Raw genomic sequence first — 224,248 nt, forward strand, 5'->3', positions numbered from 1 at the left:
ATCGCCGCCGTCAGCGACGTCTTGCCATGGTCAACGTGACCAATCGTGCCGATGTTCACATGAGGCTTGTTACGCTCGAATTTACCTTTTGCCATAGTCTCTTTCCTTGGACGGCCTGGACCTTCAGTTCAGTCGAATGCGGGGCGATTAGCGACAAAGGCCAAAAAACACAAGCGTCTTTTGGCCGGGTGCCGTCTCACTCAGTCCGAACCATTGATCCGATTGCGGGGATATGGCGCTGATATAGGAAGGGACGAGACGAAATGAAATGGGTAGCAGGCGGATCGATCGAAGCCGCCACGGCGCTCGCTTGCCTGCCCATCCGTGTCTGATTCACCGACGGTTCATGGCCCATTGCGGTCGCCATCTAGGTCTGATTTCTTCGCCGGATGCATTTCATTCCGACCGCCATCCGCGGCCCCCTGTTCATGATCGTCTCGACCGGGTCGTATCTCGTCAACGATACGATGATGAAACTCGCAACGTCGGGCCTGCCGTCCTACGAAGTGCTGTTCCTGCGCGGTGCGGCGGCAACGCTCTGGGATTTCCCGCTGTTGTTCGCGTTGGGCTACGGCAGGCAGATTCCGCTGATCTTCGACAGGCACGTGCTGCGCAGGAACCTGCTCGAGCTGGCGGCGATCCTCTGCTACGTGGTGGCGCTCGCCAACATGCAGATTGCGGATTCGACAGCACTCGGTCAGATCACGCCACTGTTGATGCTGGTCGGCTCCTCGATCCTGTTCGGCGAGCGGATCGGCGGCCAACGGATGGCGCTGATCGGGCTCGGCTTCATCGGCGCGCTGATGGTGGCGCAACCGACCATGCAAGGCATTTCGGTCTACGCCTTGCTGGCGCTCGGCAACGCGACGCTGTCGGCGGCACGCGACCTTGCCGGCCGGCGGGTTACGGCAGAGGTGCCAGGGATGATCGTGGCGATCTCCGCCGTCGTGGTGGTGCTGATCGGCTCCGGTGCCGCGCATCTGGTTTCCGAACGCTGGGTCATGCCCGAGGCACGCCATCTGCTGCTGATGGCAGGCGCCGGATTTTTCCTGATCTTCGGCCACTTTTTCATCTTCATGGCCTACCGCGTCGGGCCGACCAGTGCGGTGGCGCCGTTCTACTATTGCTTCACCGTCTGGGCGGTCATTTCGGGCTTGCTGGTATTCGGGCAATTCCCCAATGCGCTGGCGGTTTGTGGCATCCTGCTGGTTGTGGGCAGCGGACTCGCCATCGTCTCGCTGGACCAGCGCAAGCGCCGACTGACCGTCGTCGCCTAGGCCCGCCCAAGCAGGCCACGCGGGCGATCACCCGCGTCTCTCCGCGCGCTGTTGCCGAGCGGAAAAAGATCGTCTAATCGGCGAAGACCGTGCAATCCAGGACGCCATGATCAATCAGCCAAGGGAGTTTCCCCCATGACGGATTTTGACCAGAACAAGAACTCCGACGCCGAGCACAAGGCCGCCATCCGCAAGTCAATCATCGGCTGGACGGTGTTCATCGCGGGAACGCTGATCTTTTTCGCCGCAGCCGACGCAGTGCTGATGCCATAGGCAAGCTGTTGCGTGCGGCCCGAAGCCGGTACTCAGCGAATTTCGAAATTTCAGATGATCGGGCAGCGCCTACAGTGGTTCTGAAACGCAGAACCGCTCTACCTCTTTGTTTTTACGCCCGTCTTCCGCTGAACTGGTGGTAGGCCCACAGCACGACCACCGCGCCGATCACGGCGACGATCAGGCTGTAGATGTTGAGGCCGGTGACGCCGGACGCGCCGAAGGCGCTGAAGATCAGGCCGCCGACAACGGCGCCGACGATGCCGAGCACGATGTCCATCAAAATGCCCTGGCCGCTCTTGTTGACGATCTTGCTGCCCAGGAAGCCGGCGATGACGCCGAGTATGATCCAGCTGATGATTGACATTTTTTCCTCTCCATCCACCCGCCGGCCGAACATTTTCATAGGATTGTCAAAAGCTCAAGCCAACTTGAAATTCCGCCCGCATGCCCCATTGTTGAGGAAGGGTTGGGCTGGTCGCTATGGAGGATCCACTATGGGACTTTTTGACAACGCCGTTCCCGGCGGCAACATCACCAAACCGTTGATGATCGCGCTTGGCGCGCTGCTGGTCGGAAAAATGCTGAGCGGCAGAAATGCTGAACAACCGGACCAGACCGAGACCCCGGCCCCGACCGGACCCGCTTCCACCGGAACGACCTCCGCCGACGGCGGCCTGCTCGGTGGACTAGGCGGCCTGCTCGACAAGCTTAGGGATGCCGGCCACGGCAATGTCGCCGACTCGTGGGTCGGCACCGGGCAGAACCAGTCGATCAATGCCAATGATCTCGGCGCCGCACTCGGGCCGCAGGTCATTCACGAGATCGCGCAACGGACGGGGATGGACGAACAGGAACTGCTCAAGCAGCTGTCCACGGCCTTGCCCGGCGTCATCGACAAGCTGACGCCGAACGGCCAGGTACCGCAGCAGCACCAGGTTGCGTCCGCGTTCAACAGCTAGCGCGGCTCAGACATCTGCACAGCTGGAGCGCTACGCGGCTTTTCGCGCGGTGTTTCGGCTGGCAGATCGCAGGGATGTGAGTCTGGAGCGGGTAGAGGGAATCCGTACATGAGGATCGCGTTCGTTTTCATCGGCATAACTCTGATTTCGGCCTCCGGAAACGCCCCCGCCTAGCTCACCCTCTCGATCGCAGGAGGGCATGCACCACTCGTCACATGGGTGCGGCACCGATTTGTTGCAGAAGCCCCAACAAGTCCGGCTGCCCACGTTCGCCTACGATCTGTCCATTGGACCAGTGATAGAAATTCATCGCCTGGAAGGCGATTTTCTTTCCCGTGGGTGGAACGCCGAAGAAGCTCCCTTGATGTGTGCCTCTCATAGTGAAGCGCGCGGCAACGTTGCCCCCCTCGGTGATCGTCTCCTCAAGAGTCCACTGGATGTCAGGAAAACCGCCGCGCATCATCCCGATGACCTCGAGATAGCCGGCCGGTCCGGTCACCGGCTCGGGACGACCGGGAACGTGGAATATTGCTTGTGGCGAGATGAGTTCCTCAGCGAGCTTTTCGCTCGCCGTGTTGATGAACTCGACGAACCGCTGCATGAGGCGCTTGCTGTCTTCCATGTCTGTTCTCTCTGGGTAAGCGAGTGGCGAGAAATTAGGAAATGTTGAACAATTGAGCGGCGGCCACGCTGGCCGGAGGGTTGAACCCTCCAGACGTAATATCGGGCAAGTCGCATATTGACGGAATGGGGGCCGTCGAGCGAATAATACGGACGAAATGTCCGCAATTAGCAATCTCGAATCAATGAGCGGCCTGGTGGCGTTCGTCGCCTCGGTCGAGACCGGCGGCTTCGCCGCAGCGGGCCGGCGTCTTGGTGTGTCTGCTTCGGCGGTCGGCAAGGCCGTTGCTCGCCTGGAGGCTCGGCTTGGTGTCAGGCTTCTCCACCGTACGACCCGCTCCATCGCGGTGACCGGTGAAGGCAATCTTCTTTTTGAACGCGCGACGCGCATCATCGAAGATGTTCAGGAAGCCGAGAATGCGATCGCCGAGACACGCACCTTCCCGCGCGGACTACTGAAGGTGAGCATACCGGCGGCCATGGGACGCCGCATTATCGTTCCAGCGCTCGATCAATTCATCTCGGCCTATCCCAAGGTTATTCTCGACGTCAGTCTGGACGATCGGATGGTGGATATCGTGGAAGGGGGTTTTGACCTTGTCCTGCGCACAGGTGACCTTCAAGACTCTCGGTTGATTGCGCGAAAGCTCGCGCCACATCGGTTCGTCACCTGCGGGTCCCCCGCCTATCTCGAAAGACGGGGAGCACCACAGACGCCCGATGACGTACCCGCCCACACCTGTCTGCGTCTCCGGTTTCCTACGACGGGCCGGCTGGAATATTGGGCCTTCAAAGGATGGAAGGCTCCTGGGCGCCCGCCGAATGGGCCTGTGTTCAACGATATCGAGGCCGTAGCCCTGGCTGCTATCGCCGGCCTCGGTCTTGCCCAATTGCCCCACTATCTGGCGGCGCGTGCCATCGCGGATGGACGTCTTCGTACCGTGCTCGCCGATTATGCGGTCAGTCGGGGCGACATTTGGCTCATACGACCTCCTGCGAGTTCAGAAAGTCCGCGCGTCCGCGTGTTCGCGACATTTTTGACCAAGTTGATTGAATCGATCTGAAACCGTTGGATCGAGATCGCAGTTCGACGGATACATTCCATCCGCAAGATTCCGGCGAAACCTCGGCTGAAGCAATAAGTGGCTGTCCGGATTGCTAGAAATTCCGAGGCTTGGAGCGGGTAGCGGGAATCGAACCCGCATATTCAGCTTGGAAGGCTGCTGCTCTACCACTGAGCTATACCCGCGCCTTGCACTGAAGTACCGGATTCCCCGGAAAAGCGCCATGCACTTTTCGGTCCGATGCTTTCGCGTTTCAGGGCTTCCGGGCCGGCAGTGGTGGAGAGGGTTGGATTCGAACCAACGTAGGCTAAGCCAACGGATTTACAGTCCGTCCCCTTTAACCACTCGGGCACCTCTCCAGTCTGCCGCCGGAGCCATGCAACGAGGCATTCACGCCAATCCGGACCCGAGTTAAGTCTTCTCCGAAACCAGCGAAGCGCCTTATGGCGGCAAGGCCATTGGGTGTCAACCGCGCAACCGGCGTTTTTCGATGTTGTTCGCCGGCTGCGGCGACGAGCCATATCCTTGGCCTGAGGAGACCGCTATAGAAGCCGGCCATGAGCGACAAAACCAACACCCCCAAAGACACCCATTACGCCAAGCTGCGCCGCGCCTATCGCGACGAGAAAAGCGGCGGCGCACCGGCGTTCAGGCCCCGGCAGCCGGTTCCACCGGGCGAACATGCCGCGGACGGACTGGTGCGGCTCTATGGCCTGCACACGGTGCGGGCGGCGCTCGACAATCCGCGCCGCAAGATCAGAAAGATGCTGGTCACGCGCAATGCGGCCGAACGCCTGGAAATCGCCGATATCGCCGCCCTGCCCTTCAAGGTGGACCTGGTCGAACCCAGGGATATCGACAAGATCACCGGCTCGGACGCCGTGCATCAGGGCGTGTTGATCGAGGCCGAGCCGCTGAAGCCGAAGCGGCTTGACGCACTTGGCGATGCAAGGCTGGTGCTGGTGCTCGACCGGGTCACCGATCCGCACAATGTCGGCGCCATCCTGCGCTCGGCGGTTGCCTTCGGCGCCGGCGCGCTGATCACCACGGCCCGCCACAGCCCGCAGGAATCGGGCGTGCTGGCGAAATCGGCCTCAGGCGCGCTGGAGCATATCGACCAGATCGAGGTGAAGAACCTGGCCGACGCGCTTGGCCAGTTGCACGAGGCCGGGTTCCAGACCATCGGCCTCGATTCGGACGGGCCGGCGGAGCTCGAAACGAGTTTTGCAGGTGACAGAATAGCGCTGGTGCTCGGCGCCGAGGGCAAGGGCCTGCGCCAGAAGACGCGCGATACCGTGACGACGCTGGCGCGGCTCGACATGCCCGGCGCGATCCGTTCGCTCAATGTGTCAAACGCCGCGGCGATCAGCCTCTATGCGGCGCGGGCATTTTTGAAGCGCGGTTGAGCCTCACGCGACAGTACGCGTTCGGCGAAACATCCCGAATACGAAACGGGCTCCGGCGATGGACGCAGGAGCCCGCTCTTCGACAGGCACGAGTTGGCGACTTGGGAACGTTGCGCCGCCCTCTCCTGACCTATGCCGCTTTGCCTTTGACGTCGGCTGCGTTGTCGCCGACCTCGAAATTGGCCATCCGCTCCAGCGCCCTGACCAGCGCCGAGTGATCCTCCTTGGCGCCGCCATTGGCGGCGCAGGAATTGAACAGCTGCTGCGTGGTCGAGGTGTTGGGCAGCGAAACGCCGAGTGCTTTTGCCCCTTCCAGCGCCAGGTTGAGGTCCTTCTGGTGCAGTTCGATGCGGAAGCCCGGCGCGAAGGTGCGCTTGACCATGCGCTCGCCATGCACTTCGAGAATGCGCGAGGCCGCCAGCCCGCCCATCAGCGCTTGCCTGACCTTGGCCGGATCGGCACCGGCTTTCGATGCAAAAACAAGCGCTTCGGCGACAGCTTCAATGGTCAGCGCGACGACGATCTGGTTGGCCACCTTGGTGGTCTGGCCAACGCCGTTCGGCCCGACCAGGGTGATGTTCTTGCCCATCTTCTCGAACACCGGCCTGGCGCGCTCGAACGCCTTGTCCTCGCCGCCGACCATGATGGTCAGCGATGCCGCCTTGGCGCCGACTTCGCCGCCCGAAACCGGCGCATCGAGATAGTCGCAGCCGAGTTCGTTGATCTTCCTGGCGAACACCTTGGTCTCGATCGGCGAGATCGAGCTCATGTCGATCACCAGCTTGCCCTTGGTCAGGCCGGACGCGACGCCGTTGTCGCCGAACAGCACATCGGCGACCTGTGGTGTGTCAGGCACCATGGTGACGATGATGTCGGCCGCCTTGGCCACGGCGGCATGGCCCGAGACTGACTTCAGCCCCTTGGCGACGAGGTCAGCCGGCGGCTTCGAGCGATGGTCACTGGCGATGACCGTATAACCGGCATCCAGCAGATGCCCCGCCATCGGCGCGCCCATGATGCCGAGACCGATGAAGCCGATGGTTTCCATTGTTTTTCTCCGAAAGTGTTGTCCGAACTCATCGAAGGCTGGCGCTGCCCCTCATCCGCCTGCCGGCACCTTCTCCCCGTATAGTGACGGGGAGAAGGGAAGTGCTCCAGCGCTGGCGACCCCCTCTCCCCGTCTCTATACGGGGAGAGGGTAAGGGTGAGGGGCGGCGCAAGCGTTGCACAGTTTCTGGCGCTCAAGCCGCAGCACTTCCCTGTCCGGCCAGTTCCCTGAACCAATCCAGCCCAGCCTCCGTGCCGGCCTTCGGCTTGTATTCCGCGCCGATCCAGCCGGCATAGCCGATGCGGTCGATATGCTCGTAGAGGAAGGGATAGTTGATCTCGCCCGTCCCCGGCTCGTGACGGCCGGGATTGTCCGCAAGCTGGATATGCGCGATGCGGCCGAGGTTTGCCTCGATGGTACGGGCGAGATCCCCCTCCATGATCTGCATGTGATAGATGTCGTATTGCAGGAACAGGTTCTTCGAGCCGATACGGTCGATCAGCGCCAGCGCCTGGTCGGAATAGTTTAGGAAGAAGCCGGGGATATCGAGCGTATTGATCGGCTCGATCAGCAGTCGGATGCCGGCCTGCTCCAGTTTCTCCGCCGCAAAGGCCAGGTTTTCGGCAAAGACGTCCTCCAGCACCTTGCGGTCGGCGCCCGCGGGCGCGATGCCGGCAAGGCAATTGACCTGCTGGCAGCCGAGTGCCTGCGCGTAGGTGATCGCCTTGGCGATGCCCTGGCGGAATTCCGGCACGCGATCCGGCAGCACGGCAATGCCGCGTTCGCCCTTGCCCCAATCGCCCAGCGGCAGATTGAACAGAACCTGCGTCAGGCCGTTTTTCTTCAGCCGGGCGGCGACCACCTCAGGCGCGTGATCGTAGGGGCCGATATATTCGACGCCCTTGAAGCCCGCGCGGGCAGCAGCATCGAAGCGGTCGAGGAACTCATGCTCGCCAAAGAGCATCGAAAGATTGGCTGAGAAACGCGGCATTCTTTTTGTCCTTCTTCCTTGGGTGCGTTGAGATTCAGGTCAGGCCGAGTCGAAAACGGTGGGTTCCGAGAACCGGAGCGGAGCGTACTTTTGGGTACGTGAGCACCGGAAGCGCAGGGAACCGCCGTTTGCAGGCCGGCATCACCTGAATATCAACATACCCTAATCCAGCATCACGATCGCTGTCGGCGCGTCTTCCTGATGTTCGGCAAGGTCCTCGAATTCGGTGATCTTGTCGATCTCGGTGCCCATGGAGATGTTGGTGACGCGCTCGAGGATGAATTCGAGCACGACCGGAACCTGGTGCTCCTTCATCAGCCGCTGTGCTTCCTTGAAGGCGGCGGCGAATTCCTCGGGCTTGCGCACCCTGATCGCCTTGCAGCCCATCGCCTCGGCGACGGCAACGTGGTCGACGCCGTAGCCGGCCTCGGGATCGCCCGAGCGGTTGATGTTCTCGAAGGCGAGATTGACCTCGAAATCCATCGAGAAGCCGCGTTGCGCCTGGCGGATCAACCCGAGATAGGCGTTGTTCACGACGACATGGAGATAGGGCAGCTTGTGCTGTGCACCGACCGCCAGTTCCTCGATCATGAACTGGAAATCATAGTCGCCCGACAGCGCCACGATGGTTCGGTCGGGATCGGCGGCGCGAACGCCAAGGGCTGCCGGCAAGGTCCAGCCGAGCGGGCCGGCCTGGCCGCAATTGATCCAGTTGCGCGGCTTGTAGACATGCAGGAATTGCGCCCCGGCGATCTGCGACAGGCCAATCGTGGTGACGTAGGTGACGTCGCGGCCGAACGCCTTGTTCATCTCCTCATAGACACGCTGCGGCTTCAGCGGCACCTGGTCGAAATGCGTCTTGCGCTTCATCGTCTTCTTGCGACCCTGGCATTCCTTGGCCCAGCCGGACCAGTCGCGCAGTTTGCCTGCCGTCTTCCACTCCGTGGCGACGTCGAGCAGCACCTTCAGTGCCGCGCCCGCATCCGAGACGACGCCAAGATCCGGCGCGAAGACACGGCCGATTTGCGTGGGCTCGATGTCGACATGGATGAACTTCTTGCCCTTTGTGTAGACGTCGACCGAGCCGGTGTGGCGGTTGGCCCAGCGATTGCCGATGCCGAAGACGAAGTCTGCCTCCAGCATCGTCGCATTGCCGTAGCGATGCGAGGTCTGCAGCCCGCACATGCCGGCCATCAGCCGGTGGTCGTCGGGGATCGCGCCCCAGCCCATCAGGGTCGGGATGACCGGCACGCCTGAAATCTCGGCGAATTCGATGAGCAGATCCGATGCATCGGCATTGATAATGCCGCCGCCGGCGACGATCAGCGGCTTTTCGGCCGCGTTGAGCATCGCCAGCGCCATTTCGGCCTGCGCGCGCGTCATTGCCGGCTTGAACGGCGTCAACGGCTCATAGGCATCGATGTCGAATTCGATCTCTGCCAGTTGCACATCGACCGGCAGGTCGATCAGCACCGGGCCTGGCCGCGACGAGCGCATCAGGTGGAATGCCTTCTGCAGCGTCATTGGCACCAGATAGGGTTCCATGACGGTGACCGCCCATTTGGCGACCGGCGCGGCGATGGCAGCGATGTCGACGGCCTGGAAATCCTCCTTGTTCAGCCGTGCACGCGGCGCCTGGCCGGTGATGCACAGGATCGGGATGGAATCCGCCGCGGCCGAATAGAGCCCGGTGATCATATCGGTGCCGGCCGGGCCCGATGTGCCGATGCACAGGCCGATATTGCCAGCCTTGGCGCGGGTAAAACCTTCCGCCATGTGCGAGGCGCCCTCGACGTGGCGGGCCAGGACATGACGGATCGTCCCCCTCGCCTTCAGGGCCGAATAGAGCGGGTTGATCGCCGCGCCCGGCACGCCGAAAGCGCAGGAAATGCCTTCCTTTTCGAGAACGAGAACCGCAGCATCGACAGCGCGCATCCTGGCCATTTTCGGCCCTCCACAGGGTTTGTCATTGTTGGATGGTTGAGAATGTCACCAAGCCGGCTATTTTTCAATTTTTTCAGAATATTTTTTCATTTCTAAGAAACGGCAGTTAGACAATGAATTTGAATGGCTTTTCGTTTTCCACCGATTTCACGATCTCGCACAATGAAAAACTTTTTCATTGCCTATTGCGCCGAATTGCAGACAATGCGGTCATGGAAACCACCGAAAAACGCCAGCGCGGCCGGCCGCGCGCCTTCAATGGGCCATCAGAGCCGACTTCAGTCCAGTCGCTCGACCGGGCACTGCGCATCCTGGCCATTGTCGCTGAGGGCAGCGGCCTGTCGCTAAGCGAGATATCAGCGCAAAGCGGCCTTGCGGCCTCGACCGCCTACCGCATGCTGACGACGCTCGAAAACCACGGCATGGTCGAATTCGACACCAGCGACCAGCTGTGGTCGATCGGCGTCGAGACCTATCGAATGGGCGCGGCGTTCCTGCGCCGCCGCAAGCTGGTCGACCGCGCCCGAATCGTCATGCAGCAGCTGATGGAAAGGACCGGCGAGACCGCCAATCTCGGGGTCGCCGAGGATGATTGCGTGGTCTTTGTCAGCCAGGTCGAGACACACCAGGCGATCCGCGCCTTTTTCCGGCCGGGCACGCGAAGCCCGTTCCATGCGTCCGGCATCGGCAAGGCGGTGCTGGCGCATCTCGAGCCGGAGCGTGTCGGCACCATCCTGCGCAAGGCCGGGCTGCAGCGCTTCACCGACAGGACGCTTTCCGACATTTCCGCCCTTGCCCACGACCTGGCAACGATCAAACGGCGTGGCTGGTCGGTGGACGACGAGGAGCGGCACCCCGGCATGCGCTGCGTGGCGGCCGCCATCTTCAACGAATTCGGCGAGCCGATCGGTGGTGTCTCGGTGTCGGGGCCGACGGTGCGGGTGACGCAGGAGCGGCTGGCCGAGATCGGGCCGCTGGTGCGCGATGCCGCAGCCGAGGTGACCAGGATGATCGGCGGCGTTATCTCAGCCTGATGCGGCGCGGGAGGTTCAACGCCGCGAGAAGGCCAATCGGGCAAAGAACAGGCAAACAAGCAGACAGCCGATGGTGAACATGCCCCACACCAGCCCGGCCTGTTCAAGAAAAACTTCGCCGCTTTCGGAATCGTAGCAGCGGCCAAGTTCATTGAAGCAATCCCGCCACAACCAGTAGCGGTCATGCCAAGCCAGCGCGAACAGCAGCGCGCCGGCTCCCGTGGCGATAGCGAGAACGGCACAAATTGCTTTCTTCATAGGATCGTTGTCCCGCCGCAATATCTCGAAATCATGGCCTCGGTACCCGGCCGGGATCCGATCCCATCCCCCTCCCCCCGAACATCTTGCGCACAGCAAAAAGAGGAGCGGCGGGGGCGCCCCTCTTTGCAGTTAATTGAGACGCCACCTCCTCTCAGAGCCGGCAGTAGTGACGGTAGCCGTCGTAGCCGACATAAGTGTCGGAATCCGGATCGTAGCTTGCGTAGCGGTCGTAGCAGCGGCGGACGTGCCACGAACCGCCGTCTTCGTCGACATAGACGGTGTGGGGCTGCTGGGCGAGCAGGGTGCCCAGGACAAAGCCGCCAACGCCGGCGGCGATGCCGATACCGAGGTCGTGGTGATGCGAATGCGCGGCCGAGGGCTGGACGGTGCCGACCAGCATGGTGGCGGCGACGGTGGTGGCGATGAGGCCGGAAACGAGTGTGCGCGTGAACATGATGATCTCCTTGCTTCGTTGAACGAGGCGATCCATCCGCCTCTTGATCATCTGTCGTGACGGCAAGGAAAAAGGTTCGAAACTTTTTTCGATTTTCCTGGAACCGCAGAAATTAACCAGTGTGGAGGCCTGCCGGAGCGACGCCTGTGCGTATCGCGGAAGTCTGGACCTTAGTGTCCGGGCCGGGTCTCGGCGATCTCAGGCGCATAACGCAAAAAGGGCGGCCGAAGCCGCCCTTTGGGGAATTGGGTCCTCCATCAAAGGAAAATGATCACCTGGCCATGGTGGTGGTGATGATGATGGTTGTGGTGCCACCACCAATGCTCGAAATGCCTGAAATGATGATGATGATGCATGCCGTGGGCTGACGACGTGCCGACGGTGCCGGCGAGTGCGCCGGTGGCGACGAAAATGGCAACGAGGCCTGACATAAGACTGCGCTTGAACATGATGATCTCCTGGATCCTTGATCGAGGCGACCCATTCGCCTCCGACCATCAGTCGGCGCGGTGCAGCAAAAGGTTCGAAAGGTTTCGGAGTTTTGTTCGGCGGGGCTGGAAGCGAGCGAATAGCGAGTAGCGAGTAGCGAAAGGTAAATACAACAGCTGCACACGCCAGCTGGATCATTCGCTATTCGCTACTCCCTATTCGCTACTCACCCGGTTCACCCCATGCTGGTGATATGGCGAAGCCAGATGGCGAGCGCGATGAAGCCGATGATGGTGGTGACGCCGGTCCAGTCGATATTGGCCTTCTTAACATCGCTGATGATTTTCACCAGCAGCATCCAGACCACGAAGATGATGGGGAGAATGATGACAAACCTGATCATGCGACACCCCTGCTCGAAGCGATTGCACCGTCCAGATATGTAGGAAGAGATTTGGCGGTTTTCAGGGTGCCCCTCGGGGCAGCCCAGACGACATGCCGGGTAACCGAAAATGGAGTTTTGTCTTTACTGGCGCAACAAATATGCTAACCGGAGCGCCGTGCCCTTGTAGCTCAGCTGGTAGAGCAGCGGTTTTGTAAACCGAAGGTCGGCGGTTCGATTCCGTCCGGGGGCACCAGTTTCCCGACAATCTGTCAATTCATTCAACAACTTTAGGGCCTTAGGCAACTTTCAGCGCTTTGCTCCGCTCTTGCAGCAGCACCTCGATCAAGGCCTGCGCCCCATTGGTGGCCCGACTTGTGGCGTGTAGTCCACGTGCCAATGTGGCCCGCCGGTTGCATCGCCTTCCAGGATGACATGCGCACCCCAATTTTGCAGCGCGCGCTGCACTTCGGCTTGCTCGTGGGGATTTCCACGTGGAATGGAAATATCGCGGGCGCGGTCATCCAGATGGTTGCTAACCGTAGCCCCGCGTCCGCGGGCTTGGCGTATTATCTGTTCGAACGCGTCGGTGGTTTGAGATCGGGAAGCGCGAGGATGTTGAACGACCCACGCGTCCATCTCGGTAATATGCTGGGCTTGACGATATACCCTCAGGAACTGCGCCCGGTTCGAAAGCCGCCGATCCGCCATCAATTCGGCTTGTCGGCGGACTGTCCGCACTCCGCCGGTTGCATGTATGGCCATGTGGGGAAATTGGCGCTGGAGTTCTCGAATTAGCCCCGCAAGGGTCGTCGGTGGCGAGACACGTTCCCACGTTTCGAGGCTCGGCCGTTGAACACCATGTCGAATATGGCCGCTGCCAAAATCGGGACGAACGTCAACCCGCGCACGGGTCGACCCGCCATGGAGTAGAGTTCCCGAAATTCTAAGCATTGATGAAATGGCAGCGCGGTTTGACTGCTGCTTATGCTAGCATTTTGCGACGGGATCAGCGAGCGGTTTAACACCGGATTCTCCTCGACCGCGCCGTCCAGGGGACCAGTTCCAATCAGGAACAATCGAGAGCGCTCACGCTCCTATGCGAATTGCGCTGCTTCTATGCCGCGTTCGCGACCTGGGCGGATGCTTTCACTCTCGTGAACGTGTTGCGCACCCTGACCGACCTGTAGACGTAGGCGACCCAGAGTCCGGCGAGGACAAACCAGCCTATGGACGCAGCAAGCGCCTCCTCGCTGACCACCTGCCCAACCGGGACGCCGAGAATCGTGGAAATCCAGATCGCGTCCAGAATGAATACCACCGGGATTGCAATCCATTGGGCTAGGAAGAGCTGCTTGAACCGTAGGCTCCGCCTCAGCATGGCAACAAGCACCACGATTTGAAGCACCATAAATGCCAGCAGCAGCACAACCTCGCCGTAGACCACCATGGGTCCGTTCGACACCAGCATGAGCTGGCTGTAGCCATCGCTCGAGGATCCCAAGCTAGCGAGCGTGCGCAACGGCGACAAGGCCTGGCCGATCGCAAGAAGCATCAGCCACCCTCCGAATCCGACGAGCTCCTCCGGATTTTTTACGGGCTTGTATGCAGATCGAACCGCAAAGAAGGCGGGAACACCGATGAACAACAGAACTATTGCCCAATGCCAGATGGAAAATTGCATTCACCCCTCCCCCTAGAAATGCACTCTTGGGTTGTAGCAGGTTTTAGATTCGACTCAAGGGGGTTGAGCCGCGGCTTGGTCCAAAAATCGATTCTGCTGCCTGTTCCTGACAATCAGACTGCAATCGCCGCCACCAGAATTCGGTTCTGCCGGCGTATCGCGGCGCGCAATTCCGATATCCTCGCCTCGTCGCGTTTCACGAACTCGATGAACATCATGTTCATGTTGTTGAAGATCAGTTCGCCGAGTGCGGCCCCGTCGATGTCCTGCCGTACCAGGCCGAGAGCCTGCAGTCGGGCGATCAGCGCGCGGATCTGCTCGGTCAGTGAACGGTCGAGCGCGGTGTAGGCCTGGCCGAACGGGCTGTCGGGCAGTTGCGTCGAGATCGCCATTGCCTGCCGCCACATCTCCTTGCTGAGATAGTGCAGCGAATGCTCGATGTAGATGCCGATCAACGTGTCCAGCGCGTCGCCGACATTGGCCGGCGGCTTGGCGACGACGCCTTGCCCGGCATTCAATACCTCGTTGACTTCCAGCGAGACGATGGCGCCGAGGATGTCGCCCTTGTTCTGGTAGTAGTTGTAGATGGTGCCGACCGAGACCTCGGCCTGTGCGGCGATCGCCTCGATCTTGGCGCCTTCATAACCGGCCTCACGGAAAAGCTCTGCCGCCGCCTCGATGATGCGTCTGTGCCGGTCCGCCTTTTGCCTTGCCCGCAATCCGCTCATATCAGCCTCTTGCCACGGAAACAGAATTGACTCAATTTTAGAATTGGTTCAATTTTTTGCAAGAAGCCACGAAGGCAAGGGAGAACACTCGATGTCCGCAAAATCCGCATCCAGGAATCCGCTTTCCATCCTGAAGAGCCATTTGCACGCCGCATGCGCCGCCACGGCACTGCTGCTCGGCGGCGGCAGCGTCGCGCAAGGCGCCGATCTCAACGCGCTGATCTGGTGCGATCATTCCGATCCAGCACTTCTGCAGCCCTTCGAGGAGGCCAACAACGTCAAGGTCAACGTCAAGGAATTCGAGGGCACCGGCGCCGGGCTCGCCATCGTCGAGCAGTCGCAACCGGGCGACTGGGACGTGATGGTGATCGACAGCATCGACGTGCCGCGCGGCGTCGAAAAGGGCCTGTTCGAACCGCTGCCCGACGACAAACTGCCCCTGGCCGACATGTTTCCGCAGGTGAAGATGGATGGCTCCACGGTGGTCGGCGGCAAGCGCTACGGCATCACGGAAAAGTTCGGCTACAACACGATCGGCTATAACAAGAACAAGGTCGATCCGGCCGACATGCAGTCGATGGCGGCGCTGACCAGCGACAAATACAAGGGCAAGGTCGCCATCTACGATTATTATCTGCCGGTCATCGGCATGGCCGCACTCGCCATCGGCAAGAAGACGGCTGAGCTGACCGAAGCCGACCTGCCCGCCCTCAAAGACGAGCTTCTCAAGATGAAGGCCAATGCCAAGCTGGTCGGCGAGGTGACCGCCAGCCAGACGGCGCTGGCGACCGGCGAGGTCGATATCCTGGTTGGCGGCGGCGAATGGGTGACGGCGGGGCTGGCCAAGGAGAACCCGGCGCTGGACTTCTCCATTCCCAAGGAAGGTGCGGTACTGTGGTCGCAGTCGCTGGCCATGTTCAAGGATTCCAAGAACAAGGACATGGCGCTGAAATTCATCCAGTACATCATGAGCCCGGAGGGCCAGGCGCGGCTCGCCACCTCATCCTGCTACTGGGGCATGCCGGCAAACACCAAGGCGGCGCTGACCGACGACCAGAAGAAGATCCTGCGCTTCGACGAACAGCCGGGCTTCCTAGCCCGCGCCCAGGCCTACCCAGCGCCGAACGCCGACCTCGACAAGAAGATGCAGGACATGTGGACCGAAATGCTGCAGGCGAAGTGAGCGGCCGCGGCTGATGAACTCAGTTGGTAACATCGGGCGTGCCCTGCCCCGGGCGGGCCGTGCCCTGCCCTGGGCGCTGGTGACGCCGGCGCTCGGCTGGACGCTGTTGTTCTTCGTGCTGCCTTTCACCGCCATGGGGCTGTCCAGCCTGACGGCGCATGACGGCGGCGGTTTCACGGCGTCGAACTACAGCGAGTTCTTCACCAACCCTTCCTACTGGCAGGCGATGGTGAATTCGCTCGAGGTGACCGCGATCGTCACCGTCGTCTCGGTGCTGCTCGCCTACCCCTTCGCCTGGATCCTGGCCGAACAGGTGCCGGAACGCTGGCAACGGCTGGCGTTGATGCTGGCCGTGCTGCCGTTCTGGACCTCCTATGTCGTGCGCTCCTATTCCTGGCTGCTGGTGCTGGCGCAGAACGGCGTCATCAACCGCGCGCTGACCGGCATCGGTGTGGTTGCCGAGCCACTACAACTCGCCAACACGCGCTTCGCCACCGTCACCGGCTTCGTGCATTTCTTCGTCATGCTTTTAACGCTGACGATCTTCGCCAATCTGAAGCAGTTGAGCCCGAGCTATCGCAAGGCCGCGGCCGATCTCGGCGCCGGGCCAGTGCGCACCTTCCTTCATGTCGTCCTGCCGCTGACCTTGCCCGGCATCATGGTCGGCGCCTTCCTCACCTTCGTGCTGTGCATCGGCGACTACATCACGCCGCAGATCCTGGGCGGCAACAACGAGCTTCTGATGCCGCAGCTGGTGATGATGCAGATCGGCCGCCGGGGCGACTTTCCGCTGGCGTCGGCGCTGTCGATCATCCTGATGGCGGTCGTCACCATTGCTTACCTCGCCTGCGCCCGCTGGCTGAAGATCGAGCGTGCCTGAGATGCGCCGGATTGTCCGCATCGCTTCCTGGCTCTACGCCCTTGCCGTCTATGGCTTCATCTTCCTGCCGGTGGTCGTGCTGGTGCTGTTCTCGCTGCAGGCAACCTCCTTTCCGATCCCGCCCTTCACCGGCCCGTCGCTGCGCTGGTACGACGCGGTGCTCAGCGACACACGGCTGACCTCGGCGCTGCTCAATTCGCTGCTGGTGGCTTCCATCTCGTCGCTGGCTGCCGTCGCGCTCGGCTTCCTCTCCGCCTGGGGCTTTGCCCGCTTTGTCCTGCCGGGCTCCGGCCTGCTGCGCGGGCTGATCACGCTACCCCTGACGGTCAGCTATCTCATCATCGGCATGGGACTGCTGGTGCTGTTCAACTGGGCCGGCGTGCCGAAATCGCTGCTTGCCGCCGGCATCGGCCATGTCGTGATCAACCTGCCGCTGTGCTTTGCCATCATCTACAGCCAGATGGGCGACCACCAGATCAACATCGAACGCGCCGCGCGCGACCTCGGCGCGCCGGAATGGAAGGTGCTGCTGCTGATCACCGTGCCGGTGATGGCACCGGCCATCTTCGCCGGATTCTTCCTGTCGATGACCTTCTCCTGGGACGAGTTCGTCATCTCCTTCCTTTTGACCCGCTTCGACACGACCTTGCCGGTCGAGATATGGAACCTGCTGCGTTCCGGCCTCAATCCCAAGACCAACGCCGTCGGCTCGCTGGTCTTTGCCGTCTCGATCGTGCTGGTCGTGCTGTTCGAACTGACATTGCTGCGCAGGAGAAAAGCATGACCGCGCCTTTGGTCGACATAGACTCGGTCTCGCATCGCTTCGGCCAGCAGACGGTACTCAAGAACGTTTCGCTCAAGATCGAACCCGGCAGCTACACAATCCTGCTCGGCCCGTCAGGCTCGGGCAAGACGACGCTGCTGTCCATTCTCGGCGGCTTCGTCACCCCGAGCGAAGGCAAAGTGTTCATACGCGGTGTGGACTGCACCTCGGTGCCGCCGGCCAAGCGCCCGACGACGACGGTGTTCCAGGATTACGCGCTCTTTCCGCATATGAGCGTCGGCAGCAATGTCGGCTTCGGCCTGCGCATGCAGGGCGTCGATGGCGCGACGCGGGCCGCACGGGCGCGCGAGGCGCTGGCGCTGGTTGGACTGGCCTCTTCCTTCGACAAGAAACCGCACCAGCTCTCCGGCGGCCAGCGGCAGCGCGTGGCGCTGGCGCGTGCGCTGGTGATCGAACCGGCGGTGCTTTTGCTCGACGAGCCGCTCGGCGCGCTCGATCTGAAATTGCGCCGCCAGATGCAGGACGAGTTGAAGGCGATCCAGAAGCGCGTCGGCACCGCCTTCATCCACGTCACGCACGACCAGGAAGAGGCGATGGCGCTGGCGGACCACTGCGTGGTGATGAATGACGGGCGCATCGAGGACGAAGGGCCGCCTGAACGCGTGTATGCCAGGCCGGCGACGCGCTTTTCCGCCACCTTCATGGGCGAAAGCACGATCCTGGCCGGCACCGTCACGGAGGCCAGCGACAGGACAAGCACTGTCGCGACGCCGGTCGGGCCGGTTTCACTGCCGAGCGCCCTGCCTCAGGGCTCGGCTGTCGGCCTCGCCATACGGCCGGAGCATCTCGTCTTGGGCGCGGCCGGCGGCGGTGTCAGGCTTGGCAGCGCCGAGGTCAGCGACGTCGTCTTCCAGGGCAGCTTCAAGCGCGTGCTCGCGGTTTCCGTCGAAGACCCTTCGCTGCAGTTCATCGCCAGGCTTCCGGCCTCAGCGGCAGTCCAGCCGGGCGACACGGTTGCGGTTTCCTGCGATACCGACCAGATCATCCTCTTGACGGATTAAAACATGGGCACGCTTCCGGTCATCGGCGCTCCAGACTGGTATGAGACCATCCGCATGAGCGATGGCGTGACGCTGATCCATGAGCCGTGGATCAAGCCGTTCTTCCGCTGCAACATGTGGCATGTGCGCGGCCGCGACCGTGATCTCCTGTTCGACACCGGTCTCGGCCATTTCAGCCTCAGGCGCCATGTTCCGCTGGTGACGGAGCGAATGCTGACCTGCGTCGCCAGCCATACGCATTTCGATCATATCGGCTGCCACCACGAATTTCCCGACCGCTGCGTGCACGCGGCCGAGGCGGAAATCCTCGCCGATCCGCGCAACGAATGGACGGCTGCCGGCACCTATGCGACCGACGAGATGTTCGACGGTATGCCGCAAGGTTGGAACACGGCGAACTACCGCGTCCTACCTGCACCGGCCGACCGTCTGCTCGCGCATGGCGATGTCGTCGATCTCGGCGACCGTGCCTTCGAGGTGATCCACACGCCCGGCCATTCGCCCGGCGGCATCGCGCTCTACGAGAAGAAGACCGGCATCCTGCTTTCCGGCGACATCATCTATGACGGCCCGCTGATCGACGACGTCTACCACTCCAATGTTTCCGACTACATGGAGACACTGCTCGGCATGCGCGAGCTCGATGTCGCGGTCGTGCATGGCGGCCATTTTCCGAGCTTCGGCAAGGTGCGCTACCGCCAGCTTGTCGACGAATATCTGGCGCAGAAGCGGCAGGCCGGCTGCCATCTGCGGCAGCCCTAGGAAACGAGTTAGCGCATCAATTCGAAGTGGCGCGGAAACGACTGGTGCAGCAGCATCAGCATCGTCTTTCTCAGCACATCGGAATTGCCCGCCGGTGGGTTGAGGTGATCCCATATCCATGCGCCATGGACGAGATAGTTGAGGCTTTCAGCCAGCGTGTCTGGGTCGACATCGGTGTAGCCGCCGCTGCGCTTGATTTCGATGAGCAGGTCGCGCGCCTCGGCATTGTAGCTGAGATCGCTGGGCAGGCCGATCTCGTTGTAGATCTGCATGCTCTTGCGGTCGCTGGAGAACACGACAAAGACCGAGACCCATTTCGGGTGCTGCCGCGCGAATCTTTGCGCGCATTCGACCGCGCCCATCAGCCGCTCGACCGGCGACAGACCGGGCACGCGCACCAGCGTTGCCCACAATTCATCGTACTGATCGCTGAGATACTGCAGCACGGCGCGAAACAGGTTCTCCTTGCTGCGAAAGTGGAAAACCACCAGTGCGTTGGAGGACCCGACATGCTCGGCGATGCGCTGCATGGTGACGCTCGCCAGGCCTTCGTCGGCGATGAGATCGATGGTGGCGTCGATGATGCGCTGGATGCTGGCTTCGCCGCGCTCGCGCCGGCGATCCCTGGGAGCCGGCTCGAGCCGCTCGTCGCCACCCTCTGCGACCATTGCCCTGGGTGTCCTCTGTGCGGCGGCTGCCTTGCGTTGCGCCATTCCTGTCCAGCCTTTCAAACCTTGCGGCGGAGCTTTCCAGCCCCGCACGCCGGCTCACCATAACCGAAGCGAAATATCAAGCACCAGCGCGGCAACGGCCACATGGCTGGTCACAGCGACGGTCGCGTTTCGGTGTTTGTGTACCACTGGCCCTGAGCCGTCTCATAGGCCAGCGCCGCCCGGAAGACATCGGCGTCGCAATAGGTGCGGCCGACAATCTGGATGCCGGTCGGCACGCCATTCGTCGCGCGGCCCGACGGCATGGACAGAGCCGGGCAACGGCTCAGCATGTTGAATGGCGTCGTCATCACCCAGCCAAGCGACGGGTTCACCGGCTTTCCGTTGATCTCGACGGTGTCACTGGTGTGGTCGAACTCCGCCGGCACCGCGGGAAGCGCGTTGGTCGGGCAGATCAGCACATCATATGTCTCCAGCAGCGGCCCGAGCGTCTGGTACATCCTGGCCGCCACGTCGAGGGTAGCGACAAAGTCCGTGGCCTTCGACTTTTGCCCATCTTCGGCAAATTGCCGGGCATAGCTGGTCATATCCTTGCCGTGCTGCTTGAGCAGTTGCGCCAGCGAGGCACCGAAGAGGTGCTCCAGATAGGCAATGCCGGCCTTAAGCACCTCGTCGCCCCAGCCCAGATCGACCTCCTCGACGGTGGCGCCAAGTGAGCGGAACACGTCGCAGGCGGCGAGTGTGTTTTTGCGCACCTCGGCATCCACTTCGAAGGAGCCGAGGTCCATCGAGAAAGCAATTTTCCAGCCCTTGATCGGCTTGTAGTCGAGCGGCAGGCGCAATTTCGGGCGCAGCGTGGCGATGTCGAGCGGGCTCGGTCCCGCCATGACATTCTGCAGCAGGATCGCATCCCCGACGTTTCGCGCCAGCGGGCCAGTGTGGCAGTAGAAGTCGAGATTGAACGGCGGCTCGTCCGGGTTGCGGCCATAAGGCGGCTTGAAGCCGACGAGACCGCAAGCCGACGCCGGAATGCGGATCGACCCGGCAATGTCCGAACCGGTGGCGATCGCCGATGTGCCCGAGGCCAGCGTTGCCGCCGCACCGCCGGACGAACCACCCGGCGTGAAGTCGGGGTTCCACGGATTGCGCGTGACGCCCCAGCGCCTCGACCAGGTGTAGCCGGCGCAGCTGAATTCCGGCGTTGCCGTGCGCGCATGGACGATGCCTCCGGCCTTGATGATGCGCTCGTTCATCGTCGAGGTGTGGACGCCAATGGCATCCTTCGACAGCAGCGAGCCGTGCGATGTCGGCTTGCCCTTGATGTAGCTCTCGTCCTTGATGCCGATCGGCAGGCCCTCGAGCGCGCCGGTCCTCGCGCCCCTGGCGTATTTCGCTTCGGCTTTCTTGGCCAGTTCCATCGCCTCGTCGAAATGCGTGAAGGTGAAGCAGTTGATTGCCGACCTGGTGGTTTCGGCGCGGTCAATGGTCGCCTGCATCAATTCGACGGGCGAAAGTTTCTTCGCCTTGAACAGCCGCAGCGCCTCGCTGGCCGGCATGTAGCAAAGGTCGAGATCAGTCATGGGAAGTCTCCTGCGATCGCCGGATCGCGCTTGGCATGGACGGGAGGAGGCCGCGCCGCGATATCGCGGCGCGAGAAGCCCAGGTCGGGCTATCTCTGGAGGTCGGTCCAGATTTTCGTGTAGAGCGCCTGCACTTCAGGCGGACAGGCCGGCATGAACTGTCCCTTGGCAGCGAATTCCGCCGGAACGTTCACTTCCGGCGCGTTCTTCATGTCGTCGGGCATGAAGGCTTCCGAGCCCTTGATGCCGTTGGAATAGCGCGCGAAGGCCGAGATCAGTGCGGCGTTCTGCGGGTCCATGATGAAGTTCTGGAAGAGCTTGGCGTTCTCGACGTTCCTGGCGTCCTTGAGGACGGCGACGTTGTCCATCCAGATCGGGTAGCCCTCCTTGGGATAGCCATAGACGATCTTGTCGTTCTGCAGCCGCTGGCGAAGCGATATGCCGTTCCAGTTGACGCCGGCGGCGATGTCGCCCTTGCCGAGGCCGTCGACGGCGCCATAGTCGAAGGACAGCCATTTCGCCTTGGCCTCGACCAGCTTGTCGCGCACCTTCTTCAGCAGAACTTTGTCGTCGGTGCAGTATTGGCCGCCTTCGTAGGCGATGGCGAGGAACATGACGTCGCCCATTTCGGGAACGACATTGATCTTGCCGACGAGCTCGGGCGGCGGATCGAGGAAGATCGCGGACGTGTTCACGTCGCCGGAATAGACCGACTTGTTCACCGACACGCCTGTCGTGCCCCACTGCCACGGCACCGTGTATTTACGACCCGGATCGAAGGGGACATCGACCCATTTGGGATCGACGTTTTTGAAATTCTCCATCTGGTCCGGGCGGGATTCAAGCAGCAACCCTTCGCTGATCCAGATCGGGACGACGCTTGCCGACGGCACGACGATGTCGAAACCGGCACCGCCCTGGCGGATCTTGGCGAGTGCTGTGTCGTTGGAATCGAAGTCGGTGACGGTGACCTTGACCTGGTAGGTCTCCTCGAATTTCTTGATGAGATCGGGGTTGGTGTAGTTACCCCAATTGTAGATGTTGAGTTCACCCTCGGCGCGGGCGGCACCCGTCACGGCCAGCAGCGACAGCCCGATCGCCGTCGCGGTCAGTTTCCAGTTCATGCTCCATGCTCCCATTGTTGGGACCGTCGGCGTTGCCGCCTCAGGTCCGTTTCCTGCTGATGAAGAAGAAAGCCGTGACGATGCCGATCGACAGCAAGAGGAAGGCCGTCGAGATCGCATTGACTTCCGGCGTGACGGTACGCCGGAGCTGGCCGAGCATGTAGGTTGGCAGCGTGTCCTGGCCGCCCGATTTGACGAATTCGGTGATGACGACGTCGTCCAGCGAGACGACGAAGGCGAGCATCAATCCGGCGAGAATGCCCGGCCAGAGCAATGGCAAGGTCACGTGCAGGAAGGTCTTCCACTTCGTTGCGTAGAGATCGGTCGCCGCCGTCTCGAGCGACAGGTCCATGCTCTCAAGCCGCGCCCGGATCGGCAGATAGGCGAACGGGATGCAGAAGGCGGTGTGCGCGGAGACGAGGTAGCCGAGCCCGGAATAACCGGTCCAGATCTTGATGCGCGAGAAGACGATCAGCAGCGCCACCGCGGTGACGATCTCCGGCACCATCAGCGGCTGGTTGATGAAGGCGTATTTGAGGGTCAATCCCGGATACGGCTTGGTCCTGGTCGTCGCCAACGCCGCCATCGTGGCGGTGATTGTCGCCAGCACGGCGGCGACAGCCGCAATCTGGAACGAGCGGATAGACGCCTCGATGACCAGCGCATTGTTCCAGGCGACGTGGAACCAGCGCAGCGAAAAGCCTTTCCAGATCACAATGGAATCATTGTCGTTGAAGGCATAGACCACCAGGGTCGCGATCGGCAGGTAAAGCAGGAAGAAACACAGCATCGCCACGCTGACGAAGCCGTTCTGCCGCCGGACGTCGAAGCGATTAGCCATGGGCGCCATCCGACCTGGTCGTGTTGCGCACATAAAACAGCAGCGCCACCATGACGATCGCCATCAAGGTGATCGACAGCGCGGCACCAAGCGGCCAGTTTCTGCCCTGGCCAAACTGCAGCTCGATCAGGTTGCCGATCATCAGATTGGTGCCGCCGCCGAGCACCCTCGGCGTCACATAGGCGCCGAGCGAGGGGATGAATACGAGGATTGAGCCGGCGACGATGCCCGGTGTGACCAGCGGGATGATGATGCGCCTCAAAACCTCGAACCGCGTTGCGTAGAGGTCGTAGCCCGCCTCGACAAGGCGGAAGTCGATCTTCTCCATGCTGGCGTACAGCGGCAGCACCATCAGCGGCAGGAACACGTAGACCATGCCGGCCAGGACAGCGAAATTGGTGTACATGAGCTGCACAGGATGGTCGGTGATCCCAAGCAGTTGCAGCACCGAATTGATGATGCCGTCATTGCGCAGCACCTGTTGCATGGCAAAGGTGCGGATCAGAAGGTTCGTCCAGAACGGGATGGTGATCAGGAACAGGCAGATGTCGCGCCGGTGATCCGGCCGTGTGGCAATGAAATAGGCGGTGGGGAAGCCGAGGATCAGGGTCAGCACAGTGGTTGCCAGCGACAGCGACACCGAGCGCCAGAAGATCGACAGATAGGCGGTGGCCAACGACAGCGTGTCGTCGAAGACGTCACGCTCGAACAGTACGCTCACCCAGGCATCGGGCGAGAACTGCCATTTCACATCGCCGTAATTGCCTGGCGTCAGGAAGGAATAGACGACCACGATCAGCAGCGGCCCAAGGGCCGCGACGAAGACGATCAGCAGCGCCGGGGTGGAAAGCAGCCAGCGTGACCTGATATCTTCACGTTCGGCCTTTTCGGCTACCTCTATCGCGGTCGCCATGGCCCTAGTCCTTCAGCACTTGGGCAGCATCGTCGCCGATCGATATGCCGACCTTGTCGCCGTTTTCGAAGCCGCAACTGGCGCTGCGCGAGTTCTGCTGGCGCACCATGAAGACGTCGCCTTCGTCCAGCCGGACATGGATGTGCGTGTCGGTGCCGAAATAGACGATGGTCTCGATCGTGCCGGTCAGGTCGCCGCGGCCTTTGACGAGCTTGGCATGCTCAGGTCGCACCATCAGCGTTGCGTTGCCGCCGGCGCGGAAATCCTCGGCGGCGGTCGCGCAGATCTTCGCACCCGAGCGCAAGGCAATCCGCGCCCGGCCATTGCCCGCACTTTCGACCATGCCGGTCAGGAAGTTCGTCTCGCCGATGAAGTCGGCGACGAACCGTTCCGCCGGGTGGTCATAGACGTCCCAGGGCGAGCCGACCTGCAGGATCTTGCCCGACGACATCACCGCGATGCGGTCCGACATCGTCAGCGCTTCCTCCTGGTCATGGGTGACGAAGATGAAGGTGATGCCGGTCTCGTGCTGCAGCCGCTTCAATTCGATCTGCATTTCCTTGCGCAGCTTGTAGTCGAGCGCCGACAAGGGTTCGTCGAGCAGCAGCACTTTCGGCTGCGGTGCAAGTGCACGGGCCAGCGCCACACGCTGCTGCTGGCCGCCGGAGATTTGGCTGGTGCGCCGATTTTTGAGCTCCTGCATGTGCACGAGCTTCAGCATCGCGTCGACACGAGCCTCGATCTCGGACTTCGGCTTGCCCAGCATCTTCAGGCCAAAGCCGATGTTGTCGGCGACCGTCATGTGCGGGAACAGCGCATAGGACTGGAAGACGGTGTTGACCGGCCGCTTGAACGGCGGCAACGGCGCGATGTCCTGGCCATAGAGCAGGATTTCGCCGTCAGTCGGATAGTCGAAGCCGGCGATCAGCCGCAGCAGCGTCGTCTTTCCGCAGCCGGACGGGCCGAGCAGCGTGAAGAACTCGTTTTCGCGGATCGCGACGGAGACGTTGTCGAGCGCCTTGACCGAATCCCGACCGGTTCCCCGAAAGATCCTGGTGACGCCCTTCGCCTCAACGGCGGGCCGTGTGGCTGTCAAGATATTCCCCTCTCCTCCGTGGTCATTCACCGGCGGTAACCGGCTGACCAACTTGATCCTCACCGACAGGGATAACTATGACTAAACATACAGTCAATATCTTTTTGCGACCATGAGCAAGGCATCGACCGTTGACGAGCTGCCGATGCGTCGGTGAACCCATCATGGTATGCTCAGGACGAGGCCATTGATGAATTTGGGGCAAGTCGAGGCGTGACCGCTGCGGCCTGTAGGGTTTGGATCAAGGTCATGCGCCTGTTTGTGGCGGCCGTGCTTCTGATGACCATGGCGCTCTTCTCCGCTGTGCGCGGCGAGGAGCGTATTGCGCTGGCTGTCGCCAATCCGGCCTAAAAAGGCGTCACATCCTGGTCGCGGCGATCCGTTGGCGAAACCACTCGAACGTCCGCGCGATGCCTTCCTGGTAGCCGGTCTTTGCTTCCCAACCAGGAAGGAGATGCCTCGCCAAAGTCAGGTCCGGACATCGGTTGGTTGGATCCTGGGGAACCGGAGGCTGGTGCTCGATGCTGCTGCCGGGGACAAGCGAGCTGACGAATTCTGCGATGTGCAGAACCGAAACCTCGTGATTGTTGCCGATGTTCAGCGGACCGCGGTGCGAGATGCTGTCGCGCCAGAAGAAACGTTCCAGTCCCTCGACGATATCGTCGACATAACCCCAGCTGCGCGATTGGGAGCCGTCGCCGTAAACCGTCAGGACCCCTGTCGTCAGAGCCTGGATGACAAAGTTCGAAATGGCGCGCCCGTCGTCCATGCGGGTTCGCGGACCATAGGTGTTGAAAATCCTGACGACACGAACATCAAGCCCGCTGACGCGCTGCTGCTCGAACAGCAATGCCTCGGTGCAGCGCTTGCTTTCATCATAGGCGGCCCTGGGACCGGTGCAGTCGACCGATCCCCTGTAACTCTCGGGTTGCGGCGAAACCTGGGGATCGCCGTAAATTTCCGAAGTCGAGGCAAAGCAGAAACGACCGCCGGGCTTGAGCAGCATCAGAAGATTGAGCGCACCACCTATGTTGGCCTTGATCGTGCGTATCGGCTCGCGCATGTACCATATTGGCGAAGCGGGCGACGCCAGATGGATGATCTCGTCAAAGCGCTCACCGGATGAAAAGCTGTCGGCGTCAGCAATCTGAAGGCTGAAACGCGGGTCGGTGACATGCGCAATGTTGTCTCGCGTGCCGGTCCATAGATTGTCGACGACGACCAGTCTTTCCAGGTCGTTTCGCCGCAGCAGACGGTCGATCAGATGCGAGCCCAAGAAACCGCAGCCACCTGAAACCAACACGCTGCGCGACATGGAAAATTCTCCCTCCAGACACCCGGCCAGTCAACGAGCCGCAGGGCTTGTTTCCCAAGAACGACGGATAGCTGGCTTGCGCCACCGATCCAAAGCCTATCCGCCAATCAGGGTCTCATCTACGTCGCGAAGGGCCGCAAGCGCAACGAGCAAGCTTGGCGCACGCCATTGTCCCGCGGCGACCCACCGGCCTCGGTTCAGGGAGAAACAATATGTCCTCGGAGTTAGAGCGCCCTTTGCGGGCATGGCGTTCCGGCTGCGTCGCCGCAGCGCGACGCCGTGGGCTGAGGCCGGAAGCTCGTCTCTTCGGACTGGCGCACCAGTGCGGCGAAGACAAGAGCGAAACTTCCCAGCATCAGGAAGACGATGATAAGGCGTGCTACCGGCAATATGTCGGCCTCGACTGGCTAGGCCCCCGCCACCATCCACTGTCGGCTAACATGACCGATGCGGCTTTACGATAGTTTAACCCTCGCCTTAACCATCACATTCGCGTTGCCTTTGACATGATGCGCGAACGGCAGGTCCGCATCTCGCCGCTTTCCGATCGCCTAGCCGGCCGGAACAACGGCTCTCTTTGCAGACGTACCCTGCCCATGCTACCCCGACGCTGGCGCGGCCACGGTAACGGCTCCCGCCAATCGGTCGTCATCGGGGAGCCATGAGCCAAACCGCCAGCCGCATCGCCTTCGTGTCGTCCGACACCGCTGACGCCAAGACGGCGCTGGAAAGCCTGTCGGCGCGCTATGGACAGTCCTCCATCGAGGATGCCGGGATCGTCGTCGCCCTTGGCGGCGACGGCTTCCTGCTGCAGACCCTGCGTGACACGATGGGGACGGGCAAGAAGGTCTACGGCATGAACCGTGGCACCATCGGTTTCCTGATGAACGAATATCGCTCCGGTGGCCTTACCGAGCGTCTCGCGGCCGCCGTCGCCGAAACGATCCGCCCGCTGGAGATGCTGGCGGAGACGTCGGAAGGTGAAACGGTTTCGGCGCTGGCGATCAACGAGGTGGCGCTTTGGCGCCAATCCTATCAGACGGCCAAGATCCGCATCACCGTCGACGAGCAGGTACGGCTCGAGGAACTGAGCTGCGACGGCGTGATGATCGCGACGCCTGCCGGGTCCACCGCCTACAATCTCTCAGCGCATGGGCCGATCCTGCCGCTCGACGCGCCGCTGCTGGCGCTGACCCCGGTCAGCCCGTTTCGCCCGCGCCGCTGGCGCGGCGCGCTGCTCTCCAACAAGGCGACCGTGCGCTTCGACATCCTCGAGCCGGAAAAGCGGCCTGTGAACGCCGCCGCCGACCATACCGAGGTCAAGGCGGTGACCTCGGTCACAGTGCGGGAATCACCAACCGCGACGGCAACGTTGCTGTTCGATCCCAATCATTCCTGGAACGAACGCATTCTCGCCGAGCAGTTCCGCTACTGACCGGCGCAGCGATCAATGCCTCGATTAAGCATTGCGATTAAGGTTACAACTTCACAATCGTGCCCATTCCTGCCCGTTTCTGTTGACAAATCGTGGGCTTGCGCCTAATCGCAATACCAATCTTGCAGGCGCGTGGCGCTTGCCGCGACACACATGCTGTTGCGCTTCCCCGAACCAGCCAAAGACAACAACACTTGTCCTCAGACACCACGACCGCTCCAGAAGCGTTGACCTTTTCAGACCTAGGCCTGTCGCCGAAGGTCCTTTCCGCAGTCACCGATGCCGGCTACACCCAGCCGACGCCGATCCAGGCCGGTGCCATCCCGCACGCGCTTCTCGGCAAGGACGTACTGGGCATCGCCCAGACCGGCACCGGCAAGACGGCATCCTTCGTGCTGCCCATGCTCACAAGGCTGGAAAAGGGCCGCGCCCGCGCCCGCATGCCGCGCACCCTCATTCTTGAGCCGACGCGTGAACTCGCCGCGCAGGTCGAGGAAAACTTCGTCAAATACGGCAAGAACCACAAGCTCAACATCGCGCTCTTGATCGGCGGCGTCTCGTTCGACGAACAGGACAAGAAGCTGGAGCGCGGCGCCGACGTGCTGATCGCGACGCCCGGCCGCCTGCTCGACCACCGCGAGCGCGGCAAGCTGCTGCTCAACGGCGTCGAGATCCTCGTCATCGACGAAGCGGACCGGATGCTCGACATGGGCTTCATCCCCGACATCGAGCGCATCTGCGAGATGATCCCGTTCACCAGGCAGACGCTGTTCTTCTCGGCGACGATGCCGCCGGAAATCACCAAGCTCACCGAGAAATTCCTGCACGCGCCGGTGCGCGTCGAGGTCTCTAAGGCCGCGTCGGCCGCCACCAACATCATCCAACGCCTGGTCAAATCCGGCTCCAAGCCGTGGGACAAGCGCGAGACGCTGCGCAACCTGATCAAGGCCGAGGACGCGGAGCTGAAGAACGCCATCATCTTCTGCAACCGCAAGGTCGAGGTGTCGGAGCTATTCCGCTCGCTGCTGAAGTATGATTTCGACGCCGGCGCGCTGCATGGCGACATGGACCAGCGTGCGCGCATGCAGATGCTGGCCAATTTCCGCGACGGCAAGCTGCGCTATCTCGTTGCTTCCGACGTCGCCGCACGAGGCCTCGACATCCCCGACGTCAGCCACGTCTTCAACTACGACGTGCCGATCCATGCCGAAGACTATGTCCATCGTATTGGCCGCACCGGCCGCGCCGGGCGCTCGGGCAAATCCTTCACCATCGCGACCAAGTCGGACACCAAATATATCGACGCCATCGAGCGGCTGATCGGCAACAAGATCGAGTGGCATGACGGCGATCTGTCGACGGTGGTCGCCAGCGAAGGCGGTGAGGACGACGCTCCACGCCGTGGCAAGGGCGCGCCACGCCGCGCCGGCCGCAAGGATGACGATCGCAAGGACAGGGGCGAGCGCAAAAGGGGTGGTGAACGCCGCTCCAAACACAGCGAGGAAGACGCCCCGGTCGTCATTGCGCAGCAGCAGGAACAGCCTGATGTGGCGGAGACCGCGGTCGCCGACATCGGCGAACGGCGTGCGCGAAAGGAAGCGATCCGCTCGGAAAACACCGAGCGCAAATCATCCGATCGCAACGAACCGCGCGCTCCGGAACGTGGCGACACCAGGCCGCAGCGCGACAGCAACCGCCCTGCCCGCCACCGCCAGGAAGACAACGACACCACTGTCGGCTTCGGCGACGACATGCCGGCCTTCATGCGGATCGTCGCCAAGGTCTGATCCCCAACCGCTTTCAAGGGCAAGCCAGCCATCGGCTTGCCCTCACGGTAAGCTCCTGCCGGTTCGTCGTTTTCACGGAAACGCCGAACCGCTCCAACTCTTGCTTTGACGCAATTCCCTGAGGGAAAGCGCCATGCGCTTTCCCGGGAAACCGTCTCACACCTTTCCGGGAATTGCTCCGAGCCTGGCTCGCCCGTTACATCGGGCCAGGCATCATCTTGGTCGGTTTCTCCAGCATCGGAAACTCGGCCTTGTTGCATTTCACCTTCGGGTTCGTCGGACTGAACAGGCCGTTCGGGTTGTCCACGAACCAGGCGTGAAGATCATAGTGGACGAACTCCCTCGGGATGAGCGGATAGTGTCCCTCCATCGGGCCCATGAAGGTTTGGCCAAACAGCTTCGGCGGCGCTTTGATGTCCGGCGTCAGCGGCACCAGCCATTCCGCCCCGACAAGGCGCAGGCCTTTTTTCGTCGGTTCGTAGATCAGCACATTGGGGTGCATCGGATCGAGTTTTTGGCCGACACTGGGGACGTTGACGAAATGGATACCCATGGCGCCTTTCGGGTAGTCCATCGTGCCCGGTATCTTTTCTCCGCTGAAGTAGACGCAGCCGACTGTCGACAGATAGAGGTCGCGGACGGCGGCGGTGTAGTCCTCATATTTGGCAAGCGACTTCTTCAAGGCCTCTATGTCGGCCTTGCCGGCATCCTCGGCCCGAGCCGTGGCGACGCCCAACCCCACAACACTGGCTAAAGCGAGGACGCCGCAGCGCCCAAGGCTGGCTGTTCTTGTCATGCATTCCTCCCAGACTTTCTGATCTGGCCGTGCAAGACCGAGGCGGGAAAAAATACTGATTGCGCGGCCAGTTGTACCGCCTCATCCCCTCTGGAACAGGGACGATGCTATTCCTTTCCATGGCTGCGGGAAACTAGTTATTTAGAACTAACTAATTCTCCGGCGCGCCAATCTGAATGAGCGCCGGCGTCCGCTCAAACAAAAACGGCCCCACCTGGGGCCGTTTTGCATTCGCTTGCTGAACAGATCAGGTGAGCGGCGACAGTTGGATCTCGACGCGACGGTTCTGGGCACGGCCTTCGGCCGTAGCGTTGGATGCGATCGGCCGTGTCTTGCCGAAACCGGTGACGGCGAAGCGGCGCTGATCGACGCCCTGGCCTGACAGGTAGTTGGCGACCGCCAGCGCACGCCGCTGCGACAGATCGAAATTGTGCTGGTCGCCACCGGTCGAATCGGTGTGGCCGAAAACGTCGACCGTGGTCTGCTTGAACTTCTTCAGCACCAGCGCGACCGAATTCAGCACCTGGTAGAAGCCGGGCTTCACAGCATCCTGATCCGTATTGAAGGTGATATCGGACGGCATGTTGAGGATGATCTGGTCGCCGCTACGGGTGACGCTGACACCGGTGCCCTGAAGCTGTCGACGCAGTTCGGCCTCGTTCTGGTCCATCGTGGCGCCGATTGCGCCGCCGGCAAGCGCGCCGATACCCGCGCCGATCAGTGCGTTGCGGCGGTCATTGCCGCCGGCCAGCAGGCCGAGGCTGGCACCTGCCAGGGCGCCAAGACCGGCACCCGCGGCGGTGTTGGAAATCTTCTGGTCGCCCGTATACGGATCGGTGGTGGTGCAGGCGCTCACAAGCAAAGCCGTCGCCACAACGACGAGCACAGTCTTTTTCATAGGATCGTCCCTCTCCAGATCACGCCACTGCGATGGCGCCAAATCAGCCCTTCCCGCGACTTGTAACATGAAATGCGGCGAAAAGCGGAACGGCAAAAGCTGCCGCAACGGCTTTTCCCCGACGCCGATTGGCCGGTCGCCCTCATGGCGAGGCTACCAGAGATTCTTGCCGTCGATGACGACCACCTCGACCTTGTCAAGATCGAAATCGTCGAACAGCCGCGAATTGACACTGATCTTGGGATTGTCGAAATCCGGCTCGCCGGTCGACCAATCCGGCGTTTCCGTGAAGGTGCCGCAGCCGCATGTGGCGCAAAAACCGTGCTTTACGGTTTTTGATCCCCATTGGTAGACGGAAACTTTTTCCGGCGGGCTGGTGAGCTTGAATTGCGACGGGACGTAATAGGCCCAGAGCGAGCCGCGTTTCGAGCAGAACGAGCAGGTGCATTGCGTCACCGTCTGCGGCGCCTGCGAAACCTCGAATGTCGTCCCCTTACAATGACAGCTTGCCTTGATGGTCATCAATGAACTCCTCCTGTCGCCCACCGCTTCGTGCGGCAAAGGCAGCATAAAGAGGCGCTCCTGACAACTCTCTGTCAGCAGAGGCGCCAGACGGCGCGCCGTCTGAGCGTTCCATTCTGGATCCAGACCAGAAAGGCCTAGAAGGACGACGGCGGCACGAACAGGCAGATGGTCTTGCCGGCATCGAGCCCGGCTTCATGCGCGCACCAATGGAATTCGCCGTCGGGCGAATCCTTGATCCGTCTGTCGCTGTAGGCCAACACCTCCCCGGTGTCCTTGATGACATAACCTTCCGGGCGCTCGCTGATCGAGGTTTGCGACACCTCGTGGCAGTCGTAATTGGCGCAGCAGGCGAACGGATAGCTCCAGCCTTGCGGCTTCGCCGCGGTCGGCTTGGCATCATGCGCCAACGCCGGCGAGGACAGCATTGCTATCATTGGAATTGCAAGCAGGGAAAACAGGAGTCGGCCGGCCGGTCGAACGGCTTTGGCCGATCTGGGTGTGGCAGACATGGAAACGTTCCTTTCAAACGAGCCATCAAGCGTTTCGCTTGCCCGTTCCCCGAACGTCTCGTCCCAGCGGCCGGATCGTCAGCTAGCAGATATGCCGCGCCCAGCCATAAATGCTTTTGTCTCCCCTCGATGCAGTGATGGTGAGCGCAAATGTGAGTCGGCGCAAGAAATTGCTACGTGGCCGACCGACGCCTATTCGTCGACAGATCCGGCAATCACGTGCTCTTGATATTGCGGCAGGTCGTCTGTGATGGTGAACCAGCCCGCCTTTGAGCCCACGAAGATATGGGCGGACGGGCGGATGGAAGGATCGTCGGCGAGGGTTCCCATCGCCACGTGGACAAAAGCCCCCTCGCGAACGAGCGAATAGAGCAATGAGCCGCACAGCCCGCAATGCGCATCATGGCCGCTTGAATCGCCGAAGATCAGAAGTTTCTCCTCGCCTTCGCTCACGGCAAATTTTTCGCGCTCGATACCCGCGAACGGCTTGAAGGCCGAACCCGTGGTTCGTCGGCAATTGGAACAGTGGCAGTTGGCAGCGTAAACAAACTCGTCCCGAACGGCGTATTGCACAGCGCCGCACAGGCATTTTCCGACAAGCTTGCGAGCCATCGTCCTTATCCAGGTCTAAGTCGGGCTGCGGGTTCTGGAGCCCTGCTCCATCCCGATGGTATCGGGACCGAACCCTATCTCAGTGTTTGAGCTTTCCCGAAAATCGGTACCCGATTTTCGGAATCATGCTCCCAGGACTAATCCAGATCCGCCACCGCTTCACCCGCACCGCCTTCGATGCGCTGCGACAAGGAGGCTTCCATGAAATCGTCGAGGTCGCCATCGAGCACGCTCGAAGGGCTGGTGCTCTCGACGCCGGTGCGAAGATCCTTCACCAGCTGGTAGGGCTGCAGCACATAGGAGCGGATCTGGTGACCCCAGCCGATATCGCTCTTCGACGCTTCGGTGGCGTTGGCAACCGCCTCGCGCTTCTTCAGCTCTTCCTCGTAGAGGCGCGAGCGCAACATTTCCCAGGCCTTGGCCTTGTTCTTGTGCTGCGACCGTTCGGCCTGGCAGGCGACCGCGATGCCGGTGGCAAGGTGGGTGATGCGCACCGCCGAATCGGTGGTGTTGACGTGCTGGCCGCCCGAGCCGGACGAGCGGTAGGTGTCGATGCGGACATCGGATTCGGAAACGTCGATCTCGATCGTGTCGTCGATGACCGGATAGACCCAGATACTGGCGAACGACGTATGCCGGCGCGCATTGCTGTCATAGGGGGAGATGCGCACCAGGCGATGAACGCCCGATTCCGTCTTCAGCCAGCCATAGGCGTTGTGGCCCTTGATCAGCAGCGTGGCGGACTTGATGCCGGCCTCTTCGCCGTCATGCACTTCCAGCACCTCGACCTTGAAGCGGCGCCGCTCGGCCCAGCGCGTGTACATGCGCAAAAGCATCGATGCCCAGTCCTGGCTTTCGGTTCCGCCGGCGCCGGCATGGACTTCGAGGTAGGTGTCGTTGGCGTCGGCCTCGCCCGACAGCAGCGTCTCGACCTGGCGGGCTTTCGCTTCGCCCTGCATCGAACGGAGCGCGGCTTCCGCCTCGGCGATGACGCTCTCGTCGCCCTCTTCCTCACCGAGTTCGATCAGCCCGATATTGTCTTCCAGCGCCTGCGTCAGGCCTTTCACCGAGGCGATGCCTTCCTCGAGGCCCTGCCGTTCGCGCATCAGCTTCTGCGCTTCCAGCGGTTCGTTCCAGAGGCTGGCGTCCTCGGCGCGCACATTGAGGTATTCAAGCCGCTTTATGGCCTGATCCCAGTCAAAGATGCCTCCTCAGCAGGGTAATCGCCTGCCTGATCTCGTCGACAATATTCTGCGTTTCCGCGCGCATGGCTGGCTGTTCTGTCCTGTTTGATGAAATCGGTCGGCGCGATACATAGGGAGGCCGCCGCCGGCTGTAAAGCAAAATGGGCTGGCGCAAGGCCAGCCCATCCGCTGATGAAAATCGTCAGTAGAGGCCGCCGCCGCCGGACTGGATGGCCTGGTTGGCCTGCGGCGACAGTGCACCGCCGGTGGCATTGGAGCCGTCGGCGCCCATGCCGATCACCCAATAGCTGTCGGCGGGCCCGGTACCCGGCTTGAAGGCTTCGATGATGGTGCCGGGATCACCCGAGGCCGCACGCATGCCGGTCTTGCGATTGATGGCGATCAGATTCATGCCTTCCGGCACCTTGAAGTCGACATTGGGCGTGCCATCCAGCGCCACCCGCATGAAGTCCTTGAAGATAGGTGCCGCGAGACCACCGCCGGTAGCGCCATGGCCAAGGCCGCGCGGCGTGTCGTAGCCCATGTAGAGGCCGACGACGAGGTTGGGCGTAAAACCGATGAACCAGGCGTCCTTTTCGTCGTTCGTCGTCCCGGTCTTGCCGGCGATGTGGCGGCCGAGTTCGCCGATGGTGGCGCCGGTGCCGCGCTGCACGACACCTTCCATCATCGAGGTGATCTGATAGGCGGTCATCGGATCGAGCACCTGCTCGGAATTGTCGACCAGTTCCGGTTCAGGCTGGTTCTGCCATTCGGGCGCATTGCAGCCCTGGCAGCCGCGTTCGTCCTGTTTGAACACCGTCTTGCCGTAGCGGTCCTGGATGCGGTCGATCAGCGACGGCTTGATCGACTTGCCGCCATTGGCCATGATCGAGTAGGCCGACACCATGCGCATCACGGTCGTTTCGCCGGAGCCCAGCGCCATCGGCAGATACGGCGCCAGATGGTCGTAGACACCAAATCGCTCGGCATATTCGACGACCAGCTTCATGCCCATGTCGTTGGCAAGCCGCACCGTCATCAGGTTGCGCGACTTCTCGATACCGGAGCGCAGGGTTGCTGGACCAGCAACGGTGCCGTCATAGTTCTTCGGCGTCCAGGTCGTGTTGCCGCTCTGGATGGTGATCGGCCCGTCCATGATCACCGAGGCCGGCGTATAGCCGTTGTCGAGCGCGGCCGAATAGACGATCGGCTTGAAGGAGGAGCCTGGCTGGCGCATGGCTTGGGTCGCGCGGTTGAATTCGGACTGCGCGTAGGAGAAGCCGCCGACCATGGCGAGCACGCGGCCCGTATGCGGATCCATGGCGATCAGGCCACCCTCCACCTCGGGAACCTGGCGCAGGCTGTAGGCGCCATCGGCGCCATCGTTCTTCTGCACGAAGATGACGTCGCCCGGCTTCAACACGTCCGCCGGCGACTTGGCCTTGACGGTCTTGCCGTCGACCAGATGGCGCATCGCGAACCCCATGTCGTCCTTGCTGACGGTGCCTTCAACGCGTTCCTTGACGATCTCCCCCGACGCCTGGCGCGCCGGCTGCAGGCCAATCGACAGGCCGGTCTCCGAACTGTCGAGCACGACGGCCAGCGACCATTCAGGGACATCCTCCAGCCCCTTGACGTTGCCCAGCGGCACGCCCCAGTCGCCGGACACGTCGATGGTCGTCACCGGTCCGCGATAACCGCGCAGCGTGTCGTATTTCATCAACCCGTTCTGCATCGCCTTGCGAGCGATGAGTTGAACCTTCGGATCAAGCGTCGTGCGGACGGAAAGGCCGCCTTCGTAAAGCGCATTCTCGCCGTAACGGGCGATGATCTGGCGGCGCACCTCTTCGGTGAAGTACTCGCCGGCGAAAAGATAGGTGCCGTTGCGGCGCGGCGTAACGCCCAGCGGCTCGGCCTTGGCCTTTGCGCCTTCCTCACGCGTCACGTAGCCATTCTCGACCATCTGGTCGATGACCCAGTTGCGGCGCTCCAGCGCGCGATCGGCATGCTTGAAGGGATGGTAGTTGTTCGGCCCCTTCGGGAGCGAAGCCAGATAGGCGGCCTCGGCCACGGTCAGTTCGTTGACCGACTTGTCGAAATAGGTCAGCGCCGCACCGGCGACGCCATAGGCGCCGAAGCCGAAGAAGATTTCGTTGAGGTAGAGCTCGAGAATACGATCCTTGGGATAGGCCTGCTCGATGCGGAAGGCGAGGATCATCTCCTTGATCTTGCGCTCATAGGTCTGGTCCGAGGACAACAGGAAGTTCTTCGCAACCTGCTGGGTGATCGTCGAGGCGCCGACCTGGCGCTTGCCCGAGCCAACATTCTGCAGGTTGACGATGATGGCGCGGCCAAGGCCGGTCACGTCGATGCCGGGATGATTGTAGAAATTCTTGTCCTCTGCGGACAGGAAGGCCGCCTTGACACGATCCGGTATGGCCTGGATCGGCAGGTACAGGCGCCGCTCACGGGCATATTCGGCCATCAGCGCGCCGTCCGACGCGTGAATGCGGGTGGTCACCGGCGGCTCGTATTTGGCCAGCACCTCGTAGTCGGGCAGATCCTTCGACAAATGGCCGATGTAGATCGCAACGCCCGCCGCGACCAGAAGGGCCAGCGTCGTGCCGATGCCGAAAAAATAGCCAATGAGACGAATCATACCCGCTCCAGTCCTTGGTCCGGGAATTTCCTAAACGAAGCCGCCTTCCGCGCAAGCTTTCGAGCCGGTCCCAATCCGCAATCGAAAACTCATGTCGCCACCATGTGGACAAAATACGGCAATGCCTGAATTCGTGACCGCAGGCCGCAAATAAAGGCAACAGCTGTTGTCGCCGCGCAACGCTGCCTCTGGTTGTGGGCGACGCCGCGCATGTCAGCCTCCGGTTCCGGCTCCGGCCTTGGCTGACGCGAAAAGCGCGACGGCATTGGTTATACTCTGAGCCGCCTTGCCGCGCCAGTCGGCGTTGAGCAGCTGCGCCTCGTCCTTGGCATTCGAGAGATAACCGAGTTCGACCAGCACGGATGGCACGTCGGGTGCTTTCAGCACCTTGAATCCCGCCGAACGCTGCGGATTGTTGATGAGGCCGACGCTGGTCGAAAGCTGGCCGACCAGCGTGTGGGCGAAACTCATCGAGAAATTGTGCGTTTCGCGGCGGATCAGGTCGATCAGGATGTCGGTGACTTCCTTGCTGTCGTTCTTGATTTCCATGCCGGCGAATTGGTCGGAAAGGTTCTCGCGGTCGGCAAGCGCCTGCGCCTCGGGATCGGAAGCCTTGTCGGAAACGGTGTAGACGGTGGCGCCGCGAATGCCCTTGACGCTAATTGTGTCGGCATGGATGGAAATCAGCAGATCGGCCTCGTGCTGCCGGGCAATGCGCACGCGGTCGTCCAAGCGCAGGAACTCGTCGGTATCGCGCGTCATGAACACATCATAGTTACCGACAGCCGCCAGCTTGTCGCGCAGCTCGGTGGCGAAGGCGAGCGTGACGTTCTTTTCGATGGTGCCGTTCAGGCCCTCGGCGCCGCCGTCGATGCCGCCATGGCCAGGATCGATGACGACGGTGAAGCGATGGCCCGGATTGGACACCGGTCCGGTGCCGACCCGCCCTCCCTTGTCGGTCGAAACCGTCGACCCGGTGGTCAGCGCCTGATTGGCAAGTGCGGCGTCGAACTCGCGTGCGGAGGCTGCCGAGATGTCGATGGCGATGCGGTAGCCGGTCCCGTCCTCGTTCTTGAGCACATCGAGCTTGTCGACGGCGAACGGTCCCTTGCCGGTGAGGATCAGCCGGGAAACGCCCTCTCCGAGCTCGCCCAGGCGCACGCCCCTGACCAGGCCGCGCGCCTTCAAGTCCTTGGCGTTGATGGCGAATCGCGTATTCGCAAGATCGATGACGAGACGATTGGGACCGCGCAGCAGGAACCATTTGACATCGGGTTCGCGATCGAAATCCATGACGATGCGCATCTTGGTGGCATCGCCCGCCATCTTGTAACCTTTTGCCACCAGCGGCGCGTCGGCGGCATTGGCAACGGAGGACGAGACGGAAGAGATCGCCAGCAACAGCAGGAGGCAGAAGGCAACGATGATCCGGCCGCCAACACGACATCCCTTGTCTGTGAAGTCCGCCAGTCCCATCTCTCTTCCAGTCGCTCCCGGTTTGGCGCCAGGCGCCCGTCGTTTCGTCGAAGTGCCGGTAAGGCCGCGAACTCGATTAACGATTGGTATCCAGAGAAGGTTAACCAAGCCTTTTCATGCAAGGGTCGGAGCCTGTACTTACGTTACGGAACTGCTTTTTGCCGGCATCGGAAATCGGGGTTGCCTTCCACCCCGCCAAATCATAAAAGCGATACTGGATCACTGCAATCCTGGAACCGCCCTCCTCCGCAGCTTCCTGCTACAGGGTCAGATGAAAGGCGGCTCCTTTCGCTTCATGCGAAAAGGGTTCAGGTGATCGCGACGAAATTTCGCAGGTGTGCGCCCGTGGCGGGGGAATCGCCTGCGTGAGGAAAACGGCCGGGTTTGTTCCCGCGCCGGCTCTGTAAGAGCAAACAAGCTGGTCCGGTTTGTCCGGGCTTTGGTTCAAAAGGTTCTGCTGGTGACGATGGCTTCAAGCGCAATCATGGAAAGGTCCGCATCAAACCGCGCCATTATGGCTGCGGGCGGCACCGCCATGGCGCTCAAGCGGCGGCCGGCGGACGTTCAATTATCCGGCACCCACACTCCAGACACGCAGCAGCGGGCTTTGCCACGCAAGCTGCGGCTGACGGCTGCCGGGGGGAAACGAAATAATGCCCAACAAAATGCTGATAGACGCCTCCCACCCGGAGGAAACACGCGTTGTCGTCGTTCGCGGTAACCGTATTGAAGAATTCGACTTTGAATCCCAGGACAAGAAGCAGCTCAAAGGAAACATCTACCTAGCCCGCGTAACGCGCGTAGAGCCCTCCCTTCAGGCAGCCTTTGTCGAATATGGCGGCAACCGTCACGGTTTTCTCGCCTTCAGTGAAATACACCCCGACTATTACCAGATTCCGGTCGCCGACCGTCAGGCACTGCTGCGCGCCGAAGCGCAGGAGGCCGAAGACGAGGAGGACGAGGATGGCGACGGCGATGATCGCCAGAGCCGCGATCGCGGGCGGCGCGGACGCCGGCGTGGTGGCAAGAGCCGCGACCGTGGTGAACACAGGCGCGACGCAGGCGCGGCCGGCGAGGGCGAAGGCTCCGGCGAGGCAAGCGAAAGCGGCGACAATGGCGGCGATGTCGTTGTCGAGGAGATCTCCCACACTTCCGAGATCATCGAACACGCGGCCGATACGTCCGAACATGTCGATACGACTGAACATGCCGACACTTCCGAACATGCCGATGCGTCCGGGCATGACGAAGGTTCTGCCGAGCAGGACGAAACCGAAACCCGCGACGGCGGCCCGACGTCGATCGCCGCCTCGGTCGAAGCCGATGTGATTTCCGAAGCCGTCCCGCAAGCGGACGGCAGCGAAGCGCCGTCAGGTGACAATGATCGCGGCATGCTCGAGGAAGTGCAATCCTCGCACCCGGACGACCACGAGGTCGAATCGGTTGGCGCCGAGGATGCGCTGGAAGAAGTGCGCAACCGCCGTAAGCCGGTGCGCCGCCAGTACAAAATCCAGGAAGTGATCAAGCGCCGGCAGATCCTGCTGGTGCAGGTCGTCAAGGAAGAGCGCGGCAACAAGGGTGCTGCACTCACCACCTACCTGTCGCTCGCCGGCCGCTATTCGGTGTTGATGCCGAACACGGCGCGCGGCGGCGGCATTTCGCGCAAGATCACCAGCGCGGTCGACCGCAAGCGTCTCAAGGAGGTCGTTGCCGATCTCGAAGTGCCGCAGGGCATGGGCGTCATCCTGCGCACCGCCGGCGAGAGCCGCACCAAGGCCGAGATCAAGCGCGACTACGAATATCTGATGCGGCTTTGGGAAAATGTCCGCAGTCTCACCTTGCAATCGACGGCCCCTGCCCTCGTCTATGAGGAAGGCAGCCTGATCAAGCGCTCGGTGCGCGACCTCTACAACAAGGATATCGACGAGATCCTTGTCTCCGGCGAGGAGGGCTACCGCGAAGCCAAGGACTTCATGCGCATGCTGATGCCGAGCCACGCCAAGGTGGTTCAGCCGTTCCGCGACACGACCCCGATCTTCGTGCGCAACGGCATCGAGGCTCAACTCGACCGCATGCTCCAGCCGCAAGTGACGCTGAAGAGCGGCGGCTACATCATCATCAACCAGACCGAGGCGCTGGTCGCCATCGACGTCAATTCGGGCCGTTCCACCAAGGAGCACTCGATCGAGGACACCGCGCTCCACACCAATCTGGAAGCGGCCGAGGAGGTCGCCCGCCAGCTCAGGCTCCGCGATCTCGCCGGCCTGATCGTCATCGACTTCATCGACATGGAGGAGAACCGCAACAACCGCTCCGTCGAGAAGCGGTTGAAGGATCACCTCAAGAACGACCGTGCGCGCATCCAGGTCGGCCGCATCTCGCATTTCGGCCTGATGGAGATGTCACGCCAGCGCATCCGCGCCAGCGTGCTGGAATCGACCATGAAGCCCTGCCCGCATTGCGGCGGCACCGGCCATGTGCGGTCCGACTCGTCGGTCGCGCTGATGGTGGTGCGGGCGATCGAGGAATTCCTGCTCAAGGATTCGCGCAGCCACATCACGGTGCGGACGCCGGCCGCGACCGCACTCTACGTGCTCAACCATAAGCGCGGCACGCTGGTGGAACTGGAAAGCCGCTTCGGCCTAACCATCACCGTGGAGGCCGACGATTCGGTTGGTGCGCAGCATTATGCGATCTTCCGCGGCGCACTGGCGGAAAAGCCGGAAGGCTTTGTCGAGGCACGCAGCTTCCCGGCCTATGTCGAGCCGGAAGAGCCCGAGGACGAGATCGTGGTCGTCGAGGAAGACGACGAGGCACCGGTGCAGGCCGAGCAGCCACGTCAGCAGCCGCAGCAACAACAGCCACGGCCTGCTGCCGGCGGCGAAGAAGGCGAAGGCCGCGACCGCAAGCGCCGCAAGCGCCGGCGGCGTCGTGGCGGTAAGGATCGCGACCGCGAACACGGCGCACCTGCGGACGGGTCTTCCGTCTCCGCACCGGCCGCTGAGTTTTCCGGCTCGGCAGCCACTGCCAGCGACGGCGACGCGGAAGCGGACAACGACGCTCCTCTCGGTGTTTCCGAAACGTCTGAAACGGTTGAGGCTTCGGATGAAGGCCAAGGCAAGAAGCGCAGGCGTGGCAAGCGCGGCGGCAAGCGCAATCGCCGCGAAGACGGTGAAGGCGAGGCCGAGGCAAGCGCTGGCGAGACGCTTGATGTGTCAGATAGTGACGTGACGGAAAGCGCGACGGTCTCCAGTGAGTCGGTAGTTGCCGCACCGGCCGAAGAGCCGGCGGCGCTTGCTCCGGCCAATGACGACGCGCCGGGCACGGAAAAGCCGAAGAAGCCACGTCGTGCCGCCAAGCCGAAGAAGGCCGCGGTCGAGGTCGTCGCCGAGGAGCCGGCTGCTGCCGAAGCGGTCGCGGAGGCACCGGCCGAGACGCCGGCCACTGCGTCCGACGAGGCCGCGGCAGCGACTGTCGAGGAGGCACCGAAGGTCCGCCCGTCACGGCGCAAGCCGGCGGCCGTGGATGCGCCGGTCGTGCCGGTGGTGTCTTCGACCGTTGCCGACGAACCGGCGGCCAAGACCGAGGACAAGCCGAAGCGCGCCGGATGGTGGCAGCGGAAAGGCTTTTTCTAAGCCTTTCAGCATTTTGACTTGATTTCTTGACAAAAAGAATCCCGCGCCAATCGAAAGACGGCGCGGGATTTTTCATCTCTGGCGGGTGCAAAATAGCCAGCCGCCAGCATGGCATTGGCTGCACCTAGAGGTTGCATCAGAGTATCCCGTCTTGGTCAAGGACTGGTGGTACCCATTTGCGGTCGTCCCGAAAAAAAAGGCTCTACGGCGCGAAGATCGACCAGTTCATCATCCTGGCCAGCTTTTCCAGCGCGATCGAGCCCAGCTTGGAATTGCCGTTGGCGTTGAGGCCGGGCGACCAGACGGCGAGCGAGGCTACGCCCGGCACGATGCCCAGTATGCCGCCGCCGACGCCGCTCTTGCCGGGAATCCCGACGCGGAAGGCAAAGTCGCCCGATCCGTCGTAATGGCCGCAGGTCAGCATCATGGCACCGATGCGGCGAGCCCGCTCGGCCGACACCACGCTATGTCCGGTCGCCGGGTTCTTGCCGCCATTGGCGAGAAAGCGGCCGGCGAGCGCCAATTGCCGGCAGCTCATGGCGATGGCGCAGTGGTGGAAATAGACACCCAGCGCCAACTCCGGCGCATGGTTGAGATTGCCGAAGGATTTCATGTAGTTGGCAAGCGCGAAGTTGCGATAGCCGGTGGCCCGTTCGGAGGCCGCGACCTCGCGGTCGATAACGATCGTCTCGTCATCGGCCAGGAACTGGATGAAACGCAGGATTTCGCCGATCGCCTCGCGCGGTTGGTGGCCGGCAAGCAGGATGTCGGAAACGACGATGGCACCGGCATTGATGAACGGATTGCGCGGAATGCCGTTCTCATGCTCGAGCTGGACGATCGAGTTGAACGGATTGCCCGACGGCTCGCGTCCGACCCGTTGCCACAGCGCATCGCCGACATTGCCGAGCGCCAGCGTCAAGGTGAACACTTTCGAGATGCTCTGGATCGAAAAGGCCTGATCGGCGTCACCCGCCATCAGCACGCGGCCGTCATTGGTGACGGCGGCAATGCCGAACTTCTGGGGATCGACCTTGCCCAGCTGCGGAATGTAGGTGGCAACATCGCCGCGGTCGGTGCGTTCGGCCATTTCGGCGGCGACTTCGGCGAGCGCCTGTTCGAGTTCCGGCATGGTGCTACCTCAACCAGCGTTCAATGCGCGCCATCGCCTCGACCATGTCGTCGTGGCTGCCGGCATAGGAGAAACGCATCGTGCGGTGCCCCGCCTGGGTGTCGAAGTCGCGGCCAGGCGTCGCCGCGACATGCGCCTGCGCCAACATCTTTCGCGCGAAGGCCATGCTGTCGTTGGTGTGCCTGGTGACATCGCAAAAGGCATAGAAGGCGCCGTCCATCGGTGCCGCCAGCGGAAAGCCGAGTTCCGGGAGGCGTTTCATCAACAGCTCGCGATTCCAGGCATAGCGGCCTTTCACCGCTTCCAGCTCCTCAGTCGCCTTGAACGCCTCGATCGCGGCGATCTGCGACAGTTCCGGCGGCGAGATGTAGAGGCTTTGGGCGACGCGCTCGACCGGCCGCACCAGCTCTTCGGGCAACACCATCCAGCCGATGCGCCAGCCGGTCATGCAGTAATATTTCGAGAACGAGTTGATGACCGTCACGTCGCCGCCATAGGCAAGTGCGGTGGTGTCGGGGGCGGCATAGGCCAACCGATGGTAGATTTCGTCGGAAATCACGGCGATGCCGAGTTCCTGCGCCGTCCTCACCAGGGCCGCCAGTTCATCGGCCGGTATCACCGCGCCGGTCGGATTGGCCGGACTTGCAAACAGCACGCCTTTCAGCGGCTTTTCGCGATGCGCGGTTTCCAGATGGCCGGCATGCAGGTAGGCGGCGTCGCCGAGCTCGATCTCGACCACGTCGATGCCGAGTGCGGCCATGATGTTGCGATAGGCGGGATAGCCGGGCGCGGCGATGGCGACGCGGTCGCCCGGATCGAACATCGCCAGGAAGGCAAGGTTGAAGGCGGCCGACGATCCGGTGGTCACCGCGATGCGGCTCGGTGGAATATCGAGGCCATAGTGATCGGCGTAGTGTTCGGCGATCGCCTTGCGTAGCGCGGCGAGGCCGAGCGTGTCGGTGTAGCCGATGCGTCCGTCCTGCAAGGCCTTGGCCGCCGCCGCGCGAACGCCCACCGGCGCCGGGTCGGAGGGCTGGCCGACGGCCATGGAAACAACCGGCACGCCCTGGGCCTTCAGGCGGTTTGCCACGGCCAGAATGTCCATGGCATGGAAGGGCTCGACATTGCCACGACGTGAGAGCGAAACGACCATTTAACCAGTATTCCCGATGGTTGAAGGCGCCAAACTCGGGCGCATGCGCCGCACAAATGCCCGATTGATGTGAGGATCACAAGTTGAGGAAGTTTCCGGCGCCGACTTTTCATCTTTCGCCCGCTCGTCTACCAGTGGAACCGTCATGTTGAGCCGACCCAGATCGACGATTGCCCGGACAGCGCGCGTCTTCGCGACGCTTTCGCTTGGCGTTGCCGTCGCGTTGGCGGATTCGGTCAGCGCCTTCGCCCAGAACGTGCCTGTGGTACGCGACGCCGAGATCGAGGCGCTGGTGCGCGACTATGCGCGGCCGATCTTCAAGGCGGCAGGACTGGCGAACGACGGCATCGACATCGTGCTGGTTAACGACCAGAGTTTCAACGCCTTCGTCACCGGGCGCCGGCTGTTCATCAACACCGGCGCGCTGATGACGGCCGAGACACCCAACGAGATCATCGGCGTCATTGCCCACGAAGCCGGCCATATCGCCGGCGGCCACCAGCAGAAGCTGCGCGAACAGCTCGAACGTGCCAAGACGATGGCCATCATCGCCACATTGCTAGGGGCCGGCGCAATGGTCGCCGGTGCCACCACCAACAGCCGCGGCCTTGCCGGCGCCGGCATGGGCATGGCGGCTGGCGGCGGCGAGATGGCGCAGCGAAGCATCCTCGCCTATCAGCGCACCGAGGAGATAACCGCCGACCGCTCGGCGATCACCTATCTCAACGCCACCGGGCAGTCCGGCATGGGCATGCTGAAGACGTTCCACCGTTTCCAGACGGCGCTGTCGCTGTCGGGCGCCCAGGTCGATCCCTACCGGATCAGCCATCCGATGCCGCAGGACCGTATCGCCAATCTCGAAGTGCTGGTGAAACAGAGCCCCAATGTCGACAAGGTCGACCCGCCGGCGCTGCAGCAGCGGCACGACATGATGCGCATGAAGATCGCCGTCTATATGGAAGGCCAGGCGGGGTTGGCGCGGCTGATGCGCAAGATGCCCGGCAGCCTTGCCGCACAATATGGCGAAGCCGAGTCGACGTACCTGTTCGGCAACATCGCCACCGCGCTCGCCAAGACCAATGCACTGATCAAGGCGCAGCCGAAGAATGCATATTTCCAGGAACTGCGCGGCGACATCCTGATGAAGGCGAACAAGCCCAAGGAGGCCGCGGATGCCTACGCCAAGGCGGTCAGTCTCGACCCGGCGCGGTCGGGATTGCTACCTGTTTCCCTTGGCCAGGCGCTGATGGCCGTCGGTACGCCTGAATCCCTCAAGAAAGCCGTCGTGCAGATCAACAATGGTCTGCAGCGAGACAAGGAAAATGCAGCCGGTTACCGTTATCTTGCACAGGCCTATGGCGAACTGAGTGACATACCGGGCGCAGAACTTGCCACCGCTGAAGGTCATTTCTATTCCGGCAACTACAAGGATGCTAAGATCTTCGCCATGCGGGCACAGCAGCAGATGAAGCGCGGCGAACCGCGCTGGCTTCGCGCCCAGGACATCATAAACTACGCACCATCGACCAAGATCAAGTGAACCTTCCGGCAGCGCGCTGCGACACAGTCAGACGAACCGGGCCGTAAAAAACAGGTAGAAGGAACAGGAACGATGAAAAAGGCACTGCTGCTGGGCACCACGGGGGCCGTGGCCGCCCTGGCCATGCTGGCTTTCGGATTCGTGGCCGGAAACCCACAGATTGCCAAGGCCGGTACGGCGCAGCCGGCCCAGACGGCAGCGGCCGACACCAAGATCGACCGCACCGAGGTCGAAGGCATCATCCGCGACTATCTGTTGAAGAACCCGGAAGTGCTTCTGGAGGTTCAGGACGCGCTCGAAGCCAAGCAGAAGGAAGAGCAGCGCATCGCCCATATGGGCGTCATCAAGGATGCCAAGGACCAGATCTTCAACTCGGCCTTCGACGGCGTCGTCGGCAACCCGAAAGGCAAGGTCACCATCGTCGAGTTCTACGATTACAATTGCGGCTTCTGCAAACGCGCCATCGACGACATGCGGGCGCTGACCAAGTCCGATCCGGACCTGCGCTTCGTGCTCAAGGAATTCCCGATCCTCGGACCGGATTCGCAGAAGGCGAGCGTGGTTTCGATGGCGTTCCACCTGATGAAGCCGGAAAAGTATGGTGAGTTCCACAACGCGCTGCTCGGCGGCCAGGGACGCGCCACCGAGGCGGCGGCGATCAAGATCGCGCTTTCGCTCGGCGCCGACGAAGCGACGCTGCGCGAGAAGATGAAGGACCCGTCGATCAACGAGGCCTTCTCCAAGACCTACGATCTTGCCAACAAGCTGGCGATCACCGGAACGCCGTCCTATGTGGTCGGCAACGAGGTGGTGTTCGGGGCGCTTGGACAGGAAGTGCTGGCTGAAAAGATCGAGGCGGCGAAAGCCGCGCTCTGATCTTGCTCACGAGCGCATTCTCACGGGCACATTCCGCGCGTTGTGGACAGTGAAAGAACGCACTTGCGCTCTTTTCGCAGGCGTCTATGCCCATTATAGAGGGCCCAGCGCGCCGGCTTGATGTCGGCGCCGGGAAAGGTCGGCTTTTTTGAAAACGGTTTTCGTCCTGAACGGTCCCAATCTCAACGCGCTCGGCAAGCGCGAGCCGGGCATCTATGGCGGCAAGACGCTTGCCGCGATCGCCGAGGACTGCAAACAGGCCGGCACAGCACTTGGGCTCGAGATCGATTTCCGCCAGTCGAATCACGAGGGCGACCTTGTCGACTGGATCCAGGAAGCCGGGGACAAGGCCGCCGGCATCGTCATCAATCCAGGCGCCTACAGCCACACCTCGATCGCTATCCACGACGCCATCCGCGCCATCGCGCCGCTGCCCGTCGCTGAAGTCCATCTTTCCAACATCCATGCGCGGGAACCATTCCGCCACGTGTCCATGGTCGCGCCGGTTGCCGTCGGCATGATCTGTGGCTTTGGGCCGCTCGGCTACACGCTGGCCCTGCAGGCGCTGGCCGCACGCCTATGACCGGCCAACAAACAGAAGGCTCGAAAATGTCGATAAAGAAGACCGGTGTTGACCAGCAGCTGATCCGCGATCTGGCGGGCATACTGAACGACACCAACCTCACCGAGATAGAGGTTGAACTAGGCGACCTGAAGGTGCGTGTCTCGCGGCAGGCACCGGCCGTGCACGCGATCGCGGCACCGCAGCCGGCCTATGCACCGTCGGGCGCCCAGCCCATTGCCGCGGCAGCCCCCGCGGTGGTCGACGTGTCGAAGAACGCGGTCACCTCGCCGATGGTCGGCACCGCCTATCTGGCGCCATCGCCTGACGCCAAGGCGTTCATCGAAGTCGGCCAGAAAGTCAAGGAAGGCCAGACGCTGCTGATCATCGAGGCGATGAAGACGATGAACCAGATTCCTTCGCCGCGCGCCGGCACGGTGACGGCGATCCTGTTCGAGGATGCGACGCCGGTCGAATACGGCATGCCGCTCGTCGTGATCGAGTAGAGCGGGCCGGATGTTCCAGAAGATCCTCATCGCCAATCGCGGCGAAATCGCGCTTCGGGTGCTACGCGCCTGCAAGGAACTCGGCATCCAGACGGTGGTGGTGCATTCGACCGCCGACGCCGATGCCATGCATGTGCGGCTCGCCGACGAAAGCGTCTGCATCGGGCCGCCGCCATCGCGCGACAGCTACCTCAACATCCATCAGATCGTCGCGGCCTGCGAGATCACCGGCGCCGATGCCGTGCATCCGGGCTATGGCTTCCTGTCGGAAAACGCCAAATTCGCCGACATCCTGGCTGCCCACAACATCACTTTCATCGGTCCGTCCGGCGATCATATCCGCATCATGGGCGACAAGATCGAGGCCAAGCGCACCGCAAAACGGCTCGGCATTCCGGTGGTGCCCGGTTCGGACGGTGCGGTCACCGATGAAAAGGAGGCCAAGCGCATTGCCGGCGAGATTGGCTATCCCGTGATCATCAAGGCGTCGGCCGGCGGCGGCGGACGCGGCATGAAGGTGGCGCATACTGAGGCCGACCTCGAGGTCGCCCTGCAGACGGCGCGCTCGGAGGCCGGCGCTGCCTTCGGCGACGATGCCGTTTACATCGAGAAGTACCTGGAAAAGCCGCGCCACATCGAGGTGCAGGTGTTCGGCGACGGTTTTGGCCGCGGCGTGCATTTCGGCGAGCGCGATTGTTCGCTGCAGCGCCGCCATCAGAAGGTCTGGGAAGAGGCGCCCTCGCCGGCCCTCAATGCCGAGGAGCGCGCGCGCATCGGCGGCGTCTGCGCCAAGGCCATCGCCGACCTCGGCTATTCCGGCGCCGGTACGATCGAGTTCCTGTACGAGAATGGCGAGTTCTATTTCATCGAGATGAACACGCGCCTGCAAGTCGAGCATCCGGTGACCGAAGCGATCACCGGCATCGACCTTGTGCATGAGCAGATCCGCGTGGCGTCTGGCGGCGGACTTTCGGTCAAGCAGGAAGACATCAAGTTCAACGGCCACGCCATCGAATGCCGTATCAACGCCGAGGATCCGCGCACCTTCACGCCCTCGCCCGGCACGATCACCCACTTCCATACGCCGGGCGGTCTCGGCATCCGCGTCGATTCCGGCGTCTATTCCGGCTACAAGATCCCGCCTTACTACGACAGCCTGATCGGCAAGCTGATCGTGCATGGGCGCAACCGCGTCGAGTGCATGATGCGGCTGCGTCGCGCGCTGGATGAATTCGTCGTCGACGGCATCAAGACGACGTTGCCGCTGTTTCGCGATCTCGTCGGCAATGCCGACATCGCCAATGGCGACTATGACATCCACTGGCTGGAAAAATATCTGGCCAAGGAAGAATAGTCCGGGGACGCGATGACCCGCCCCTTCGCGCCCGGCTATCGCATCCCGACAGACCTTTTGCTCAAGGCCTACGCCTCGGGCGTGTTCCCGATGGCCGAAAGTGCCAGCGATCCGGAGGTGTTCTGGGTGCGGCCGGAAACGCGCGGCATCATCCCGCTCGACGGTTTCCACACTCCGAAAAGCCTTAGGAAAACGATCAAGAAGCACCCTTTCGACATCCGTTTCGATTTCGATTTCGAAGCGACGATCGACGGCTGCGCCGAAAAGCGCGAGGAGCGCCGCTCGACCTGGATCAATGCGCCGATCCGCGAAGCCTATGTGCAGTTGCACCGGATAGGGCATTGTCATTCGGTCGAGGCTTGGCGCGAGGACCGGCTGGTCGGTGGCCTCTACGGTGTATCGCTTGGCCGGGTGTTCTTTGGCGAAAGCATGTTCGCCAGGGAGACGGACGCGTCCAAGACCTGCCTTTATTATCTCGTCGAGCGGTTGAAGACGCGCGGCTTCGCTCTGCTTGACACGCAGTTCACCACCGAGCACCTAAAGCGCTTTGGCGCGGTCGACGTGCCGCGCGGCAAATACGAGAAAATGCTGGCCGACGCGCTGAAGGGCGAGGCCGTATTCTACCCCTGACGATCGAGCCGCTTACTTCCCGGCGGCGGCTTCCAGCGGCGTCTGCGAATGGAACATCATCTTCCAGCCGTTGACGCGATGGACGTAGCCGGTGCTGACCAGCGCCGCGTAGGGTTCGCCGTTCTCACGCGTCGCATGCGCCTCGTAGGTCAGCATGACAATGTCGCTGCCCGGCTCGATAATTCCCTTGAGCTCGATGTCGAGGTCGCGCCAACGGTTGGGCTTGGTCGCGGTCTTGGCGAGATCGGCATTGTCCATCGCCTTGGCCATCTGCGGAAACGCCACCAGGCATTCGGTGTCGGCATTGGCCGCGTAGTAGGCCGCGTCGCCGGTCCAGAACCCCTTCTCGAGTCCAAGCAATTCCGCCTTGTCGGCCATAATCCGCTTGCTGTCTGACATTGGAATATCCTCCATGCGCATGAATGCGCCATCGTCCGTGGTCCAACGCATGGTGGCCACGACGGTTCCAGAGGATCAGTTGGCTTCGGTGGTATCCGGTTCGGTGGTATCCGGTTCCGTGATGGCCGGTTCCGTGGCATCGGGCTGTGCCACATCCGGAGTGGCGGCAGGCTTCGGCTTGGCCGCGGCAGGCTTCGACGCGTCGGCTTTGGTAGCGTCCGCCTTGGCGCCGTCGGGCGCCGGCACGTCCGACTTCTGCTTGCATTCCTTTAGCCAGACGTCATAGACGGCATGCTCGACGGCGTTGAGGCCAGGGCTTTCGGCAAACATCCAGCCGGTGAAGATGCGGCGGATCTTCCGGTCGAGCGTGATCTCGTCGACCTCGACGAAGGAATCGGTCTTTGGCTCCTCGGTCTGCGGCCGCGAATAGCAGACGCGCGGCGTCACCTGCAAAGCACCGAACTGCACCGTCTCGTCGATATAGACATCGAAGGTGATGATGCGGCCGGTGATCTTGTCGATGCCGGCAAACTCGGCGATGGGATTGGTCACCCGGTCCGATCCTGCGGGCGCCGCTGGCGCCGGTGCAGCGGGTGCCGGTTCTGGCGAAGCGGCAAAGGCCGCGGTGCTGAGGGCAAGACTGGCGGCTAGCGCCAGGCCGCCCGTCGATATTCGGTTGGAAAAACTCATCTAGGGGTACCGGTGGTTCGCGCCCGGGTGATTCTGTCGATCGCCAAGGCTAGTCGCCGTTTTCTGATCAGCAAGCAGCTAAACACCAATTGTGGCGATAAAGGATCGGCCTGCACCTTGCGCGGTTACAAGTCGGGGGCCGTTACGATCCGGGTGTCCAGGCGTCGTAGTCGCCGGTGACCTGAGGCCGATGCTGATTGGTCAGCACCGAGCCTTTCGGGCGGTAGGCCGCCGGGGTGCCCGTCAGATTGGGCTGATGCGGCTTCTGCCAGTCGCGCGGCTGGTAGGTCTCGCTGGCCGGCGCGACATCGACACGGTGATGCATCCAGCCATGCCAGCCGGGCGGTATCGCGGAGGCTTCCGAATAATTGCGGTAGATGACCCAGCGGCGCGTGCGGCCTTCCGAATCGATGCCGCCTTCGTAATAGACGTTGCCCGTCTCGTCCTGGCCGACCTTCTTGCCGTGCCGCCAGGTGTGCAGGCGCGTTCCCAGCGTCTGGCTGTTCCACCAGGTGAAAAACTGCGTAAGGAAAGTCTTCATCTCAGAACCCTCGCGCCAGCAGCGCCCGTTTCCTGCTTATGGCGTCAGGCCTTCGGGAAGGCAAGGGTTTTGCCGCAGCGAGCACGCAAATCGCCTGCCGGGAACCCGACACAAGCCCGTGATCCTCTCGACCGCAAGATGCACGCTTGCCAAGCCTTTGCGGTCTTTCTAAAGCTTTGCGCGCCCAAGCCGGTATCCAACCAGCGGCAGGCCGACGGAGGTGACGATTGGGCGCGGAAATACCGACCACCGACATTCGTATCAGCGCCGACACGATTCGCCGCCACAAGGGCGGCACACCGATTGTCTGCCTTACCGCCTATACCTATCCCATCGCCCGCTTGCTCGACGACCATGTCGACCTGCTCCTGGTCGGCGACAGCGTTGCCATGGTGCTGCACGGCCACGAGACGACGCTGGGCGCCTCGCTCGAGATGATGATCGCGCACGGGCAAGCGGTGATGCGCGGCTCGGCCAAGGCTTGTGTCGTCGTCGACATGCCGGCCGGCACCTATGAGGATTCGGCGGCGCAAGCCGTCGCCTCGGCGCGGCGCATGGTCGACGAAACAGGCTGCCAGGCGGTCAAACTCGAGGGCGGCGTCGGCATGGCCCGGCAGATCGCCGCAATCGTCGCTGCCGGTATTCCCGTCATGGGACATATCGGCCTCCAGCCACAATCTGTGGAGAAAGACGGCGGCTACAAGATCAAGGGACGCACCGAGGCGGCCGTTGCGGCTTTGGTTCGCGATGCACTCGCGGTCGAAAGCGCCGGAGCGTTCTCGGTGGTCATCGAAGGCACGGTCGAGACCGTCGCCGCCGACATCACCCGCCGCATCGCCATTCCAACCATCGGCATCGGCGCCAGCGGCGACTGCGACGGGCAGATCCTGGTCATCGATGACATGGTCGGGCTGACCGTCGACCGGGTGCCGAAATTCGTCAAGGAGTATGCCGATCTGCGCAGCGTCATCTCGCACGCCGCCGGACGCTACGCAGCCGAGGTGCGAAGCCGGACATTTCCCGGCCCCGGCCATGTCTTTTCAGCGACAAGGCACGGGGATGACGCATGAGCCGGCCCGTCGTCGTCGACAGCGTTGCCGCACTGCGCGCGCAAATCCGCGACTGGCGGCGCGACGGCCTTCGTGTCGCCATGGTGCCGACCATGGGCGCGCTGCATGACGGGCACATCTCGCTGGTCAGGATCGCACTCGAAAAAGCCGATCGCTGCGTCGTGTCGATCTTTGTCAATCCGACGCAGTTCGCGCCGACGGAAGACCTCGACAAATACCCGCGCCAGCTCGCCCACGACCTCGACCGGTTGAAGGTGGCCAAAGCCGACCTTGCCTTCACACCGACAGTTGGCGAGATGTATCCCGCCGGTTTTGCCACGAAAATCTCGGTCGGCGGCCCCTCCGCCGGGCTCGAATCGGACTTTCGGCCGACGTTTTTCGACGGTGTCGCCACCGTCGTGGCAAAGCTCTTCCTGCAGGCAACGCCCGACTGCGCGATCTTTGGCGAGAAGGACTACCAGCAGCTTTGCGTCGTCAGGCAGCTCTGCCGCGACCTCGACCTGCCGGTCGAGATCATCGGCGCACCGACGATACGCGACGCACATGGTCTCGCCATGTCGTCACGCAACGCCTATCTCGGTGAAGCCGAACTCAAGATCGCCCGCCAACTCAATGTGATATTACGCGACACGGCGGTGGCTTTGACGGCAGGTGCTGACCAAGGCGACGCAACCGCCGAGGCCAGCCGTGCCCTGGTCGCAGCCGGCTTCCGCAAGGTCGACTACGTCGAGGCCCGTGAAAGCCTGACGCTCGCGCCATGGCGTCGCGATCGTGAAGGGCGCGTGCTTGCGGCCGCCTGGCTCGGCAAGACGAGGCTGATCGACAATTTGGACGTTCGCTCCAACTAGCGCGGCGGTTTGCTGCCTCGCCTACCTCTCTCGCATTCGTCCGCTGGTCCTGACGAACAGTTGCCCCACAAAAATCCCAATAATTCCGGCTGATGCCTTCACAACTGCATCGGCAAACTGCGCGTGGCGACCGGGATCAATGATCTGAAGCAGTTCCAGGACGCCGGCGGTCACAACCACGAAGATCGCTGCTTGATACAGACGGTTGGGGAAGCCGAGCGCCAGGACGAAGCCCAAGAGCACATAAGCCAAGGCGCGCTCAACGTTCGCCTCGGCTATGTGTGGCCGCATCTGGATCGGCGACAAGGTTGAGAAAATGATGATGGCGAGCAGCACCAGCGCTGCAATGCGGGACAGTTTGATCATGTTCCTGCATATCCGTCGTGAGCCGGCGCAGCAAACGTCGAGATGACGCATGGCCGTATGCGGAACCGATGACGGCCAGCAATGCCGGTGGAGCGTGATGTCAGCGCAGGTCGGCCCGGCTCCTGGGCCGGAACCATGCCGGCGAACCTGCGAAGATCGCGAGCCATCTGATCGCCGCCTATTCCTCGGTCGGCATGTGCAGATACATCGACTGGATGCCGACCCGGCCCGGCCCGGTGAAGCGGTTGACGATGAAATTCATGTTGGCGCCGAAGAAGCCGCTCGACAGGCGATCGATCTTGGTTTCCATCCTGACCGAGACATCCTTGAACAGCCAGCCGCCGGGCTCGATGTCGATGGTTTCGCCGGCGGCGAGCGTTTTCTCGAAGACATTGCCGTAGCCATGCAGCCAGACGATGCCATCGCCGGCATCGCCGCGAAAACGGTCAATGAAGAAGCCGCTCTGGCCAAACAGCATCGTCGCCAGGCCGCGCACGCGCTCGAATGTGTACTCGACGTTGCCGGTGGCGGCGAGAAACTGGTGCTCGCGCACCTGGATCTCCTCGCCACGCCTGAGATGGATCGGCACGATATGGCCAGGCCCATCGCGGCTGAAGGCGATGATCCCTGCCCCGGACGCTTCGGTGACGAAGATCTGCATGCCTGCCATCATGCGCTTCAGCGCGCCCTTCAGCGATTTCAGGCCGATGCTGATGGTCGAATTCTTCCACAGCAGGATGTGATGCTCGAAATAGACCGGCATGCGCGTCACATCGACCGAAAGCACCGGCACCAGTTCGCCCGCGATATGATAGGTGACGCCGCCAAAGGTTTCGTCCGACACCTGTGTCGGCATCAGTTCCGGTAAGCTCGGCATGAAAATCCCCCAACGCTGCCCAACACACGCGTCCGTCTGTTCCGGCTTCCGGCAGGGTCAGCTGAAGGAGCTTTGCTGCGGGACTTTCAAGCCGTCAAACGAAAACAGAGCTTTGTCGCGGTGCTCGCGCGAAGGTGATCGAGATACGCCGGCAGGTGGCGGTCAGCCGGCAAGAGCCCTGATGTAGACTCGCGTCGGATGTCCGAAGGCCCCGGTATGTTCGCCGACATCGGCGGATCGCACGAAGCCGTTTGCCTGGTAGAAGGCGATGGCTCGGATGTTCTGTTCCTCCACCTCCAGGCGGATGGCGCGGGCCTCCGGGAAACTTTCGATGACCTCATCAAGCAGCATGCCGCCGATGCCTCGCCCCTGCAGGCTGGGCAGCACGTAGAGCTGCTTGAGCATGATCAGTTCGGCGCCTTCGGCAAATGCCATGCCGCCGATCCGCTTGCCATCATCGGCCACCAGGAATTCCGAGTTCGGCCGCGTCAACCGCGACCGCAGCGAGGAAATCGAGTGCCAGTCGTCGGCGATCTCGGTCACCTTGGCAGCGCCGTAGATTGCGTCATAGGTCGCATGCCAGGTCTCGACCAGCAGCGCACGCACTGCGGCAAGGTCGCGTTCCCCGGCGGTGCGAACGAACATGGTTCTCTCCCGCCTATGTTGCGACCGGCTTGCGCCGGAAGTCGGCCACGGCAAGCAGCACCACCCAGACGAGAAGCACCATGCTGCCCGGCATGTTGGCCGCCATGGCGGTGCCGGAGAAACCGGTTGCCGCGGTCGCGAAACCGCCGACCAGGACACCCACGGCGCCGACGCCTCCGAGCAACGACAGCCACAACGGACAGCGCCTAGCCTGACCCAGGGAGACATTGGCGAGCAGAACCGTCAAGCCGAGCAGCATGGCGCTGATCGCGGCAAAACCGACTTCGATCTGACGCACGGCGAAGGCGGCGCTGAACAACGATGGTTTTGTCGCCGTATCGGCGGCGGCCCATGCATTGACCACCGCCTTCAGCGCAATGCCGTCGACGGCCTGCAAGGCAGCTGCCGCCGCCAGCGACGCCGCGCCGAACAGGATCGTCAGAAGAGCCCAGCCGCGAAGCGGGCCGTCCGACAGACGGCCAAGGATCAGCACAAGGCCGGCGACCATCGACAGGACGCCGGCCAGCTGTGCCATGTGGCTGAACAACCAGATGTGGTCGGCGGCATATTCACCGAAGGCGGCAAGCGCGTCATTCGGATCCTCATGCATCAGATGCAGCGACGTGCCGACAAAAAGCAGCGCGGCGCCGCCAGTCAAAAGGGCCGACGAGACGCTTGCCTGGTTGCCGGGCTTCGCGTCTCGGCTCATTGATCCGCGATGCCGAGCTTGGCCTTGACGAGCTCGTTGACGGCTTGCGGGTTGGCCTTGCCGCCGGTCGCCTTCATCACCTGGCCGACGAACCAGCCGGCCATGCTCGGCTTGGCGCGGGCCTGTTCGACCTTGTCCGGGTTGGCGGCGATCACCTCGTCGACTGCCTTCTCGATGGCGCCGGTATCGGTGACCTGCTTCATGCCACGGCTTTCGACTAGCTGGCGCGGATCGCCACCCTCGTTCCAGACGATCTCGAACAGGTCCTTGGCGATCTTCCCGGAAATGGTGCCATCCTTGATCAGATCGATGACCGCTCCAAGCTGATCGGGCGAAACCGGAGCGTTTTCAATGTCCTTGCCGGCCTTGTTCAATTGCCCGAGCAGGTCGTTGATGACCCAGTTGGCGGCAAGCTTGCCGTCGCGGCCGGCGGCCACCTTCTCGAAATAGTCGGCGATCGGCTTTTCCGAGACCAGGATCGAAGCGTCATAGGTCGACAGGCCGAGCGAAGCGATCAGCCGCGCCTTCTTGTCGTCCGGCAATTCCGGCAATTTCCCAGCCAGCGCGTCGACATAGGCCTGATCGAATTCCAGCGGCAAAAGGTCGGGATCGGGGAAATAGCGGTAGTCGTGCGCCTCTTCCTTGGTGCGCATCGAGCGCGTCTCGCCCTTGACGGCGTCGAACAGCCGCGTCTCCTGATCGATCTTGCCGCCATCCTCGAGAATGGCGATCTGCCGGCGCGCCTCATAATCGATGGCCTGGCCGATGAAGCGGATCGAGTTGACGTTCTTGATCTCGCAGCGCGTGCCGAATTCGCCGCCCGGCTTCCGCACCGAGACGTTGACGTCGGCGCGCATCGAGCCTTCATCCATGTTGCCGTCGCAGGTGCCGAGATAGCGCACGATGGTGCGCAGCTTGGTGACATAGGCCTTGGCTTCATCGGCCGAGCGCATATCCGGCTTGGAGACGATTTCCATCAGCGCCACGCCAGAGCGGTTGAGGTCGACATAGGACATGGTCGGATGCTGGTCGTGCATCGACTTGCCGGCATCCTGCTCCAGATGCAGCCGCTCTATGCCGACCTCGATGTCCTCGAACTCGCCCTGACGATCCGGACCGACCGAGACGATTACGGTGCCCTCGCCGACAATCGGCTGCTTGAACTGCGAGATCTGATAGCCCTGTGGCAGATCCGGATAGAAATAATTCTTCCGGTCGAAGACGGACTTGTGGTTGATCTGCGCCTTCAGGCCAAGGCCGGTGCGGATCGCCTGCTTGACGCATTCCTCGTTGATGACAGGCAGCATGCCCGGCATGGCCGCATCGACGAGGCTGACATTGGCATTGGGCGCTGCACCGAAAGCGGTCGAGGCGCCGGAAAACAGCTTTGCCTCCGAGGTGATCTGAGCGTGGACCTCGAGCCCGATGATGATCTCCCAATCGCCGGTGGCGCCGGGGATCAGGCGTTTTGCATCAGGGGTACGGGTGTCGATGAGGGTCATGATGGCCTGCGACTTGCGATGACTGAACTCACATTTGAACGTGAGTTTCACGTCGAACGTGGAAGTCATTCGCTAGTGCAAACCGCCAAAAGAGACAAGCGTAAAGCCACAGCCTGGCCTTTTCAGCCGCTTCGAACCCACGCGGGCTAGACCACGGCTAGACTGCGGCTCTGCCGGTCGGTTCACCGGCCGGCGGTTTCCGTTCACCGCTCAAGCGGTGGCGATGTAGGCCCTGATCTCGTCGGCCTCGCGCTCGACGTCCTCGATGCGGCGCTTAACCACGTCGCCGATGGACACGATGCCATCGAGCATGCCGTCCTTTTCCACCGGCAGATGGCGGAAGCGGCCCTTGGTCATGATCTCCATCACCTCGTTGACGGTGTGGTTCTCATTGCAGATCTTCACCTTCGGCGTCATAGCCGAGCGCACGGCGATATCGAGCGCGGCTCCACCTTCCCTGGCGACCACCCGCACGATGTCGCGCTCTGAAAGAATACCGACGATCTTGCGATCGCCATTGGTGATGACCAGCGCGCCAATCTTGTGTTCGGCCAGGATGCGGATGGCTTCGCTCAGCTTTTCGTTTGGCCCGAGCGTCAACACGTCGTGGCCTTTTTTCTCGAGAATTGCCTTAACCGTCATGGCGTCCTCCTCCTCTGCTTTTGCCTGCCGGTTCCTGCCCTGACCGGCTTTCACATAAGAGTGAACATGGTGCGCCGTCATCGGTTGCATTTCAAGTGCGGCGGTCGGTGGTGTCCCATTCAGGCGCCTGCCATGGTCGGTCGAACCAGCGCAGGCCGAAGAAGCCGGCGACAAAGCCGCCAATATGGGCCTCCCAGGCGATCTGGCCTTCAATTCCGGGGGCAAAGCCGAGAAGGCCAGTGGCGAGGTTGATGATCATCCATACGGCAAGGAAGATCACGACGCCGCGCGAGCGCAGGACGATGGCGATTGGCAGCACCGGGCCGGCGAAGGCAGCCTTGCCGGCCGACGAGCGCTGGGTGTGGAAACCGAAACGCGCGGCAGCGCCCATCATGCCGGAAATAGCGCCCGATGCCCCGACCAGCGGCGCTTCTCCGTACGGATGGATGGCCCAGAAAAGCAAGACCGAAGCGAGCCCCGTCACGGCAAAGAACAGCGTGAACCGGAGCGTCCCCAGGCGATTTGCCAATGGCGAACCGAAAGCGGCGAGCCAGACCATGTTGATGGCAATATGGGCGAAGCTGCCATGCAGGAAGGCGTAGGTGAACGGGCGAGTGAAAAGGAACCAGTCGAAGCCGTATTGCCCGGTGTAGAGAACAGGGATGAAGGCACCGTCGTAGAGCAGCATCAATTGCTGTTCCTGCGTCAGCACGTACTGCTGAAACAGGTAGACGACCGCGCATATGCCCATCACCGCCAGGACGACAGGTGGCAGATTGAACACCGGCTCGCGCCGCTGTTCGGGTCCATCCTCGATCGGCTCGATTTCCGAGGGGCCTTCCGGTTCGCTCATATGAAATTGCACTCAAGCAGGGGTTTCGGGTTCGAGCATCTAGATCACCCCCGAACGAACCGCAAAGGGCGAATCGCCCCATCGCGAATCAAAAAAAAGCCGCTCAAGGTTTCCCTTGAACGGCCGATCGAGCCCCCTGCTCCCCCTAAAACTCTTGACTGAAGTGCTGCCGATCGTCGCGAAACGACCGCTTCTGGAGTGGTTTTTGTGTGCCATAGGGGCCGCTTCGCTGCAACGTCAACCACTTGTTAACCTTAACGGCCCCGACCCGTGAACAAGTGTTAACGACGCTGGCACGCTTCCTGCTCCGCAACGCATGTAGGTCATCGGAGGGCGCCCTTTCTGTTCACCGATGGGACATCAGACGACAGATTGCGCGGAGCAGCATAGCATGAACCAGAACGGATCGATCACGCTGTTCCAATATTGGAACCGCCTGCGTGACGGACGCCCCGCCCCGAAGCGTTCGGAGGTCGAGCCGGCCGACATCAAGTCGCTGCTGGCCGATACATTCATCCTGGAAAGGGACACGCGCGGGCAAGCCGTCTTCCGGCTGGCCGGCACCAGGCTTTGCGCCTGCTATGGCCGTGAGCTCAAGGGTTTCTCCTTTCCGTCGCTGTGGCGCGAGAAGGATCAGCGGCTCGTCTCGCGGCTGATCCATGGCGTCTTCGACCAGAAGTCGGTCGTGCTCATCGCCTTCGAGGGTTTCAGCCGCAACGGCCGTACCAACAAGTTCGAACTGCTCGCCTTGCCGCTTGACGGCGGCGTCGAAAATCCGCGCTGCCTGGGCGTGATCAGCGCCGTGGAGAAGCCCTTCTGGCTGGGTGCCGATCCGATCACCGACGCCTTGATCGATTCGATTCGCGTCATCGATCCGGAGAAGGAGCTCCTCAACAACCGTCCGGCGATCGATGTTCCTTCGCTCGTTCCCGACGAACTCGCGGCACCCGAGACGATATCGGCGCTAGGCCGCGCGCGCCGCATCCGCCATCTCGTCGTCTTCGATGGCGGACGCGAGGAATAGGGGCAAATCTCGCAGCAACGGGACCTGCTTTTCCCCTTTATTAACCCCCATTGTTGTACTTCTCCGATGAAGTTCCTCGCATCGACGCGCGGGATGCCAAACGAGGTGTGGCAGTCATGAGGTCAGCGGCGGTCGACTATGCGCCGTCCCAAGCTGAAAGGCGTAACTTTCAGCGCGTCCGGGTCAAGATTTACGGGCGCTTCATGCTGGAAGACCGCACCGAACACCCCTGCCAGGTTGTCGACATGTCACCGGGCAATGTAGCGCTTCGCACCGAACGCATTGGCATGCCGGGCGAAAAAGTCATCGCCTATATCGACCATATCGGCCGCATCGAAGGTGTCGTCACGCGCACCTTGCAGGACGGTTTCGCGATGACCGTCATCGCGTCCGACCGCAAGAAGGACAAGCTTGCCGCGCAATTGACGTGGCTTGCCAACAAGCACGAACTCGACCTGCCGGAAGACCGTCGACACGAGCGTGTCGCGCCGCGCAACCCGACCAGCGTGCTGCAGCTCACCGACGGGCGCCAGTACCAGTGCCGTATTATCGACCTGTCGCTTTCCGGCGCCGCTATCGAGATCGACGTCAAGCCGGCAATCGGGGTCCAGGTCATGCTCGGCACGATGCGCGGACAGATCGTCCGCCATTTCGAGGACGGCGTCGCCATCGAATTCGCCGTCATCCAGCGTCCCGAAACGCTCGATTCCGAATTCAACACCCCGCGCGCCTGACGAGCCCAACAGAAGCACTCCAGGAAACTGGCCCTTAGCGGCCGGATTTTTTGTTTTTCATGCCCGGACGGAGAAGCTTCGACAGTCCGAGCCATTTCCCAAAGGGCCAGCATGACAAGAGGCTCGCGGAGCGCGCCGCCGCAAAACTCCAAACAATTCAATATTTAAATGATTCAAATTTTACGCTTATTCTACTGAGGTTTTACTCAATATCTACTTCGCGCTTTTGCCCCAAATAAATCCACATGTGGCAATGTCTCCTTCGAACGGGGAGACACAAGAATGAAGAAGACGAGGGGCAAGCTGTTGCTGGCGGCAATGGCGATGCAGCTTACCGCTTGGGGATCAGCATATGCCGCGGGACCGGCCTATATGCACACCGGCGGACGCACGACGCAGCCTGTTGGCCATTATGAATTCTGCCAGCGCATACCTGGCGAATGCAGCGAACGGACGCCCAAGGGCCCGCCGGTCGAACTGACCCGCAAATTGTGGGCGACGATCGTCAGCATCAACAATTCGGTCAACGCAAGAGTCAAGCCACGCACCGACATGGAAAATTACGGTGCCGAGGAATACTGGGCCTATCCCGACAATGGCTATGGCGATTGCGAGGACTACGCGCTGGAAAAGCGTCGCGAATTGATGAATGCGGGCGTGCCGGCCGGCAATCTGCTGATGACGGTCGCGCGCCAGCCGAATGGCGACGGCCACGCGGTGCTGACCGTGCGCACCAGCCTTGGAGAATTCATTCTCGACAATCTGGAAACCAAGGTGCTGGCCTGGACGGACACGGACTACACCTATCTCAAGCGCCAGTCGGACCAGAATTCCGGTGTTTGGGTGACGATCAACGACGGCCGTTCAGACGCGGTCGCCAGCGTCCGCTAATGCATGTCGCTCAAAAGTGGCCCCGGTTTTGAGATAACGGCATGCATGAACTAGAGGTCAAGCGCGTCGCATGAAGGCGACCGCTTCAGGAGAAACCCGGTCGAGTCCCCACCCTCCCCGTCCCCAACGACCGGGTCAAAGGAGCCGGCCCCGTCCCCGGGCCGGCTCCGCCATTTCTGGGATAACCTTTTGAAATCCCGATAAAGGCACAATTCCAATAGCTTAGATTTCGGTTTGCGGCTCACTTCTGCTACAACGGCAGAGTAGCGAACCGCGGTTGGTGATGGTTTCACCGGCTACAGTTCGAAACTTGAGAGTGCGTCAGCCCAGGAAGTGTCGCATGCCGACCGAACCCCGATCACCGCGCCTTGCAGTTCTTATCGACGCCGACAACGCTTCCGCCAAGATCGTCGACCGCCTGTTCGAGGAGATCGCGAAGATTGGCGAAGCCAGCGTCCGCCGCATCTACGGTGACTTTTCAAACGTCCGGTCGAAGGGATGGGCTGATGTCTTGTCAAAGCATGCGATCATCCCGCAGCAGCAATTCGCTAATACCATCGGGAAGAACGCGTCCGATATCACACTGGTGATCGACGCCATGGACCTGCTTCACAGCGGTCGTTTCGATGGTTTTTGCCTGGTCTCTTCCGACAGTGACTTCACCCGGCTTGCTGCACGCATACGCGAACAAGGCGTCGACGTGTTCGGGTTTGGGGAGCAGAAAACTCCGGAGAGTTTCCGGCAAGCATGTCGGCGATTCGTCTACACCGAAAATCTTCTGCGTGGCACCGCAAACACTCACGATAGTGCGCCCGCAGCCAAGCCGCTTCAATTGCCGAGCGCTGCGATGCCCATGCTCAAGAAAGTCATTGGCCAGATGGAAAGTGAGGATGGTTGGGTGCATCTCGGAACCTTCGGACAACAGCTGTCAAACCTGTTTTCAGATTTTGATCCCCGCAGCTACGGTTTCAGCAAGCTGAGTGATCTGGTGAGGAATACAGACGCATTTGAAATCGAAGCTCCGAAGGGCGGAGGCATGCGAATACGGACCAAGCCTACGGCTGGGAAGAAGGTAAAAAACAAAGCCGCTTAGCGATGCCTAGACGGTCATGGGCCCATCGACCCGCCAAGGCGCGTCAGAACATCAAGACCGCCTTTCCACGGGCAGGAGATCGAGGCACACTATAGGCCCTTGGTTTCGCCTTCTGGATCACGGCGATGTTGGAAATCCCGGAAGATCGATGCGAGCGCCATCGCCTGTTCAAGGCGATCGACGATGCGTTCAAGGGCGGCGATTTCGAGGGCCTGGGCGTGGCCTTGGGCGGCTCGCCCTGCTGGTTCGACGAACGCATGCCGTTCGAACTCGGCCTCGGGCATCCGCTGGAGTATGCAATCTATTGGAGCCCCTTAGGCTTCATCTCAACTTTGCTGAATGCGGGATCGGATCCGAACTATCAGGATCACGGCGGATTTCCGGCAATCATTGCGGCGCTGTCCACCGACCGGGCCGACAGACTGGAAATCATGCGGGTGCTCATCGAGGGTGGCGCCGATCCCAATATGCGGGGCGTGAACGACTGGACGCCGCTTCACTATTCGGTGGCCATCCGCAGCGTCGACGCGATCCGCCTGCTTTTGTCGGCGGGCGCCGACCCGGCGCTCGAAACCCGCATCGACGACTACAGGACAGCCATCGAGGAAGCCGACATTGCCGGCTTTGAAGCCGGCGCTTCCTTGCTGCGCGATGCGATGGCCAGACGCAACTCTAGCCGACGGTGAGTTGGGGCATGAGGAAGCCATCGGCGAGCGAGGGCTCGCCTCAAACCTTCTTCAGTCCAGCCTTGAAGCGCTTGCCGTTGGCGACGTAATGCGCGGCCGAGCCGCGCAGTCTGGCAGCGGCCGCCTCGTCAAGCACCCTGATCGCCTTGGCCGGAGAGCCGACGATCAGGGAATTGTCCGGAAATTCCTTGCCTTCGGTGACCAGAGCGCCGGCGCCAACCAGCGAATTCCTGCCGATCCTGGCGCCGTTTAGCACGATGGCGCCCATGCCGATCAGGCTGTTGTCGCCGATCGTGCAGCCGTGCAGCAAGGCGCGGTGGCCGATGGTGCAGCCTAGCCCGATGGTCAGCGGAAAGCCCGGATCGGTGTGCATGACCGTGTGTTCCTGCACATTGGTGTCAGCACCGATGACGATCGGCTCATTGTCGCCGCGGATGACGGCACCGAACCAGAAGCCGGCATTGCGGCCGACCCGCACGTCGCCGATCAGCGTCGCATCGGGCGCGATCCAGTTTGAGTCCGCGTCTGCGAAGCTGGGCTCCGTTCCATCGATCGCATAAAGCGGCATTTTCGGTCTCCGAATCGTCTCAGCCTGGAAGGCTGGAGCCTAGGAGACCGATCGTCCAGGAGGCAATGGCAAGCACGACGACGCCCAACGCCAACGACCAGGCAATCGCCGTGCAGCCGCAGGACATCAGCGCCAAGGTCGAAATACGGCGCTCACGCCGAGCATCGAGGGCGTCGTTGACCAACATGAAAGGGCCCGCACAAGCGGTGGCGAGCAGCGAACGCAACAGATGCGACGGCGACACGTAGGGCTCGGTGAAAGCGACCTTGCGGCCCGACACCAGTTCCATCATCGATCCAGCCAGCCCGCAGGCCGTCACTCCGACTACAAAAGCGAATACGGTGAGTTCCAGCGGGCCCATCTTTACGTTCCATTTACCATGAAATTGCACAGTCGTTCCATGGAAGCTGCAAGAGCCATGCCGTGCGATGTGTGCCGCCCAAGGACACCCAAAGGCGGACAGCATCCGAGATCCGAGGACTGAGATGAAGCAGGCAGCGATCACCGACGGCCCCCAACTCACCGTGGTCGACTCCGTTTTGATGAAGCGGGTGTTCTACGCATTCGCGGCGCTGGCGCTGCTGTCGGTAGCGATCAGCCTTGCCGGCAAATGGTTCGGCCATTCGATCGCCATGGCCGGGTACACCGACGACGCAACGATCCATCAGGTGGTGATCGGCAACAATGTCATCGCCGTGCCGGCCAACGTCATCCGTTTCGCCCAGGCCCGGCGCGACGGCATTGCCTCGCGGCTCGACCTCTATCTGCGCTATCCGCAGATGGACGGCTACAGCGAGCCGGCGCGCGACGATTTCAATCACATGGGAGCGAGCAGGAACATCATCTTCCTGTCCTTCGAACAGCAGATGATGTCGCGCGACATGAGCGGCCGCTTCGCGCCGATCTACAGCGCGTTGATCATCCAACCCGGCATTGCAGGCCCCGGCGGCACGACGGTGTACCGCTTCAATGAGAAATCAGGCTACCTGAACGAGGTGCTGGTTGTCGGCAAGCGCCCTGGCAAGGACCCGTTCGTGGCCCGCTGCCTGAGCGGTCCGAGTGCCGAGGAATCGCTGGCGCCCTGCGAGCGCGACATCCAGGTCGGCGACGAGCTCAGCCTCACCTATCGTTTCCCCAGGGAGTTCCTGGGTGATTGGCAAGCGCTCGACGCGGCAATCGCCGGCGAAGCCGCGCGCCTCCTGAAAACAAGACATTAGGAGGGAAATCGGGCTGGCCGGCCGCATTCGAAGCGGAGCCGGCCGAGCGCAGGATTGCTGGCTCAGGCCAGGTCGATGTCGAGGATCGCCATCGAAAAATTGTAGTCGCCGTCGTCCTCGTCCTTGAAGACGATGCCGAGAAACTCGTCGCCGACATAGACCTCGGCCGAATCTTCCTTGCGCGGCCGTGCCTTGACCTCGAGCTTGGGGTTCTGGAAGACGCGTTTGAAATAGGCGTCCAGCTTTCTGATTTCGTCCGGCTTCAACAGTCTTCTCCGATCATCGGGCTTGCTCGTTCGAACGCGCTTCTGGCACGTCGACAATGGCGATGTAAAGGCAAGCGGCCCGATAACACGGGAACAACCGCCCGCTCCGTCCCACGGCCGGCAACCGGCCGCAGGCAGCGGGCAGATGAAAATCAGATGTCGAAGCTGACGACCTGATCCATCGTCTGCGACGGCAGAAGCTGGTCCATCTGGCGCGACGGCTGATCGCAGCCGGTCTCGCCGACGACGCGGGCCGGCACGCCGGCAACCGTCTTGTTGTGCGGTACGGGCGACAGCACCACCGAACCTGCCGCGATCTTCGAGCAATGGCCGATTTCGATGTTGCCGAGGATCTTGGCGCCGGCCCCGATCAGCACGCCGTAGCGGATCTTGGGGTGACGGTCGCCGCCGGCCTTGCCGGTGCCGCCCAGCGTCACGCCGTGCAGGATCGACACATCATCCTCGATGACCGCGGTCTCGCCGACGACGAGGCCGGTGGCGTGGTCGATGAAGATGCCCTTGCCGATGCGAGCGGCCGGGTTGATGTCGGTCTGGAAGACCGAGGACGAGCGGCTCTGGAGATAGAGCGCGAAATCCTTGCGGCCCTGCTTCCAAAGCCAATGCGCCAGCCGATGGGTCTGGATGGCGTGGAAGCCCTTGAAATACAGCACCGGCATGATGAATCGGTCGCAGGCCGGATCACGGTCGTAATAGGCTTGGATGTCGACGCGCACGGTCGTCGGCCAATCCTTGTCGTCGGCCAGCATCGACTTGAAGGTCTGGCGGATGAGATCGGAGCCGATGTCCTGATGGTCGAGCCGCTCGGCCAGCCGATGGATGACCGCCTCTTCCAGGCTGTCCTGGTTGAGGATGGTCGAATAGAGGAACGCGGCAAGCAGCGGGTCTCGGTTGACCGCCTCCATGGCCTCGTCGCGGATCGAGCGCCAGATCGGATCGACCGGCTGCAACGCGCTCTGTCGGGAAATGCTGATGCTGTTCATTGCCGTCTCGTCCTGCGTCCTGCCGGGCTGGCCTGTTGTGCTCGCCTTGTCTGGCCGCACATATAAGCCAGATCATAGCACGATTGAACTCAATTTTCCTTAGTGCAATGTCAAATGGATTTGGTTCGCGGGAATTCAAGCGGCCATGGAAAACGAACCCTTGATCGGCAATGCGCCGAACGGGCGAACCTCCCGCGCTTGAGCGCGCGGAAGGTCAGGTGGCCGGCGGGCCTGATTTCACCGCGACATCGATGACACCGCGATACCGTGGCCGCTGGTCACGTCGGCAGCGGCTTGCCGGCCTGTTCCGCCACCATGTATTCGGCATACCAGTCGGGCCAGTTCTCATCGCGCTGTCCGCCGGTCCGCGTCTCGTGTTCGCCATGCGCGGCCGCCGCACGCCGCAGCGCGGCAGCAAGCTCGGTCGACGAGGTGAATGTCGTGTCGTGGGCATCGACGCGCCCAGGCAATCGCTGGGTGATCTCCTGCAGCAGCCAGCTGTTGCCGTCCGGGTCGCTGAACGAGGCAAAGGAGGAATAACTGCGGCCCTCCGGATGCCTGCCGCTGATCGGCGGCTGCCCAGGGCCCGCACGGTGAAACACTTCGCTCGCATCGACCCCGCGCGCCACCAGTTCGGCACGTGCCGCTACGATATCGGACACCACGAGATAAAGTCCCTTTGCCGAGCCTGGCGCGGCGGTCGTGAGGCCCTTGCCAAAATGGATCGAGCATGGCGAACCCGGAGGCGTGAACTGCACGACACGAAAAGCATCGCCAACGACGAAGTCGGCATCGAGCCTCCAGCCCAGGCCACCATAAAAACGCTTGGCCCGATCGGCATCCGAAACGGAAATGATGACGGCCTCCAGCTTCATGTCGATAGTCCCCGGTCGAAGGGTCTCGGTTGCGGTGGTCATGTCAGGCTCCTTGGGTTTGAGTGCTTTGAAAAATTACAAGATGCGTCCGAGCGGGTGACCGCGTGGATCCTGCTCATGCCAAGGAGCTTCCCGCCATCATGCGATTTGGTCAATTGGGTACGGCACCATGGCTCCCCGCCGCCTTCCGCCGTGCCGCGTTTTGGCCCAGAATGCCGGGATTATTTTATTGGGTGATAGTGACGCCGCATGGAAAACGAACCTTTGATCGATGAGCCGCTGAAACGCGAGCTTTCAGCGCTCTACGCCGCGCAAGACCGCCACTATCACAACCTTGCCCATATCGAGGCGATGCTGGCGCTGGCGGGCGACTATCGAGTGTTGCTCGGCGATCCCGAAGCCGTCGAAGCGGCGATCTGGTTCCATGACGCCATCTATGACAGCAAGGCCAAGGACAACGAGGCGCAAAGTGCCGCCCTTGCCGAGCAAAAGCTGGCGGGCCGCGCTGAAACCGCGCGCCTCGACCGCATCTCAGCGATGATCGTCGCCACCGCCACGCACCAGCTGCCGTCGTTCGACGACGCGACGGCAGTACGGGACGTGCTGCCGTCGTTCGACGACGCGACGGCAGTACGGGACGCCGGTCTTTTCCTCGACATGGATTTGTCGATCCTGGGGGCTCAGCCGGATGCCTTCGATGCGTATGAGCGCGCCGTCCGGCGCGAATATCACTGGGTCGAGGAGCCGATGTGGCGGGCCGGCCGCAGCGCGGTCCTGAAGAATTTCCTCGCCCGCCCGCATATCTTCCACACCGAAGCGTTTCGCCAGCGTTTCGAGCCTCAGGCTCGACTGAACATGGCGCGGTCGTTGGAGGCCCTTACGCCTCCGCCGCCGTCCGCTCAGAGCGGATTTTCGGCATAGAACTCCAGCACACGTTGCTTGAAGGTCTTGTCCCCGACCGCCAGCATATGGTCCCGACCCTCGATGTGGAAGGCCCTGGCGTTCGGCATCAATGCCGCGAGTTCATCGGGCGAGCCGCCAATGTCGTCCGTCGTGCCGACGGCGATCAGCGTCGGCTGGGCAATGCGCGCAAGATCGTCCTCGCTCAGCAATTCTCGCGACCTGGCGATACAGGCGGCCAAGGCCCGGCGGTCGCTGCGGGTCTGGTCGGCGAAGGCGCGAAACGATCGGCCGCGCGGATTGCTGGTCGTGGCAGGATCGTCGGCGAGCAGGGCTGCGGCGATCGGATCCCAATCGCCGACGCCGTCGATCATGCCGATGCCAAGCCCGCCGAAGACCAGCGTCGCCACCTTGTCCGGATCGGACAGGGCCAGGAACGCCGCAATGCGCGCGCCCATCGAATAGCCCATCACGTGGGCGCGTTCGATGCCGAGATGGCCAAGCAAGGCGGCGGCATCAGAAGCCATCTTGACCGGCGTGTAGTCGGCCTCGTCATAACTTTTCGACGACGAGCCGTGGCCGCGATTGTCGAAAGCGATGGCGCGGTAACCGGCATCGTTCAGCGTCTTGAACCAGCCCGGCGATACCCAATTGACATAATGGCTAGAGGCAAAGCCATGGATCATGAGCACCGGATCGCCCTTGCCCGACGCCGGCTGGCGGTCGAGGAAGGCAAGATCGAAGCCGTCATGGGTGAAAACCTGCATCAGCGATCCCGCCTGCGCACTCAACCGGCACCGCCGTTGGGCGCATCGCCATTGTTGGATGGCGGCACGCCCGGACCAGACACCGTGCCAACGGCCGGATGGCGCAACAGGTCGCCATACTCGATGCCATTCCTGGCTGCGGTGCCAGCTTTCAGCTCGAGCACGAAACGCACCGGCACGCCAGGCGAAATGATGGCCTCGGATAGCGGCTCGCCGTGCTTGATCGCCCGGATCTTGCCATCCTGGCCCACAAAGATCAGATCAAGCGGCATCGGGGTGTTCTGCATCCAGAAGCCAACCTGCTGCTGGATATCGAAAACGAACAACATGCCATGGTCGTCCGCCATGTCCTGACGGTACATCAGCCCGGCCTCGCGCTCAGCGGCTGTGTTGGCGACTTCGATGGAAAAAGAACGATCGCCGCCTTTCGTCACCACAACCAGCGGCGCCGGATCGACCGGAAGGATCATCGCCCGGCTGTCGGCCGCGGTCGGCCGGTCGGAATAGAAGTAAGCACCCGCGGCCACGACCACGGCGACAATGGCGCACACCAAACCCGCGGTCAGCCAGTTCCTGTGAGCCATTCGCCATCCTCGACCGGAAAACGTCCTGGAGCGCGCCGCCTCGGGTCAGCCCCGTGGGCATGCTTTCGGGCGACATGCATTAGACCATGATCCCCAAAAGTGGAACCCGATTTTCTCGGACAAACGGAAACCGTTTGTCCAGAGATCATGGTCAAACAAAGAGGAGATGGAGCGCCATCCCGATCGGTCGGGATGGGCCACTTTGGGCGACTGATTTAGTGCGAGACCGGCAAGGTCCCCATGTCGGGGTGAATCTCGGCGGCCATAAGGCCTTTGTCGCCGCGCCCAAAACGAACCAGCACGACTTGCCCAGGCCGAAGCTCGGTGATGCCGTAACGGCGCAAGGTCTCCATGTGGACGAAGATGTCCTCGGTGCCCTCGCCGCGGGTGAGAAAACCAAACCCCTTGGTGCGGTTGAACCATTTCACCAAAGCGCGCTCGAGGCCGCTTTCCGGCGTCACCGCGATATGGGTGCGCTGCTCCTGCATTTCGGCCGGATGGACTGCGGTGGTGACGTCCATGGAGAGCACCCGGAAGGCCTGCAATCCGCGATCGCCATGCTTGACGAGGCAGACCACACGCGCGCCCTCCAGGGCAGTTTGGAAGCCGTCTTTTCGAAGACATGTCACATGGAGGAGGATGTCGCCGGATATGCCGTCATCCGGAAGGATGAAACCGTAGCCCTTGGCCACATCGAACCATTTGATGGCGCCGGCAATTTCGAGCAGATCGGCGGCGTCGCCGCCTTCGTCACGATGCAAGGCGTCGCCAAGGGTTCCGTTCCGCCCCGTCAAAGAGGCCTTTTCCCCCATAAGAATGCCCCCATATTTTTCAAGAAACACCGCAACTGATTCTTGACACCAGATTAACACCGCGGCTTCCGGTGTGTGCAAGACCTGACGTGCCTTTTTTGGGGGAATACCGGATTTGTTCTTTGCCGGCATTGCGCAGTGCCGAACGATTGCCCTTTGAACGGGTCGACCCTATGTTGCGCCGCAACGCAATTCATCGAGGAAATCACATGCGCTATCTGCACACCATGGTCCGCGTCGCCGACGTCGACGCCTCGCTCGATTTCTACTGCGCCAAGCTTGGCCTCAAGGAGGTGCGCCGCTACGAAAACGAGCAAGGCCGCTTCACGCTGATCTTCCTGGCCGCGCCGGAGGACGAGGAGAGCGGCGTCAACGAGAAGGCGCCGCTGGTCGAACTGACCTACAACTGGGATCCGGAAGACTACAAGGGCGGGCGCAATTTCGGCCACCTCGCCTATGAGGTCGACGACATCTACGCCACCTGCCAGCATCTGATGGACAATGGCGTCACCATCAACCGGCCGCCGCGCGACGGCAACATGGCCTTCATCAGGTCGCCGGATGGCATTTCGATCGAGCTCCTGCAGAAGGGCCCGGCCAAGGCCAAGGCCGAACCCTGGGCTTCGATGGCGAACACCGGAAGCTGGTAGGCCTCGACCCCGGGCGAAAAATCGCCGGCAGCCTTTGGCGGTTTGCGCGACAGCACCTATCTACCGCGCTGTCGCGCCAGCCTGGCAAGCCTGGAGCCATGTCAAGCAATGGGCGCCTGCCCTCCCGGAGAGTTCACTGATGCCGACCAGCCATGCCGATGTCGCCACCGAACATGCCAGCCGCTATCTGCAGCAGCTGTGCAAGCATTGGGCGCACAAATTCCCCGTCGAGTTCGATCCGCACCATGGGACCATCGATCTCTCGCTGGGCCGCACGGTGATGGATGCCGATGCGAGCGCGCTGCATATCACTGTTTCTACCAAGGAAGGCGAATCGCTCGAGCGTCTGGAAAGTGTTGTTGCCGATCACATCAAACGCTTTGCTTTTCGCGAAGAACTGGCGTTCGACTGGAAGCCCGCAACAGCAGCGCAATCGACCTAAGCTCCGCCGGCCTGGCCGGCCATCTCCAGCAGCGCCAGCACCGAACGCCAGTTGCGCGCGGTGCCCGGCACCTTCAGCGTGCGCGGGATCAGCCCGGCAAAAACCGATTTGCCGAGCCCGTCCGGCGCGTGCAGGTAAAGCACGTCGCCCTTGATCTCGAATCGTTCGGGGCCAGTGCACTTTTCGGTCAGCCGCGCCACCTCATCGGCGGTCGGCTCGCGCTCCAGCACATAGGCGTGGAGCTTCGTATGGTCCGCAGCCACTTCCGGATAGGGATTTTCGCTCACCAGCCGCTCGAACCAGCCGAGATCGCGCACCATGATGCGCGAATGGAATCCCCATTTTTTCTCGAAGGCTGCTTCGATCTGTTTGGTCAGCGTCGCCGCGTCACCCTTTTTCGCCCGAAAAACGGTATTGCCGCTCTGCACATAGGTGGCGACATCGGAAAAGCCGAGATCCTCGAAGAACGACCGTAGCTCCGCCATCTTGACGATGCGGTTGCCGCCGACATTGATGCCGGAAAACAGCGCAACGAAGCTTTTTCCCTGATCAGTCATATGATGAACCCGGCCAGCGTCTCGTTGTCGGTGATATCCTGGTACTGGACGCCTTCGGCCTCGAAATTCGCCTTGAGCAGGTCGAAATTGCGGCGATCCTTGGTTTCGATGCCGATCAGCACCGAGCCGAAATTGCGTGCCGATTTCTTCAGATATTCGAAGCGGGCGATGTCGTCGTCAGGCCCAAGCAATTCAAGGAAATCGCGCAACGCGCCCGGCCGCTGCGGAAAGCGGATGATGAAATATTTCTTCAGGCCCTCGAAGCGCAGCGCCCGTTCCTTGACGTCCGGCAGCCGCTCGAAATCGAAATTGCCGCCTGAAACCACGGCGACGATTGTCTTGCCCCTGATTTCCTTCCTGGAAAAATCCTTCAGCGCGTCGATCGCCAGCGCGCCGGCCGGCTCCAGCACGACGCCTTCGACGTTGAGCATCTCGATCATGGTCGCGCAAAGCCGGTTTTCCGGGATCAGCCGCACCGTGTCGGCCGCAAAATCCTTGAGGTGCCGCAACGGCTCGCGGCCGATTTCGGCAACCGCCGCGCCATCGACGAAATTATCGACCTTGGCGAGTTTCAGGCGCTTTCCGGCAGTGAGGCTCTCGCGCAGGCTTGGCGCGCCGGCCGGCTCGCAGAAGACGAAGCGCGCTTCGCGGCCCTGATCGGCGAAATAGTGGGTGACGCCGGCGGCGAGCCCGCCGCCGCCGACTGGCAGCATGATGATGTCGGGCATGCGGACGCCCGGCATCTGGTCGGCGATCTCATAGGCGACGGTCGCCTGGCCCTCGATGATGTCCTTGTGATCGAAGGGCGGCACCATGTGGGCGCCGGAGCTTTCGGTGAATTCGAAGGCGGCGCGGTAGCAATCGTCGAAAAAGTCGCCGACCAGCCTGATCTCGACGAAATCGCCGCCGAACAGCCTGGTCTTGTCGATCTTCTGCTGCGGCGTCGTCACCGGCATGAACACGACGCCCTTCTTGCCGAAATGGCGGCAGACGAAAGCGAAGCCCTGCGCATGGTTGCCGGCGGAAGCGCAGACGAACAGTTCAGCCTCGTTGCCGGCGGCAAGCGTCTTGCGGAAGAAATTGAAGGCGCCACGGATCTTGTAGGAACGCACCGGCGACAGATCCTCACGCTTCAGCAGCACCCGCGCACCGGTCTTTTTCGACAGGTAGTCGTTCTCCTGCAGCGGCGTTTCCGGAAAGATCTGGCGGATCGCCGCGGCAGCGGTGGCGACGCGGGAAGAGAAACTGTTCATCGGAAAACCACCTCGCACCGCCTGTTGTCCGCGGACATCTATCATCGATCGGGCCGCGCACCGGCTGTTTGTTGCACGCCCTGTCGTCGTGCGGCCGATTCCGCCTATTGCATATCCGGGTCCGCGACGCCATTGTCCGGCCAGTCATGCCCCTCTGCAACGGGCATTCGCAGAATCCTTGCAAGCACTTGGAGGCGTTTGTTCATGCCTGTCGCTTCGGTCGGCCTGAAATCCATGTCCTTGCCGGAATTCGGCGAGCCGACGGTGATGCCGCTGGTTAAGCGCGCCACCCACGAAGCCCGCATCGCGGCGCTGACGGCATTGGGCGCCAAGGCCGGCCTCGATGCCTTCGCCATCTATGGCGATCGCGAACACGCGGCCAACGTCGCCTATCTCTCGGGCTACGATCCGCGTTTCGAGGAAACGCTGCTGGTCATCGTTCCCGGCAAGCAGCCAAGACTTCTCGTCGGCAATGAAGGCTGGGGCTATGCCGAACTCTGCGACGGACCTTACGAGCGCGTCCTCTACCAGACCTTCTCGCTGCCGGCGCAGCCGCGCGACCGCTCGGATGCGCTTCCCGACATCCTCGCCGATTGCGGCCTGATGCCCGGCCAGCGCATCGGCGCCATCGGCTGGAAGCCGTTCGGCGCGGGCGATGCCGGCCTTGGCGAGACGGCGCTCGACCTGCCCTCCTTCATCGCCGATACGCTGCGCGCGCTTGTCGGCGACAAGGGCGCGGTCGTGAACGCGGCCAACCTGCTGATGAACCCCACCGACGGGCTGCGCTCCATCAACGAGGCCGACCAACTGGCTGCGTTCGAGTTCGCCGCGACGTTCACCTCGCAGGGGTTGCGTAATGTCCTGCAAGGCATCGAGCCCGGCATGACCGAACTGCAGGCGGCCCGGCTGATGGGCATGAACGGGCTGCCGCATGGCTGCCATCCGATGCTATCGGCGGGCAAGCGCGCCGCCTATGGCCTGCCCAGCCCGCGCCTCGACGTCATCCGGCGTGGCGACCCGATCACCATGGCCTACGGCATCCAGGGTGCGCTCAATGCACGCGCCGGCTTCCTTGCCGAGGAAGCATCCGAACTTCCGCATGCCATCCGCGACTATGTCGAAAGACTGGTCGCGCCCTATTTCGCCGCTGTCGTCGACTGGTACGAAGCGATCGGCATCGGCACCACGGGAGGCACGCTGTGGAGGGCGGTGCATGACCGCATAGGCGATCCGTTCTTTGGTGTTTCACTCAATCCCGGCCATCTCGTCCATATCGACGAATGGATGCATTCGCCGGTGTTTTCCGGCTCCGACATCAGACTGCGATCCGGCATGGCGCTGCAGGTCGACGTCATTCCGGCGACCGGCAGCGCCTATTTCACCACCAATATCGAGGACGGCATCGCGCTCGCCGACGAGCCTCTGCGCGAGGAGATCGCGGCGCGCTATCCCGAGGCCTGGAGGCGCATCGAGGCGAGACGCGGTTTCATGGCGGATGTACTCGGCATCCACCTCAAGCCGGAGGTGTTGCCCTTCTCCAACATTCCGGCGTTTCTGCCGCCGTTTTGGCTTTCGCGCAACAGTGCGATGACTGTGACCGGGCGCTGACCACATTTCGGCTGGATGCGACTTAGTTCTGCCGCACTCTGGCTGTCCGGGATGTCGCGGGGGTAGGCAGGCCTTTTGGCCGGAGTTGGAATTTCTGAGTGCCTTTGAAGAATATCTTTGCCGTTGTCCTTATCTTGCTCGTCGCCGGCTGCGCCGGCACGCAAACCCAGGAACTGCTTGGCAGCGCCATCGTCGCGACGCCGGTGACTGAGATCGCCGGCAACCACAGCATCTTCATCGCCACGACGCGCAAGAAATCCGACGATCCCAACAAGGTCTTCGACGGCGAGCGCTCGGCCACGCTGAATTACGCCCGCGTCACCGTCACGGTGCCAGGCTCCCACCAGACCGGCCAGATCGAGCGCCGTTCGCGCGGCAAATCCGACGACCCGGCGAAATATTTCATGGCGTCCGAAGTCGTCGGGTACGACGCACAGCCGAAGTTCTCCAGCGCGCTCAATGCCGACATCGCGGCGCGCGGCGGCCGCGTCATGGTCTTCGTCCATGGTTACAACACCGGCTTCGATGATGCCGTCTACCGCTTGACCCAGATCGTCCACGATTCCGGCTATCCGGGCACGCCGGTGCTGTTTTCCTGGGCCTCCGGCGCCAAGACCACCGACTATGTCTATGACAAGGAAAGCGCCAGCGCGGCCCGCGACCAACTCGAAGTGACCTTGAGGATGCTGGAGCAGTCCGGAGCGCGGCGCATCGACATCGTCGCCCATTCGATGGGAACCTGGGTGACGATGGAAACTCTGCGCCAGATGGCCATCAGCGGCGACCGCGATCTCGGCGGCAAGCTCGGCGACGTGGTGCTGGCCTCGCCCGACATCGATGTCGATGTGTTTAAGAGCCAGATGCGACGCTACGGCAAGCCTGACAAGCCGTTCATCCTGCTGCTCTCCGACGACGATCGGGCGCTCAGGCTCTCCGGCCTGATTGCCGGCTCGCGGCCACGCGTCGGCGACTACAAGGATGCCGCCGATCTTGCCTCCTACGGCGTGACCGTGGTCGACCTTTCAAAGGTCAAGGGAAGCGATAGCTTCAACCACACCAAATTCGCCGACAATCCCGAACTGGTGAAGATGATCGGCCAGCGGCTGCGCGACGATGACGGTTTTGCCAGCGATCGCGACGTGACCGATCGCATCGGCCTGCTCGGGCAATAGACGAAATCCCACGATTTTGCCGTGCCTGTTCAGCATTGCAGACGTCTAGGCTCACTTTGAACTGGACCGCGCCGCCCTCTGGCTTTATCGGAATATCCAGCGACGTCATGCGTTTGACGTCCCCCTTTGCGGAGCCGGCGTGTGACCGTGCGTTCGAAGAGCTGCCTTGTCGTCGCATTCGCGCTCGCTGTCACTGGCTGCGCCGGCCAGAAAACCCATGATCTGCTCAACAAGACGACGATCACGGTGCCCGCTTCCGACATCGCTGCGACGCATGAGATCTTCGTTGCCACCACCCGGCAGAGGGCAACAAAGAACCCGCGACAGGTCTACGACGGCGACCGCTCGCTGACCACCAGCTTTGCCCGCGTCGACGTGACCGTTCCCAAAAGCCATCAGGTCGGCGCCATCGAGCGGGTTAAGGGATCCGCAAACAGCAATCCGGCCAAGGATTTCACTGCCAAGGACGTGACCTTCTATGAAGGCGCGCCGCAATTCGCCAAGGCGGTCGGTGCCGACATCGCCATGCGCGGCGACCGTGCATTGGTTTTCGTGCACGGCTTCAACAACGGCTTCGACGACGGCATCTACCGGCTGACGCAGATTGCCCACGACACGAAATATCCCGGCACGCCGGTGCTGTTTTCCTGGGCGTCAAGCGGCAAGACGACGGGCTATATCTACGACAAGGAAAGCGCCAACGCGGCGCGCGACGACCTCGAGGCGACGCTCAGGATGCTGGCCAAGACGCGGGTCAAGAGCATCGACATCATCGCTCACTCGATGGGAACCTGGGTGACGATGGAAGCGCTGCGGCAGCTCGCCATCTCCGGCGATCGCGATCTTGGCGGCAAGCTCGGCTATGTCATCCTGGCCTCACCGGACATCGATGTCGATGTGTTCAAGAAGCAGATGATCCGCTACGGCAAGCCGGACAAGCCGTTCGCCATCCTGCTCTCCGACGACGACCGCGCGCTCAAGCTGTCTTCCCTGATCTCTGGCGACAAGCCGCGCGTTGGCGATTACAGCAATGCCGCCGACCTTGCCAGCTATGGCGTGGTCGTGGCGGACCTGACCAAGACCAAGGGCGGCGACCGTTTGAACCATGCGAAATTCGCCGACAACCCGATCCTGGTGCAACTGCTCGGCGACCGGTTGCGCACACCGGCCGCCCTACGACCGGACGAGCCCGACGCGGCGCAGTTCAACAACATCGGGCAAGGCCTAGGCAAGGCCGTCGGCTCCGTCGCCGAGATCGTCATCACCACGCCGTTCAAGGTGCTGACCGTTGCCACTGGCGGGTGATCAGCCGAGCGCCGGCGCCTGATCTCAGACGAAAAGATCGACCTTCTGGAACGTCGTCACGTCGATCAGCCCGACGTCGGAAATCCTAAGTTCCGGAATGACGACCAGCGCCAGCAGCGAGTGCTGCATGTAGGCGTTGTTCAACGAACAGCCCATCTTGCGCATCGCTTCGGTCAGCTTCTCGGCCTTAGCAGCGACGATTTCCGCCCGCTCGTCCGACATCAGCCCGGCGATCGGCATTTCGACCAGCGCCAGTTCCTTGCCCTTGGAGAACAGCACGACGCCGCCGCCGACCTCGCCCAGTCGGTTCACGGCCAGGGCCATGTCCTGCTTGTTGGTGCCGACGACGATGATGTGGTGCGAATCGTGCGCCACGCTGGAGGCCATCGCGCAGTCGCCCATGTAGCCGAAGCCGGAGACGAAGGCGTTGGTGACGCCGCCTGTGCCCCGGTGGCGCTCGACCAGCGCGATCTGGCAGATATCGTTGCGGCGATCCATGGCGACCAGCCCGTCCTCGACCGGCAGGTCGGCCTCCAATGCCCGCGTCGGCGCCTGGTTCTCGATGACGCCGATGACGCGCACACGGACCTCGTTGGCGCCCTTGGGAGCCGCGATGTCGAAGTCGCCGGCCTTGAGTTTCTTGCCGAGCTTGACGGTGTTCTTGGCCGTCTTCGGGTAGTCGTAGGCCGGAATGTCGATTTCGAGCTTGCCGCCCTTGGCCAGCCTGACGCCACGCGCGTAGACCTCGTCTATGGTCATCGCCGAGAGATCCGAGACGATCAGCAGGTCGGCCAGCCGCCCCGGCGCGATCGAGCCGATCTCGCGCTCGAGTTTGAAGTGCTGGGCGGTGTTGAGCGTCGCCATCTGGATTGCCGTTACAGGCTTCAACCCTTGCTGGATGGCGTGGCGCACCACCCGGTCCATATGGCCTTCATGGACCAGCGTACCGGAGTGGCTGTCGTCAGTGCACAGGATGAAGTTGCGCGGATCGATGCCGCTCTCCGTCACCGCCTTGATCTGCGAGGCGACGTCATACCAGGCCGAGCCCAGCCGCAGCATCGCCTTCATACCCTGGCGCACGCGCGCAATGGCATCCTCGGCCCGCGTGCCCTCGTGGTCGTCTTCCGGCCCTCCGGCGACGTAGCCGTGGAACGGCAGGCCGAGATCGCGCGAGGCATAGTGTCCGCCAACCGTTTTCCCCGCTTTCACGGTCGCCGCGATTTCGCCAGACATGACCGGGTCGTTGGCGGCGACGCCGGGGAAATTCATCACTTCACCCAGCCCGATGATGTTTTCCCACGTCATCGCTTCGGCGACATCGGCGACCGTCAACTCGGCGCCGGCATGTTCCAGCCCTGGTGCCGAAGGCACGCAGGACGGCATCTGCACATGCACGTTGACCGGCATCGCGACGGCTTCGTCATGCATCAGCCGCACGCCGGGCAGGCCCAGCACATTGGCGATCTCGTGCGGATCGATGAACATAGAGGTGGTGCCGTGCGGAATGACGGCACGGCAGAACTCGGTGACCGTCACCATGCCGCTCTCGACATGCATGTGCGCGTCGCAGAGGCCGGGGACCAGATAACGCCCGCCGGCGTCGACCACCTTCGTGCCCTGGCCGATGGCATGGCTGGCGTTCGGCCCGCAATAGGCAAAGCGCCCGCCGGCAATGGCTATATCGGTGCCGGCGATGATCTCACCCGAATGGACGTTCACCCAGCGCCCGTTGCGGATGACGAGATCGGCGGGTTTGCGACCCATGGCGACATCGACCAGCTGCGTCGCCATCTCGGTCCAGGGTTTGGGTTTCGTCGCATGCGCCGACGGCTTCTTGGCCATGAAAGACTCCTGTTTGCCCGACTGTGCCAAGCCAGTGTGGTTTTGACCAGCATCAAACTGGGACCTGTTGCGCCATGACAAAGGCCGTTCGGCCTTTCACGAAGATTACTGCGCGCTGACGTCGACCGTGGCTTTCGCCCTTCCGGCCGAAATTTGTTCGGCGAGACGCCTGAGTTCGCCCTTGGCGAACCTCCCGCTGATCATGACCTCGCCGCCGAGGATGGGTTCGACCAGCCGCGGCGACATCACGACGCTGCCGCCGACGCTGAGGTCGATCGTCTTCCCGACATTCGCCTTGGTGAAAGCGGCGAATGCCCGTCCACTGTCCGGCGTCATCTTGAGATTGAGCGCCACTTGTCCTGGCGCCGCATCGGGTACGACCACGGCCTTGGCGATGGCCAGCGTCAATGGCTCGGCCATGGCGAGGCCGCAGGCTAGCAGCACGACGGCTGTTGCAGCGATCGTGCCAAACAGGACGCGCATCAGGATTTTTCTCCACAAACCGTTGATCTTGCACGGCGACGCTGCCGCGGCAATGCCGCTTGTCTCCGGTCTGGCGGCACCGGGCTTGCGAGCGGCATCGGCCAGAAATAAGATTCCGTTTTGTCGTAAACCGGGTTACCCTCCCGGCAAGGGCCTTTCTGAAACGCCATTTCGGGGAGTTCGATGTGCGTCGCCTGATGGTCGCAACTGCCGGTTTTCTCGCTGCCCTGGCCGTGCCGGCTTTCGCAGCCGACCCAACGGTCGACGTGCCGATGACCGCGCCCGGCTTCGACTGGACCGGCTACTACGCCGGCCTGCAGGCCGGATATGGCTGGGGCCAGTCCGATATCACGGGGACAGAGGGCGAGCCGTTTTCCGTCTCGCCTGACATCGACGGCGGTTTTGTCGGCGGCCATATCGCCGGCCTGTGGCAGTTCGACCAGGCAGTGATCGGCGCCGAGGCAGACCTCAACTATTCCTCGGTCGACGGCACGACCGAGGCGGAGCCGGGAAACACTTTCGGCACCGACGTCAAATGGTTCGGATCAATTAACGCCAAGGCTGGCTACGCAGTGGACCGGCTGCTCGTCTACGGCATCGGCGGCATCGCCTTCGCCGGCATCGAAACCTCGCAAGCGACAGCCACGGCGTTCGACAGCTCACGCACGAGTGTCGGCTGGGCAGTTGGTGCCGGCGTCGACTACGCGCTGACCGACAAGTTCGTCGTCGGCGCCCAGTATCGCTACTACGATTTCGGCTCGGAGCACTTTGACGCGTCCGGCGATTTCACCGACCGCGACCAGGATGTGAAGCTGAACACGGTCGGCATCAATTTGAGCTACAAGTTCTGAGCGTCACCAGCGGCCCGGCGCTACCCGGCCAACGGCCGCAGCTCGAGGAGCGCTCTTTGGTGGAAGGGCGGCCGACGCCCCCAGTTGGGCGGGGTAATGGGTTGGGCTGAGAAGCGCCGGCCTGGGCGGGTTTGATCCGCCGACTGTTATCATACCAGTACCTGCGGCGCGCATAATTCCGTGATCGCACCAGTATGTTCAAACTGCCCGGTCTGTTTTCCGCATTCAGCCGTGGCCAAGAACACAACTCGACGGCCTGCATCTGGCATCTGAAAAAGGCGGGCCTGCGGATGTGGCGGAATTGGTGGACGCAAGGGATTTTAGAACGCGGGCTAGGCCCTCCCGACGCCCCTCGCGGTCTTGCCTAGCCCTGTTTTCCGGGCTTTGCAGGCGCAACCTATGCCCGACATTTCTATCAATCCCTACCCCTTCCCTGCTCTTCCGGTGCCAATTGCGGGGCCAAATGAAAAGCCCGCCACCGAGGCAGCGGGGCGTTGGTGGCGCGGCATACCTCATCCGGCTGTACCTCATAGTGCCATCTTGCATTTTGCGTTCTTCCCTGCACTCCATCAGCAGCGGCCCGCTTCAGGGGAACGCTCAAAGCTGGTTGACCAGGGGAGAGGTTGACCAGGATTTGTTCAAGTGCCACGAGGGACGTACCTCGCGTTTCCGCCTTGAAGAGGCCCGCCGTCGTTAGCCAGGCGGGCCAAGACGAGAAGGAGAACGAACTTGGACACCTTATTGGCGCTTGCCGCTCTGGCCGTATCTCTGGTTGCACTTGGCATGTCCGTCTACTTCTGGAGGCGACAATTTCGCCCGATCGTAACGGCTGCGGTCAAAACTCACAGCGGCGGAAACGATGGGATTGCCTACAATCTCGTGGTGCTGAACTCTGGATCAATTCCCGCGAAAAATATCCGCCTGATCGTTCACGACCAGGCCGGCCTCAAAGCGGCGCTCGGAGTCGGTGCCAGTGAGGATGCCAAAATGCGGTGGCTGGCGTGTTTCACTCAGTCGACGGAAATTCCACTCCTCCAAAACGGCGATAAGACGACCTGCTCGTTTGGGATGACGCATAGCGATCCGCGGCAAAGTTTTTGGAAACCGCAAGCCCAGTTTTGGATCCGCATTGAATATGAAGGTTGGTTCGGCGCTAAGTACGACTCGGACCCACTTAACGTCTTGCAGATCGCCGACTCGGACAACTTTACCGGAGGGATGTGGGCACCGATGAGAAACCCGCCACCAGGGACAGCGGGAATCTCTCAAACTGGGTCGAAATTCAGATTCCGTCCACCGTCCGGCATTCCTCGGGCATCTCCCCAGCGTCCTGTTCGCCATCCTCGATCAACGCGGTACCATCGACCTTCATCGTGAGCCGCTGATCGGTTCCCAGGGTCCAGCCGAGTGATGTCTCGTCTGTCCTTGTCGTGCGGCTCGTCCAGCACGTCGCCGCCGTGCTCGTTTTCGGCTTCGCACTCGTCTTTGCTTGGGAACGTGGCGTGCTCCCGTGCCCAGCGCTTCTTGGGTCTTATTCCGTACTTCTCATGGAAAGCGCTGCTGATCGTCCCCACGGGCTTTCCCGTGACGTTGGATGGCGTTCGCAGGCGCCATGCTCGCAGTCGCTGTCCGGCTCATAGTCGCTGCATGGCGCTACGCGATCGATCGACTGAGAAAGCCGGCCGGAGAGGAAGCCGCCCTACCGTCGAGTTCCCCAAGGTGCGGTTCCACGACCTCAGACCCCCCATGCTTCCGCACTGATCGCCAGCGGGCTCGATGTGGTTGCAATCAGCCGTCGTCTAGGGCATGCGTCACCTGTGGTCACGCTGTCAGTCTACGCCCATCTGTTCACACGGTCGGACGAAGATGTTGCAGCGGCGATTGAAGCCGCGAAGAGAACGGGCGCAAAACAGTATTCCGGCCTTTCAGTGGCAATCCGGTGCCAAGCGGGCTTGAATGGCTGGACCTATGTACGCTTAAGTGCTTGTAATCGCGGCCTGCGGACGTGGCGGAATTGGTAGACGCAAGGGACTTAAAATCCCTCGATCTCTGATCGTACGGGTTCGATTCCCGTCGTCCGCACCACGTTGAAATCAAAACATAATCTGCATTCTATCGAATTGCTGGCTACCCTGACGAAACCGTATCTGGGTAGCCGTAGGGGTAGCCGCGCAACGAAAAAAAGCCCGCCACCGTGGCAGCGGGCCATTCTTCCATCTGGTGGAAATTTCAGGCCACGAAGGCGGCGATAACCGCTTCCCTCGTCATGGTCCTATGCCCCTCGGCCATGTCATAGCGGCGCAATAGCTCTGTCAGCGAGATCGTGCCGGCTCTCACGTAGCTGCCGCGTCCTGTCGGGATTAGCGCGCTCATCATGCCACCTCGCAGAGCGAAGAGAGGCACGCAACAAGATCGTCGCCATCTACATCAACGCCCACGCGTTGATGAGTGCGAATGATGCAGGCCGCCTTAGCCCTGACATCTTCGATGGTCTCGCAGGGATGGATCATTACTGCCGCTAGCGCCGCTCTGGCTTCCTCGAAGGCCTCGTCGGACTCGTTGAATGCCTCGACGTACCCGCTCGCCTTAACATAGGCTTCCTGCTGTCGAAGCGACGTCAACCCTTCGCTGCGTGCGGTTGCGATGTCAGCCATCCATCGATTGTATGCGGCGCGGTCCATCATGCTGGAAGCAAAAGACTCCTCAACGCGCCCCAGTTTGCGGGCGATCTCGGCTTCGAGTTCTGCGGACGAACCGAAGGGCTTAGGCCGATGTGACCAGATGGACCTAACCCCACCCGGTGCCGTCCACTTCGGAAAAAGTCTGTCACCCAGTGCTTCGGCAATGGCGGTTTCGCGTGCGTGGCAAGCGCTATATTGGTCTTCGGCCGACTGGCAGGCTAAGAGAGCATCTTGCAAGCTCGTAGTGATCGGCGACAGGCCTGGAGCGGCCGGCGCCGCTATAGAGCCCCCTATGGCCGGAATAGAGGCAATTGCGCCAAGCGCGGCGCGACGTGTGATCATGGTCATGTGCATTCCCTCTCATTGTTGAGGGAAGCCAAAGGCAACGCCTAGCGAATCGTGATCGGAATGATAAATCTATGGTCGGTCACTTCGAGGCCCTGCAAGGCTTCCGGTGGCAAGTGCCGGTCGGCAGTTAACGCTGTCGACCGGTGCGCCTACGATGTTCTCATTCGCTGAAATCGTCAAGCCGCTCCTTTCGGGGAGACCGCTTGCGCGCGCGCCTCGTTTGCGCAATTGTTGGCCGGGGAAATAAACGGGAGGGGTTTTACTGTGCCGCATAGGATGAAGACGTCGATACTTGCAGCAATTCTGATTGTCGCGTCGAGCGTATTTGCCGTAGCCGAACAGACCGATTCGTCGACATGTGAAATCCTAGCTGGACCGTCAGATGAAGCGGCTGCAGGTACTCGCAAATTTGTCAAAGCGCTTGAAGGGGCGAACTACGCATCTGCCCGGCCACAGTTGCATGGCAGGGAGCTTGAAGCTTTCGACGCCATGGTGGCAGCCAAAGATCAGGTACTCGGACCGTTGAAAGAATTCACAGAACGGTTCGAGGATTTTGCGTACCTCATGCGGCGATGCGCTCGTTAAAGGTGCCCTAGCGCGCGCGTTCTTGCTGGCCGCCATCCTACACCGGCGAAGCGTCCCGCGCGTCCTGGCGCCCGCCTGTGGCCGCGTTTGCCAGCGCATCCAAGCCCGCTCGGCCTCTTGCCTGTAACCGGCCGGCATGGGCTGCCAATCGGCCGGCGGGATTCGCATGGTCCACTTGGGATCACGAAAGCCCCAATGCTCGAGCCCGACCATCTGCGAGCCGTCAAACCAGACAGATACATTCAGCTTGGGAAAATGCAGCACCTTCGCCTGCCACCAAACCCGCTCGATCTCGTAGCCTGCGCCGTCGGCCCAGCGAGACCAGCCGCGGCGCGAATGCGTCCAGAGAAACGGCGTTGTTGGACAGGTCGAAATCACCGCAATGGTAGATGAACGTCGGGACGTCCAGGCTGGCGATGTACTCGGCTGCGCTGTGCAGGAATGAAAGGCTAGCGTAGCCGCGCGCCACCATCAGCGGCACGTCATAGAGCGCCGTGATCGGCTGCACGACGCCGGCAAGCGCGTCCTTTTCGAGCCAGACTTCGACGTAGGAACCGGCATCCGTCCACAACGACTTGCGGTAGAATCTGGCCGTGTCGTTGAGAGCCTGCTCGATGCTGTCGAACGTCCGTGGTTTCCGCTGCCAACGCGTGTTGTCCGCCAGCCAGTCGTAAGGCAGCATTCCCGACTTGCGCATCTGCACCAGGTCGGTTTGCACCTTGGTGTAACCGGCCTCGCTCTTGTCGACGATGCCGCGAACCGTGGCCTGGTAGAACACTTGGCGGACCGTCATGGGCCTCATCTCCCTGACGATCGTCCAAAGCCTTAACCGCCGATCCTCCATGTCAGCGCGAGTGGCGCGTTTCCGCTTTATCGGGCTAGCCTGATAAACATCGTGGTTGGCGATTTTGCCCGCCGAGAAGAGCACGTCTTCGAATATGTCGGCGAAGATATCGAGCACCGCGCTGCGTTCTTGCGAGCCCTCACCGTCTGCGGTATTCTGATACCCGTCGATTTGGTCCGCACCTGTCGATGTCCCCGATGCGCCTGCCGCCTGCCCAGCGGTGGGCGATCGTGTTTCAGGAGGTCGCATCGGCGCCTCCTGCCCTGATCTTGTTGGCCAGCGCAATCGCTTCGCATGCGCCTTGCGGGCCGACATCTGGAAAGCGTTCGCGGATCTCGACGACGGCAGCCCGAGGACGCTCGGACTTCGGCGTTTCGATCAGCCAGCGCGCTATCATCTGGGTTTGAAAATTTGGTTCGAGGTCCACTTGCGGCATCGTCATGGCGCCCATCCCATTGCCAGGACGAGGATTACGGCGATCGCGGCGGCGGAGAGGATGTAGGGAGCGGCGCGCGTCATGCTGCCACCTGGACGTATCGGCTCGCCAGATATCTGCACACGTCAGCGCGCGCGTATCGAACCGCCTTTGGCGACAATCTCATGAAATTCGGGCCGCCGCCGCGATGGCGTTGCTTTTTCACTGAAAGCGGGCTGATGCCCTGGATCGCCGCCAAGTCTTCGGAATCGAACACCGCCGGCAATTGGTCGTCGGCTGCGAGGCGTTCATAAAGATCGAGGCCGGAAAGACCTTGCGAGGTCCAGAATGCAATGCGGGCGGAAAATGCCTGTGCTGCTTGATTGTCCATGCGGTCCACCTTTGTGTTCAGGTGGAGCCCAATCTAACCACAAAGGCTCGCTTGGCTACAATAAAGCAGTCCGCGAAACCTATGCCTTGCGCGGACTATCGGACCGGCTGGAAGTCTGGATCGTTCGCATCCCGCCGGGCGTATGCGGCCGTTTTAAGCGTGGCGAACAAGTCAGGATTGTGCTTTTCGATGCTCTGAACCGCCCTCAGAGCCTCATAAAATGCAGTTCGGCCAATACCGAACTTCTTTTGTGCAACGGTCAATACCGCCTCTCGATTGTCGTCAAAGATGCAGCAATGCCTATGAACAAAATTGCGTAACTCATAGTTTGGCTTCTCTCTTGGCCGGTTTGGCTTACCCCGCTTAATAACCAGCTTCACACCAGTAAGAGAGTTCTGGGTGTTCGGGTCTATGTGCTCTGCCAGGAGAGCCAGAAAGGTTTTGCTTGGCGATCCTGACTGGAGCACCTTAGCGATGGCGCGCAAGCCGCCATCGCCGCTGTACCGCAGATCGTTGAAGCACATGAAGTCGGGATCGTCACTCATCGGCCGAGTTCCTTGACGTCCGCCGATGGCTTCTGCAGTACGTTCATTGCATCGGCAGTACGTTGGGCGCCGCGTCGGCCAAGGCTCTCTGCGCGGGCAACGTAGCGCCCTGTCATGGCCAGTGTTTTCCAGCCGAACGCCTCCCGTAACTCATGTGCCTCGGCGCCGCTCAGAGCAGCCCATGTGGCAGCCGTATGGCGCAATGCGTGGGGCGTGATGGCTTTGATCTTTGCCGCCTCGCAAACGCCGGTCAGGACTTCGCGGAGGCGCTTGTAGGAAACTGGCTGCGTTCCCTTCCTTCCCGAAAAGACATAGCCGACGCGGTGCGCTTGCTGATCGATAATGGTCGCACCATCGGTCGAGAGCGCGCGGGCAGATGCTCCAGTCTTGGTGTCGGGAAGGCGAACGACGAGGCGCGGCAAGTCGACCATGTCCCACGTCATCAATCGGCCTTCCGAGACGCGCCAGCCGGACACGGTGAGGAACCGGAGCAGATCGGCATGGGTACCGGTTACGTTGGCCAAGGCTTTGACAAACTTTGGGAGGTCCGTCTCGTCGAGCCATTCCTCCCGCGCCGTTTCCTTGTTCCTCCGAACACCCATGCACGGGTTATCCTTGCGCCAGCCAAGTTCCATTGCCCTGCCCATCATTACGGACAGCACCGCCAGCGATCGATTTGCATCGGTCGGGTTGCCGTGTTTCTTGGCATGGAAAGATCGCACCATCTCGGGCGTGATGTCGGCAACGCGTCGGCCTTTGAATGTCGGCAAGAGATTGCGCCTAATGCGACCGCGGTAGTCCTTGCGCGTCTCGGGCTTTTTCTTCTCGATGTGCGTCGTCTCAAAATCCTTGATGAGATCCTCGAATATCGGCTGCGCCTTTTTCGCTGCCCGAGCCGCTGCTGGATCGTCGCCCCGATCAATCGCCTGGAGCATGCTCTGAGCCTCGGCGCGCGCCTTCTCGGCCGGATAGGTCGCATGATCGCCGATGATGATCTTGCGACGCTTGCGGGCGCCGTCACGGCCGGGAAGTTCCTGAAAGACAAGGAAGGTCTTTGACGCCTTGCCGTCGGCCTTGCGGCGAAGCCTGAGAGCGAAGCCGGCGAGCTTGCTGTCGCGGATCACCAGTTCGTCGCGATTGCGTGGCAGAACAGCCGAATTGACGAAATTGTCGGAAAGAACTGGCATTGCCTTGTCTCCCTTGGGTAGCCGTGCGGGTAGCCGCAACGTGTCTACGCAAGGGAACGTATCGGAACATATAGGGACTGTAAACCCTCGGCTTTCCCTTTATTCACAAGGCATTTGAGTTGATATGGATACCCAAGGGTAGACGGCTAGAAAGAGACTTAAAATCCCTCGATCTCTGATCGTACGGGTTCGATTCCCGTCGTCCGCACCACACTTGGCTGCCGCGCCTCCAGGCAAAAGTCTCCCTCGGACGAACCAGGGACCGCAGCCGAACGATGCCGGCGCGCAGTGTCGCCAGCGGCTTGGCGAAAAGGCTTTTCGCGGCCTCTCCGGTGAGGCGAGCGCCCTTACTTGATATAAACAAGCACGTAGCGGTTCTTGTAGGGCTGGTAATACTTCGTCCCGCATTTCCAGACCACGGCGCCACCGCTGTAGGTGGTCTTCACACATCCTTTGGGCAGGGTCGTGATGTAGATGGTCGTCCTCTGGATCACGACCGTTTTTGCTTCCGCCGGGTTGACGAGGCGAAAGCCCAAAATGCCGTCAAAGCCGTCGCCGGCCACCGAAGAGATCGCGAGCAAACCACAAGTGGCGACCGCGCTATAGAACGAACTGCGACTGATCATAAGCTTTCCCCTTCCCTCTACTTGCCGCTCTGGCAGCCTACCAGCAACGCGCAAGACCTCAAAGGACTAAAAATCTCTTGATCTCTGATCGTGCGGGTTAGATTCCCGTTGTCCGCACCATGTTGAAATCAACGCTCAATGAAGAAGCCCGCCACGGTCAGGCAGCGGACCTTTCGTCGCGCCACTGCGATCAGGAATTCTTATCGCCATTTGGATTTGGTGCCGGTGCCTCTCGCACGTCTCGCGGTGGCGGATCGACATGTTTGGGCTCCGGCGATGCTTCCTCGTCGGGACGACGGAGTGTCTTCTTCGTATCAGGCTTCGGTGGCGGATCGTTGACTTTGCTTGGCATGTCCACTTCCTCCCATCCCACTGAAACCGGATCACCGCTCTCTTGTTCCGTGAGACGGTTAAAAGGCTCGCCGTGTGAGGCACGGCTGTACCTCATCCGGGTGTACCTCATAGAGCCATCTTGCATTCGGGGTTCGTCCCTCACACTCCGTCGGCAGCGGCGCGCTTCAACCTTTCGGTGGTAGCCCTTCATGCGGATGCGCTCTGGCTCTTGCATTAGCTCGAGCGCATGCTTCGGGTCAGCCAGCACAGCGCCTCCTCGAGCCCGGACTGGTTAGGCCCAGCGGCCACCGCTGCTAGTCCCCTAGCAAGTCGCTGGGCCGCCCCGGGAAGAATGCACTCCCGTCCGCGCTTCCTTAGGCGCGATCTCCTCGATCCTCACCTTGTCGCCGGTCTCCCTTGCCGCCGCCAGCGCTTTGGCCTGTCTTTGGTGGTCCACCACGGTCCGCCAATGCGGCTTATCGAGAACGCTCGGTTGCGGCCGGTTTGTGCTTCCACCTTTTGCTACTTCCTTCGTTCATATGGGTGTGTTCCTCTTATATTAGCAGTAGCATATATATCGTCGCCAGCCGGCGCCGCCCCAACCCGCCCCGCCGGTCAGGCCCAGCCGCCTAGCTGCCGGTCACAACTAGCAACCAGGCCGCTGGGCCGCCCCGCCCGGGTCGTGTCCCACCGCATAGTCGGCATGATCCAAACGGCAAAAATGCAGGCTCCGCGCCACTCGCTGAAATCGCCAGACACGTCCCGCACCAGTTTCCCAATGCATCGACTCGCGATCCGGGCCGACCTGTCGATCAGCGCCTGGACATCCAGCTTTGTGGAATTGCGGCACGGCGGCCATTAGCAGGGGAAAACGTCCGAACAGGCTTCTGTTGCAGGATAGCTAATATTAGGTTGGCTTCAGCCGGCTTGCCCCAACAAGAAGCCCCAAGCCGGCTAGGCTCGGCGGCCTCTCGTCACCCCGATCGGCTGTCGAGCCGCCTGAAGGCTGATGGCAGAACGAAAAGCCTCGCCGCTCCATTTGCGAAGCGGCGAGGCCCCCACCCACCCCAATGCCGGCCCCAACACCCGGCATTGCTGACAGTGCAAATCTGGTGCCAACCGCAAATGACCCATTATGGGACATCTGCGTGCATCAGTTTAGGCGGCCGTCGTCCAGGATTGGTCCGGCCGGAATCGCGCGTGGGCGCAGGCGTGGCACGGTTCTTGCTCCGACAGCTTTAGACATGCCGGGCGCAAGACGCTGTTCCACATCGACACCGGCGTGTGAGGTTGGGACAATGATGTCGCGCAAGCTTCTGTTCGGCCTTCCCGCAGTGTTCCTGGTCACGGCCCTGGGGGTAGCCCTCTTGTCGTCAGAGACCTCATGGGAATTTCTGACGGCGATCCAATCCGATTCGGTCTTTTGTTCAAGCGGTCCATCACGCGAGACCGTATCGGCGTCGGCTTCAACGTCACGGACTTTGCCGTCATGTGGATAGCACAGCCAAAATTCGGAAACGAACAGCCTCCTGCGGCGGCGTCTTACCGAGATTGGGTCACGGCACGTTTGGCTTTGATCACTCGGCTGGCATCGGCCTTTCGCGAATTCGTTGCACCACGCTACCGGCCGGAACTTCACTATATGCGCGGCCCCGGGCCGGCCTCCGCGCGCCGGGCGCGCGAACGCTGAATATCCACGGCCAACCGCCCTTGTTCGGCCATCGATCCGAGGCCAGCCTGGCGACAGGATGCAGGCGCCAGAAATCGATCAAACAGGAATCGGATTAAGCTTCAGATGCTGGATCAGGATGATGGTCTTGGCGTCGATGATACGGCCATCGGCAATGCCTGCCAGTGCCTCGTCGAGCGGCATTTCCAGCACTTCGATGTCCTCGCCCTCTTCCGGTGCGCCGCCGCCGGCCGAGATGCGGTCGGCAGGCGAATAGCGGGCGACGAAGAACCAGAGCCGTTCGGTGACGCTGCCCGGGCTCATATAGGGTGAAAACAGCCGTTGCACGTTCTGCAGCCGGTAGCCCAGCTCTTCCTCGGCCTCCTTGCGGATACAGGTTTCCGGATCGTTTTCGTCCAACAGGCCGGCACAGGCCTCGATCAGCGGCTCGCGATGGCCGGTGACGTAGGCGGGATAGCGGAACTGGCGCACCAGAAGCACGGTCGAGCGCGAGGGATCGTAAGGCAGGATCACCGCGCCGTCGCCGCGATCATAGGTCTGGCGGATCTGCGTTTCCCACTGTCCGTCACGCCGGCGATAGTCGAGGACGGTCTTTTTCAGGACAGCCCAGTCGTCCGAGAGGATTTCCTCCGAACGGATGCGAATGCGATCTTCCATCATGGTCTCCATGCTACCCAGTCGAGGCGTAGCCGCGAACCGGCATTTGCGCAATGCAGGCAATCGGTCCAAAAAGGCAGTGTCACCGTCTCGTGTCTGGCGCGCCTTCGATCCACTACCTAGATAGCGGTTTACCCCTCCTGGAGCCCTTTCCCATGACCGCATCGCTTTTTCAGCCAATCACCCTTGACGGCCTTACCTTCCCCAATCGCATCGCCGTCGCGCCGATGTGCCAGTATTCCGCCGAAGACGGCTCGGCCAGCGACTGGCACCTCTACCACTGGATGAACCTTGCCATGTCCGGCGCCGGCATGGTCATGGTCGAGATGACCGATGTCGAACGGCGCGGGCGTATCACGCATGGCTGCCTCGGCCTTTATTCCGAAGACAATGAGGCGGCCGCCCGCCGCACGCTGGATGCGGCCAGGCGCGTCGCGGCTCCCGGCACGAAGTTCGGCTCGCAGCTTGCCCATGCCGGCCGCAAGGCCTCCAACCGCAAGCCGTGGGAGGGCGGCGGGCCGCTGCAGCCAAACGAGGATCCCTGGCAGACGGTGTCGGCCTCGGCCATCGCCTACGACACAGGCTGGAACGTGCCGCGCGCGCTGGAGGATGAAGAAATCCTGCAGCTCATCGAAAGCTTCGCCGAGGCGGCAAGGCGTGCCGAACGCGCCGGCTTCGATTTCCTAGAACTGCACGCAGCACACGGCTATCTGATCTTCCAGTTCCTGTCGCCACTGTCCAACCAGCGTACGGACCGCTGGGGTGGCTCGCTGGAAAACCGCATGCGCCTTGCCGTCGAGATCGCCAAGGCAGTGCGGAAGGCAACGCCAAATTTGATGCTCGGCGCGCGGCTGTCGGTGAAGGACTGGGTCGATGGCGGCTTCGACATCGAGGATGCGATCGAAGTGGCAAAAGCCCTCAAGGATGTCGGCGTCGCCTATCTCTGCTGCTCGAGCGGCGGCAATTCACCGTTGCAGAAATTGCCCACCGGACCGGGCTACCAGGTGCATCTGGCGGAAGCCGTGCGCAAGGGCGCCGGCATTGCGACCCGCGCGGTTGGCCTGATCGACGACCCGAAGCAGGCCGAAGCGATCGTCGCCGAGGGCCGCGCCGACATAGTGGCGCTGGCGCGCGCCTTCCTGGCTGATCCGCGCTGGGGATGGCGTGCCGCGGCCACGTTCAGCGAGACAATCCACCCAGCGCCGCAGCTTGCCCGTTCGGTGACCACGATGCAGCACTGGATGAAGGCGGCGGGCTGATCGATCGGTTTTCCTGATCCCGGCGCGGCCCGCAGTTCTGGACAGTTTGCGACAGCTTGGCTTCAATTCTGTTCGCAAACTGTTACCTTGGGTGAGGCTGCGGCGGGCGCGGCCGGGCTTGGGAGGAAACCATGTCGTTCAGGGCATTCTTGCCGGTTGCAGCACTGACGGCTGTGGCCGGACTCTGGATAGGCGCGTCGACACCGGCCGGCGCGCAATATTGCGAGGGCACGGTGCACGGCCTGTCCGGCCGCTACAATCTGGCGACCGGCAGCGGCTTTCTCGCCGTGCGGACGCGGCCGAACTCGTCGTCGCGGATGATCGGCCAGTTGTTCAATGGCGACCACACCGAGATCTTCGACCGCCGCGGCAACTGGTATCAGGTCGAGATCGGCGGCAGGACCGGCTGGGCAAATGCACGCTGGTTGCGCAACGATTGCGGCTACTGAGACGCCCGTGCATGTCACCCAAAAGTGGATCCGGTTTTGGGAGCGACTTGCATCAAACAAAGACCTAAAGCGCGTCGCAAACGCGACGCGACTTTTGGGCGCAGGCTGAAGGACATGGTTGCAACCAAATTGGCTGCTTTGCGTTGCGGCCATGATGGACAACAAACCTTTTGAAGTGCCGGTCGTCGTCGAACTTGGCCACGTCGGCAAATATCGCCATATCCGCAGTGCCCAGGAAGCGGCGGAGTGCCTGATGACCGTGTGGCCGCTCAATCGCGGTCCGCGTCATCGCGATGCCCTCGACACTTGCCTCAAAGTGCTGGAAGGTTATCGTTCGACAGCGGATGCGCGCCGGGCACTGATTGAAGCCGCCAAAGAATCGGAAGTGCTGGTGCCCGACGACAGACTGCCCGACGACCGGCTGCATTGAGCAGAAGGACATTCAACTGGAGGTTTTGATGGCGAAGCTGACTTACAAGATCGTCGAGCATGACGGCGGCTGGGCCTACATGGTCGGAGCGACCTACTCGGAGACGTTTCCCACGCACAAGGACGCGCTGCGGGCCGCCGAGATCGCTTCGGCCGAGCAACAGGTCGCCGGGGCCACTGACGGCATCCAGTACGAGGACGCCGAAGGCAAATGGCATGAGGAACTGGCCGACGGCCGGGATCGCCCGCAGACAGAAGTCTCCGATTAAATTCTTGTGTCCTGGTTTCAGGAATTGGGCAGGCAGGGCGCCGACCGTAGACGTCCGGAGAGAAGACGCTCCGCGTCCGGCGGCTGCCCTGCGGCCTCTTTGAGGATGATCTTTTCCGAAAAGAGCTAGCCGCCTTTCGGGATAATCCTCCAACTATTTGCCGCAATACTGATCGTTCACGTTCCCTTGGGCATTCGCGTCGGGACCGGCCGTGTCGGAGGCACAAGGCCCGATCGGTCCGGTGCCCAGGGTGTTCAATCCTGAGCGGTCGCCGTTGATGCTTCCGGTGGTGGTGGTATCGACGCTTGTATGGTTTCCATTGCCGAACGGCCACCAGTCGTGCTTGTTGGAATAGGTGCTGTCCGACGACTGTGCCATCGCCGATGTGGCAAGACCAATCGTCAGAACGGATGCTGCGAGAAGTTTCGTGACCATTGAATTACTCCGTGTCTTTGCCGCCTTGGGTGCGACACGACTAAAACCCGGCAATCAGCCGGATGGTTCAGTGAAATTGTCGTGAGGCCGCGGTGATGTCCGAGCGGCGAACGCCCGGTTGGCGACGCGCTTGATGAAGGCCACAATCCGCTCCGGCGCGACGAATTGCGGCATGTGCCCCATGCCCTCGACCAATTCGAAATCGAGCCCGTCGATCCTGGACCTCATCGGCGCGCCTTGGGTGTGGAAGGTAGTGACGCGATCGGCATCGCCGAAGAGAATGCCGGCCGGCATGGCGATCTCGCCATAGCGCTTCTCGATGCGGCCAAGGTCACGCTCGATCGCCACGACATCGGAGGACATGGCATAGAAATGGGCCGGCCTGAGCCCGAGCCAGCCGCCTCCTCCGACCATGTAATCGCCGGGCAGGACCTGCGGCGCGAAGATGAACTCCATTGTCGGCCGCGCATATCTGAGGCTTGTCGGTATCGCCACCGTGTAGCTCATGATCCAGCGCCACAGGCGTGACGGAATATAGAGTGAGCCGAACTTTTCGCGCCCGCCGGCTTCCATATGGGTCAATGGCGCCAGGAGAGCGATGCCGGAAATCGCTTCGGGATGTTCCACCGCCAGGGTCAGCGCGATGGCACCACCCAGGGAATGACCGACCACCAGCGGCTTTTCCAGCCTGAGAGCTTCAATGAAGCGTCGCACGATCTCGCCCTGTTCGGGCAGCCGCCCCGTCGCCCCGCTCGCACGCACCGAATAGCCCGCGCCTGGTCGATCGAGCGCGATCAACCGGTAGCCCGCACCTAGCCGTCCGAACAGCGTGTGCCGGAAATGGTGGAGTTGCGCGCCAAGCCCGTGCAGGAAGACGATCGGCAGCCCCTCGCCCTGGTCGACATAGTGGATGCGGTTGCCGTCTAGCTCGATGAATTTTCCAACCGGCGGCACCAGCCTCTCGGCCTTGGCCGCGATCAACAGCGTCGCCAGTACCAGGCTTGCGATCCCCAGGACCGCCAGCAACAACAGCCCGGCTACCAGCCATGACAGAATCGACAGGAGCATTGTTCACCCGCACCAGAACCGGCTTGAGCTTAGCCGCATCCGGTGCCGCTGCAACCTTGCATCGAAGCCGGGCCTGGGTTCGATGGATATCTCGCATATCGGCACAAATTGTTCGCCGCCCAGCCGGCATTGCGGCTGCTGCCGCGCCGCGCTATCTGAGGCGACTGTCTTGCCGGAGCCTTCCATGCCCGAAATCGTAACCGCCGCCATGCTCGTCATCGGTGACGAGATCCTGTCCGGCCGCACCAAGGACAAGAACATCGGTCATCTCGCCGATATCATGACGGCGATCGGCATCGACCTGAAGGAAGTGCGCATCGTTCCGGACGAGGAAGACGAGATCGTCACGGCGGTGAATGCAGTGCGCGCACGCTACACCTATGTGTTCACCACCGGCGGCATTGGCCCGACGCATGACGACATCACGGCCGATTCCATTTCCAAGGCCTTCGGCGTGCCTTGCGAATACGATGCCAAGGCCTATGCCATGCTCGAGGCCAGCTATGCGGCGCGTGGCATCGAATACACCGAGGCCCGCAAACGCATGGCGCGAATGCCGCGTGGCGCCGATCTGATCGACAACCCGGTTTCCGTTGCGCCCGGCTTCCGCATAGGCAACGTCCATGTCATGGCCGGCGTCCCGTCGATCTTCCAGGCGATGCTCGACAATGTCGTGCCGACGCTGAAGGCCGGCACCCGGATGCTGTCGGCAAGCGTGCACTGCCCATTCGGCGAAGGCCTCATCGGCGGACCGCTGGGCGACATCCAGAAAGCGCATCCGGACACGATCATCGGCTCCTATCCGAAATATGGCGATGGCAAATTCTGGACCGAACTGGTCGTGCGCGCCCGCAGCCAGGAAGCACTGGATGCAGCACGTGCCGATGTCGAGGCAATGGTGGCCGGGTTCGCCAGCAATCCCGGCTGATCTGGTCCAGACCGGAACCAAGCGCGACGCTGCAACGTTTCCTTCGTGCAAGTTCGATCGCTTGTAAACTGAGGGGATTACCATGCGATTCAAGACCATCGTCGCCATTTTGCAAAACGAGCAGGACGCCGAGCGCGTGCTGGACTGCGCCGTTCCGCTCGCCAACCGGTTCCAGAGCCATCTGACTGGTATCCATGCCGAAACGCTTCCGGTGCCCTTCACCTCGGCCACCGGCTTTCCCGACACCGAGTTCCTGCAGGTTTCGGCCGACATGAACCGGGAGCGGGCCGAGAAGCTGCAGGCCATTTTCCTAAGGCATATCGAGAGCTCCGGACTTTCCTTCGAGTGGCGAAGCCTGGAGAGCTTTTCGGGCGACAGCGCGCTGACCGGCATTTCCAGCGTGCGCGCCGCCGATCTGATCATCGCCGCGCAGCGTGAGACGGGCGGCGACCCGAGCGCGGATGTCGATACGCTGGTCTATGATGCCGGGCGGCCGGTGCTGGTGGTGCCGCATGCCGGCCCGCTGGTCACCACCTTCAAGCATGTTCTGCTCGCCTGGAACGGCAGCAAGGAAGCGGCCCGCGCCGCCTTCGACGCGCTACCCTTCATCATCGAAGCCGAGAAAACCGACATATTGGTCATCGACCCACCCGACTCGCTCGACGAGAGCCCGGAGGCTGCCGGGGCCGAAATCGCGTCCGCGCTATCGCGCCACGGCGCCACCGTCAGCGTCTCGGTGCAGAGATCGGGCGGCAATTCGATCGACGACATCATCCAGACCAGAATCGCGGAGACCGGCGCCGATCTGCTGGTGCTCGGCGCCTACAGCCATTCCTGGCTGCGCCAGCTTCTGTTTGGCGGCGTGACCCGCACCGTGCTGCGCACAGCGCCGGTGGCGGCCTTCCTGTCGCGCTAAGTCCACAGCGATCGCTGGCCCCTGCCCTTGCCAAGGCCAAGGCTTTCCAGTTAATTCCGCGCGCATTCCCTTGTTTTCTTGCGCGCGATCCCCGCGTGCTGCGGAGTGCGCAACATGTCCCTTCCTGAAAAAGCCTTTCCGGTCTCCTGGGACCAGTTCCATCGTGACGCCCGCGCGCTTGCGTGGCGGCTTGCGGGTGCCAACAAGGGGCAATGGAAAGCGATCGTGTGCATCACGCGTGGCGGGCTGGTTCCGGCTGCCATCATCTCGCGCGAACTCGGCATCCGCGTCATCGAGACGGTCTGCGTCGCCTCCTATCACGACTACACCAGCCAGGGGCAGTTGCAGGTTCTCAAGGAGATCACCCCCGCCTTGCTGGCCGACGACGGCGCCGGCGTGCTGATCATCGACGACCTGACCGATACCGGCAAGACGGCGGGCATCGTGCGCGCAATAATGCCGAAGGCGCATTTCGCCACTGTCTACGCCAAGCCGAAAGGCCGGCCGCTGGTCGATACGTTCGTCACCGAAGTCAGCCAGGACACCTGGATCTATTTCCCGTGGGACATGGGCTTCACCTATCAGAAGCCGATCGCCGACGATCACGCCGGCTGATTCGCGACAGAGCGTTTTTATTAAATTTGTAGCCGCTACCGGGTACCATTTGCTTGCGGAATGGGCTCACAGGGTACGATTTCCTGTGAATTCGACCTTTGTTGGCGGAAATTGGCCAGTGCATCCAAAGTTTTTACTTTTATTGCTGACAATTGGCCGTAAGATTCGTGGGCGGCAAACGATTCTGGAGGCTGGGGCTAGCTTCTCCGATGTTGACAAGGCCAACGACGCACAACCATCTGGCTGAAAGGGTCCGGCGACTCTTCGGCACGGCGCCGTGCCGTCTGCAGGTTGCCGCCCTGCCCTGGCGGGATGGCGACAATGGCGTCGAGGTCATGCTGATCACCAGCCGCGATACGGGCCGCTGGGTGTTGCCCAAGGGCTGGCCGGAAGCCAGGGAACCACTCTGCGAGGCCGCGGCGCGCGAGGCCGGCGAGGAAGCCGGGCTACGCGGAACGGTGTCGCACCTTGAGGCCGGTCGCTATTTCTACGCCAAGGTGTTGGCTTCCGGTGAGGAAGTACCGTGCGAAGTCCTGGTGTTTCCGCTGCACGTCGACAAGATCGCCGATCGTTGGAAGGAAAAGAATTCGCGCACCCGCAAATGGGTCAGTTCCAAGGAAGCGGTGCGCATGGTCAACGAACCCGACCTTTGCCAGATCATCGCCTATTTCTGCGCCGATCCGCATAGATTTTCCTGATCGGCCGCGATCTCCGACTCCGGGAGTCCACTCCACACCAAGTACGCCCGCACGGTTTTCGATGCGGGGCCGTGAATGGTTTGCTAATCATTCACGCATAAGAATCGCTCGGTGGTCTGGCGTGTTATCGATGGTGAACCCTGTAGACCCACTTCCGGAAGATTCCGGCGAGCCCGAGCGCGAGCATCGTCCGCGCGTGCTCAAGGGCGGAACGATCATCACCGGGATTCAGAACTCGGAGGTCGGCTGCACGTTGCGCAATCAACACGAGAGCGGTGCCGAACTGAAGATACCGCTCGAGGCTCGGGTTCCCGATCGCTTTCTTCTCTACGTGCCGCTCGACGGCATCGCCTATCGGTGCGAGGTTCGCTGGCGCCGCAATGACCGCGTCGGGGTGCGGTTCACCGGCACCGAGCCAAAGCCGAAACTGCATTACGGCTGATCCCTCGGGATACAGCGGCGAAGTGATCGCCGCGCTGCAATTCTATCCCCGTTATCCACATATCTGCCACACAAGATGTTGGGGTCACAAAAGCTACGCAAACGAATCCTTGACGGCGCAAAACGAGTCGCCTTTTATAGGCCATGCGCTCCTGTTGAGAGTGCGACCGGAAAGTTCTGAGCCCGGTCTTTTTCCCGGATTATGTGCGTTTTTGCCCGCATTTCCGCCCGTTCACGAGGCCGGCGGAAGCGTTGGGGTTGTGGGGCCGTTGGGGACAATAGGGAGAATTGTCGGACTGGAATAAATTGTCTGTTAATACTATATTTAGTGTTTGCAGGTAGGTTCGACGCTAGATAGTGTGAATTTCCCTCGAGTGAGGGAATCGGAAAAAACATCAGTTTTGAGGGGCCCGCGGGGTTCGTCGGCGCGTTGGACAGGCACTTCGCAAGGAGTTTGACCAGCAGGGCCGGCGGAGACTGCGAAATGGAGAGCCGGCTGTTTTCGAACGCCGGCAGGCGGCGGACATGCGTGTTTCGCATTGGGGGCAGAAATCCCCAGACGAAAGCGCTATATATAGACAAAAGGGATCGGACCAATGCGCATCGAGCGGCGTTTCACCAAGCAAGGGCAATCGGCTTACGCGGAGATCGAATTCCGCAAGGCGCTTTCGGAGATCAAGAATCCGGATGGCTCGGTGGTGTTCCGTCTCGACAATATCGATGTGCCGGCGCAGTTCTCCCAGGTTGCCGCCGACATCCTGGCGCAGAAGTATTTCCGCAAGGCCGGTGTCCCCGCGCGGCTGAAGAAGATCGAAGATAACGACGTCCCCTCCTTCCTGTGGCGCTCCGTCGCCGATGAGGCCGAGCTTGCCAAGCTGCCGGAAGCCGAACGCTACGGCTCCGAGATCGACGCCCGCCAGGTCTTCGACCGGCTGGCCGGCACCTGGACCTACTGGGGATGGAAGGGCGGCTACTTCAAGGCGTCGGAGGAAGACGCGCGCGCCTTCCGCGACGAGCTTGCCTACATGCTGGCCACGCAGCGCGTGGCGCCGAACTCGCCGCAATGGTTCAACACCGGCCTGCACTGGGCCTATGGCATCGACGGCCCGAGCCAGGGACACTTCTATGTCGACCCGTTCACCGGCAAGCTGACCAAGTCGAAATCCTCCTATGAGCATCCGCAGCCGCATGCCTGCTTCATCCAGGGCGTGCAGGACGACCTCGTCAACGAGGGCGGCATCATGGACCTTTGGGTGCGTGAAGCGCGCCTGTTCAAATACGGCTCCGGCACCGGCTCCAACTTCTCGCTGCTGCGCGGCGAAGGCGAAAAGCTGTCCGGCGGCGGCCGCTCGTCCGGCCTGATGAGCTTCCTCAAGATCGGCGACCGCGCGGCGGGCGCCATCAAGTCGGGCGGCACGACGCGTCGCGCAGCCAAGATGGTCATTGTCGACGCCGACCATCCCGATATCGAGGAATTCATCGACTGGAAGGTCAATGAAGAGCAGAAGGTCGCCTCGCTGGTGACCGGCTCCAAGATCGTCAAGAAGCATCTCGAAGCGATCATGAAGGCCTGCGTCAACTGCGAAGGCAATGACGACGACTGTTTCGACCCGTCGATCAACACGGCGCTGAAGCGCGAGATCAAGGCGGCCAAGAAGTCCGCAGTGCCGGAGAACTACATCTACCGCGTCATCCAGTTCGCCAAGCAGGGCTACACGTCGATGTCGTTCAAGACCTACGACACCGATTGGGATTCCGATGCCTATCTCACCGTTTCGGGCCAGAATTCCAACAATTCGGTGTCGCTGAAGGACAATTTCCTGCGCGCTGTCGAGGACGATGCCGACTGGCACCTGACCGCCCGCAAGGACGGCAAGGTGTTGAAGACGCTGAAGGCGCGGGACCTGTGGGAAAAGATCGGCTACGCCGCCTGGGCGTCGGCCGATCCGGGCCTGCATTTCAACACGACGATGAACGACTGGCACACCTGCGCCTCCGCCGGTGCGATCCGGGCGTCCAACCCGTGCTCGGAATACATGTTCCTCGACGACACGGCCTGCAACCTGGCCTCGATCAACCTCCTGCCCTACCGCAATGCCGACGGCACGATCGACATCGCCGCCTATGAGCACACGGTGCGGCTGTGGACCATCGTTCTCGAAATCTCGGTCATGATGGCGCAGTTCCCGTCGAAGGAGATCGCCAAGCAGTCCTATGAATACCGCACGCTCGGCCTGGGCTACGCCAACATCGGCGGCCTGCTGATGACGTCGGGCATCCCTTACGACTCCGACGAGGGCCGCGCCATCTGCGCCGCACTCACCGCGATCATGACCGGCACGGCCTATGCCACCTCGGCCGAGATGGCCGCCGAACTCGGCGCCTTCGCCGACTACGACCGCAATGCGCAGAACATGCTGCGCGTCATGCGCAACCATCGCCGTGCCGCCTATGGCGAGAAGCAGGGCTATGAGAAGCTCGCCGTCAACCCGGTGCCGCTGGTCGCCTCCGACCTGAAGCAGCAGGACCTTGCGGTGCACGCCAAGGCCGCCTGGGACCGCGCCATCGAGCTCGGCGAGGAGCATGGCTATCGCAATGCGCAGGCAACCGTCATCGCGCCGACCGGCACGATCGGCCTGGTCATGGATTGCGACACCACCGGCATCGAGCCCGACTTCGCGCTGGTTAAGTTCAAGAAGCTGGCCGGCGGCGGCTATTTCAAGATCATCAACCGCGCCGTGCCGGAAGCGCTGCGCACGCTCGGCTACTCCGAAGCCCAGATCGGCGAGATGGAGGCCTATGCGGTCGGCCACGGCAATCTCAACCAGGCGCCCGCGATCAATCCCGGCTCGCTCAAGGCGAAGGGCTTCACCGACGACAAGATCGCGGCACTCAATGCAGCCTTGAAGTCGGCCTTCGACATCAAGTTCGTCTTCAACCAGTGGACGCTCGGCGCCGACTGGGTGAAGGAGACGTTTGGCTTCACCGACGAGCAGCTCAACGACTTCTCGTTCGAGATGCTGCCGGCGCTGGGCTTTTCCAGGAAGGACATCGAGGCCGCCAACATCCATGTCTGCGGTGCGATGACGCTGGAAGGCGCGCCTTTCCTCAAGGCCGAACACCTGGCTGTGTTCGACTGCGCCAGCCCGTGCGGCAAGATCGGCAAGCGCTCGCTGTCGATCAACAGCCACATCCAGATGATGGCGGCGGCGCAGCCTTTCATCTCCGGCGCCATCTCCAAGACCATCAACATGCCCAACGATGCGACGGTTGAAGACGCCAAGGGCGCCTACATGCTGTCGTGGAAGCTGGCGCTGAAGGCCAACGCGCTCTACCGCGACGGCTCGAAGCTGTCGCAGCCGCTCAACTCCTCGCTGCTCGCCGATGGCGAGGACGACGAGGACGAGGCGATCGAGCAGCTGATCGCCGCACCGGCGGCGGCGCGGGCCGCACAGATCACCGAGCGGATCGTCGAGCGCATCATCGAGCGCGTGTCGCGCGAGCAGGAAAAGCTGCCCGGCCGCCGCAAGGGCTATACGCAAAAGGCCAAGATCGGTGGTAACACCATCTTCCTGCGCACCGGCGAATATGACGACGGCCGTCTCGGCGAGATCTTCATCGACATGAACAAGGAAGGCGCGACCCTGCGTGGCCTTCTCAACAACTTCGCCATCGCCATCTCGCTCGGCCTGCAATATGGGGTGCCGCTCGACGAATATGTGCACGCCTTCACCTTCACCAAGTTCGAACCGGCCGGCATGGTGCAAGGCAATGATGCGATCAAGAGCGCGACGTCGATCCTCGACTATGTGTTCCGGGAACTCGCGATCTCCTATCTCGGCCGCAACGACCTCGCCCATGTCGACCAGTCGGACTTTTCCAACACCGCACTTGGCCGCGGCATCAGCGAAGGCAAGACCGATGCGGTCTCCAAGGGCCTGACCCGTGGCGCCTCGCCCGTGAAGCTGGTATCGCGGGTGAGCGGCAACGATCCGAAGGGCTTCGCGGCTCCCTCGGGCGCCCCTGCCCGCTCGGCGCCGACCGCCTTCTCCGGGTCCAACGTGCTGGCGCTGAAACCTGCCAGCGACGAAGCGGTCGCCTACAAGCGCGACTATGAGGAGCGGGCAAAGGAACTGGCCGAGGACATCGTTTTCGAGGAAGCGGCGGGTGCTGCTTCGGACACCACGGCGGCACTGTTCACCGACGCCGCGGCGAATGAAGCGGCCGAGGCAAAGAAACTCGCCAACGACCGCCGCGCCAAGTCACTGCTGCAGGGCTACACCGGCAATTCCTGTTCCGAGTGCCAGAACTTCACCATGGTGCGGAATGGGACTTGTGAGAAGTGCGACACGTGTGGTGCTACGAGCGGGTGCAGCTGAGCGACATCCGAGGCGCTAGTCTAAAACGCAACGTTATCGGCCCGGTCGTAAGATCGGGCCGAAATGTTTTAAGGGTAGCGATCAGGTGCGTCTTCCCTTCTCCCCTTGTGGGAGAACGTGGCCGAGCGAAGCTCGGTCGGATGAGGGGTACTGGGAGGATCACTGCTCCCAAGCCATAAGAGCTTAAATCATTCGATATTTTAACGCCTAGTTTCTTCCAGCACCCCTCATCCGTCTCGACGCTGCGCGCCGATCCACCTTCTCCCACAAGGGGAGAAGGGGAGAGTCGCGCCCGCTAGTCCTGGATCACACTCCCGGACCTTACGGCAATACCAGCAGCGTCTGCTCGTCGAACAGTGGTTCATCCTGACCGATGCGGACGAACAGCAGCTTGCGCGCGGCGCCCTTCGGTACCTCGAAATACTGGATGCCGTCGGGCATTTCGCCCCAGTCGCCACAGGGAGGGTCTGGGATCTCATGTGGATCGGCCTTCGCTTCCAGCTCCTTTGCGTAGGCGGCGTCGGGGCTGAATGTGTAGCGTTTGACGGAAGGAGCCGTGCCCGCCGGCGTGTAAGGCGCCAGCACACAGCGGGCGCTGACGGCCTTCTCGGTCTTTTCCAGGAACAGACGCTGCAATGCGGCTTCGGCGGTTTCGCCGGGCTTGATGTCATACAACTCGACAAGTGGGTCGGCCGCACCGCCATCGCTGTATTTGATGGCGAGAGCATTGCCGGCGAATTCGAAATGAATCTGGCGGAAGCCGAAATCGCAGCGCTGCACCCAGGCGGCAAGCCCGACAGTTTTGTCCGTCAGTTTTTCCCAGACGCATTTGTCGATTGGCGGGCGCGACGGAGCTGGCTCGTCCGCGCGTGCCACGGCGGATACCATCACGCATGCAAACAGGGCGCAGGCCCAGGCGGTCGATCTCATAGCGTTATTCATCGCTGCATCCTGTCAAAGTGAAGGCGTCCCATGCCGAGCCATTGGGATTGGCATTGGCGAAATCGGCCCATTCGGTAAAAGCGGCGCCGAAATCAGGCAGCAACAGCCCTTTCGGTGCCGGGGTCGCTTCGCTCGAATTCAACTGCTCGGCGCCGCCGCCGGTCAAGGCATAGACCTGCCCATCCCATATCCTGCACAGGCCACTACCATCCTGCAGACCCACTTCGCGGTCGTCGTCGGTGCAGGTGTGGCGGATGGTGCCGAGCGGAAACGAATTCTTGCCATTCGTCCAGGTGATGTCGGCCGGCAGGTTTTTGTCGGTGTTGGGCACGCTCAGCGAGAACACCTGCGCCGTCAGCGCCGCCGGCTCATTGTCCAGTGGCCGAAATTGCAGAACGGCGCCCGAGCGCGGCTCGCGGTAGGTGGCGTGGCTCAGCAAGCATTCCTTGGCGCTCGCTACCTGGATCGCGACGAACAGGCCCAGAAAAACAAAGGCCAGTTTGCGAATGATCACCAGATGTCTCCGGGAGAGCGTTGCGGAAGCCAAAAGCCTGTCCTCAGACCAGCCCGACCAGAAAGGCGGCGCCGCCGAGAAATCCTGCCGAACAAACCCACAGCAGCCAAAGCCCGCGCACCCGGCATTCGAGCACCGCCGAGCCAGGGTTGGCGGGATCGTAGTGCACGTCGACCTTGCTGCCCTCGACATAGCGACGCGCCTGAGCGCCGACGAGGCCGGGCAGCGAAGCCGTGACCGTGGCTCCGAAGGTTACGCGGTCGGCGCTGTAGCGCTGGCCGGCGACGCCATAGCTGTAGACGATGCGAGATTTGAAAACGGTGCGCCAGCGTTGATAGCTTGAATGGGTTCGCAGCGCCTGCAGACCCGAGGAATCAATGCGACCAGCGGCGACCGGCCATTTTGCCGCCTGCTCGGCAAGCGACTTCTGGGCAAAGCCCATGCGCAGCGCGAACAGGCCCATGAACAGCAGCAATGCCGCGGCACCGAGATTCTGAGGTTTGGGCAGATGCGGCTGGACCGCCTCGAGCACGCCGCCGATGGAAAACACCAGAACCGCCGTGCCGATCACCAACCCGGCCGAGAGCTGGAACATGAACTTGAAGGCGCCGTCCGGCATGGTGCGCTCGATCACGGCCTTGCTCGGGTCGGCTGGATTGTAGAAGACGGTCACCTCCGCGCCGCGGGGAAACTGCGCAAGGGTTTCGCGGACTTCGAAGTTCCCCAAATTCTCCTTCACGCTGTAGCGCGAGCTTTGAAATTTCCTGCCGCCGACTTTGTATTCGAAGGTGATGGCCGGGAAATTGCGCATCTCGGTGGTATCGCTGCTGTCCGAGCCAGCGCCCGAGCTTCTGACCTCACGCGCCTCGACGCGCGACGAGATGATCCTTCCCGGCGTCGGCAACCAGCGGCTGAGCGCCTGCACCTCTCGCCATTTCACGAAGGTGATGAGCGACAGCATGCCGGAGACCGCGCAGGCAAAACCGACAAGCAGAAATTTGAGCTCCAGCTCCACCCTGATCCCCCCGGAGTGCAGGAACCGGCACTAGACAGCACTGCGGCGGCAATGTCTCGCTTATTCGCAAAGTCGAGAGATGAGCGGCGGGGCGTAACGCTCGCCCGTCTCCTTCTCCCCTTTGTGGGAGAAGGGAAAAGATCCCTTCATGACGGCCTCACGGCCAGGAAGGTGTTCCACTCTTCGTTGTTGCGGCCGATGTTGAAGTCGTCCCTGATAAGGACCAGCCCGGCGCTTTCGATGCGGGCCGCGAAGTCGTCCCTGCGCCAGTAGACGGTATGATATTCGCCGCCCGTCTCGCCATCGCCATTGCGCATCGATACGAGGAAGGCGCCGCCCGGCCGCAGCGATCCGGCGATCTTGGCAAGAACCTGGTCGGTCTGGTCGCGAGGCACATGGATCAGGACGCACAGGGCCAAGACTGCGTCATAGGGGCCGCCGAGATCATCGGTGATGAGATCGAGCAGTTCACCGTGCTTGCCGCGCGCGGCCTGCAGTTCAAGAAACCGCTTTGTCGCGTCGGTGCGCCGAACCTTAGCGCCCAAGGTCTCCAGAAAGTCGGCATCGTAGCCCGCTCCCGACCCGACTTCCAGAATCCGGCCGCCTGTGCCGGCGATCGCCACAAGGCGCCTTAGCGCTGCCTGCTCTCTCGGGTTGGGAACATGCCGCACGATTGCATCATACTGTTCCGCATAATCCTCATAGGAGGAGATCGTTTGACGGCTCTTCGCCAGGGCCTCAGCGGATACGCTCATCTTTTCCTCCCGTTTGCACCAGTCAATGCACGCAAGTCAGCGGGGCACGCAAGTCAGCGGGGCACGCAAGTCAGCGAGTGCTGCCGGAAGAAGCGTGTCCGTCGAGCACGCCGATATCGCGCAGGAAATGATCCGACAGCGCACGCTGGTCGAGCAGGCCGCGCGTGCGGGGTCTGAACGGAGCGGTGAAGAGGTCGAGCACCGGACGACGAAGAGTGTTGTAGAGGGTCATTGCCGTGTCCTTTCGGGTTCGAGTTGATAACAAGAGTATGCCTGTTCGCGGCCTTGGCTTCCAATCGAACATCGCGTAGTATGCATCAGGAGGATTGATGCGTCATGAGTTGGGAGCTGCCGCCACTGGGCGCCATTCGCGTCTTTGAAGCCGCGGCGCGGCTGGGCAGTTTCACCAAGGCTGCCGAGGAACTCGGCATGACACAGTCGGCGGCCAGCTATCAGATCAAGGTGCTGGAAGAGCGCGCCGGAACGCCGCTTTTCATAAGAAAAACAAGGCAGATCGCCTTGACCGAAGCTGGACAGCAATTGGCGCCGCACGCAACGGGCGCATTCTCGGCCCTGGCCGACGCGTGGGTCGCCACAAAAGGTGGAGCGACTGGCGTGCTGTCCGTCACAACCTCGGAAACATTCGCATCGAACTGGCTGGCCGTGTGGCTTGGAACATTCCAGCTGATGCATCCCGATCTCGCCGTGAAGGTGAATACATCGTCCCGGCTGGTCGATTTCACGCGCGAGGACATGGATATCGGGATCAGAACCGGCACCGGAAAATGGCCCGGCCTGACAGCTCACTATTTGTTCAAGGCGGACTATACGCCAATGCTCAGCCCGAAACTGGCCGAGAGCGTGGGCGGCATTCGCCACCCCGAGGACCTCTACAAGGTGGCTCTATGCTGTGCCGACGATCCCTGGTGGAAAATCTGGTTCGAAACAGCCGGCGTACCCTTCGAGCCCGATCGCGTCATCGCCGGACCGAACCTGGGTTCGCAGGCTTACGATGCAATGGCGGCGCTGACCGATCAGGGCGCCGCGATCCTGACCCGCAACATCTACAGCGCTCTGCTGGCAAAGGGCCAGTTGATACAGCCATTTGAAGTGCTGGGATCAGATGGCGACGGCTATTGGCTGGTGCATCTGGAAAGCCGCCGCAACATACCGAAGATCAAAGTGTTCCGAGACTGGGTGCTGGCCCAGACGGCTGACATACGCGAGCGCGAACTACGCCGGGGCTGATGGGCTGGCTCAGTCGGCGTCGGCGACCGAAATCCGTCCGCCGGCCCAGGCGCGCCATTGCCGTTCGTCGCCGTGGAAGACGTTGAGGTCGATGCGGCCGGTGACACCGTGCGACAGGCCGGAGCCGGAATACTGCCAGAACAGCCATTTGCGGTCGGGGTAGACCTTCGACGGATGGCGCGCCACCGCGCGCAGCCAGAACGGATAATCGAGGAATTCGCCCCTGAGATTGTCGCGGTAGAAATCGGGCGCGGTGTAGATGATGGGCCGCTGGCCGTAGTGGCGCTCCAGCTTGTCCATGAACACCTGCATCTTTTCCAGCACCTTTTCGCGCGACGGCCGCCGCTTGCAGCTGGATTCGCCGTTCCATTCGACGTCGATCACCGGCGGCAGCGCGCCATCCATCTTCGGCACGTTGCGGATGAACCAGTCGGCCTGTTCGCCCGCGGTGCGGCACCAGTAGAAGAAGTGATAGGCGCCGCGCTTCAGGCCGGCGGCGTCCGCGTTGCGCCAGTTCTTCATGAACATCGGATCGAGATGGTCGCCGCCATCGGTCGCCTTGATGTAGGCGAAGTTTGCACCCTGCGCGCGCAGCTTTTCCCAATTGACGTTGCCTTGCCAGCGCGAGACGTCGACGCCGTGCACGGCAAGGTGCCGGGGCGAGGACCGGCCGAAATTGATCGGCTTGGCGTCGCGAAAGCCGTAACGGGTGACCGGCCCGGCCAGCATGGGCGGTGCCGCGCGGCTCAGCAGCCTGGGCGGCGCCACGAGCGCAGCCGGCTCGATCGGCGGCTCGGCGCTGTCCGGCAGTTCAGGCGCCGGAAACGACACCGTCTCTTCTTCCGCCAGGCCGAAGGGCCGAGTATTTTCGGCGGCAGCATTGTCGTCTGCCAGACCATTGTCGGGCAGACCATTGTCAGGAACGGGCGCCCTTTGGGCCCTCGGCGCACTCCTGGCCATCGCCTTTGGAGCCGCGGCGATCGGCGCGGGCGGTCGTATCACGGAACTGGTGGTTTCGTTCGACGGTTTCTGCAAATCCAGCGCGTCGACGCCGGCCGTCGAGGTACAGCCGGCAAGGCATAGCGATGCGATCAAAAAACTGATGGCGCCCGGAATCCGCATCTGGACCTGTACTCAAAACACAACAGACCGAGGGCAAAACGACAGCCGACGGACAAACCAGATCGAGTTATGAACGAGAAATTACCAATAAAGTTTGAATCAAGTTTTTTACGCGTGCGCCAGGCCGCGAAATCTGGCCCCCAGGGCAGTGATCGGCGGGGCAAGCGGGGTGGCAAGGCCGCTAGGATTTCCTGAAAACGCCGATCATCGGACCGAGATTCCAGTAGTCGTCGTTGCGGCCGATGGCCGACGCGAACAGGCTTGATATCGTGCCGTCGAGGAACAGCGCGTTGTCACAGCCGAGCGCATCGCGAAAAAGACGGGCGAAGGCATGGAAGGTCACCGTGCCGTTCGAAATGGCAAAGACGGCGACACCGTCCTTTCGCACGCCGACGCCGTCGCGGGTCTTGCGCGAGGTGCTGTCGGCCTGGAATTTCGGATGTAGCTTGCCGTCGATCACCAGCATCGGCCCGGATTGCGTCGCATAATCGAGCGGCGGCCGCTTTTTCAGAAAATCCCTGGTGGAGCGGACCGCGGCCCTGCCGTTGCTCATGTAGAAAATGCCGTTCGGCTGCAGGGAAAAATTGCCGCTTCCCGATCCCGTTTTCACCGATGCCATTTCCTTGCCGCGCTCAACATACAGACCGACCGGATCGAGGTTCGGGTGATACATGCCGGCGTTCATGGCAAACAACATGGCGCGGCTGGCCGCCTGCTGCGACGCATTGAGATTGTGCAACGATTGAAACGGCTTGCCCGCCGGATCTTTCCAGAACAGTTCAATCGAATACCGTTTCGGGTCGACCTCGCAGACGAGGTAGCTGGTCGCCTCAAAGGCGACGTCACGACATGGCGGCAGCGAAGCGACCCATTGGCCAAATCCCATGCCGAGCGCCGCCACCGACGGCAGCGCGCCCTTGGCGAGGGCCAGCAGCAGCGGCAGCGATTGCAGGAGGGTCAAGAAATTCATGCGCGTACCGGAATCGAAGTTCAGGAGGATCCGGTAGGGATATAGCCCGTTTCAAGCGATACTGTGAAAGTGCCCTAGGCAAGCCATCCCATCGCCACGCAAAGCAGCAGGACGACGCCCAGCAGGCCGCGATAAACGACGAACGGCCAGGCTGAAAAACGCTCCAGCACGCGCATCAGCCCCCATATGGCGAAGAAGGCGGAAACCGAGGCGACGACCAGTCCGACGATGAGAACCGACCAGCCATGCGCGTCGAGATGGACCTTGTGCAGCTCCCAAAGCTCCTTGAGGCCGGCGAGCGCAATCGCCGGCAGCCCGAGCAGGAACGAGAACCGCGCCGCCTCGGCCCGCTTGAAGCCGAGCCCGAGCGCGGCAGTCAGGGTCGAGCCGGAACGGGAGACGCCTGGAATCAGCGCGCCGATCTGGGCGACGCCGACGAGCAGCGCGTCGGTCAGCGATGCTTCGCCGACGGTGCGCCGGTGACTGGCAAAAATCTCGGCCAGCGCCAGCAGGATCGCCATCGCGATGCAGGCCCAACCGATCACCGTCAGGCTGCGCAGCGGCGAATTGCAGGCGTTGAGCACGCCCGACAGCGCCACGCCGGCGATGACGATCGGGATCGTCGCCAGCACGATCCACAGCGCCAGACGGAAATGCCGGTCGGAGAAATCGCGCCGCGTCAGGGCCTCGAGCGAACCAAACAGGATATCCCTGACATCGCTCCAGAAATAGCTGATCACCGCGGCCAAGGCCGCAAGCTGCATGGCGGCGGAGAAGGCGGAACCCGGATCCTGCCAGCCGAGCACGGCCGGCACGATGCGCATATGGGCGGTCGAGGAAATCGGCAGCAATTCGGTGATGCCTTGCACCACGCCGAGGAACGCCACCTTGGCGAATCCCAGGCCGACAAAGCCGGTGTCGACGCCTTGGGTGCAGATGTCTGCCATATCGAGCCTTTCTGTCGAACAATCGTTTGGGGCGATCCCCGCCGAGCCATAGTCTGGCGATCCCCGGAATCCAATTTACGGATTTGTAAGGCGCCGCTTGACAAGCCATGCCGTTATATTAGAATCCGCTAATCTTACACTGTAAGGCAAATGACGGAGGAGAGCCATGCAGACCGCCCTGTCAGAATTGCAGCCCCTGCCCGAACCGTACCCGCCTGGCATCGCGATCGAGGACGTCTCGCACGACCTCAGCCGTATTATCGAGCACGCCGAGGTGAATGCCTGGCTCGACCTCTATGCCGCCGCGCCTGCAGATTTCGCCGCAAGTCACGGCCTTTCGATAGCGGAAGAAGACGGCCTCGCCTGGACCAGTTGCACGACGATCCCGTTCATCCACTTCAACTGCGTGAAGAATTTCGGCGTCGACAGTCCAGCCACCGAAAGCCAGCTCGACGCGCTGCTGGCGCATTACCGCGCCGCCGGCATCTCGCGGCCCTGGTTCTATGTCAATCCGCACACCGAACCATCGCGCCTCAGATGCTGGCTCGAGGCGCGCGGTCTGCAGCGCCAGGGCGGCTGGGAACGGATTTATCGCGAGGCGGAACCGCTGTCATCCGAGCCGCTCTTCATGGCTGACGGGGTTTCAGTCGAACGTGTAACGAAGGCATCGGCAAGCGAATGGGCCGGCTTCATCGATAGCCGCTACCGGCTGCCAACCTCACCCTGGCTGATGGCTCTGGTCGACCGGAAGGGCTGGCATCACTACATGGCCAAGCGGGACGGCGCGGTGGTGGCAGTGCGCTCGCTGTTCATCGGCCCCGACGGCGCGGCCTGGAGCGGCATCGACGCGCCGGTGCCCGGCATCATGGCGCCGAGCTTCGATCTCGACGCGGTGCTTGGGGAAGCGCTGGTGCGCGACGGGATTGCGGCCGGCGCGAAATTGTTCGTCGCCGACATCGAGGCGCCGCACGACGAACGCGACGGCCCGGCCTATCGCAACTATGCGCGCCTGGGCTTCAGGATCGCCTATTTCCGCAGCCATTACAGTTATTTGCCGGCCAGCTCCAACTGACGGCACCTAACTAAGCAGCCATTGCTGGAAGCAGCTTTTGGCCACCATATGGGCCGGCGGCACTACGGGCTCGTCGACGGAAGGCCGGCGAACCCGTTCGAGCAGCATGCGCACCTGTTCGGGGCGCACACGATCGCGCTCCATCACAAGCAGGACCATCGGATCGCTCAAAAGCTCGTCCAGGGTGCTGATGCTGTCGTTCATCCGTCGTCTCCTCGAATGCCGTACCCGCGCCCCGTAAATAGGGAGACAATGATGGCCCGCCAATGACGCTTTGCCGGCTATCTCGTGTCTCTTTCGATTAAATTTTGGTCATGGTGAGCAACCGGTTCGCGCAAGCGAATTCATCGTGCCAGTGGCACGGTGAAAGGGCGGCGAACGCCGGGACGCTGCGCAGCAGCGGGGACCGGCCGATGCGCTTTAGCCTGGCGGCGGCGCGCCTTCATACTGCGGCAGTCCATCGTCAAGCATCACCCAGGGCTGCTTCGAGGCCGTGAAAATATGCATTTGCGGCTTGAAGGCCGTGGGATCGTCGAGCGAACCGGTGGTGATGCCGATGATGCCGGCGGAATCGCGCCGGGAAAACATCGTCGTGCCGCAGCTTGGGCAAAAGCCGCGTTTGAGGTCCGGCGAGGTGTTCACCGTCGCCAGCGGCCCCTCGATCGTCACATCGTCGATGCGAAACAGCACGCGTGCGTTGAAGGCGGCGCCAATCACCTTCTGGCACAGCCGGCAGTGGCAGATGCGTTCGTTGATGGGGGCTGCCTCAGTGTGATAGCGCACCGCCTTGCACAGGCATCCGCCCTGGTATCTTGCCATCGCCCTGATCCGTTGGTGGAGAGAACAAGCGGCAGGGTAATGGCGGGGCCGATTGGGTCAATTGAAAAGCTTTGATACAACTCCATCGATTATCGTGATGCGGTTGGCCTGACCATGACACTGGACATCGAAACCATCGGCATTGCGGATCTGTTCGGGCCGTCCTCGCCCGCCCGTGACCGCACCGACGCCAAGATCATGGCCGCAGCTTCGGGGATCGGCTTCATGGCTGTCCGGGACTTTCCCGGCGATGACTGGCTGACGCCGCAAAGAAGGGCGCAATTGCTGCGCGTCTTCGCGCTTCCCGACGCGGAGAAGCAGAAATTGCTGCGCTGGAATTTCGACCGTAGCAAAAAGAACGTCTATCGCGGCTGGTTCCCGCTGCAGCCGGCAGCCGTTTCCTACAAGGAAGGCATCGACATGGGACCGGACCTTGCCGAACCGGGTCTTGTCGACGCGGCTGATGCCTCGGTTTCCGACGATCCGTTGTGCGAGCCGACACCCTTACCGGCCGAAGATGCCCTGCCTGGCTGGCGCGCGGCGGCAGCGGATTACTACCGCGCGATGGAGACGGTGGGCAACGCGCTGATGCGTTCGATCGCCCGCGGACTTGGCCTGCCGGAAACAATCTTCGACGCCTGTTTCGAAGGCGGCATCTCGACGCTGCGGCTGATCCGTTACCCCTTGCGTGACGCCAGTGCCGGCGTCGACACCAGCGGACCGGAGTTTTCGGTGGTGCACAAGGGTGAGACGCGCACCATCATCGGCCGCGAGCATGCCGATTCCGGTTTTGTCACGTTGTTGGCGCAGGACGGCGTCGAGGGCTTGCAGGCAAAGAACCTAGCCGGCGAATGGATCGACGTGCCGCCGGCCAACGGCACGCTGGCGGTCAATTTTGGCCAGTTGCTGGAGCGCTGGACCGGCGAACGCGTCCGCGCAACGCGACACCGGGTGATCGCGCCGAAAACGGCGCGCTTCTCGATCCCGTTCTTCTACGAGCCACGCGTCGACGCGGAGATCGCGCCGCTGCCGCTGACCGGCACGGATATTTTCGAGCCGTTTCTCTACGGCGATTACCTTTGGGAAGCGGCGACGAATTTCGTCGAGATGAGTGGCATCAAGCATCTCAGGCAGCCGCGCCGCGCCAAAGCCTCATAAATAAAACCACTGGCCGCCTCGATCGAGACGGCCGGCGGGGAACGGCAGGCGGTTACTCCGTTTCGCTGACGACCTCGCCCGGTGAAGCAAGAAGCGCTGCAGTCGAAGCAAGAATGGCGAAAATCAAGGTTTTGGACATATCGATCTCCTCCTCGTCCCGACGGTGTCAAAGCGTTCTGGCGAGCTCTTCGAGCTGGTCGGTGCACTGGCCCCAGCCATCGTGGAAGCCCATTTTCTCGTGCTGCTCACGGTCGGCGACAGTCCAGTGCCGGACCCGTGCAATGTAGCGGGTCTTGCCATTGCCCTCGTCCTCGAAGGTCAGCACGCCGGTCATGAACGGCTTTTCCGATGGCTCCCATGCCTGGGTGTAGGCGTCGGTAAAGACGATCTTCTTGCCGGGAACAACTTCGAGGAAAACGCCGGGGTTGGGGAATTCATTGCCGTCTGGGCCGGCCATGACAACAAGGCTCGAGCCGCCGGTGCGCACATCCATTTCGGCGCGCGGCGTCGTCCACGGCTTTGGCGCGAACCACTGCGTCACCAGTTTCGGGTCTGTCCAGCAGCGATAGACGTTCTCGCGCGGCGCATCGATGATGCGGGCCAGAACCAGTTCGCGGTCGTTGGCGGGAGCGATGTCGAGCTTGGCAGTCATGATGGTGTCCTCGGTGTGCGTTTGATCTGGCTTCCGTCCCTAGGACGAACCGACGAAGCGCGAACCGACACCGCCCGCTAAAAATTCTGGGTCAGTGAAAAATTCGAGAGAATGCGTTTGCTGGATAGAGATCACGAACGAAGGAGGGTCAATGGCGCTTGGCTTGCACCAGATAGGCGTCGATCTCGGTCTCGCCGAGCCATTTTGCCGCTTCCAGCCGGTGCAGGCCTTCGACTAGGACATGGCGCTTGCCGTCATGACGGACCTGGATCGGCGTCTTCAGGCCGTTTTCCAGAATGTCCTCGGCCAGATGCCGGACTGTCTCGGGATGCAGCGTCTTCTTGCGCGCTGTCGGCACGTAGATATCGTCGACCTTGACCTTCTGGATTCTCAGCATGCCGCCTCCGGTGGCGGAAAACGCCGCCCTTTGTGGAGATAGTCTTTTTGGCCACAGGGGCCAAGGGGCGGCTAACGAATGCTGGCCCGATGGTTTCCATTTGACGCTCGACCGCCAGATCGCCGAAATGGCGCCTTTGAAACTTCAGGGCTTTATGATCAACCTTCCGACCGAATTCCCCGATTTCGGACTGACGCCGGAGCAGCGCCGCCACGCGGTGCGCGGCCACTATTATGAATGGCCGGGCATGGACGGCGAGCGCGGCGAGATCTGGTGTTACAGCGACCGGTTTTCCTATCGCGCCGGCGACACGCTGGCGTTGCATGTCAGTTCGACGGCTCCTGCATTCAACATGGCGATCGTCCGCGACGGCGGCAGCGAAACGAAAGTGTTCGAGAAATCGGGCATCGCGGCCCGCTGGCAGGACAGCCCCGACCAATGCTCGGCCGAGGGCTGCGGCTGGGAAGCCTCGTTTGAATTGCGCGTCGGGGCAGACTGGCCGTCCGGCGCCTATCGCTTGACGCTTGAAGCGGACGGCCGCGACGGCAAGCCGATCCATTGCCATCATCTCTTCATCGTCAGCCCGCAGCCCGGCAAGAAACCCGGCCGCGTGCTGCACGTGGCGGCCACGGGCACCTGGCTTGCCTACAACACCTGGGGCGGCTCCAATCACTATCAGGGCATAACCGGGCCGGACCGCAACCAGTATTCGCCCATCGTGTCGACGCAACGTCCGTGGTGCCGCGGTTTCGTCGTGCTGCCGAAAGATGCGCCGCGTGTACCGCTCGAAGTCGCCGTACCGCCAAAGACGGTGCCGCGCTATCCGCATATGGAATGGGCGCTCGCCACCGGTCATTCGAAGAAATACGCCTCGTCCGGCTGGGCGAGCTACGACAGCCATTTCTTCCGCTTTGCCGAACGGGCCGGCTATGGCGTCGACCTCGCCAGCCAGCACGATCTGCATGTCTCGCCCGAGATTCTCGACGGCTACGACTGCGCCGTCTTCGTCGGCCATGACGAATACTGGACCTGGGACATGCGCGATGCGGTCGATGCCTATGTCGAGCGCGGCGGCCATGCGGCGCGCTTTGCCGGCAATTTCATGTGGCAAACGCGGCTGGAGGACGAGGGCCGCCGGCAGGTCTGCTACAAATACCGCGCGCGTGCCGAAGATCCCGCCTATCTCCGCGACGGCGACGTGACCCGCGCCACCAATTCCTGGGAAGCGCCGGAAATCGGCCGGCCGGGTTCAGCGACCTTCGGGCTCAATGCGACCCGCGGCGTCTATGCCGGCTGGGGTGGCTGCGCGCCGCGCGGCGTGCGCGGCTTTCCGGTCTACCGGCCCGAGCACTGGGCCTTTGCCGGCACCGGCATCTATTATGGCGACCTGCTCGGCGCCGACAGCCATGTTTATGGCTATGAAGTCGATGGGCTCGACTTCGAGATACGCGGCGGCCTGCCCTACCCCACCGCGGCCAGCGGTGCGCCGGACGGGTTGCAGGTTCTCGCCGTCGGCATGGCATCGCAGGTCGAGGAAAGCGCAGATATCCCGATAGAAGATCAGTTCCTTACCGACGAGGATGGCCGCTTCACCGCCGAGACGCTGTTCGGCGAGGCGAGCGACGCCAATCTGGAAAAGGTCAAACGCGGCAACGGCATGATCGTCAATTTCCCGCGCGGCAAGGGCGAGGTGTTCCACGCCGGAAGCTGCGAATGGGTCGCCGGCCTGCTAAGACAAGACCCGATGGTCGAACGCGTCACCAGGAATGTCCTCGACCGCTATCTCGGCCGAAATAAGAGGGTTGAATGATCGCTGTGCAGTCCGTTGAAACCGACCGCCGACCGAACCTTTTCCATTTCACCCGGCTGCAACGGCCAATTGTGGACCGCGCCGATGGCATCTACCTATGGGACAAGAGCGGCCGACGCTACATCGATGGATCGAGCGGCGCGGTTAACGTCAATGTAGGTCATGGTAACCGCAACGTCATCGACGCGATGAAGCGGCAGCTGGATCGCGTCAGCTTCGCCTACATATTTCAATTTGAGAACGAACAGGCCATCGAGCTCGCGCGGGGGCTGGCCGATCGGCTGCCGAACGGGCTCGACCGCATCTATTTCGTATCGGGCGGCTCTGAGGCGATCGAGGCCTGCCTAAAGCTTGCGCGGCAATGGGCGGTAGCAACAGGTCAGGACAAACGCTGGAAAATCATCGGACGTATGCCCTCCTATCACGGTGTGACGATCGGCACGCTTGCCGTCACTGGCGACGACATACTCACCAAGACCTTCGACGCGATCGGTCGGCCGATGCCTTTGGTGCCGGCCCCGTTTGTCCACCGCGATCACGACAATCTGTCGACGGAACAAAGAGGCATCCGCTACGCCGATATGCTGGAGGAAAAGATCCTGGAGGAAGGGCCGGAAAGCGTGCTCGCCTTCGTCGTGGAACCGATCGGTGGTGCCGCGACCGCAGCGCTGGTCCCACCCAATAGCTATTTTCCGCGTATCCGCGAAATCTGCGACCGCTATGGGATCCTGTTGATCCACGACGAGGTAATGACCGGCATCGGACGCACCGGAAAATTTCTGGGCGGCGACCATTGGTCCTGCCGGCCGGATATCGTCGCGCTGTCGAAAGGTCTTTCATCTGGCTATGCCCCGCTTGGCGCACTTGCCGCGACACAGAGGATCGTCGGGCCGGTGGTGGAGACCGGCGGCTTCCTGCATGGCCACACATATGGCGGCAACCCGGTCGCTTGTGCAGCGGGCGTTGCGGTGCTTGGAGAGGTCGACCGCCTTGGCCTGGTCGAGAATTCAGCCATCATGGGCGAGTTGCTGAGAGGTGAATTCGAGGCCCTGACTCGGCGCTTTCCTTTCATTGCCGACGTGCGGGGCAAGGGGCTGTTCATGGGAGCCGAAATTTACGCGGACCCGCTGGCCAAGGAGCCATTGCCGCAGGGCCTCAACGCCAATTTGAGGCTCATCGATCTGGCGTTCGAGCGCGGATTGATCATCTATTCGCGGCGCGTGCGTGGCGGGCCAGTGAGCGACAATTTCATGGTCTGCCCGCCTCTGATTGTGACCAGCGATCAGATTGGTGAGATCATCGCGGTCCTTGGCGACTCGCTGCAGGCGCTGGCCTCCGAACTCGACCTGCCGGTCGAAAGCTGAGGGACAAAGATGGCGCCGCGCAAAGTCATCATCACCTGCGCCATAACAGGCTCGGTGCACACGCCGTCGATGTCGCCCTATCTGCCGGTGACGCCGGACCAGATCGCCACCGAGGCGATCGCGGCCGCCGAAGCCGGGGCCTCGATCCTGCACCTGCATGCCCGCGATCCCAGGGATGGGCGGCCAACCGCCGATCCGGACGTCTTCATGCAGTTCCTGCCGCGCATCAAGCAGGCGACCAACGCGGTGATCAACATCACCACCGGCGGCTCGTCGCTGATGACGCTGGACCAACGGCTGGCCGCCCCGTTGCGGGCCGAACCGGAAATGTGCTCGCTCAACATGGGCTCGATGAACTTCGCGCTGTTTCCCATGCTCGACAAGCCGAGGGAGTGGCAGCACGAATGGGAGCCGAAGCTGCTCGAAGCGACGCGCGACACCATCTTCAAGAACACCTTCGCCGACATGGAAGGCGTGCTTGAGATACTGGGGAAGGGCTGCGGCACGCGCTTCGAATTCGAATGCTACGATGTCGGCCACCTCTATTCGCTGGCCCATTTCCGCGACCGCGGACTGGTGTCGGGACCGATGTTCATCCAGTTCGTGCTGGGCATACTGGGCGGCATCGGCGCCGACCCGGACAATCTCGTCCACATGAAGCGGATCGCCGACAAGCTGTTCGGCGACAGCTATCAGTTCTCGGTGCTGGCCGCCGGCCGCAATCAGATGCCGCTGGTCTCGATCGCCGCGGCGATGGGTGGCAATGTCCGCGTCGGGCTGGAGGACAGCCTCTATGACGGCCGCCCGCTGGCGAAATCCAATGCCGATCAGGTGCTCCGTATCCGTGGCATTCTCGATGGGCTGTCGCTGGAGGTTGCCTCACCCACCGAAGCGCGCGACATGCTGGCGCTCAAAGGCGGCGACCGGGTGGCGTTCTAGGGGGTACTGGTGGTCTAGTAGCAAAGGGAGGGCGCTGATATGGAAAGGGTTCTCGTTTCAGCCTGTCTGCTCGGCAGCAAGGTTCGCTACAACGGCTCCTACCGGCTCAACGACCATCCCACTCTTGCGCGATGGCAGGCAGAAGGACGGATCGTGCAGATCTGCCCGGAGATTGCCGCAGGCTTCTCCACGCCACGTCCTCCGACAGAAATTCGAGGCACAGGCGACGGCAGTGCGGTGCTTCGAGGTCAAGGCCGAGTGGTCGAGCAAACAGGAAACGATGTGACCGCACTCTATCTCGAAGCCGGGAAGCTCGCACTCGATCTCGCCCGAGAAACAGGGTGCCGGTATGCGGTTCTTACCGACGGCAGCCCGTCCTGCGGCAGCAGTTTCATCTATGACGGGAGCTTTTCGGGCAACCGGATGGCTGGCCATGGCACGACCACCGCGCTGCTGGAAGCGAACGGCATCCGCGTCTTTTCGGAAGACGGCATTGACGAGCTTGATGACCTTCTGACCGGACCGGGCTCGGCCGGCGCCGCGGCCTGACCCATGCCAGAGAAGACCCAAGCCAGGACCACCGACACCGTTATCCGGCCCGGCCGCATCGAAGACGTCGACACCATCCACGCGGCGATCCTGAAACTCGGGACGCACATCGGTGCGCCGGAGGAGATCATCTCGACCGCAGACGACCTCAGAAGCTACGGCTTTGGCGAAAAACCCGCCTTTTCCACCCTGATTGCCGAAGTCGACGGCGAATTCGCCGGCCTGTGCCTGCATTTCCCGATCTTCTCGACCTGGATGGGGCGACCCGGCGTCTATGTGCAGGACCTCTATGTCGAGGACCGGTTTCGTGGCCGCAAGATCGGCGAGTTGCTGCTGCGGCACGTCGCGGCACAGTGCCGAAAAGAAGGCGGCGTCTATCTGCGGCTATCCGTCGACACCGACAATGAGGGCGCAAAGGCGTTTTATGAAAGGCTGGGCATCGCCTGGTCGAGCTACGAGCAGACGCAGAAGATCATCGGCGATGCCTTTTTTGCCTTTGCCGACGCGCCGCAGAATGGGGAACAGGAATGAAAGCCTTCTATGCAGAGGAACAGAAGCGCCACGACCCCAAGGCCTTTCTTTCGAGCGGTGCCGCGAAGCCCAATCCGGAAATGCCCGAACGGGTCGAAAGATTGTTAGCCGGCGCCATATCTGCCGGCTATGCGATCGAGCGCCCGAGAAACCATGGACTCGGCCCGGTCGCGGCATTGCACACGCCGGAATATCTCGACTTTCTCGAGCACATTTTCGAGCGCTGGCAGCGCATCGAGGGCGCTTCTGCCGAAGTGATCCCCAACATCCACCCGATCGCGCGGTCAGGCAGCTATCCGGCCTCGGCGGTCGGCCAGGCCGGCTATCACATGGCCGACACCGCTTGCCCGATCTCGGGCGAGACATGGCAAAGCGCGCTGTGGAGCGCGTGGAGTGCGGTCGAGGCAGCCGAGACAGTGATGGCTGGCGCGCCGGCCGCCTATGCGCTGTGCCGGCCGCCCGGCCACCATGCCTTTGCCGATGTCGCCGGCGGGTTCTGCTTCATCAACAATTCGGCCGTTGCAGCTCAGGTTCTGCGCAAACAGGCGGCGCGGGTGGCGATCCTCGATGTCGACCTGCACCACGGCAATGGCACGCAAGGCATCTTCTATGCGCGGCCGGATGTGCTCACCGTGTCGCTGCATGCCGATCCGGTGCGCTTCTATCCGTTCTTCTGGGGCCATGCCGACGAGCGCGGCGAAGGCCCGGGCCTCGGCTACAATCTCAACCTGCCGCTGCCGCGCAAATCCGCCGACGCGGCGTTTCTCGAAGCGCTCGGCGTGGCGTTCCAGCGTATCCGCGCCTTTTCGCCAGACGCGCTGGTCGTGGCGCTCGGCCTCGACGCGTTCGAGGGCGATCCGTTCGGCGGGCTTTCGGTGACGACACCGGGCTTCTCGCGCATTGGCGAGGCCATCGCCAAGCTCGGCCTGCCGACCGTCATCGTCCAGGAAGGCGGCTATCTCTGCGACGAACTCGGCGACAACCTGACGGCCTTCCTCACCGGTTTCGGTGGCAAGAAGTCATGATTTCAAGCTGGCGTCAGGTTCGCTGCTGCCTGAGCATGGCGATGACCCGGTGCACGCTCTCCAGCGTCTCGTCGATTTCGGCTGCCGTGTTGTAATGCGCGATACCGATGCGCACCACGCCATGCTCGGCCGGAATGCCGAGCTGATGGACGATCTCCCAAGCGTAGTTGTGGCCGGACCACAGGAAGATGTTTTCGGCGTTCATCTGCCGAACGATCGTCTCCGGCACGATGCCGTCGACGGTGAATGACACCGTCGGCACGCGCTCGGCGAGCCGCTTCGGATCGGTGATGCCATGGATAGTCAGGCCCGAAATGTCCGACAGGCCATCGATCAGCCTTTGCGCCAACGGGTTTTCGTAGGCGATCGATACCTCGAACGCTTTGGCGATCTTCTGCCTTCGCGACCCACCCCCGCCCGCTGCGGCACCCAGTCCTGAGAAATAGTCGACCGCGGCCGTGAGGCCCGCCATCAGTTCGATCTGCGGCGTGCCGATTTCGAACCGCTCCGGTAGGCCATCCGAAGAACAGCGGCATTTGTAGGGTTTCAGGCCATCGATGACATCGCGCCGGCCCCACAATATGCCCATGTGCGGACCGAAGAATTTGTAGGCCGAGCAGATCAGGAAATCGCAGCCGAGGTCCCTGACGTCGATCAGGCCATGCGGCGCAAACTGCACGGCGTCGACATAGACCAGGGCGCCGGCATTCCTGGCGATGGCGGTCAACGCCTTCACCCGGTTGATCGAGCCGGTCAGGTTGCTGGCGTAGTTCAGCGCGACAAGCCGGGTCTTCTCCGAAAGCAGACCCCCGAGCGTCGCCTCTTCGACCTGCCAGCTCGTTTCGTCGAACGGCAGCCAGCGCACCACCAGGCCAAGGTCTTCGGCCAGTTGCAGCCAGGGCGAGACATTGCCCTCGTGATCCATACGGGTGAGGATGATCTCGTCGCCGGGCTTCATCGTGCGGCCGAGCGTGCGCGACATGTGATAGGTCAGCGTCGTCATGTTGGCGCCGATAATGATTTCCTCAGGGGTTTCCGCACCGAGGAAATCGGCCATCGCCTGATGCGCCTCGTCGACGACGGCCTGCGCTGCGACAGTCGTTTCGAAATAGCCGCCAAGGTTGGCGTTGGTGGTCAAAAGGCAGCGCGACACGGCATCGGCGACTGCCTGTGGCACCTGCGTGCCGGCGGGGTTGTCGAGATAGATGCGCCGCCGCCCCTTGTCGGTCAGGGAGAGGGCCGGAAACCTTCCACGCACTGCCTCGATCGGAAAATCCACCATTGTCTCCACCCGTCCGTCATTCCCGGATAATTCTGCCCCCTATCAAGGATAGGGATTGCCGACGCGCTGATGGATCGCATCCACCGCCTTCTGCATCTCTTCTGTCCAGACGACATCGACCGAGGACAACGCCATATCGAGCTGCGCAAGGGTGGTCGCGCCGACGATGTTCGAGGTGACGAAGGGCCGGCTCGAGACATAGGCATTGGCAAACAGCGCCGGTTCCAGGCCAAAGGAACGCGCCAGCTCATTGTATTCGAGCTGTGCCTCGGCCGCGTTGGGTGTCTCGTAGCGCTGGCCACGATTGAAGAGCTGGGTGCGCGACCCCTCAGGGCGGGCGCCATGGTCATATTTGCCCGTCAGGTAGCCCTGTGCCAGCGGCGAATAGGGAAGCAGCGACACCTGTTCGCGTTCGCAGACCTCGGCAAGGTTCACCTCGAAGGTGCGGTTGACGAGATTGTAGGCGTTCTGGATCGACGCGACGCGGGGACCGATGCCTTTGTCAGCGTCCGCCAGGAACCGCATCACGCCCCACGAACTTTCGTTCGACAGGCCGAAATGGCGGATCTTGCCGACCTTCACCAGTTCGTCGAACACGGCAAGCGTCTCGGCGATCGGCGTTTCGTCGGTTGGTGCGCCGGCAGAATCGGCGCGGCGCGGTACGGCGCCGACGCGCGTCGGGTTGGCGCCCCAGGGAATGTCCCGTTCCGGCCAGTGGATCTGGTAGAGGTCGAGATAGTCGGTGCCGAGCTTGGTCAGCGATTTGTCGATGGCATCAAAGATATCGGCGCGCACCAGTTGCGACGGCCTGTCGCCGCGGAACCAGCCATTGGCGGTGCGGCCGACGACTTTGGAGGCCAGGATCACCTTGTCGCGGTTGCCGTTTGCCTTCATCCAGCTGCCGATGATCTTCTCGGTCCGCCCTTGCGTCTCCGCCTTGGGCGGGATCGGGTAGAGCTCGGCGGTGTCGATGAAATTGACGCCGCGCGAAAAGGCGAGATCCATCTGGGCGTGGCCATCGGCCTCGGTGTTCTGCTGACCCCAGGTCATGGTGCCGAGGCAGATCTGGGTAACAAGAAGATCGGTCCGACCGAGACGGCGTTTGTGCATGGAAATCTGCTCCGGAGGGAAAGCTCGCGTGAGGGCGTGGGAAGGAAGCCGCATCTATAGGGAAAGCAGAGGCGCTCTCCAAGCCTCGCCAGGCTGACTTTTGGGTGAACCAGCCGCGTTTAGCGGCGAGCGCCGGCCAGCGCGCGGCGCTTGGCCTCGTCGATCAGCATATTGGCCACCTGCATGCGGATCATGGCGCGCTGGCGCAGATGCGGGGCGACACGGTCCGGATGGTTGGCGAAGGCGAAGCTGCGGCGCATGCGGCCAAAATCGGCGACCTGCTTGGGCTGATTGAGACCAAGTTCGACGGCAATGGATTCCGGATCGATCGGCGGCAGCCTTTCCTCCGGCTTCAGCTCTTCGCCGGCGAGAGCCAGTCTGGCATGCTCGAGCAAGGCGGCGAATTCGGTCGCCAGATCGGCGCCGGCCTCGCGATATTCGGTGGAAAAGCTGCTGCCCGAAACCTTGATGCGGCCAGAATGGAGTTCATCGGCCACCGAGAGATAGTCGAACGGGATGGATGGACGAGCGCCGGACTCTTCGCCCTCAATCCCGTCGCCCTCAATCACGTCGCCCTTGTCTGAAGCGACAAAGAGGTCGTCGAGCAACGAAGCGAAATCCCGCTTGGCGCCAGTAGCGATGTCAGCCTCCCCCTTGCTCGACTATCCAAGCGTCAGACCATAGAACCGGCTCGTTAAAAATGCATGCCACCGATGTTAACGAATTTAGCCGTTGCATGGACCTCGGCTCGGGCATCTGCCATCCCAAGACAAAAGCCGGACCGCACTTTCATGCAGTCCGGAATTCGCCAGGAGTGGCGAGGAAAAGCCGACCATGTGCCGGCGTTCAGCCTACGGTGCGTGTCGGGGAAAAGTTTCACCCGCTCGCAAAACCTTGCTCGGAATAATCACCAGGACATGGCAGGCATGCAAATGCTGCACTGCACAATTGTCACGATTCAGCTATATTAGGAGTCGTGGAGGAATCAACCAGGAGCCTGAACCATGGGTTTCTTCACTGAAATGTTCGCCCGGCCGAGGCCGCAGGAACATCTGAGATACCGCTCGGCGCTCGCACTGCTTCATTCGATGAGCAATGCCGACCGCGCCGACATCGGCATCAAGCCCGCCGATTTTCCGCGCATCGCCCGCGAAATGTCCATTCGCTAAATACATACGCCGCGAGATGTCCCGGACCCGTCCAGGACATCTCGAAAACCTCAAGTCCTCAGCGTGCGCCGAGGAACGTCGCCTTGCCCAATGGCACACCATTGTGGCGAAGGATGTCGTAAGCGGTGGTGAGGTGGAAATAGAAGTTGGGCATGGCCACATGCAGCAGATACTGCAGGCCAGGCATCGAGCGTTCGCGGCCGCCAAGCTTCAACTCGATCACCTTGTCGTCCGAACCGTCGAAATCGGCGGCTGAAAAGGTCGCCAGCAGGTCCAGGGTCTTGGTGATGCGCGCCTGGATATCGGCAAAACTCGCCTCGTTGTCCTCGTAACTCGGCACTTCGCGACCGGCGAGCCGCGACGGCGCACCCTTGGCATGGTCGGTGGCGATCTGCACCTGCCTGGTCAGCGCAAACATGTCGGGCGCTAGCCTGGAGGTCAGAAACACCTGCGGGTCAATCTTGCGCTCAAGCGCATTCTGTTCGGCTGCCGCCAGTATTGTGGAAAGGGCTTTCAGCCTCTCCGAAAACACAGGCACGGAGGCCTCATACATCGATATCGTCACGTCAAAATCTCCTTGTCCGGCCGGAACGCCAGCGGACGGACGTAGCGCCTTCAGGCGCGATTCTTCAAGCACCACCAGCGCCGCGTCACCACGTTGCCGCAATCGCCATAGTAGAATCTCCCTATCGAGCGGAGACTCCCGATGAGACGCGCCCTTTTTGCAGCGACTGCCTTTCTCTCCCTTGCCACAGCAGGTCAAACGGCACTGGCCGCCGACGATACACCCGAAGCGCCGTATGTCGATGATCGATCAAGCGCCGACGCCGTCGTCCGCTCACTTTACAGCGCCATCAATCGGCATGAATTCGCTCGCGCTTGGGGTTATTTCGGCGATACAAAGCCAGCAAAGGACTTCGACAGTTTCGTCAAAGGCTATGACGGTACCGACAAGGTCGAGGTCGAGACCGGTCCGATTTCAGACGAGGGTGCTGCCGGCAGCATTTTCTACAACGTCCCTGTCGCCATTCGCGCCACCGACAAAACCGGCGGCGAAAAGGTCTTTGCCGGCTGCTATACTCTGCGCCAGGTCAATGCCCAGATCCAGGCGGCGCCGCCCTTCGATCCCATCCACATCGAAAAAGGTGCGCTGAAACCATCCACCGCCGATTTCGAGGAGGCGCTGCCGCCAAGCTGTGGCGACGGGCCGCCGCCTCCGAAGAAGGACACGGCACTGGAGCAGGCCAAGAAGGCCTTCCTGGCGACCTATGGCGACCAGTGCGACAAGCAGTTCCTGGCCGATGAACCAACCGTCTTCTCGATCAAATACAAGGACAAGGATGCAGCGGCAGGCGATCCCGACAAGGAGACACGGCTGTTCCACTTTTCCTGCTCGGCCGCTGCCTACAATGAAAGCTCGATCTACTACATCACCGACGAGGTGTCGGGCGTGCAGCAGTTGCAGTTCGCCGAACCCAAGATGGACATCCGCTACGAGAACAACGACAGCGACGGCAAATTGCTGGGCATGAGCATCGTCGGCTTCCAGACGACCGGCTGGGCGGTCAATTCCGACTATGACGAGCAGGCCCACACGATCACCACCTTCAACAAGTGGCGCGGCGTCGGCGATGCATCGGACTCGGGAACCTATCTGTTCCGCAATGGCAGTTTCTCGCTGGTCCAGTTCGACGTCGACGCATCCTATGACGGCGAGGAGAATCCGCAGACAGTTGTCGACTACAACACCGCGCCCTGAGCGTTGGACCGGCTCCCGCAACTGCGATCAAGGCGCCTTCGACAGCATCCAGTTGAGCGTGCCGCGCCAGTCGGTCATGCGGATCGGCGTGCCGTGGGTGCCGGTCTCGAAACGAACGAAGCGGGTCGGATAGGGATAGGCTTTCGATTTGGCGATGATGGCGCGGAAGAAGGCTTCCTGCTTTTCCACCGGGAAAACCACGTCATGGCTGCCCTGGCCGAAGAAGACCGGGACATGACGCCGGAAGGCCGGGCTTGAGAAAAAACTCTCGTCCCACAGCGAGCCGAGCAACAGCAGCCCGCTGATGCGGCGGCCCGTGTCGTTGCGGGCGGCAAGCTTCCAGCACAATGCGCCGCCCATTGAACCGCAAGCGACGAAGATCTTTGCACCGGGCGACTGTTCGGCGTAGTGATCGATCAACGCCGCCACCTGTGCGGCGCCCTTGTCGCCGAAATCGGGAAAGTCGGGGCTGAGATAGAGGCCGCCATTGCCGGCCATCAGGTTCTTGAGCCGGTTGAAATTGCCGCCGAAGGTGAAGTCGTCGACGCCTTGCTTGCGGCTGCCGCCCTGCCCATGCAGGTAAAGCACGATGATGCCGGCGCCCTCAGTCTTGCCGACGGCAACGTGCCTGACATCGCCGGCATCGGTCTTCAGCAGCAGATCCTGCTGTACCTTGCGCACGCTGGTGTCGGTGTATTGGGCGTGCACCCGGCGCTCGGGCACCTCATCGCGCTGGTTGATGTCGCGCAGCTCATGGTAGTCGAGTACCGTGTAGGCGCCGTTGGTGTCGGACGACAGCGCGGCCGGATAGGCGAAGAGATCGTCCTTGAAGGGTTTTAGCGACAGCGACTGACTTTGAGCGGCCGCCGACAACAGGGCTGTCGCGGTTACAAAGACATAGAAAAATCGGAAGCGGAAAGACATGCCAGCAGGCATGCGTTTTTCAGCTTCGGTTTGTCAATCCTGCAGTACGCCGCCGGCACCTTCCAGCGCTTCGCGGGTGTCGACGTCGACGGACGCGCCTGCGCCGATCTCGACATCGATGACATCGAGCCCTTCGGCCTCGACCAGATGGCGTGCACCGGTGTCGCCTTCCAGATGGCCGATCGCCGGAAACAGCGAGCGCGGCAAAAGCACCGGGTTGCCGCGCTTGCCGTCATGCGAGGCGCGGACCACCGAATTGCCGCCCGCCTTGCGGAATGCATCGATCAACCTGTCGAGGTCATCAGACGAGACACCCGGCATGTCGCCGAGAACGATCATCACACCGGCGGAGTTTTCGGGCAGATAGGCAATGCCGGCCTTCAGCGAGGTGGACAGGCCGTCGGCGAAATCGGGATTGTCGGCGAAAGCCACATCCAGCCCCGCCAACGCCGCACGCACCCGCTCGCGCTGGTGGCCGGTGACGACAATCGTGCCCGACGCCTTCGAGCCGAGCGCGCGCTCGGCAGTGCGGCGCACCAGTGGCTTGCCGTCGAACAGCGCCAGGAGCTTGTTCGGCCCGCCCATGCGGCTCGACCGGCCAGCCGCCAGAAGCACGATGCCGACCTTGAGCTTGTTTTTGGGCGGCAGCGGTTCACGCGGCTGCGGCCGGGTCGGGATTTCCATCAACAGCCCGCCGACGCCCATGCCGGCGATATCCTTGGCGGTCACGTCAAGGCCAGCGATCAACCGATCCAGCACCCAGTCGAAGCCATTTTCCTTGGGGCTGCGGGCGCAGCCGGGTGCACCGATGACACGCTTGCCGCCGAGCGTTCCGAGCACCAGCAGATTGCCGGGATCGACCGGCATGCCCGCGCGGATAACAGTACCACCCGCCCTCTCGATCGCCGCCGGAATGACATCGGCGAAATCGCTCATCGCGGAGGCGCCGAAGATCACCACCATGTCGTTGTCGCGCACCAGCAAGGCCGCGGCCTCCGCCACCGGAGCGATCTCGTGCGGGGTGCGGCGCTCCGCCGTCAGCCTGCCGCCGGTGCGCGCCAGCCGCGCTTCGGTGACGCGTAGCGTCTTGTCGAGCACGCTCGGCTTGATGCCCGGCAGGACGGTCTGGATGACGCCGACACGCACAGCCTGATAGGCGTTGACGGCAAAGACCTCGCCACCAGCGCAGATTTTCGTGACCGCATCGACCAGCGCGGAGCTGACCGCGAAAGGAATGATCTTTACCGTCGCGACCATCTGGCCCTTCTCGACCGGCGCATGCTGCGCCAACGTTGCGATGGTGATGGCGGGATCGACGGCGTTGATGGCGTCGATGACAGCGGCATTGACGGTGAAGATACCGGCTGACCCGGCGTGGAGATTGACCCGCCCGGTCGCGGCCGGCCGCGCGTCGATGCCGCGAAAGGCCATGCTTTCGGCTATTTCCTGCGCGGCGGCGTCCTCACTGAGATCGTCAGCGGCCAGCACGGCCGCAACAACCTCCGAAATGCCGGCGCCTCGCAGCAAGGCCACGTCTTCGGCGTTCAGCCTGTGCGCCTTGCGAAAGCGCCGTTCGCCAGCCGTGGTGGCATGCGCCAGCACCGCACCTTCGGCCGCTTCGATCGGAATCGGGCCGAATTTCACGCTGCCGCGCCTTTCACTTCCAGACCGCGCGAGCGGAAGGCATGGACGACCTGCGCCAGCACCGCGACCGCGATCTCGGCAGGGCTGGCGGCACCGATGTCGAGCCCGATCGGCGCGTGAATGCGGGCGATCTGGTCGGCGCTCGCGCCCAGCGCCAGCAAGCGTTCGACGCGCTTGGCGTGGGTCTTTCGGCTGCCAAGCGCGCCGACATAGAAGCAGTTGGCGTCGAGCGCTGCCTTCAGCGCAAAATCATCGACCTTCGGATCATGGGTGACGGCGGCAAGTGCGGTGTAGCTGTCGAGCGGCTGGCGCTTCAGCACATCCTCAGGCCATTCGGCATGCAGGGCGACATCGGGAAAGCGGTCCGGCGTGGCAAAGGCCGTGCGGGGATCGATGATCTCCAGGGGATAGCCTGCGATCCTGGCCATCGGCGCCAGCGCCTGGCTGATGTGCACGGCGCCGACGACAACCAGCCGCGGCTGCGGCAGATGCGCGTTGAGAAAGAAGGTCCGTCCCTCGGCCTCGACCGAACCGGAATTGCCTGATCGAAACGCCCTGGCGATCGCAGATCCGAGATCGCCGGCAACCTGATCGCCTTCGCGCACGACACGGTCGCGGCCGTCACCGAGATCGGTGACGAGGATCGCCGCGCGGCGGGCGCGGCGTTCGGCGTTCAACATCTTGAGCGCATACGGGTCCATAAAGGTCAGCCCAATCTTTCAACATAGACCTTGATGCGGCCGCCGCAGGACAGGCCGACCTGCCAGGCGGTTTCGTCGGCAACACCAAACTCAAGCATCCTGGCCTTGCCTGTGTCGATCACATCGATCGCTTCGGTAACCACAGCGCCTTCGACGCAGCCGCCAGAGACGGAGCCGTGGAAATTGCCGTCGGCGTCGATGACCAGATGACTGCCGACTGGACGCGGCGCCGAGCCCCAGGTCTCGACAACCGTGGCAATGGCGATATCCTTGCCGTCCTTCATCCAGCCTTCCGCGATGATCAGCGGATCGCGGGCCTCATCGAGATAGGTGCTGTTATCCATGATCGCTTCTCTCAGAGTCTGTTTTTCCCGAGGCAGTATATGGTTATGCGGCGCGCCTCGTGCCAGCGTCCAGCCATCGGCGCGGATCGACAGACTGCGCCGATTTCTTGTCCAGCGAGGCACAGAGATCGGCGAGCGCATCGAGATTGTGCACCGAGCGGAATTCGTCGACATGCGGCAGCATCGCCTTGACACCGCGGGCGCGCGCCTGGAAGCCGTCGAAGCGCAGCAACGGGTTGAGCCAGATCAGCCGCCGGCAGGATTTGTGTAGCCGCTCCATTTCCTCCGACAGGCCGGCGACATCGTCGCGCTCCAGCCCGTCGGTGATCAAAAGCACCACCGCCCCCTGCCCCAGCACACGGCGCGACCACAGCCGGTTGAATTCGGCCAGCGTATCGCCGATGCGCGTGCCGCCCGACCAGTCCTTCACCGCCACCGAACAGTCGGCCAGTGCGGCATCCGGATCGCGGTGGCGCATCTGTCGGGTCAGGTTGGTCAGCCGGGTGCCGAAGACGAACGTGTGGACTCGGCGGCGCTTTTCGGTCAGCGCATGCAGGAAGTGCAGGAAGATGCGCGTGTATTGGCTCATCGAGCCGGAAATGTCGGCCAGCACCACCAGCGGCGGGTGAACCTCGCGCGGTGAGCGGAATTTCGGCAGGATCAGTTCGCCGCCGGTGCGAGCGGCCGAACGCATCATGGCGCGGGGATCAATGCGGCGGCCATGCGCATCGGCCTTGAAGCGCCGGGTACGCACCATGTCGAAGGGCAACCGCAACTGGGCGATCGCCTTTCTGGCGTCCGCCATCTCGGCTGCGTTCATCTGGGCAAAGTCCTTGCCGCGCAGCACCTCGTTGCCGGAGAAGGTGAAGCGGGCGTCGACCTCGATTTCGGGGATTTCCTGCACCGGCTGGTTCTTCTGATGACCCTCGAACATCGCCTGGCTGACGCGGTTTTCGGCGGCGCGCGGCTTCTGCTTTTCCCTGGTGTCGGGCGCCACCGGCGAGAACATCGCCAGCATCTTCTCAATCAGTTCGCGCGACTTCCAGAACAGCCGGAAAGCTTCGTCGAAGATGGCGTGGTCCTCGTGGCGGGACACCAGCACGGCATGCAGCGTCCAGTAGAAATCGTCGCGCGAACCGATGCCGGCGACCAGCACTGCCTCGATGGCATCCTTGACCGACGCCGGCCCGACCCGCATGCCGGCCTTGCGCAAAGTGCGGGCGAAATAGACGATGTTGTCGGCAATCCGCCCGTCCGCTGTCGCCTCTTTCGGCTCGGGGCGCGGCATCGCCTACTCCGCCGCCGAAAGCTCGGCCTTCACCTCGTTGAGGATGCGCCGGCCTTCGCCCTGTTCGATACGGGCAATGTCGTCCTGGTATTTCAACAGCACGCCGATGGTGTCGGATACGGTTTCGGGATCGAGCGCCACCTTGTCGAGCTCCGTCAGCGCGCCGGCCCAGTCGATGGTTTCGGCGACGCCCGGCACCTTGAATAACTCGATCTGGCGCAGCTTCTGGATGAAGGAGACCACCTCGGCCGAAAGCCGCTGGTTGGCCTGCGGCACCTTTCGGCGCACGATCTCCAGCTCGCGCTCGGCATTGGGATAGTCGACCCAGTGATAGAGGCAGCGCCGCTTCAGCGCGTCGTGGATCTCGCGGGTGCGGTTGGTGGTGATGATGACGATCGGCGGTTCTTCCGCCTTGATCGTGCCGAGTTCAGGCACCGTCACCTGGAAATCGGACAGGATTTCGAGCAGGAACGCCTCGAAGGCCTCGTCGGTGCGGTCGAGTTCGTCGATCAGGAACACCGGCGCGGCGCCCGCTTTCCCCGTCAGCGCATCGAGCACCGGGCGGCGGATCAGATATTTTTCGGAGAAGACATTGCGCTCCATGTCGGAGCGATCGACCTTGCCGGCCGCCTCCTCCATGCGGATCTCGATCATCTGCGCGGCGTAATTCCACTCATAGACGGCAGACGAGACATCAAGGCCTTCATAGCACTGCAAGCGGATCAACCGGCGGCCAAGCGCCTGCGCCAGCACCTTGGCGATCTCGGTCTTGCCGACACCAGCCTCACCCTCGAGGAACAGCGGCCGCTTCATGCGCAGCGACAGGAACAGCACGGTTGCCAGCGACCGGTCGGCCACATAGTCCGCGCCGGTCAGCAGATCGAGCGTCTCGTCGATCGTCCGCGGCACGGCGCGCGGTTTCAGCTCGTTCATTCTGTCTCCGTGAACGCCGCCGCCCCGCTGTCCAGAACATGGTAGCCGCGGGCGTGATAGATCAGCGGCCGCAAATTATCGCCCATTCGCAGACCTGTCACCTTGCCAAAAAGCACACGATGCGTGGCCAGGTCCTTGGTGTCGATCAGCTCGCAGTCGAACACCGCGAGCGCGCCCTTCAGCGTCGGCGCGCCAGTGGAGATCACGTCCCACTCGCCGAGCGCGAAACGTTCCTCGACCGGCAGGCCGGTGATGCCGGAAAAGCCGATCGAGAGCGGCTCCTGATGCGAAGCCAGCGTGTTCAGGGCAAATCTGCCGTTTTTCACGAACGGCTCATTCTTGGGGTTTTCACGGTTGAGGCAGACGAGAATCGTCGGCGGCGTGTCCGACACCGAACAGGCCGCGATCACCGTCGCGCCGCGCTTGCCCGCCGGCCCATCGGTGGTGACCACATGAACGTGGCCGGCAAAATGGCTCATCGCGTCGCGATAGGCCTGCGGCCCAATGTCATTCTTCTTCAGCACCGGAAATTGTCCACAGCCAGAAACCTACCGCTATATATGGCGACATACGACATGCCACAAGCGAAGTGCTTGGCCCATATCGTGAAATTCGCGTGTTGCACCAAGGCCGGCCAGCCTTTAGGTCTTGGCGGGAATTGGCGCCTGCGAGATGTCGCCAGTTGGGAGGAATTCATCACCAGAATGCGCCCCAGGGTAACGATATCTGCCGCACTGGCCTGGCTTTTCATGGCAAGCGTCGCCAGCGCCCAGACGCTGCTGGTGGGCGTGGCTGCGCCCTTGTCGGGACCATCAGCCATCCTCGGCAAGCAGATCGACGCCGGCACCAGTCTCGCAGCCGAAGCGAATGGCATCGAACTCAAAACCATCGATGACGCCTGTACCGCCGAAGGCGGTGCTGCCGCGGCCAGGGAATTCGTGGCGGCCAAGGTCAATGCGGTGGTCGGCTTTCTCTGCACCGACGCGATCGAGGCGGCGATGCCGATCTTGAAAGACGCCAACATCCCGGTCATCACCGTTGGCGTGCGAACCGAAAGCCTGACCGACCGGCGCGCCAAGACTGGCTGGCCAGTCTATCGTCTCGGCCCACGCGGCGACGATGAGCGCAATGCGGTGGCCGCCAGCCTCACCCATCTGTGGCAGGACGAATTGTTCGCCATCATCGATGACGGCACCATCTATGGCCGCGAAATCGCCGAGACGTTTCGGGCGGCGGCCGAACAGGCGGCGCTAAAGCCGGTGTTCGTCGATACGTTCCGGCCGCAGCTCGACAACCAGATCGGCCTGGTCGGCCGGCTGAAGAAGGCCGGCGCGACGCATGTCTTTGCGGGCGGCGACGGCGACGATGTCGCCATCATGGGCCGTGACGCGGCGCAACTCTCTGCCGGTATCGTGTTCGCCGGGGGCGAAAATCTGCGCACACCGCCCGGCGATGTGCCCTATGCGACGGGCACGCTGATGATCGCACCGCCTGAATGGGCCGATGTCGCCGACCCAAAAGTGCTGGAAAGCTTCTCCGCACGGAGGATCGTGACGGACGGCTACACACTGCCGGCCTACGCGGCGGTCGAGATCGCCAAGGCAGCATTAGGCCTGTCCGAAACTTCGGGCAAGCCGCTGGCCGACGCGCTGACCGGGCACGATTTCACCACCGCGATCGGGCCGGTCCGCTTCGACGCGAAAGGCGACCTCAGCCAAAGCCCGTACCGCGTCTTCCGCTTCGACGGCACGCGTTTTGCGCCTTTGGAAAGCAACTGATGTTACGCACCGGCCCGCGCAATCTGATCACCGATGTTGCCGGCCTGCGGGTCGGCAACGCTTCCGATGCCAGGCTGAAGTCCGGCGTCACGACCATCCTTTGCGACGAGCCAGCGGTTGCCGGCGTCCAGATCCTGGGCGGTGCACCGGGGACCCGCGAGACCGATCTGCTCGAACCGCACAATTCGGTCGAGGCGGTCCACGCGGTGGTGCTTTCAGGCGGTTCGGCTTTCGGCCTCGATGCGGCATCCGGCGTGCAGGCGGCGCTGCGCGAGCACGGCATCGGGCTCGAGGTCGGTGGCTTTCGCGTGCCGATCGTGCCGGCGGCGATCCTGTTCGACCTGCGCAATGGTGGCGACAAGGATTGGGGAAGATATCCACCATATCGCGACCTCGGCTATGAAGCAGCGCAAGCCGCCACTACCGATTTCCAGCTCGGCACGATCGGCGCTGGCACCGGTGCACTCACCTCCGGTTTGAAGGGCGGCCTCGGCTCGGCCTCGACGCTGCTCGACAATGGCATCACCATCGGTGCGCTGGCCGCCGTCAATCCGACCGGCTCGGTGACCGTCAGCCGAACCCGTCATTTCTGGGCAGCACCCTTCGAAATCGGCGACGAATTTGGCGGACTTGGCTACCCTTCACCGATGCCGGACGACGCGAAACGGATCCTGTTGAAATACCGCGACAAGCATGTCGGCAGGCAGATGGAGACTGGTGGCAACACCACCATCGCCGTTATCGCCACGGACACGGTTCTCACCAAGGCCGCAGCAAAACGACTGGCGATAGCAGCGCATGACGGGTTCGTGCGCGCCATCTGGCCGACGCACACGCCGGCCGACGGCGACCTGGTGTTTGCGCTGGCGACGGGCGCGAGTGGCGTCGAGCTTGCGGCCGACGCGGCGATCGACCTTTATGCCGCGGCCGGCGCCACCATGGCACGCGCCATCAGCCGCGGCGTGTTTGCCGCGACGCCTGCCGATGACGACCTGTTTCCGGTCTGGTCGTCGCGCTTGGGGTGAAGCAGCCGATCAGACGGGATCGGACTTTTCTTCCTCGAAGGTCACCGCGACATCGGAATTCGCCGACAGCCACACCTTCTTGCCATCGACCTCGGCAACCAGAGCCAGGGAAATGTAGTGGTGATGGCCCTTGTGAGCGCCCTCGCCGCTGTCGGCCTTGGTCAGCTTGATCCGCTTCCCGTCAACCTTGTCGACGGTGCCGACATGCACGCCATCGGCGCCGATGACTTCCATATGCTCACGAATTTTGCTGGTGTCGGTCATGGTGGTTCTCCATTGGATCGCCGACAATAACAAATGACCGCCCGATTGGATGCATCGGCTTTCGGACTGCACGACGTTTTGATTCCGTCGTGCTAGGGGATTGAAACGATCACGGCTGCCGGAGTGAAAACCGATGCGACTGCTCTTCTTGTTTGTCGTTGCGTTGCTTGCTCAATTCGCAGCGTCCATCGCCGCCCATGCCGGCGATGTTGCCGAGCTTGAAATCCTCGGCTTCACCAAGGACGGCGGCGTCTTCGCCTTCGAGGAATATGGCGTCCAGGACGGCTCGGGATTCCCTTATGCCAACCGTTATTATATCGACACGAACGACGACAGCTTTCTCAAGGGAACGCCGGTCAGGGTCCGGATCGACGATGAGAATGCCACGCTCGAAGCCGCCCGCGTCGAGGCCCGGCAGAAAGGCGAAGCGATCGTCAAACAGGCTGAGTTGACGGCGAACAGGGGCATCACCGCGGGCTTCAACCCGGTGACCGAGCTTTCGGCCGATCCGCACCGGATGGCGGTCAACCCACGCCCGATCTTTTCGCCGGTCGACCAGCCGCTTGAATTCCGGCTCGACGAGATCGGCATGAACAACACCGAAGGCTGCGAGAGCCAGGGCGAGATCAACGGGTTCCGGCTGCTGCGCATCGGGGCGCAGGATGGCGGCACGACCAAGTTGGTGCACGAGGACAAGTCGATCCCCAAGAGCCGCGGGTGTCCGAACGGCTACCGGATCGGCGCGGTGCAGACGTTTTCAATGGACAGTCTCAGCGGTTACGCCGTGCTGATCAGCGTGCGCCAATACGGCTTCGAGGGGCCGAACTTTCGCTGGATCGCAGTGACCGGCCGCCTGTGACCTTGCTTGTTCAATCCGCTGGGCGCAATCGTGCCCTGAGCCGCCTTCGCCGCGCCATACCGGCGCCGCGTACAGCGCTTTTCGGCGCCTTGTTGTGGGCCTTGGCGATGGGCGCCAGCGCGCTCGTCACCCTGCTGTTGGATGACTGGGAAACGCCGGAAAAAATCGGCACCGTGTCGCTGCTCTATGCCTGCGGCGGAGCACTTGCCTTTCCGCTTGGCCTGTACGCGGCGCGGTTGGTCTCGCTTGGAAGGCGCTGGGAGGTTGCGTTCGCGGCGGCGTTCGTGTGCCTGCTCGGCGCGACCATCGGCCTGACCGGCGGGCTGTACGCCTTGCAATACCGCTCCTACTATGCCGAGTGGCACGCACCGGCTTTCACCCGCAACTGGGCCATCCAGTTCGTCTTCACGATCTTGATTGCGCTTTACCAGTTCGCAGTGCTGGGCATCCGGCACTATTTTCCGCTCGGTTTCGCCGCCTTGTTTGCCGCGAGCGTCTGGTTTGCGCGGCAGCGGCGTTGAGCATTTTGCCCACCTCTGTTAGGACGCGGGCAAAACTCCTCGACAAATCAGGACTGACCGATGATCCCTCGTTATTCCCGGCCGGAAATGGTCGCCATCTGGTCGCCCGAAACCCGGTTCCGCATCTGGTTCGAGATCGAAGCTTATGCGTGCGATGCGCTGGCCGAACTCGGCGTTATCCCCAAGGAAGCGGCAAAAACCATCTGGGAAAAGGGCAGCGCGGCAAAATTCAACGTGGAGGCGATCGACGAGATCGAGCGCGTCACCAAGCATGACGTTATCGCCTTCCTCACCCATCTTGCCGAATTCGTCGGGCCCGACGCCCGCTTCATCCACCAGGGCATGACCTCATCGGACGTTCTCGACACCTGCTTTGCCGTGCAGCTTACCCGGGCCAGCGACATCCTGCTCGCTGACATCGACGGCCTGCTTGCGGCACTCAAGCGCCGTGCCTTCGAGCACAAGGACACCGTCACCATCGGCCGCAGCCATGGCATCCATGCCGAGCCGACGACCTTCGGCATCAAGCTGGCGCAGGCCTATGCCGAGTTCTCGCGCTGCCGCGAGCGGCTGGTGCATGCGCGAGAAGACATCGCCACCTGCGCCATTTCGGGCGCGGTCGGCACATTTGCCAACATCGAACCCTATGTCGAGGAACATGTGGCGGCAAAGCTCGGGCTGAAGCCGGAACCGGTGTCGACGCAGGTGATCCCGCGCGACCGCCACGCCATGTTTTTCGCCACGCTCGGCGTCATCGCCTCGTCGATCGAGCGGCTGTCGATCGAGATCCGGCATCTGCAGCGCACCGAAGTGCTGGAAGCGGAAGAGTATTTCTCGCCGGGCCAAAAAGGCTCGTCGGCGATGCCGCACAAGCGCAATCCTGTGCTGACCGAAAACCTCACCGGCCTTGCCCGTATGGTGCGGTCCATGGCGCTGCCGGCGATGGAGAATGTGGCGCTCTGGCACGAGCGCGATATTTCGCACTCCTCGGTCGAGCGCATGATCGGTCCGGACGCCACGGTGACGCTGGATTTCGCGCTGTCACGGCTGACCAGCGTCGTCGACAAGCTGCTCGTCTATCCCGACAACATGCTGAAGAACATGAACAAGTTCCGCGGCCTCGTGCATTCGCAGCGCGTCATGCTGGCGCTGACGCAGGCCGGCCTGTCGCGAGAAGACTCCTACCGGCTGGTGCAGCGCAACGCCATGAAGGTGTGGGAACAAGGTGCTGATTTTCTTGAGGAATTGTTGGCCGACAAGGAAGTCACCGCCGCCTTGCCGGAAGCCGAAATCCGCGAGAAATTCGACCTCGGCTATCACACCAAGCATGTCGACACGATCTTCAAGCGGGTGTTCGGGGAAGCCTGAGGCGAGCTTTCCTTCTCCGCAGAAAGATGCTCTCCAAATAGCAATCAGGCCTTGCCGGGAACGGTGTTGATCACAGTCCCCCATGGGTCTTCGCGGGTTACCGGGCTGGCTACATTGTCCGAACGCATCTCGACCCAGGACAGGCCCGACCGGCTCGGATCGCGGCGGCCGGCGCCGGGGCTGCGCCAGGCATTGGCGCCGATGTGGTGGTGATAGCCGCCCGACGACAGGAACACCGCCTGGCCGCCATATTTCGCCACCGTGTCGAAGCCGAATTCCTGGTTCCACCAGGCTTCGGCGTCTTCCGGCCTGCCGACGCGCAGGTGGACATGGCCGACAATGCTGTTTTCCGGCGCGCCCTGCCAACCGGCGTCACCCGCCGGTACCTCGGCAACGATAGACGGAATGTTCAGCCGTTCGGTCGCCATGGCAATCTTGTCGCCATTCCACTTCCAGTCGTGCGGACGGCGGTCGGCGTAGATCTCGATGCCGTTGCCTTCGGGATCGGTCATGTAGAGCGCTTCGCTGACCAGATGGTCGGAAGCTCCCTCGATGGCAATCTTGTCGGCGATGGCATGGTTGATCCAGCGGCCGAGATCGGCGCGGCTGGGCAACAGGAAAGCGGTGTGGAACAGGCCCGCACTTTGCGGGTCGTCCGGCTTTGCCGCCGCATCCGCCTCGATGACCAGCAACGGACGGTTGCCGGCCCCGAGCGTGATCGCGCCATCGGCGCGGCTCAGTTCCTGCAGGCCGACGACGCTGCGATAATAGGCGGCAAGACTTTCGGCGTCGCGCGCCTTCAGCCCGACGCGGGCAACGCTGACGGGTGTCGTGGCGGCAAAAGGCAATTCGCTCATCAAATTCTCCGCTTGGCCGGCCTGCCGTGAAACTTCCAAGACAAGGAGTCCCGCGCCGCCAATCATTGTAAGCCGTGCATGGGAGCCCGCACACGGCTGTTTCTTTTTCCTGATGACAAATCGTCCATCGGCATCGTTCACACAAGACTTGAAGAAGCGAACATCGTGTTCACTATTTGTGATCAAGGGCGCGATTCATGGCCGTTGCACGAAGCGACGCCGCTCGCTATTTCAGCGCCATGAAGGTCAAGGAAGCAGATATTCTCATCGTGCCGGGCTACACCAATTCCGGCCCGGACCATTGGCAGAGCCGCTGGCAGTCGAAGCTGTCGACGGCGCGGCGCGTCGAGCAGGCGGAGTGGTCCAAACCGGTGCGCGAGGACTGGACGGCGAGCGTGGCCAAGGCGGTCAACGAGGCCGAGCGACCAGTCGTCATCGTCGCGCATTCACTGGGTGTGGCGGCGGCAGTGCAGGCCATGCCGCAGTTCCAGAGGCCGGTCGCAGGCGCCTTCTTCGTGGCGCCGCCCGATGTCGCCAACCCCGGGATCAAGCCCCGGCACCTGATGACCTTCGGTCCTTATCCGCGCGAGCCGCTACCCTTTCCTTCGATCGTGATCGCCAGCCGCAACGACCCGTTCTGCGCCTTCGATGTCGCCGAGGACATCGCCGGCGCCTGGGGTTCGTTGTTCATCGACGCCGGCGAGACCGGTCACCTCAACGCGGATTCGGGCTTTGGTCCGTGGCCCGAGGGCTCGATGACCTTCGCCAAGTTCCTGACGGATCTGAAACCCTGAGCTTGCTCAGGCGCCGATCGAATCCCTGACGCTCTTCAACAGGGTTTTTGCGCCGAGCCCGATCAGCGCGTGCTCCGAGCCCATGGCCAGCAGCCGGTAGCCCATCGAGACGACGCGACCGGCAATTGCCGGCTCGACAACATAGATCGCCGCATGTTTTCCCGCCTTGCGGGTGCGCTCGGCGACCGACGCCACCGTTTCCATCATGCTTTCCAGCGTCGAATTGATGGTCGCGCCGTTGCTCCAGGCGATCGAGAAATCCGACGGGCCGAGGAAGATGCCGTCGATGCCCGGTGTGTCGAGGATGCCGTCGAGTGCATCGAGGGCAGCACGCGTCTCGACCATGGCGAAGGCCATGGTGCGCTGATTGGTGTCGCGCAGCCATTCAGCCTGGTCGCCCTTGCCATGGCGCGGAAAAGCATATGTCGGGCCCCATGAGCGCTCACCAAGCGGCGGGTATTTCATGGCGGCGGCAAACAGTTTTGCATCGGCCACCGAGTTTACCATCGGCGCGATGACAGCCTCGGCGCCGAAGTCGAGCGCGCGGCTTGCCATGTCGAAGCGGCCGACCGGAATGCGCACCAGCGCAGGCTTGTTTGCGGCGAGCACCGGCACCAGACCGCGCAGCACGCTGTCCTCATGATGGCCGCCATGCTGCATGTCGAGGGTGACGGCATCGAAGCCCTGCTTGGCGACGATCTCGACAGTCAGCGCATCCGGCACGCCGGACCATGCGGTGAACAGCGTTTCATCGGCTGCAAGGCGGGACTTAAGGGACATCTACGCTTTCCTCGTTAAGGATCGCAGTTTCAGCCGGAAACCGCTGCAAGGCAAAGAAAAACCGCCCGGATAGGTCGGGCGGTCGATTGGTCCAGCGCGTGGTCGGATCAGGTGTTCTTGATCTCCTCGATGGCCTGCGCCATCAGCTCGTCCATGGTGCGGCGGATCTGGTGGTCCGACTGGTCGACACCGGCGTCGTCGAAATCCTTGCGGATCTTGCGGAACACGTCGTGATCGCCGGCTTCCTCGATGTCCGCAACCACCACTTGCTTGGCATAGGCGTCGGCATCGGCGCCCGACTTTCCAAGCTTTTCGGCAGCCCACAGGCCGAGCGCCTTGTTGCGGCGCGCCGAGGCCTTGAACCGAAGTTCTTCGTCGAATACGAACTTGCGTTCAAAGCCCTCTTCGCGATCCTTCATGCTGCTCATGGCATCCCTCCGATGGAAATCGATTCGCTGGTGATGACGTATATGTGTTGGGGAAGCACAAACCAAAAGGTCGCGAGCCGGTCAATACGCTTCGTTGCATGCTGCGCTGCGGCATTTCAGTCCCGAAAGCGGTTGATTGGAAGGATTTGCCGATTGAGCAAATGATGTGATTGGGATAGACCCGGCATTGAACCCTACCGTAGCCGCACTATTTCAGGCAGACGGACAGGAAATGGTCGATTGCCGCCTGTCCGGAACCCCAGAGAAAAAATCAGATGAAAAATCGCCGCCGCATTTATGAAGGCAAGGCCAAGATCCTCTATGAGGGACCCGAGCCGGGTACGCTCATCCAGTTCTTCAAGGACGACGCAACCGCGTTCAACAAGAAGAAACATGAAGTCGTCGATGGCAAGGGCGTGCTCAACAACCGCATTTCCGAGCACATCTTCAACCATCTCAACCGCATGGGCATCCCGACCCACTTCATCCGCCGGCTCAACATGCGCGAGCAGCTGATCAAGGAAGTCGAGATCATTCCACTCGAAGTGGTTGTGCGCAATGTCGCCGCCGGTTCGCTGTCCAAGCGCCTCGGCATCGAGGAAGGCACCGTCTTGCCGCGCTCGATCATTGAATTCTATTACAAGGCCGACGCGCTTGACGATCCGATGGTGTCGGAAGAGCACATCACGGCGTTCGGCTGGGCGAGCCCGCAGGAAATCGACGACGTCATGGCACTCGCCATCCGCGTCAACGACTTCCTCTCCGGCCTGTTCATGGGTGTCGGCATCCAGCTCGTCGATTTCAAGATCGAATGCGGCCGCCTGTTCGAAGGCGACATGATGCGCATCGTCGTCGCCGACGAGATTTCGCCGGATTCCTGCCGTCTGTGGGACGTGGCGACGCACGACAAGCTCGACAAGGACCGGTTCCGCCGCGACATGGGCGGCCTCGTCGAAGCCTATCAGGAAGTTGCCCGCCGCCTCGGCATCATGAACGAGAACGAGCCGCCGCGCCCGACTGGCCCGGTGCTTGTCGCCTCGACCGAAGGCGTCAAAGGTAAGCCGCACTGATAGCGGCTTGCACCCCGATATTGAGAACAGGAGCATGTCCAGCGTGATCAAGGCCCGCATTACCGTCACCCTCAAGAACGGCGTGCTCGACCCGCAAGGCAAGGCAATCGAACACGCCCTGTCCGGACTGGGTTTCGGCGGCGTCGGCGCGGTGCGGCAGGGCAAGGTGTTCGACGTCGAGCTTTCCGAGACCGACAAGGCCAAGGCCGAAGCCGACCTGAAGTCCATGTGCGACAAGCTGTTGGCGAATACGGTGATTGAGAACTATAGTGTGACACTTACCTGAGGTTGTGTCGGAGGCACTATGTCGGAAGTCATGTTCGAGCTTCTGAAGTGCGTGCATCACGAAATCGGTGAGCTTCGTCAGGATGTTTCCGAGACGAAAACGGGAATTGAATGTAATGCGAGGTCACATGGTGGCAACGCAAAGTGATATCCACAATGTCTATGGCATTTTAACCCGACAAGACGAGCGTCTTGAACGCATAGACAGACGTCTCGACCTGCGTGAACTTGCCGAACCCCAGAGGCCTTACGAACCAAAATGAAATCCGCCGTCGTCCTTCTACCTGGCCTCAACCGCGACCGTGACATGATCGCGGCGCTGACCAAGATTTCGGGAAAACCGCCGGTCACCGTCTGGCAGACCGACACCGAAATCCCCGATGTCGACCTGATCGCCATTCCCGGCGGTTTTTCCTTCGGCGACTATCTGCGCTGCGGCGCGATTGCCGCGCGCATGCCGGTGATGCGGGCGGTTGCCGAACAGGCCGCCAAGGGCGTCATGGTCATCGGCGTCTGCAACGGCTTCCAGATCCTTGTCGAGGCCGGGCTGCTGCCGGGGGCGCTGATGCGCAACACGTCGCTGAAATTCGTCTGCCGGCAGGTGAAGCTGCAGATCACCAACGCCAACACCATGTTCACCCGTCGCTACCAGCCGGGCCAGATCATCCGCACGCCGGTGGCGCATCATGACGGCAACTATTTTGCCGACGCCGACACACTTGCCCGCCTCGAGGGTGAAGGCCAGGTGGTGTTCCGCTATGCCGAAGGTACCAACCCCAACGGCTCGATCAACGACATTGCCGGCATCATCAACGAACGCGGCAATGTGCTCGGCTTGATGCCGCACCCGGAAAACCTGATCGAAGCAGCCCATGGCGGCAGCGACGGCCGGGCGCTGTTCGAGGGCGCGCTTGGCATTGCTGCCTGATATCATCAAGGCGAACAGCCTGAAAACAGCCGGACATTCCAGCCATTGGGCAAGTCCGCTTCATGAGGGAGAGAGACGGTCATGAAACTCTATTCGCGACCGTTGTCGCCTTACTCGTCGATCGTGCGGGCGCTGGCCTACATCAAGGATGTACCGCTCAAGATCATCGCACCGCCGCCCGGTTTTCCGATCCCGGAAGAGTTTCGCGCCATCTCACCGCTCAACCGGATTCCGGTGCTGATCACCGGCTCGGGTGAAACGATCGTCGAATCGGTGGTCATCGCCGAATATCTCGAGGAACGCTTTCCGGACCCGGCGCTGCTGCCCCCCGATTCCAAGGATCGCGCGCTGGTGCGCATGTTCGCCCGCATCACCGATCTCGACGTGCTGACCCCGACGATGAAGCTTTTCGAGCTTCATTTCGTGCCCAAGCGAAACAATGCCGAGATCGACGCCCAGTTCGCCCGCTTGCACCACGGACTGGCGGCGATCGAGGAACGCATGGCGCAAGGCCCCTTCGCGCTCGGCAACGACATCAGCTTCGCCGATGCCTGGCTGACGCCGACGCGCTTCATCTTCAACAATTTCCGGGCCATGACAGGACGCCACGACCTGCTCGACGCCTATCCCAAATTCGATGCTTACGAACAGATCGCCTCGCCGCATCCGGCATTGTCGCGGGTGTGGGGCGAGATGACCGACGGGTTGAAGATTTTTCTGTCCGAACTTGAGATGGGTGCCGCTTGAGCAGGAGCAAGACGATCGCCCTGGTTGCCGCCGCGGGTTTTGCCCTGGCGTCCTGCCAATCGAGCCCGAAGAGCGCTCCCGTCCCCTCGGGCAAAAGTGCCTCGTTGCTGGCCATGGAACAGGTGGCGATATCGGCCCACAAATGCTGGATCGCCAGCAAGGATCCGGCCTTCAAGCAATATCAGATGGCCAACGAGCTGAATTCGTTCAGCGGCACGCCGCGTTTCCTGCTGGTGCCGGCCAAGCACTATGGCGGCAAACCGTTGCTGGTCGTGCAGGCGCAAGGCAATTCAAGCCGCGTCGACGTGTTCGGACCGCTCATGAACGACCCGGTCGGCGCGCGCATCGGCTCCGACATCGCCCGTTGGCAGGCGGGCAATCCCTCCTGCGCGGCGGCTGCATAGGGCAATGGGCCGGTTCCTGCAGATCGTGGGTCTGGTCATCGGTCTGGCCGGGCTAGTCCTGCAGTTCTGCATCAGCATTCCGGCGTCGATGGAGGCCGGCCGCAGCCTGCTCGGCTCCGTCGTCTTCCTTTTCAGCTTCTTCACCATCCTGACCAATATTGGGGCGGTGCTGGTCCACACGTCGCTGCTGTCGTCCACCGGCTACGCGTGGCTGCCTGCCTTCGCAGGATCACGGATGCGCGCGGGCATCGCCGTTTCGATCACCCTGGTGTTCATCGTCTATGCGACGATCCTGGCGCAGCTCTGGCAGCCACAGGGCCTGTTCCTGCTCTGCGATGTCCTGCTGCACTATGTAACGCCGGTGCTGTTCGTGCTGTGGTGGCTGGTCGCAGGCGCCAACGGCAGGACGCGGTGGGGCGACATCTCCTGGTGGATGCTCTATCCCGTGGCGTATCTGATCTATGCGCTGGCGCGGGCGCCTTTTGCCGGCGAGGTGCCCTACCCCTTCCTCGACGTCGCCAAGAACGGCGCAGCCAGCGTCGCCATCTCTGCGGCGGCCATCACCGGGCTTTTCCTCGTGCTCTGCGTGGTCGCCGTCCTTGTCGACCACGGCGTTGCACGCATCAGAACATCGAGCGTCCGTTAGTCATCCGGACACCGGTCCGCAATTCCAAGGTTGGCCCTGATCCAAAACCGGGTCAGTCCCAGAACGGCCTGATGGCCTCGCGGTGGGCATCGCAGCGGGAGACGCCGATATCCTTGAGCTGATCATCGGTCATCTCAAGCAATACCAGCCGGCTGCGCCGGCGTTCCAGCAGATGGTCGATCCATTTCGCCAGCGACCGGACCACATACACGAGACGTCCGGCAAACCCGCGCCGGCCCGATGGGCGTGTCGATTGGCCGGATAGCTCGGGTCTCGAATGACTGATTGTCGCGATTGTATTCATTTTCTTTCTACCAAAATTCCCAATTGCACCCTTTTTCGTGCGTGATTGATATGTATTGACTCACAATTCGGTGCAATATAGAAAATTGTCACCATGACAAATTGGCTTCCAGATCTCACCGCCGGCTCCGGGCCGCTGTATCAACGGCTTGCGGATTCCATCGAAACGGACATCGACCGGGGAGTGATCGATGCGGGGGCAAAGCTGCCGCCGCAACGCGACCTCGCCTACGACATCGGCACCACCGTCGGCACGGTCGGCCGGGCCTACCAATTGCTGCGCGAGCGCGGGCTGGTGAGCGGCGAAGTCGGGCGTGGAACCTATGTGCTCGGCCAGCGCGCCGATGATGCGAGGCCGAGTTCGCTGGCCCCAGACGTCAGCGGCGAAGGCACACGCTATATCGATGCGCCGCGCGGCAAGTTGCGTTTCGACAGCACGGCCGCGCCCGACATCGGCCAGGGCGCCATCGTTGCCGATGTCCTGTCGCGCGCGGCGCAGGATTATCCGCATGAGATTTCAAGCTACACGCGGGATTTTCCGGACCGTTGGTACGAAGCCGGCGCCCGCTGGCTGTCGCGCAATTCGTTTCGCCCGAACGCCGACGCCATCGTTCCAACGCTGGGCACACATGCTGCGGTGATGGCGGCGATCGCAGCGCTGACAACGCCCGGCGATTATGTCGCCTTCGAGCACCTCACCTACTCACAGATTTCCCGCAGTGCCGGTTTGATCGGCCGGCGCACCGCGCTGGTGGCATCGGATGACCAGGGCATCGACCCGGCCGATTTCGAGCGCGTCTGCGCGCAAAAGCATCCCCGAATGATCTTCCTGATGCCGACGGCGCAGAATCCGACGCTGGTGACCTTGTCGGCGGCGCGCCGCGAGGCGATCGCGCGTGTCGCACGCGAATACAATGTCGTTCTCATCGAGGACGATCTCTACGGCAACCTGACCGATGATCCGACGCCGCTGCTGGCCGAATATGCGCCCGAACGCACCATCGTCGCCGGCGGCCTGTCGAAATCGGTCGCGGCCGGTGTGCGCGGCGGCTGGCTGTCCTGCCCGCCCGCCTATCGCCATCGCATCCGCGTCGCCCATAAGATGATGACCGGCGGCATGCCCTTCCTGCTGGCGGAGGTGAATACAAGGCTGGTGATGTCCGGCCAGGCAGACGAGATACGCAAACGCAGTATCGCCGAAATCGGCGCCCGGATTGCCATCGTGCGCGAAACGCTGGCCGGATTCGCGTTCAAGTCACACGAAAAGGTTCCCTTTGTCTGGCTGACCCTGCCCGACCCCTGGCTTTCCGGCACCTTCAAGAACGCCTGTCTCGAACATGGGGTTCTGATCGACGACGAGGACGAGTTCAAGGCCGGCCGCTCCGAGCAGGTGTTCCACGGCGTCCGCTTCGGTGTTTCACAGCCAAGACAACGCAAGGACATCGCTGAAGGCGTCGCGGTCATCAGGCGCCTGCTGGATGAAGGCCGCGCCGGCTACGACAGCTTCTCCTGAGCCATGAGGCGCCTTGGCGCGAGGGATCGCTGCCCGCTCGGGATTGAGCTGTGGCTTTGTCCGGCTTTCGCGCGTTTTTCGTCGATCCATGGGGTGTATCGGCCGCAAGGCTTGCGATAAGACGGGACTCAAAATCCCAACGCTCTGGATACAAATCGCCGCCCATGACCATTTCCAATTCCGTGCCGATCACCCCCGAACTCATCGCCGCGCACGGGCTGAAGCCCGACGAGTACCAGCGCATCCTCGACCTTGTCGGCCGTGAGCCGAGCTTCACCGAGCTCGGCATCTTCTCGGCGATGTGGAACGAGCATTGCTCGTACAAATCCTCGAAGAAATGGCTGCGCACCTTGCCGACCACTGGCCCGCAAGTCATCCAGGGACCGGGCGAGAATGCCGGTGTGGTCGACATCGGCGACGGCGACTGCATCGTCTTCAAGATGGAGAGCCACAACCACCCCTCCTTCATCGAGCCCTACCAGGGTGCGGCGACCGGCGTCGGCGGCATCTTGCGCGACGTCTTCACCATGGGCGCCCGGCCGGTCGCGGCGATGAATGCGCTGCGCTTCGGCGCACCCGACCATCCCAAGACCAGGCACCTCGTCTCTGGCGTGGTTTCCGGCGTCGGCGGCTACGGCAATGCCTTCGGCGTGCCGACGGTGGGCGGCGAGGTCAATTTCGACGCCCGCTACAACGGCAACATCCTGGTCAACGCCTTTGCCGCCGGCATAGCCAAGACAGACGCCATCTTCCTGTCGGAAGCCAAGGGCGTCGGCCTACCGGTCGTCTATCTCGGCGCCAAGACGGGCCGCGATGGCGTCGGCGGCGCCACCATGGCGTCGGCCGAATTCGACGACAAGATCGATGAGAAGCGCCCGACCGTGCAGGTCGGCGACCCCTTCACTGAAAAGTGCCTGCTGGAAGCCTGCCTCGAACTGATGGCCTCAGGCGCGGTCATCGCCATCCAGGACATGGGTGCGGCCGGCCTCACCTGCTCGGCGGTCGAAATGGGCGCCAAGGGCGATCTCGGCATCGAACTCGATCTCGACAAGGTGCCGGTGCGTGAAGAGCGCATGAGCGCCTATGAGATGATGCTGTCGGAAAGCCAGGAGCGCATGCTGATGGTGCTGCGCCCCGAAAAGGAAAAGGAAGCCGAGGCGATCTTCCACAAATGGGGCCTCGACTTCGCCATCGTCGGCAAGACCACCGACGATCTGCGTTTTCGCGTGCTGCATCAGGGCGATGAGGTCGCCGACCTGCCGATCAAGGATCTCGGCGACAAGGCACCGGAGTATGATCGTCCTTGGGTCGAACCAAAGAAGCCCGCGCCGCTTGCCGCCAATGACGTTCCTCAGGCCGATGTCGCCGAGGCGCTTTTGAAGCTGCTCGGCGGACCGGATCTTTCGTCGCGCCGCTGGGTGTGGGAGCAGTACGACACCCTGATCCAGGGCAATTCGCTACAGCTTCCCGGCGGCGATGCCGGCGTGGTGCGCGTCGACGGCCATGCCACCAAGGCGCTCGCGTTCTCCTCCGACGTGACGCCGCGCTATTGCGAGGCCGACCCCTACGAGGGTGGGAAGCAGGCGGTGGCCGAATGCTGGCGCAACCTGACCGCCACCGGCGCGCTGCCGCTGGCGGCCACCGACAATCTCAATTTCGGCAATCCGGAGCGGCCTGAGATCATGGGCCAGCTGGTCGGCGCGGTAAAAGGCATCGGCGACGCCTGCCGCGCGCTCGGCTTCCCGATCGTCTCCGGCAATGTCTCGCTCTACAACGAGACCAACGGCCAGGGCATCCTGCCGACACCGACCATCGGTGGTGTCGGCCTGATCGCCGACTGGTCGAAGATGGTGCGCACCGGTTTTGCGGCGCAAGGCCAGATGATCCTGCTGGTCGGCGCGCCCGCTTCCTGGGGAACGCATCTCGGCCAGTCGGTCTATATGCGCGACATTCATGGGCGCAGCGACGGTCCGCCGCCGCCGGTCGATCTCGAGCATGAAAAGCGCGTCGGCGATCATGTGCGCGCGCTGATTGCGTCGGGCATCGTCACGGCGGCGCACGACGTTTCCGATGGTGGCATCGCCGTGGCCCTGGCAGAGATGGCGATGGCGTCGGGCATCGGCGCGACGGTTCCCGGGCTTGTCGGCACCGACCCAATCCCGGTCTGGTTCGGCGAGGACCAGGGCCGCTATCTCGTGACGCTGTCGATCGATCCGGATAGCGATGAATGGGACGCCATTCGCAAGCAGCAAGGCGAACTGGGCATCTTCGCGCCATGGATCGGCTCGACCGGCGGCAACGTGCTGAAGCTTGGCGAGGCGCGGGCGATCCCGGTCGGCGAACTGAGCGCGGCGCACGAAGGCTGGTTCCCCCGCTTCATGGATCAGGCCAGTTGAGCAAACTGGCTGCCCGGGCGCTGCTTGCAGTCGTTTTCTGGCCGTCGCTGTTTTTCTTCTGGTTCCTCGGGCCGTTCGTCTTTTTCCTGCTGTCAACGACCTCGAGCGAGGTTTGCGCGCGGCTGGAAACGCGTGCCGAGTTCCTCGCTGCGGCCAACGGCACCATTTCGATGCTTGTCGCCCAGAACTTCATCTACGCGATTCCGATCGCTTGCCTGGTGTTGTGGGGCCGCCTTGCACCGGATCCGGCACGGGCGAAGCATATTGTCACCTGCATCAAGCTTTTCGCCGCCGCGGTGGTCGTTGGAGCGCTGTGGGAATATGGCTCTTCGCTTGTCTGCGATGGCTACGGCCAGCCGTTCTTCTCGCCCGCCTGGCAAATGACGAGCTATCTCCCCATCGTCAGCCTGATTATCAACGCTCCCCTCTATGTCCTGGCCTTCAGCCTTGGCCGCGCCTTTTCGACGCGCGAGGATGTGGCCGAGGACGAAGCCAGCCCGCCAGCCTAAGTCGGCCCCTGAAGCCCCAGGACCTTCTTGCCGGTGGCAGGACTGAACGGCTTCAATCCGGACCAGAAAGGCTTTAGGCTCACCCGACTCTTATCCGGCTACCGGCCGCTCGAAACAGGATTTTGCCATGGCAATGGATGCCCACGACATCGAAAAACTGATCAAGGACGGCATTCCGGACGCCAAGGTGACGATCCGCGATCTGGCCGGAGACGGCGACCACTACGCGGCCGAGGTGGTTGCCGAGAGCTTTCGCGGCAAGAGCCGCGTCCAGCAGCACCAGATGGTCTATGACGCGCTGAAGGGCAATATGGGCGGCGTGCTGCATGCACTGGCGCTGCAGACCAGCGTACCCGACTAATCCGCAGCAGAAAAAAGACCGCCGCCATGACCTCCGGCAGCGAAGACCGCTTGGCCCAAAACGGCCCATCCTTTGCGCCATTTCGGCTAGGGCACGGCTAACGTCTTGTTTCGAGCAATCGTTGGGTTTATTTGAAAGGTATGTTTCGAGCCTGACTCCCACAGGCGGGAAAGGATATTCCATGAGCGGCATCAACGACTACATCGACAATGAAGTGAAGGGCAACGACGTCGTCCTTTTCATGAAGGGCACGCCCGGCTTTCCGCAGTGCGGATTTTCCGGCCAGGTCGTCCAGATCCTCGACTATATCGGCGCCGACTACAAAGGCGTGGACGTGCTGACCTCGGCCGAGCTGCGCCAGGGTATCAAGGAATACTCCAACTGGCCGACCATCCCGCAGCTTTACGTCAAAGGCGAATTCGTTGGCGGCTGCGACATCATCCGCGAGATGTTCCAGGCAGGCGAACTGCAGACGTTCCTCGTCGAGAAGGGCGTCAGCGTCAAAGGCGCCGCCTGATTTCTGTTTTTGCATGAACTGAAAATCGATCTCGATTTTCGGTTCATGCGCCAGGCGCCAGGGCAGCCCCACCTCGGCAATTTTCATGTCCCTGATACCGGGACCAAGACGAGCCAATGCGCCGGCCCGCCGGCGCGTTTTCGTTTGAGAGATCGGACTTGCCGTGGACCAGCCGACAATAGCGCCGCAATCGGCAAGCAAGCTGCCCATTCCGCGCTGGGAGTTCATCGCGCTGTGCGCAGCGCTGATGGCGCTGAACTCGCTGGCCATCGACATCATGCTGCCGGCCCTGCAACAGATCGGCGCCTCGCTGGGCGTCGAGAACGAAAACCATCGGCAATATGTCATAACAGCCTATATTCTGGGCTTCGGCGGCGGCCAGCTCTTTTTCGGTCCGCTCTCGGATCGTTTCGGACGGCGCGCTCCGCTGGTCGCCGGGTTGGTGATTTATGTCGCCGCGGCTGCGGCGGCCGCTGTTGCGCCAAGCTTTGAAACACTTCTGCTGTGTCGCGCCGTGCAAGGCATTGGCGCTGCCGCCACCCGCGTCATCGCCATCTCGATCGTGCGCGATACGTTCGACGGCCGGCGCATGGCCGAGGTGATGTCGCTGATCTTCATGGTGTTCATGGCCATACCGGTTATTGCGCCGGGGATCGGCCAGTTCATCATGCTGTTTGCAAGCTGGCACTGGATCTTCGTCACCATGGCTGTCGGCGCGCTGATCGTGTCGGCGTGGTCGCTGCTGCGACTGCCCGAGACGCTGCATCCGGAGTATCGTAGGCCCCTGACGGTTTCATCGGTCGTCGGCGGCTTCCGCATCGTGCTGACCAACCGCATGGCGCTCTGCTACGCCTTCGCCAGCACGTTCATCGTCGGCGCCATGTTCGGCTTCATCGCCTCGGCGCAGCAGATCTATGTCGACGTCTTCAATGTCGGCGAGATGTTCCCGGTGATCTTCGCCGGTGTCGCCGGAGTGCTCGCTTTTTCCAACTATTTGAACTCACGCCTTGTCGGCCGCATCGGCATGCGCCGACTGTCGCAGACCGCGCTGCTGCTGTTTTTGACCATCAGCCTGGTCTGGCTGGTGGTTTCCCTGGAAATGAAGATGCCGCTCTGGCTGTTCATCACGCTTTTTGCCAGTGCCATGCTTCCGTTCGGGGCGCTCGGCGCGAATTTCAATGCCCTCGCCATGGAACCGCTCGGCCGACTGGCCGGCACGGCGTCATCCATATTGGGTTTCATGCAGACATTTCTCGGCGGCATTCTCGGCACGCTGATCGGCCAGGCCTTCAACGGCACGGTAACGCCGTTGGCCGCCGGCTTCTGCAGCGTGTCCGTGGCGGCACTTCTGATGATCTTGATCGCCGAACGCGGCAAGATGTTTCAGCCACACAACCCGCCGGTTTGAGGCGACCCTGCGACGTAGGGGTGTGGGCTACTCAGCCCAGAGTTCGTGACGCAGGACCTGCCAGCTTTCCCCATCCGGCGCGACAAGCAAGCCTCCGCCGACATGCGACGGCAGATAGGCGCTGCCGTCGAAACGCGCGGCGTGGCCGCCAGCCTCGGCATGGATCAGCACACCGGCCAGATGATCCCACGGCATCAGCTTGTTGTAGACGACGAAATGAGCATGGCCGCTGGCCAAGAGGCGATATTCGTGCGCCGCGCAGCGATAGGCGAATTGCGACAGGATCTTCGTCTGGTTGCGCGCCAGCCGCGACCGCTCCGGCTCGGGCATGTATTGCCAGGAGACCGAGCCGGTCATTTCCGAGATCGGCGCAGGCGCCGCGACGTGCACCTTCTCAAGGCTGCCATGCGCATGTCGGATATGGCTGCCGGCGCCCTTGGCGCCGATCAGCCAGTCCTTGCCGACCGGATCGTGGATGATGCCGGCAACGGTTTCGCCCTTGACCACGACCGCCAGCATGACGCCGAACAGCGGCACGCCGGAGGCGAAATTGAAGGTGCCGTCCACCGGGTCGATGACGAATGCCAGGTCGGCTTCGCCCAGGCCGTCAAGCAGCGCCGGATTGTCGGAACAGGCTTCCTCGCCGACCACCATCGCCGAGGGATAGCGCTCGCGCAACGTGGCGGTGATCAGGCGCTCGGCATTGATGTCGGCCTCGGTCACCAGATCGGCGGCCGAGGTCTTCTGCCGGATGTCGCCGTCGCCCAACCTGCGAAAGCGCGGCATGATCTCGACCTCTGCCGCCTCGGCCAGAATGCCGGCCAGCCAGTCGATCGCGGCATCGTCAAATGTCATTGGAAACATCTTGCCTGGTGGTGAGGGTGTCGTTGAGCGCGGCGAAGTCGAACAGTTTTCTGTCGAGCAGGTGCGACGGCCTGGTGTTGGACAGAGCGCGGATCATGGTGTCCTTGCGGCCGGGCATGCGCTTTTCGATATCCTCGAGCATCGCCTTCATGGCGTTGCGCTGCAGGCCTTCCTGGCTGCCGCAGAGATCGCAGGGAATGATCGGGAACCGCATCGCCGCGGCGAACTTCTCGAGGTCGGTTTCGGCACAGTAGCTCAGTGGCCGCAGCACCATGACGTCGCCCTCGTCGTTGAGCAGTTTCGGCGGCATGGCGGCAAGACGGCCGCCATGGAACAGGTTCATGAAGAAGGTCTCCAGAATGTCCTCGCGATGGTGGCCGAGCACCAACGCCGAGCATCCCTCTTCCCGCGCGATGCGATAGAGATGGCCGCGCCTGAGACGCGAGCAGAGCGAGCAATAGGTGCTGCCCTCGGGCAGCTTGTCGGTGACGACGGAATAGGTGTCCTGATACTCGATCCGGTGCGGTATGGCGTGGCTGTCGAGATAGTCGGGCAGGATGTGTTTGGGGAAATTCGGCTGGCCCTGGTCCAGGTTGCAGGCCAGCAAATCGACAGGCAACAGCCCGCGCCATTTGAGGTCGAGCAGCACCGCGAGCAGCCCATAGGAATCCTTGCCGCCCGACAGCGCTACGAGCCAGCGCTGGCCGGGCTTGACCATCGAGAAATCCTCGATCGCCTGACGGGTGAGACGCAGCAGCCGCTTGCGCAATTTGTTGAACTCGACCGAGGACGGCACATCGGCAAAAAGCGGATGGAAACCGCCTTCGCCGTCGGCAATCGGTTCAAGCGTTTCGATGTCTGGCAGCATGTTCATGGCATGTCGCTTTCGTGGCCAAGAGTGCCCGGATTAGCGGACATGGCAGACAAAGAAAAGGCCGCCTCGACGGGCGGCCTTTGGATGGTGTCGCAAATGAGATCGCTTAGCGCGAATAGAATTCGACGACTAGGTTCGGTTCCATCTGCACGGCGAAGGGAACGTCAGCCAGGCCGGGAATGCGCGAGAAGGTCGCGACCATCTTGTTGTGATCGGCTTCGATGTAGTCCGGCACGTCGCGCTCGGCCAAGCCCACCGATTCCAGAACGATGACCAACTGCTTCGACTTTTCGCGGACTTCGACGACGTCGCCCGGCTTGCAGCGGTACGAGCCGATGTTGACGCGCTTGCCGTTGACGTTGACGTGGCCGTGGTTGACGAACTGACGGGCGGCGAAAATCGTCGGCACGAACTTGGCGCGGTAGACGACCGCATCGAGACGCGACTCGAGCAGGCCGATCAGGTTCTCGGAGGTGTCGCCCTTGCGGCGATCGGCCTCTTCATAGACCTTGCGGAACTGCTTTTCCGAAACGTCGCCATAGTGACCCTTCAGCTTCTGCTTGGCGCGCAGCTGCAGGCCGAAATCGGAAAGCTTGCCCTTGCGGCGCTGACCATGCTGGCCGGGGCCGTATTCACGCTTGTTGACCGGGGACTTCGGGCGGCCCCAGATATTTTCGCCGAGACGGCGGTCGATCTTGTACTTCGCGGATTCGCGCTTGCTCATCGCATTCCCTTTTCAAAACAACACACCCGGAACCTCATGGTCCGAGTGAAGGAAACGCGCCCTCCTCTGGCCCCCGTTTTCGAGACCTGACAGGGTTTTCCCACGCAACGCGGCGGAAAACCCACGGGACACGTCATTTCAAACAAGATCAGAAACGACTAGGCATCTTGATCTTGCGCATACAAAACAAACACCGGACATCGCTGCCCGGTGGTTGTGACGGCTGGTTAAACCGAGATTCAACCGGTGTCAAGCTTGTGACTGGCATAGGGCCCGGCGACAAGATACCCGTTTTCCCGCGTAGATGCAGTGCCGGATGTGGCGAGAGGTTGTTGCGCCAACGGCATCAGGAACGGACTGGAGCGAGGAGCGCAAGACTTATGAAGAAATTCTTCCTTACCCTGGCAGGCGCTACGGTGCTTGTGGGCTCGATGGCGGTGGCGCCGGAACCGGCGATGGCGCGTCATTGGCACGGACACAAACAGGTTTGCCGCATCATCGTGACGAAGAGAGTGGTGTGGCGGCATGGTCACCGCAGGGTGATCGTCCACAGGGTACGGCGCTGCCACTGGTGGTGATACCGGACTGGGCCCGGTAGACCGGGAAATAACCCATCCATCGCAATGATCGAAGCCCGCGGTTCATCCGCGGGCTTTTATTTTGGTGCCTTTCCAAACGCACGCTGCCAGGGTCAGCTGTCCGATTTCCTTTCCGGCAGTCCCTTGCGCTTTGTCTCGGCGAACTCCTCGAGCTGCTTTTCGCTCATCGATTCATACATTCCCTTCGAAGCGCCTTTGAGCTCGCTCTTTTTGGTCTCGCCGCGCTTGGCCGACAAAGCGGCGCCGGCGGCTTTCTGCTGGGCTTTCGAGGTGGCTGGCATGGCTGTTTCTCCGTTGCTCTCAGAAGAAACGCTCCGCTTCGGTGACGGTTCCAGCCCCCGGTGGCTCGGTTCCCGGCCCCCTTGGTGCCCGTTCGCCACGTGGTTAGGCTTGGTGATTTTCGCTGGCAGCCTTCCCGTGTCTGGAACCCCAGTGTAGGACGGCTGAATGAAATCTCTGACCGATCCCTCACAAGCTCTCTCCACTGGCCTGGCGAAAATCCGCACCGAATTCCACGTGCCAGATGGATTTCCGGTAGGCGTAGTGGCCGCCGCGGAGGCGGCGGCCAAACGTGCGCCCAACCAGCATGCCGATCGAACGGCGGTGCCCTTCGTCACGCTCGATCCGGCGAGCTCCACCGATCTTGATCAGGCGTTCTCAATCGAGGCGAGCGGCGGCGATCTTCTGCTGCATTACGCCATTGCCGACGTAGCCTGGTTCGTCGAGGACGGTGACGCGATCGATCTCGAAGCCTGGACGCGGGGCGAGACGCTTTACTTGCCGGACGGCAAGGCCGGGCTCTACCCGCCGGTAATTGCCGAGGGTGCAGCGAGCCTGTTGCCGGATGGATCGCGGCCAGCGGTTGTCTTCACGGTCCGGGTTGCGCAGGACGGTGCGACGAAGTTGGACGGCGCGGAGCGGGCAATCATTCAAAGCCGCGCGAAGCTCGCCTATGACAGTGTGAAGGCCTCCGATGTTCCGGCCGGCTTCGCCGAAATGGCGCGACGCATGGGAATGAACGAAAAGCGTCGTGGTGCTTCGCGCGTCGACCCACCCGAGCAGGAGGTTGAAAAGCTCGCCGATGGTACATTCCGGCTTTCGTTCAGACCGCTGCTGCAATCCGAGCAAGACAACGCCGCGCTTTCGCTCGCTGCAAACATGTCGATTGCCGACGCCATGTTTGCGCACCATACCGGGTTGTTTCGGGTGATGTCGGAGCCAGATGCTTTCAGGGTGCAAAGACTGCGCAGCGCGGCACGGGCTCTCGGGCTGTCTTGGCCGGCCTCCACCAGCTTGCGCGACTATCAGCGAACCCTCGACCCGACCGATCCGCAACAGGCGGCGCTGATGCTGGAAATCCGCCATGCAAGCGCCGGCGCGTCCTACCAACCCTACAAAGAAGGTGTTGTCCCTTGGCATGAGGCGATGGCAGCGACCTATGCCCATGCAACGGCGCCACTCAGGCGACTGGCCGATCGCTATGTCGTGCGCTGCGCGCTGGCCATCGCCAATGGCCAGCCGGTGTCCCAGGCTGTCACCGACGCGTTCGCCAGATTGCCGCAGGTGATGGGGCGTGCGGATAGCCACGCTTCGCAGATCAACCACGCGGCTATCGACCTTGCCGAGGCGGTAATGCTGAAGGGTCGCGAGGGCGAGACGTTCAAAGCTGCCGTCACCGACGTCGTCGACCATGGCGTGCGCGTTCAGCTTGCCGACATGCCTGTCGTTGCCAACGTAAAGGCCTCCGGGCTTACACAGGGCGACGATCTGACGCTAAGGCTGGTCTTGGCCGATCCAGATCAACGCAGCATCGTCTTCGAACCTGTTTAAGCGGCAGAGGTTTCCGCCGCCATCTGGCTCACGACCAGCCCGAACCCCTGCATTAGCCGGCTGGTGGCGAAATCCACCTTGCCGGAGGTGAAGACCGCAATGTCAGGCTCACCCACCGGCAAAGGTCCGTCGACCGGCGCCAGCAGCGACATGGCGCGGCGGGCGATCGCTTCGGCCGGGTCGATCCAGTCGACCGGCCATGGCGCGGTCTTGCGCATGCGATTGGCCAGGAACGGATAATGCGTGCAGCCGAGCACGACGATGTCGGTGCGGGCACCGTCCTTCTCGACGAAGCATGGCGCGATCTCCTGGCGGACGATCTCCTCGTCGACGAACCCCTCGCGCATGTAGATTTCCGCCAGCGGCGCCAGCCGGTCGGAGCCGACCAGCCGCACATGGCATTTCTGCGCCCATTTGCTGATCAGGTCGCGCGTGTATTGACGCTTGACCGTGCCGGGCGTCGCCAGCACCGAGACGAGGCCTGACCGCGTGCGCTCGGCCGCCGGCTTGATCGCCGGCACCGTGCCGACAAAAGGGTGTCCGGGGAATTTCTCGCGCAAAGCGTCGATCACTAGCGTCGATGCGGTGTTGCACGGGATGACCGAAATCTCGGGCTGGAATTTTTCCAGCAGCGCGCCGAACAGGCCAAGGATATGGGCGTTGAGGGCCGGTTCCTCCCAGGCGCCATAGGGGAAGGCGGCATCGTCGGCGACATAGACGAAGCGGCGGTCGGGCATCAGCACGCGCGCCTCGCGCAGCACCGTGAGCCCGCCGATGCCGGAATCGAACATCAGGATCGGCCGCTCAGTCATTGTCGGTGCCCTTTCCGCCGAGCGGCGGCATGTCGTCATCCTTGCCGGTGCCTGCAGCCTTGTCTGCCAGGCGATCGCCTTCCGCCTTGCGGGCCCGCGCCACGGCCGCCGGCAATCGTCTTGGATCGTCGCCCGGGGAACCCTCGCCACGCGGCATCGCCGGTGAAAACCTGTCCAGGGACGAAATGATGCCGCGCAGCACCTTCAGCTCCGGCTCGGCAAAGCCGGCACGCGTCAGCACGGCGCGCAAATTGTCGACCATCTTCGGCTTCTTCGGTGCCGGACGGAAATAACCGCGCGCTTCCAACGCGCCTTCGAGATAGGCAAACAACCCGTGCAGCTCTTCCTTGCTGGCCGGCTTCATGTCCGGACCGGAAAAGTTGGTTTTGGTCTCGTCTTCCAGGCCGGACTTCATCCACTCGTAGGACATCAGCAAGGCCGCCTGGGCGATGTTGAGCGAGGAGAAATCGGGATCGACGGGGAAGGTGACGATCTCGTCGGCAAGGCCGACCTCGTCATTGTAGAGGCCGAAGCGCTCGCGGCCGAACAGGATGCCGGTGCGCTGGCCCATTGCGTGACGGGTCCGGAGCACCCTGCCCGCTTCCACCGGGCCGCGGACGGATTTGAAGCCGTCGCGCTGCCTGGCCGTGGTCGCGAAAACAAAGTTCAGATCGGCGAGCGCCGAGGCCAGGTCGTCGAACACCTTCACGGCGTCGATGACATGGTCGGCGCGGCTGGCGGCCGCGCGCGCCTTCTCGCTCGGCCAACCGTCGCGAGGGTTGACCAGGCGCAGTTCCGACAGGCCGAAATTGGCCATGGCACGAGCCACCATGCCGATGTTCTCACCGAGCTGCGGCTCGACGAGGATGATCGCCGGGCCAGCGGTCGTGAGGCCGTGCTGTAAGTCCATTCCTGTCATGTTTTCCAGATGATTGCGCCACGAAGTCTCCGCGTCCTGCCATATCGATGCGGCTTTTTGAAGAGTTATCGGCCACTTGGCCGACAAACAGCCTTGCGCCGTCCCTCGAAAGATTGGCGGGATGCGGCATTGCAGTCGTGCTCTCAACCAAAGGACATCCGACCTCGTTGCTGGGTGATGGCTCGACCGTGGCGCCCCAAACCGCCGGCAAATGGAAACACGGGTGCTCGCTGTTGCTATTGACGATGTTTCCCATTTTTAGAAATCATCTACGATCCGAATGCATATTTATTTACGATGACCCATCGCGTCGGTGGAAAATCAAATTAGAAAAAGGTAATCTCCCGCCCGCTTGGGTCCAGCGTGTATTGACGAATGGTATTGAGAAGACGGAGCGTGTCTTGCACACTCCCGTCGTCTATTTATGCCCCAAGCATTTCATCGCGGATTTCAACGGCCGACGAGGGCGTTGGCCAAATCTAGGAGGGGCAAATGAAAATCGTACGGTTTTTCCTTTCACTCGCCATGTTGCTTGCAGCGTCGGCCTTCCTGATTGCGCCAGCTTCGGCGCAGGCGACACGGACATGGGTTTCCGGCGTTGGCAACGACGCCGATCCGTGCAGCCGAACCGCACCTTGCAAGACGTTTGCCGGCGCCATCTCGAAGACGGCGACGGCCGGCGAAATCAACTGTCTCGACCCGGGTGGCTTCGGCACGGTCACCATCACCAAATCCATCACCATCGACTGCAAAACGACGGAAGGTGGTGTGCTTGCGTCCCTCGTGAACGGCATCATCGTCAACACGCCCGTCGGCTCGGCGGTGCATCTTCGCGGCCTCGACATAGACGGTGTAGGCAATGGCCTCGACGGCGTTCGGATGCTTGGCCAAGGTCAACTTCATATCGAGGACTGCAACATAGAGCGAATGGGCGGCAACGGCGTCGAATTTCTCCCTAACGGCAACAGCGAACTCTACATAAGCAACACGCGCATAGCCGAGACAGGCGCCGAAGGTGTTCTCATCAAGACGACTGGGGCCGTGGGAATCAATGCCATCCTTTCAAGGGTGGAAATCACCAACAGCGCCAGCGGCATTCTTATCGACGGCACAGGCAACACCGTGGCCATGAACCTGACGCTCACCAACAGCCTAGTCAGCGGCAATACCGGCAACGGCGTGGTGGTCAAATCCGTCGCAGCGGCATCGCCGGTGCGTGCGACGATTACCGGCAATACGATCAGCGCCAATGCCGGCACCGGCGTCAACGCCAACGGTGCGGCAGCCAGCGGCAACGGAAGCGCCATCGCCTTTCTCGGCGGATCGACGATCTTCGGCAATGTCGCCGGGGTCAGCAATACCGGGAGCGGCGCCGTCCAGTCGTTCAAGAACAACATGATCTCCGGCAACCTGACCGACGGCACACCGCTCACCGCCTTCCCGGGACCTGGCGGTGCGCCGCTGCAATAAGCGACCGCCGCCTCCGCGGCAGTATGAAACAAGCGATGCCGGCTGCCCCGCGAGGGATAGGCGGCATCGCCTCTTGGTTCCCTGTTGCCACAGCAGCAGCCTGCGTCTTCCGCTACCCGGTTGCACCGCTCGACCATGGCGGCCCAAACCGTCGACAAATGGACCCGCCCGTGCCGCTGTCGGCATTGGCGATATTTTCCATTTGTAAAAATCATCCATGATCCGAATGCATATTTATTTACGATGACGCGTCGCGTCACTGGAGAATCAAATTAGAAAAAGGTAATCTCCCGACCGCTTGGGTATTCAATGAGTATCGACGGTTGGTATTTGGAAAATGGAGTGTGTCCTGCACGCTCCCGTCATTTATTTGTGCCCCAAGCATTTCGACACGGGTTTCCATGGGCAACGAGGGCGTTGGCCAAAATCTAGGAGGGGCAATTGAAAATTGTACGGTTTTTCCTTTCACTCGCTGTGTTGGCTCTGGCGTCAGCCTTCCTGATTGCGCCAGCTTCCGCGCAAGCGACACGGACGTGGGTTTCCGGCGTTGGTGACGACGCCAATCCGTGCAGCCGAACGGCACCTTGCAAGACGTTTGCCGGCGCCATCTCGAAGACGGCGACGGCCGGCGAAATCAACTGTCTCGATCCGGGAGGCTTTGGCGCGGTCACCATCACCAAATCCATCACCATCGACTGCAAAACGACGGAAGGTGGTGTGCTTGCGTCCCTCGTGAACGGCATCATCGTCAACACGCCCGTCGGCTCGGCGGTGCATCTTCGCGGCCTCGACATAGACGGTGTAGGCAATGGCCTCGACGGCGTTCGGATGCTTGGCCAAGGTCAACTTCATATCGAGGACTGCAACATAGAGCGAATGGGCGGCAACGGCGTCGAATTTCTCCCTAACGGCAACAGCGAACTCTACATAAGCAACACGCGCATAGCCGAGACAGGCGCCGAAGGTGTTCTCATCAAGACGACTGGGGCCGTGGGAATCAATGCCATCCTTTCCAGGGTGGAAATCACCAACAGCGCCAGCGGCATTCTTGTCGACGGCACTGGCAATACCGTTGCCATGAACCTGACACTGACCAACAGCCTTATCAGCGGCAACACCGGCAACGGCGTGGCGATCAAATCCGTCGCCGCGGCATCGCCGGTGCGTGCGACGATTACCGGCAATACGATCAGCGCCAATGCCGGCAGCGGTGTCAACGCGAACGGTGCGGCAGCCAGCGGCAACGGAAGCGCCATCGCCTTTCTCGGCGGATCGACGATTTTCGGCAATGTTACCGGGGTCAGCAATACCGGGAGCGGCGCCGTCCAGTCGTTCAAGAACAACATGATCGCCGGCAACGTAGCCGACGGCACGCCGCTCACCGCCTTCCCGGGACCTGGCGGTGCGCCGCTGCAATAAGCGACCGCCGCTTCTGCGGCAGCATGAAATAAGGCGATGCCGGCTGCCCCGCGAGGGGCAGCCGGCATCGCCTTTTTTTGTTCTCGATTTATCGCAATTCCGGACAGAAAATCGCTTCGCACTTTTCTTGGAATTGCTCTGGCAGCAGCCTGCGTCTGCGTCGTCCCGGTTTGCACCGCTCTGATCGCTTTGCTATAGGCGAAGTTCCTACTCTGGCGAGGTCTGCCCCGCCATCACCCAACTGTTGAACGAGGCATTCTTTCCATGGCGAAGATCAAGGTGGCGAACCCGGTCGTCGAACTCGACGGCGACGAGATGACCCGCATCATCTGGCAGTTCATCAAGGACAAGCTGATCCACCCATATCTCGACCTCAAGCTTGAATATTACGACCTCGGCATCGAGCACCGTGACGCCACCAACGACCAGGTGACCATCGATTCGGCCAACGCCATCAAGAAATACGGCGTCGGCGTGAAATGCGCGACGATCACGCCCGACGAGCAGCGCGTCGAGGAATTCAAGCTCAAGAAGATGTGGAAGTCGCCGAACGGCACCATCCGCAACATCCTCGGCGGCACCATCTTCCGCGAGCCGATCATCATGAAGAACGTGCCGCGCCTGGTGCCGGGCTGGACCAAGCCGATCATCGTCGGCCGTCACGCCTTCGGCGACCAGTACCGCGCCACCGATTTCCGCTTTCCCGGCAAGGGCAAGCTGACGATCAAGTTCGTCGGCGAGGACGGCAAGGTCATCGAGCACGATGTCTACGATGCGCCGGGCGCCGGCGTCGCCATGGCCATGTACAATCTCGACGATTCCATCCGCGAGTTCGCCCGTGCTTCGCTGAATTACGGCCTGCTGCGCAACTATCCGGTCTATCTCTCGACCAAGAACACCATCCTCAAGGCCTATGACGGGCGCTTCAAGGACATCTTCCAGGAAGTCTACGAGGCTGAGTTCGAGGCCGAGTTCAAGTCGAAGAAGCTGTGGTACGAGCACCGGCTGATCGACGACATGGTAGCGTCCAGCCTGAAATGGTCCGGCGGCTATGTCTGGGCCTGCAAGAACTATGACGGCGACGTCCAGTCCGATACCGTTGCGCAAGGGTTCGGTTCGCTCGGCCTGATGACCTCGGTGCTGATGACACCGGACGGCAAGACGGTGGAAGCCGAAGCCGCGCACGGCACTGTCACCCGCCACTACCGGCAGCACCAGAAGGGCGAGGAGACCTCGACCAATTCGATCGCCTCGATCTTTGCTTGGACGCGCGGCCTCGCGCACCGCGCCAAGCTCGATGACAATGCCGAGTTGAAGCGCTTTGCCGAGACGCTGGAAAAGGTCTGCATCCAGACGGTCGAGAGCGGTTTCATGACCAAGGACCTGTCGCTGCTGATCGGCCCCGACCAGCCCTGGCTCTCGACCACCGGCTTCCTCGACAAGATCGACGAGAACCTGCAAAAGGCGATGGCGTAACCGGCCTAAAGCGCGTCGCGTTCGAACAGATTCAGGCGACGCGCACTAGGTCTTTGTTTCCATGCATGTCGTTCTCGCAAAACCGGAACCACTTTTGCGCGACATGCATGAGACCCGGGAGGGTATCATGGGCAAGCCCGTCGTCTACGGCGCGGACTACAGCGTCTATGTGCGCATCGTGCGGCTCGTGCTCGAGGAGAAAGGCATCGACTACGGGCTTGTGCCGGTCGATGTCTTTGCCGCCGAGGGCATTCCCGCCTGGTACTTCGAACATCACCCGTTCGGCCGCATCCCGGCCTTCGAGCATGACGGGTTTCGCCTTTTCGAGACGAGCGCGATTGCGGGCTATGTCGACGAAGCCTTTGACGGGCCGGCGCTGCAGCCGAAGGATCCGCGCGGCCAGGCGCGGATGAAGCAGGTCATCGGCATGCTCGACGCCTATGCCTATCGGTCGATGGTCTGGGATGTCGCGGTCGAGCGGCTGGAGAAGGAGGCACCCGACGAGGCGCTGATCGCCAACGGGCTTTCGCAGGCGAGCAGAGCGCTTCGGACGCTCTCCTCGCTGAAGGCGCCGGGGCCATGGTTGCTTGGCGACCAGCTGACGCTAGCCGACCTGCATGCGGCGCCGATCATCGGCTATTTCGTCAAGGTCGCCGAGGGGCAGAAGCTGCTCGCCGGGTTCCCCGAGATTCAGGCCTGGTGGGACCGGATCGCGGCCCGTCCAAGCTTTGCCGCGAGCGGTCCGGCGGCCTGATCAGGCCTGCGCCCGTTGTTCATTCCGGAAGGTAGTTTTCCGCCTTCATAAAGGTCTTGGCACGACCTAGGATCAGCACGCGATCTCCGGCCAGATCACACAAAAGATGCCCGCCGCGCTGTGAGCACTGGAACGCCGACAGGTGGGTCTTGCCGAGTTTTTCAACCCAGTACGGCACCAGCGTCGCATGAATTGAACCGGTCACCGGATCCTCGGGAATGCCAGCTCCGGGAACGAAATAGCGGGAGACGAAATCATGCTTTTGGCCGCGCGCGGTAATGACAAGGCCAAGCGGGTGGAAAGCGCCGATCCTGAGCAGATCGGGAACGAAGGACCGGACGGATTGCTCGTCGGCAAGCTCGACGAACAGGTTCTCAAAATTGCGAAAGCTCGCAACCGGATGCGGCGACAATATCTCCTGCAGCGCATGTAAGGTTTCGCCTTCGACGGGCTGCGGCGGAAAACATGGCAGATCGAGCTGGTAGGCGCCTTGCCGCTGACAGACCCGCAACTCGCCCACACGCGTGGCAAAGGCCATGTCACCAGCCACATCGTGTTGCGAGGCCAGCACATGGGCGGTCGCCAGGGTGGCGTGTCCGCAGAAGTCGACTTCGTGAACGGGTGTGAACCAGCGCAAGTCCCAGCCCTTGCCGTTCGGCCGCGCAAAGGCGGTTTCGGCAAGATTGTTCTCTTTTGCGATGGCCTGCATCACCTCGTCCGCCAGCCAGTCCTGCAGGATGAGGACGGCAGCGGGGTTGCCCTGAAAGGCGCGCTCGGCAAAAGCATCGACCTGGTACATGGTCAGCGTGGGCACATCATCCTCCGAAAAAACTGATCTCCGGCCGGGCGACCATCAGCCAAAGGATGGCCAGCACGGCAGCGAAGGCCGGAAAACCGCAAGCAAACCAGATACGAAAAAGGCGCTTTTCCTCGACAGGCAGCGGTCGATTTTCAATAGCCGCCTGTCGCGCCAGATTTCGTATCCGAATCTGAATCCAGACCACCGGCAGCCAGAACAGACCCGTCACGACATAAAGCAGCAGGGACAGCACGATCCAGCCCTCGGACAGCGGCCATCCCAATGCCTGGGCAAGCAACACGCCTGATATGGGCTGCACGACGACCGCGGTTGCCGTGAATATGGTGTCGGCGACGACAACCGTGCCCGCGACATGGGCGACGAGGTCGGCGCGACCGGTGCGCTGCGCCATTAGCATGAAGAAGGCGATCCCGGCGCCAGTGCCGAAGAGAACATGCGTCCAGCGCAGTATGTCGGCCCAGAGGTTCATCGTTCGTCGAGGACCGCCAGCGCTACAAGCACCAGGCACAGCATGGGGATCGTCTTGACCAGCGGCCCCAACGGCGCGAGCCATAGACCGGGAACGAGAAGCGTCGACGCCACCAGATAAAACAGCGTGATCGCAATCATCGCCAGCAGCGCTGGCCGGGCTAAAGACCGGACCAGAACCGCCGCGCCGGCAAGGATATCCGCGGCACCGCCGGCAACCACCGACATATCTGCCAGATTCGGCGACACGCCGCGTGAAACAAGAATGGAAGCGGCCTCGTCTTGCCGGATCAGGCCGATGATGCCCGAAGCAAGCCAGAACACGGCCAGGCTGCCGAAGATGACAGGTTTTGCCAGCCAGAGGCGCGCGAACCATCGTTCTTGGACATGGGCCGGCATGGCGGCCAGCGTTGCTTCCAGCGGCTGCAGCGGATGGCCGCAAATCTGGTTCCATGGCCCGGCATTGCCGGTGACGCCGCGCGCCAGCGCGGCAAGCGCTGCGCTGCGCAACGGCGATCGCCAGCCAAGGAGGCCAAGGCCATCGGCAATGGCGGCGGCAAGCCGGCCGACAATGGCCGGCATCGGTACGACCTTCGCCTTCGGCAGGCCAAGCCAGGCACGAAAGGCTGAGAGAACATCGGCGAGCGGTCTGGCCTCGGCCTCGACGAGATCGACGGCAGTACGAGGCGGCAGCGATCCGGTGACCGCGCGCGAGACCGCTTCAGCAACGTCGGTGACCGCCACGGTCTGAATCGGCTGACGCGACATGACGGCAGGGATAAAGCCGGGGAAGGCTGCAAGGGCGCGCAAAAGTGCTGTCCCGCCATAGGCGGCGGGCGCGATCACCAAACCCGGGCGCAGGATCGTCCACTCCAGTGAAGAGCTTGCGACAGCCCTGTCGCCTTGCGCCTTGCTGTTGAAGAAAGCATCGGCGGAGGAGAGGTCGGCGCCGATCGCGGAAATCTGCGCAAAACGGCGCACGCCGGCCTGTTCGCATGCCGCGACCAGCGCCACCACCGAATGCCGGTGGATGGCGTCGAGGCGATCGCGCGGGCCGTCCTGCAAGGCGCCTGCCGCATTGACGACTGCATCCATGCCGGTGACCACCGGCAGCCAGTCCTCGGCGGCGAGCAGCCGCGACATGTCGGCGGCGATCCAGCGCACCGCCGGCCAGCGCCGCTCGGCATCCACGACATCGCGCCCAAGCCCGGCCACATGATGACCGTCGCGAAGCAGACGGCCGACGACGGCTTCGCCGATCAGACCGTAGCCGCCAAGGACGAGCACCTTCATGCAGGGACTTTCAGGCTGCCTCCAGCGCCGCCTTGACCGCGGCGATCGCGTCACCGGCTTTCGAAGCGTCGGGGCCACCGGCCTGCGCCATGTCGGGCCGGCCGCCGCCGCCCTGACCGCCCAACGCGGCGGAGGCCACGCGCACCAGATCGACGGCGCTGAAACGACCGACCAGATCATCGGTGACAGCGACCACGACGCTCGCCTTGTTGTCCTCAGCCGTGCCGACGAAGACGACGACGCCGGAACCGAGCGAGCTCTTGCCGGCATCGGCCAGCGGCTTCAGATCCTTCGGCGAAACACCGGAAACTGCTTTGCCGAGGAAGCCGACGCCGGCGACAGTCTCGTTCTCCGACGGCGCACCTGCCGCGGCACCGCCGCCCAGCGCGAGTTTCTTGCGCGCCTCGGTCAGTTCCTTCTCGAGCTTCTTGCGCTCGTCGAGCAGCGCCTCGACGCGTGCCGGCACGTCGGCCGGCGAGATCTTCAGCGTGGCGGCGACCGATTTCAAACGCCGGTCCTGCTCGTCGAGATGCTTGCGCGCGGCTTCGCCGGTCAAAGCCTCGATGCGGCGCACGCCGGCGGCGACCGCGCTGTCCGACACGACACGCACCAGGCCGATATCGCCTGTCGCCCTGACATGCGTGCCGCCGCAGAGCTCGACAGAATAGGGCCGGTTGGCCTTGGCGCCATGCAGGCCGGTGCCCATCGACACGACGCGCACTTCATCGCCGTACTTCTCGCCGAACAGCGCCATGGCGCCCTCGGCAATGGCGTCGTCGACCGACATCAGGCGCGTGCTCACCGGGCTGTTCTGGACGACGATCTCGTTCGCCATGCGCTCGACGTCTTCGAGTTCCTCGGGTGAAATGGGCTTGTTGTGCGAGATGTCGAAACGCAGGCGCTCGGGCGCGACCAGCGAACCCTTCTGCGCGACATGGCTACCTAGCACCTCGCGCAGCGCCTCATGGATCAAGTGCGTCGCGGAATGGTTCGCGCGGAGCCTGGAGCGTCTGCCATGGTCGACCTTCAGCTCGACGGCCGCACCGGTCTTGACCGTGCCGCTGGCCACCTTGCCGATATGGACGAACAGCCCATCGGCCTTCTTCTGCGTATCGGAAATCTCGATCGAGAAGCCTTCGCCTGAAATGACGCCCGTGTCGCCCATCTGGCCACCGGACTCGGCATAGAACGGCGTCTGGTTGACGACCACGGCAACCGCCTCGCCCTTGCTTGCGCTGTCGACGGTCTTGCCGTCCCTGACAAGCGCCTGGATGAGGCCTTCCGCCTGCTCGGTCTCGTATCCGAGGAATTCGGTGGCGCCCGCCTTCTCGCGCACCGGGAACCAGATCGTCTCGGTGGCCGCGTCGCCGGAGCCTGCCCAGTGAGCGCGCGCCTCGGCCCTCTGCCGCTCCATGGCATTGGTGAAACCGGCCAGATCGACCGAAATGCTGCGCTGGCGCAATGCATCCTGCGTCAAGTCGAGCGGGAAGCCATAGGTGTCGTAGAGCTTGAACGCCGTCTCGCCATCCAGCATGTCGCCGGCGCTTAGTTTTTCCGTCGCCTCCGAAAGCAGGCCGAGGCCACGCACCAGCGTCTTGCGGAAACGCGTTTCCTCGAGCTTCAGGGTCTCGGTGATCAACTGCTCGCCGCGCACCAGTTCCGGATAGGCCTGGCCCATCTCGCGCACCAGAGCCGGCACCAGCTGCCACATCAGCGGATCGCGGGCACCGAGCAACTGCGCATGGCGCATGGCGCGGCGCATGATGCGGCGCAGGACATAGCCACGACCTTCATTCGACGGCAGCACGCCATCGGCGACCAGGAAGGAAGACGAGCGCAGATGATCGGCGATGACGCGGAAGGACGCGACCGTTTCCTTGTCGGGACCGTGCCCGATGGCGGACGACGCCGCGTCGATCAGATGACGGAACAGGTCAGTTTCAAAGACGCTTTCCACCCCTTGCAGGATGGACGCCATACGCTCCAGGCCCATGCCGGTGTCGATCGACGGGCGCGGCAGGTCGATGCGCTCCTCCTTCGTCACCTGTTCATACTGCATGAACACCAGGTTCCAGAATTCGAGGAAACGATCGCCATCCTCCTCCGGGCTGCCTGGAGGGCCGCCCCAGATGTGTTCACCGCGGTCGATGAAGATCTCCGAGCACGGCCCGCACGGTCCGGTGTCGCCCATCGCCCAGAAATTGTCCGAGGTCGCGATGCGAATGATGCGGTCGTCGGAAAACCCGGCAATCTTCTTCCAGAAACCGGCCGCCTCGTCGTCCGTGTGATAGACGGTGACCAGCAGCTTGTCCTTGTTGAGCCCGAATTCCTTGGTGATCAGGTTCCAGGCAAGCTCGATGGCGCGCTCCTTGAAATAGTCGCCAAAGGAGAAATTGCCGAGCATTTCGAAGAAGGTCAGATGGCGCGCGGTGTAGCCGACATTGTCGAGGTCGTTGTGCTTGCCGCCGGCGCGGACACTCTTCTGCGCGGTCGAGGCGCGCGAATAGGGCCGCTTCTCCAGGCCGGTAAAGACGTTCTTGAACTGCACCATGCCGGCGTTGGTGAACATCAGCGTCGGATCGTTGCGCGGCACCAGCGGGCTCGACGCGACGATCTCGTGTCCCTCCTTGCGGAAGTAGTCGAGAAAAGTCGACCGGATCTCGTTCACGCCACTCATGAATGCTGCCTTTTCGAGAAAACCGCCGGCAGGCCGGCGGAAAATGGGCTCTGGTCTCAAAGCGCGTCGCGCTGAAAACCGATTCAGTCGACGCGCCTTAAGTTTTTGCTTCCATGCATGTCGTTGTCCCAAAACCGCTGCGCACTTTTGAGCGACATCCATAAGGAAATAGACTTGGCCTTTTAGCGGTCGCACCGCACCCTGTCCAGAAACACGGAATTGGTCCAAATCGTGCGCCTGCCGACCATCAGCGCCAGCCGCAAAAACGAAAAACCGCCGGCTCGAAAGCCGGCGGTTTGGAACGCAAAAAACACTGAACTCAATTACATAAGCTTGAGATAATAGAACAGGATTATGGCCGATCTTCGGCCGGCATCCTGCACGAAGTTGTTACATCGCGCCGGATTCCTCCTCGAAACCGTCGTCGCCGCTCTCGGCGCCACCATTCTCGAGGAATTTCTCGGCGATCAACCCGGCATTCTGCCTGAGCGCCAGTTCGATCTCGCGCGCCGTGTCGGGATTGTCGCGCAGGAACAGTTTGGCATTCTCGCGGCCCTGGCCGAGACGCTGCGAATTGTAGGAGAACCAGGCGCCCGACTTCTCGACCACGCCGGCCTTGACGCCGAGGTCGACCAGTTCGCCGGTCTTGGATACGCCCTCGCCATACATGATGTCGAACTCGACCACCTTGAAGGGCGGCGCCAGCTTGTTCTTGACCACCTTGACGCGGGTCTGGTTGCCGACGACCTCGTCGCGGTCCTTGACCGAGCCGATGCGGCGGATGTCGAGGCGAACCGAGGCGTAGAATTTCAGAGCATTGCCGCCCGTCGTGGTCTCGGGCGAACCGAACATGACGCCGATCTTCATGCGGATCTGGTTGATGAAGATGACCATGGTGTTGGAGCGTGAGATCGAGGCGGTCAGCTTGCGCAGCGCCTGGCTCATCAGGCGGGCCTGCAGGCCAGGCAGCGAATCGCCCATCTCGCCTTCGATTTCGGCACGCGGCGTCAGTGCCGCGACCGAATCGACCACCAGCACGTCGATGGCACCGGAGCGCACCAGTGTGTCGCAGATTTCCAGCGCCTGTTCACCAGTGTCGGGCTGCGAGATCAGAAGGTTTTCCAGATCGACGCCAAGCTTGCGGGCATAGACCGGATCGAGCGCATGCTCGGCATCGACGAAGGCGCAGATGCCACCCTTCTTCTGGGCTTCCGCAACAGTGTGCAGCGCCAGCGTCGTCTTGCCCGAGCTTTCCGGCCCGTAGATTTCGATGATACGGCCGCGCGGCAGGCCACCGACGCCAAGCGCGATGTCGAGGCCGAGGGAGCCGGTCGGCACGGTTTCGATCTCGACGACCTGCTCGTTCGCGCCGAGCCGCATGATCGAGCCCTTGCCGAAAGCCCGCTCGATTTGCGACAGCGCCGCGTCCAGAGCCTTTGATTTGTCCACCGCTTTGTCCTCTACCAGCCGCAAAGAATTCTGAGCCATGATACATCACCCCTTGGTCGTCAATGAAGGCCGGACAATCCGTAATCCCTGCCTATTTGTACCTTTTTTGTTCTCGTTTGGCAAGAGGGTTCAAGTATCTGAAAGGCAATCAATATCCGGATTTGTTCTTTTTTTGTCCCAAGAATCACATCAGGAACGCACCTCGCATTGGGCCAGACCGCGTACCCGTTTCGATCTGCCGAATCGCCTGCCTGCATGCGAAGCTTCGTCACGCAGCCTAGCGCTTGTGCGGCTGGAATAACAAAGGTCATATCGCCGGCATGGTGAAATCTCCAAGAATCCTGGCCGTGGGCGGCGCCCATATCGACCGGCGTGGCCAGGTGTCCGGCGCTTACGTGCCGGCCGCGTCCAATCCCGGCACGATGCGCGAGGATGTTGGCGGCGGCGTCTTCAATGCCTTGCGCACCGCGGTCCGGCGCGGCGCCTCGGCCTCGCTGCTATCGGTGCGCGGCGGCGATGCCGCTGCCGATACGGTTTCACGGGCCATCGCCAAAGCCGGGATTGTCGACCTGTCGGCGGTGTTCCTCGATCGCACGACGCCAAGCTATACGGCGCTGATCGACAGCGAGGGCGAGCTGATCGTCGGCTTTGCCGACATGGCGCTCTATGAGCTGGCGTTTCCCAAGCAGGTGAGGCGCTCCAAGGTGCGCGAGGTACTCGCTGCCGCCGATGCCGTCTTCTGCGACGCCAACCTGCCGACGGCGGCACTGGAGCGGCTCGTGACACTCGCCGCCGGCAAACCCGTCTTCGCCATTGCCATTTCGCCGGCCAAGATCGTGCGCCTGAGGCCGGTGCTCGGCAATCTGGCCGTCGTCTTCATGAACCTGCGCGAGGCGACCGCACTTGCCGGCCTGGACGGTGCGGCCTCGGGGCAGGACATCGTCGACGGGCTGAAACGCGCAGGGCTCAAAAGCGGCGTGGTGACAGCGGGCGGCGCTTCGATGCTGGGCTTCGATGAAGCCGGCACCTTCTCGATCCTGCCGCCGACGCCAAGAAAGGTCACTGACGTCACCGGGGCCGGCGATGCGCTGGCGGGGGCGACGGTCGCTGCCTCGCTGCGCGGCATGCCGTTGCGCGCATCCCTGCGCGAAGGCATTGCCGCGGCGACACTGGCCATCGAAAGCGCCGACGCGGTCCCCGATTTCACCGCCGCTGATTTCGCCGAGGCGCTGGCTCTTGTGCCGGATGCGCAGGAAGTGGCATGAGACCGGCCAGTTCATAGTGCCGGAGTGTTTTCGCGCGTCCAAGTGGAGGCGCATCGCTCCGGATTGGAGATCAGGATGACACCAGAAACCGCCCGCCCCTTCATCGATATCCATGCGCCGGTGGCACAGGCCTTAGCCACCGGGCGGCCGGTGGTGGCGCTGGAAAGCACCATCATCACCCATGGCATGCCCTACCCCGACAATGGCGCCATGGCGGCCGATGTCGAAAAGATCATCAGCGATGGCGGCGCCGTGCCGGCGACGATCGCCGTGGTCGGCGGCCGCATCAAGATCGGCCTTTCGGACGGCGAACGCGAGTCCCTTGCCATGACCGGCGACGCCATGAAGCTGTCGCGCGCCGACCTCGGCTTCGCGGTGGCGCAAGGGCGCACGGGCGGCACCACCGTCGCCGCCACGATGATCGCGGCGCATATGGTCGGCATCAAGGTGTTCGCCACCGGCGGCATCGGCGGCGTGCACAAGGGTGCGGAAAAGAGTTTTGACATTTCCGCCGACCTTGACGAGCTGGCGCGCACGCCGGTCATCGTCGTGTCGGCCGGCGCCAAGGCCATCCTCGACATCGAAAAGACGCTGGAAGTGCTGGAGACGCGCGGCGTGCCTGTGGTCGGCCATGGCTGCGAGACGATGCCCGCCTTCTGGTCGCGGCATTCGCCGTTCCGCGCGCCACTGACCTTGCACAAACCGGAAGAGATCGCGCATTTCTACCAGACGCGGCAGGCGCTGGGGTTTGGCGGCGGCATGTTGATCGCCAATCCGGTGCCCGAAAACCACGAAATCCCCGCCGAAGAGATGGCCGGCTATATCGAGGCCGCACAGAAGGCTGCCGAAGCGCTCAACGTGACCGGAAAGGCGGTGACGCCATTCCTGCTGTCGAAAATCCTGGAATTGACGGGCGGCAGGAGCCTGAAGACCAACATCGCGCTGGTCGAAAACAACGCAAGGCTGGCGGCGCGGATCGCAAAGGCGCTGTAGGCGGCGAAGGCCCCTCACCCGGATTGCCAAGACCGAATTGCAAGGGGCAATTCGGGGCAATCCGAACTCTCCCCGAGGGGAGAGGAGCCTGCCGGCGCCGACGCCAACCTCTCTCCCCAGCGGGGAGAAGGTGGCCGCGAAGCGGCCCGATGAGGGGCAGCGTCCTCAACCCGATCCTGCCATAGCAGGGTATTAGCCGATCAGGATTTACTTCCCGCCCGCCGCCCCGCCTCGTACGCCCGCCGTGCCCAGACCGTCATCTCGTCGGAATCGTCAAAAGCGCTGTCGGGAATGCTCCAGTAGGGCATGGAGACAAGCTTGCCGTGGCGGGAGCCGGTATAGGTCCACTGCCGGCAGCCGGCGGCCTCGAAGTCCGGAGCGCTTTGCTCGTCGGCCTTCAGCATCAATTCGCCGCGCAGCACGATGGCGACGATGACACCGTCGAAATAGATGCCCTTGCCGCCGAACAGTTTGCGGATGCTGACCGGGCCAAGGCCCTCGAACAGTTCGGCGATGCGTTCATTGTCCATGCCGCTATCATGTCACCGGCATTTGACATTGTCATCGCGCAACCAAGATCATGCTGACAGGTTGAGAACGTTCCTTCGGAGTCTTTTTGTCATGCCGCTTCTGCTCAAGGGTTCATGCCGCTGCAATGCCGTTCGTTTCGAGGTCGAGAGCCACACGCCGGCGCCGTTCATGCTGTGCTACTGCTCGATCTGCCGCAAGCAGCAAGGCGGCGGCGGCTTCGCCATCAATCTCGGCGCCGACAAGGAGACCCTGAACATCAAGGGCAAACGAAACCTTCTTCCGGGCCGAGATCGAGGACGACGAGCATCCGCGGTGCGAGATATCGACCGGCGAGCGCAATTTCTGCCGCAAATGCGGGTCGGCATTGTGGCTCTACGACCCGACATGGCCAGAGTTGGTGCATCCCTTCGCCTCGGCGATCGACATCGATCTGCCGAAGCCGCCGAGCCGGGTGCATCTGATGCTGAAGTACAAGGCCAACTGGGTCGAACCTGATATCGGCAAGGGCGACAAGACGTTCGATGTCTATCCGGAGGAATCCATCGCCGACTGGCACAAGCGGACGGGCATGTGGGTGGAGTGAGACTCTTCACCCCGTTTACGCGGAGAAGATGCCGCCAGGATGAGTGGCGGTGCGAATTTCAGAGAGGCCGGCTCTACCCCTCATCCGGCCCTTCGGGCCACCTTCTCCCCGTAAACGGGGCGAAGGAATGCCTCAAGCCGTGGCGCGTGCTTCCGCGAGTGCCTTGAGGTCAGCCGGCTTCAACTCGACGGATTCGCCGCAGCCGCAGGCCGAGCTCTGGTTCGGGTTGTGGAAGGTGAAACCGGTGCGCAGCGTCGTCTGCTCGAAATCCATCTCGGTGCCGAACAGGAAAAGCGCTGCCTCCGGCGCCACATAGACATGGGCGCCGTCGCGCTCGATGTGGTCGTCCTTGGTGTTGGGTTCGGTCACCAGGTCGACCGTGTATTCCATGCCGGCGCAGCCGCCCTTCTTGATGCCGAGGCGAATGCCATGCGCGTTGTCGCGGGTGGCGACGATCTCGCGCACCCGGTCGGCGGCCTTTTCGGTCATCGTGATGACGGCAAAGCGTCCCATTCTTTTCTTTCTCCATTCCGTGCAGGTTCAAGGCCTGCCGAACGATTCCTCACCTAAAATGGTGAAGTTTTACCACTGGCGCAAGTGCGCCAACCTTGTGAGGCTCGACGCTAGTACCAGCCCACCGCGACCTGCGCCTCTTCCGACATGCGGTCGGGCGACCAAGGCGGGTCGAAGGTCATGTTGACCTCGACGCCGGACACGCCCTCGACGGCGCCGACGGCATTCTCCACCCAACCGGGCATTTCGCCGGCGACCGGGCAGCCCGGCGCAGTCAGCGTCATGTCGATCTTGACCGAGCGATCGTCCTCGATGTCGATCTTGTAGACGAGGCCAAGCTCGTAGATGTCGGCCGGGATTTCCGGGTCGTAGACCGTCTTCAGCGCCGAGACGATGTCGTCGGTCAGCCGCGCCAGCTCGTCGGCGGGAATGGTCGAGCCAGACACCACGCTGTTGGCTGCGGCTTCGGGCGTGGTTTCGGCAGCGATGCTCACATCATCCATGGTCGTCACCCAAAAAACTTGCGCGCTTTTTCAAGCGCCTCGGCCAAAGCGTCGACTTCGGCCCTGGTATTATACATGCCGAACGATGCCCTGCATGTGGAGGTTACGCCAAAGCGTTTCAACAGCGGCTGGGCGCAATGCGTGCCGGCGCGTACGGCAACGCCCTGCCTGTCTATCACCATCGACACGTCATGAGCGTGAATGCCCTGCAGTTCGAACGAGATGATAGCGCCCTTGCCCGGCGCGTCACCGAAGATACGCAGCGAATTGATAGCGCGCAGGCGCTCATGCGCATAGGCCTTGAGATCTTCCTCGTGGGCGGCGATGCGCTCGCGGCCGACCTTTTCCATATAATCCAGTGCGGCGCCCAGCCCGATCGCCTGCACGATCGGCGGCGTGCCGGCCTCGAAGCGGTGCGGCGGCTCGTTGTAGGTGACGATGTCTTCCGTCACCTCCTCGATCATCTCGCCGCCGCCCATGAACGGCCGCATGCCAGAAAGAATGTCCTTCTTGCCATAGAGCACGCCGATGCCCGACGGACCGTAGACCTTGTGGCCGGTGAAGACGAAAAAATCGCAGTCGAGATCCTGCACGTCCACGGCCATGTGCACGGCGCTCTGGCTGCCGTCGACGAGGACGGGAATTCCACGCGCATGCGCAATGCGCACAATCTCCTTGATCGGCGTCACCGTGCCCAGCGCATTCGACATCTGGGTGATGGCGACCAGCTTGGTGCGATCGGTCAGCCGCTTCTCGAACTCCTCGATGTGAAAGACGCCGAGATCGTCAACCGGCACCCAGACCAGTTTGGCGCCCTGCCGCTCGCGGATGAAATGCCAGGGCACGATGTTGGAATGATGCTCCATGATCGACAGCACGATTTCGTCGCCCTCGCCGATGTTGGGCATTCCATAGCCATAGGCGACGGTGTTGATCGCCGACGTCGTGTTCGAGGTGAAGACGATGTTGTCGGTGCTCGGTGCGTTGAGGAAACGACGCACCGTCTCGCGCGCCTTCTCGTAAGCGTCCGTTGCCGCATTGGAGAGAAAATGCAGGCCGCGATGGACGTTGGCGTATTCCTGGGAATAGGCATGCTGGATGGTGTCCAGCACCACCTGCGGCTTCTGCGCCGAGGCGCCATTGTCGAGATAGACCAGCGGCTTGCCGTAGACCTCGCGCGACAGGATCGGGAAGTCGCGGCGGATCGCCTCGACGTCGTAGGGGATGTTTTCGACTTTCTGGTCCACAGCAATCAACCTTCCAATGTGGTTCCCCCTCACCCGACCTCCGCTTCGCTCCGGCCACCCTCTCCCCGAGGGGAGAGGAGGTCGCCAGCGTCACCGTCTGGCTCTTCTCCCCTCGGGGAGAAGGTGGCCGCGAAGCGGCCGGATGAGGGGGCGCGGCTTTCGTCTTATGCCGCTTACCCGTGTGTCACAAACCAGTCGTCGAGCTTCGCTTCGAGCGCGTCGACGATCGTCTCGTCGTCCAGTTCCTCGATCACCTCGGCGACGAAGGCTTTGACCAGAAGGCCGCGGGCGGTCTTCTCGTCGACGCCGCGCGCCATCAGGTAGAACAGATGGTCGTGGTCGATTTCGGTGACCGTCGCGCCATGACCGCAGACGACGTCGTCGGCGAAGATTTCAAGCTCCGGCTTGGTCGAGAACTCGCCATCGTCCGACAACAGCAGCGTGTTGCAGGCCATCTTGGCGTTGGTCTTTTGCGCATATTGATGAACGTTGATGCGGCCCTGGAAAACGCCGCGCGCCTTGCCCGTCACAACGTTGCGGATCACTTCCGTCGAGGCCGTGTGCGGCACGGCGTGGTCGAGCACCATGGTCACGTCGGTGTGGGTGTCGCCGGCCAGGAGATTGATGCCGCGCAACTTGAAGTCGGCGCCTTCGCCGGTCGTCCTGACCATGACCTCCTGGCGCACCAGCCTGCCACCGGCGTTCATGACGAACAGCGTCAGCTTCGCGTTCTTGCCGATATGGGCCTTGAACTGCGCCAGATGCGTTGCCGTCTCCGGCTGCTCCTGGACGATCAGCCACGTCACCTCGGCCCCCTCGCCGAGCACAAGCTGGCTGACCGAGCTGACCAGGGCAGCACCCTCGCCGGCCTGACGTTCTACGATAACAGCCTTGGCCCCAGCGCCGACGCGCACCATGAGGCGCACATGCGTCTGGCCGCCGGCCTGCAGGTTCTGCAGTTCGATCGGCTTTTCCAGCTCGGCGCCATCGGCGATGTCGACAAAGTAACCGTCGGCGACGAAAGCCGTGTTCAGCGCGCCGATGGCGTCATCGCTGCCATAGGGGTCGAGCCCGGGTGCTGCGCTGCCGTCGGTCAGCTTTTCCGACAGGCGCTGCACGGTGACGCCTTCGACGGCCGGCGTCTTCGCATCGGACTTGCCGTTCAGGACCGCCAGCACGGCGGAGCCTTCCACGATCGGTGCAACAGCCTTGGTCATGGCGGCCGGATCGAAGTCCGGCACCGCGTTCAGCAGCCGGCGCAGATCGGTGTAGTGCCAGGATTCGATGCGCCGTGTCGGCAGGCCGTGCTTGATCGCTTCGATGGCGTCGTCGCGCTTGAGCATCACCGCGCCGTCGCCCGGCAACAGCGACAGCCGGTCGCCGAACGCGTCGATCAACGCTGTTTCGGCCGATGTCCGCTGGGGCTGAGTGTGCATATTCATCAGTTTAACCTTGCCCTCTGGCATCTCACGCGGCTTCGCCGATCACGCCGGCATAGCCATTGGCTTCCAGATCGAGCGCCAGCGACTTGTCGCCAGACTTGATGACCTGGCCCCTGTAGAGCACGTGAACCGAGTCAGGCACGATATGTTCAAGCAGGCGCTGGTAGTGGGTGATGACCAGGAACGCACGGTCGGGCGCACGCAACGCATTGACGCCGTCGGACACGATCTTCAGCGCATCGATGTCGAGGCCGGAATCGGTCTCGTCGAGCACGCAGAGTTTCGGCTCCAGCAGCTTCATCTGCAGGATCTCTGCGCGCTTCTTCTCGCCGCCGGAGAAGCCGACATTGAGCGGGCGCTTCAGCATCGCCATGTCCATGCTGAGCGAGGCGGCAGCTTCCTTCACCCGCTTGAGGAATTCCGGGATCTTCAGCGGCTCTTCACCACGCGCCTTGCGCTGCTCGTTCATCGCTACCTTCAGGAATTCCATGGTCGCGACGCCCGGTATCTCCATCGGATATTGGAAGGCGAGGAAGATGCCCGACGTGGCGCGCTCGGCCGGATCCATTTCGAGGATCGACTGGCCGTTGTAGAGGATGTCCCCCTCGGTGACCTCATAGTCCTCGCGGCCGGCGAGGATATAGGAAAGCGTCGATTTGCCAGAGCCGTTCGGCCCCATGATCGCGGCGACCTCGCCGGCTTTCACCGTCAGGTTCAAGCCGCGGATGATCTCGGTGCCGTCATCGACGATGCGTGCGTGCAGATTTCTGATCTCAAGCATTCTTTGTTTCCTGAATATTTTGTTCGGTCAGCCGACCGAGCCCTCAAGCGAGATTCCGATCAGCTTCTGCGCCTCGACCGCGAATTCCATCGGCAATTGCTGGATGACGTCCTTGACGAAGCCGTTGACGATCAGCGCGATCGCTTCCTCTTCGGGAATGCCGCGCTGCATGACGTAGAATTTCTGGTCCTCGGAAATCTTCGACGTCGTCGCTTCGTGTTCGAATTGCGCCGTCGAATTCTTGGCTTCCATGTAGGGCACGGTGTGGGCGCCGCACTGGTCGCCGATCAGCAGGGAATCGCAGTTGGTGAAGTTGCGGGCGTTGGTCGCCTTGCGGTGCGCCGAGACCTGGCCGCGATAGGTGTTCTGCGAGAAGCCGGCGGCGATGCCCTTGGAGATGATGCGGCTCGACGTGTTCTTGCCGAGATGGATCATCTTGGTACCGCTGTCGACCTGCTGGTAGCCGTTCGACACGGCGATCGAATAGAACTCGCCGCTGGAATCGTCGCCGCGCAGGATGCAGCTCGGGTACTTCCAGGTGATGGCCGAGCCGGTCTCGACCTGCGTCCACGAAATCTTCGAGCGGTCGCCGCGGCAGTCGCCGCGCTTGGTGACGAAATTGTAGATGCCACCCTTGCCCTCGGCGTCGCCGGGGTACCAGTTCTGCACCGTCGAATATTTGATCTCGGCATCGTCGAGCGCCACCAGTTCGACGACCGCGGCGTGAAGCTGGTTCTCGTCGCGTTGCGGTGCGGTGCAGCCTTCGAGATAGGAGACATAAGCCCCCTCCTCGGCGATGATCAGCGTGCGCTCGAACTGGCCGGTGTTCTTCTCGTTCATGCGGAAATAGGTCGACAGCTCCATCGGGCAGCGCACGCCCTTGGGCACGAAGACGAAGGAGCCGTCGGTGAACACGGCCGAATTCAGCGTGGCGTAGTAATTGTCCGAGGTCGGCACGACCGAGCCGAGATACTTCTTCACCAGCTCCGGATGCTCGCGGATAGCCTCCGAGATCGAGCAGAAGATGACGCCCGCCTGCGCCAGCTCCTTCTTGAAGGTGGTGACGACGGAGACGGAATCGAACACCGCATCGACAGCGACGCGGCCGGACTTGTAGACATTGTCGCTGACTTCCTCGAGCTCCGAGGCGTCGGTTTTCTGCACGCCGGCGAGGATTTCCTGCTCCCTCAGCGGGATACCCAGCTTCTCATAAACCTTCAGCAGTTCGGGATCGACATCGCTGAGCGACGTCGGGCCGGGCGTGCTCTTGGGTGCCGCGTAGAAGTAGATGTCCTGGAAATCGATCTTCGGGTAGTGAACGCGCGCCCAGGTCGGCTCGTCGAGCGTCAGCCAGCGGCGATAGGCCTCCAGACGCCATTCCAACATCCAGGACGGCTCGTCCTTCTTGGCCGAAATGAAACGGATGATGTCTTCGCTGAGGCCCTTGGGGGCCTTGTCCATCGCGATTTCAGTCTGGAATCCGTATTTGTATTGGTCGACGTCGATCTTTCGGACCCGATCGATCGTGTCCTGCACAGCAGGCATATGCGTTCTCCATCCACGCCGGGGTCAAGGCCCGACAGTTTTCAAACTATGGCACCGCCAAATGAACGCCGAATGGCATTCGCGACAGCGTAAGTTCCATATAGTGCGTTTCGACCGGAAATTCACCCGGCCAGCATAAAACGCACGGCTCTACCAGGCCGAAGGCCTGTCGTTATCCGGCCGCTGCTCATGCGGCCTTTTCCCTGTTGGCCCGACGCGCGGCGATTGCCGCCAGCGCGGTGCGAAACAGTTCGATGTCCTCAGCGCCGGTTGCGGCACCGATCGATACGCGCAAGGCGCCAAGGCTCTCGCCGTATCCCATGGCTTTCAGCACATGGCTCGGCCCGACCTTGCCCGACGAACAGGCGGAGCCGGCCGACAACGCCACGCCGGCCAGATCGAAGGCGATCTGCGCGGTTTCGGCTTTGATGCCCGCAATAGCGAAGAATGTCGTGTTGGCAAGCCTTGGCGCGCCGGTTCCAAAGATTTCCGCATCCGGCACCAGCATTTTCACGATGGCCTCGATCTCGTCGCGGCGATGACGCACCGCGTCCATGGCCTGCAGTCCGGTGAGAGCCTCGCGTGCCGCGGCGCCAAAGCCGGCAATGGCGGCGAGGTTTTCGGTGCCGCCGCGATGGCCCTTTTCCTGGCCGCCGCCATTGATCAGCGGCTTCGGCATCATCAGATCGGAGGCGGCGACGATGGCACCGACGCCCTTGGGGCCGCCGATCTTGTGCGAAGACAGAATCAGGTAATCGGCGTAACCCGCTGATAGATCGATAGAAACGCGTCCAGCCGCCTGGACGGCATCGACGACGAGGACACCGCCCGCACCCCTAGCGATCCCGGCGATACGATCGATCGGCTGGATGACACCGGTCTCGTTGTTGGCGGCATGGATGGCGACCAGCGGCAGGCCCTCGGCCTTGTCATGACGGGCGAGAGCGGCTGCCAATGCGTCGAGGTCGGCGATGCCGTCGGCGTCGACGCCGATCCGCGTCACCTGCGCTGCCGGAAAGTGCCCGCCGTTCAACAGGCAGGGATGATCGGCCTCGGACACGAAAAGACGGCTCATGCGCACACTGCCGCGCCCCATCTGCCAGTCCGACGTCAGCAGCGTCGAGGCGGCTTCCGTCGCGCCGGAAGTGAACACGACATGCTCAGGCCTGGCGTTGACCAGTGCTGCGACATCTCGCCTTGCGGTCTCGATCAGGCGCCGTGCGGCGCGCCCTTCCGTGTGGACTGACGACGGGTTGGCGGCGACATCGAGTGCGGCGACCATAGCCTCGCGCGCCGCGGCAAGCAGCGGAGCACTGGCATTATAGTCGAGATAGGCGCGCATTCCGGCCATTTTCGTCCGTTTGGTTCCCGTCAGAAGCCATTCCGATGTCGTATCGCGTTATTTCCTTGAAATTCCAAGGCGAGCCGTCCTATTTACGCGGCTTGCGGCGCGGGTGGCCCGGCTCGACGTCTGGCCACTCAGTTTTGAACAATTCTAAACTAGCTTCTAAGAAGACGCTCGCCCTGCGTCAAGGCCAGAGGAAGACACGTTCCGGGCGCCGCGCATTCGTATACCAAGTGGAGTATTTCATGCCTGAGGTCATTTTTACCGGTCCTGCCGGCCGCCTGGAGGGACGCTACCAGCCTTCCAAGGAAAAGAGCGCGCCGATTGCCATCGTCCTGCACCCGCACCCGCAATTCGGCGGCACGATGAACAACAAGATCGTCTACGACCTCTTCTACATGTTCCAGAAGCGGGATTTCACGACGCTTCGCTTCAATTTCCGCGGCATCGGCCGCAGCCAGGGCGAGTTCGATCATGGCACCGGCGAGTTGTCGGATGCGGCGGCGGCGCTCGACTGGGTGCAATCGCTGCATCCGGATTCCAAGAGCTGCTGGGTCGCGGGTTATTCCTTCGGCTCCTGGATCGGCATGCAGCTCTTGATGCGCCGGCCGGAGATCGAAGGCTTCATCTCGATCGCGCCGCAGCCCAACACCTATGATTTCTCGTTCCTGGCACCCTGCCCGTCATCGGGCCTGATCATCCATGGCGATGCCGACAAGGTGGCGCCGCCGAAGGATGTGCAAGGCCTGGTCGACAAGCTGCACACGCAGAAGGGCATCACCATCACGCAGAAGACCTTGCCCGGCGCCAACCATTTCTTCTCCAACGATGCCGACCTGCTGCTCGAGGAATGTGCCGACTATCTCGATCGCCGGCTGGCCGGCGAGTTGTCGGATCCGCGGCCGAAGCGGCTCAGATAGGCAAGGGAAGCGGGCAGCGATGTACGAGCCTCCTCATTTCAGGGAAACGCGGCCGGAAGTCCTGCACGGGCTGATCCGGGCGCATCCGCTCGGCCTGTTGATTTGCAACGGAGCCGAGGGGCCGGTCGCCAACGCCATCCCGTTCCTGCTCGACGCAGACGTGCCGCCGAACGGCAGGCTGCGCGCCCATCTGGCCAAGGCCAATCCGCAATGGCAGCTGCTGGCCGACAATCCGGCGTCCCCGGTGCTGATCGTCTTCCAGGGCACCGATGCCTATGTGACGCCGTCCTGGTACGAGACCAAGCGTGAGACCGGCAAGGTGGTGCCGACCTGGAATTATGCGATCGTGCAGGTGCGCGGCACTGTCAAGGTGATGGACGACCAGGCCTGGCTGGCGCAGCAGATCGCCGACCTGACCGCGTCCCAGGAAGGCACCCGTGCCGCACCCTGGGCGGTGACCGACGCGCCGGCGCCCTTCATCCAGTCGCAGATCAAGGGCATCATCGGGCTGGAAATCGAGATCAGCGAAATCCACGGCAAGTGGAAGGTCAGCCAGAACCGGCCGGTCGCCGATCGTGTCGGCGTTGCGCAAGGGCTCGAAAACGAAGACCACCGGTCGCCCGATATGGCCAGCCTGGTCAGGTCCTATGGCGGGCTGGACAGCAACTAAGCTTCAGCAAACCCGAGCCTTCAGCCAGCCTTCGCTCCGATCAGCCGGAACGTCTTCTTGCGGACCGGCAACCCCGACGGCATCGGGCGAAAGATGAAGCCGAGCCGGGCAAAGACAAGCCCGCACGCCAGCGCGAAGGCGCAGCCGAGGCCGAAACCGGCGACGGTGTCGCTCGGATAGTGCGCGCCGACGAAGACGCGGGTCGAGGCAATGCAGGCGGTGATCGCCAAGGCTATGTACCAACGTCGGGGGAACAACAGCAGGGCGACCCCGAACACGGCGCCCATAGTCGTGGCATGGCCGGACGGGAAGCCGGCGAAGCGCGCATCGAAGGCAAAGGGATGCAAGGCCAGCACCCCAAAATCGTCGAAATAGAGCGGTCGCGCCCGACCGATCGCATATTTCAGCACATTGACGGCCAGGCCGGAGAGGCCGGCGGCGCTCAGCACCAGAAAGGCCAGGCAGGTCCAGTTGTAGACCAGCATCAGCGATCGTCTTGAAAGGCTTCGCCAGTCGGTCAGGTTCGCGGCGACGAGCAAAAGCGCCGATGGAATGAGATACCAGCCACCCAGGCCGAACTGCGTGAAAAAGTCGGCCAGATGGACGACCCCTGGCGACCACTGGCCATGAAGTATCCCCGCCGGGGTGTCGAGGCGAACAAACGCCGCCGCCGTCAGCAAGATCCAGACCACGCTCCAAACCGGCCACACAATGTTCGGGTATCTGGCGGGACGCGCGGCAAAACGCTTTCTTGCGATCTGCATCGTATCGCGAAAATTGTCGAGGGATCGGCGCCCCACCTCAAGGAGCATACCGGAAACGGAAGGGCGCGATTTCACCAGCATAGGAAACTCGACCCTGTCATCGACGAGCCGTCATGGCGTCACACGATAGAGACCGAGCGACAGTTTGTCTCCCGACGAATAGTTGAGGCCGTCGATCAGGGCAACGCGGTTCACCGATTTGCCCTGTGCCGCCAGCAGGCCAGTCAGTTTCTGCTCGTCCTCGACCGATGCCAGCGCCAGTGCGCAGGCCGGATCGGCAAACAGATGCCTGGCGACGCCCTCGACATTGGTCAGCACCGTTCTCGTGCCGACCAGGAACACCAGGCTCGGTTCCTGGTATCGCGACGAGGCCAGCACGGTGGTGTCGCAGGGCTTGTTGGCGCGCACCGCCGCCTCGATGGCCGGGCTCAGCCAGATCGGTTTCAGCGACGGCGCTATGACGCCGAACAGCAGCGCATAGGTAATGCCCGCGCAAACCGCGATGGCACCGATGCGGCCGAGCGGCACTTGCAACTGCCGCGAAAAGGCAAAGTAGCCGGCGCCGAGCGCGGCCGCGGCGGCCGGAATGCTCCACCATGAGAACGTGCCTGTGAGGTAGAGCGGTGCGCCGACGCAGACCGCCGCCAGGCCGAGGCTGACCACGGCCAGACCAAATGCGGTCGACCACCACAACCAGTCCTGCCAGCGCCTGAGCGGCGCGTCCGCATCCTGCGGCGACAGCGTCAAAAGCCAGCCGATCAGCAATGCCATGCCGGGATAGGCCGGCAGGACATAATGCGGCAGCTTGGTCGGGATCAGCTCGAACACCAGCCAGAACGGTATGTACCAGGCGAGGCAGAAGCGCAGCCGGGGGTCATCGCGCAGGCGATTGAGGGCCTGGAGCCCGGCGCCGACGGCGATCAACCCAAAGGGCCACATGAACAGCGAATAGGTCAGCATGTAGAAGCCGGGCGGCAGGCCGTGCGATTCCTCGCCCGAGGCGACCTTGCCGATCATGTCCTTGCCGACGGCTTGCTGCAGGAAGGCGCCGCCGCTCTTCCAGGTGATCAGCGCAAGCCAGGGCAGCACGATCAGCACGACGAGCGCCAGGCCGCGCCCTACTTTGAGCTTCGACAGCCAGCGCCCGTCACGCTCGAAGGCGAACAGCACGGCGATGGTGAGTGCCGACAGCAGTGGGGCAATCGGGCCCTTGATGAGGATCGCAGCACCCTGCGCGATCCAGAAGATCCACCAGAGATGGCCGCCGACAGGTTGGTTCCGGCGCGAGGCCAGATAGATCTGCGCCAGCGCGCCTTGCGCCGCCACGCAACAGGCCAGCAGCATGGCATCGGTCTTGGCGTCGCGGCCTTCGAAAGCGGTGGCGAAGATCGCCGCCAAGACCAGGCCGGCGGCGATGCCGGCATTGGCACCGAACAGATTGGTGCCGGTCCAGGCGATGCCGACAACGGCAATCGCAATGCCAAGCGCCGAGACCAGGCGATAAACCCAGATCGGAGCGGCAGCGCCCTCGCCGCTCAGCGCCACGGCCGCCGATTGCAGCCAGTAGATGCCGATCGGCTTCTGGTAGCGCGAGGCGTCCTGAAAGCGGATGTCGACATAGTCGCCGCTCTCGGCCATCTGCTTGGTGGCCTGGACGAAGCGCGACTCGTCGCGGTCGATCGGCGGCAGCGACGCCAGTCCCGAAACCGTCATCACCAGGCTGAACAGGAAGAGAAGGATGTAATTCCTGTTCACCGCCATGTCTCAGCCTCCGTGACGAATTTGTCTTGATGTGCCACGCTGCTCGATCGATCGCTGTTCAATCGACCTTGCTCATTGCGGTCTTGCGCTCGTTGGCGATCAGCCAGAGATTGCGGATGTAGATGAACAGGCCCATGGACTGGCCGGCGATGAACACCGGATCCTGACGCTGGATGGCATAGATCAGAAGCAGGCCGCCACCGAACAGGGAAAAGAACCAGAAGGCCACCGGCACCACGCTGCGCTTGGCTTTTTCCGAGGCAAGCCACTGCACGACGAAGCGCATGGTGAAGAAGAACTGCGCAACGAAGCCGAGCAGGATCCACGCATCGAACTGCTTGATGAAAACCTGGTGAAGCCAGGTCACCAATTCCTGAAGCACGTTAACCACGGCTGATTTCCTCTACTTTAGGCATTCTGCGGCGCCGGCGGCGCAGCCACCAGACACCGGCGAGATCGAGAACCCCCTGCAGGCCGCGATCGAAGATGCCGTAATTCGACTTGCCGTGCCGGCGCGAGCGATCGATCACATCGCAGTGCACGACGCGATAGCCCTCCTGGATGACCAGGGCCGGAACGAAGCGATGGGTGCCGTCGAAGAACGGCAATCTGCGCAGGATATCGGTATGGACCGCCTTGAGGCCGCAGCCGGTGTCGCGCGTCTCGTCATGCAGGATGGCATTTCTCAGCCAGTTGGCGAAACGTGACGCCAGTTGCTTGACCTTGCTGTCACGGCGCTTGAGGCGCTGCCCCTGCGCCGCGCCGAAATCGGGGCCGGCCTGCAGAAGTGCATCGATCAGCACGGGAATGTATTGAGGATCGTTCTGGCCGTCGCCGTCGATCGTGGCGACGATACTGCCACACGCCGCCCAGGCGCCCGAGCGCACCGAAAGGCTCTGGCCGGCGGATTTCCGGTGCCGCAATTCCCGTACCGGAAACGGGCGAAGCGCTGCTTGCGCTGCGAGCACCGAAGCGGTGTCGTCGGTCGAGCCGTCGTTGACGATGATCAGTTCGAAATCGCGCCCGGCCATGGTGGCCTCGATCTCGTCGATCAACAGCGGCAGATTTGCCGCCTCGTTCCTGCAAGGAATGACGATGGATATCAATGCGTCCGGCATGTCGCGTCGGGGCTCTGTCGTCGGATATGGCATTTTGTGGATGCCGTGCGGTGCCGCTCGAGGTCGTGGACTGCTAGAACCTTTGGCGCGGCGCCTCATTACGCCAGCCGAAACGATGAAGCAAGCATTGGAGCCCAGGGCAATCGCTTCAGACCTATGCCAGTTCCAACTCGTGGCGGAGACCATCAATTGTCGATGTCGGCGCCGCCCCTCATCGCCCTGCCGGGCACTTCTCCCCGTATAGTGACGGGGAGAAGGGGGCTGATCGCAGTGCCGGTACGCTTTCTGCAGCGTTGACAACTGGCGAAACGGTCGATGAGAGCGCCCCTCTCCCCGTCACTATACGGGGAGAGGATGCCGGCAGGCAGGTGAGGGGCTGCGCCAACGTCCGGAAAGAGGGTGGAGTGCGAAAACCGGATTCCACTTTTGCTGATCGCGCTTGGGTGCTAAACGCGCCCGTTCATGCACGCCACGCCCTGGGCCAGATTGGCCGGACGCTTTCGGGAAAGAAAAAATGCCTGCCTTCAAATCCGATTTCCTGCGCACGATGAGCGAGCGCGGTTTCATCCACCAGACTTCGGATGATGCCGGGCTCGACAATCTCTTCGCCACGGAGACGGTGACGGCCTATATCGGCTTCGACGCGACCGCCAAAAGCCTGCATGCCGGTTCGCTGATCCAGATCATGATGCTGCATTGGCTGCAGCAGACCGGTCACCGGCCGATCGCGCTGATGGGCGGCGGCACCTCGATGATCGGCGACCCTTCCTTCAAGGACGAGGCGCGCAAGCTGCTGACCCCGCAGGACATAGACGACAACCTCGCCGGCATCCGCCGCAACTTCATGCCGTACCTCAAATTCGGCAGCGGGCCGAACGACGCGGTCATGGTCAACAACGCCGACTGGCTGATGGAGATCAACTACGTCAATTTCCTGCGCGACGTCGGCCGCCACTTTTCGGTCAACCGCATGCTGGCCTTCGATTCCGTCAAGCTGCGGCTCGATCGCGAGCAGTCGCTGTCGTTCCTCGAATTCAACTACATGATCCTGCAGGCCTATGATTTCGTCGAGCTCTACAAGCGCCTCGGCTGCCGCCTGCAGATGGGCGGCTCCGATCAGTGGGGCAATATCATCAACGGCATCGATCTCGGCCGCCGCATGGAGGACGCGCAGCTCTATGCGCTGACCACGCCGCTGCTCACCACCTCATCGGGCGCCAAGATGGGCAAGTCGGCGTCGGGCGCGGTCTGGCTCGATGCGGACATGCTGAGCCCCTACGAGTTCTGGCAGTACTGGCGCAACACCGAGGATGCCGACGTCGGCCGCTTCCTTAAACTCTACACGACGCTGCCGCTGGACGAGGTCGGCCGGCTCGAGCAGCTCGGCGGATCCGAGATCAATGAGGCCAAGAAGGTCCTCGCAACCGAGATCACGGCCTTGCTGCATGGTCGCGGGGCGGCGGAACAAGCCAGCGAGACGGCGCGCAAGACGTTCGAGGAAGGCGCGCTCGCCGAATCGCTACCGAGCGTCGAGGTGGACAAGGCAGCGCTCGAAGCCGGCGTCGGCGTCCTGTCGCTGCTGGTGACAGCCGGACTGGCGGCGTCGAACGGCGAGGCGCGGCGGCACGTGCAGGGCGGTGCGGTGCGGTTGAACGACCAGCCTGTCAGCGACGAGCGCCGACTGGTGACGCTTCAGGATTTGAGTCCGGAAAACATCGTAAAGCTTTCACTGGGCAGGAAAAAGCACATTCTGGTGCGGCCGTTCTAGGATCGGTCACCGGTATTCGAAGATCGACCTGAAGATGCCGGGTGCGATCACCGACAGCGGATTGATGTCCAGCACCGGCTTGTTGGCATTGCCTTTGAGCCGGTAGGTGACGCCAATCAGGCCGCGGTCGCGGCCATTGCCGAGAAGCGCGCCAACGATGGGCAATTCGCCGAAGATGCGATTAAGGCCATAGACCGGCATGAACGTGCCGGTCATGTCCATGTTGTTGTCCTGGTCGTAGAGGGTACCCTGGAACGTCGTGCCGATGCGGGGACCGCGCAGCACGCCATTGGCCAGTCTCAGATAGCCGCTGCCCTTGTCGATCTCGGCGTAGCCGCGTTCGAACTTCACCCGCGAGGTGTCCAGATTGCCCTTGACCGCCTGGTTGAGGCTGCGGCTGTCGCCGGCCGGCGTGGTCGACACGATGGATGCCAGTTTCGGCTCATTGACCACGAAGAAGTTGCTGGTATCGACCTTGCCCCTCAGCGATCCGTCGCTCGGCCCCGCCAGCGCGAGCGTGATCGCTCCGCCTTCCATATGCTCGTAGATGTTGAGGAACCGAAGGATGGCGCCGGCGTCCGCGGATCGCATGTTGAGCGCGCGCTGGCCGCCGCCGGTGGTGTTGCTGATGGTTATGGCGGCGCCCGAACTTGCCGTGGCGCTGACCTTCAGGCCGTTCACGCGCGAGCCGGCCGCGCTGTAGTCGAGCTTCAGGTTGGACAATTGCTCATCGTGGAACCCGGTCAGTTGATCGACATCGGCGCTGACGGAAATGGCATCGGAACCGGTGGTCTTCGTCGCCGTGTCGACGTCCGAGGTGAACTGCTTGATCAGCGAGCGGGCATCCAGCGCGTTGCCTGATATGTCGACCGCATAGCCCTTGCCGGACCGCTTCACCGACACCGCGACATCGTCGCCCCGGTTCAAGGTCACCTTGCTGAACTTTGCGGAAGACAGGGCGCCATTGACCAGCACGATGCTGCCTTCGACGGAGAAGGTCTTTCCATCGAGGTCGAAATCGGACAGCGTCGTGGTGTCGCCGGACTTGGTCATGACGAATGTGGCTTTGGCGGGAACCCCCGCCCCCTTGCTCCAGCCGGCCCAGGGGATGTCCAGCCTGGCGTTGGTCAGATCGGCCGAGACGTTCTGGTCGCCGCTGCCGCTCTTGTCGATAGCGACCTTCACCGTCCCGCCAAGCAGCGGCGTCAAGCCGGGCATTGCGGCGGCACGGATCTTGTCGTCGAGCACCAATGCCACCTTGCGGCTGGCCGGCGGCCCGTCATCCCGGAGCGGCTCGATCAGGTCGAGTTCGGCTGGAATGCCGTTCAGCGATGCCTTGGCGGAGATCACCGCCTTTTCAGGGTCGACGGTGATCGAACCGTCGGCATCCGTCACCGTCTGCCCCTCGAACGGCTTGGCCAATGACATGCCGCTGTAGTCGAGCGACACCAGCCAATCGAGCTTCGAGGAGTCGACGCCGGACTGCAACGGAATGTCAGCCCTGACATGGCCGGTGACGCTGCCCGACAGATCTTCCGGCAAAAGGCCGACATGGCGCATGGCGTTGATCGGCTCGTAGGAGGCGAGTTCGGCAACGGCGGAGGCGTCGCCCTCGACATCGATGTCGAGCGCGCCGATGACTGGCGGATGGTTGGCCGCCTTGATCGTCAGCGTGCCATTGCTGGCCGCGACGGTGCGGCCGCTGGGCATATACACGGTGCCGGAGGACAAGGAGACGTCGACATCATTGCCATGGAAGCTGACAACGCCGACAGCGTCTCGTATCGGCGGAATGCGGCCGGCCGTGTCAAAACGCGATCCCTCGACCTGGAAACGGCCGAACACCTCATCGGCGGACAGCGGCACGCCATTGCCGAGACGGTTCGGGACGACGTGGAACTGGAGGTTGGCGTCGACGACGCGGCCGCCAAACAGATTGGCCAGAACCCACAGCCGCGCGTTGCGTGCCGAAAACCACGGCCAAAGCTGCTTGACGTGAGAAACCTGCATGTTGTGGACGTTGAGCGCCAAATTGATCCCCGGCGCCTTGCCGTCGACAAACTCGACGGCGGCGGTGCCCAGCACCTCGCCGGAGGCGTCGGAGCGAAGCGCGATCTGCTCGGCGACCAGTCTGTGGCTCACCGTATTGTAGACACCGGCAATCCGGGCGAGGAAGGGGAGCGCTGGTTCAGGCGACTCCGAAGGCGCCAGCGAGGAACCGTCGCTGGTCAGGTCATAGCGATAGGCCGGTTCCTCGCCGGCCGCTCCGGTTGCCGGCTTCGGCCCGATCGAGCCGGCGAAATCGAATGTCGAGCGGCCGGCCTTCAGCAGCAATCTGTCCACCTGGACCTTGTTGCTGCCCTCAACCAGCGTGGCGTTGAGGTCGAAGTCCGCCGGGAGCAACCCGCGTGTGCCGAGATCGAGGATGGAACCCGTCGATGACAGCGCGGCCGTCAGCCGCGATGCATTGGTGCCGGACCCTTCCGATGCCGTCAGCTTCAGCGTCACCGCACCCAGCTTCCCGGCAGCCGCCGTGGTATCTGCAGCGCCCGTGACAACACTGGCATCCGCCAGATCGATGCTCGCATCCAGCGCCGTCACGCGGTGTGCCGCGATATCGCGGGTGGCGGAAGCGGCAATGGTAACCGCCCTGCCGTCGACATCCGCTTCGGACGAAAACTGCATGCCGCTGGGTCCCGACTGCACGACGGCGGCGTCGGTGACCTTGACCCGTTTGATCGTTCCGGTTTCGGGCAGAACGAATTCGACATTGCGAAGATCGATCTGGCGCATCGAATCTTCGCGCACGGCGTCGAGCGCGCTGTGAACGTTGGCGAACACCGCAGCCGACAGTTTCTCCGGATCGACGAGGCCATCCTGATTGCGCAGGCTTGCTGCCCAGTCGCCGCCGGACGGCATGGCCGCGACGACGATGTGCGCATCGGATATCCTGGCGCTGGTCAGCCGCACTTCCCCACGCAGCAGCGGTATAAGGCGCACGCCGAAGCGCACGCGGCCCGCATCGGCCATCGGCTTGCCGTCGGCGGTCTTCAGGCTGACGTCGCTGACCTGCAACGCAATGAAGCTCGATCCATCAAGGGTGATGCGCGCCGGCCCGACCGAAACATTGACATCGACGCCGGCCAGTTTCTCGATCGCGGTTTCCGCTTCCGCCCGAAGCCGCTCGGAGCCAACGCCTGACGCACCTACCAGATAGACAGCGACTGCCGCCAACAGGACGAGGCAAGCAAAACCGGCGAACACCCTTGCCAGGATGCGAAAGCCGCGTCCGATCCGCGCCTGACCCAGCGGTGGCACGCGGCACGCGGAGGGAAAGGCTCCCAGGTCGGTGATCTCATCCCGCCTGAACCGGATCTTCTCGTGCTGCGGTTGCTCCTGATCCACGCAATTTTCCGTTGTACGAACTCGATCGTGGACGAATCCCCGCTCGACACTATATCGGTGTGGCTTGGCGCGTAACCACAAACAAGGGCATCGGTATGGCTGACCTAGACGTAGGCGATATCGCGCCGCAATTCGACCTGCCGCGGGACGGCGGCGGATCTGTCAGCCTTGCTGCATCCTCCGGCAAGCCCATTGTGCTCTATTTCTATCCGCAGGACGACACGACAAGCTGCACGCAAGAGGCAATCAGCTTTTCGCAGCTGAAGTCGGAATTCGAGAAGGCCGGCGCGGTGGTGATCGGCCTGTCGCCTGATAACGTCAAAAAGCACGACAAGTTCAAATCGAAATACAGCCTCACCATCGACCTCGCCGCCGATGAGGAGCGCAAGGTAATCGAGGCCTACCATCTGTGGGTCGAAAAATCGATGTATGGCCGCAAATACATGGGTGTCGAGCGGGCGACGTTCCTGATCGGCCGCGACGGACGGATCGCCAGAATCTGGCGCAAGGTCCGGGTCAAGGGCCATGCCGAAGAGGTGCTCGCGGCTGTCCGCGCGCTTTGAGATAATTGTCGGCTGAGCCGACTGCCCACAACCCCATGCCCGCCTGACGGGCAATCGTTGACGGAAAGCCCGAAGCGAAAAGCTTTGTTAACCTTAATAATGTGTAGTCAAGCTATCGTGGTGTCGTAAACGAAAGCTTGGTCCCGTGAAGGCAACCGGTCAGTCAGCAGTCTTCGGCAGGCGCAAAGAGCCCCACACGATCATCATCGCCCGGGGCAATGAAATCAGGCACTTCACGATCCGCCCATGGCTCGCGGCTTTTGTCGGCTCGGCGCTGGCGGCAATTGCCATCGGCTACCTGCTGGCCACCTCCTATCTGGTGCTGCGCGACGACCTGATCGGCGCCACCACGGCGCGGCAGGCGCGCATGCAGCAGGCCTATGAAGATCGCATTTCGGCGCTTCGCGCCCAGGTCGACCGCATCACCAGCCGCCAGCTGCTCGACCAGCAGCTGATGGAGACCAAGGTCAGCGAACTGCTCGAACGCCAGAGCCAGCTCAGCCAGCGTCATGGCCGCCTCGGCCCGCTGCTCGAACGCGCAGAGAGCGAAGTCGGAGCGGCGCCTGCCGAAGATCCGGCAGCGGCCGGCAAGCCGGACAAACGCGCCGAGGTAACCGGCAGCATAGCCCCGCCGGCGCAGACCTACGCGGTCGCCAGCCTTGGCGCCAGCCTGGGCGCCGACCTCGGTGCCGGCGACACCAGGCCGTTCTCGTTGTGGTCGACCCGCTCCGATCCGCTGCCCAACGATTCAGCCGCCGATCGTGCCGACAAACTGTTCGTGTCGATCAACCAGTCGCTGAAATCCATCGAGAGCGATCAACTGACCCGCATCAGCACGCTCGCCGACAACGCCTACAAGAGCGCCGACGCGATCACCCAGGCACTTGAAGCGGCGGGCCTGCCCGTAGACAGCGATTTCGGCAAGAACGAGAGCGACGTCGGCGGACCGCTGATCCCGCTCGACAGTTCGATGATGTTCGACAGCAAGGTCAAGGAACTGGACGAGGCGCTGGACACGCTCGACCATCTCAAGAAGGAGGCGCGCCAGCTGCCGCTGACCAACCCGGCTCCTGGTCATTCCGTCACCAGCCCGTTCGGGGTGCGCACCGACCCGATCCTCGGCACCGCGGCGCTGCATTCCGGGATGGATTTCAGGGCGCCGATCGGCATGGCCGCAAAGGTCACCGCGCCCGGCGTCGTCACCAAGGCAGGCTGGAACGGCGGCTATGGCCGGATGGTGGAAGTCGACCACGGCAATGGTTTTGCGACCCGCTACGGACATCTCAGCGAAATCGACGTGACCGTGGGCGAGAAACTGGATGCCGGCGCTGTCATCGGCAAGACCGGCAGCAGCGGTCGCTCGACCGGCCCGCATCTGCACTACGAAGTCCGCCACAATGGCGAAGCCATCGATCCCCTGCGCTTCCTCACGATCGGCAAGAAGGTCGCCCAGTATCTCTGAGTCACGCAGGCCCATGGGCTGATTGGCGGCCTAATATCTCCGTATTCGTATCTCCGACCTTCGCGAGCAATCGGGCGAACCACGCGATCGCCATCCATCCCGCCTGACTGCCGGATGGGTCGTTTGGCCCCCTAGATCATCCACTGGCCCAGCCTCGTCCCCAACGGCCGGATGCGCGAATTTATTTTTGAATTCCATTTGACTGAATAAATAAGCGGTGCGAAGCTGGGCTCTCCTAAGGGGCGCACGCCATGGCACTGCGGGGGACCAATCAGGAGTTCGGGCGGCCGTACAACCGGCGCATCGTGCTTGAGTCCATCCGCCTGCAAGGACCGATCGCCCGCGGCGAGATCGCCAGGCGCGTCGGGCTCACCGTCCAGACGGTGTCGACCATCGTTCGCGAACTCGAAGAGCAGGGCTACATCCTGTCGCTACGCGAAGAGCCGAAGGGGCGCGGCCTGCCCCCGGCGACCCTGCGCATCAACCCCGAGGGCGGCTATGCGGTCGGGATCCACATCACCCCGTTCGGCATCAGTGCCGCCTTGATCAATCTGAGCGGCGACGTAATCGAGAGCACGTACCGCGAAGCCCCGAACGCGACGCCCGACCACGCCTTCGACCTGATCGGAGCAATGGTGGCTGAATTGACCAGATTGCGGGCCGGAGGGCGGGTGCTCGGGGTCGGCCTGGCCCTGCCCGGCCCGTTTGGCGTCGAATCCATGAGCTTTGTCGGCCCCACCACCATGACCGGCTGGAAGGATGTGGCGCTGCGCGAGCGGCTGGCGACTTCGACCGGACTGCCGGCCTTCTTTGAAACCGACATGGCGGCGGCCGCCATGGGCGAACGCCTCTACGGCCTCGGCGCGCAGTTTTCCGAATACTATTACCTCTATTTCGGCGTCGGCCTGGGCGGCGTCATGGTTCATGACGGCAGCGTGTTGCGCGGCGCTTGGGGAAATGCCGGCGAGGTCGGACACATTCCCGTCGTTCCGGGTGGCGAGGCTTGCCCCTGCGGCAACAGCGGTTGTCTCGAAAGATACCTGTCGCTCGAGGCGCTCCGGCGCTGGAATGGCAGTGAGGCCGAATGGGTGGCGGAAGTCGCCCCGATCTTTCGCAATGCCGTCGCCATCATCGAGAACCTGTTCGACCCCGAAACGATCATCCTTGGTGGGCTTGCCTCCACCGACCTGCTCGAACGGCTGGCCGGTTCAACCGACGGCCTGCACAATTCCGTCTCGGCGCGAAAGGACCGTACGACGCCGCGCGTCATGGTCGCGCGGAGTGGGCAGCATTCGGTGTTGCGCGGCGCAGCCGCGCTTGCCGTTTCCGGCGTGCTGTCGCCGCGCTTCGGCCAGATCTTCACGGCTGAACGCGAACGCGGGCGCGATCTTCTGAAAACCGGAGGGATTGCGGCATGAACGACCCCTGCTGGTGCTCGACAACGTCACCAAGAACTATGGCGCGATTGAAGCGCTCAAGGGGATCAGCTTCTCGATCGGCAAGGGCGAGGTCGTCGCGTTGCTGGGCGACAACGGCGCCGGTAAGTCGACGCTGGTCAAGATCATCGCCGGCGGGCTGGAGCCGACTTCCGGACGCATGCTGTTCGAGGGCAAGGAGTTCCTCGTCAGATCGCCCGCTGAGGCCAAGGCGGCCGGCATCGAAACCGTCTACCAGGACCTGTCGCTGTGCACCAATGTCGACGTGGTCGCCAATTTCTTCATGGGCCGCGAGATCACCAGGAAGGTTCTTGGCATCCCCGTGCTCGACGAGCGCGCCATGGAGGCCGTCGTCGAAAAGGCGCTGGCCAGCGCCGGCACCCGCATTCCCTCGCTGCGCACCAATGTCGAGCATCTTTCCGGCGGCCAGCGGCAAGCCATCGAGCTCAACAGGTTCGTGCATTGGGGCGGCAAGCTGGTGCTGCTCGACGAACCATTCGCCGCCCTCGGCGTCGAGCAGACGCGGCGCGGTCTCGACATGATCCGCCAGGTGGCGAGCCAGGGCATCGGCGTCGTCATCATCACCCATATCATGCAGCAGGCCTTCCAGGTCGCCGACCGGATCGTGGTGATCCGGCAAGGCGTGGTGGCCGGCGATGTCGCACGCAACAAAACAAGTCCCGATGCGGTGATCAACATGATCACCGGGGAGACGCTTGCCGGTGCCGGACCGGCAGGCTGAGGGACAAAAGAGGGGTCCGGCTCAACAGGAGCGAACCACATGAAGCGAATACTTCTTGCTGTCTTCGGTATCCTGGCACTGGCCTTTGCCACGCTTATGCCGGCATTCGCCCAGTCCAAGGGTACTGTCTACTACATGGTGCCGACATTGCTCGACGAGTTCCAGACCGGCTCGGTGAGTGCCCTGGAACTGTTCCTGAAGCAGGTCGGCTACGAGGTGAAGACACTGAACGCCGACAACAAGACCGACGCGCAGCAATCGGAGATGAACGACGTCATCGCGCTGAAGCCGGCGGCGATCATCCTCGCCGCCGTCGATTTCAATGCCCTGAAACCGTCCATCGAGGCGGCGCGCGCCGCCGGCATCCCGGTGGTCGAGTTCGACCGCCAGATCACCTCGACGCCCTCCGACTTCACTTCGGTCGCCGGAACGGTCGAGATCGGCCACGTCGCCGCGGACCAGGCCGAGAAGCTGCTGAAAGCCAAGAACGGTTCGGTGAAGGGCAAGGTGCTGCAGGTGCTCGGCGACCCCGGGGATCCCTACACGCTCGATATCCAGAAGAGCTTCGAGGAGAAGATGAAGGCGTTTCCGGACGTCAAGATCATCTCGCTTCCGGCCATGCAGTGGGAAGCCAGCAACGCCGGCACCATCGTTGCCGACCAGATGCTGGCCAACCCCGACATCGACCTGATCTTCAGCCATGCCGCGCACCTATCGGTCGCCGCCGTCGCCTCGCTCGAGGCTGCAGGCAATAAGCCGGGCGACGTCATGCTGATGAGCTCGAACGGCGCTCCGGTCGGCCTCGACCTGATCCGCAAGGGCTGGCTCAATGTCGAAGTCGAGCAGCCGCTCTACGCGCAGGCCGCTGCCGTCGCCATGTTCATGGACAAGGTCGTCAAGAAGGAAGAGATCAAGCCCGGCGAATATGACGTGCTTGGCCTGAAATCGACCGTGACCAAGGAAGCCTGGGGCCCGAACATCAAGATCCCGGGTGCCGCCATCACCAAGGAAAACGTCGACAACCCGGCCTTCTGGGGCAACCAGAAGCCGCCGACGGACACCGTCAAGCCGATCGAATAGGCACGTCGCAAAAAACGCTCCGGGCCACCTCGGTCCGGAGCCAATCCTCCGCAATTCCAACCGCGCGATCCTTCCCGAAAATCGACTTGATTTCGGGGGCATGCGCCAGCCGGATCAGCCCATGAACCCCCGCACGCGCCATGCCCTGGAGTTCGTTCTCGACAACCTAGTCTGGTTCATGCTGCTGTTCGTGCTGGTGGTGTTTTCCATCTTCATCCCGAACTATTTCCAGCTCGGCATCTTTGCCAACATCGTCGAGGCGTCGAGCGTGCTCGGCGTCATGTCGATCGGCCTGGCACTGGTCATCATCGCCGGTCACATGGACCTTTCGGTCGAGTCCGTGGCGGCGCTCAGCGCCATGGCGGTCGGCATCCTGTTCTGCTCGTCGGGCATCGGCCTTGGCGTCCAACTTCACCCGGAATGGCTGATGGTTCCGGTGTCGCTGCTGCTGGCGGTTGCGGTCGGCGGCCTCATCGGCGCCTTCAACGGCTACCTGGTGGTGCGGGTGAAGATGAGCGCCTTCATCATCACGCTGGCGTCCTACATCTGGGTACGCGGCCTCGTGCTGGTGATCTCGGGCGGCCGCTCGGCGCAGGATCTTGCGCCGGCCATCCGCTGGTTCGGCATCCAGCGCCTCATCGGACTGCCACTCACCGCCTGGATCGCGGTTGCCTGTTTCGTCATTTTCTCGCTGATCATGGCCAAGACGCCGTTCGGCCGGCATCTCGTGATGATCGGCGGCAACGAGACCGCGACCTTCCGCGCCGGCATCCGGGTCAACCGCAACCTGATCATCGCCTTCGTGCTGGCCGGCGCCATTGCCGGCCTTGCCGGCTGGCTGCTGGCGATCCGCACCTCAGGCGCCACCGCCAATCTCGGTGTCGGCCTGCTGTTCAACGCCTTTGCCGCCGTCGTCATCGGCGGCGTGAGCCTGAAGGGCGGTGTCGGCACCCTGCCCGGCGTCTATGCCGGCGTGCTGCTGCTCTCGGCCATCAACACGGCGATCAACCTGATGGGCCTGCCGGCCAACTTCACCCAGGTGATCCATGGCCTGCTGGTGCTGGCCGCCGTGTTGCTCGACGCTTTCAAGCAAACCATTCGCCAAAGACTCGCATGACAGGACGGCTAGCATGACCGGACGACTAGAAGACAAGGTGGCGCTGATCGTCGGCAGCGCCCGCGGCATCGGCAAGGGCATCGCCCTGCGTTTCGCCGAAGAAGGCGCAAAGCTGGTGCTCGCCGACACCGAGGTCGAAGCCGGACAAGCGACGGCGACCGAACTGGGCGTCCCTTTCATCCGCACCGACATCTCGATGATGACCGAGGCCGAGGCCGCTGTGGCGTTGGCGCTCGAACACCACGGCCGCCTCGACATCGTCGTGCAGAATGCCGGCATCTATCCCTGGCAGCTGATCGAAAACACCAGCGCGGAGGACTGGGACCGCGTCATGGCGGTGAACCTGCGCGGCACCTTCAATGCCACCCGCGCCGCCCTGGTGCCGATGAAGGCGCAGCACTACGGGCGCATGCTCTACACCTCCTCCATCACCGGCCCGCACGTGACCAGCCCGGGCCACGGCCACTATTCGGCCAGCAAGGCCGGCATCAACGGCTTCATCCGCGCCGCGGCACTCGAATTCTCCGGCTACGGCATCACCGTCAACGGCGTCGAGCCCGGCAACATCCTCACCGAGGCGATCGAGCTGCATCGCGGCGCGGCCTACATCAAGAACATGGAAGACTCCATACCGCTCGGCCGGCTTGGCAGCCCACGCGACGTCGCCAATGCCTTCCTGTTCCTAGCCTCCGACGATGCCAGCTACATCACCGGCACGACCATTGTTGTCGATGGCGGGCAATTGCTGCCCGAGGGCAACGACTTCCGGCTCCTGCCGCCTTGATCGTTTCCGCCCTGCGGCGCTCCGAAGCTGTAGTGCTTCCTCAAAAAAAACTTCGGCGCTGCCCAACAATACTATTGGAGCTCGAATTTCTGGGCACCTCGCTGGCGCTGAGCAGGATGACTGTACGGCTCTTTATATGAGATGACACTAATGCAACCTTAGGATACAGTTGCCGTTGGGGAATGCCAAACAACGGGAGGACCAAATGGCTGTCATCAACGGAACCGTCGGCAACGATATCAATCCCGGCGTTCAGGACCTGGTCGGCAACGACACAATCAACGCATTGGCCGGTGACGACTTAATTTTCATGGTGGTTGGCGGCAATGACCAGGTGAATGGAGGGGACGGGGAGGATGACGTTGTCTACGAGGCTTACACAAATGGCCTGACCATCAACATGCAGACTGGTGTCGTCACCGACGGCTTGGGCAACACCGATACGCTCAACAGTGTCGAGGCGGTGAACGCCAGCTACTTCGCAGACAACATCACGATGCGAAATGACGGCTTTTGGGCGTATGCCCGGGCGGGCAACGACATCATCCATATGGGATCAAACGGCGGTATGATACTGCCGGGAAGCGGCGCCGACACCATCATTGGCGGCGCCGGCAACGATTTGGTCTCCTACAGGGACGACGGTTTTGACTATGGAAATGACGTCGACGGCGGCGGCATCATCACACATGGTGCCACGATCAATTTGACGACCGGCGTTGTAATTGATGGCTGGGGCTTCACGGATACGCTGACCAGCATCGAGTATGCTGAAGGCACCCAGTTCGCCGACACCATCACCGGCACAACCGGCAGCAACTATCTTGTCGGCGACGAGGGCAACGACACGCTGATCGGCCTTGGCGGCAACGATACGCTGGATGGCAAGGAAGGTGCCGACACCATGCAGGGCGGGGCCGGCGACGACACCTACTTCGTCGACAATGCCGGCGATATCGTCAGTGAAAGCACGGCCGGCGCCGACGGCAACGATATCGTCAACAGCTACATCTCGATCAGCCTTAGCGATGGCAACCACTTCACGGGCAGCATCGAGAACGTCGCACTGCGCAGTGCGGCTTCGATCAACGCCACCGGCAACAGCCTGGCCAACGCGCTGACCGGCAATTCGGGTGTCAACATCCTGATCGGCCTTGGCGGCAACGATACGCTGGATGGCAAGGAAGGTGCCGACACTATGCAGGGCGGCATCGGCAACGACACCTACTATGTCGACAATGCCGGCGATCTCGTCGACGAGAGCACCGCCGGCGCCGACGGCACCGATGTCGTCAATGGCTATGTCTCGATCAACCTTGGCGATGGCAACCACTTCAAGGGCAATATCGAGAACGTCGCGCTACGCAGTGCTGCCTCGATCAACGCCACAGGCAATAGCCTGGCAAACATCATCACCGGCAACAGTGGCAACAACATCATCAACGGAATGGGCGGCGCCGATACGATGAGTGGCAGCACCGGCAACGACACCTACTATGTCGACAATGCCGGCGATCACGTGATCGAGGCCAGTGGTCAGGGCACTGACACGGTCAACAGCGCGATTTCCTTCGATCTCTCAGGCCAGGACCTGGAAAACCTGACGCTGATCGCCGCGGCAAACATCAACGGAACTGGCAATTCCCTCGCCAACGCTCTCAATGGCAACGCTGGCGTCAATTCGCTGATCGGCCTTGAAGGCAACGACACACTGGATGGCAAGGGTGGTGCCGACACTATGCAGGGCGGCATCGGCAACGACACCTACTATGTCGACAATGCCGGCGATCTCGTCGACGAGAGCACCGCCGGCGCCGACGGCACCGATGTCGTCAATGGCTATGTCTCGATCAACCTTGGCGATGGCAACCACTTCAAGGGCAATATCGAGAACGTCGCGCTGCGCAGTGCTGCCTCGATCAACGCCACAGGCAATAGCCTGGCAAACATCATCACCGGCAACAGTGGCAACAACATCATCAACGGAATGGGCGGCGCCGATACGATGAGTGGCAGCACCGGCAACGACACCTATTATGTCGACAATGCCGGCGATCACGTGATCGAGGCCAGTGGTCAGGGCACTGACACCGTCAACAGCGCGATTTCCTTCAATCTCTCAGGCCAGGACCTGGAAAACCTGACGCTGACTGGATCGGCGAACATCGACGGCACCGGCAATTCCCTTGCCAACATCATCACTGGCAACAGTGGTGTAAATACACTTTTGGGCCTCGGCGGCAACGACATCTTCAGAGGAGGCCTCGGCAATGATGTCATGGATGGTGGAGATGGTCTCGACACGGCCGACTACAGCAACCAAACCTCTGCTGTTGCTGTAAGTCTAACCAAGTCCATTGACGCTCAAGTCACGATCGGCGGGATCGCGGAAGATACTATTCGCAACATCGAGAATGTCACCGGCGGCAGTGGTGGCGACACATTGACCGGCGATGGTTTCGTCAACATTCTCATCGGTGGAGGCGGCAACGATACAATAAGCGGCAGGGACGGGAACGACACGCTCATTGGCGGAGACGGAAATGATATCATCAACGGCAACTCAGGCGACGACAGGCTGATTGGTGGACGTGGAAATGACACGATGAATGGCAATTCCGGCCTTGACACGGTCGACTACAGTACCGACGTCAGCAGCGGCGCCATACATGGTATCCTCGTCAATCTCTGGGGAGTCGGCTCGCAACTGGGGTTGGCAGCCGATACCGCAACGGATTCGTTTGGGAATACGGATACCGTAGCCACTATCCGCAATGTCACCGGTACGCAGTTTGCGGATCAGATATATGGCGGCGAGCATGACAACACCCTGACTGCCGGCGCGGGCAACGACATCCTCGACGGCCACCTGGGCAACGATACACTGACCGGCGGAACTGGCAGCGACATTTTCAATTTCCATACAGCGCTCGACGCCTTGACCAATGTCGACCACATCACCGACTTCTCGGTCGCCGACGACACCATCCAGGTCGACAATGCGATCTTTTCAGCGCTTGGCGGCAACGGTACACTGACGGCCGACCAGTTCGTCAAGAACACCACCGGCCTTGCCGCCGACGGCAACGACCACATTATCTACGAGACCGACACCGGCTGGCTCACCTATGACAGCAACGGCAGTGCTGCTGGTGGTGCCATCCACTTCGCCACGATTGCCGCAAACCTGGCGCTGACAAACGCTGATTTCGTCGTCGTGTGAAGAGGCAACGAAAATAGCCCGCCACATGGGGCCCGCCACATCAGGACTGTGTGACGGGCTCCCAGCGGGGGTTGTGCGGTTGCTGGCTCCAGAGCAGGTCACCGTTTCACGGAAACGGCGAACCGCTCTAACTCTTTGTTTTGACGCAATTCCGGACGGAAAACCGTTTCACATTTTTCCTGGAATTGCTTTAGGGGAAACGCCGGCGCCTGACGCTTTTATTGAAGAAATCTGGTGGGCGATGACGGGCTCGACCCGTTCCTGATCATCGCCTCCGACGATGCCAGCTCCATCACCGGCACGGCCATTGTCGTCGATGGCGGTCAACTGCTGCCAGAGGGCAACGACTTCCGGCTCCCGCCGCCGTGATCGCTGCGCCCACGGCGCTCGCAAGCTGTAATGCTTCCTCGAAAAACTTCGCGGCTGCCCAACAATACTATTGAACTCGAATTTCCAGGCACTTCGCTGGCGTTGAACAAGGTGACCCTACGTTCTTTGTATGAGATGACTCTAATGCAACCTTCGGATACAGGTTGCCCTTGGGGAATACCATACAGCGGGAGGACCAAATGGCTATCATCAATGGAACCGTCGGCAACGATGTCAATCCCGACATTCAAGACCTGATCGGCGACGACACAATCAATGCATTGGCCGGCAATGACTTCATTCGCATGGCGGTCGGCGGCAATGATCAGGTGAATGGAGGGGACGGCATCGATGTCGTTTTCTACGAGACCTACACAAGCGGTTTGACCATCAACATGCAGACTGGTGTCGTCTCCGACGGCCTGGGCAACACCGACACGCTCAACAGCGTCGAGGGGCTGAACGCCAGCCACTTCGCAGACAACATCACGATGCGAAATGACGGCTTTTATGTATTTGCCCGGGCTGGCAACGACATCATCCATCTGGGATCAAACGGCGGCACGGTATTCGCAGGTAGCGGCACCGACACCATCATCGGCGGCGCCGGCTTCGATATGGTTTCCTACAGGGACGACAGCCTTGACTATGGAATTGACGTCGACGGCGGCGGTATCATCACACATGGTGCCACGATCAATCTGGCGACCGGCGTTGTAGTTGACGGCTGGGGCTTCACGGACACGCTGACCAGCATCGAGGATGCCGAAGGCACCCAGTTCGCCGACACCATCACCGGCACAACCGGCAGCAACTATCTCGCGGGTGACGATGGCGCCGATACTATCAATGGCGGCGTGTCGGCGACTGTTGACGATTTCGATTTCTTGAGCGGCGGCAACGGCAACGACACCTTGACGGTGGTTGCCGGTACCGTGTCGGGGGACCAGGGCAATGACAGAATCATTGCACAGACCTCCGGAAACACGGACATCGACTATGTCGAGCTTCGTTATGACGGCGCGACGACTGCCGTCGTGGCCAACCTCACGGCACAGGCTCGCGCTGGCCTTGCGGCCGGATCGAATGCCATCGGTTTTGCCATCGCAGATGGGCAAGGTGGTGTCGATCGCGTATCCGGTATTCATGCCATCGACGATACCGCCTTCGGCGACACGTTCGTCGTCGATGCCTCCTTTACCAACACATTCGACGGCTACATGGATTTGTATCTCGGCGCCGGGAACGATGTCGTAAGATTCCTGGCCGGGGCCGAGGGAGGCCGGGTCAACTACAACAGCGCGGACGGCGCGGTTCTGATCGATCTGCAGGGCGGCTATGCCCGCGACATGGACGACAGCAACCTCTTCATCGGCTACGACACATTGGTCGGCGTGAACAACGCGCGTGGAACCGTGTTCAACGACGGGCTTTATGGCAACGCGGCCGACAATCAGATGCGTGGCCGCGGCGGCAACGATGTTCTGATGGGCCACGACGGCAACGACACGCTCTGGGGCGATGAGCGTGATGGTTCCAGCGACCTGAGTTACGGCAATGACTCAATTTACGGCGAAGGCGGAAACGACACGTTGAATGGCGGCCGGGGAGCCGATCTTCTGGATGGCGGCACAGGCGCCGACATCATGCGTGGAGGTGGCGAAAACGACACCTACTATGTCGACAATGCCGGCGATCAGGTCATCGAGGTCAATGGCCAGGGCACCGACAATGTCCAGGCCTATATCAGCTTCAACCTCTCCGGACAGGAACTGGAGAACCTTGCGCTGCGCAGCGGGGCTTCCATCAATGGCACCGGCAATTCGATCGCCAACATCATCACCGGCAATTCGGGCAACAACATCATCGATGGCCTCGGCGGCGCCGACACGATGAGCGGCAGCACCGGCAACGACACCTACTATGTCGACAATGCCGGTGATAAGGTGATCGAGCTCAACGGCCAGGGCACCGACAATGTCCAGGCTTACGTCTCCTTCAACCTCTCCGGCCAGGAGCTGGAGAATCTGGCGCTGCGAAGCACCGGCAACATCAACGGCACCGGCAACTCGATCGCCAATGTCATCACCGGCAATTCGGGTGCGAACGTCATCAACGGCCTCCTCGGCAACGACACGTTGTCCGGCAGCACCGGCAACGACACCTTTGTCTTCACCACGGCGCTGAACGCCTCGACCAATGTCGACCGCATCACCGACTTCTCGGTGGTCGAGGACACCATCCAGGTCGACAATGCGATCTTTACAGCGCTTGGCGGCAATGGCACGCTGACGGCCAACCAGTTCGTCAAGAACACCACCGGGCTTGCCGGCGACTCCGATGACCACATCATCTATGAGACGGACACCGGCTGGCTCTATTATGACAGCAACGGCAGCGCGGCGGGTGGCTCGACCCATTTCGCCACGATTGCCGCAAACCTGGCACTCACCAACGCCGATTTCGTCGTGGTGTGAGTAAAACAAAAAGCCGCCCCCGCGTGAGCCGGGGCGGCAATGGGTTGTCCCGGCAGAAAAACCTGAAGCGTAATCGTCGTCGTTGCGTTTGATCGTGGCGAGAATGGCGAGCTATTCCCGGCGTTCAGGCCAGCCGATCAACAGAGCGAAGACCGAACGATACGGACGGCAGGAACCCTTGCCGGCAAGCATGTCCGCGTGATTGCCTGGAGCCGCGGATCCCGTCATCGGCGAGCGGATCGGGACCACATCCAACTGACCATCAACACAATAATGCCCTCGAAGAACTCAAGAAATATTGCGAAAAAAATTTCAGCGACATCAGCCAGATACAGAGTGCACATAGACCGCATCACTCTAACTGCCAAAAGAGATTTTAAAGTGACGCCCATTATGGATGCCACGCCAGTGCTTTGGAGCACATATGTCTGTCCTCAACGTCACCGCAACACATAATTACGTCCCACATGATCTGGTCAATATTACTGCAATCAATTTCACCGGGCCGACATATGCGTCGCCGTGCTGTCTTATGAATTTGTAACGATCTTCACCGCGCTCACCGAATTCCATTTATGCCAGTGCGCGACGCCGGCTGCTGGCCATTTTCCACCACGCCGGCAGCGAAAGGGAACAAGCCATGCCTATCGGACGCATCGGACAGGACTTCATCGTCAATTCGACGGCAACAAACAGTCAGTATAGCCCCGCGATCACGGCGCTGGCCGACGGCCGCTTCGTGGCCACCTGGCAGTCCACTGATGGCGGCGACGGCGCTGGCAGCTGCATCCGCGCCCACATCTATGACGCCGATGGTTCAGCGGCCGGCAGCGACTTCATCGTCAATTCGACAGCAATGAGCGATCAATCCAACCCCGCGATCACGGCGCTGGCCGATGGTCGCTTCGTGGCCACCTGGCAGTCCGGTGACACCGGCGACGGCGATGGCTATTGCATCCGCGCCCGCATCTACAACGCCGACGGCTCAGCGGCCGGCAGCGACTTCATCGTCAACTCGACAGCAACCGGCTATCAGTCCAGCCCCGCAATCACGGCGCTGGCCGATGGCCGCTTCGTGGCCACCTGGCAGTCCTACGACCCTGGCGACGGGAGCAACAGCTGCATCCGCGCCCACATCTACAACGCAGACGGTTCAGCGGCCGGCAGCGACTTCATCGTCAATTCGACAGCAACGAGCGATCAGGCTAGCCCTGCGATCACGGCGCTGGCCGATGGCCGCTTCGTGACCACATGGGAGTCCCACGAAACCAGCGACGGCGACGGCAATTGCATCCGCGCCCGCGTCTACAACGCCAACGGTTCAGCGGCCGGTAGCGATTTCATCGTCAATTCGACGACAGTGGGTGATCCGTATAGCCCCGCGATCACGGGGCTGGCCGATGGCCGCTTCGTGACCACCTGGCAGTCCAATGATGGCAGCGACGGCGAAGGGAGCAGCATCCGCGCCCGCATCTACAACGCCAACGGCTCAGCGGCCAGCAGCGACTTCATCGTCAATTCGACGGCTGCGGGTAATCAGTATAACCCCGCGATCACCGTGCTGGCCGATGGCCGCTTCGTGGCCTCCTGGCAGTCCAGTGATACCGGCGACGGCGACGGCAGCTGCATCCGCGCCCACGTCTACAATGCCGACGGTTCAGCGGCCGGCAGCGACTTCATCGTCAATTCGACGGCAACTGGCCCTCAGTATAACTCGGCAATCACGGCGCTGGCCGATGGCCGTTTCGTGGTCACCTGGGAGTCCAGTGATACCGGCGACGGCAGCGGCAGCTGCATCCGCGCCCAGATCTTCGACCCGACCATCTTCCTCGGCACGGCCGGCAAGGACATCTGGCAGGGCAGCAATATCTTCGCAGACCACATCAACGGCGGCACCAGCGCCGACACGCTGTCGGGTCTTGGCGGCGACGATACGATCAGCGGCGATGCCGGCAACGACCTGCTCGACGGGGGCGCCGGCAGCGACAAGCTGTTTGGCGGAGCCCATAACGATACACTCAACGGTGGCGCCGGCGCCGATCTGATGAGCGGCGGCACCGGCGATGACACCTATTGGGTCGACAATGCCGGTGACAAGGTGATCGAGCTGAATGGCCAGGGCATCGACAACGTGCAGAGCACCATCTCCTTCAACCTTTCCGGCCAGGAGATCGAGAACCTGGCGCTGCGGACCGGCGCCTCGATCAACGGCACCGGCAATTCGATCGCCAATGTCATCACCGGCAATTCCGGGGTCAACATCCTGATCGGCCTTGGCGGCAACGATACGCTGGACGGCAAGGAAGGCGCCGACACCCTGCAAGGCGGCATCGGCAACGACACATACTTCGTCGACAATGCCGGCGATCATGTCGTCGAGGCGAACGGCCAGGGCACCGACAATGTGCAGGCCTGTGTCAGCTTCAATCTCTCCGGTCAGGAGCTGGAGAACCTGGCGCTGCGGACCGGCGCCTCGATCAACGGCACCGGCAATTCCATTGCCAATGTTATCACCGGCAATTCGGGTGCGAATGTCATCAACGGCCTGCTCGGCAACGACACGCTGTCCGGCAGCACCGGGCATGACACCTTCGTCTTCACCACGGCGCTCAACGCTTCGACCAATGTCGACCACATCACCGACTTCTCGGTGGTCGAGGATTCCATCCAGCTCGACAATGCGATCTTTGCAGCGCTTGGCGGCAATGGCACGCTGACGACCGCGCAGTTCGTCAAGAACACCACCGGGCTTGCCGGCGATGGCAACGATCACATCATCTACGAGACCGATACTGGCTGGCTCACCTATGACAGCAACGGCAGCGCGGCCGGTGGCTCGACGCATTTCGCCACGCTGGCCGCCAACCTCGCACTGACCAACGCCGATTTCGTCGTGGTGTGACGAGACAACGCCACATGGGCCCGCCAGAGCGCCAGCGAGGGCGATGCGGTTGCCCGTCCCGGGGCAGCGTCGGGGCTGCAGGGCTTTTGACTGAAGAAATCTGGTGGGCGATGACGGGCTCGAACCGCCGACATCTTCGGTGTAAACGAAGCGCTCTACCAACTGAGCTAATCGCCCGCTCCGGGCCGGACCTTTAAGCGGTCGAGGTCGGCTTCGCAAGGCCAAACTGAGCTGGGGATGCCCTGGTTGGAGGCTGGTTTCGGCAACAAAACGCCGGCTGTCAAAAAACCTTCTCCTGTTTGCTGTTATGCTGTCTTGCTACGCTTGACACCCGGTGGCGAACCCCTTATCCAGCGCCCCAACGACGAACACGGCTGACACGTGCTCGTCAATGCGCGGGTGTAGCTCAGTTGGTTAGAGTGCCGGCCTGTCACGCCGGAGGTCGCGGGTTCGAGCCCCGTCACTCGCGCCATTTCTCCTAAGGGTATCAAGCCCTTGGCTTCGGAGAAATGTCGACATTGATTGTCAAAAATGCTTTCTCGAAAGAGCATCTCGGATCCTTTCCAGTCTGAGTTTTCAAGGCGGCGCCTCGGGTTCCAGGCTGCCTCCTCACGGATGTTGCATGCCTTCACGGGCGGCATCCCTGGTTTCTTGCTGCCCGTCCCGACGGCGCAGGCTTGGCCGGATATTCGAAATTCCGGCGCAGACGACACCCGATCCAAATTGCGATCAACCGACACGCTTGCACGCAGCAAGTCTGGCCGCTCCATCGTTCGGAAATTCGCAATGCGCCCGAAAAAAGTCGTCGTGGCGATGCGAAGCTGGTGGCCCAATCAGGACATGCAGCGAAAATTGTGAGAGTTAGTCCGATCCGACTCGGTCAAAATAACGGGGACTTTGTTCATGAGCGATCATTCCGGGATCCGCCCAAATATTCTCGAATCCACACTTGCCGCGGCCCAGCGGGATGAACGAACTCTGGACGAGCAGCGGCAGAGCATTGCGCCTTTGGTAGACGGCATGACGTTCTTCGACAGCATCCGGCACAATGATGACCGCGGCAGCGTCACGGAGGTTTACGACCCGCGCTGGGGTTGGCATGCCGACCCACTGGTCTTCTCCTACATCTTCACAATTCGCCCCGGCCTGGTGAAGGGCTGGGGCCTGCACAAGCTGCATGAGGATCGCTATTTCGTGGTCAGCGGTGAGTTGGAACTGGTGCTTTATGACCCTCGCCCCGAATCCAGCACATATGGCAAGATTTCGAAGGTTTACCTCTCCGGCAATCGTCCACGCCTGGTCAATATCCCGAAGTTTGTCTGGCATGCCGACCGAAACATCGGAACGTCCGAAGTGGTGGTCATCAATTTCCCAACGATACAGTACGACCACTCAAATCCCGACAAGTACCGACTGCCCATCGACACCGATCTCATTCCCTATGATTTCGGCAGCGCGAAGGGATGGTGAGCAAGCCCCGCTTTTCCATCCTGATGCCGACGCATTCGCGCGTCGACGTCATCGGCTTGGCCATCCAGTCGGTGCTGGATCAGACCGTCGACGATTTTGAGCTCCTGGTCGTCGGCGACGGCTGCGCGCCTGGCACGGCCGAGGTGGTCGAAGCTTTTCAGGACGCCCGTATCCGCTTCTTCGATTTGCCCAAGGCGCCGAGCTATGGCTACGCCAACCGCAATATCGCGCTGCGCGAGGCCCGCGGAGACCTGATTGGCTTTGCGGCCGACGACGACCTCCTGTTTCCGGATCATCTTGAGATCCTCGCGGATGGCCTCAAAGGCGGGGCTGCCATCGCGTATAGTCAGGCGCTGTGGGTTTCCACCGATGGCATTGCGGCACCCTTCCTGACCAATCTGGAGCTGGCCGACGAGTTCAGGGTGTTCACCGAAGTCGGCAACACGATACCTGCCAGTTGCTTCCTGTATCGGCCTGATTGCCTGCCGTCGCGCGATGTCTGGCCGGAAGACGTCGCATCGGCCGGGGATTGGCAAGTGTGGCGGCGGATCATGCGCGAGAACCCGCGCAATCCCATCACCTATTGCCGCGCCCCAACCGTCCTGCATTTCAGCGCCAAATGGAAGAATTCGCGCCACTCCCAGGCGGCGCAACTGGCAGCGTTTCTCGATATCGCGGACGGAGCAGGCTGGTGGCCTTCAGCCTTGCGCGTCTGGATACCGAACGGCAGCAACGAACAATATGAGTATGCACGGCTGATGCGCGTCGACCCCGCGGCCTGGAGCGAACAGACGCGCCGTGCCGTCGGCGACCTGGTGGCGCGGCTTGCCTGGGAGGATGTCCAAACGACACGACCGTTGCTTGCAGGCGCCGAGGCCGAGAAGGCGACGCTGCAGTCTGAAATCTCGAGGCTGCACAATGAGCTGCAGTTGGCTCAGCAAGGCAATGCCGAGCTCCAGAGGGCCGCTTCGGATGCGCTCGACAAGGAAGCTGCGTTGCAGCCGGAAATCTCGAGGCTGCGCACCGAGCTCGATCTGGCTCACCAAAGCAACGTCGAGCTACGGAGCGCGGCTTCGGATGCTATCAACGAGAAGGACAAGATCGAACAAGCGCTGCAAGCATGCCAAATGCAAATTGCGGCTTTGTATCAGTCCACGAGCTGGCGCATCACCAGCCCCTTGCGCAGGATCTCCACAGGGTTGCGTTCGAAAAAGTCATAGGGCTCAAAGTCTTGAACTCAGCTTGGTCGACGGCGTCGGCGATCCGTCCGCCGGGCTGATCCTTGCCCCTTGGCCAGCAACGCACCGTTGAAGGCATCGCCCGCCCGCCAAGGCAGCGACAGTGCGTTATCGCCAACCGTCATGCGATGTCCAGGGAGACGGCATCCCGACTAAGCGGCGCGCCAATATCGGAGACAAGCTTGACGAGGTCCGCCTGCCGCGTCGTGTTGGTCTTGGCATAGATGCGGCCAAGGTGGGTCTTGATCGTGTTCTCACCGACCCCGAGCGACAGGGCACTCTTCTGCGTGGTCAGTCCGCCACCCACGGCCAGCAAAACCCGCACCTCCGCCGGCGTGAGATCGAACAGCGTCGTCAGCACCGCCTCCGAGGGCGGCGCGGCCGAGGTTGTCGTCGAGATGAAGACGGCGGCGCATGCGGGACGGAAAGTCGCGCGCGCTGTCCCCTCGGTCAGTGGCAACACATAGGCAACGGCTGGGGGCTGGCTGGCCGCGGATAAGGGCAAGCCGATGCCGCGCGCGCCAAGCGAGCCATCGGCCTGATCGGCTCCCGATATTGCTTCCAGCAGGGCGCGACCCGTTATCGGATTTTGTGCCTGGAGGATGCCGTTTCTAGAAAAGATGGGCTGCTGCGTCGAGAGCATCGCCTCTGCACGGCCGTTCGCATAAAGGATCGCGCCATCCGCGCTGGTGAGAACGACGGCGGCCGCAAGATTGTCGAGCGCCGCGCGATAGAGACTGGCGGTCACGCGCGCCTGATCGAGCAGGTCGCCGATCAGCGAAGCGCGGCGCAAATGAGGAGAAAGCAGCGCTATGAAGCGCTGCTCCTCCGCAGTGACGGCACCCCTGCTCGCGTGTGTCGTGAAGCCCACGAGGCCGATCCGATCCGAGGTGTGCACGAATTTCGTGATACAGCCCTCGCGCAATCCCTGCGGGCCAGCCCAGTTGCGGTAGAAAGGTGACTGCTGAAGTTCGGCTTCAGTCATGCTCGACAATGTCGATAGCGGTGTGTCGATGTCGCCCAAGACCACGGCCTTCAGACCTGGAATGTCCTCGAAGCCGTAGTCCTGCTGCAGGACGCGCATTTGCTCCGAATCCCAGGGCGACTGGGCCGCGAAACGTCCATATTGATCGCCGGGATCAGCCAGCGCGATGGTTGAATAGGCGGCGTCCACGGCCTCCGTGAGCCGGATCATGACGACGGTCCAGAAGTCCGAATTGAGTGCGCTGTCGTAGATGTCGCCTATGATCGACGAAAGCAACTCGTTGCTCAGCCTGCCCATTTGCCCCTCTGCCCAATAGAGCCTCCCTTTTTTGTCAGTCAGGGACACCGCACGCCCCTGCCTATACCAGCATGGCCCTGAAAAGCTCAACGCAAGCCGAAGGATTTCTGATGCCTCATTCTTTCGGGTGACGACATTGCAACACGCCAGGCCTAGTGGGCGGCGCAAGGCAGGTTCCAGAGCGCCAATTCAAGTGCTCTAGCCCTGAGTAGCGTCGGATTCCAGGACTGCATCCAGGCGCAAGGACTCAGGAAAACGTCTGCTTCAATTGAGAATCTGTTTTGACGGGGGTCAGCATGTCGGTTTGGAATAGTCTTGCAGGCGGCGCGTGGTTCACCGCCTCAAATTGGACCGGCGGCGTACCCGACGCAATTGGTGCTACAGCCGATTTCAGCAGTCTCGCCGGTGCCAGCCTCACGCATCACATCGACCTGGCGGTTCAAGGTCCATTCACGGTCGGCACCTTGAATCTGGCGAGTTCCGCCATCGAGAATTACAGCCTCGAAAACGGCACGCTCATCATGAACAAGGCGGGCGGTGCGCTCATCAGTGTAACGTCGACCGGCATTCCACAGGCAAGCGCTCTGGCGTCGTCGCTGACGCTGCAGCTCAATGCGGCAACGTCGATCGGCACAATCGGAGGCAACACGACCCTCGACGTCCAGGCGCAGATTACCGGAACAGGGCTCCTAACCAAATCCGGCGTCGGCACCCTGAAGCTGTCTGATGCGACCAACAACTGGTCGGGCGGAACGCAGATCAATCAAGGCATGGTTTCGTTTGGCGCCGCTGCGTTCGGAACGGGAGACATCACGTTCGCCGGCGACAGTGTGTTCCGGTCTACAGGCGCCACGACGCTTGCCAACGATCTGGTCGAACTCGCCGGCGTTTCAACATCTATCAGGGCACTGACGGGCACGTCACTTTCGTTGACCGGTACCTTCGCGGCGCTCGGCGGCGCCGGGACCACCGTGCATTTCGGCAGTGCGACGGATAAGGGAACGATTTACTTTGGCTCAAGCAGCATCACCGCCAATGATGCGGGCTCGCTTGCCATTGACGGCGGCACGCTGAGAGCGGGCGCGGCGTTCGCGTCCTTCACCAACGGGCTGGCCAACACCAATATCGCGGCCGGAGCGGTTCTCGACGCCAATGGCTTCTATCTGGAACTGAACCATCTGACCGGGGCGGGCGTGATCTCCAACAACGGCGCTTCCGATGTTGTCGCAAACGTCTATGAAGCCGGCAGCTCCACCTTCTCGGGCGTTTTCGCGAATAGCTTGAGCCATATAGGGTTAAACAAGATCGGCACCGGGACCCTGACATTGTCAGGCGCCAATACTTACTCCGGCACGACCACTGTCGCGATCGGAACATTACGGGCGGGAGCCGACCACGCCTTCAGCGCCACGAGTGTCGTCGACGTAAAAGCTGGCGCGACGCTCAATATCAGCGCTTTCGACCAAACCATCGCCGGACTGACCGGCAACGGCGAGGTCCGGGCCGATACTTTTGGATTGGCCACACTGACGACAAGTGTAAGCCTGGGCGGCGTGGAGGAGTTTGCGGGCGTAATCTCGAACGGCTCGACGGTGTTTGGCGAGCTCAACCTGATAAAAAGCGGCGTGGGAACCCAGGTTCTGTCAGGCCAGAACACCTACACGGGCCAGACCACAATAATTGCGGGAACATTGGCGCTGTCCGGGTCGGGTTCGATTGCCGATTCATCCGGACTGGCGATTTCCGCAGGGGCCAGTTTCGTGCTCGGCGGGCTGTCGGGAAACAGCGCGTCGGTACAGACATTGGCGAATGCCGGCACCGTCAGCTTCGGCGGAACGACGTTGCATCTGGTCGATCAGTCAGCCGCCCTGGGAGGCACATATATAGGGTCGGGCTTAACCGATGGTCTTCACATCGACCTCGATGCGACAGTGTTGAATTTCAGCCTTTCGACCGCAACCTTCACCAACTGGGCAGATTCTACTGACCAAATCGCCATCGTTGGCAATGGCCTTGCCAATACGATTACCGGGTCGTCCCATGCCGATACCATTGGTGGCGGCGTCGGCAACGACGTGCTGATCGGCGGAGGTGGCGAGGACAATCTGAATGGTGGCGACGGTTCGGATACGGCCTCTTATGCAAATGCCGCCGCGGGCGTCATTGCGAACCTCTCAAATCACAAGGTCAATACCGGTGACGCCGACGGCGACAGCTATACCCTCATCGAAAACCTGACCGGATCGAGCCATGCGGACCAGCTCTACGGCAACGATGCCGCCAATATTCTGGACGGCGGCATCGGCGCCGACATCATGAGCGGCGCTCAAGGCAGCGACTCGTACTACGTCGATAATGCGGGCGATATCGTCAGTGAGAGCACCGCTGGTGCCGACGGCACCGACACCGTCAACGGTTATGTCTCGATCAACCTCGGCGATGGCAACCACTTCACGGGCAACATCGAGGACGTCGCACTGCGCAGTGCGGCCTCGATCAACGCCACCGGCAATAGCCTGGCCAACATCATCACCGGCAATTCCGGCAACAACATCATCGACGGCAAAGGCGGCGCCGACACGATGAGCGGAGCGCAAGGCGACGATACCTATTATGTCGACAATGCCGGCGATCAGGTCAGTGAAAGCACGGTCGGCGCCAACGGCACCGATACCGTCAACGGCTACATCTCGATCAACCTCAGCGACGGCAACCACTTCACGGGCAATATCGAGAACGTCACGCTGCTCGGTGCGACTTCGATCAACGCCACCGGCAACAGCCTGGCCAACGCGCTGACCGGCAACTCCGGCGTCAACACGCTGACCGGCCTTGGCGGCAACGACACGCTGGATGGCAAGGAAGGCGCCGACACCATGCAAGGCGGCATCGGCAACGACACCTACTATGTCGACAATGCCGGCGACCATGTCGTCGAGCTCAACGGCCAGGGCACCGACAACGTCCAGGCCTTCGTCTCCTTCAATCTCTCCGGCCAGGAGTTGGAGAACCTGGCGCTGCGCAGTGCGGCCTCCATCAACGGCACTGGCAACTCCATTGCCAATGTCATCACCGGCAATTCGGGCGCCAACGTCATCAACGGCCTTCTGGGCAACGACACGCTGTCCGGCAGCACCGGCAACGACAGTTTCGTCTTCACCACGGCGCTCAACGCGTCGACCAATGTCGACCACATCACCGACTTCTCAGTGGTCGAAGACACCATCCACGTCGACAATGCCATCTTCACAGCGCTTGGCGGCAACGGTACGCTGACTGCCGACCAGTTCGTCAAGAACACAACCGGCCTTGCCGGCGACGGCAACGACCACATCATCTACGAGACGGATACCGGCTGGCTCTATTATGACAGCAACGGCAGTGCCGCTGGCGGCTCAACCCATTTCGCCACGCTTGCCGCAAACCTCGCGCTGACAAACGCCGATTTCGTGGTGATTTAGCCCAGATAGATTCTACCGCTCGCACAGCCACGTGATCTCGGCTGTGAATGATCGTGCACCGGATAAAGATCGAGCACAGACGGTCGCCAACACAAGGCTATCAGGTCGCCTGCGCCAGCAGCGCCTCGACCTCCTGCAGCGTCGGCATGGACGGCGCGGTGCCGGGCCGCGTCACTGAAATACCGGCAACGGCGCAGGCGAAACGCACCGCCTGCAGCGGCTCGACACCTCGCGACAGCGAGGCGGCGAGGCCACCGTTGAAGGCGTCGCCCGCCCCCGTGGTCTCGACAACCGGCCCCGCACTGACGACGGGAACGTGCTCGGAGCGGTTCTTGGAGTGCAAAAGCGCGCCCTTGTCACCAAGCGTGACGATGACCGTGCCGACGCCCTTTTCGATCAGGCTTGCGGCAGCGGCGCGCGCCTCATCGATCGAGGAGACCTTCATCCCGGTCAATTCCTCCGTCTCCGTCTCGTTGGGCGTGAGATAGTCGCACAGCGTGTAGATGCGGTCGGGAAGTTTTGCCGCCGGGGCCGGGTTGAGGATGGTCGTCACCCCTGCCCCGCGCGCTATTTCCAGCGCCCGCAGCGCGGCATCGATCGGCTGTTCGAGCTGGGTGACGAAGACGCCGGCGCTGCTGATCAGCCCGGCATTGGCTTCGATGTCGGCCGGCGAAATCATCATCGCGGCGCCGGGACTGACGATGATGGCGTTGTTGCCGGTCGTCTCCTCGACAAAGATGTAGGCGGCGCCGGTATAGCTTTCCGGCGTGTCGATGACCGCATCCTTGACGCCCGCGCCGGCCCAGGTCTGCCTCGCCATGTCGGCGAAGGGATCGACACCGAGGCGGGTGAGGAAGGTGACGTCGGCGCCGAGCTTACCGGCGGCGACCGCCTGGTTCGAGCCCTTGCCGCCCGGCCCCAGCTTGAACGAGTTGCCGAGGATCGTCTCGCCCATGCGTGGCTGGCGATCGGCGCGATAGGCAGTGTCGGCGACGAACACACCAAGGATGACGACAGGCTTGCCCGAGGCCATGCCGCTACTCCGCATCCGGCGGCACAACGCCCTTGCGGAAGGCGAAGCAGCCATAGAAGCGGCGCTCACCGGTCTGGATGACGCAATAGGCCTGCTTGGCGCGCTCGTAGAAAGCGTAGCGCTCGACGGCGATCATCGGCCACGATTTGCCTTCCGCCTTGTCGATTTCCTTCTGCACTTCCTTCTGCACGGGCGGGATCTCGTCCGGTTTGCCGACGATCTCCATGCGCGCCGCCGCATCGTCGACGAACGTATCCAGGGGGTAGAGCGACAGCACGGCCTTGACCACGTCGGCGGCCGGCGCATCGATGCGTAGCAGGCGGCCTAGCGCGGTCTGGCGCGCCACCGAATCGGCTGGAAAGTTGGTGTCGGCGATGATCAAATCATCGCCATGGCCCATCGCCCGCAATGCCTGCAGCACATCGGCATTGAGCAGCGGATCGATCCCTTTGAGCATAATATTCCTCGTAATGGCGTTGAAGATCAGAGACGCTTGCCGGTCTCGGCGTCGAAGAGATGGATCTGGTCGAGCCGCGGCTTCAGGGTGAGCATGTCGCCGGGCTTGAAGTCGTGGCGTTCGCGAAACAGCGCCACCATCTCACCGTCGCCGAAGCGCAGGAACACCAGCGTTTCCGAGCCGGTCGGCTCGACCACCGAAATCTTCGCCGGCACGCCATCGGGATGGATCTCGAGGTGTTCCGGCCGCACGCCGTAGACGACGGCCTGCCCGTCCTGCGCGGCATTGTCCGACGCGATCGGGAACAGTGAGCCTGATATCTCGACGCCGGCCTTACCGCCCTTGCGCATGGTGCCCTTAAGCAGGTTCATCGAAGGCGAGCCGATGAAGCCGGCGACGAAAAGATTGGCAGGCCGGTCGAACAGTTCCAGCGGTGCGCCGACCTGCTCGATGCGGCCGTCGCGCATGACGACGATCTTGTCGGCCATGGTCATGGCCTCGATCTGGTCGTGGGTGACGTAGATGGTGGTGGTCTTCAGCCGCTGGTGCAATTCCTTGATCTCGGTGCGCATCTGCACGCGCAGCTTGGCGTCGAGATTGGACAGCGGCTCGTCGAACAGGAACACCTGCGGGTTGCGCACAATGGCGCGGCCCATCGCCACGCGCTGGCGCTGGCCGCCGGAGAGCTGCCGGGGATAACGCTTCAGGTAGGGGTTGAGGTCGAGGATGTCGGCGGCGCGCTTGACTCGCTCGGCCACCACCGCCGGATCGGTTTTCCGCAGCTTGAGGGCAAAGGCCATGTTCTGCTCGACCGTCTTGTGCGGATAGAGCGCGTAGTTCTGGAACACCATGGCGATGTCGCGCTTGGCCGGCGGCAAATGATTGACGATGCGGTCGCCGATGGCGATCGTGCCCCCGGAGACGGTCTCCAGCCCGGCCACCATCCTGAGCAGCGTGGACTTGCCGCAACCCGAAGGACCGACCAGCACCACGAACTGTCCGTCGGCAATGTCGACGCTGACTTCGTGCAGGACCTTGACGGTTCCGAAGGCCTTGGCCACCTTGCTGATTGCGACTTGCGCCATATCTCCCCCATCGGCTCCTCTGGCCGTGAGCGCAGAAGCTAACCAACGCGACCGGTCAGGGCAAGTCAGTCTCTTATAGATAAAAATCTGCCCTCGTTGACACGGCGTTTGGTTGTGAGAATAGTGACGGGTGCTGGTCCAAAGTCGGAACCAGATCCGCAATCGGAGCTTCAATCGAAGCAGGGTGGGGTCCTGCTAATTCGTTTCCGAACCGGACGTATCGCTGGCGCTCCAGCGTCCGACAGAATGGCCACATCCATTCACACTGATTTTCTGGGAGGAATAGTCGATGAGAACAGGTCTTTACGAAAAACTGGTTCGTGCCGGCGCCACAAGGCGTGACATCTTGAAGGGCGCGGCCGGTATGGCCGCCCTTTCGGCGGCATCCAGCGCCGGTCTCGGCGCATTGACGCGTCCAGCATCCGCCGCCGATGATCTGCGCGCGCAAATCCTGCAGGTTCCGGGCGTCGGCAAGGGTCAGCCAACCGACGCCGATTTCCAGAAGGTCGGCGAGATGTGCCTTGGCGCCACCAAGGCCAGCGTCAAGCAGGGCGAGTTTGCCGGCGTGCAGCTCACCTTCATGGGTCTCAACAACCAGAACCTGCACAATGTGCTGTACCGCGGTTTCCTGAAGGCGTGGGAAGACTATACAGGAGCCAAGTTCACCTGGATCGACCTGGCACAGGCCGACTATGGCGCCCGCCTGCAGCAATCGATCGCCACCGGTACCGTCGACTTTGACGTCATCGAGATGGGCGCGCCGTTCGAAGGCGACGTCTGCGGCAAGGGGTTGGCCTCCGAGATGCCGGACTGGGTCAAGAAGCAGATCGATATGGACGATCTCGTCAACTATCTGAAGCCACCTGTCGGCACCTGGGATGGCAAGCAGTACCGCGTGACCGTCGACGGCGACGCGCACAACTTCAACTACCGCACCGACGTCTTCTCCGACAAGGACCTCGCCGATGCCTGGAAAGCTGCGGGCAATTCAACACCGTGGGGCGTGCCGACCACCTGGCAGCAGGTGCAGGCGGTGACCAAGTTCCTCAAGGGCCAGAAATTCAAGGGCCAGGACGTTTATGGCTATCTCGACGCGCCCAAGCCGTGGGGTGGCTTCGGCTTCTATTTCCTCGGCAGCCGCGCCACTGCCTATGCCAAGCATCCAGATGACAAGGCCTGGCTGTTCGATGCCGACACAATGAAGCCGCGCATCAACAATCCAGCCTGGGTGCGCGCTATCCAGGATGTGATCGACGCGCTGCCTTTCGAACCGGCCGACCAGATCAACGCCGATCCCAACACGACTGGTTTCAGCCAATTCCTCGCTGGCACCGGCTCGATGATTCCGTGGTGGGGCGACATCGGCTCCAACGCCAAGACCAACGATTCCTCGGTCATCGGCGATACGGTCGGCTTCTCGATCCTGCCCGGCTCGGACGACGTCTACAATTCAAAGACCGGTAAGTGGGACAAACTTGCCAGCGGCCCGAACTTTTCGCCGAACTGCGCCTATCTTGGCTGGGGCGTTTATGTCATGGCTCGCGTCGACAGCGACGAAAAGAAGAAAAGGGCGGCCTGGTCCGCTGCCGCCCATCTCGGCGGCAAGGACCTGTCGCTCTGGTGCGCGGCGTATCCGTCGGGGTTCCAGCCTTACCGCAATAGCCATTTCAACATTCCGGAATGGGTTGCGGCGGGTTACGACGAGGCGTTCATCACCTCGTATCTCAAGTCGGAAGCCGACAGCTACAACCATCCGAACGCGGCGATCGAGCCACGCATCCCCGGCATCTTCCAGTATTACAGCGCTGCCGAGGACATTCTGGCCAACACCTTCGCCGGCAAGATGAAGGCACAGGAAGGCGCCGATGCCATTGCTGCGGCCTGGGAGAAGCTGACTGACCAGATTGGCCGCGAAAAGCAGATCAAGCTCTACAAGGCCTCGCTCGGCATGTAGGCTGATACTATAGTGAACCAGGGTCCGGCGGCGCAAAGCCGCCGGACCCTGACCGGCCGGCAAAGGGCCTTCTGTGAACGGACGGGACGCGTGGCTAACCAGACTTTGCCCACCAATGCGTGGCCGGCGGACGCCGCCCCTTACGATCTGATTTCACCGAGCCGCAAACGCCTGGGCTGGGCTTTGATGGCTGCTGCAACTTTCGGGCTGCTGGCGGTGATCGCGCTGGAGATCCTGTACAAGACCGACGCCGACACTGTCGGCTTCGACACCTGGCGTCCGGTCGTCTACGCCTATGTGTTGTGGGGCGTGGCGCTCGGCATCGGCCAGGTGCTGACACGCGGCGAGGACGGCCAGCGTGCCTTGTTCCTGCTGCCGGCGCTGTTGTTCACCATTGCCATGGTGATCTTCCCGACGCTGTTCGGTTTCTACATCGCGCTCACCGACTGGAACCTCAGTTCCTTCAGCGGCCGCAAGTTCAACGGGCTCGCCAATTTCTGGCAGATGCTGGGCGATCCCTACTACCGCAACGCGCTGCTCAACATGGTCCTCTATGTGCTGGCGGTGTCTGTCGAATATGTGATTGCCTTTGGCCTGGCACTGTTGCTCAACGCGCAGATCCGCGCCCGCAAATTCTTCCGCGTCGTCTTCCTGATGCCGCTGATGCTGTCGCCAGTCGCGGTGTCGTGGATGATTGGCAAATCGCTGATGGAGTACCGCTTCGGACCGGCCGCGACGCTGGCACGCTATCTCGGCTGGGAAAATCCCGCCTTCTTCTCCGATCCGATCACGGCGCGTATCTCGATCATGGTGCTGGACGCCTGGACCTTCATCCCGTTCATGATGATCATGCTACTGGCCGGCCTGCAGGCCATGTCGCGCGAGGTGCTGGAAGCCGCGCGGGTCGACGGCGCGAATGCGTGGCAGACCTTCTGGCAGGTCACCTTCCCGCTGATGCTGCCGGTGTCGGTGACGGCAGTGATCCTGCGCATCATCTTCAAGCTGAAGCTCGCCGACATCATCATCACGGTGACGTCGGGCGGACCGGGCGGCGCCACCGATTCAGTATCGAGCTTCATCTACCGCGAATATCGCGACCGCTCGAATGTCGGCTACGGAACCATGCTGGCGATGGTGTACCTGATCATCATCGTCGTATTCGTCACGTGGCTGCTGAAGTTTGCCAGTCGTTTCGTCCGCAATGTGAATTGAGCCAGATGAGCGTCCAGACCACCGAATACGTTGCCTCAGAGATTCGCTCGCCGGCGAGCTTCGTCGCCAGCCGCGTTTTCATCTATGGGGCGCTTGTCTTTTGGGCCTTCATCTGCCTGTTCCCGATCTATTGGACCATCACGACTTCGTTCAAGACAGCGGTCGATGTCACCCAGGGCCACCTCATCCCCTTCGTCGACTTCCAGCCGGACTGGAAGGGCTGGCGCTCGCTCGGCCTGTCGCCGGATTCGATCTTCCAGACCTCGACGGTGCGCGAGGAATTCCTCAAACGCTTCATGAATTCGGTGATCACCTCGGTCGGCGCATCGAGCCTCGCCATTATCATCGGCAGCCTCGCCGCCTACGGGCTTACCCGTTACCGCTACCATTTCGCCTGGTTCAAGAACGAGGACATCTCGTTCTTCTTCCTGTCGCAGCTGATCCTGCCGCCGGTGGTGCTGGCTTTGCCCTTCCTGGTGCTCTACCGGGAAGTCGGCCTGCTCGACACGCGCGTCGGACTGATCCTGCTCTACACGCTGATGGTGCTGCCGATCGTCATCTGGATCATGCGCGACCAGTTCAATTCCATTCCCGTCGAGCTCGAGGAGGCGGCGCTCGTCGACGGGCTGTCGATCTGGGGAGCGTTCTTCCGCATCGTCATGCCGATCGCGCTGCCGGGCATGGTCGCTGCCTTCATCCTGGCGATGGTGCTGTGCTGGAACGAGTACTTCTTCGCTGCCCTTTTGACCTCGACCGACGCCAAGACAATTCCGGTCATGGTGGCGAGCCAGACCGGCTCGCAAGGCATCAACTGGTGGTCGATGGCAGCGCTGGCCACTGCGGCAATTGCGCCATTGGCCGTCATCGGCATCGCGCTCGAGCGCTATCTGATCATGGGCATGACCGCAGGCGCAGTGAAATAGGCGATGGCTGCCAAATACTGGTTCGCGCGCAACATCCGCGTTGGCCACAAGGGCTACGACCGCTACGGCAAGGGCGTCATGCCGATCGCATGGCAGGGACGCGCCGTCATCGCCGGCTTTGTGGTGGCGATGGTGGGAGGCGGCCTGTCGATGCTGCTGATCGTGCTCTACACCAGGACATTTCCGCTCGGCATCGCATTGTTTGCCATCCTTGCCATAGCCGGCGGCGGCACCTTCATCTGGGCCGTCGCAACCAAAAGCGATCCAGACAAGTCGATCGCCGTCTATCGGGCGGAGCGGCAGAAAATCGGCGGTTAGCCCCTCAGGATCGCGCGCAAATGATCCATGATCATGGCGACGCCCTTTTTCCCGAGCTCGGCCGAAGCGTCCTTGGCGGTCGCCGTGTACCAGCTCTTGTTGTCTTCGAAGTGACTGGCATCGACAGCCTCCGGGCATAGCGCCAGCATCAGCGACGTCTCGCCGATGCCGGCATGGTCGAACGGGTACTTGCCGTTCATGGCCGCCGACATAAGCGGATGCACCTGCACCCAGTTGAAGAAATTGCCGCCCTCGGCGTGCTGGGCATAATAGTTGGCCATCGCTTCCGAGCCCCACCAGCCCTCGCCGCGCTCCTTTTCGAGGAAGCGGAAGATCGCCTGCCGGCCGGCGGTCTTGAAGGCGAGATCGGTCGGCATGCCGGCGGCGAAATTCTCGGTCTGGTGGTGGATGATGGCGTGGATGTTGCGAAAGCCGATGCGCAGCAGGCTGTAGAACAGCTCTTCGCCGAACGGCGCCAGTTGATTGCCGCCGACCTGCACCGAGCCGCTGCCTTCGGGCGCCGCCACGGCGTAACTTGCCGCACCGTAGTAGAAGGGCGGCAGGATGACGATGTCGCGCTCCTTTTCGAACAGCTCCAGCGTCTTGATGACGGCCAGCGTGTCCATGCCGACGGCCATGTGCTCGCCATGGTATTCGAGCACGCCGAGCGGCAACGCGACCGGCCAGTTCTCGGCGACCGCTTTGCGGATCTGGTGCGGCAGCATCAGTTCGTAGCGCATGATCTATTCCATGTTGGTATGGCGGGCGCGCATCGCTTCCGGCGACGCGCCGATCAATTCCCTGAGCTTCAGCACCATCACCTCGAACAGCAGGAACAGCGCCCCTTCGAACACCGAGCCCATCGGCAGCACCGACGTTTTTTGGGTCCCCTGATCGTTGGCCATGGTCTGCGCGGGAATGAGCAGCGTGAAATCGGCTTGTCTTGCCGCACTGCTTTCGGCCTGGGCAGTCAGCAGCAGGTTGGTTGCGCCGGCACCGTGCGCGACCTGCATAAGGGTGAGCACGGTCGAGGTTTCTCCCGGCCCTGAACTGGCCAGGAAGACATCGCCGGGCCCCAGCGGCGGCGTGTTCATGTCGCCGACCACCGAGACCGGAAGGCCGAGATGATAGAGCCGCATGGCAAAGCCCTTGACCTGCAAGGCCTCGCGGCCGCAGCCATAGACGACGATCTGTTTTGCCAATGCCAGCATCTTGCAGGCGGCGTCGATGCGGCTGCCGTCGACGCGTGCCAGCACGCTGCCGAGTTCGCCAAGCGCGGTCTTGAATGGATTTTCGCTGTTGTCGGTCACGGCGAACCTGGCATCGAAATCATCCCGGAGATTGTCGCTCTTGCTTCGACGAACAGCTTGATTTCGCTCATGCTAGCAACCGCGAAAATGCGTGTCCAACGGTCCGCGACGCTTTTGCCGAGCCACAGGCATGATAGTGTCATGTCAGACAAATCAAGTGAGGCAGACAGCAGCATATGAAGACACGGCACTTCGACCGCATCGGCAATGGCGGCATCCCTTTTACCGAACTCGGCTTCGGCACCGCGCCGCTCGGCAATCTCTACCGTGCCGTCTCGGACGAGGACGCCAACGCCACGCTGGAGGCTGCCTGGGCGACCGGCTGCCGCTATTACGACACCGCGCCGCTCTACGGGCTCGGCCTGTCGGAAACGCGGCTCAATCCATTCCTGCGCTCGAAGAAGCGCGATGACTATGTGCTGTCGAGCAAGGTCGGCCGCATCATGCGCGCCTGCCCGCCGGAACAGCGCACCGCCATCGGCAAGTTCTTCGACACGCCGTCGCGCCGCGAGGTTTACGACTACAGCTATGAGGGCGTCATGCGTTCGTTCGAAGCCTCGCTCGAGCGCCTCGGCGTTGACCGCATCGACATCCTCTTCGTGCACGATGTCGACATCTTCACCCACGGCAGCAAGGAAGCGTCCGACCGGCGCATCGAGGAGTTCATGCGCTCGGGCTATTACGGGCTGCTGTCCCTCCGCGACCAGGGCGTGATCAAGGCGTTCGGCGGCGGCATCAACGAGTGGCAGGTTGCCCAGACGCTGGCCGAGCGCGGCGATTTCGACCTGTTCCTGCTTGCCGGGCGCTATACGCTGCTCGAACAGGAGGCGCTGGCGTCCTTCCTGCCGCTCTGCCAGGCGCGCGGCATCGGCATCGTGCTGGGCGGACCCTATAACTCCGGTATTCTGGCGACCGGGCCAAAGCCCGGCGCGTACTACAACTACTCCGAGGCGCCACAGGATATCATGGAGCGCGTCGCCCGCATCGAATCCGTATGCAAGCGCCACGGCGTGCGGCTGATCGAGGCTGCCCTGCAATTCCCGCTTCTGCACCCTT

The 224,248-nt window shown here is 62.1% G+C and carries 226 protein-coding genes, 6 tRNA genes and 2 pseudogenes (1 of these 234 cut by a window edge); 111 read left to right on the forward strand and 123 right to left on the reverse strand.

The genetic code is table 11. The features are described from left to right. Nucleotides 1-95: GTP-binding protein (locus tag HNQ71_RS00005; RefSeq protein WP_131922527.1), on the reverse strand; the 95-nt coding region annotated here is incomplete at its 3' end. Between the two features lie 294 nt (nt 96-389). Between HNQ71_RS00005 and HNQ71_RS00010 the strand changes: the two genes are divergently transcribed. Both HNQ71_RS00010 and HNQ71_RS00015 read left to right on the forward strand, forming a co-directional pair. Continuing rightward, a complete protein-coding gene (locus HNQ71_RS00010; protein ID WP_184870613.1) occupies nt 390-1,277 on the forward strand; it encodes a DMT family transporter in 888 nt (295 codons plus the stop codon). 135 nt (nt 1,278-1,412) lie between these two features. Next, nucleotides 1,413-1,550 carry a hypothetical protein gene (locus HNQ71_RS00015; protein ID WP_184872294.1) on the forward strand — a complete coding sequence of 46 codons (138 nt, stop codon included), beginning with the start codon at nt 1,413-1,415 and terminating at the stop codon, nt 1,548-1,550. Nucleotides 1,551-1,662: 112 nt separating this feature from the next. On the opposite strand, the gene HNQ71_RS00020 is transcribed toward HNQ71_RS00015, so the two are convergent. Then, a complete protein-coding gene (locus HNQ71_RS00020; protein ID WP_184870614.1) occupies nt 1,663-1,917 on the reverse strand; it encodes a GlsB/YeaQ/YmgE family stress response membrane protein in 255 nt (84 codons plus the stop codon). 130 nt (nt 1,918-2,047) lie between these two features. Between HNQ71_RS00020 and HNQ71_RS00025 the strand changes: the two genes are divergently transcribed. Next, nucleotides 2,048-2,512 (forward strand): YidB family protein, encoded by a 465-nt coding sequence (locus tag HNQ71_RS00025; protein ID WP_184870615.1) that lies wholly within the window; start codon nt 2,048-2,050, stop codon nt 2,510-2,512. A gap of 211 nt (nt 2,513-2,723) precedes the next feature. Here the strand turns inward: HNQ71_RS00025 and HNQ71_RS00030 are convergent, their stop codons facing one another. Continuing rightward, on the reverse strand, nt 2,724-3,134 hold the full coding sequence (locus HNQ71_RS00030) for an ester cyclase (protein WP_184870616.1): 411 nt from the start codon (nt 3,132-3,134) through the stop codon (nt 2,724-2,726). Between the two features lie 157 nt (nt 3,135-3,291). Between HNQ71_RS00030 and HNQ71_RS00035 the strand changes: the two genes are divergently transcribed. Continuing rightward, nucleotides 3,292-4,197: a LysR family transcriptional regulator gene (locus HNQ71_RS00035; RefSeq protein ID WP_184870617.1), complete on the forward strand. Its 906-nt coding sequence runs from the start codon at nt 3,292-3,294 to the stop codon at nt 4,195-4,197. Between the two features lie 111 nt (nt 4,198-4,308). Here the strand turns inward: HNQ71_RS00035 and HNQ71_RS00040 are convergent. Together HNQ71_RS00040 and HNQ71_RS00045 are read right to left on the reverse strand one after the other, a co-directional pair. Beyond that, nucleotides 4,309-4,382, reverse strand: a tRNA-Gly gene (locus HNQ71_RS00040). Nucleotides 4,383-4,471: 89 nt separating this feature from the next. Then, a tRNA-Tyr gene (locus tag HNQ71_RS00045) sits at nt 4,472-4,556 on the reverse strand. 198 nt (nt 4,557-4,754) lie between these two features. Here HNQ71_RS00045 and HNQ71_RS00050 point away from each other — a divergent pair. Continuing rightward, complete coding sequence (locus HNQ71_RS00050) at nt 4,755-5,603, forward strand: TrmH family RNA methyltransferase (protein ID WP_184870618.1); 849 nt, start codon at nt 4,755-4,757, stop codon at nt 5,601-5,603. A gap of 130 nt (nt 5,604-5,733) precedes the next feature. On the opposite strand, the gene HNQ71_RS00055 is transcribed toward HNQ71_RS00050, so the two are convergent. The 3 genes from HNQ71_RS00055 to gcl form a co-directional block, all read right to left on the reverse strand. Then, nucleotides 5,734-6,651 carry a 2-hydroxy-3-oxopropionate reductase gene (locus HNQ71_RS00055; protein ID WP_184870619.1) on the reverse strand — a complete coding sequence of 306 codons (918 nt, stop codon included), beginning with the start codon at nt 6,649-6,651 and terminating at the stop codon, nt 5,734-5,736. Between the two features lie 193 nt (nt 6,652-6,844). After that, nucleotides 6,845-7,642 (reverse strand): 2-oxo-tetronate isomerase, encoded by a 798-nt coding sequence (otnI, locus tag HNQ71_RS00060; RefSeq protein ID WP_184870620.1) that lies wholly within the window; start codon nt 7,640-7,642, stop codon nt 6,845-6,847. Between the two features lie 162 nt (nt 7,643-7,804). Continuing rightward, entirely contained in the window at nt 7,805-9,586 is a 1,782-nt protein-coding gene (gcl, locus tag HNQ71_RS00065) for a glyoxylate carboligase (RefSeq protein ID WP_184870621.1), read from the reverse strand. Nucleotides 9,587-9,798: 212 nt separating this feature from the next. Here gcl and bhcR point away from each other — a divergent pair, with 212 nt between their 5' ends. Next, nucleotides 9,799-10,620, forward strand: coding sequence for an HTH-type transcriptional regulator BhcR (bhcR, locus tag HNQ71_RS00070; protein ID WP_184870622.1), 822 nt, complete (start codon nt 9,799-9,801; stop codon nt 10,618-10,620). 15 nt (nt 10,621-10,635) lie between these two features. Here bhcR and HNQ71_RS00075 read toward each other — a convergent pair whose 3' ends face one another. The 4 genes from HNQ71_RS00075 to HNQ71_RS00090 all read right to left on the reverse strand — a co-directional run bounded on the left by HNQ71_RS00075 (nt 10,636) and on the right by HNQ71_RS00090 (nt 12,167). Continuing rightward, complete coding sequence (locus HNQ71_RS00075) at nt 10,636-10,899, reverse strand: hypothetical protein (protein ID WP_184870623.1); 264 nt, start codon at nt 10,897-10,899, stop codon at nt 10,636-10,638. A gap of 133 nt (nt 10,900-11,032) precedes the next feature. After that, nucleotides 11,033-11,335, reverse strand: a complete 303-nt coding sequence (locus HNQ71_RS00080; RefSeq protein WP_184870624.1) for a BA14K family protein — start codon at nt 11,333-11,335, stop codon at nt 11,033-11,035. Between the two features lie 257 nt (nt 11,336-11,592). Then, nucleotides 11,593-11,784, reverse strand: a complete 192-nt coding sequence (locus HNQ71_RS00085) for a hypothetical protein (protein ID WP_184870625.1) — start codon at nt 11,782-11,784, stop codon at nt 11,593-11,595. 215 nt (nt 11,785-11,999) lie between these two features. Further along, nucleotides 12,000-12,167 (reverse strand): hypothetical protein, encoded by a 168-nt coding sequence (locus tag HNQ71_RS00090; protein WP_184870626.1) that lies wholly within the window; start codon nt 12,165-12,167, stop codon nt 12,000-12,002. Nucleotides 12,168-12,326: 159 nt separating this feature from the next. Between HNQ71_RS00090 and HNQ71_RS00095 the strand changes: the two genes are divergently transcribed. Further along, nucleotides 12,327-12,402: transfer RNA gene (locus HNQ71_RS00095), tRNA-Thr, on the forward strand. 179 nt (nt 12,403-12,581) lie between these two features. Further along, nucleotides 12,582-12,944, forward strand: a complete 363-nt coding sequence (locus HNQ71_RS00100; RefSeq protein ID WP_184870627.1) for a hypothetical protein — start codon at nt 12,582-12,584, stop codon at nt 12,942-12,944. 319 nt (nt 12,945-13,263) lie between these two features. On the opposite strand, the gene HNQ71_RS00105 is transcribed toward HNQ71_RS00100, so the two are convergent. Beyond that, a complete protein-coding gene (locus HNQ71_RS00105) occupies nt 13,264-13,830 on the reverse strand; it encodes a DUF2569 family protein (protein ID WP_184870628.1) in 567 nt (188 codons plus the stop codon). Between the two features lie 113 nt (nt 13,831-13,943). Continuing rightward, a complete protein-coding gene (locus HNQ71_RS00110) occupies nt 13,944-14,558 on the reverse strand; it encodes a TetR/AcrR family transcriptional regulator (protein WP_184870629.1) in 615 nt (204 codons plus the stop codon). Between the two features lie 91 nt (nt 14,559-14,649). Between HNQ71_RS00110 and HNQ71_RS00115 the strand changes: the two genes are divergently transcribed. From HNQ71_RS00115 to HNQ71_RS00135, 5 genes are read left to right on the forward strand one after another with little or no spacing between them, the layout of a single operon-like run. Beyond that, a complete protein-coding gene (locus HNQ71_RS00115; RefSeq protein WP_184870630.1) occupies nt 14,650-15,741 on the forward strand; it encodes a polyamine ABC transporter substrate-binding protein in 1,092 nt (363 codons plus the stop codon). Nucleotides 15,742-15,754: 13 nt separating this feature from the next. Next, nucleotides 15,755-16,621 carry an ABC transporter permease gene (locus tag HNQ71_RS00120; RefSeq protein ID WP_184870631.1) on the forward strand — a complete coding sequence of 289 codons (867 nt, stop codon included), beginning with the start codon at nt 15,755-15,757 and terminating at the stop codon, nt 16,619-16,621. 1 nt (nt 16,622) lies between these two features. Beyond that, entirely contained in the window at nt 16,623-17,405 is a 783-nt protein-coding gene (locus HNQ71_RS00125; protein WP_184872180.1) for an ABC transporter permease, read from the forward strand. Beyond that, a complete protein-coding gene (locus HNQ71_RS00130; protein WP_184870632.1) occupies nt 17,402-18,466 on the forward strand; it encodes an ABC transporter ATP-binding protein in 1,065 nt (354 codons plus the stop codon). The genes HNQ71_RS00125 and HNQ71_RS00130 overlap by 4 nt, the downstream gene beginning before the upstream one ends. A 3-nt stretch (nt 18,467-18,469) precedes the next feature. Beyond that, on the forward strand, nt 18,470-19,228 hold the full coding sequence (locus HNQ71_RS00135; protein WP_184870633.1) for an MBL fold metallo-hydrolase: 759 nt from the start codon (nt 18,470-18,472) through the stop codon (nt 19,226-19,228). Between the two features lie 8 nt (nt 19,229-19,236). Here the strand turns inward: HNQ71_RS00135 and HNQ71_RS00140 are convergent, their stop codons facing one another. The 7 genes from HNQ71_RS00140 to HNQ71_RS00170 form a co-directional block, all read right to left on the reverse strand. Continuing rightward, nucleotides 19,237-19,941: a TetR/AcrR family transcriptional regulator gene (locus tag HNQ71_RS00140; protein WP_184870634.1), complete on the reverse strand. Its 705-nt coding sequence runs from the start codon at nt 19,939-19,941 to the stop codon at nt 19,237-19,239. A gap of 110 nt (nt 19,942-20,051) precedes the next feature. Next, on the reverse strand, nt 20,052-21,479 hold the full coding sequence (locus HNQ71_RS00145; RefSeq protein ID WP_184870635.1) for an amidase: 1,428 nt from the start codon (nt 21,477-21,479) through the stop codon (nt 20,052-20,054). A gap of 89 nt (nt 21,480-21,568) precedes the next feature. Beyond that, nucleotides 21,569-22,603, reverse strand: coding sequence for an extracellular solute-binding protein (locus HNQ71_RS00150; protein ID WP_184870636.1), 1,035 nt, complete (start codon nt 22,601-22,603; stop codon nt 21,569-21,571). A 40-nt stretch (nt 22,604-22,643) separates the two neighbouring features. Further along, on the reverse strand, nt 22,644-23,444 hold the full coding sequence (locus HNQ71_RS00155) for an ABC transporter permease (protein WP_184870637.1): 801 nt from the start codon (nt 23,442-23,444) through the stop codon (nt 22,644-22,646). Beyond that, nucleotides 23,437-24,357 (reverse strand): ABC transporter permease, encoded by a 921-nt coding sequence (locus tag HNQ71_RS00160; protein WP_184870638.1) that lies wholly within the window; start codon nt 24,355-24,357, stop codon nt 23,437-23,439. The genes HNQ71_RS00155 and HNQ71_RS00160 overlap by 8 nt, the downstream gene beginning before the upstream one ends. Nucleotides 24,358-24,361: 4 nt before the next feature. After that, nucleotides 24,362-25,453, reverse strand: coding sequence for an ABC transporter ATP-binding protein (locus HNQ71_RS00165; protein ID WP_184870639.1), 1,092 nt, complete (start codon nt 25,451-25,453; stop codon nt 24,362-24,364). 358 nt (nt 25,454-25,811) lie between these two features. Then, entirely contained in the window at nt 25,812-26,768 is a 957-nt protein-coding gene (locus HNQ71_RS00170) for an NAD-dependent epimerase/dehydratase family protein (protein ID WP_184870640.1), read from the reverse strand. A gap of 661 nt (nt 26,769-27,429) precedes the next feature. Between HNQ71_RS00170 and HNQ71_RS00175 the strand changes: the two genes are divergently transcribed. Both HNQ71_RS00175 and HNQ71_RS00180 read left to right on the forward strand, forming a co-directional pair. Continuing rightward, nucleotides 27,430-28,203 carry an NAD kinase gene (locus HNQ71_RS00175; RefSeq protein ID WP_184870641.1) on the forward strand — a complete coding sequence of 258 codons (774 nt, stop codon included), beginning with the start codon at nt 27,430-27,432 and terminating at the stop codon, nt 28,201-28,203. Nucleotides 28,204-28,397: 194 nt separating this feature from the next. Beyond that, a complete protein-coding gene (locus HNQ71_RS00180) occupies nt 28,398-29,990 on the forward strand; it encodes a DEAD/DEAH box helicase (protein WP_184870642.1) in 1,593 nt (530 codons plus the stop codon). A 196-nt stretch (nt 29,991-30,186) separates the two neighbouring features. On the opposite strand, the gene HNQ71_RS00185 is transcribed toward HNQ71_RS00180, so the two are convergent. From HNQ71_RS00185 to HNQ71_RS00220, 8 genes are all read right to left on the reverse strand, one after another. Beyond that, on the reverse strand, nt 30,187-30,786 hold the full coding sequence (locus tag HNQ71_RS00185) for a hypothetical protein (RefSeq protein WP_184870643.1): 600 nt from the start codon (nt 30,784-30,786) through the stop codon (nt 30,187-30,189). Nucleotides 30,787-31,033: 247 nt separating this feature from the next. Continuing rightward, a complete protein-coding gene (locus tag HNQ71_RS00190) occupies nt 31,034-31,684 on the reverse strand; it encodes a YiaD family glycine zipper/OmpA-like lipoprotein (RefSeq protein ID WP_095090696.1) in 651 nt (216 codons plus the stop codon). 153 nt (nt 31,685-31,837) lie between these two features. After that, nucleotides 31,838-32,206 (reverse strand): GFA family protein, encoded by a 369-nt coding sequence (locus HNQ71_RS00195; protein WP_184870644.1) that lies wholly within the window; start codon nt 32,204-32,206, stop codon nt 31,838-31,840. Nucleotides 32,207-32,343: 137 nt separating this feature from the next. Further along, nucleotides 32,344-32,718 carry a hypothetical protein gene (locus tag HNQ71_RS00200; RefSeq protein WP_095090697.1) on the reverse strand — a complete coding sequence of 125 codons (375 nt, stop codon included), beginning with the start codon at nt 32,716-32,718 and terminating at the stop codon, nt 32,344-32,346. 192 nt (nt 32,719-32,910) lie between these two features. Beyond that, the gene (locus HNQ71_RS00205; RefSeq protein WP_184870645.1) at nt 32,911-33,330 is read right to left on the reverse strand and encodes a GFA family protein; all 420 of its coding nucleotides are present in this window, start codon (nt 33,328-33,330) and stop codon (nt 32,911-32,913) included. A gap of 137 nt (nt 33,331-33,467) precedes the next feature. Continuing rightward, nucleotides 33,468-34,599, reverse strand: a protein-coding gene (prfB, locus tag HNQ71_RS00210; protein WP_143748921.1) for a peptide chain release factor 2 whose coding sequence is annotated in 2 segments (ribosomal slippage) — nt 33,468-34,532 and nt 34,534-34,599 — 1,131 coding nt in all. Because the reading frame shifts where the segments join, the coding sequence is not laid out codon by codon here. A gap of 117 nt (nt 34,600-34,716) precedes the next feature. Next, the gene (locus HNQ71_RS00215) at nt 34,717-37,173 is read right to left on the reverse strand and encodes a penicillin-binding protein 1A (RefSeq protein WP_184870646.1); all 2,457 of its coding nucleotides are present in this window, start codon (nt 37,171-37,173) and stop codon (nt 34,717-34,719) included. Nucleotides 37,174-37,386: 213 nt separating this feature from the next. Further along, entirely contained in the window at nt 37,387-38,649 is a 1,263-nt protein-coding gene (locus HNQ71_RS00220) for an N-acetylmuramoyl-L-alanine amidase (RefSeq protein ID WP_184870647.1), read from the reverse strand. A 653-nt stretch (nt 38,650-39,302) separates the two neighbouring features. Between HNQ71_RS00220 and HNQ71_RS00225 the strand changes: the two genes are divergently transcribed. Further along, nucleotides 39,303-42,284 (forward strand): Rne/Rng family ribonuclease, encoded by a 2,982-nt coding sequence (locus HNQ71_RS00225; protein ID WP_184870648.1) that lies wholly within the window; start codon nt 39,303-39,305, stop codon nt 42,282-42,284. Nucleotides 42,285-42,486: 202 nt separating this feature from the next. Here HNQ71_RS00225 and HNQ71_RS00230 read toward each other — a convergent pair whose 3' ends face one another. Beyond that, nucleotides 42,487-43,416: a glutaminase gene (locus HNQ71_RS00230; protein ID WP_184870649.1), complete on the reverse strand. Its 930-nt coding sequence runs from the start codon at nt 43,414-43,416 to the stop codon at nt 42,487-42,489. A gap of 4 nt (nt 43,417-43,420) precedes the next feature. Further along, nucleotides 43,421-44,569, reverse strand: a complete 1,149-nt coding sequence (locus tag HNQ71_RS00235; RefSeq protein ID WP_184870650.1) for a pyridoxal phosphate-dependent aminotransferase — start codon at nt 44,567-44,569, stop codon at nt 43,421-43,423. 145 nt (nt 44,570-44,714) lie between these two features. Between HNQ71_RS00235 and HNQ71_RS00240 the strand changes: the two genes are divergently transcribed. From HNQ71_RS00240 to aat, 6 genes are all read left to right on the forward strand, one after another. Continuing rightward, the gene (locus tag HNQ71_RS00240; RefSeq protein ID WP_184870651.1) at nt 44,715-46,109 is read left to right on the forward strand and encodes a M48 family metalloprotease; all 1,395 of its coding nucleotides are present in this window, start codon (nt 44,715-44,717) and stop codon (nt 46,107-46,109) included. Between the two features lie 72 nt (nt 46,110-46,181). Beyond that, nucleotides 46,182-46,985, forward strand: a complete 804-nt coding sequence (locus HNQ71_RS00245; RefSeq protein WP_184870652.1) for a DsbA family protein — start codon at nt 46,182-46,184, stop codon at nt 46,983-46,985. Between the two features lie 148 nt (nt 46,986-47,133). Next, complete coding sequence (aroQ, locus tag HNQ71_RS00250) at nt 47,134-47,568, forward strand: type II 3-dehydroquinate dehydratase (RefSeq protein WP_095090709.1); 435 nt, start codon at nt 47,134-47,136, stop codon at nt 47,566-47,568. Nucleotides 47,569-47,594: 26 nt separating this feature from the next. Then, nucleotides 47,595-48,053 (forward strand): acetyl-CoA carboxylase biotin carboxyl carrier protein, encoded by a 459-nt coding sequence (gene accB / locus HNQ71_RS00255; protein WP_184870653.1) that lies wholly within the window; start codon nt 47,595-47,597, stop codon nt 48,051-48,053. Between the two features lie 10 nt (nt 48,054-48,063). After that, nucleotides 48,064-49,407, forward strand: coding sequence for an acetyl-CoA carboxylase biotin carboxylase subunit (gene accC / locus HNQ71_RS00260; protein ID WP_095090710.1), 1,344 nt, complete (start codon nt 48,064-48,066; stop codon nt 49,405-49,407). A 12-nt stretch (nt 49,408-49,419) separates the two neighbouring features. Then, nucleotides 49,420-50,037 carry a leucyl/phenylalanyl-tRNA--protein transferase gene (aat, locus tag HNQ71_RS00265; RefSeq protein WP_184870654.1) on the forward strand — a complete coding sequence of 206 codons (618 nt, stop codon included), beginning with the start codon at nt 49,420-49,422 and terminating at the stop codon, nt 50,035-50,037. A 12-nt stretch (nt 50,038-50,049) separates the two neighbouring features. Here the strand turns inward: aat and HNQ71_RS00270 are convergent, their stop codons facing one another. From HNQ71_RS00270 to HNQ71_RS00280, 3 genes are all read right to left on the reverse strand, one after another. Further along, the gene (locus HNQ71_RS00270; protein ID WP_184870655.1) at nt 50,050-50,436 is read right to left on the reverse strand and encodes a hypothetical protein; all 387 of its coding nucleotides are present in this window, start codon (nt 50,434-50,436) and stop codon (nt 50,050-50,052) included. Between the two features lie 75 nt (nt 50,437-50,511). Continuing rightward, nucleotides 50,512-51,126, reverse strand: coding sequence for a DUF2155 domain-containing protein (locus tag HNQ71_RS00275; RefSeq protein WP_184870656.1), 615 nt, complete (start codon nt 51,124-51,126; stop codon nt 50,512-50,514). 142 nt (nt 51,127-51,268) lie between these two features. Beyond that, nucleotides 51,269-51,667, reverse strand: coding sequence for an NADH:ubiquinone oxidoreductase subunit NDUFA12 (locus HNQ71_RS00280; protein WP_184870657.1), 399 nt, complete (start codon nt 51,665-51,667; stop codon nt 51,269-51,271). 227 nt (nt 51,668-51,894) lie between these two features. On the opposite strand from HNQ71_RS00280, the gene panB reads away from it, so the two are divergent. Further along, nucleotides 51,895-52,737: a 3-methyl-2-oxobutanoate hydroxymethyltransferase gene (panB, locus tag HNQ71_RS00285; RefSeq protein WP_184870658.1), complete on the forward strand. Its 843-nt coding sequence runs from the start codon at nt 51,895-51,897 to the stop codon at nt 52,735-52,737. Next, nucleotides 52,734-53,585: a pantoate--beta-alanine ligase gene (gene panC, locus HNQ71_RS00290; protein WP_184870659.1), complete on the forward strand. Its 852-nt coding sequence runs from the start codon at nt 52,734-52,736 to the stop codon at nt 53,583-53,585. Before panB ends, panC begins: the two co-directional genes overlap by 4 nt. Nucleotides 53,586-53,606: 21 nt before the next feature. Here panC and HNQ71_RS00295 read toward each other — a convergent pair whose 3' ends face one another. From HNQ71_RS00295 to HNQ71_RS00325, 7 genes are all read right to left on the reverse strand, one after another. Further along, entirely contained in the window at nt 53,607-53,951 is a 345-nt protein-coding gene (locus HNQ71_RS00295) for a VanZ family protein (protein ID WP_184870660.1), read from the reverse strand. 178 nt (nt 53,952-54,129) lie between these two features. Continuing rightward, entirely contained in the window at nt 54,130-54,828 is a 699-nt protein-coding gene (locus HNQ71_RS00300; RefSeq protein ID WP_184870661.1) for an AIM24 family protein, read from the reverse strand. A gap of 162 nt (nt 54,829-54,990) precedes the next feature. Next, on the reverse strand, nt 54,991-55,473 hold the full coding sequence (locus HNQ71_RS00305) for a GNAT family N-acetyltransferase (protein WP_184870662.1): 483 nt from the start codon (nt 55,471-55,473) through the stop codon (nt 54,991-54,993). A 13-nt stretch (nt 55,474-55,486) separates the two neighbouring features. Then, on the reverse strand, nt 55,487-56,182 hold the full coding sequence (locus HNQ71_RS00310; RefSeq protein WP_184870663.1) for a hypothetical protein: 696 nt from the start codon (nt 56,180-56,182) through the stop codon (nt 55,487-55,489). Next, nucleotides 56,179-57,684 carry an Asp-tRNA(Asn)/Glu-tRNA(Gln) amidotransferase subunit GatB gene (gatB, locus tag HNQ71_RS00315; RefSeq protein ID WP_184870664.1) on the reverse strand — a complete coding sequence of 502 codons (1,506 nt, stop codon included), beginning with the start codon at nt 57,682-57,684 and terminating at the stop codon, nt 56,179-56,181. Before gatB ends, HNQ71_RS00310 begins: the two co-directional genes overlap by 4 nt. A 210-nt stretch (nt 57,685-57,894) precedes the next feature. Continuing rightward, the gene (locus tag HNQ71_RS00320) at nt 57,895-58,326 is read right to left on the reverse strand and encodes a CBS domain-containing protein (protein ID WP_184870665.1); all 432 of its coding nucleotides are present in this window, start codon (nt 58,324-58,326) and stop codon (nt 57,895-57,897) included. Nucleotides 58,327-58,417: 91 nt separating this feature from the next. Further along, complete coding sequence (locus HNQ71_RS00325) at nt 58,418-59,179, reverse strand: rhomboid family intramembrane serine protease (RefSeq protein WP_184870666.1); 762 nt, start codon at nt 59,177-59,179, stop codon at nt 58,418-58,420. A 391-nt stretch (nt 59,180-59,570) separates the two neighbouring features. On the opposite strand from HNQ71_RS00325, the gene HNQ71_RS00330 reads away from it, so the two are divergent. The 5 genes from HNQ71_RS00330 to HNQ71_RS00350 all read left to right on the forward strand — a co-directional run bounded on the left by HNQ71_RS00330 (nt 59,571) and on the right by HNQ71_RS00350 (nt 63,607). Continuing rightward, nucleotides 59,571-60,203, forward strand: coding sequence for a PAS domain-containing protein (locus HNQ71_RS00330; RefSeq protein ID WP_184870667.1), 633 nt, complete (start codon nt 59,571-59,573; stop codon nt 60,201-60,203). A gap of 116 nt (nt 60,204-60,319) precedes the next feature. Continuing rightward, complete coding sequence (locus HNQ71_RS00335; protein WP_095091678.1) at nt 60,320-60,937, forward strand: PilZ domain-containing protein; 618 nt, start codon at nt 60,320-60,322, stop codon at nt 60,935-60,937. Between the two features lie 282 nt (nt 60,938-61,219). Further along, a complete protein-coding gene (locus HNQ71_RS00340) occupies nt 61,220-61,828 on the forward strand; it encodes a transglutaminase-like cysteine peptidase (protein ID WP_184870668.1) in 609 nt (202 codons plus the stop codon). 340 nt (nt 61,829-62,168) lie between these two features. After that, nucleotides 62,169-62,921, forward strand: a complete 753-nt coding sequence (locus HNQ71_RS00345) for an NYN domain-containing protein (protein ID WP_184870669.1) — start codon at nt 62,169-62,171, stop codon at nt 62,919-62,921. A gap of 125 nt (nt 62,922-63,046) precedes the next feature. Further along, nucleotides 63,047-63,607, forward strand: coding sequence for an ankyrin repeat domain-containing protein (locus HNQ71_RS00350; protein WP_184870670.1), 561 nt, complete (start codon nt 63,047-63,049; stop codon nt 63,605-63,607). A gap of 40 nt (nt 63,608-63,647) precedes the next feature. Here HNQ71_RS00350 and HNQ71_RS00355 read toward each other — a convergent pair whose 3' ends face one another. Both HNQ71_RS00355 and HNQ71_RS00360 read right to left on the reverse strand, forming a co-directional pair. Continuing rightward, nucleotides 63,648-64,175 (reverse strand): gamma carbonic anhydrase family protein, encoded by a 528-nt coding sequence (locus HNQ71_RS00355; RefSeq protein WP_184870671.1) that lies wholly within the window; start codon nt 64,173-64,175, stop codon nt 63,648-63,650. 19 nt (nt 64,176-64,194) lie between these two features. Then, nucleotides 64,195-64,536 (reverse strand): DUF6949 family protein, encoded by a 342-nt coding sequence (locus HNQ71_RS00360; RefSeq protein ID WP_184870672.1) that lies wholly within the window; start codon nt 64,534-64,536, stop codon nt 64,195-64,197. 124 nt (nt 64,537-64,660) lie between these two features. Here HNQ71_RS00360 and HNQ71_RS00365 point away from each other — a divergent pair, with 124 nt between their 5' ends. Beyond that, on the forward strand, nt 64,661-65,392 hold the full coding sequence (locus HNQ71_RS00365) for a hypothetical protein (protein WP_184870673.1): 732 nt from the start codon (nt 64,661-64,663) through the stop codon (nt 65,390-65,392). Nucleotides 65,393-65,454: 62 nt separating this feature from the next. On the opposite strand, the gene HNQ71_RS00370 is transcribed toward HNQ71_RS00365, so the two are convergent. From HNQ71_RS00370 to HNQ71_RS00380, 3 genes are all read right to left on the reverse strand, one after another. Further along, on the reverse strand, nt 65,455-65,658 hold the full coding sequence (locus tag HNQ71_RS00370) for a DUF3126 family protein (protein WP_006200852.1): 204 nt from the start codon (nt 65,656-65,658) through the stop codon (nt 65,455-65,457). A gap of 152 nt (nt 65,659-65,810) precedes the next feature. Next, a complete protein-coding gene (cysE, locus tag HNQ71_RS00375) occupies nt 65,811-66,659 on the reverse strand; it encodes a serine O-acetyltransferase (RefSeq protein WP_095091679.1) in 849 nt (282 codons plus the stop codon). A gap of 278 nt (nt 66,660-66,937) precedes the next feature. Further along, nucleotides 66,938-67,576: a VOC family protein gene (locus HNQ71_RS00380; protein WP_184870674.1), complete on the reverse strand. Its 639-nt coding sequence runs from the start codon at nt 67,574-67,576 to the stop codon at nt 66,938-66,940. Between the two features lie 207 nt (nt 67,577-67,783). Here HNQ71_RS00380 and HNQ71_RS00385 point away from each other — a divergent pair, with 207 nt between their 5' ends. Beyond that, nucleotides 67,784-68,455, forward strand: coding sequence for an HD domain-containing protein (locus HNQ71_RS00385; RefSeq protein ID WP_184870675.1), 672 nt, complete (start codon nt 67,784-67,786; stop codon nt 68,453-68,455). Here HNQ71_RS00385 and HNQ71_RS00390 read toward each other — a convergent pair. From HNQ71_RS00390 to HNQ71_RS00400, 3 genes are all read right to left on the reverse strand, one after another. Next, a complete protein-coding gene (locus HNQ71_RS00390; RefSeq protein WP_184870676.1) occupies nt 68,434-69,201 on the reverse strand; it encodes an alpha/beta fold hydrolase in 768 nt (255 codons plus the stop codon). The two genes, HNQ71_RS00385 and HNQ71_RS00390, sit on opposite strands and share 22 nt — an antisense overlap. Before the next feature lie 20 nt (nt 69,202-69,221). Further along, on the reverse strand, nt 69,222-69,785 hold the full coding sequence (locus HNQ71_RS00395) for a DUF192 domain-containing protein (RefSeq protein WP_184870677.1): 564 nt from the start codon (nt 69,783-69,785) through the stop codon (nt 69,222-69,224). A gap of 215 nt (nt 69,786-70,000) precedes the next feature. Then, nucleotides 70,001-70,597, reverse strand: coding sequence for a cold-shock protein (locus tag HNQ71_RS00400; protein ID WP_184872181.1), 597 nt, complete (start codon nt 70,595-70,597; stop codon nt 70,001-70,003). Nucleotides 70,598-70,806: 209 nt separating this feature from the next. Between HNQ71_RS00400 and HNQ71_RS00405 the strand changes: the two genes are divergently transcribed. Further along, nucleotides 70,807-71,247, forward strand: coding sequence for a VOC family protein (locus HNQ71_RS00405; RefSeq protein ID WP_095090732.1), 441 nt, complete (start codon nt 70,807-70,809; stop codon nt 71,245-71,247). Nucleotides 71,248-71,386: 139 nt separating this feature from the next. Then, entirely contained in the window at nt 71,387-71,689 is a 303-nt protein-coding gene (locus HNQ71_RS00410) for a DUF2218 domain-containing protein (protein WP_184870678.1), read from the forward strand. Here the strand turns inward: HNQ71_RS00410 and HNQ71_RS00415 are convergent. Together HNQ71_RS00415 and ilvA are read right to left on the reverse strand one after the other, a co-directional pair. Then, the gene (locus HNQ71_RS00415; protein WP_184870679.1) at nt 71,686-72,246 is read right to left on the reverse strand and encodes a DUF1697 domain-containing protein; all 561 of its coding nucleotides are present in this window, start codon (nt 72,244-72,246) and stop codon (nt 71,686-71,688) included. The genes HNQ71_RS00410 and HNQ71_RS00415 overlap by 4 nt on opposite strands. Then, nucleotides 72,243-73,499, reverse strand: a complete 1,257-nt coding sequence (ilvA, locus tag HNQ71_RS00420) for a threonine ammonia-lyase IlvA (protein WP_184870680.1) — start codon at nt 73,497-73,499, stop codon at nt 72,243-72,245. The genes HNQ71_RS00415 and ilvA overlap by 4 nt, the downstream gene beginning before the upstream one ends. Before the next feature lie 204 nt (nt 73,500-73,703). Here ilvA and HNQ71_RS00425 point away from each other — a divergent pair, with 204 nt between their 5' ends. The 3 genes from HNQ71_RS00425 (at nt 73,704) to HNQ71_RS00435 (ending at nt 77,584) form a co-directional block, all read left to right on the forward strand. Beyond that, entirely contained in the window at nt 73,704-75,107 is a 1,404-nt protein-coding gene (locus HNQ71_RS00425) for an aminopeptidase P family N-terminal domain-containing protein (protein WP_184870681.1), read from the forward strand. A gap of 98 nt (nt 75,108-75,205) precedes the next feature. Next, on the forward strand, nt 75,206-76,279 hold the full coding sequence (locus HNQ71_RS00430) for an alpha/beta fold hydrolase (protein WP_184870682.1): 1,074 nt from the start codon (nt 75,206-75,208) through the stop codon (nt 76,277-76,279). A gap of 141 nt (nt 76,280-76,420) precedes the next feature. Next, a complete protein-coding gene (locus tag HNQ71_RS00435; RefSeq protein WP_184870683.1) occupies nt 76,421-77,584 on the forward strand; it encodes an alpha/beta hydrolase in 1,164 nt (387 codons plus the stop codon). Between the two features lie 24 nt (nt 77,585-77,608). On the opposite strand, the gene ade is transcribed toward HNQ71_RS00435, so the two are convergent. Together ade and HNQ71_RS00445 are read right to left on the reverse strand one after the other, a co-directional pair. Then, a complete protein-coding gene (ade, locus tag HNQ71_RS00440) occupies nt 77,609-79,426 on the reverse strand; it encodes an adenine deaminase (RefSeq protein WP_184870684.1) in 1,818 nt (605 codons plus the stop codon). A gap of 105 nt (nt 79,427-79,531) precedes the next feature. Next, complete coding sequence (locus HNQ71_RS00445) at nt 79,532-79,909, reverse strand: SecDF P1 head subdomain-containing protein (protein WP_184870685.1); 378 nt, start codon at nt 79,907-79,909, stop codon at nt 79,532-79,534. A 185-nt stretch (nt 79,910-80,094) separates the two neighbouring features. Here HNQ71_RS00445 and HNQ71_RS00450 point away from each other — a divergent pair, with 185 nt between their 5' ends. From HNQ71_RS00450 to HNQ71_RS00460, 3 genes are all read left to right on the forward strand, one after another. After that, a complete protein-coding gene (locus tag HNQ71_RS00450; RefSeq protein WP_184870686.1) occupies nt 80,095-80,760 on the forward strand; it encodes an outer membrane beta-barrel protein in 666 nt (221 codons plus the stop codon). A gap of 729 nt (nt 80,761-81,489) precedes the next feature. Then, nucleotides 81,490-82,137 (forward strand): hypothetical protein, encoded by a 648-nt coding sequence (locus tag HNQ71_RS00455; protein ID WP_184870687.1) that lies wholly within the window; start codon nt 81,490-81,492, stop codon nt 82,135-82,137. 622 nt (nt 82,138-82,759) lie between these two features. Beyond that, nucleotides 82,760-82,845: transfer RNA gene (locus HNQ71_RS00460), tRNA-Leu, on the forward strand. A 144-nt stretch (nt 82,846-82,989) separates the two neighbouring features. Here HNQ71_RS00460 and HNQ71_RS00465 read toward each other — a convergent pair. The 9 genes from HNQ71_RS00465 to HNQ71_RS00505 form a co-directional block, all read right to left on the reverse strand. Beyond that, nucleotides 82,990-83,133: a hypothetical protein gene (locus tag HNQ71_RS00465; protein WP_184870688.1), complete on the reverse strand. Its 144-nt coding sequence runs from the start codon at nt 83,131-83,133 to the stop codon at nt 82,990-82,992. Beyond that, nucleotides 83,133-83,789, reverse strand: a complete 657-nt coding sequence (locus tag HNQ71_RS00470) for a hypothetical protein (protein WP_184870689.1) — start codon at nt 83,787-83,789, stop codon at nt 83,133-83,135. The genes HNQ71_RS00465 and HNQ71_RS00470 overlap by 1 nt, the downstream gene beginning before the upstream one ends. A gap of 808 nt (nt 83,790-84,597) precedes the next feature. Continuing rightward, entirely contained in the window at nt 84,598-85,467 is an 870-nt protein-coding gene (locus tag HNQ71_RS00475) for a hypothetical protein (RefSeq protein WP_184870690.1), read from the reverse strand. Beyond that, nucleotides 85,454-85,660 (reverse strand): hypothetical protein, encoded by a 207-nt coding sequence (locus HNQ71_RS00480; RefSeq protein WP_184870691.1) that lies wholly within the window; start codon nt 85,658-85,660, stop codon nt 85,454-85,456. Before HNQ71_RS00480 ends, HNQ71_RS00475 begins: the two co-directional genes overlap by 14 nt. A gap of 73 nt (nt 85,661-85,733) precedes the next feature. Continuing rightward, nucleotides 85,734-86,033: a helix-turn-helix transcriptional regulator gene (locus tag HNQ71_RS00485; RefSeq protein ID WP_184870692.1), complete on the reverse strand. Its 300-nt coding sequence runs from the start codon at nt 86,031-86,033 to the stop codon at nt 85,734-85,736. Nucleotides 86,034-86,119: 86 nt separating this feature from the next. After that, entirely contained in the window at nt 86,120-86,569 is a 450-nt protein-coding gene (locus tag HNQ71_RS00490) for a hypothetical protein (protein WP_184870693.1), read from the reverse strand. Then, on the reverse strand, nt 86,566-87,756 hold the full coding sequence (locus HNQ71_RS00495; RefSeq protein ID WP_184870694.1) for a tyrosine-type recombinase/integrase: 1,191 nt from the start codon (nt 87,754-87,756) through the stop codon (nt 86,566-86,568). Before HNQ71_RS00495 ends, HNQ71_RS00490 begins: the two co-directional genes overlap by 4 nt. A 347-nt stretch (nt 87,757-88,103) precedes the next feature. Next, complete coding sequence (locus HNQ71_RS00500) at nt 88,104-88,382, reverse strand: hypothetical protein (protein WP_184870695.1); 279 nt, start codon at nt 88,380-88,382, stop codon at nt 88,104-88,106. Nucleotides 88,383-90,483: 2,101 nt separating this feature from the next. Further along, on the reverse strand, nt 90,484-91,062 hold the full coding sequence (locus HNQ71_RS00505) for an NUDIX domain-containing protein (protein WP_184870696.1): 579 nt from the start codon (nt 91,060-91,062) through the stop codon (nt 90,484-90,486). Between the two features lie 155 nt (nt 91,063-91,217). Between HNQ71_RS00505 and HNQ71_RS00510 the strand changes: the two genes are divergently transcribed. From HNQ71_RS00510 to HNQ71_RS00525, 4 genes are all read left to right on the forward strand, one after another. Then, nucleotides 91,218-92,321, forward strand: coding sequence for an NADH:flavin oxidoreductase/NADH oxidase (locus HNQ71_RS00510; protein WP_184870697.1), 1,104 nt, complete (start codon nt 91,218-91,220; stop codon nt 92,319-92,321). Between the two features lie 131 nt (nt 92,322-92,452). Continuing rightward, complete coding sequence (locus HNQ71_RS00515; protein ID WP_184870698.1) at nt 92,453-92,770, forward strand: SH3 domain-containing protein; 318 nt, start codon at nt 92,453-92,455, stop codon at nt 92,768-92,770. A 151-nt stretch (nt 92,771-92,921) separates the two neighbouring features. Beyond that, nucleotides 92,922-93,200, forward strand: a complete 279-nt coding sequence (locus tag HNQ71_RS00520) for a DUF982 domain-containing protein (RefSeq protein WP_013532012.1) — start codon at nt 92,922-92,924, stop codon at nt 93,198-93,200. A gap of 28 nt (nt 93,201-93,228) precedes the next feature. Next, nucleotides 93,229-93,468: a hypothetical protein gene (locus tag HNQ71_RS00525; RefSeq protein WP_184870699.1), complete on the forward strand. Its 240-nt coding sequence runs from the start codon at nt 93,229-93,231 to the stop codon at nt 93,466-93,468. A 153-nt stretch (nt 93,469-93,621) separates the two neighbouring features. Here HNQ71_RS00525 and HNQ71_RS00530 read toward each other — a convergent pair whose 3' ends face one another. Further along, a complete protein-coding gene (locus HNQ71_RS00530; protein WP_184870700.1) occupies nt 93,622-93,903 on the reverse strand; it encodes a hypothetical protein in 282 nt (93 codons plus the stop codon). A gap of 54 nt (nt 93,904-93,957) precedes the next feature. Further along, complete coding sequence (locus tag HNQ71_RS00535; protein ID WP_184870701.1) at nt 93,958-94,971, reverse strand: alpha/beta fold hydrolase; 1,014 nt, start codon at nt 94,969-94,971, stop codon at nt 93,958-93,960. A 184-nt stretch (nt 94,972-95,155) separates the two neighbouring features. Here HNQ71_RS00535 and HNQ71_RS00540 point away from each other — a divergent pair, with 184 nt between their 5' ends. From HNQ71_RS00540 to HNQ71_RS00565, 6 genes are all read left to right on the forward strand, one after another. Next, nucleotides 95,156-95,899, forward strand: a complete 744-nt coding sequence (locus tag HNQ71_RS00540; protein WP_184870702.1) for a competence/damage-inducible protein A — start codon at nt 95,156-95,158, stop codon at nt 95,897-95,899. A gap of 82 nt (nt 95,900-95,981) precedes the next feature. Beyond that, a complete protein-coding gene (locus tag HNQ71_RS00545) occupies nt 95,982-96,815 on the forward strand; it encodes a universal stress protein (RefSeq protein ID WP_184870703.1) in 834 nt (277 codons plus the stop codon). 114 nt (nt 96,816-96,929) lie between these two features. Next, nucleotides 96,930-97,430 (forward strand): xanthine phosphoribosyltransferase, encoded by a 501-nt coding sequence (gene gpt / locus HNQ71_RS00550; protein WP_184870704.1) that lies wholly within the window; start codon nt 96,930-96,932, stop codon nt 97,428-97,430. Nucleotides 97,431-97,639: 209 nt separating this feature from the next. Then, nucleotides 97,640-98,128, forward strand: a complete 489-nt coding sequence (locus HNQ71_RS00555) for an NUDIX hydrolase (RefSeq protein ID WP_184870705.1) — start codon at nt 97,640-97,642, stop codon at nt 98,126-98,128. A 130-nt stretch (nt 98,129-98,258) separates the two neighbouring features. Next, nucleotides 98,259-98,570, forward strand: coding sequence for a PilZ domain-containing protein (locus HNQ71_RS00560; RefSeq protein WP_184870706.1), 312 nt, complete (start codon nt 98,259-98,261; stop codon nt 98,568-98,570). 595 nt (nt 98,571-99,165) lie between these two features. Then, a complete protein-coding gene (locus tag HNQ71_RS00565; protein ID WP_184870707.1) occupies nt 99,166-102,948 on the forward strand; it encodes a vitamin B12-dependent ribonucleotide reductase in 3,783 nt (1,260 codons plus the stop codon). Between the two features lie 321 nt (nt 102,949-103,269). On the opposite strand, the gene HNQ71_RS00570 is transcribed toward HNQ71_RS00565, so the two are convergent. The 5 genes from HNQ71_RS00570 to HNQ71_RS00590 all read right to left on the reverse strand — a co-directional run bounded on the left by HNQ71_RS00570 (nt 103,270) and on the right by HNQ71_RS00590 (nt 106,406). Beyond that, nucleotides 103,270-103,890, reverse strand: a complete 621-nt coding sequence (locus HNQ71_RS00570) for a hypothetical protein (RefSeq protein ID WP_184870708.1) — start codon at nt 103,888-103,890, stop codon at nt 103,270-103,272. After that, nucleotides 103,883-104,404, reverse strand: coding sequence for a hypothetical protein (locus HNQ71_RS00575; RefSeq protein ID WP_184870709.1), 522 nt, complete (start codon nt 104,402-104,404; stop codon nt 103,883-103,885). The genes HNQ71_RS00570 and HNQ71_RS00575 overlap by 8 nt, the downstream gene beginning before the upstream one ends. Before the next feature lie 43 nt (nt 104,405-104,447). Further along, nucleotides 104,448-105,419, reverse strand: a complete 972-nt coding sequence (locus HNQ71_RS00580; protein WP_184870710.1) for a DUF3592 domain-containing protein — start codon at nt 105,417-105,419, stop codon at nt 104,448-104,450. 146 nt (nt 105,420-105,565) lie between these two features. Further along, nucleotides 105,566-106,174: a class I SAM-dependent methyltransferase gene (locus HNQ71_RS00585; protein ID WP_184870711.1), complete on the reverse strand. Its 609-nt coding sequence runs from the start codon at nt 106,172-106,174 to the stop codon at nt 105,566-105,568. 70 nt (nt 106,175-106,244) lie between these two features. Beyond that, nucleotides 106,245-106,406, reverse strand: coding sequence for a hypothetical protein (locus HNQ71_RS00590; RefSeq protein WP_184870712.1), 162 nt, complete (start codon nt 106,404-106,406; stop codon nt 106,245-106,247). Nucleotides 106,407-106,510: 104 nt separating this feature from the next. Here HNQ71_RS00590 and HNQ71_RS00595 point away from each other — a divergent pair, with 104 nt between their 5' ends. Further along, entirely contained in the window at nt 106,511-107,422 is a 912-nt protein-coding gene (locus HNQ71_RS00595) for a LysR family transcriptional regulator (RefSeq protein ID WP_184870713.1), read from the forward strand. A gap of 9 nt (nt 107,423-107,431) precedes the next feature. On the opposite strand, the gene HNQ71_RS00600 is transcribed toward HNQ71_RS00595, so the two are convergent. The 3 genes from HNQ71_RS00600 to HNQ71_RS00610 all read right to left on the reverse strand — a co-directional run bounded on the left by HNQ71_RS00600 (nt 107,432) and on the right by HNQ71_RS00610 (nt 110,461). Beyond that, nucleotides 107,432-108,544, reverse strand: coding sequence for a glycoside hydrolase family 25 protein (locus HNQ71_RS00600; RefSeq protein WP_184870714.1), 1,113 nt, complete (start codon nt 108,542-108,544; stop codon nt 107,432-107,434). 181 nt (nt 108,545-108,725) lie between these two features. Next, the gene (locus HNQ71_RS00605) at nt 108,726-109,514 is read right to left on the reverse strand and encodes a phosphodiester glycosidase family protein (RefSeq protein ID WP_184870715.1); all 789 of its coding nucleotides are present in this window, start codon (nt 109,512-109,514) and stop codon (nt 108,726-108,728) included. A gap of 74 nt (nt 109,515-109,588) precedes the next feature. Next, nucleotides 109,589-110,461: an undecaprenyl-diphosphate phosphatase gene (locus HNQ71_RS00610; protein WP_184870716.1), complete on the reverse strand. Its 873-nt coding sequence runs from the start codon at nt 110,459-110,461 to the stop codon at nt 109,589-109,591. Nucleotides 110,462-110,627: 166 nt separating this feature from the next. Here HNQ71_RS00610 and HNQ71_RS00615 point away from each other — a divergent pair, with 166 nt between their 5' ends. Next, nucleotides 110,628-111,533, forward strand: a complete 906-nt coding sequence (locus tag HNQ71_RS00615) for a hypothetical protein (protein WP_184870717.1) — start codon at nt 110,628-110,630, stop codon at nt 111,531-111,533. A 6-nt stretch (nt 111,534-111,539) separates the two neighbouring features. On the opposite strand, the gene HNQ71_RS00620 is transcribed toward HNQ71_RS00615, so the two are convergent. Together HNQ71_RS00620 and HNQ71_RS00625 are read right to left on the reverse strand one after the other, a co-directional pair. After that, nucleotides 111,540-111,737 carry a hypothetical protein gene (locus HNQ71_RS00620; RefSeq protein ID WP_184870718.1) on the reverse strand — a complete coding sequence of 66 codons (198 nt, stop codon included), beginning with the start codon at nt 111,735-111,737 and terminating at the stop codon, nt 111,540-111,542. Between the two features lie 216 nt (nt 111,738-111,953). Next, complete coding sequence (locus tag HNQ71_RS00625) at nt 111,954-112,352, reverse strand: GFA family protein (RefSeq protein WP_184870719.1); 399 nt, start codon at nt 112,350-112,352, stop codon at nt 111,954-111,956. Nucleotides 112,353-112,466: 114 nt separating this feature from the next. Here HNQ71_RS00625 and HNQ71_RS00630 point away from each other — a divergent pair, with 114 nt between their 5' ends. Next, complete coding sequence (locus HNQ71_RS00630) at nt 112,467-113,510, forward strand: isopenicillin N synthase family dioxygenase (RefSeq protein WP_184870720.1); 1,044 nt, start codon at nt 112,467-112,469, stop codon at nt 113,508-113,510. A 166-nt stretch (nt 113,511-113,676) separates the two neighbouring features. Here the strand turns inward: HNQ71_RS00630 and HNQ71_RS00635 are convergent, their stop codons facing one another. Next, a complete protein-coding gene (locus HNQ71_RS00635) occupies nt 113,677-114,162 on the reverse strand; it encodes an SRPBCC family protein (protein WP_184870721.1) in 486 nt (161 codons plus the stop codon). Nucleotides 114,163-114,310: 148 nt separating this feature from the next. Further along, nucleotides 114,311-114,559, reverse strand: coding sequence for a ParB N-terminal domain-containing protein (locus HNQ71_RS00640; protein ID WP_184870722.1), 249 nt, complete (start codon nt 114,557-114,559; stop codon nt 114,311-114,313). A 154-nt stretch (nt 114,560-114,713) separates the two neighbouring features. On the opposite strand from HNQ71_RS00640, the gene HNQ71_RS00645 reads away from it, so the two are divergent. The 6 genes from HNQ71_RS00645 to HNQ71_RS00670 are packed head-to-tail and all read left to right on the forward strand — an operon-like array spanning nt 114,714 to nt 120,777. Further along, nucleotides 114,714-116,369 carry a N,N-dimethylformamidase beta subunit family domain-containing protein gene (locus HNQ71_RS00645; RefSeq protein WP_184872182.1) on the forward strand — a complete coding sequence of 552 codons (1,656 nt, stop codon included), beginning with the start codon at nt 114,714-114,716 and terminating at the stop codon, nt 116,367-116,369. After that, a complete protein-coding gene (locus tag HNQ71_RS00650) occupies nt 116,366-117,733 on the forward strand; it encodes an aminotransferase family protein (RefSeq protein ID WP_184870723.1) in 1,368 nt (455 codons plus the stop codon). The genes HNQ71_RS00645 and HNQ71_RS00650 overlap by 4 nt, the downstream gene beginning before the upstream one ends. A 9-nt stretch (nt 117,734-117,742) precedes the next feature. Next, nucleotides 117,743-118,672 carry a 3,5-dioxohexanoate:acetyl-CoA acetone transferase gene (gene kce, locus HNQ71_RS00655; protein ID WP_184870724.1) on the forward strand — a complete coding sequence of 310 codons (930 nt, stop codon included), beginning with the start codon at nt 117,743-117,745 and terminating at the stop codon, nt 118,670-118,672. A gap of 39 nt (nt 118,673-118,711) precedes the next feature. After that, complete coding sequence (locus tag HNQ71_RS00660) at nt 118,712-119,221, forward strand: 2-thiouracil desulfurase family protein (protein WP_184870725.1); 510 nt, start codon at nt 118,712-118,714, stop codon at nt 119,219-119,221. Nucleotides 119,222-119,224: 3 nt separating this feature from the next. After that, nucleotides 119,225-119,752 carry a GNAT family N-acetyltransferase gene (locus HNQ71_RS00665; RefSeq protein WP_184870726.1) on the forward strand — a complete coding sequence of 176 codons (528 nt, stop codon included), beginning with the start codon at nt 119,225-119,227 and terminating at the stop codon, nt 119,750-119,752. Continuing rightward, on the forward strand, nt 119,749-120,777 hold the full coding sequence (locus tag HNQ71_RS00670) for a histone deacetylase family protein (protein WP_184870727.1): 1,029 nt from the start codon (nt 119,749-119,751) through the stop codon (nt 120,775-120,777). Before HNQ71_RS00665 ends, HNQ71_RS00670 begins: the two co-directional genes overlap by 4 nt. 13 nt (nt 120,778-120,790) lie before the next feature. Here HNQ71_RS00670 and HNQ71_RS00675 read toward each other — a convergent pair whose 3' ends face one another. From HNQ71_RS00675 to HNQ71_RS00685, 3 genes are all read right to left on the reverse strand, one after another. Then, nucleotides 120,791-122,059 carry a cysteine desulfurase-like protein gene (locus HNQ71_RS00675; protein ID WP_184870728.1) on the reverse strand — a complete coding sequence of 423 codons (1,269 nt, stop codon included), beginning with the start codon at nt 122,057-122,059 and terminating at the stop codon, nt 120,791-120,793. Nucleotides 122,060-122,101: 42 nt separating this feature from the next. Then, on the reverse strand, nt 122,102-123,169 hold the full coding sequence (locus tag HNQ71_RS00680; protein ID WP_184870729.1) for an aldo/keto reductase: 1,068 nt from the start codon (nt 123,167-123,169) through the stop codon (nt 122,102-122,104). A 119-nt stretch (nt 123,170-123,288) separates the two neighbouring features. Continuing rightward, nucleotides 123,289-123,777 (reverse strand): hypothetical protein, encoded by a 489-nt coding sequence (locus HNQ71_RS00685; protein WP_184870730.1) that lies wholly within the window; start codon nt 123,775-123,777, stop codon nt 123,289-123,291. Between the two features lie 396 nt (nt 123,778-124,173). Here HNQ71_RS00685 and HNQ71_RS00690 point away from each other — a divergent pair, with 396 nt between their 5' ends. Beyond that, a complete protein-coding gene (locus tag HNQ71_RS00690; protein ID WP_023810361.1) occupies nt 124,174-124,338 on the forward strand; it encodes a hypothetical protein in 165 nt (54 codons plus the stop codon). Nucleotides 124,339-124,396: 58 nt separating this feature from the next. Here the strand turns inward: HNQ71_RS00690 and HNQ71_RS00695 are convergent, their stop codons facing one another. Further along, the gene (locus tag HNQ71_RS00695) at nt 124,397-124,903 is read right to left on the reverse strand and encodes a DUF1993 family protein (protein ID WP_184870731.1); all 507 of its coding nucleotides are present in this window, start codon (nt 124,901-124,903) and stop codon (nt 124,397-124,399) included. Between the two features lie 141 nt (nt 124,904-125,044). On the opposite strand from HNQ71_RS00695, the gene HNQ71_RS00700 reads away from it, so the two are divergent. After that, complete coding sequence (locus HNQ71_RS00700) at nt 125,045-126,097, forward strand: DUF1176 domain-containing protein (RefSeq protein ID WP_184870732.1); 1,053 nt, start codon at nt 125,045-125,047, stop codon at nt 126,095-126,097. Nucleotides 126,098-126,124: 27 nt separating this feature from the next. On the opposite strand, the gene HNQ71_RS00705 is transcribed toward HNQ71_RS00700, so the two are convergent. From HNQ71_RS00705 to HNQ71_RS00735, 7 genes are read right to left on the reverse strand one after another with little or no spacing between them, the layout of a single operon-like run. Continuing rightward, nucleotides 126,125-127,021, reverse strand: a complete 897-nt coding sequence (locus tag HNQ71_RS00705; RefSeq protein ID WP_184872183.1) for an alpha/beta hydrolase family protein — start codon at nt 127,019-127,021, stop codon at nt 126,125-126,127. Between the two features lie 33 nt (nt 127,022-127,054). After that, entirely contained in the window at nt 127,055-128,665 is a 1,611-nt protein-coding gene (locus HNQ71_RS00710) for an NTP transferase domain-containing protein (RefSeq protein WP_184870733.1), read from the reverse strand. Further along, nucleotides 128,662-129,366 carry an XdhC family protein gene (locus HNQ71_RS00715; RefSeq protein ID WP_184870734.1) on the reverse strand — a complete coding sequence of 235 codons (705 nt, stop codon included), beginning with the start codon at nt 129,364-129,366 and terminating at the stop codon, nt 128,662-128,664. The genes HNQ71_RS00710 and HNQ71_RS00715 overlap by 4 nt, the downstream gene beginning before the upstream one ends. Before the next feature lie 5 nt (nt 129,367-129,371). Continuing rightward, complete coding sequence (locus tag HNQ71_RS00720; RefSeq protein WP_184870735.1) at nt 129,372-129,710, reverse strand: XdhC family protein; 339 nt, start codon at nt 129,708-129,710, stop codon at nt 129,372-129,374. Nucleotides 129,711-129,753: 43 nt separating this feature from the next. Continuing rightward, the gene (locus HNQ71_RS00725; RefSeq protein ID WP_184870736.1) at nt 129,754-130,998 is read right to left on the reverse strand and encodes a vWA domain-containing protein; all 1,245 of its coding nucleotides are present in this window, start codon (nt 130,996-130,998) and stop codon (nt 129,754-129,756) included. 3 nt (nt 130,999-131,001) lie between these two features. After that, nucleotides 131,002-131,931, reverse strand: coding sequence for an AAA family ATPase (locus HNQ71_RS00730; RefSeq protein ID WP_184870737.1), 930 nt, complete (start codon nt 131,929-131,931; stop codon nt 131,002-131,004). Beyond that, nucleotides 131,928-132,455, reverse strand: a complete 528-nt coding sequence (locus HNQ71_RS00735) for a flavin reductase (RefSeq protein WP_184870738.1) — start codon at nt 132,453-132,455, stop codon at nt 131,928-131,930. The genes HNQ71_RS00730 and HNQ71_RS00735 overlap by 4 nt, the downstream gene beginning before the upstream one ends. Nucleotides 132,456-132,635: 180 nt before the next feature. On the opposite strand from HNQ71_RS00735, the gene HNQ71_RS00740 reads away from it, so the two are divergent. Next, the gene (locus tag HNQ71_RS00740; RefSeq protein ID WP_184870739.1) at nt 132,636-133,709 is read left to right on the forward strand and encodes a branched-chain amino acid ABC transporter substrate-binding protein; all 1,074 of its coding nucleotides are present in this window, start codon (nt 132,636-132,638) and stop codon (nt 133,707-133,709) included. Next, nucleotides 133,709-134,734, forward strand: a complete 1,026-nt coding sequence (locus tag HNQ71_RS00745) for a P1 family peptidase (RefSeq protein ID WP_184870740.1) — start codon at nt 133,709-133,711, stop codon at nt 134,732-134,734. Before HNQ71_RS00740 ends, HNQ71_RS00745 begins: the two co-directional genes overlap by 1 nt. 9 nt (nt 134,735-134,743) lie before the next feature. Here HNQ71_RS00745 and HNQ71_RS00750 read toward each other — a convergent pair whose 3' ends face one another. After that, on the reverse strand, nt 134,744-134,998 hold the full coding sequence (locus tag HNQ71_RS00750; RefSeq protein WP_184870741.1) for a DUF2171 domain-containing protein: 255 nt from the start codon (nt 134,996-134,998) through the stop codon (nt 134,744-134,746). Nucleotides 134,999-135,131: 133 nt separating this feature from the next. Here HNQ71_RS00750 and HNQ71_RS00755 point away from each other — a divergent pair, with 133 nt between their 5' ends. The 3 genes from HNQ71_RS00755 to purB all read left to right on the forward strand — a co-directional run bounded on the left by HNQ71_RS00755 (nt 135,132) and on the right by purB (nt 137,746). Further along, entirely contained in the window at nt 135,132-135,857 is a 726-nt protein-coding gene (locus HNQ71_RS00755; RefSeq protein ID WP_184870742.1) for a DUF2259 domain-containing protein, read from the forward strand. Nucleotides 135,858-135,964: 107 nt separating this feature from the next. Continuing rightward, nucleotides 135,965-136,378: a hypothetical protein gene (locus tag HNQ71_RS00760; protein WP_246461134.1), complete on the forward strand. Its 414-nt coding sequence runs from the start codon at nt 135,965-135,967 to the stop codon at nt 136,376-136,378. A 60-nt stretch (nt 136,379-136,438) separates the two neighbouring features. Next, nucleotides 136,439-137,746, forward strand: a complete 1,308-nt coding sequence (gene purB / locus HNQ71_RS00765) for an adenylosuccinate lyase (protein ID WP_184870743.1) — start codon at nt 136,439-136,441, stop codon at nt 137,744-137,746. A 44-nt stretch (nt 137,747-137,790) separates the two neighbouring features. Here the strand turns inward: purB and HNQ71_RS00770 are convergent, their stop codons facing one another. Next, the gene (locus HNQ71_RS00770) at nt 137,791-138,603 is read right to left on the reverse strand and encodes a VOC family protein (RefSeq protein ID WP_184870744.1); all 813 of its coding nucleotides are present in this window, start codon (nt 138,601-138,603) and stop codon (nt 137,791-137,793) included. Nucleotides 138,604-138,842: 239 nt separating this feature from the next. On the opposite strand from HNQ71_RS00770, the gene HNQ71_RS00775 reads away from it, so the two are divergent. Then, nucleotides 138,843-139,397 carry an RBBP9/YdeN family alpha/beta hydrolase gene (locus tag HNQ71_RS00775; RefSeq protein ID WP_184872185.1) on the forward strand — a complete coding sequence of 185 codons (555 nt, stop codon included), beginning with the start codon at nt 138,843-138,845 and terminating at the stop codon, nt 139,395-139,397. Between the two features lie 6 nt (nt 139,398-139,403). Here the strand turns inward: HNQ71_RS00775 and HNQ71_RS00780 are convergent, their stop codons facing one another. Then, nucleotides 139,404-140,177 (reverse strand): HpcH/HpaI aldolase family protein, encoded by a 774-nt coding sequence (locus HNQ71_RS00780; protein ID WP_111542506.1) that lies wholly within the window; start codon nt 140,175-140,177, stop codon nt 139,404-139,406. Nucleotides 140,178-140,284: 107 nt separating this feature from the next. Next, nucleotides 140,285-140,605, reverse strand: coding sequence for a DUF1476 domain-containing protein (locus HNQ71_RS00785; protein ID WP_184870745.1), 321 nt, complete (start codon nt 140,603-140,605; stop codon nt 140,285-140,287). Nucleotides 140,606-140,880: 275 nt separating this feature from the next. Between HNQ71_RS00785 and purC the strand changes: the two genes are divergently transcribed. The 6 genes from purC to HNQ71_RS00815 all read left to right on the forward strand — a co-directional run bounded on the left by purC (nt 140,881) and on the right by HNQ71_RS00815 (nt 144,685). Continuing rightward, entirely contained in the window at nt 140,881-141,675 is a 795-nt protein-coding gene (gene purC / locus HNQ71_RS00790; protein ID WP_111542508.1) for a phosphoribosylaminoimidazolesuccinocarboxamide synthase, read from the forward strand. A 43-nt stretch (nt 141,676-141,718) separates the two neighbouring features. Further along, nucleotides 141,719-141,961, forward strand: coding sequence for a phosphoribosylformylglycinamidine synthase subunit PurS (gene purS / locus HNQ71_RS00795; protein WP_184872186.1), 243 nt, complete (start codon nt 141,719-141,721; stop codon nt 141,959-141,961). Nucleotides 141,962-142,219: 258 nt separating this feature from the next. Beyond that, nucleotides 142,220-142,888 (forward strand): phosphoribosylformylglycinamidine synthase subunit PurQ, encoded by a 669-nt coding sequence (purQ, locus tag HNQ71_RS00800; RefSeq protein ID WP_184870746.1) that lies wholly within the window; start codon nt 142,220-142,222, stop codon nt 142,886-142,888. A gap of 81 nt (nt 142,889-142,969) precedes the next feature. Then, entirely contained in the window at nt 142,970-143,635 is a 666-nt protein-coding gene (locus tag HNQ71_RS00805; RefSeq protein ID WP_184870747.1) for a glutathione S-transferase family protein, read from the forward strand. Further along, nucleotides 143,632-144,039 (forward strand): hypothetical protein, encoded by a 408-nt coding sequence (locus HNQ71_RS00810; RefSeq protein WP_184870748.1) that lies wholly within the window; start codon nt 143,632-143,634, stop codon nt 144,037-144,039. The genes HNQ71_RS00805 and HNQ71_RS00810 overlap by 4 nt, the downstream gene beginning before the upstream one ends. 4 nt (nt 144,040-144,043) lie before the next feature. Next, on the forward strand, nt 144,044-144,685 hold the full coding sequence (locus HNQ71_RS00815; protein WP_184870749.1) for a Pr6Pr family membrane protein: 642 nt from the start codon (nt 144,044-144,046) through the stop codon (nt 144,683-144,685). 52 nt (nt 144,686-144,737) lie between these two features. On the opposite strand, the gene HNQ71_RS00820 is transcribed toward HNQ71_RS00815, so the two are convergent. Then, nucleotides 144,738-144,989, reverse strand: a complete 252-nt coding sequence (locus HNQ71_RS00820) for a DUF1127 domain-containing protein (protein WP_184870750.1) — start codon at nt 144,987-144,989, stop codon at nt 144,738-144,740. Nucleotides 144,990-145,082: 93 nt separating this feature from the next. Here HNQ71_RS00820 and HNQ71_RS00825 point away from each other — a divergent pair, with 93 nt between their 5' ends. The 6 genes from HNQ71_RS00825 to HNQ71_RS00850 all read left to right on the forward strand — a co-directional run bounded on the left by HNQ71_RS00825 (nt 145,083) and on the right by HNQ71_RS00850 (nt 151,692). Further along, the gene (locus HNQ71_RS00825) at nt 145,083-146,501 is read left to right on the forward strand and encodes an aminotransferase-like domain-containing protein (protein WP_184870751.1); all 1,419 of its coding nucleotides are present in this window, start codon (nt 145,083-145,085) and stop codon (nt 146,499-146,501) included. A gap of 164 nt (nt 146,502-146,665) precedes the next feature. Beyond that, a complete protein-coding gene (gene purL, locus HNQ71_RS00830; protein ID WP_184870752.1) occupies nt 146,666-148,897 on the forward strand; it encodes a phosphoribosylformylglycinamidine synthase subunit PurL in 2,232 nt (743 codons plus the stop codon). Next, the gene (locus HNQ71_RS00835; RefSeq protein WP_184870753.1) at nt 148,894-149,406 is read left to right on the forward strand and encodes a hypothetical protein; all 513 of its coding nucleotides are present in this window, start codon (nt 148,894-148,896) and stop codon (nt 149,404-149,406) included. The genes purL and HNQ71_RS00835 overlap by 4 nt, the downstream gene beginning before the upstream one ends. A gap of 127 nt (nt 149,407-149,533) precedes the next feature. Then, entirely contained in the window at nt 149,534-149,767 is a 234-nt protein-coding gene (locus HNQ71_RS00840; RefSeq protein WP_010909092.1) for a BolA/IbaG family iron-sulfur metabolism protein, read from the forward strand. A 181-nt stretch (nt 149,768-149,948) separates the two neighbouring features. After that, nucleotides 149,949-150,284 (forward strand): Grx4 family monothiol glutaredoxin, encoded by a 336-nt coding sequence (grxD, locus tag HNQ71_RS00845; protein WP_111542518.1) that lies wholly within the window; start codon nt 149,949-149,951, stop codon nt 150,282-150,284. A 163-nt stretch (nt 150,285-150,447) separates the two neighbouring features. Beyond that, entirely contained in the window at nt 150,448-151,692 is a 1,245-nt protein-coding gene (locus tag HNQ71_RS00850) for a multidrug effflux MFS transporter (protein ID WP_343067982.1), read from the forward strand. 27 nt (nt 151,693-151,719) lie between these two features. On the opposite strand, the gene HNQ71_RS00855 is transcribed toward HNQ71_RS00850, so the two are convergent. From HNQ71_RS00855 to rpsD, 3 genes are all read right to left on the reverse strand, one after another. Then, nucleotides 151,720-152,547: an inositol monophosphatase family protein gene (locus tag HNQ71_RS00855; protein WP_184870754.1), complete on the reverse strand. Its 828-nt coding sequence runs from the start codon at nt 152,545-152,547 to the stop codon at nt 151,720-151,722. Beyond that, nucleotides 152,537-153,430 (reverse strand): tRNA 2-thiocytidine(32) synthetase TtcA, encoded by an 894-nt coding sequence (gene ttcA, locus HNQ71_RS00860; protein ID WP_095085421.1) that lies wholly within the window; start codon nt 153,428-153,430, stop codon nt 152,537-152,539. Before ttcA ends, HNQ71_RS00855 begins: the two co-directional genes overlap by 11 nt. A gap of 106 nt (nt 153,431-153,536) precedes the next feature. Then, nucleotides 153,537-154,154: a 30S ribosomal protein S4 gene (gene rpsD / locus HNQ71_RS00865; protein WP_013895883.1), complete on the reverse strand. Its 618-nt coding sequence runs from the start codon at nt 154,152-154,154 to the stop codon at nt 153,537-153,539. Nucleotides 154,155-154,534: 380 nt separating this feature from the next. Here rpsD and HNQ71_RS00870 point away from each other — a divergent pair, with 380 nt between their 5' ends. Then, nucleotides 154,535-154,732 carry a hypothetical protein gene (locus HNQ71_RS00870; protein WP_184870755.1) on the forward strand — a complete coding sequence of 66 codons (198 nt, stop codon included), beginning with the start codon at nt 154,535-154,537 and terminating at the stop codon, nt 154,730-154,732. Nucleotides 154,733-154,845: 113 nt separating this feature from the next. On the opposite strand, the gene HNQ71_RS00875 is transcribed toward HNQ71_RS00870, so the two are convergent. Beyond that, nucleotides 154,846-155,034: a DUF3008 family protein gene (locus HNQ71_RS00875; protein ID WP_111542522.1), complete on the reverse strand. Its 189-nt coding sequence runs from the start codon at nt 155,032-155,034 to the stop codon at nt 154,846-154,848. A gap of 166 nt (nt 155,035-155,200) precedes the next feature. On the opposite strand from HNQ71_RS00875, the gene HNQ71_RS00880 reads away from it, so the two are divergent. Then, nucleotides 155,201-156,583 carry an RNB domain-containing ribonuclease gene (locus HNQ71_RS00880; protein WP_184870756.1) on the forward strand — a complete coding sequence of 461 codons (1,383 nt, stop codon included), beginning with the start codon at nt 155,201-155,203 and terminating at the stop codon, nt 156,581-156,583. Here HNQ71_RS00880 and murI read toward each other — a convergent pair. Next, nucleotides 156,580-157,395, reverse strand: coding sequence for a glutamate racemase (murI, locus tag HNQ71_RS00885; RefSeq protein ID WP_184870757.1), 816 nt, complete (start codon nt 157,393-157,395; stop codon nt 156,580-156,582). The genes HNQ71_RS00880 and murI overlap by 4 nt on opposite strands. After that, the gene (locus HNQ71_RS00890; protein ID WP_184870758.1) at nt 157,388-158,314 is read right to left on the reverse strand and encodes an RNA methyltransferase; all 927 of its coding nucleotides are present in this window, start codon (nt 158,312-158,314) and stop codon (nt 157,388-157,390) included. Before HNQ71_RS00890 ends, murI begins: the two co-directional genes overlap by 8 nt. A 492-nt stretch (nt 158,315-158,806) precedes the next feature. On the opposite strand from HNQ71_RS00890, the gene HNQ71_RS00895 reads away from it, so the two are divergent. The 4 genes from HNQ71_RS00895 (at nt 158,807) to HNQ71_RS00910 (ending at nt 163,433) form a co-directional block, all read left to right on the forward strand. Beyond that, a complete protein-coding gene (locus HNQ71_RS00895) occupies nt 158,807-159,784 on the forward strand; it encodes a right-handed parallel beta-helix repeat-containing protein (protein ID WP_246461136.1) in 978 nt (325 codons plus the stop codon). Nucleotides 159,785-160,225: 441 nt separating this feature from the next. Beyond that, the gene (locus HNQ71_RS00900; RefSeq protein WP_210333719.1) at nt 160,226-161,203 is read left to right on the forward strand and encodes a right-handed parallel beta-helix repeat-containing protein; all 978 of its coding nucleotides are present in this window, start codon (nt 160,226-160,228) and stop codon (nt 161,201-161,203) included. A 264-nt stretch (nt 161,204-161,467) separates the two neighbouring features. Next, nucleotides 161,468-162,679 (forward strand): NADP-dependent isocitrate dehydrogenase, encoded by a 1,212-nt coding sequence (locus HNQ71_RS00905; protein WP_095085403.1) that lies wholly within the window; start codon nt 161,468-161,470, stop codon nt 162,677-162,679. Between the two features lie 127 nt (nt 162,680-162,806). Then, nucleotides 162,807-163,433: a glutathione S-transferase family protein gene (locus HNQ71_RS00910; protein WP_184870759.1), complete on the forward strand. Its 627-nt coding sequence runs from the start codon at nt 162,807-162,809 to the stop codon at nt 163,431-163,433. Between the two features lie 19 nt (nt 163,434-163,452). Here the strand turns inward: HNQ71_RS00910 and HNQ71_RS00915 are convergent, their stop codons facing one another. The 5 genes from HNQ71_RS00915 to recA all read right to left on the reverse strand — a co-directional run bounded on the left by HNQ71_RS00915 (nt 163,453) and on the right by recA (nt 170,179). Continuing rightward, a complete protein-coding gene (locus HNQ71_RS00915) occupies nt 163,453-164,247 on the reverse strand; it encodes a PhzF family phenazine biosynthesis protein (protein WP_343067984.1) in 795 nt (264 codons plus the stop codon). 1 nt (nt 164,248) lies between these two features. Then, nucleotides 164,249-164,722 (reverse strand): DUF2269 family protein, encoded by a 474-nt coding sequence (locus HNQ71_RS00920; protein ID WP_184870760.1) that lies wholly within the window; start codon nt 164,720-164,722, stop codon nt 164,249-164,251. Continuing rightward, nucleotides 164,719-166,014 (reverse strand): SDR family oxidoreductase, encoded by a 1,296-nt coding sequence (locus HNQ71_RS00925; RefSeq protein ID WP_184870761.1) that lies wholly within the window; start codon nt 166,012-166,014, stop codon nt 164,719-164,721. The genes HNQ71_RS00920 and HNQ71_RS00925 overlap by 4 nt, the downstream gene beginning before the upstream one ends. A 10-nt stretch (nt 166,015-166,024) precedes the next feature. Further along, nucleotides 166,025-168,691: an alanine--tRNA ligase gene (gene alaS / locus HNQ71_RS00930; protein ID WP_184870762.1), complete on the reverse strand. Its 2,667-nt coding sequence runs from the start codon at nt 168,689-168,691 to the stop codon at nt 166,025-166,027. Between the two features lie 390 nt (nt 168,692-169,081). Beyond that, the gene (gene recA, locus HNQ71_RS00935) at nt 169,082-170,179 is read right to left on the reverse strand and encodes a recombinase RecA (protein WP_095085392.1); all 1,098 of its coding nucleotides are present in this window, start codon (nt 170,177-170,179) and stop codon (nt 169,082-169,084) included. Between the two features lie 281 nt (nt 170,180-170,460). Here recA and HNQ71_RS00940 point away from each other — a divergent pair, with 281 nt between their 5' ends. Beyond that, nucleotides 170,461-171,405: a carbohydrate kinase family protein gene (locus HNQ71_RS00940; protein WP_184870763.1), complete on the forward strand. Its 945-nt coding sequence runs from the start codon at nt 170,461-170,463 to the stop codon at nt 171,403-171,405. Nucleotides 171,406-171,480: 75 nt separating this feature from the next. Beyond that, the gene (locus tag HNQ71_RS00945) at nt 171,481-172,398 is read left to right on the forward strand and encodes a pseudouridine-5'-phosphate glycosidase (protein WP_184870764.1); all 918 of its coding nucleotides are present in this window, start codon (nt 171,481-171,483) and stop codon (nt 172,396-172,398) included. Nucleotides 172,399-172,598: 200 nt separating this feature from the next. On the opposite strand, the gene HNQ71_RS00950 is transcribed toward HNQ71_RS00945, so the two are convergent. Beyond that, the gene (locus tag HNQ71_RS00950) at nt 172,599-172,928 is read right to left on the reverse strand and encodes a TfoX/Sxy family protein (protein WP_184870765.1); all 330 of its coding nucleotides are present in this window, start codon (nt 172,926-172,928) and stop codon (nt 172,599-172,601) included. A 91-nt stretch (nt 172,929-173,019) separates the two neighbouring features. Between HNQ71_RS00950 and HNQ71_RS00955 the strand changes: the two are divergent. Further along, nucleotides 173,020-173,512 (forward strand): annotated as a pseudogene (locus HNQ71_RS00955) (GFA family protein). Nucleotides 173,513-173,644: 132 nt separating this feature from the next. On the opposite strand, the gene sufA reads toward HNQ71_RS00955, so the two are convergent. The 7 genes from sufA to HNQ71_RS00990 form a co-directional block, all read right to left on the reverse strand. Beyond that, nucleotides 173,645-174,025 carry a Fe-S cluster assembly scaffold SufA gene (gene sufA, locus HNQ71_RS00960; protein ID WP_140662016.1) on the reverse strand — a complete coding sequence of 127 codons (381 nt, stop codon included), beginning with the start codon at nt 174,023-174,025 and terminating at the stop codon, nt 173,645-173,647. 110 nt (nt 174,026-174,135) lie between these two features. Then, complete coding sequence (locus tag HNQ71_RS00965; protein ID WP_184870766.1) at nt 174,136-174,528, reverse strand: SUF system Fe-S cluster assembly protein; 393 nt, start codon at nt 174,526-174,528, stop codon at nt 174,136-174,138. A gap of 5 nt (nt 174,529-174,533) precedes the next feature. Then, the gene (locus tag HNQ71_RS00970) at nt 174,534-175,775 is read right to left on the reverse strand and encodes a SufS family cysteine desulfurase (RefSeq protein WP_184870767.1); all 1,242 of its coding nucleotides are present in this window, start codon (nt 175,773-175,775) and stop codon (nt 174,534-174,536) included. A 173-nt stretch (nt 175,776-175,948) separates the two neighbouring features. After that, nucleotides 175,949-177,217 carry a Fe-S cluster assembly protein SufD gene (gene sufD / locus HNQ71_RS00975; protein ID WP_184870768.1) on the reverse strand — a complete coding sequence of 423 codons (1,269 nt, stop codon included), beginning with the start codon at nt 177,215-177,217 and terminating at the stop codon, nt 175,949-175,951. 25 nt (nt 177,218-177,242) lie between these two features. Then, nucleotides 177,243-177,998: a Fe-S cluster assembly ATPase SufC gene (sufC, locus tag HNQ71_RS00980; RefSeq protein WP_095085379.1), complete on the reverse strand. Its 756-nt coding sequence runs from the start codon at nt 177,996-177,998 to the stop codon at nt 177,243-177,245. A gap of 27 nt (nt 177,999-178,025) precedes the next feature. Continuing rightward, the gene (gene sufB / locus HNQ71_RS00985; protein ID WP_013532161.1) at nt 178,026-179,543 is read right to left on the reverse strand and encodes a Fe-S cluster assembly protein SufB; all 1,518 of its coding nucleotides are present in this window, start codon (nt 179,541-179,543) and stop codon (nt 178,026-178,028) included. Between the two features lie 187 nt (nt 179,544-179,730). Further along, the gene (locus tag HNQ71_RS00990) at nt 179,731-180,894 is read right to left on the reverse strand and encodes a cysteine desulfurase family protein (protein WP_184870769.1); all 1,164 of its coding nucleotides are present in this window, start codon (nt 180,892-180,894) and stop codon (nt 179,731-179,733) included. 239 nt (nt 180,895-181,133) lie between these two features. Between HNQ71_RS00990 and HNQ71_RS00995 the strand changes: the two genes are divergently transcribed. Continuing rightward, nucleotides 181,134-181,808 (forward strand): alpha/beta hydrolase, encoded by a 675-nt coding sequence (locus HNQ71_RS00995; protein WP_013532163.1) that lies wholly within the window; start codon nt 181,134-181,136, stop codon nt 181,806-181,808. A gap of 19 nt (nt 181,809-181,827) precedes the next feature. Then, nucleotides 181,828-182,478, forward strand: coding sequence for an FMN-binding negative transcriptional regulator (locus HNQ71_RS01000; RefSeq protein ID WP_184870770.1), 651 nt, complete (start codon nt 181,828-181,830; stop codon nt 182,476-182,478). Nucleotides 182,479-182,498: 20 nt separating this feature from the next. On the opposite strand, the gene HNQ71_RS01005 is transcribed toward HNQ71_RS01000, so the two are convergent. The 4 genes from HNQ71_RS01005 to HNQ71_RS01020 all read right to left on the reverse strand — a co-directional run bounded on the left by HNQ71_RS01005 (nt 182,499) and on the right by HNQ71_RS01020 (nt 186,121). Next, nucleotides 182,499-183,170, reverse strand: a complete 672-nt coding sequence (locus tag HNQ71_RS01005; RefSeq protein ID WP_343067985.1) for a phosphatase PAP2 family protein — start codon at nt 183,168-183,170, stop codon at nt 182,499-182,501. 183 nt (nt 183,171-183,353) lie between these two features. Beyond that, on the reverse strand, nt 183,354-185,003 hold the full coding sequence (locus HNQ71_RS01010) for an ArnT family glycosyltransferase (protein ID WP_184870772.1): 1,650 nt from the start codon (nt 185,001-185,003) through the stop codon (nt 183,354-183,356). 58 nt (nt 185,004-185,061) lie between these two features. Beyond that, complete coding sequence (locus HNQ71_RS01015; RefSeq protein WP_095085369.1) at nt 185,062-185,394, reverse strand: lipid-A-disaccharide synthase N-terminal domain-containing protein; 333 nt, start codon at nt 185,392-185,394, stop codon at nt 185,062-185,064. After that, complete coding sequence (locus tag HNQ71_RS01020) at nt 185,387-186,121, reverse strand: glycosyltransferase family 2 protein (RefSeq protein WP_184870773.1); 735 nt, start codon at nt 186,119-186,121, stop codon at nt 185,387-185,389. The genes HNQ71_RS01015 and HNQ71_RS01020 overlap by 8 nt, the downstream gene beginning before the upstream one ends. Nucleotides 186,122-186,635: 514 nt before the next feature. Between HNQ71_RS01020 and tyrS the strand changes: the two genes are divergently transcribed. Further along, nucleotides 186,636-187,889, forward strand: coding sequence for a tyrosine--tRNA ligase (gene tyrS, locus HNQ71_RS01025; RefSeq protein WP_184870774.1), 1,254 nt, complete (start codon nt 186,636-186,638; stop codon nt 187,887-187,889). Nucleotides 187,890-187,895: 6 nt separating this feature from the next. On the opposite strand, the gene HNQ71_RS01030 is transcribed toward tyrS, so the two are convergent. Further along, nucleotides 187,896-191,294, reverse strand: a complete 3,399-nt coding sequence (locus HNQ71_RS01030; protein WP_184870775.1) for a YhdP family protein — start codon at nt 191,292-191,294, stop codon at nt 187,896-187,898. 95 nt (nt 191,295-191,389) lie between these two features. Here HNQ71_RS01030 and HNQ71_RS01035 point away from each other — a divergent pair, with 95 nt between their 5' ends. The 11 genes and pseudogenes from HNQ71_RS01035 to HNQ71_RS01085 all read left to right on the forward strand — a co-directional run bounded on the left by HNQ71_RS01035 (nt 191,390) and on the right by HNQ71_RS01085 (nt 207,449). After that, entirely contained in the window at nt 191,390-191,857 is a 468-nt protein-coding gene (locus HNQ71_RS01035; protein ID WP_184870776.1) for a peroxiredoxin, read from the forward strand. Nucleotides 191,858-192,002: 145 nt separating this feature from the next. Continuing rightward, nucleotides 192,003-193,319: a peptidoglycan DD-metalloendopeptidase family protein gene (locus tag HNQ71_RS01040; RefSeq protein WP_184870777.1), complete on the forward strand. Its 1,317-nt coding sequence runs from the start codon at nt 192,003-192,005 to the stop codon at nt 193,317-193,319. A 251-nt stretch (nt 193,320-193,570) separates the two neighbouring features. Further along, nucleotides 193,571-194,737 carry an ROK family transcriptional regulator gene (locus HNQ71_RS01045; protein WP_184870778.1) on the forward strand — a complete coding sequence of 389 codons (1,167 nt, stop codon included), beginning with the start codon at nt 193,571-193,573 and terminating at the stop codon, nt 194,735-194,737. Next, a complete protein-coding gene (locus HNQ71_RS01050; protein ID WP_184870779.1) occupies nt 194,727-195,497 on the forward strand; it encodes an ATP-binding cassette domain-containing protein in 771 nt (256 codons plus the stop codon). Before HNQ71_RS01045 ends, HNQ71_RS01050 begins: the two co-directional genes overlap by 11 nt. A gap of 39 nt (nt 195,498-195,536) precedes the next feature. After that, entirely contained in the window at nt 195,537-196,577 is a 1,041-nt protein-coding gene (locus HNQ71_RS01055; RefSeq protein ID WP_184870780.1) for a sugar ABC transporter substrate-binding protein, read from the forward strand. A gap of 121 nt (nt 196,578-196,698) precedes the next feature. Then, the gene (locus HNQ71_RS01060) at nt 196,699-197,694 is read left to right on the forward strand and encodes an ABC transporter permease (RefSeq protein ID WP_184870781.1); all 996 of its coding nucleotides are present in this window, start codon (nt 196,699-196,701) and stop codon (nt 197,692-197,694) included. A 13-nt stretch (nt 197,695-197,707) separates the two neighbouring features. Further along, complete coding sequence (locus HNQ71_RS01065) at nt 197,708-198,478, forward strand: SDR family oxidoreductase (protein WP_184870782.1); 771 nt, start codon at nt 197,708-197,710, stop codon at nt 198,476-198,478. Nucleotides 198,479-198,683: 205 nt separating this feature from the next. Then, nucleotides 198,684-201,701, forward strand: a complete 3,018-nt coding sequence (locus tag HNQ71_RS01070) for a beta strand repeat-containing protein (protein WP_184870783.1) — start codon at nt 198,684-198,686, stop codon at nt 201,699-201,701. Between the two features lie 258 nt (nt 201,702-201,959). Beyond that, nucleotides 201,960-202,070 (forward strand): annotated as a pseudogene (locus HNQ71_RS01075) (3-oxoacyl-[acyl-carrier-protein] reductase); the annotation flags it as partial. A gap of 200 nt (nt 202,071-202,270) precedes the next feature. Further along, nucleotides 202,271-204,547: a beta strand repeat-containing protein gene (locus HNQ71_RS01080; protein WP_184870784.1), complete on the forward strand. Its 2,277-nt coding sequence runs from the start codon at nt 202,271-202,273 to the stop codon at nt 204,545-204,547. 640 nt (nt 204,548-205,187) lie between these two features. Continuing rightward, nucleotides 205,188-207,449, forward strand: coding sequence for a calcium-binding protein (locus HNQ71_RS01085; RefSeq protein ID WP_184870785.1), 2,262 nt, complete (start codon nt 205,188-205,190; stop codon nt 207,447-207,449). A 101-nt stretch (nt 207,450-207,550) separates the two neighbouring features. Here the strand turns inward: HNQ71_RS01085 and HNQ71_RS01090 are convergent. Beyond that, nucleotides 207,551-207,626, reverse strand: a tRNA-Val gene (locus tag HNQ71_RS01090). 218 nt (nt 207,627-207,844) lie between these two features. Between HNQ71_RS01090 and HNQ71_RS01095 the strand changes: the two genes are divergently transcribed. The 4 genes from HNQ71_RS01095 to HNQ71_RS01110 all read left to right on the forward strand — a co-directional run bounded on the left by HNQ71_RS01095 (nt 207,845) and on the right by HNQ71_RS01110 (nt 210,139). Then, a tRNA-Asp gene (locus HNQ71_RS01095) sits at nt 207,845-207,921 on the forward strand. 50 nt (nt 207,922-207,971) lie between these two features. Then, a complete protein-coding gene (locus HNQ71_RS01100; protein ID WP_184870786.1) occupies nt 207,972-208,307 on the forward strand; it encodes a hypothetical protein in 336 nt (111 codons plus the stop codon). A gap of 45 nt (nt 208,308-208,352) precedes the next feature. Next, nucleotides 208,353-208,919: a polysaccharide biosynthesis C-terminal domain-containing protein gene (locus HNQ71_RS01105; protein ID WP_184870787.1), complete on the forward strand. Its 567-nt coding sequence runs from the start codon at nt 208,353-208,355 to the stop codon at nt 208,917-208,919. Nucleotides 208,920-208,942: 23 nt separating this feature from the next. Next, nucleotides 208,943-210,139 carry a glycosyltransferase gene (locus HNQ71_RS01110; protein WP_484502678.1) on the forward strand — a complete coding sequence of 399 codons (1,197 nt, stop codon included), beginning with the start codon at nt 208,943-208,945 and terminating at the stop codon, nt 210,137-210,139. Nucleotides 210,140-210,278: 139 nt separating this feature from the next. Here the strand turns inward: HNQ71_RS01110 and HNQ71_RS01115 are convergent, their stop codons facing one another. After that, nucleotides 210,279-211,439, reverse strand: coding sequence for a LuxR C-terminal-related transcriptional regulator (locus HNQ71_RS01115; protein ID WP_184870789.1), 1,161 nt, complete (start codon nt 211,437-211,439; stop codon nt 210,279-210,281). A gap of 296 nt (nt 211,440-211,735) precedes the next feature. Here HNQ71_RS01115 and HNQ71_RS01120 point away from each other — a divergent pair, with 296 nt between their 5' ends. Further along, nucleotides 211,736-214,900, forward strand: a complete 3,165-nt coding sequence (locus HNQ71_RS01120; protein ID WP_184870790.1) for a beta strand repeat-containing protein — start codon at nt 211,736-211,738, stop codon at nt 214,898-214,900. Nucleotides 214,901-215,000: 100 nt separating this feature from the next. On the opposite strand, the gene rbsK is transcribed toward HNQ71_RS01120, so the two are convergent. Genes rbsK through HNQ71_RS01135 form a run of 3 tightly spaced genes read right to left on the reverse strand, consistent with a single transcriptional unit; the run spans nt 215,001 to nt 217,475 of the window. Next, nucleotides 215,001-215,933: a ribokinase gene (gene rbsK, locus HNQ71_RS01125; RefSeq protein ID WP_184870791.1), complete on the reverse strand. Its 933-nt coding sequence runs from the start codon at nt 215,931-215,933 to the stop codon at nt 215,001-215,003. 4 nt (nt 215,934-215,937) lie between these two features. Beyond that, entirely contained in the window at nt 215,938-216,390 is a 453-nt protein-coding gene (locus HNQ71_RS01130; protein ID WP_184870792.1) for an RbsD/FucU family protein, read from the reverse strand. Nucleotides 216,391-216,416: 26 nt separating this feature from the next. Further along, nucleotides 216,417-217,475, reverse strand: a complete 1,059-nt coding sequence (locus tag HNQ71_RS01135; RefSeq protein WP_184870793.1) for an ABC transporter ATP-binding protein — start codon at nt 217,473-217,475, stop codon at nt 216,417-216,419. Between the two features lie 289 nt (nt 217,476-217,764). Here HNQ71_RS01135 and HNQ71_RS01140 point away from each other — a divergent pair, with 289 nt between their 5' ends. From HNQ71_RS01140 to HNQ71_RS01155, 4 genes are all read left to right on the forward strand, one after another. After that, a complete protein-coding gene (locus HNQ71_RS01140) occupies nt 217,765-219,429 on the forward strand; it encodes a type 2 periplasmic-binding domain-containing protein (protein ID WP_184870794.1) in 1,665 nt (554 codons plus the stop codon). 90 nt (nt 219,430-219,519) lie between these two features. Continuing rightward, nucleotides 219,520-220,641, forward strand: a complete 1,122-nt coding sequence (locus HNQ71_RS01145) for an ABC transporter permease subunit (RefSeq protein WP_184870795.1) — start codon at nt 219,520-219,522, stop codon at nt 220,639-220,641. A gap of 5 nt (nt 220,642-220,646) precedes the next feature. After that, nucleotides 220,647-221,564, forward strand: a complete 918-nt coding sequence (locus tag HNQ71_RS01150) for a carbohydrate ABC transporter permease (RefSeq protein ID WP_095081274.1) — start codon at nt 220,647-220,649, stop codon at nt 221,562-221,564. A gap of 3 nt (nt 221,565-221,567) precedes the next feature. Continuing rightward, nucleotides 221,568-221,882, forward strand: a complete 315-nt coding sequence (locus HNQ71_RS01155; protein ID WP_184870796.1) for a hypothetical protein — start codon at nt 221,568-221,570, stop codon at nt 221,880-221,882. Here HNQ71_RS01155 and HNQ71_RS01160 read toward each other — a convergent pair. Both HNQ71_RS01160 and HNQ71_RS01165 read right to left on the reverse strand, forming a co-directional pair. Further along, nucleotides 221,879-222,622, reverse strand: a complete 744-nt coding sequence (locus HNQ71_RS01160; RefSeq protein WP_184870797.1) for a creatininase family protein — start codon at nt 222,620-222,622, stop codon at nt 221,879-221,881. The genes HNQ71_RS01155 and HNQ71_RS01160 overlap by 4 nt on opposite strands. 3 nt (nt 222,623-222,625) lie before the next feature. After that, complete coding sequence (locus HNQ71_RS01165; RefSeq protein ID WP_184870798.1) at nt 222,626-223,192, reverse strand: SIS domain-containing protein; 567 nt, start codon at nt 223,190-223,192, stop codon at nt 222,626-222,628. Nucleotides 223,193-223,368: 176 nt separating this feature from the next. Between HNQ71_RS01165 and HNQ71_RS01170 the strand changes: the two genes are divergently transcribed. Then, nucleotides 223,369-224,248 carry the 5' portion of an aldo/keto reductase gene (locus tag HNQ71_RS01170; protein WP_184870799.1) on the forward strand. 143 nt of this gene lie beyond the right edge of the window, so the window shows 880 of its 1,023 coding nt (coding positions 1-880); it begins with the start codon at nt 223,369-223,371; its stop codon lies off the right edge, out of view.

The organism is Mesorhizobium sangaii, assembly GCF_014207355.1.
Classification (GTDB): domain Bacteria; phylum Pseudomonadota; class Alphaproteobacteria; order Rhizobiales; family Rhizobiaceae; genus Mesorhizobium; species Mesorhizobium sangaii.

Coding starts and splice junctions, on each gene's coding strand:
- HNQ71_RS00535 (WP_184870701.1), bottom strand. CDS start 94,971: ATGCTCCTGTCGATTCTGTCATGGCTGGTAGCCGGGCTGTTGTTGCTG.
- HNQ71_RS00825 (WP_184870751.1), top strand. CDS start 145,083: ATGACAAATTGGCTTCCAGATCTCACCGCCGGCTCCGGGCCGCTGTAT.
- HNQ71_RS00630 (WP_184870720.1), top strand. CDS start 112,467: ATGACACTGGACATCGAAACCATCGGCATTGCGGATCTGTTCGGGCCG.
- HNQ71_RS00145 (WP_184870635.1), bottom strand. CDS start 21,479: ATGACTGATCTCGACCTTTGCTACATGCCGGCCAGCGAGGCGCTGCGG.
- HNQ71_RS00605 (WP_184870715.1), bottom strand. CDS start 109,514: ATGAATTTCTTGACCCTCCTGCAATCGCTGCCGCTGCTGCTGGCCCTC.
- HNQ71_RS00530 (WP_184870700.1), bottom strand. CDS start 93,903: ATGGTCACGAAACTTCTCGCAGCATCCGTTCTGACGATTGGTCTTGCC.
- HNQ71_RS00665 (WP_184870726.1), top strand. CDS start 119,225: ATGCCAGAGAAGACCCAAGCCAGGACCACCGACACCGTTATCCGGCCC.
- HNQ71_RS00725 (WP_184870736.1), bottom strand. CDS start 130,998: ATGCCGCGCCCCGAGCCGAAAGAGGCGACAGCGGACGGGCGGATTGCC.
- HNQ71_RS00185 (WP_184870643.1), bottom strand. CDS start 30,786: ATGACAAGAACAGCCAGCCTTGGGCGCTGCGGCGTCCTCGCTTTAGCC.
- HNQ71_RS01105 (WP_184870787.1), top strand. CDS start 208,353: ATGAGCGATCATTCCGGGATCCGCCCAAATATTCTCGAATCCACACTT.
- kce (WP_184870724.1), top strand. CDS start 117,743: ATGGCGCCGCGCAAAGTCATCATCACCTGCGCCATAACAGGCTCGGTG.
- HNQ71_RS00155 (WP_184870637.1), bottom strand. CDS start 23,444: ATGGCTAATCGCTTCGACGTCCGGCGGCAGAACGGCTTCGTCAGCGTG.
- HNQ71_RS00815 (WP_184870749.1), top strand. CDS start 144,044: ATGGGCCGGTTCCTGCAGATCGTGGGTCTGGTCATCGGTCTGGCCGGG.
- HNQ71_RS01010 (WP_184870772.1), bottom strand. CDS start 185,003: ATGGCGGTGAACAGGAATTACATCCTTCTCTTCCTGTTCAGCCTGGTG.
- HNQ71_RS00750 (WP_184870741.1), bottom strand. CDS start 134,998: ATGACCGACACCAGCAAAATTCGTGAGCATATGGAAGTCATCGGCGCC.
- HNQ71_RS00515 (WP_184870698.1), top strand. CDS start 92,453: ATGTCGTTCAGGGCATTCTTGCCGGTTGCAGCACTGACGGCTGTGGCC.
- HNQ71_RS01150 (WP_095081274.1), top strand. CDS start 220,647: ATGAGCGTCCAGACCACCGAATACGTTGCCTCAGAGATTCGCTCGCCG.
- HNQ71_RS00295 (WP_184870660.1), bottom strand. CDS start 53,951: ATGATCAAACTGTCCCGCATTGCAGCGCTGGTGCTGCTCGCCATCATC.
- HNQ71_RS00760 (WP_246461134.1), top strand. CDS start 135,965: ATGGGCGCCAGCGCGCTCGTCACCCTGCTGTTGGATGACTGGGAAACG.
- HNQ71_RS00230 (WP_184870649.1), bottom strand. CDS start 43,416: ATGCCGGAACTCGAACAGGCGCTCGCCGAAGTCGCCGCCGAAATGGCC.
- recA (WP_095085392.1), bottom strand. CDS start 170,179: ATGGCTCAGAATTCTTTGCGGCTGGTAGAGGACAAAGCGGTGGACAAA.
- HNQ71_RS01055 (WP_184870780.1), top strand. CDS start 195,537: ATGAAGCGAATACTTCTTGCTGTCTTCGGTATCCTGGCACTGGCCTTT.
- HNQ71_RS00940 (WP_184870763.1), top strand. CDS start 170,461: ATGGTGAAATCTCCAAGAATCCTGGCCGTGGGCGGCGCCCATATCGAC.
- HNQ71_RS00135 (WP_184870633.1), top strand. CDS start 18,470: ATGGGCACGCTTCCGGTCATCGGCGCTCCAGACTGGTATGAGACCATC.
- ade (WP_184870684.1), bottom strand. CDS start 79,426: ATGGCCAAGAAGCCGTCGGCGCATGCGACGAAACCCAAACCCTGGACC.
- HNQ71_RS00785 (WP_184870745.1), bottom strand. CDS start 140,605: ATGAGCAGCATGAAGGATCGCGAAGAGGGCTTTGAACGCAAGTTCGTA.
- HNQ71_RS00275 (WP_184870656.1), bottom strand. CDS start 51,126: ATGAGTTTTTCCAACCGAATATCGACGGGCGGCCTGGCGCTAGCCGCC.
- HNQ71_RS00215 (WP_184870646.1), bottom strand. CDS start 37,173: ATGATTCGTCTCATTGGCTATTTTTTCGGCATCGGCACGACGCTGGCC.
- HNQ71_RS00770 (WP_184870744.1), bottom strand. CDS start 138,603: ATGAGCGAATTGCCTTTTGCCGCCACGACACCCGTCAGCGTTGCCCGC.
- HNQ71_RS00570 (WP_184870708.1), bottom strand. CDS start 103,890: ATGAATAACGCTATGAGATCGACCGCCTGGGCCTGCGCCCTGTTTGCA.
- purL (WP_184870752.1), top strand. CDS start 146,666: ATGACCATTTCCAATTCCGTGCCGATCACCCCCGAACTCATCGCCGCG.
- HNQ71_RS00500 (WP_184870695.1), bottom strand. CDS start 88,382: ATGATCAGTCGCAGTTCGTTCTATAGCGCGGTCGCCACTTGTGGTTTG.
- HNQ71_RS00470 (WP_184870689.1), bottom strand. CDS start 83,789: ATGACCATGATCACACGTCGCGCCGCGCTTGGCGCAATTGCCTCTATT.
- HNQ71_RS00595 (WP_184870713.1), top strand. CDS start 106,511: ATGAGTTGGGAGCTGCCGCCACTGGGCGCCATTCGCGTCTTTGAAGCC.
- HNQ71_RS00085 (WP_184870625.1), bottom strand. CDS start 11,784: ATGTTCAAGCGCAGTCTTATGTCAGGCCTCGTTGCCATTTTCGTCGCC.
- HNQ71_RS00645 (WP_184872182.1), top strand. CDS start 114,714: ATGATCAACCTTCCGACCGAATTCCCCGATTTCGGACTGACGCCGGAG.
- sufC (WP_095085379.1), bottom strand. CDS start 177,998: ATGCTTGAGATCAGAAATCTGCACGCACGCATCGTCGATGACGGCACC.
- HNQ71_RS00875 (WP_111542522.1), bottom strand. CDS start 155,034: ATGCCAGCCACCTCGAAAGCCCAGCAGAAAGCCGCCGGCGCCGCTTTG.
- HNQ71_RS00310 (WP_184870663.1), bottom strand. CDS start 56,182: ATGAGCCGAGACGCGAAGCCCGGCAACCAGGCAAGCGTCTCGTCGGCC.
- HNQ71_RS00890 (WP_184870758.1), bottom strand. CDS start 158,314: ATGACAGGAATGGACTTACAGCACGGCCTCACGACCGCTGGCCCGGCG.
- HNQ71_RS00650 (WP_184870723.1), top strand. CDS start 116,366: ATGATCGCTGTGCAGTCCGTTGAAACCGACCGCCGACCGAACCTTTTC.
- HNQ71_RS01065 (WP_184870782.1), top strand. CDS start 197,708: ATGACCGGACGACTAGAAGACAAGGTGGCGCTGATCGTCGGCAGCGCC.
- sufA (WP_140662016.1), bottom strand. CDS start 174,025: ATGGGACGCTTTGCCGTCATCACGATGACCGAAAAGGCCGCCGACCGG.
- HNQ71_RS00585 (WP_184870711.1), bottom strand. CDS start 106,174: ATGAGCGTATCCGCTGAGGCCCTGGCGAAGAGCCGTCAAACGATCTCC.
- HNQ71_RS00740 (WP_184870739.1), top strand. CDS start 132,636: ATGCGCCCCAGGGTAACGATATCTGCCGCACTGGCCTGGCTTTTCATG.
- gatB (WP_184870664.1), bottom strand. CDS start 57,684: ATGACCCTCATCGACACCCGTACCCCTGATGCAAAACGCCTGATCCCC.
- otnI (WP_184870620.1), bottom strand. CDS start 7,642: ATGCCGCGTTTCTCAGCCAATCTTTCGATGCTCTTTGGCGAGCATGAG.
- HNQ71_RS00820 (WP_184870750.1), bottom strand. CDS start 144,989: ATGAATACAATCGCGACAATCAGTCATTCGAGACCCGAGCTATCCGGC.
- HNQ71_RS00905 (WP_095085403.1), top strand. CDS start 161,468: ATGGCGAAGATCAAGGTGGCGAACCCGGTCGTCGAACTCGACGGCGAC.
- HNQ71_RS00600 (WP_184870714.1), bottom strand. CDS start 108,544: ATGCGGATTCCGGGCGCCATCAGTTTTTTGATCGCATCGCTATGCCTT.
- HNQ71_RS00670 (WP_184870727.1), top strand. CDS start 119,749: ATGAAAGCCTTCTATGCAGAGGAACAGAAGCGCCACGACCCCAAGGCC.
- HNQ71_RS00680 (WP_184870729.1), bottom strand. CDS start 123,169: ATGCACAAACGCCGTCTCGGTCGGACCGATCTTCTTGTTACCCAGATC.
- HNQ71_RS00870 (WP_184870755.1), top strand. CDS start 154,535: ATGAAGAAATTCTTCCTTACCCTGGCAGGCGCTACGGTGCTTGTGGGC.
- HNQ71_RS00475 (WP_184870690.1), bottom strand. CDS start 85,467: ATGCGACCTCCTGAAACACGATCGCCCACCGCTGGGCAGGCGGCAGGC.
- HNQ71_RS00565 (WP_184870707.1), top strand. CDS start 99,166: ATGCGCATCGAGCGGCGTTTCACCAAGCAAGGGCAATCGGCTTACGCG.
- HNQ71_RS00195 (WP_184870644.1), bottom strand. CDS start 32,206: ATGACCATCAAGGCAAGCTGTCATTGTAAGGGGACGACATTCGAGGTT.
- HNQ71_RS01020 (WP_184870773.1), bottom strand. CDS start 186,121: ATGCCGGACGCATTGATATCCATCGTCATTCCTTGCAGGAACGAGGCG.
- HNQ71_RS00540 (WP_184870702.1), top strand. CDS start 95,156: ATGCCCGAAATCGTAACCGCCGCCATGCTCGTCATCGGTGACGAGATC.
- HNQ71_RS00130 (WP_184870632.1), top strand. CDS start 17,402: ATGACCGCGCCTTTGGTCGACATAGACTCGGTCTCGCATCGCTTCGGC.
- HNQ71_RS00015 (WP_184872294.1), top strand. CDS start 1,413: ATGACGGATTTTGACCAGAACAAGAACTCCGACGCCGAGCACAAGGCC.
- HNQ71_RS00490 (WP_184870693.1), bottom strand. CDS start 86,569: ATGAGTGACGATCCCGACTTCATGTGCTTCAACGATCTGCGGTACAGC.
- HNQ71_RS00110 (WP_184870629.1), bottom strand. CDS start 14,558: ATGAGCGGATTGCGGGCAAGGCAAAAGGCGGACCGGCACAGACGCATC.
- HNQ71_RS00640 (WP_184870722.1), bottom strand. CDS start 114,559: ATGCTGAGAATCCAGAAGGTCAAGGTCGACGATATCTACGTGCCGACA.
- purB (WP_184870743.1), top strand. CDS start 136,439: ATGATCCCTCGTTATTCCCGGCCGGAAATGGTCGCCATCTGGTCGCCC.
- HNQ71_RS00880 (WP_184870756.1), top strand. CDS start 155,201: ATGAAATCTCTGACCGATCCCTCACAAGCTCTCTCCACTGGCCTGGCG.
- HNQ71_RS00745 (WP_184870740.1), top strand. CDS start 133,709: ATGTTACGCACCGGCCCGCGCAATCTGATCACCGATGTTGCCGGCCTG.
- sufB (WP_013532161.1), bottom strand. CDS start 179,543: ATGCCTGCTGTGCAGGACACGATCGATCGGGTCCGAAAGATCGACGTC.
- purQ (WP_184870746.1), top strand. CDS start 142,220: ATGAAATCCGCCGTCGTCCTTCTACCTGGCCTCAACCGCGACCGTGAC.
- HNQ71_RS00395 (WP_184870677.1), bottom strand. CDS start 69,785: ATGGCTCACAGGAACTGGCTGACCGCGGGTTTGGTGTGCGCCATTGTC.
- HNQ71_RS00225 (WP_184870648.1), top strand. CDS start 39,303: ATGCCCAACAAAATGCTGATAGACGCCTCCCACCCGGAGGAAACACGC.
- HNQ71_RS00465 (WP_184870688.1), bottom strand. CDS start 83,133: ATGAGCGCGCTAATCCCGACAGGACGCGGCAGCTACGTGAGAGCCGGC.
- alaS (WP_184870762.1), bottom strand. CDS start 168,691: ATGAGTGGCGTGAACGAGATCCGGTCGACTTTTCTCGACTACTTCCGC.
- HNQ71_RS00910 (WP_184870759.1), top strand. CDS start 162,807: ATGGGCAAGCCCGTCGTCTACGGCGCGGACTACAGCGTCTATGTGCGC.
- HNQ71_RS00855 (WP_184870754.1), bottom strand. CDS start 152,547: ATGACATTTGACGATGCCGCGATCGACTGGCTGGCCGGCATTCTGGCC.
- gcl (WP_184870621.1), bottom strand. CDS start 9,586: ATGGCCAGGATGCGCGCTGTCGATGCTGCGGTTCTCGTTCTCGAAAAG.
- HNQ71_RS01110 (WP_484502678.1), top strand. CDS start 208,943: ATGCCGACGCATTCGCGCGTCGACGTCATCGGCTTGGCCATCCAGTCG.
- HNQ71_RS00125 (WP_184872180.1), top strand. CDS start 16,623: ATGCGCCGGATTGTCCGCATCGCTTCCTGGCTCTACGCCCTTGCCGTC.
- HNQ71_RS00510 (WP_184870697.1), top strand. CDS start 91,218: ATGACCGCATCGCTTTTTCAGCCAATCACCCTTGACGGCCTTACCTTC.
- HNQ71_RS00705 (WP_184872183.1), bottom strand. CDS start 127,021: ATGTCTTTCCGCTTCCGATTTTTCTATGTCTTTGTAACCGCGACAGCC.
- accC (WP_095090710.1), top strand. CDS start 48,064: ATGTTCCAGAAGATCCTCATCGCCAATCGCGGCGAAATCGCGCTTCGG.
- HNQ71_RS00350 (WP_184870670.1), top strand. CDS start 63,047: ATGTTGGAAATCCCGGAAGATCGATGCGAGCGCCATCGCCTGTTCAAG.
- HNQ71_RS00525 (WP_184870699.1), top strand. CDS start 93,229: ATGGCGAAGCTGACTTACAAGATCGTCGAGCATGACGGCGGCTGGGCC.
- HNQ71_RS00925 (WP_184870761.1), bottom strand. CDS start 166,014: ATGAAGGTGCTCGTCCTTGGCGGCTACGGTCTGATCGGCGAAGCCGTC.
- HNQ71_RS00365 (WP_184870673.1), top strand. CDS start 64,661: ATGAAGCAGGCAGCGATCACCGACGGCCCCCAACTCACCGTGGTCGAC.
- HNQ71_RS00385 (WP_184870675.1), top strand. CDS start 67,784: ATGGAAAACGAACCTTTGATCGATGAGCCGCTGAAACGCGAGCTTTCA.
- HNQ71_RS00380 (WP_184870674.1), bottom strand. CDS start 67,576: ATGACCACCGCAACCGAGACCCTTCGACCGGGGACTATCGACATGAAG.
- HNQ71_RS01155 (WP_184870796.1), top strand. CDS start 221,568: ATGGCTGCCAAATACTGGTTCGCGCGCAACATCCGCGTTGGCCACAAG.
- tyrS (WP_184870774.1), top strand. CDS start 186,636: ATGCCTGCCTTCAAATCCGATTTCCTGCGCACGATGAGCGAGCGCGGT.
- HNQ71_RS00805 (WP_184870747.1), top strand. CDS start 142,970: ATGAAACTCTATTCGCGACCGTTGTCGCCTTACTCGTCGATCGTGCGG.
- HNQ71_RS00700 (WP_184870732.1), top strand. CDS start 125,045: ATGAGACGCGCCCTTTTTGCAGCGACTGCCTTTCTCTCCCTTGCCACA.
- HNQ71_RS00390 (WP_184870676.1), bottom strand. CDS start 69,201: ATGCAGGTTTTCACCCATGACGGCTTCGATCTTGCCTTCCTCGACCGC.
- HNQ71_RS00620 (WP_184870718.1), bottom strand. CDS start 111,737: ATGAACGACAGCATCAGCACCCTGGACGAGCTTTTGAGCGATCCGATG.
- HNQ71_RS00010 (WP_184870613.1), top strand. CDS start 390: ATGCATTTCATTCCGACCGCCATCCGCGGCCCCCTGTTCATGATCGTC.
- HNQ71_RS00410 (WP_184870678.1), top strand. CDS start 71,387: ATGCCGACCAGCCATGCCGATGTCGCCACCGAACATGCCAGCCGCTAT.
- HNQ71_RS00170 (WP_184870640.1), bottom strand. CDS start 26,768: ATGTCGCGCAGCGTGTTGGTTTCAGGTGGCTGCGGTTTCTTGGGCTCG.
- bhcR (WP_184870622.1), top strand. CDS start 9,799: ATGGAAACCACCGAAAAACGCCAGCGCGGCCGGCCGCGCGCCTTCAAT.
- ilvA (WP_184870680.1), bottom strand. CDS start 73,499: ATGAACAGTTTCTCTTCCCGCGTCGCCACCGCTGCCGCGGCGATCCGC.
- HNQ71_RS00965 (WP_184870766.1), bottom strand. CDS start 174,528: ATGGATGATGTGAGCATCGCTGCCGAAACCACGCCCGAAGCCGCAGCC.
- HNQ71_RS00730 (WP_184870737.1), bottom strand. CDS start 131,931: ATGAACGAGCTGAAACCGCGCGCCGTGCCGCGGACGATCGACGAGACG.
- HNQ71_RS01085 (WP_184870785.1), top strand. CDS start 205,188: ATGCCTATCGGACGCATCGGACAGGACTTCATCGTCAATTCGACGGCA.
- murI (WP_184870757.1), bottom strand. CDS start 157,395: ATGACTGAGCGGCCGATCCTGATGTTCGATTCCGGCATCGGCGGGCTC.
- HNQ71_RS01115 (WP_184870789.1), bottom strand. CDS start 211,439: ATGGGCAGGCTGAGCAACGAGTTGCTTTCGTCGATCATAGGCGACATC.
- HNQ71_RS01060 (WP_184870781.1), top strand. CDS start 196,699: ATGAACCCCCGCACGCGCCATGCCCTGGAGTTCGTTCTCGACAACCTA.
- accB (WP_184870653.1), top strand. CDS start 47,595: ATGTCGATAAAGAAGACCGGTGTTGACCAGCAGCTGATCCGCGATCTG.
- HNQ71_RS00690 (WP_023810361.1), top strand. CDS start 124,174: ATGGGTTTCTTCACTGAAATGTTCGCCCGGCCGAGGCCGCAGGAACAT.
- HNQ71_RS00995 (WP_013532163.1), top strand. CDS start 181,134: ATGCCTGAGGTCATTTTTACCGGTCCTGCCGGCCGCCTGGAGGGACGC.
- ttcA (WP_095085421.1), bottom strand. CDS start 153,430: ATGAACATGCTGCCAGACATCGAAACGCTTGAACCGATTGCCGACGGC.
- HNQ71_RS00190 (WP_095090696.1), bottom strand. CDS start 31,684: ATGAAAAAGACTGTGCTCGTCGTTGTGGCGACGGCTTTGCTTGTGAGC.
- grxD (WP_111542518.1), top strand. CDS start 149,949: ATGAGCGGCATCAACGACTACATCGACAATGAAGTGAAGGGCAACGAC.
- HNQ71_RS00400 (WP_184872181.1), bottom strand. CDS start 70,597: ATGGGGGAAAAGGCCTCTTTGACGGGGCGGAACGGAACCCTTGGCGAC.
- HNQ71_RS00715 (WP_184870734.1), bottom strand. CDS start 129,366: ATGGACCCGTATGCGCTCAAGATGTTGAACGCCGAACGCCGCGCCCGC.
- HNQ71_RS00590 (WP_184870712.1), bottom strand. CDS start 106,406: ATGACCCTCTACAACACTCTTCGTCGTCCGGTGCTCGACCTCTTCACC.
- HNQ71_RS00480 (WP_184870691.1), bottom strand. CDS start 85,660: ATGACGATGCCGCAAGTGGACCTCGAACCAAATTTTCAAACCCAGATG.
- HNQ71_RS01070 (WP_184870783.1), top strand. CDS start 198,684: ATGGCTGTCATCAACGGAACCGTCGGCAACGATATCAATCCCGGCGTT.
- HNQ71_RS00505 (WP_184870696.1), bottom strand. CDS start 91,062: ATGGAAGATCGCATTCGCATCCGTTCGGAGGAAATCCTCTCGGACGAC.
- HNQ71_RS00610 (WP_184870716.1), bottom strand. CDS start 110,461: ATGGCAGACATCTGCACCCAAGGCGTCGACACCGGCTTTGTCGGCCTG.
- aat (WP_184870654.1), top strand. CDS start 49,420: ATGACCCGCCCCTTCGCGCCCGGCTATCGCATCCCGACAGACCTTTTG.
- gpt (WP_184870704.1), top strand. CDS start 96,930: ATGTCCCTTCCTGAAAAAGCCTTTCCGGTCTCCTGGGACCAGTTCCAT.
- HNQ71_RS00755 (WP_184870742.1), top strand. CDS start 135,132: ATGCGACTGCTCTTCTTGTTTGTCGTTGCGTTGCTTGCTCAATTCGCA.
- HNQ71_RS00160 (WP_184870638.1), bottom strand. CDS start 24,357: ATGGCGACCGCGATAGAGGTAGCCGAAAAGGCCGAACGTGAAGATATC.
- HNQ71_RS00360 (WP_184870672.1), bottom strand. CDS start 64,536: ATGGGCCCGCTGGAACTCACCGTATTCGCTTTTGTAGTCGGAGTGACG.
- HNQ71_RS00625 (WP_184870719.1), bottom strand. CDS start 112,352: ATGGCAAGATACCAGGGCGGATGCCTGTGCAAGGCGGTGCGCTATCAC.
- HNQ71_RS00150 (WP_184870636.1), bottom strand. CDS start 22,603: ATGAACTGGAAACTGACCGCGACGGCGATCGGGCTGTCGCTGCTGGCC.
- HNQ71_RS00920 (WP_184870760.1), bottom strand. CDS start 164,722: ATGAACCTCTGGGCCGACATACTGCGCTGGACGCATGTTCTCTTCGGC.
- HNQ71_RS00555 (WP_184870705.1), top strand. CDS start 97,640: ATGTTGACAAGGCCAACGACGCACAACCATCTGGCTGAAAGGGTCCGG.
- HNQ71_RS01140 (WP_184870794.1), top strand. CDS start 217,765: ATGAGAACAGGTCTTTACGAAAAACTGGTTCGTGCCGGCGCCACAAGG.
- purC (WP_111542508.1), top strand. CDS start 140,881: ATGAAAAATCGCCGCCGCATTTATGAAGGCAAGGCCAAGATCCTCTAT.
- HNQ71_RS00345 (WP_184870669.1), top strand. CDS start 62,169: ATGCCGACCGAACCCCGATCACCGCGCCTTGCAGTTCTTATCGACGCC.
- HNQ71_RS01045 (WP_184870778.1), top strand. CDS start 193,571: ATGGCACTGCGGGGGACCAATCAGGAGTTCGGGCGGCCGTACAACCGG.
- HNQ71_RS01080 (WP_184870784.1), top strand. CDS start 202,271: ATGGCTATCATCAATGGAACCGTCGGCAACGATGTCAATCCCGACATT.
- HNQ71_RS00240 (WP_184870651.1), top strand. CDS start 44,715: ATGTTGAGCCGACCCAGATCGACGATTGCCCGGACAGCGCGCGTCTTC.
- HNQ71_RS01160 (WP_184870797.1), bottom strand. CDS start 222,622: ATGCGCTACGAACTGATGCTGCCGCACCAGATCCGCAAAGCGGTCGCC.
- HNQ71_RS00495 (WP_184870694.1), bottom strand. CDS start 87,756: ATGCCAGTTCTTTCCGACAATTTCGTCAATTCGGCTGTTCTGCCACGC.
- HNQ71_RS01130 (WP_184870792.1), bottom strand. CDS start 216,390: ATGCTCAAAGGGATCGATCCGCTGCTCAATGCCGATGTGCTGCAGGCA.
- HNQ71_RS00235 (WP_184870650.1), bottom strand. CDS start 44,569: ATGGTCGTTTCGCTCTCACGTCGTGGCAATGTCGAGCCCTTCCATGCC.
- HNQ71_RS00330 (WP_184870667.1), top strand. CDS start 59,571: ATGAACCAGAACGGATCGATCACGCTGTTCCAATATTGGAACCGCCTG.
- HNQ71_RS01000 (WP_184870770.1), top strand. CDS start 181,828: ATGTACGAGCCTCCTCATTTCAGGGAAACGCGGCCGGAAGTCCTGCAC.
- HNQ71_RS00245 (WP_184870652.1), top strand. CDS start 46,182: ATGAAAAAGGCACTGCTGCTGGGCACCACGGGGGCCGTGGCCGCCCTG.
- rbsK (WP_184870791.1), bottom strand. CDS start 215,933: ATGGCCTCGGGCAAGCCTGTCGTCATCCTTGGTGTGTTCGTCGCCGAC.
- HNQ71_RS00175 (WP_184870641.1), top strand. CDS start 27,430: ATGAGCCAAACCGCCAGCCGCATCGCCTTCGTGTCGTCCGACACCGCT.
- HNQ71_RS00080 (WP_184870624.1), bottom strand. CDS start 11,335: ATGTTCACGCGCACACTCGTTTCCGGCCTCATCGCCACCACCGTCGCC.
- HNQ71_RS00635 (WP_184870721.1), bottom strand. CDS start 114,162: ATGACTGCCAAGCTCGACATCGCTCCCGCCAACGACCGCGAACTGGTT.
- HNQ71_RS00035 (WP_184870617.1), top strand. CDS start 3,292: ATGTCCGCAATTAGCAATCTCGAATCAATGAGCGGCCTGGTGGCGTTC.
- HNQ71_RS00090 (WP_184870626.1), bottom strand. CDS start 12,167: ATGATCAGGTTTGTCATCATTCTCCCCATCATCTTCGTGGTCTGGATG.
- HNQ71_RS00840 (WP_010909092.1), top strand. CDS start 149,534: ATGGCAATGGATGCCCACGACATCGAAAAACTGATCAAGGACGGCATT.
- HNQ71_RS00520 (WP_013532012.1), top strand. CDS start 92,922: ATGATGGACAACAAACCTTTTGAAGTGCCGGTCGTCGTCGAACTTGGC.
- HNQ71_RS00100 (WP_184870627.1), top strand. CDS start 12,582: ATGCGCACCCCAATTTTGCAGCGCGCGCTGCACTTCGGCTTGCTCGTG.
- HNQ71_RS00020 (WP_184870614.1), bottom strand. CDS start 1,917: ATGTCAATCATCAGCTGGATCATACTCGGCGTCATCGCCGGCTTCCTG.
- HNQ71_RS01035 (WP_184870776.1), top strand. CDS start 191,390: ATGGCTGACCTAGACGTAGGCGATATCGCGCCGCAATTCGACCTGCCG.
- HNQ71_RS00300 (WP_184870661.1), bottom strand. CDS start 54,828: ATGCCGAGCTTACCGGAACTGATGCCGACACAGGTGTCGGACGAAACC.
- HNQ71_RS01120 (WP_184870790.1), top strand. CDS start 211,736: ATGTCGGTTTGGAATAGTCTTGCAGGCGGCGCGTGGTTCACCGCCTCA.
- HNQ71_RS00030 (WP_184870616.1), bottom strand. CDS start 3,134: ATGGAAGACAGCAAGCGCCTCATGCAGCGGTTCGTCGAGTTCATCAAC.
- HNQ71_RS00660 (WP_184870725.1), top strand. CDS start 118,712: ATGGAAAGGGTTCTCGTTTCAGCCTGTCTGCTCGGCAGCAAGGTTCGC.
- HNQ71_RS00105 (WP_184870628.1), bottom strand. CDS start 13,830: ATGCAATTTTCCATCTGGCATTGGGCAATAGTTCTGTTGTTCATCGGT.
- HNQ71_RS00320 (WP_184870665.1), bottom strand. CDS start 58,326: ATGACGGTTAAGGCAATTCTCGAGAAAAAAGGCCACGACGTGTTGACG.
- HNQ71_RS00950 (WP_184870765.1), bottom strand. CDS start 172,928: ATGGACAATGAACGCATCGCCGAACTGTTCGAGGGCCTTGGCCCGGTC.
- sufD (WP_184870768.1), bottom strand. CDS start 177,217: ATGAATATGCACACTCAGCCCCAGCGGACATCGGCCGAAACAGCGTTG.
- rpsD (WP_013895883.1), bottom strand. CDS start 154,154: ATGAGCAAGCGCGAATCCGCGAAGTACAAGATCGACCGCCGTCTCGGC.
- cysE (WP_095091679.1), bottom strand. CDS start 66,659: ATGAACAGCATCAGCATTTCCCGACAGAGCGCGTTGCAGCCGGTCGAT.
- HNQ71_RS00205 (WP_184870645.1), bottom strand. CDS start 33,330: ATGGCTCGCAAGCTTGTCGGAAAATGCCTGTGCGGCGCTGTGCAATAC.
- HNQ71_RS00675 (WP_184870728.1), bottom strand. CDS start 122,059: ATGGTGGATTTTCCGATCGAGGCAGTGCGTGGAAGGTTTCCGGCCCTC.
- HNQ71_RS00270 (WP_184870655.1), bottom strand. CDS start 50,436: ATGTCAGACAGCAAGCGGATTATGGCCGACAAGGCGGAATTGCTTGGA.
- HNQ71_RS00305 (WP_184870662.1), bottom strand. CDS start 55,473: ATGTTCGTTCGCACCGCCGGGGAACGCGACCTTGCCGCAGTGCGTGCG.
- HNQ71_RS00340 (WP_184870668.1), top strand. CDS start 61,220: ATGAAGAAGACGAGGGGCAAGCTGTTGCTGGCGGCAATGGCGATGCAG.
- HNQ71_RS00545 (WP_184870703.1), top strand. CDS start 95,982: ATGCGATTCAAGACCATCGTCGCCATTTTGCAAAACGAGCAGGACGCC.
- HNQ71_RS00335 (WP_095091678.1), top strand. CDS start 60,320: ATGAGGTCAGCGGCGGTCGACTATGCGCCGTCCCAAGCTGAAAGGCGT.
- HNQ71_RS00780 (WP_111542506.1), bottom strand. CDS start 140,177: ATGTCCCTTAAGTCCCGCCTTGCAGCCGATGAAACGCTGTTCACCGCA.
- panC (WP_184870659.1), top strand. CDS start 52,734: ATGAGCCGGCCCGTCGTCGTCGACAGCGTTGCCGCACTGCGCGCGCAA.
- HNQ71_RS00200 (WP_095090697.1), bottom strand. CDS start 32,718: ATGTCTGCCACACCCAGATCGGCCAAAGCCGTTCGACCGGCCGGCCGA.
- HNQ71_RS00445 (WP_184870685.1), bottom strand. CDS start 79,909: ATGCGCGTCCTGTTTGGCACGATCGCTGCAACAGCCGTCGTGCTGCTA.
- HNQ71_RS00775 (WP_184872185.1), top strand. CDS start 138,843: ATGAAGGTCAAGGAAGCAGATATTCTCATCGTGCCGGGCTACACCAAT.
- HNQ71_RS00325 (WP_184870666.1), bottom strand. CDS start 59,179: ATGAGCGAACCGGAAGGCCCCTCGGAAATCGAGCCGATCGAGGATGGA.
- HNQ71_RS00050 (WP_184870618.1), top strand. CDS start 4,755: ATGAGCGACAAAACCAACACCCCCAAAGACACCCATTACGCCAAGCTG.
- HNQ71_RS00405 (WP_095090732.1), top strand. CDS start 70,807: ATGCGCTATCTGCACACCATGGTCCGCGTCGCCGACGTCGACGCCTCG.
- HNQ71_RS00120 (WP_184870631.1), top strand. CDS start 15,755: ATGAACTCAGTTGGTAACATCGGGCGTGCCCTGCCCCGGGCGGGCCGT.
- HNQ71_RS00425 (WP_184870681.1), top strand. CDS start 73,704: ATGCCTGTCGCTTCGGTCGGCCTGAAATCCATGTCCTTGCCGGAATTC.
- HNQ71_RS01135 (WP_184870793.1), bottom strand. CDS start 217,475: ATGGCGCAAGTCGCAATCAGCAAGGTGGCCAAGGCCTTCGGAACCGTC.
- HNQ71_RS00990 (WP_184870769.1), bottom strand. CDS start 180,894: ATGGCCGGAATGCGCGCCTATCTCGACTATAATGCCAGTGCTCCGCTG.
- HNQ71_RS00115 (WP_184870630.1), top strand. CDS start 14,650: ATGTCCGCAAAATCCGCATCCAGGAATCCGCTTTCCATCCTGAAGAGC.
- HNQ71_RS00560 (WP_184870706.1), top strand. CDS start 98,259: ATGGTGAACCCTGTAGACCCACTTCCGGAAGATTCCGGCGAGCCCGAG.
- HNQ71_RS00025 (WP_184870615.1), top strand. CDS start 2,048: ATGGGACTTTTTGACAACGCCGTTCCCGGCGGCAACATCACCAAACCG.
- HNQ71_RS00615 (WP_184870717.1), top strand. CDS start 110,628: ATGCAGACCGCCCTGTCAGAATTGCAGCCCCTGCCCGAACCGTACCCG.
- HNQ71_RS00220 (WP_184870647.1), bottom strand. CDS start 38,649: ATGGGACTGGCGGACTTCACAGACAAGGGATGTCGTGTTGGCGGCCGG.
- HNQ71_RS00280 (WP_184870657.1), bottom strand. CDS start 51,667: ATGAAGACTTTCCTTACGCAGTTTTTCACCTGGTGGAACAGCCAGACG.
- HNQ71_RS00415 (WP_184870679.1), bottom strand. CDS start 72,246: ATGACTGATCAGGGAAAAAGCTTCGTTGCGCTGTTTTCCGGCATCAAT.
- HNQ71_RS00355 (WP_184870671.1), bottom strand. CDS start 64,175: ATGCCGCTTTATGCGATCGATGGAACGGAGCCCAGCTTCGCAGACGCG.
- HNQ71_RS00720 (WP_184870735.1), bottom strand. CDS start 129,710: ATGGATAACAGCACCTATCTCGATGAGGCCCGCGATCCGCTGATCATC.
- HNQ71_RS00945 (WP_184870764.1), top strand. CDS start 171,481: ATGACACCAGAAACCGCCCGCCCCTTCATCGATATCCATGCGCCGGTG.
- HNQ71_RS00140 (WP_184870634.1), bottom strand. CDS start 19,941: ATGGCGCAACGCAAGGCAGCCGCCGCACAGAGGACACCCAGGGCAATG.
- HNQ71_RS00895 (WP_246461136.1), top strand. CDS start 158,807: ATGAAAATCGTACGGTTTTTCCTTTCACTCGCCATGTTGCTTGCAGCG.
- HNQ71_RS00055 (WP_184870619.1), bottom strand. CDS start 6,651: ATGGAAACCATCGGCTTCATCGGTCTCGGCATCATGGGCGCGCCGATG.